Source organism: Lacipirellulaceae bacterium, from assembly GCA_040218535.1.
Lineage (GTDB): Bacteria > Planctomycetota > Planctomycetia > Pirellulales > Lacipirellulaceae > Adhaeretor.
The window spans coordinates 634,387-865,072 of record JAVJRG010000005.1; the positions used below are offsets into that span (position 1 = coordinate 634,387).

Consider the following 230,686-nt stretch of genomic DNA (forward strand, 5'->3'; position numbering starts at 1 on the left):
TCTCACGTCAACCTTGAAGGTCTCCGAACCGCCAACTTGCTCGAACTCCAGCTCCTGCAGAACGCGAAGGAGTTTTACTTGCATCGCTGGGCTAGCAGTGCCGATTTCATCAAGGAAGATCGTGCCCCCATTGGCTTGCATGAACTTACCCACCTTGTCGGTGCTGGCGCTGGTGAAGGCACCTTTCACGTGGCCGAACAGTTCACTTTCAAGCAGGTTTTCTGGCAGGGCACCACAAGCGACTTCGATAAACGGGCGGCCCGCTCGGTCGCTGCGGCGATGAATCGCACGGGCGATCATGCTCTTGCCGGTGCCGCTCTCTCCGGTCACGAGGACGGTCGCCTTGGTGTCGGCAACGCTTTCGATCACCTCGAATACACGTTGCATCCGCGGATCGCGACCGACGATGTTGCCCATCGAGAAGTGCTTGTCGAGTTCCTTGCGGAGCTGCGTGTTCTCCTCCATGACCTGCCGTTGATTGAACGCCCGTTCCAGGGCCATCAGCAGCTCGTCATCGATCAGGGGCTTTGTCAGATAGTCGAGCGCCCCAGCACGGACCGCTTCAACAGCACTGTCGGCGTCGCCGTAGCCGGTCATGAGAATGACGTTTGTTGAGGGCTTACTCCGACGGATTTGCTCCAGCAGGTCGAACCCGTTGCCGTCTTGAAGGCGGACGTCGATGAGAGCCAGGTCGTAATCGTTCTTGCTGAGAAGTTCGACCGCTTCAACGCAACCGCGGGCAGCGTCAACAGCCAGCCCTTCGCTGCGGAGCCAATCGGTCATCGACTCAAGAACTTGGCGATCGTCGTCCACGACCAACAGTGAGCCATTCAACATGCGAGAAATCTCCCCTCTGAGGACCCGTCGCTACGCGGCAGACACGTGTCCTATCCAAGTCGTTAGTTTGTGGTGTGCGTGACAAGTGAGCGTTGGGCCCGCAGGCCTTTCTCTTATGCCACCAACCTAACGAGCCAAAAGCTTAAGAGGCGTTTGGGGAGAGAACGCCTCGAACGAGCCATTGTGGGGAGTGATCGCTGTGGTTGTTGCTAAATAAGTACGTCGCTAGTCGCGACGGGTCAACAAGGTTGCGAGAAAGCACCCCAAGAGAGGGGCCGATTGTGCGGGTTATAGTAGCGCTCTCGCTCCGCGAGAGGAAATGCGGATGTGGGAGACGTCCCCGATGCGCTCAACGCTTGTCGGCGGAAGAGTTGTTCAAGGCTGCTTTCCTATCGCGGAGCGATAGGGCTACGATGCCCGAGGATGCGCCTTCTCATACGCCTCACGCAGATTTGCCGTGCTGACGTGTGTGTAGATCTGCGTGGTGACAAGACTCTTATGGCCCAGCAATTCCTGCACACTGCGGATATCGGCTCCTCGATCAAGCAGATGCGTCGCGAAGCTGTGCCGCAGTGTGTGCGGGCTGGTCCGGCTGTCGAGGCCCGTTTCTTGGAGATACTTTTCTAACATCCGGCCCACGCTACGGGTCGTGAGTCGAGTGCCGAAACGATTCACGAACACTGGGGCGTCACGTCCCGAGGGTTCTTTAGTCGAAAGCTCTCGAGCCTGCATCCACTTCTGTAAGGCGCGAGTTGCGTAGGAGCCTAGCGGCGCAAGTCGCTCTTTGCGTCCCTTACCGCGGACACGCAGGATCCCTTGCGAGAAGTCGAGATCACCGTCGCAAAGGCCGACGAGCTCGCTGACACGCAGTCCCGCTGAGTAGAGCGTCTCCAGGATCGCCCGGTCTCTCAAGCCCAGTTTTTGGTCCGCTAGTGGTGCATCCAGTAGCTTGCCGATTTCGTCTGTCGAAAGAAAATGCGGCAGCTTGCGTCCCTTGCGAGGATTGCGGAGGGCACGAGCTGGATTACTGTCTGCCCAACCTTCACGCTGTCCGAAACGATAGAAACTACGCAGCGAGGCTAGTTTGCGAGCGATCGAAGTTTTCGCATAGCCGGCGTCATGCAGGGCAGAGAGAAACCCGCGCAGCTCGACCGCTTGAATTCTCTCCGGTTCAGGCGTGCTGCCATCTTCCTCGGCGAAGTATTCTGCGAACGACTCAAGGTCTTCGCGATAACCTTTGATCGTGTGCGGTGAGGAGTTCCGCTCCAGCTTGAGATGATTCAAGAACTGAGCGATCTTCTTTCGCATATTTGCAGCACGATACTAGAATAGCCGCGGTGCTACGCACCGCCGGTCCCCGAAAACGAATAACTATTGAAACGGTATTTCGTCGACCTTAATCTCTTTACTAGGAACATTGTTCCGCAGCTTTTGACTGAGCACGGCCGCATCGTACCAATTGAAGCTGAGTTCGGGATTCGAGGCGAATCGACCGAGCGTTCGCAGCGTCTTCGCGCGCTGAGAATCCTCGTAAAGAAATACGTACCGTTCCTTGCCCTTCACCAGGGCTAGCACATTGATGTCGTCACTCACAGGTCGAACCTTCTGCTGCGGGGCGTCACTTTTGTGATCCTGAGAAAGGCGTCTCTCAAGATCGGCGGGGTTGCGTTCGCCGCAATCGTCGGGTCATCCCTGACGATGGCTTCTCGGAGGCGAAATCGCTAGCAGTCTAGGGCCGCGGGGTTGCCGGAAAGCCGTTGCTGCTAAGAGGTTCTATCGGTCGTCAGGCCAGCGCCACACCACGCTTGTTTTGCGACTCCCGCCGCGGGCCGATAGCATTTCCGAGATGTGCATGTGACAGCAGAAGCGAATGAAGTCGTCGCTTCTTTGGAGATAGCCTTCCCAACCCCCGAAGCGTGCATCGTCTTGGAAATAGACGTAACCCTTGAGCGCCTCAGTAGTTTCTGGATCGTTGCCACGATAGATCTGCGTGTGATTGAGCACCGGACCGTAGTGAGGAACGCAGGCGGGCGGTGCCGGCGATTCAACTAAAGTGCCGATCATTCCGTCTGACGGCGTTGTGCCTGCTATTCCGCTGGTGCCGCTATTGTCAGTTGGAAGATGCAACAGCTCGGGCGTCGATTGTGCATTGCTGCCGTCGGCAGCTGGCAACGGCAATGCTTCTGCAGCGCTGGAATCGAAGGCAAGTGTTGGCTCATCAAACGGATCGCCGGCTGCTTGAGCGCTTTGGACGTCGTCGTAGACCGCCTGCTGGCTATCCGACTCCTCGTTGATGCTCGCGCCCGGCGGGGGTGGGAGAACTTTGGTTTGGGCGTCGCACGGGCTCGGTTGCGAGGTCATCTCCGCGCGAGCTTGGGCGAGTTGGGCTTCGTACACGAGCGAATCAGGGATGAACTCTTCCTCGGGCGTATTCCACGGGAGTCCGTAGCCCGCGGGGATTTCATGATGGCTGACGTTCGAAGAATACCATTCAACCTTCAAGCCGAGACGCGGCGGATAGTACGCTGAAAAGTCGGTCACTGAGCCAATTGCCACGGCATCAACGCCAAGGATTGTCGCCAAACGTTGTGCCTCGCCTGGGCCGTTGAGATCAATCTGATGGCGGATAATCGCTTCTTCGACGACGCCAACGGGCACGACTTCAAACCCGGGCGTTGCCTGCAACTCCGCGTAATAGCTAATGGCAAACTCTCGCCCATCGACGGTCGGCTCATCGCTTTGGTTGAAGAAAGGTGCCACCGCCACGCGGCTGAGCTGTGGGAACGGGTTGCGAATCACGGGCCGGTGTGTCACTTCGGGCAGTAACAGACTGCAGCCGGACTGCGACACCACAAGGGTTGCCAGCAACGCTGCAGAGAGCGTTTGAAGAAACGAGTTTGGCAACCAACGAGTCACGAGTAGAACTTCACCACGAAAGGATCCCCCCTTTCGAGCGTTACTCGCAATCATCGACAGACCCGTTACAATCGCTAAAGTGAAAGTAGCGTAAAAGTATGCAAATCATTCTGCTAGCAAGGGCCCTGCTAGCAACGAAACCTTTCGAGACCTTACCCAGCTTGACTATGACTGCCAGATTCCAAACGTCGAGAAAGCTGCGGCTCGAATCGCTAGAGGTTCGCACCCTGCTCGATGCAGCGGGGGTAACGATCATTACCCATGGGGCTCAGGTTATTTCTGGGCTACCCGACTGGGAAGTTACTCTTGGGCAGGCAATTCTTGATCGTGCCGATGGCGCCGCGACAGATCGAACCACCGGTAGCATTTTTCAGCACGACCAGACAACCGGGCAGTGGACGCCGCTCGGAGGTGGCGTGTGGAACAACAGTAATTCCGCCGACGAGCATATTGTCTTGCTCTACAACTGGTCGAACGAGTCGGGCAACTTAGCCGACGGTTGGTCGGATGCTGCGGCTGACAATCTCTTCGCGAGCCTCCTTGATGACAATGATTATTTGCTAGGCGATATCTCAGGACGCAGTTTCTACGAATTGACACTTGAGGAGCCGGCTTTAGAAGAAGGTGGCATCGTCGACTTTCACTTCATCGGACATAGCCGTGGCGCTGTCGTGAACTCTTTGGTTACAGAGCGTTTTGATGCTTACTTCGACACAATGATCGATCACGTTACTTCGCTTGATGGGCACCCGGCCAGTGCAATGAACGATCGCGGCTACGATCCAAACAACCCGAATGAAAACAGTCGTATCTTCACCTACGACAACGTGGTATTCGCGGACAACTACTACCAACAGGATGGAGCCTACGAGCCGCTGCTATTTGACTTCAATGGCGTGCAGGCAAATGGGGCTTACAACTTCCGTATTCCTACGCCAGTGATCGAAAACGGCGGTAGTTCACTGGAGCACAGTGACGTCCACACCTGGTACTACGGTACGGTGACGGAAGCATTCGCCGGCGACTACTCGGGTTTTAGCGGTGCCGGTCGCAATAACGATGGCGACGTGAGCTTCCCCGAAAGTTGGTGGGGAAACTCAGGAGTGCCGGACCGTGATGCAACCGGATTCCATTTCACTCAGATCGCTGGCGGCAGTCGTGAGGGGCTGCCTGAGTTTCGCACGAAGATCGACTCGGGAGTCATTGAGACAGTCAACAACGGCGACTTCCGCCACGGTGATGGCTTCTTTAGCGACTCACCTCCCGGCTGGCTCAATCACGGTGGTGGCGGTTCGGGACCGTTGGGAGGTGGGCAGTCGTATCTTGAGCTCAACTCCGGCGGGAACGATTTTTTCCGTCGCCATAACCCACTCTGGTTCGATGTGAACACCGTGTCCGTCGAGTACGACTATTGGATCAACAACTCATCGGGGAACGACCAACTCGAAGTCTTGGTTGGCAATACAGTGATCGATACGATTTCGCTCAGTTCGACCACAAGTGACTTCGTCCTCAATCGTCAGGCGAACCTCGGTTTCGCCCACGGCGGATTTGTCGACACGCTCACTTTCCAGATCAACGATACCGCTAGCAATGGGATCGATTCCGCCGTGCGGATCGATAATATCCGGCTCATCATTGATGTTCCCAATTCGGAAGCGGACTTCGACGATAGCGGCACAGTCGCCGGCAGCGACTTCCTCGCTTGGCAACGAGATGCTGGCAAGCCTCTGGGAGCGACGAACTCGCAGGGCGACGCGGACTTCGACGGCAACGTCGATCTCGACGACCTAAACCTCTGGCAGCAACAATACGGCACCACGCCCACCAACGCCGCTAGCGGCTTCGCTGAGCGGTCTACCGATAGCCCAACGGAGCCCCTCCTTAGCGGCAACACCTGGATCGACCGCTTTGGCCTTGAGCTGCCCTGGAAGCGGGAGAAAACGCTGTTTCCCAGGCTCCGTGGTTTCTTTCATTTTTTCTCGTAACACTCCCGTAGCCGATTCGCTTAGCTCTTTAGAAGCGACGCTCGGGTCGCCTTGGCGACGTGTACGAGAAACTTACCTTGCAGGCACACGGCGTTCGATAACGCTGCTCGTACGCTGCCAAGGTGGCTCGGCGTTGTTTTGTAGTGGGCATTAGGCAGTGTTGTTCTTCAACCAACGAAACTGCCTCCTGCTCACTGCCCCTTTTTTCTCAACGCTACCGCTTGGTCGAGCGCGTCGGTGAAGTCTTCGTGGCCGGAGCCAGACCAACTCACCTGGCCGTTGACGAAAATGACATACGTTGGGATCGCACGAATTTCGAGCTCCCTGAAGAAGTCGAACGCTCCCAGACCAATCGGCCATTTGACTCCAGGTGACGCTGCTAGGAAATCTTGCAACTTCTGAACGTCGTCAGCAGTTTCGGACGTGAGGCTGACGAACTCGACGCCCAGCGGTTCGTAGTCCTTGGCCGCTTCGACGATCCGTGGCATTGCAGCCAAGCAAGGGCCGCACCAGGAAGCCATACAGTCAACAAACACCACATTGCCCGCCTCGACCGAGGCATTCAGATCGTAGGACTCGTGGGTCGAGATGCCGGTTTCGAGGTCCGCTTGCTCAGGTTCTGGCCCATTAAGCCACCCCTGAACTCGTGTGCCAGGCCAAGGGGTACCAGCTGGCACAGGCTGGGGACCTGCAGCCGGATTGGTCTGCAAAAGAATAATCGCCGCGAACACAGCGGCCACAGCCAAAGCGACGACCAATGGAGGAACTCCCCCACCAGTCTTCTCATTGTCCCACGGTTCGTCCCGATGACGGCTTGCCATGCTTACCGTTAGAACGGATTAACGCTGCCGACGCAAACCCAAACCGGCGAGCAGGCCAAAGCTCAGCAGAACGCTGGAAGGCTCAGGCACGGCGTTCACGGCGACCGTCGCAGCGGTCCCACCGCTTGCGGCCCGTTGCCAGGCAAGAAAATCGAGGCCATCGACATCGCCATCGGCGTCCGCATCACCATCACCTGGAGTAGCTCCGGGCTCGGTGCCATAGCCTGTTTCCCAGAATGGCAGATCATCTCCGTCGACATCCCCATCGCTATCGAAGTCGCCCGGCAGGCTCGTGTTACCGGCCAGGATGTTGATGAACACGGCATCCGGCTCATAGACCACTTCGAAGCTGAAGTCCGGGTCGTTGGAAAGCGGTTCGATGTCAAAGGTGCCGGTGACGGTGCTGGCAGCGATGATCTCGAAAGTGTCTCCCGCCGCAGGATTATAGGCAGAGTCAAAATCCAAGGTGAGCCGTCCGGCCAGCGTAACATCGCCGGTGACCTCGAGACGGCTGTGGTCGTCATCGTCGTCGATGCCCATGTTGAGCACGCTGGCGGAGTTCATCGCCAGATCGCCAAGGACGAAAGAAGACTCTGGACCGACGGTCAACGATCCGACATTCAAGATCGGAGCTTCCACCACCGTATTCGAAAGCACCATGTCGCCGTTGTCGGTTAGCCCACCGCGGAATCGCAGAATCGCGTCTTTGCCAAAAATCTGTCCATCAGCATTATTAGTGACCGCCGATTCAAACTCCATCTCACCGCCGATCGATTCAATAATACCGCTGTTGGTCACAGTACCGGTGACGAGCATGCGCTCACGAATATTTGCCACTGCCGCTGCAGTGCGAATATCGCCGCCCGCGTTGAGAATGTCGCCTTCAATGCGTCCATCCCCGCGGATGACGCCGGTGTTGGTGACGGTGGGAGTCAGAATGGTACCGCCGGCCAGATTGATCCGGCCCCCGCCACCCACGTCAAAATCACCATCGACACGGAACGTGCCGTTATTTTCGACATTAATGTCACTGCGAGCCGTCGCATCGCTCGCATCACCAATCTGAGCATCGTCGAGAATCCAGACGAGCGTCCCTTGGTCGCTAATCGTCATCTCACCGAAGGAACCGGAATCAACACCAAAGAAGGCATCGTCAACGACACGTACAAAGGCCTCATCACGAACGTCAAGCAAGCCCCGCCCTTCATTACCAACCGTGAGATCGCCCACACTGCCAGAAGAGATACCCGGCCCGATATTCCAACGTGTGCCGCGACCATGCACGAAAACACTACCGTTGCCAGGCAGAGTTGGAGAACCAGTGCCGCCGGAGACGACTTCGTTACCGATAATTGCTTCGTCATCGGTTTGTACGCGGGCAGACCCAGAAACCTCAAGTCGACCGCTACCGCCATGACCAACACCTAGAAAATTGCTTCGGATGAGCGAGCCAATTCCAGACACTGTGACAAAGCCCTGGCTTCCTTCAAAAGTTCCCACAGTAAAGTCAGGATCAGCCTGTGATCCCCCAGTGAAGACAGAAGTTCCATCACCACTACGAACGATGGCTCCTGACAGGACTTCTAAAAAACCTTGGCCTTCTTGTCCGACTTCAATACGGTCGCCATAGTTCCATTGGGAATTGGTTCCAGCAACAACAGCACGCCCAAAGCCGTCGAAGGTACCGCCGATGATGCCCCCATCGGAGTTGAGCGGAGCGGTGAAGGCAGGGCCGTCAATCGTGAGGACACCAAAGTCCGTCCCTTCGATCTGCATGCCAGTTCCACCCACGACAACCGTGTCGGTAACGGTTCCACCTTCAAGCGGTAAATCAGGGAACTGCGGTGAAACGTCCCCTTCGCCGGTAACGTCAGCACGCGCCGGATTCGTACCGAATGTGAAGAGCAAGCAAAACGCGCTCAGGCAAACTGCTCGACCGAATATTCTTAGAAGTTGCATTACTTTCTTCCCCTCAAGCCCCTGCTGGATTCTCTGTTCTTGCCTATGCCAGCTGGCCGGATGCCGCTGATAGGCTATTACCATAGTCATGTCGGGCCGATTCGATGTCAACGAATTTGACGTGAACAGGCCCAGAAATGTGGGTAGTAACGCCTGAAGCGGTTAATGGAGGCGGTTACTCGACTTGCCGCTGAAGTCGCACGACTTCACGAGTATTGTGATCGTGGCCCGGCTCGAACCCGACGGGAATCGAACGGTCGACAATCGAGAAGCCACGCAAACGCCGCGTCTGGCCAACGTCGATGCCATACTCTCGTCCGAGTTGATAACCTTCGGGATAAACCCGATCGTAAAGTGCCTGAAGCTGAGCATCACTTAGCGCCCCTCCCGGGTCGTTTGCCGCGCGGAATTGAGCCAAAGTTGGTGCCGCCTCGACCTCGAAGAAGCCAACCGTTACCCAGATGGAATAGACGTTTGACCGGGTCGTTACGAGATTGTCCAGCCGAGTCGTCGGCTGGTAACGGAACCACGGGTTCCGGTCAGCGTTGTTGAACTCCATCGTGGTAGCTTGCGCCAGTGCCGGTGCGTTGGTATCAGGAAGTGTCCCCGCATTATTGTCGCTGCGACGCAGCATCGTGGCATCAGCTCCTTCGCGTGTTATGTCAGTACTGCTAAGGGGCGGTACAAAATCACCTGCATCGGCTGTTCGATAAGGATTCTCAAAGAACGTAGGACTGTTGCCGAGTTGAAGCATAATCCCGCTGGCGTTGTCGACGCGGCGACTATTCACAAATTGTGCCCAAGTGGGGCCCGGATGTTCGGCCAACGTGCCCGAGTTGCGATGAAAGAGACCATCCAGCACGGAATCGTCGGCGATCGTGTTCAGGTTGACCTGGCCGGGCTCGCGGAAGAGCGAAACCTTATTGAAGGGGACCTGCAACCCGTGCCGAGGATCGTCGGTGTCAGACATCACTCCACTGAAGGCCACTGGGTTCAGCCACTCCTCGGTACCAACGAACCGGCTAGGCACATGGAGGTAATCCAGCATACGGTGCAAACCGGCAATCCCCTCGGTCCCGTTGTTGTCGTCGGTGCGATGGAAATTCGCCAGATGCTGATAAGGTCCGTCTGCTTCAAGAATGTCGGGGTTCATCGGCGGAGTGCCGGCGGTGGTAGGTGCAGGTCCTCTGTAGATTTCTGCATTGGCGTTGGCGGGGTCTTTCATCGTGAAATCACGGAGCAATTGTGCCGCACCAAAAGTCGGCACCTGCATGACTTCATGGGCAGAAATGTAAGGACGGTTATTCCACGCAAGCCAAGGGAACGGCTGTTTTGGCTCGCGTAACTTCTGCGGAGCCACGACGGCAGGGTCTTCGTCCATGAAACAACGATTCAGGAAACCGAGCGTGCAATCGGGGAACGAATGCATCGTGAAGGTATTCGGATCATCGGGGATTTGCGTTTCCGCATTGGGCCGACGGTTGCGATTCTGTGCGGGGCCTCCGGGCCAAGGTCTCGGTGCCGCGGTCATGCTGGCCTGTGGTGGGGCACCCGGCATACGGAGAATGTTGAGGTACTTCTCGCGGGCCCAAGGGTTAATCTCATCGGCGGTTGCAGTGAAGGCATTGTTCTGGTGCCAATCGACCCAACCACGCTCGGTACTCAAGAACCGCTGGGCGATCGAAACGCTACTGTTGGTCGGGCCACCCTCACGCATTCCTCGCTCACGACTATTGAATACCGTGAGATTGGTTGTTGTGTAGTCAACCGTGCGGTACGGGTTGGTGTCCGCATCGAACGGCAGTAACGGATTGGCCAACCGTTGCAAGAAAACGCCACGTGCGAAGCCGCCCCCGGTTCCTGGCTCTAACAAGGCCGGATTGTGCAGCGAATCCAGCGGGATGTCATGTGGTTTCGGTTGATCGGGGCCTATGCCGTAAAAGCCATAAGGGTAAATGTCCCGAACGGCTCCATCAGCTTGATTGATGTCGGTCGGCTCGTAACCGTAAAACTTCACATGGTCCGCGAAGTTAGGGTCAACAACACCACCATCGTCACCCGGGTAGCCGCCCGCCGGCTCGCTTAGCGACATTCGCCGTGGCTCGTTGATAATCGCGACATCCGTATAGGACTGGCGAGTGTCAACGGGATCGTCGTCTGGCGGAGACGCCATGCGGAAATTTGTATTTGGGTTTTCGTTCTGGTTGTTTTTGTTTCGATCCATCGCTACGGCATCGTCCTCATCGACGAATCGGACGGCCTCAGGAACGTTTGGTTGCGTGTCTAAGATCAGGCGTCTCGGTTCGAGCGTTCCTCCTGGGCCCTGCCGGGGCTCAGCAATAGGCATTTCGTAGACGGCTGGATCAGTAGCAGACTGATGGGCACCGCCAACCACCATATACCTGCCGGGGCGTACGCTTTGGGTAGGAATCGTCGCCCAAAACTCATCGCCGTCATTCTGATCGATGTTTGACGGGTCCCAGCGGCTAAAGTAGAGCGAACGCTCGATGCTTTGCGGCTCCAGAGCCTCTCGAGGGTCGGCATCCGCCGGTTCGATGGATACCGCGACACGCCAAACGGGCGAGCCTGTGGCGGTGCGGTCATGTGTACGACCAAGATCGACACCCACATGAGTGCTCGTGCTGAACGCATTGACATCCGCACTGGCGGCTGAGTTCTGCGGCCAAGGGTTGTAAAGCTCCAGGAACCAAGCACCCCGGGGACGTACCAGTTGGTCGTATTCGCCAGCCTCCTCCATCATGTCGCTGGCCGGGGCCGAAGTGCCGCCAGGGGCGGTCGCTTCGTCGGCTTCGTCACTCACCCGCGGGTCGTGCCAGGCGAGTGATTCGCTGATCACCAACTCGGGTCGTTCAAGTCCCCATGCCAAGGCGCGATGGGGCTGGGTGTCGTCGGCAGAGGGTGCGGCTGTTGAGTCAATTACACCGTCAACGTCCCAAGGGTTTCCGTCGCCGTTACTATCTTCAAACGGATTGAGGTCGAACTCGAAAGGCGTCATGATCGAATCCGCGTCGCGGTAATCAACCACGTTGATTGCCCATTGGGCCAGCTTGCGAAGCTTTCTTTGACCTTCAGGTGAGGCTGTGTCAAAGGGGTCAACGGTTGCGACGGCCGTGATGTATAAATCCTTCGCCAACTCTTGCCGTCGCAGGTTGTCCCAGCGAACACGGTAAGCGACATCGGCTGCATTGTTGCCGGTGCGGCTCATGTCCCGCACTTCGTTGTCGTTGAGATCGACAACATCGTCGCCGTTGGTGTCGAAGCTGCCATCGAGAGGCGCCCCCCAAGCACCATCCTTGAAGTCCCGTGCTAGGCCTGGGCTAAGATTTCTGTCATTTCGATTGTTCGCGGCAGGATCGACTCGCACGAATTCATTCGCCGGATCGCCATCGGCGAGATTCTGGTCAACGGTGACCGCCATCCCGGCTTGCCCACGTTCAAGGCGCCAATAAGCCCCGTCCACTTCACCCGGCTCATCCACAACGCCATCGTTGTCGTCGTCCCGACCATTGCCCAACGCCCGATTGATGTCTAGCTTTGCCCCCTTGGCCAGGTCACGCGGGATGAGGTTGGCGACAGCACGGCGTTGAGCGGCATTCAGTGGCGGTAACACATTTGGAGTTACAGTTCGATCGTAGCGCAGACCGGGCGTAACTGCTCGGAAACGATATTCAATCAAATCCGCAAAGCTGGCTCCAACGGCGGGCCGGCCCATTACTTCGATGAAACTGTCATCGTTTCCCGAATTGTCATCGAGATCCATCTGCGTCCCGTCGGTCACGTTCACCCAACGAGGTAAGTTGACCGAAGGCACCGGGAGGTCCCACGAGTCGGTGGTGAGGAGGTTCCGCTTGTCGAGATTGCTGCCAAGGAAGTCACCCAAAGTGGCCAGGCGATCTGGGGTGGCGGCTGCGTCGATATCGTAGGCTCGCAGGCTTCGTTCAAGTTCATTGATACTGAAAGGCGTATCGGTCGTTGACGAGGCTGCACCGGTTAACGCAGTCAGGTCGATTTCGAAGGGATAGTCAAAGTTGAGCGTACCAGCGAACTTCGTCTGCATGAAGAAGGGCTGGCCGAAGTCGTTTAGCCCCATGCTGTACTTGCCGTGCATATCAATGGGAGAGCCGTATTGCGACTTCCTTGCACCTGTTGGCTGATAGCTCTCCGCAACCCCTTGAAGACTGAGTTGGGATTTCAACTCGAATTGATTGGCATGGCCGGGGTAGGCAGGTGCCGCGAAACTGCCTGCACGGTTATCAATTCCATACTTGCCTGGGATCGAAACGGTGCCAATCGTGGTTCCATAAGTGATTTCGTCGTAGCGATCTCCGAGGACTGGAATCAGGCTGATCTCAGTTGTTGAAACCCCTAAGCCCTTGGGTGCCGCAGTGAGTAAGGCCCCACCAGCCAACTCTGGTGCGGGAATGTTAAGCGGGTTGAGCGTAGCAACCGACCCGTGCGCATTCACATTCAACCGCCCGTCCATGTCGAGGCACAGGACAGCCGCCAGTGGTTTCACGAGCGTTCCGTCGGGCATGCTCATCACGGGCGCGCCGAAGTCGACCCACACGCTATCGCGGACTCCGTCGTTGTCGTTGTCCACGTCCCACGGGCCGTAGATGCTGTGGTTGACGAGGGCCTGAGCTGCGTCGCGAATGTCGTCGTTGGTCTGAATGTCATTCAAGCTGTAGTTGTACTTGTTGACCATCAGGTTCTCGAACGTCGAGACTCTTGCGGAAAGCTCAGGATTGCTTCCCGTAAAGTTCGGATGATCAAACCAACTTGGGCGGAGCAGAGTTTTCCGCAGCAGCGTGGGGGATCGCTCGTAGAGGCCAACTTGGTTGTCAAAATAGTTGATCAAGGCCGGCCGATGCAGCGACGGCAACACCATGTCGCCTAGTGAACCTGGCGCAGTGCCAGTCAAGTTCGGCCAAGTGGTCTCGATCGGCACCTGAGGCATCAACCCCAGCAGCATGTTCTGGAAGTCGGCCGCGTCGTAGCCTTCATCGCTACCGCCAAGGCCACCAATCCCGAGAGAATTCTTGCGACGTATGAATTCCAGGTCTTGAGGTCGACCCGGGGCGAAGTTGGCAGCGATCTGATCCCGAGCAGCTTGGGTTAGGTAGTAGTAATCCGCCACCGCTCCTTTCTGCAGTAGCACTTCATCGTCATCTAATCCATCGGTGCTAAACGACATCCGGTCGAAAACGGCGTTGGGAACCAATGCTAAGGGGCTGGCTGTTCCGTCAAGATTCATCTCCACTGTGTTGAGCCGCGCGCTGTCAACCGGAGCTTGCTCGTTGAAACCAATGCCCGTCCCATTAAACGGCCGACCGTTCACGACAAACCGGCTACCGGCCAGCAATGCGTTGAGATCGATATCATTCTGCGGCAAGATACTGCCGTCGGCTTGGCGGAAGGAAAGCAGGCGGAAGCGAGCAAAGTCGCGGAGGTAATCCTCGTCGCCAGGCTCATCGATCGTCGGAGGGAGGTAATCGACAATCCGTGTTGTAATTCCCTCAGCCGGACCTGAGGTAAAGGTCAGCGACAAGCCGTTGTAGGCATCCTCAGTACGTTTCAACCCGGCGATGGCGAGGGCTTGGTTGCCGGACAGGTCTTCGACATCCAAGACGTCGATCTCAAGGATCTGTCCCGCGGTGATGTTGCTCTGCTGAATAAGGTGCTTGTTGCCTCCCGATGCGCCGGGGAACCGGGTCGGTGCCCAACGTGCGACAAGACCATCTCGGTCCGTGTGTGGAAAGGCAGGACCAGGTTCACCATTCGTCGGACGCGGTATACGAACCAAGCCGCTGGAATCGCGGTAGTTCCCTGTATAGTTCCCTGCGTTGTCTTGATCGCGGGAAGGTACAGAGCCAGTAAACCCGTCGTTCCCATACATGTCACGCAGCAGACTGTGATTGCGTAGCGAGCTGTTGGGGTTGTTCGTATCGCGGACGATTTGTTTGAGGACGTCGTCCAGCAGGTCGGCTTGGCCTGCCTGGGCACTTTGAATCTGGTTTGCTTTACTGACGGTGATCGCCGTGCGAGAGGAATGCCGTGCCGTGACGACGAACGCCGTGCCGACCAGCAGGAAAAGAACCAGCAGGCTGAGCGCGACGAGCAGCAGGATGCCGCGCCGCTTGGGGGGCGCCAGGCGCGGGGCGCCAGGCGCTAGTTGATCACTGGACTTTCGTAAACGAGCGCCTAGCGCCCAGCGCCTAACGCCCTGTTGTTTTCTGTTCCAAAGTTTCATCTTCTTGCCTCTTTCTGAGCGAATCGTGCCCCGGCCCGCTCAGGTTTGGTTGTTGGGCGCTAGGCGCCGGGCGCTGGTTATTCGGTTGACCCACGAATAACTATCGCCCAGCGCCTAACAACTAGCGCCTCACTGTTGCATCGGTATCGACCGTGTCGTCACGCTGACGATTCCCGGGAGGAGAATCGCGCGGAGGTTAGGTGAGTAGCCCGGTACCAGCGGATTCTCTGGCCACTCGGGACCATCGAGCATTGCCCGCCGACCTTGTACGATTGCATTATCGCTGGTCAGTTGAACTTGATCGGTGTCGTTATCCAACGACAGCAGCCGATACCACTTCATCAAAAACGTGCCATTGGTTGGATTGACGCCCGCGACGGCGATCCAGTTCCCCGGACGAATGTCTTCCAACGCGTCATCAACCGCCTGCGCTCCAGCAGCATTGTTATTCCGATTGAAAAGGATCAGCTCCCCGCCGGCCAAATACTCGGCTTCCAGCAACCGTTCGCTCGTTTCCGACGGCGCTTCCTCACGGCGGTGGAACACGGCAACCGACACGTCGTAGGCCTTGCTCCCGTACTGGCTGCTGGCCGGTTGCAGGGCTTCGAGCCCAGCACTAGTCACAGGCACCACGGAAGCAAGCCAAGTGTAGTTCGCCTCGTACTCGCGACGGAGGAGGACGTCGTCAGTCGGATTGTCAGGGGTGTTGCCAGGATCTGCCGTCTTCCACCGCTGAATCGCGGGGCGGTCGTCCTCGTCGGGTAATTCTACGCTGAGGGTGTCGTGAAGGGAAAAGATGGTGTCAGCGACAAGCAGCGGCATAGGATCGCCTGGTACCGCGCCAGGTAGCGAAACTCGACGTATCGGCCACGTTGGTTCCTGTATCGGCCATGCAGCTGGCGGCAGTGTCCAAGTTGCAGGCGGCGAATTCCAAGCAGCAGGCATCGTCATGCTCTGAGTGGCACCCTGTAAATAGGGAAAGAAGTGGTTGTGCTCTTGCAATGCGTTTTGTGGAGGTAGCGCAGACTGCACTCCAATGGGGTCAATGATAAAGGCACGACCAGGTGTAATCGCTGGGTTGATAATATTGAATTGACCGCTGTTGATCGTCGACTGCTGGATGACAGCGAGATCATAGTCATAAACTGTTTCAACCGTATCAGCTCTAACATCTGGATCGCCATACAACCAAGCCTGCGGTCGCAGGATCCCTCGGGCCAGTAGCTCATCAAACGCCGCGTCGGACAGGGCCGTGCTACGGTCGAACTGTTCGCCTTGGGCAGCATAATGGCTGCCGACCGGGAACAGCGACGCCACGCCCATCAGTCCGAACAGCAGGACGAACATGCTGATGAGGACCTCTAAGAGGCTGATACCTCTTTTTGAGGGATGAGGGGTGAAAGATGAGGGATGAACTCGGGGGACGCTCTGCGCCAAAACATCATCCCTCATCCTTCTGCCTTCATCCTTGGCAGTTCTTTTTCGCGAATCAAATGTGAAAAGTTTGAACTCTCGCACGCTATCGCCCTCCTTCCCGCCGCATTTCGCGGGCGTATTGGCGGGCGGCGAACATCTGGGCGGGGACGCTTTGCATCAAGCCGGCCAAGTTGTTCGTCGGGGGGCTGTAGATCGGGTTCTCTAGGTCGACAAACGCATTGTTGGTCGCCAACACGCGGCCTGAGCTGGCACCGATCACCACCCAGCGGCTATCACCATTGAGCCAATTGACTTTCTCGCGCAACTCGTCGTGAGCGTCCGCGCGATTTGGGAAATCCCAATCGTTGACGGTCGTCATTTCAACCGGTACGTTTTCTCTGCGACCGACGAGCATGTAGATCTGTGACGTAACGCGTTCAGGATCAACGGTTGCATCGGGTACTGCGACGGCGTTGTCGTCATTCCAGAAATATCGATCGACCGTGCCATCGGGAGCGAACAGCACAGCAACGCCGTCGTCGTTGTTAGTTAGCATGGGATCGTTTTCATCAATGGCGATCAATGGGTTATGGCAACAAGAAGGCATTTGATCCACAGGAAGGCCTGAACATTGCAAGTCGATGCAAACACCCTTGGGCAACTGCAAGGGGGGCTCCGCGGAACGCATGGGCAGGCGACGAATCGCGTAGCGATTACCGATGGTGTCGTTGACCACTTGGCCGTTATTGTTGAGCCACTCGACCCGGAAACCATCTCCATCAGGAGAGTTATTGGTTGGCCCATTTGTGGCTATAAAAAAAGGCCCATCAAGGTCGCTGCGATCAGTCGGGGCGTCCAACTCGCGGCTCAGCCGATACCGATTACCGTCCACTTCAAGAATGTCGCCCGGGCGGAACATTCTTTGAGGGAGTTCGAGAAGCGAGGGACCGTTGGGAGATCCGCTGGTGAAAGTGCTATTCAACCCAATACCAAACTGAGCACGTAGAATCGGTGTGCCTAGTGAGACATCGGGATAGATGCGAACTGCTGAATTCTCACTGAACCCAGCGAACGCTGGAGGCTCTTCGATTTGAAAGATTTCCAAGCAAACCCCACGGTCGGGATTGGTCGGATCACCGGGGATACCGGTTGTCGCTGACAGCTTTTGCAAGAAGATCCCATGCGGACGTCCTGTACGAGCCGCTTCAGCTTGGGCGAGAGTGATGTAGTTTTGCACTTCGCGGGAGGCTTCGCGAATCTTGCGAGGATCGTTATTGGGCGAAAGCAGCGGAATGACACCGGCGACCAATGTTGTCAGGATGGTGATGACCACCAGCAACTCGATGAGCGTCATGCCGCGCGGACGGTCAGCCTTACGGCTGTGCGTTTCGGAATGGACATTTTGATTACGCATAATGTTTTCCGCTCCAGTCCTCCCCGGGGCGTCTTTGCCTTGCGTTACTGCTCTAAGCTGTGGTTTGTGATATTGTCGATCGAGTTGTCGTCACCGTCGCCACCATTGGCAAACGTGGGATCTCCCGGCACACCGAACTCGTAATCGCCGGTATTGGTATCAATGCCGTACGGGTCAACGCGGCCTTCCACGGTGGTAACTAAACCCGGCGACGCATTAATGTCCGTAATTCCGTCGGCCCCAGCAGAGTAAATCAGGGGCACAAGTCGGAATGGCCGCGAATCGTCTCTCAGGCGTTCGACGTAATCCTCGAACGGAGCTTGATAGGCACCACTACTTGGCAGGGCCGTGGGAAGATCGCGACGGAAGGGATCGAACGGGTCGTGGTCCGCATCGGCTTCAGCGGTCATTATGTTTGAACGCAAAGCGTAGCCCGCTGGCCAACGGATGAATTGGATCGGCCGGCCCCAACCATCAATGAATTCAAGAGCACCATCTCCATCCGTATCGGCGATGTCTTGCTCGCTGAACAGATCCGCGGCTTCGCCATCGCCGCAGGCAAGCATGATCGTCAAGTACAAACACTCAGCTCCTTGATTCTGTACAAGCGTCTCGTCATCAGTGGAACCTGTCGCATAGTAACGGCGTTGATAGGTCTTCGTGAGTGCAGGTACGTCAGCCAGGAAAAGGGGGGAGCGAGGAGTCACTGACATAGGACTGCTGGCCGGAATGCCGGTGGCAAGGATGTCGCTCCAGCGATCTGGCATTTCCATTGCCATCAGCTCTCGTAACGCAAGCAAACGCATATCCGCCATCGCTTTCCCACGATCACCCGCTGGGAAGGCTGAACGAATGTAAGTTTCGATCGCTGGATTCACGTTCACCCGCCGTGTCGTGAACGACTGATACTTCTCCATCAGCAGACCATCGATCTTAGTGATGATGCTCTTCGTCCTGCTCCGTCGGGCACTTTCGAAAGCCGCACTCGAGGCACCTAGGAGGGCCGCTGCTAGGATCGCAATGATGACGATTGTGACGAGGAGCTCGACGAGGGTGAAGGCGCGTTGAGTAAGGGGGAGGGCGGAAGGGGGAAGGGGGATTGCGGGTGCATACCTTCCACGCACATTCTTCTCTCCGCCTTCCACTTTCCACCTTCCGCCTTGGACAATCATTCTTGTTCCGCCTCCAACGTGCCTTGGGTGAAGTTGGTCAGCGTGTCGGCAATGTCGCCAGTGAACGGGCCTTCGGGGAAGAGGAGCGGGGAATTCTCTTGAGCGACTGCTGCCCACTTGTTGGCCTCGCCCCATGCGTCATCGAGTCCGGCATGAAGAATCTGGAACTTCCCTTGATTGGCATACTTTGTTTGGGCCAAAGAGGGCGTCGACGTCGTTGTCGTTTCTAAGGGTCGCTTAAGAGCGGCTATGAACTCTGGTGTCGTCGCATTAGGGTCTGCTGGGCTTTGCAAGGGATACGCGTAGCTGATGTTCGAACCGGAAGTTGCGCGATCACTTGGCTTGTTTTTAGAAACATCGAAATACAGGTAGGGCTGTACGGAGGTCGCCGGGTAGTACATCCAAAGATTGATACGTCTCTCAATGCTGCTGTCACGAGGATCTTCATACAGGATGAAACGCCCCGAGAACTGACCATTCTCGCGAGGGCCAAGACGGGTGACGTCGATCACATCGTCGAAACCGCGGTTCTCAATAATCTCTTGGTCGCCAACAACAAACGATGGGCCACTTGAGCCCGAAATAGGAAACTGTTCGTCCTGACTGAAGCCGCCAAGCCAGAACACTAAGGCTTCCCCGGCAGAAATCCCCCCCTCAGGTGACGTGCCAGGAACATTGGTTGCACCAATTAGATACTCAACGATCTGGGCTTCATTGGCGTTAATCCGAGGGAACAGCTTTTTGACGACGCGACGGACGTCGTTTCTTACGGCGTTAACTGGGGCATCGTTAGGCCCTGCTCCGATTGGCGTGAGGGAGTTTGGCGGCAAGGTGCCATTATCCTCTTTGAAGGTCAGAAGTGCTCTCTCAAGTTCTTTTATCTCCAGTGCGACCCGTGTCGTCTTCGCTCGATTCATCGCATTAATCGCTGCCGTCGTCGCTAGACTAGCCAGCACCGCAATAATCGCGATCACAATCAGCAACTCCGTAAGAGTGAAGCCGCGTGGGGACGAGGTTTTTCGTGGGGAGTGTTTCATGGTTCAACAAGTGTTTCGTTTTTGGTGTTCAGTTTTCACCCGAGTGCTGACGCAGCGCGGCTCGGGTGGGATGGCAGGGTGGTTACCCCGACAAGTTGTTGATCAAATCCACAAGTGGCACAAACAGAGCGATAACGATAAAACCGACGGCACCACCGAGGAAGATAATCAGCAGCGGTTCCATCAGCTTGGTCAGGCCATCGGTCAGGACGGCCACTTCTTCGTCGTACGTGTCGGCGACTTTGTAAAGCATTGTGTCGAGTTCGCCCGTCTCTTCGCCGACGTCGACCATGTTGACCACGATGTCGTCGACGATCCGTTGGCGGTATTTCATCATGTAAATCAGCAGGCCGATCGGTCCCGCGATGAAGAAGAACCAGAAGAACGCCGCCACCGGGTGGAAGCTGAGCTTCGAGTATTCCTTCATCGGCTCGGCAATCGCGTCGCCCTCTTTGATTCGCTCGCTCACGCCGGTGTACATCTTCTCGAACACGGCATTTCCAGCCGTTTCGCGAGTAATGTTCAGGGCTTCAAGGATCGGAACGCCCGAGGCGATCAGGGTCCCGAGGGTTCGCGAGGTGCGAGCCATGATATTTTTCTCAACCAGTTGTCCAAAAATGGGAACTTTAATTGCAAATTGATCCCAACCCATGCGTCCCGCTTTGAATTTTCGGATGAGTTTCACAAACAACCAGATAGCAATTGGTATGCCAGGAATTAGGAACCAGTAGTTTTTGCACCATTCCGCAACGGCAATCAGGTACAAAGTCATCGCCGGAAGTGTGAGGCCGAAGTCCTCGAAAATCTTCTGAAACTGTGGCACGATTTTGATCATGATGAACGTCAAAATACCGACGGCCACCGAGACGACGACAATCGGGTAGATCATCGCACCTTTGACTTTCCGCTTGAGCGATTCGGCCCGCTCCTTGAAGTCCGCCAGACGTTGGAGGATGAGTTCCAGGGCACCACCCGCCTCGCCCGCCTTGATCATGTTCACGTAGAGGCGGTCGAAACACTTGGGCGACTTGACCATCGCTTCACTGAGCGTGTCGCCCGCCTCGATGGCTTCGCAGGTATCTTCGAGCGAGTACTTCAACCGGCCTGGCTTGGCCTGATCGCCGAGGATGCGTAGTGAACGCAGAATCGGCAGGCCGGCATCTTGAAGGATGGAGAGCTGTCGGGTGAAGGCCGTGAGGTCCTTACTCTTCACTCCACCGAACACGAAGCCGCGCTTCTTCTTCGCACCGCCCCCGGCCGCCTCTTCCTTCTTGCGGTTTTTCTTGACGGAGATCTTCGTAACGAAGTACCCCATCTGGCGTATGGTGGATTGCGCATCTTCCTCGGTGGCCGCCTCGATCACATCTTTGATCTCAGCACCTTGCGAGTCCATCGCTTCGAATTGGAAAGTAGGCATTGGATTTAGCTCTCAGCTATCAGCGGTCAGCTATCAGCCAGTTTTGGACGGGGCAAATATCTGTTTGGTATCTTGTGTTGGGTTGGCTCTGAAAACCGCTTGGACGTATTAAACAAAAAGCTGACAGCTGATGGCTGACGGCTTTCTTACGCTTCCATAATCGTTTCTCGAATCACTTCCTCAGGTGTCGTGGTTCCTTCAAAGGCACTCTTCATGCCAGCGTCTCGGAGGGTGACCATGCCGTGCTCTCGGGCCTTGTCTCGGAGGTCGTCGGTTGAGGCGTTTCGCATGATCATGTCGCGGAGGTCGTTGTTCATAACCATCAACTCGAACAGACCAACGCGGCCCTTGTATCCGGTGTTGTTGCAGACCTCGCAGCCTGAGCCGCGGTAGAACTGCTTGCCTTTCATGTCTTCCTCAGTCAGTTCCAGGTCAGCTAGGACTTCCTGAGACGGGTTGTATTCTTCTTTGCACTGGGCACACACGCGGCGGACCAAGCGTTGGGCGAGAATGACCTCGACCGTGGCAGTGATCAAAAACGTCGGGACGCCCATGTCCTTCAAACGGGTAATTGTTGCTGACGCATCATTCGTATGCAGGGTGCTAAACACCATGTGCCCGGTGAGCGACGCTTGGACGGCAATCTCGGCGGTTTCCAAATCACGGATCTCGCCGACCAAGATCTTGTCAGGATCCTGCCGCAGGATCGCCCTCAAGCACTGAGCAAAAGTGTTGCCAATGGACGAGTCGATCGGCACCTGGACAATGCCATCGATGTCGTACTCGACGGGGTCTTCGGTGGTGATGAGCTTATCTTCAACTTTATTCAATTCGCTCAGTGCGGAGTAGAGCGTGGTGGTCTTCCCCGAGCCGGTTGGACCGGTCACTAAGACGATCCCGTTAGGCTTTTCAATCGCGGCACGAAAATCCCCGATGGTCTGCTCGTTCATGCCGACATTCCCCAGATCGAGCGACACGACCGAGCGATCAAGCACCCGCATGACGACACTCTCGCCGAACATCGTTGGGAGAACACTGACGCGGAGATCCACCGGATGACCACCCACGGTTAGTTCGATCCGACCGTCCTGCGGCAAGCGCCGTTCGGCAATGTCGAGATTGGCCATCACCTTGATGCGGGTAGTAATCGCAAACGCCAAGTGACGCGGCGGAGGGACCATCTCATAAAGCACGCCGTCGGCTTTGATGCGGATGCGGAACTCATCTTCGAACGGTTCGAAGTGCAAGTCGCTCGCGTGATCCTTAATCGCCAGGAGCAGCACCATGTTAAGCAGCTTGCGCACCGGGGCACTGTCGGCGAGGGCTTCGACGCTGGTCAGGTCGTTGGCGTTGCCTTCGGCTTCGGCAACAGCTTTGGCGAGCTCTTCATCGGTTTCCATGTCGGAAACAATCGACTCAACGCTCTCGTTATTCTCGCCGTAGTAACGCTCCAGGGCCGAGAGCATCGAAGGCTCGGTCGTCACGGCGACACGGATGTTGTAGCCGAGGAAGGTGCGTAGCTCGTCCTGCACGTCGAGGTTCTGCGGGTCGCACATCGCCACGGTCAGCGTACTGCCGTCGAACTCCGTGGGGATGATGCGGTACATCTGTGCCATCGGCTCGGTGACGAGCTCCAGCACTTCTGGCTCGATGGTCACTTCGTGAGCAGAGACCACCTTCAACGACATCTGCTCCGCCAAGGCGGTGGCGAGCTGGTCGTCGTTGATAAGACCCAGGTCCATGCCAACCTGACCGAGCATCTGCCCGGGGCGCTGCTTTTGCTCGTCAACGATCAGCTCCAGCTGCTCATCGCTGATGTAGCCAAGGTCAACAAAAATCTGTCCGATGCGACGTAAAGCCATTTTTGTGAGGGGTTAGGGATTAGGGGCTAGGGATTAGGGTTATTCGCTTCAAGCATCGTGTTATTCCCCGGTCGGCGGGGCTCGATCGGAATGACATGGTTCTCAATCATCCTCAACATCCTCATCAAACACGCCGCGCTTCGCTGAGGCGATTCGCTTGGCGACATCATCCGGGCTGTTTGCCTTGGCGATCACATCTTCCTCAGTGACGATTTCATCGCGCCAGAGGCGGAACAGGTGATCGTCGAGCAGTTGCATGCCGTGCTTTGCTCCGGTCTGGATGGCCGAGGTAATGCGGAACACTTTGTTCTCGCGAATCAGGTTACCGATACCTGGCGTGACGACCAGCGTCTCGAACGCGGCGACCCGGCCACCGCCGATTTTTGGCAGCAGTTGCTGGGCGAGAATGCCAATGATCGAGGTAGCAAGCTGTGTGCGAATCTGATCTTGCTGGTTCGTCGGGAACACGTCGATCACGCGGTTGATCGTGCCAGCAGCACTGGACGTGTGGAGCGTGCCGAACACCACGTGGCCGGTTTCTGCCGCGGTGATCGCTGCTTCGATGGTTTCCAGGTCACGCAGCTCACCCACGAGGATGATATCGGGGTCTTGCCGCAGAGCGCGTCGAATCGCTTCGGCGAACGAAGTCACGTCGACGCCGACTTCACGTTGGTTGACCGTTGATTTTTTGTGGTTGTGATAGAACTCGATCGGATCTTCGATCGTGATGATGTGATGGTCCGCGGTGGTGTTCACGTGGTCGATCATCGCCGCAAGCGACGTACTCTTCCCCGAACCGGTCGGTCCCGTCACGAGGATTAAACCGCGGGGTCGCATGATCAGGTCTTTGAAGATCGGCGGGAGATTCAGGTCGTCCATGCTCATCAGGTCGACGGGAATCTGCCGTAGCACCATCGCCACGTTGCCACGCTGTCGGAAGACGGAGACACGGAAACGGGCCTGATCGCCAAAGGCGAAACCGAAGTCGGTGCTCCCGGTTTCTTGGAATTCTTGCTGGCAACGATCAGGCGTGATGCTCTTCATGAGCCCCATCGTGTCGGCAGGCTCAAGCACTTTCGTCTTGAGCTTCTGCATCCGACCATGCAAGCGCAACACCGGGGGTTGCCCAACGGTGATGTGCAAATCGCTCGCCCCCTGCTTAACTTGAGCAGAGAGCAGCTTGTCGATGAGGATCGTTCCCATAGTTTCTTCTCTTCCCGAGGGCACTTTGCCTGTCAGTTCTCACATGCTCAACACCCAAAACAGCACCGTGCTTGTAGCAAGGCCGCGTTACGCAACTTGCCAGAGGTGGATGTCAGCCAGCGGTAGCGCCAGTAGTTCCGAATTGAGCGCGAAAAGACCTGACTGTCGCACGGCCCAACTGACCGAACGAGCGTTCTTCAGTATGCACGAAAAACGCAATAAACTCAAGTATTTCAAGGAGATACCACGCCTGGCTGGGTGTTGGATTGTGCAGGGGCGCGTGCGATTTCGGTGTATTATTTCGCTGCAACCGAATTGGTTCTGAGGAAAGCTCAAATTGGGAATGAGTTGCGAAAGGTCCCGATTTGAGAAAGAACGAGCAGCCCGCGAGCTACGTCTCGCACGGTTAGGTTCTCGACAGCGCTCCGCGCGAGCCAAGAACAGACTTCTAGTGCTCGCGGGCTAGTGTTCGCTTTCCAAGCTACTCGGTTCGCTTGGTCACCTTGAACACTTCTTCAAGCGTCGTGATGCCCTGCAACGCTTTGGAGATGGCGTCTTCGTAGAGCGTCGTCATCCCTTCAGCCGTGGCCGCTTTGCGAATCTCTACGGTTGAGGCACCGGCGAAGGCGAGTTCGCGCACTTTAGAGGTCATCGTCATGAATTCGAAAACACCAAGACGTCCGCGATAGCCACCTTTGCCGCAGTGAGAACAGCCAGCCCCTTTCATGAACGTTGCCTCGGCAGCTTGCTCTGGCGTGATGCCTGCGGCTTCGAGTTGCGCATCGCTTGGTGTGTGAGGTTGTTTGCACTTGCTGCAAACGACACGTACCAGACGCTGGGCAAGAATACCAACAACTGAACCAGCAACAAGGTATGCCGGTACGCCCATGTCCACCATCCGTGTGATCGCACCGGGCGCGTCGTTGGTGTGAAGGGTACTGAAAACCAAGTGACCAGTCAGCGAAGCCTGGATGCCCATCGACGCGGTTTCATGGTCGCGCATCTCACCCACGAGAATGACGTTCGGCGCCTGACGCAACATCGAACGAATAATCGCTGCGAAGTCGAGACCGATCGAGTGGCGGACTTCCACTTGGTTGATCCCCGGCAAGTAATATTCGACCGGGTCTTCGGCAGTGATGATTTTGCGGTCGGGGCGATTCAATTCGTTGAGCGCCGCGTAAAGCGTGGTCGTCTTGCCCGAGCCCGTTGGCCCCGTCACCAAGAGGATGCCATTGGGGCGGCGGATGATGTTGCGGAACTTCTTAAAGTCCTGCTCCGAAAGCCCCAGTTGTCGGATGCCGACTTTAATATTGTCCTTATCCAGTAGCCGCATTACGCAAGACTGGCCGTGGTTGGTCGGCAACATGCTCACGCGCAGATCGAGCTCTTTGCCGCCCGCAGTAATCTTGATTCGTCCGTCTTGTGTACGCCGTCGTTCGGCTATGTCCATCTTCGCAAGGATTTTGATACGGGAGAGCAGGGCGCCCAACAAACGGCGTGGCGGGCTGTCGCGTTCGACGAGCACGCCGTCAATGCGGTAACGAATCCGCACGCGATCTTCAAACGGTTCGACGTGAATATCCGACGCGCGAAGTTGCACCGCTTCACTAATCATCAACTGCGTCAGGCGAACAATCGGAGCGGAGGTCTCGTCAACGACGTCGTCATCATCCCCGCCGTCGTCGCCTTCCGTTTCCGTGAAGTCGATCGCCGTGTCGGTAAACTCTTGCAGCATCGAGTCCGCAGACTCGCCGTCGACTTGTCCGTAATTTCGGTTGATCGCTTCGAGAATGCTCTCACGCGTTCCCAGGCCGATCTTGATATCGCGGTTGAGAATGAACTTCAGTTTGTCGAGCGTCGCAAAGTCTTCCGGGTCGCTGGTGAGTACCATCAGCACACCATCGTCTTCGGAGAACGGAATGACGGCATTCTCGCGAGCGACCGATTCGGGCACGAGCTCAACCACCGCCGGAGGAATCGGCACGTTGTTCAGGTCGTAGTATTCGTACTTGTGAAACTCGGCCAGGGCGCGCATCAACTGCTCGCCACTTCCGTAACCGAGATTTTGCACCGCGTCGTGTAGCTTCAAGTTGCGCGAAGTCGCAACGGTTTGAGCTTCCTTGAGCTGTTCCGGGCCCAAGATGCCTTTTTTGATCAGATAGTCGCCAAAGTCAGCAGCCATAGAGGCGGTTCTTTATCTATTAAAGTCTTGCGAGAAGTTCTGTTCCAAATGCTCCGGGTGCATATCTTGTTCCCCGAGCCAGCATGCCAAAGTGGGGATGACGGCAGAACTTGCGCAGAATCTCCACTTCCTCTTGCTTAGGCTAATGAGCGCTAGCCGGGCTGTCAATCAAGCAACAGGTTGTTGCGGTTCCCAAGAACAACCTGACGGCTCAGAGTCGTTTCCTCAATTACCCCTGAGCCGAGGTGCGTCAGCTCTCGGGTTGAACAGCTTAGCACCATCATCAGGATGACGATTCTCAGGGTTGTGAGGTTTTTGCTTCTCTTCCTCAGCGAGTGCCCGAGAACGCTCTCGCAGCATCGTGGCCGCTTCGCGAATGGCGTCCGCCTCATCGTAAAGGCCCTCGACCTCGAGCCGATGGGCCGTTTCTTGGAGGTGCCAGGAGACATCTCGCAGCATGTGCGACTTCGGAGGCCGTGGGCCTTTTTCGGATTCTCTCTCCATTCGCCTGTGGCGGAGTTCCTCGCGCATCCTTCTTTCGCGTTCGAATCGTTCGCGAAGTTGCTGAGCTCTCCGTGGATCCTGATTCATTTCTTGCTGGAACTGCTTCTCCAATTGCTCGCGTTTTTCCCACCTGCGTTGACCTGTGTCGCGATCTTCAGAACGGGGCGGGCGTTGTTCCCTGCCGGAGATGTCGAATCTTTCATGTCGGAAGTTGGGGCTGGGCTCCAACGGCGGCACGATCGAGCCACCCTGGTTCTCCATTTCCCGAACGATGGCATCGACGACGGCTTTCTGTTGCAACTCGTCGACCACAACCGCGCGTCCTTCGATCGGTTGGTCAGTCACCACGGCATCGGGAAGTGAGTCTTGTGCGATGGCAAAGCTACCCAGCACGAGAGAAAAACTGGTAGCTAGGAGAAAACGGTTTTGCGTATTCATCATGGGCTCCGCTAGCGGTGAAAGTCGATTGGTAGGTGTCAGTATGCGGAGAACGCAAAGAAACAACAACCCAGACTCACCGCTCGCGGCTTAGCTGCAATAAATGATGCGTCACCAACCACGCTTCGCCCGCGTTCCAAGCAAATAGCTCTTCGCAGGCCATCACGAACATTCGCCAGCGCTGCCATTGAATGTGGGCTTCGCGGGCGGGCATGTCCTGTTCGAAGCGTGCTAGCAACGCTTCGCGGTGATCGTCGAGATTACGCAGCCAAGCCCGGCACGTCATAGCGTAATGGACGCCATTGACATCGTGACGTTCGACAAGTTCAAACGGATCGTTGATGTGCTCGAAGAGATCCGCGGGAGGCATCGCTCCGCCGGAAAAGAAGTGCCGCGTCATCCAATCGGTAGGGCCTTCGTCCTGGAAGCGGTAGAAGAGGTTCTTGTGCGTGAAGATATGCACGAAGAGGAAGCCGTCGTGCTGAAGCACCACGGCCAGGGACCGTAGCAAAGCTTCGACATTATGCATGTGTTCGAACATTTCTATCGATACGATTCGGTCAAAGCCTTCGTGCGGAACGCCACTCTCGCGGAGCTTTTGCTGGAGGTTCCTCTCTGCCATGTTTGCAACGAGGTGGGTGACATTCGTCAGGGAACGTTCTGCCGCTTGTTCACGAATGTATTCGCCTTGAGTCGTTGAATTCGACACGGCGATGACCTCCGCCCGCGGAAACTTTTCAGCAAGCCACAGCGAAAGCGACCCCCAGCCGCAACCTAGGTCGAGGATGCGTTGCCCGTCTTCGATTTTCGCACGTTGGCAAGTAAGCCCCAGCATCGCCTCTTCAGCCTGTGCGAGGTCTCCCACGAAATCTTTCCAATAACAGCCACTGTACTTCAGGCGTGAGCCGAGCATCGCTTGAAAGAGTTCGGTGGGTACTTCGTAGTGCTGCTCATTCGCGGCGGTGGTTTCGATGGCGATGGGGCCCCTGGCAAAAATCTCTCTGAGGGCGGCAGCACGCGACGGAGAATTCTGGCTGCGCAGAATCTCTTTCTGAAGACGCTTCCGGAGCAAGTAACGAATCCCGCGACGGATTGCCCAGTCGGGTAGCCATTTTCTTTCCGCGAGTTCGATCAATGACACAGAACTTTCTCTGTTGCTAATTGCTAACCGTGAAGAAGACGAATATCACGAATCTTGTTTGACAACAAATTAATCAATAGGTGTCCTCAAGATTAAAGAAGATTCGTGTTTTTCGTTCAATTCGTGGTTAAAATTGTATGAGGCAGTTTCCTATTCCTTCGGGAACCAAGGAACGAACGCGTTTGTGGTGCGTTGGTATTCGCGATAGTCCTCACCACGACTCTTGAGAGCCTGCTTCTCCGTCGGGGGGATGCCGGTTTTGAACAGTATCAGATACAACAGGCTGAGAGCGACGAGGGTCGTTACCCACCAATAGCCGCTTGCTAGTGAAAGCGGAATGTAGCTGCACCAATGAATCCACTCGAAGAAGTAATTGGGATGCCGTGAGTATCGCCACAGCCCGCGACGGCAGGTCTTGCCCTTAGAGTCGGGGTCTTGCTTGAACTTCTTGAGCTGCCAATCAGAAAGTGCTACCCCGCCGATGCCGAGTATCCACATGCTTACGGCTAAGCCGACAAGCGGAAGCGCCGGCCATGCTCCGTGAGCAATCACAAACGCCGGCAATGCGAACACCCATGCGCCGGCCGCTTGAAACCAGTAGAAGAACAACAGATTGCGATTCGCATTCTCGCCCCAATCCTCGCGAAGCTGCTTGTAGCGACCTTCCTCAGGCTCGCCCACCACTCGAACATAGAGATAGCTTGTGAGGCGGATCGACCAAACGGCAATCATTCCTCCAACAAGCCACCGCAAACTCCGCGGCGCTGTTCCGAACAGAGCATATAGGACCCCAAGGTCGCCCACGGCTCCCGCCCAAGCCACGTCGACGATTCCCGCATTGCCGGTCTTCCGTTGGATGAACCAAAGGCCCGTCATCAGCAACATGGCTGCCACAAATCCGATGAGCAATAGCAGCGACGGAGTCATAACTAGGACGCTCCGTTTTTAGCTGGCTTAGACTCATAAAGAATCTGCGAGACGCCGATCTTCCCAACGGCGAAGCCGGCAGCACAGTAGGCGAAGTAGTAATCCCACGCGCGGAAGAACTTTTCGTCGGGCCTGAGAGCCGCAATCTGCTCGCGGGAATTCAAAAACCTCTCCCGCCAAGCGAGTAGCATCCGCCGGTAGTGGCTGGAGAAGTCCTGCTCTTCGATTTCGTTTAAAGTAGTTTTTTTAGCAACGATTTGCCGAAGCCTTTCAAGCGAGACGAGGCAACCGCCAGGAAAGATGTACTTCTGAATAAAGTCGATCCGGCGACGATATCCCTCGTATCGTTCGGCGGGAATGGTGATTCCTTGCAGCAGTATCTTTCCTCCCGGCTTCAGGAGTTTGTCGCATTGTTCGACGAAGGTTGGCAGGTAGTCATGGCCGACCGCTTCGATCATTTCGATTGAGACCAACTTGTCGTACTCGCCCGTCAGGTCGCGGTAGTCGCAGAATCGCAAGTCAACTCGATCGGCTATCTCAGCGGCTGCGATACGTTGCTTGGCGTACAGAAGTTGCTCCTGCGAAATCGTCACCGCCGTGACATGGCAGCCGTAGTTCTTGACGGCGTACTCGACAAACCCTCCCCAGCCGCAGCCGATTTCTAACACACGATCGTCTGCTGACAATTCCAGCTTGCGGCATATCCGCTCGTACTTGGCATTCGATGCATCCTCCAACGTGCTTTCTTCGTTCTCGAAAATGCCGCACGAGTAGGTGAACGTCGGGTCGAGAAACAACTCGAACAGACGATTACTAAGGTCGTAGTGAGACGCGATATTCTTACGGCTTCCACGAATCGAGTTCCGTTTCAGACGTTGTTGAAGTCGCTGCCATGCTGACAACGCAAAGCGGGAAGGAGATCGCCCCACGGATTGCTCGACACTGACGTTCGCCAGCGTTTCCAGCACCGCCGGGAGATCCGTTGACGACCAGTCACCGTCGACGTAACTGTCACCAAAGCCAAGGCTGCCCGCTTTGACGGTCTTGCGGTAGATGCCCAAGTCTTGGACGACGATTTTGGCCGCAGGAGGATCTGACTCTGCGGCCGCGTTGAAGTGAGCGGTCCCAAGGCAATCGGTGATCGTCAGCGGGCCTGCATCGAGTTGCTTCAAGCGTTGATGGACAAGGCGGCGGGCTAGCCGGTCCCAGGCGGCGATGGATCTAGTGGAATCGTCGGAGCGTCGGCTCTCGCTTGCTCCAAGTTCTGCTTGCTGGGGTGAGGGATGAAAGGGCATCGCTTCAACCAAAGTCTCAAGGCCTGCCAATGGATGGCTGCCAAAATGTTAATCGAGTTTACAGGCCTTCGGACGACTTCCCAAGCCAGGTGGCGGTCGCTCCACACCGCGCGGTGCATCGTCATGCTCGCCGTGAAAGGCTTCACGTCATGACCCACACTTTGGATCGTCACCTGAAGTTCTTCGCCGGGTGGGCTGAGGTTCCAGTGGTAACTTTCTTCCAGCTTGCGAAAGGGAGAAACATGGAAATCCTTAACGTGTGCATACCGTAAGTTCGCATCCGAGCTTAACTCGGATTCACCCTCCGTGCGATTTCCTTCGTGGAGCACGTACAGCCGACGCTGGTTCCAGGGAGTATTGCTGACTTCGGCGACGATTGTCTGGATTGCCGGTGTCTGGTGTGTTGGGCCTTCGTAACAGTAGAACAGGTTCAGCGGACTGAAAAAAAGCCCGGCTTGCCGCAGTTGTGTCAACAGCCGGATGGGGCCCGCCGGTCGCTTGCCGGTTATGCGGGCGACGTAGTCTCTGACGAGGGTGGGCAGTGGGCAGTCGGCGGTGGGCAGTTTACTTCTGAGCGCTTGGCAATGATCCTGTTCACGGAAGGAGGCCAAGGCCAACTTTCGTGATGAGAGGAGCCAACTGCGTCGGATGAGTTCTTCAACTTCCTCTAGATCGAGATAGGCCATCGTGATTCGATTGCGAAATCGATGACGCACCGGCGAATGGCGGATGTGCTCGACGTGGCCTGAATAGAAGCAAGAGTTCATACGGCTGGTTCTAGTGAAAGCCCAAATTGCTCGCACACAGCCAATGCGCTATTCACACCATCCTCATGGAATCCATTGCCCCAGTACGCGCCAGCGAACAGGATTTTCCGGTCAGCGTGCAATTCATCACGGCGCTGTTGGGCACCTATTGCTGCGGTTGAGTAGAGCGGATGCGAGTAATTAATTCTTGCCAGAATGTGCTGCTCGTCAATTTTAAAGGAAGGATTTAAGGTAACGCAAACGGGCTGCGGTGTGTTCAAGCGTTGCAGCCGACTCAGGTCGTAAGTCACCGTGGGAGGCTTTTCGCTTTCAGAATAGACGCGGTAATTCCAACTCGCCCAGGCCCGTCGTTTTCTTGGGAGCTGTTTCACGTCCGTGTGCAGTAATGCCACATTCGGTTGATAAGCAAACGTCGTCAGCACTTCCGTTTCTAGTCGACTGGGCTCACTAAGCATGGCAAGCGAGTTGGGAGCGTGGCAAGCCAGCACGACGGCATCGAATTCTTCCGTTTCGAAACCGTCACCCGAGAGCGCCACTAAATTCTCCCGGCGGCGCACTTCGCGAACCGGGCAGTTAAGTCGAATCTGCTCCTGCCAGCCTTTGGTGATAGCTTCAATATAGTTTCGTGCTCCGCCAGGAATGGTTCGCCATTGAGGACGGTCCTTCAACTGCAGCAGCCCGTGATTCTTGTAGAAACGAAAAAGAAAGTCAGCAGGAAAGTCCAACACGCGCGAAGGAGGTGCCGACCAGATCGCCGCCGTCATCGGCAGCAAGTAATTCTGAACAAGCCCGTCACTGAACCTGTGGCGTTGTACGAACTCACCGAGCGTTTCCCCCGCGACGCTTGCGTTTTCACCGTTACTAGCAAATGCGTTGAATCGTAGGATCTCACGCAACATCTTGAGGAAACTGGGCCGCACAAGATTCCGCCTCTGAGCAAACAACCCGTTGAGCGAACTTCCCTGGTACTCAAGCCCCGAATCTTCATTAACGACGCTAAAGCTCATGTCGCTCGGCTGAGAGGGAACTCCAAGGAGCTCCAGCAGTCGGATGAAATTCGGGTAAGTCCGATCGTTGAAAACCATGAAGCCGGTATCAGCCGACCAACTCTTGCCGAATGCTTCAAAGTCGACGGTATTCGTATGGCCACCAATCCGTGATTCCGACTCGAATAGCGTGACGTCATGTTTGCGTGACAAGAGCCAACCGCAGACGAGGCCGCTGATCCCTGAGCCAACGATTGCAATTCGCATAGTAGTTGCGCTTCGCTCCGCGACCTAACTCAGCCGTTTGCGATCGGCGGCAGCGGCTTCGCGAAGGCGTCTTGGGAAGTCTGGCTTTGCGGCTAACACTCGCGTCCAGGTGGGCATGGAATCCCCACCCGAAGGGTCGTCGTGCACGGCAGTGCCCGCGATCGTGATTTGCTCGGCGAAACCTTCGATGGCTTGCTCTTCGCTGTGACGATCGAAAGAGAGGCAGTTCATGAGTGCGTCAGCGTGGTACTGGCGAATAGCATCTTGGGCGTCCCGAAGATAGGCTGCTCGTAAGCTAATGAAGTGCCCAGGTGAAAACACCCGCCCGCGGCTTGCCAGCGTCCGGAAGATGCTCGTCAGAATATCCCCGGTCATCTTCATCAGACCTTTTCCCGGCTCGTCGAGCGAAAGCGGCTGATGCTTGTGTTCGTAGAGTCGCCCCAGATCGACTTGGCAGACACGTTTTGGTGACGTGTTGCGGAACACTTCCGCCAAGGTCCCCACCTCTAAGCCCCAATCGCACGGGATGCGATTCGAACGGGCAAGCTGCGAAGTGACGCCAAACTCTCCGGCTAGCGGATAGCGGAATGCTCTAAGGAACGAAATGAATTCATCCTGGCCGAGTACGGTTTCGATCGCGCGGAGCAAGGGAGTCATCAGCAGCCGCACGACACGCCCATGCATCTTCGTCGTGCAGCGAGCGTAGTATGCCTTGCAAAAATCGAAGTCGAGACTTGGGTGTGCCATCGGCAGGCACATCCGCACGAGAATTTCCCGGTCGTAGTTGACAATGTCGCAATCGTGCAGCACAAATGCCTTGAGATCGTTGTCGGCAAGCAAATAGCCAAACGCCATCCAGACCGCACGGCCTTTGCCAGGGGTGCTGAGATTGAAGTCCTCGGCGATCAGCTCGTCGATCATCGGAGCGACCGTTGGGCCATCCGTCCAGAGAATTTCCGCCCGATCTCCAAGTGGCTCGACGAGTTTCGCACACTCCTTGTAGTCAGACTCTTCGGGGGCCCGATTGAGGACGATCACGGTTGATTTCAGGAACTCAGCACCGGCAAGTTCCTTGACGATTTCTGCGAACGGTTCAGCTCGCATATCACTGGCCGTGAGCGGCAGGACGAGGCCGATGCCGTACTCTTCGGAAGCTTTGACAAGCTTCTGCTCGATCTCATCGCTGTGGACGATCCCCAGATCGTGGATCGTGGTGACGGCACTCGGTTGGGCAAAGTCTGGCATATATCCAACTTAACGGAGCAAAGTGTGGCTTGGAAGGCTGCGAGGGAACAGGTAAGAATGTAGCCACCGTTGCCAGGCGGTGGAGTCGATAGCGGCAGAGTCCACGTTCTGGCGAACGTGGCTACATCAAGCGTTTGCCACTCACAGCGCCAACCACGCCGCTTGCCCGGGCAGCAACAGAAAACTGTCCATCCGCTCGACCGCTTCTCCCGCAATCAGATCGTGGGAAGTTGACGCGTCACAAAGTTCGCGAAGATCGAGATCAACTGTTTCCTGACCACAATTCACGAGGATCAGCACTTGTTGAACGCCATCAAGACTGACGCGATGAAACGCGATGACGCTGGGTTCCTCCAGGTCCAACACGCGCAGAGGAGCATCAGGATGAAAGGCTGCGACGCCTCGCCGCAGTCGCAGGAGTTGCTGGTACCCGGCATAGATTTCTCGTGAGAGTGGTGAGTTCTCGATCTGCTCGTGCAAGTCGTCCCACCGAAACTTCCGCCGGTTAATCCGCCGAGCGATGCCACTTTCCTCGACGCCCTGCTGATAGTTCTCAGTACCGACAAGGCTGTGGAAGTAGGTCGCGGGCACGCCCTGCAAACTTAGCATCACCGCTTGGGTAGCGAGAAAACGCCGTGCCTGGAGTTCGGGGTCCTCCTCTGTGGGCTTGAGTGCATCGACGTAAGTGATATTCAATTCGTAGGGAACGTCACGGTCGCCTCGGCGGCGGGTGTTGACCCGCCCGCCTCGCTCTTTGACTGCGGAAACAAGTGAGTCGACTCGCTCATCAGGGACCAGGCCTTCTAGGGGTCGCACGCCGATGCCATCGTGCGAGGCCGTGAAGTTGAAGAAGGTGGTCCCCGGTTGCGGCGGCTCGAGCCCAGTCAGCCAACGATTGAAGTACGTCGCATCGCCGTGCGTAAACGCATCCAGCAGCAGTGGCGGCAGGCTGAACTGGTAGACCATGTGGGCTTCGTCGCCGTCGCCAAAGTAGCTGATGTTTTCCTTGTGCGGCACATTCGTCTCCGTGAGCAGCCACACGTGCGGTGCGACGATTTCCAGCACGTCGCGCATCAACTTCACTACTTCGTGGGTCTCTGGCAGATGAATACAGTTGGTGCCGATCGTTTTCCAAAGGAAGGCGACCGCGTCGAGTCGAATAATCTGTGCCCCGCGCTTCGCATACTCAAGAAGCACGTCGAGCATCGTCAACAGGACGTCGGGATTGGCGTAGTTCAAATCAACCTGGTCCGCGCTAAAGGTCGTCCAAACATGACGCGGACCGGCTGAGGTCTCAAATTCGGTGAGCAGCGGCAAGCTCCGCGGACGCACAACCTCGCTGAGATCGTCCTCGGGGGAAGCCTCGAAAAAAAACTGATCGTAGGGCTTCTCTTGTCGCAGATAGGCGGCAAACCATTCACTTTTTGCTGAGCAATGATTCAGCACGAGATCAAACATCAGTTGGAACGAACTTCCGATTTGCTCGATGTCGCCCCAATCGCCGAGAGCCGGATCGACCTGCAGGTAGTCGATTACCGAGAAACCGTCGTCTGAAGAGTACGGGCAGAAAGGCAGAAAGTGAACGGTCGAGAACAGCTCGTTCCAAGACTGATCATCTAGGAAAGCATCGAAAGCTGCCAATGGAGACTTCCCCTCGGCCTGAACTTGATCGCCGTAAGTGATCAGAACGACGTCTTCTTCCGTCCAGCCAGGCACCTCCGGCGGAGTCTCAGGTAAGTGCTTCTCAACAAGCCCCACCAAGCGGGGCAACACTTCGCTTGCGTCTTCGCCGTAAAGTGTTTGTAGTCGATCAAGCAGTTGCCCGACAATCTCAGGCTGCAAGTTAGAAGTCAAAGCAGCGGCAGTGGATTCCATCACGGCAGCATTCCAGAAAGAGGGCGGCGAAATAGGAGGGAGTCTCAAAGTGGGGATCACTGCCGCCGCCGACAGGTATCCTCGTGGTTTTTTCAGTATAGCAACTTCTGCGAATCATTGCGATTCGAGAGAACTGGGATTGATGATTAAGACTGCCTATACTGCATATAGAGACGCCAATCGCCCTTTGGGATCAAACGGGAGACCACCGAATGCGAGGGGATCGCGGAAGGAATTACGCGGTACCTTGCAGTCTTCGTTGTCTTGGGAATCTGAATCGGCAACTATTCGATCTACACCAAAGCATTGAGTGAGACAAGCAATGCACTGGGGAGAGACTTTCCTGAACGAGCTGTCCAAACGCGGCGTGCGATATGGAGTTCTTTCCTACGAAGATCACCAATTGCTTAAGAAAGCTGAATCAGAAGATCATTTCCGGAGCTTTCTCTCGACTCGTTACCCCGATATATCGACTTCAAACAAGTCGCTTCAAGGAATTGCTAACGTGTTCGCCAAACGCTGGAAAACGGAGAACCAGTCAAGGATAGAGTTTGGGCTGCTGCAGGGATTGTTTTCAGCCAATCCTAGTTTTCTAGTAGTCCTTCTCCTCTTCCCATTTCTAGCGCTGAGATGGATCGTCAGGAAGTTTACTACTTCCGAATAGACGCGCTGCGCAGATTCAAAGCTCATCCAACCCGGTGTGATTCGTAATGAGCGCCCGTAGCTTCCGACGCAGTACGCTGTAGCTGTAGAATCTGGTGCCCAAGTCGTAATTGTGCTGCACCATCTGCTCGCGATACTCGGGCTCGTCGATCACGCGTTTCACCTTGGCGACTACCTCCTTCGTGAGGTAGCCGTTCATGGTAATTACCTTGAAGTCTTTCGGCTCGATGTCTTTCACGAAAATTGAGTAACGATTCACGAGTACCGGCTTGCGATAATAAAACGCTTCGATCAGCGCGTTGCCGAAGCCTTCGTAGATGCTTGGGTAGGTGATAAAGTCCGCCACGTCGTAAGCATCGGCGAGGGTGTAGGTGCGGCGACCCTCGGCGTCGATCTCGCGTTCTTCGCTGATTCGATCGGAAACCCAAAGCAGCGTGACACCCTGTTGTTCTGCCATTTCACTCAAGGCGTGCAGATACTCGTCCCCTTCGTCGCCCGACTCGTGCGAAACGACCAGCTTGCACTTTGGGTTTTTGAGCGCAGCAATCAGTGAAATGGCATGTTCGATTCCCTTTCGAGGGACGACTCGCGTCGGTTGGAGGAACATGATGTCGTCGGGCGCAATGCCAATGTCATCGCGCATGTGACTGACGTATTCGTCATCCTCAATCGGCGGTGTTTCGAAGTCGAGTACGTTGGGCACTAACACGGATGACTCGCCACGACGATGCGATAGCGCTTCTTGAGCCGCGGAGTTGATCGTCACGTGCTGAATCGAAGGCAGCGAAGGCGGGAAAGACATCGAGAGGAAGTCGCCGATCGCGTTTACCGAAAAGCGATCTCGCTCCCAGTAAAAGTCGTGATGATGAGCAATCGTTGGAAAGCCGGTCTCGGCGATGAACTGTGTCAGGGCAACGCCCAAAGGCAAGTTCATGGGAATGCAGAGCGCGTTCTGGACGATCATAATGTCGATGTCGAACTTACCGACAAAGTCATACAACCCGCGCTTCAAGTGTTCGGCGATGGCGTACACACGGCGGGTAACTTCTGGCAACCGAGTCGTACGTCCGAAGATCCGTTCGTTGATCCACTGGATATCCGGATGGCCGAACCAAGCATGTTCGCGCAACATGCTGATCGCCGGGTCCGTGTCGAGCTTGCCCGCGAACCAGTGGCTCACATGACGGTGGTCCCAGAGGATTTGTGCCCACTTGGCGGCTTCCAAAGAAACGCCATCGGTACCAGCGAAGCGTGTACCTACGAATCCAATGTTCTGCCCAGGGGCGCGGCTTTCGTTACTCATAGTGCTTTCGGGACATGTCCCATTCGATGCCGCCAGGCCAAAGGGATTCTATTAGGGGTTTTGTTTAAGTTGCGATTTGCTCTTCTAGCCCGCGAGCTACGTCTCGCAAAGTGTAATAGGTAGCAGGGTGATTAGGCTGTAGGCTTTAGGGCTCGTTGTCAAACATGTTCCTAGAGCCTACAGCCTAATCCTCTACAGCCTGTTTCGTGCGAGACGTAGCTCGCGGGCTTGGGTTCAATCGTTTGTTTGCAATAACTTCGGTAATTGGTCAAGTTCGGTTACGACTGCATCCGGTTCAGGTCGTTGGTCCCGATTCGGTTCGTCCTCGCGGAGCCTGAGGCTCCTCTCGTCGCCCGCAAACAGTGCGGTCTTGAAACCGACCTTTGCCGCGGGCCAAATATCGTTACGCATGTCGTTGCCGACGTACAGGGTTTCTGCTGGGGTTATCGGCTTTTCTAGGGCGGCTAATCCGCGAGCGGCTTCTTCGTACAGCCATGTGCCGGGCTTCGCTCTTCCGTGTTCGTAGGAATAGTACCGCAAATTTTGGGTAAAGCCCAATTTTTCCAGCGTCTCACCGGCCAATGCGGGAAACACCGCCGGGGTGAAAAACTGAGCATTGCTGATAATCCCTAAGACCCGCCCGCTGTCTCGCAAGTTACCCAGGCAATCGACCAACCCCGGCATCGGCCAGACGGGGTTCGTGCGGACCTCAAACTCGGTGGCGAGCTGCTCAAGGTCGACCTGCTGACCCGCCGTGATCAGGCTGCCCGCTTCAAGCTTCCGGTAGGTGCTCTGCCAAACGGCAACGATGTCGATTTCCGGAAAATCAATCCCTTCGTCACGAGACTTCGCATGGCTGGCGTCGATTAGCTCGCGGAGAATCCTCGCGCCCGCTTCAGGGTCGCCACGGTACTCCACGCCAACCGCTTGCAAGGCATCAGAAAACGCTTGCCCGCGGATGGTCGGGTCAGCCGCGCCAATGTCGCCGCTTCCACTGATGATCAGAGTGCCGTAGATATCGAACAGCACGGCGCGAATGCCTTCGAGCTGCGGCAACCGTGGCTGAAGCGAGGTCGGCTTTGGCGAGAGCGGTTTACTCGCACGGCGAATCACTTCTTCAGGGGAATCCTTCATCTGTTTCTCTGCTGTCATGATTCGACACGTACCGCATTCATGCGTTCGGTTTGCAAAAAGGCCGTGAGGATGGAGTCGCCTTTCGAAAGCCCAGAAACTGCCGCCGTAGTTGGGCTGGAGAGGACAGCCTCGTAAGTTGAGTACAGTTGCTGTCCTAGCTTCTCAATCGAGAACTCGCCGGCTGTGGCGGCGGCGTTCGTCGCGACACGCTCACTGTCGGTGTCTTCGGGGATCGCCACCTGAGAATTCAATTTTTGCAGCCGCTCACGACTTGACGCTTCGGTTGCCGCCCGGCGGATGACGGACTCTTGCAGCGACGAGGGGAGCAAGGCGAAGTCGATCGTCTCGGCGTCAAACATCGCAGCTAGCTGAGTCTGCAACTCCTGTGGAGTGAAAGGTGCGACACCAAAGCCAGAGTAAGTTTCCGCCAATAGGGATGACATCTCGCTCAGAAACTGCCCGCGGTCAAGCCATGCAGTTGGAACTTGGAGCGCGTCGTAGAGCTGGCTGAGATCGAGGCCAACGTCCTTGAAGTCGCTCGTAATCTCCGGTAGGTTTCGCCCGAGCAATTCTTTGCCCACCAGCCAGCACTCAAGGAAGGTCATCCCGAACCCCTCGGCAACACTGGTCGTTAGAAGGTAATCACTGGCCGCCAATAAGTGACCAAACGGGATCTCCGCGGAGGAGGAGACGCCGAGCGTGCAGGGCAAATTCAGCTCTGCCGAAAGACTCGCCCAACGATCGAACGAGGAACGTTCCTTCGGATTCTGAGGTGCGAGGGTGACGAGGAAACTTGCCTGATCACAGAGCGCCGCCCAGAGTAGCGTTTCCCCCAGGTTCTTCCGGCGGATACCACGTACCGGATAGGTGATGAGTCGGTTCTCTTCTGGAATGGCGAGCTTCTGGTTCACCAGTTCTCGCGCTTCCTCGCGATGGTCATGCAGTGGGGGCCTGGCGACCGGATTCGGTAAAAAGTGGAGTCGACTTTCGTCGACGCCCGCTTCAGAGAGCACTCCACGGTCTCGGCCATTGAGTGTTGCATAGTGGATGTTGCTCGACTGCGGATACAGCAGCTTGGGGAGTTGCTTCGCATCGTCCTTGCCAAGCTTGCGGACCAGATAGCGATAGTTTCCCGGTCGAAAGTCCTCCGCAAAGTCATGCACCTGAAGCAGTAACCGATAGCCTGCTTGGGCCAAGTAAGAAATGGCCAGCGGCACGGAGGCATTCTTGCCGAGTGAATGGTTGTGCCAATGGAGTAGTGTTTCGTCAGCAGTGAACCCTTTGTCCGTCAGGAGCTTCTCAATACGACTGCCCAGTGCTTGGCTGGCTTCGGCACCAGTCAGGTCGTAATCAAGTCCCTCGACCGTGGCGATGTCGAGTTGAAAAGGTAGCGATGCTTCGAGTTCTTGCTGGTTCCAATCCTGGGCTCGACCGCCGTGAACCAGCAGGACAGCGGTCGGTCGCTCTTCTGCGGAGTTCTCGCCAAGTGACCGCAGATGGTTCTCCACCACGCGCGTCACCCCGCCGGGGTTAAGGTGGTGATGGAAAATGACGAGTTTCATAGCGAATGATTCAGCTAGCGCAAAAAATGACGGGCGGCACATCCAGGTCGAATGTGCCGCCCGTCTGTTAGCTTAACGATTCTCGGAGGAGAATCAAATCAGCCCGATGAATCAAATCAAATAGTCAGGGATGTTGGTATCGAGCTCGAGATCAACTCGTCCGTCACCGTCCAGATCGATGCCGGTCCGACCGTAGCCATTGCGAACATATTCGCCATTGGCTGTGGCACGAGTGCGGACATAGCGTGGCTCGCGGTACTCGGCGACTTCGTCCGTCCACCAATCGCGGGTGTCTGCCGCGCGGGGATCGATCACTTCTTCCGTGTCGCCGATTCCCAGATAGTCTTCCTCGAAACGGTAGGGTTCAGCACGATAGGCAGGCCGACTGCGGTAGTAGCTCGTGGTGGGAGCGTAGCGGTAAGGACGGTACCGACGACCGTAAGTAGGTCGTAGCGCAAGGCGGATCAGCAACTGGCGGATCACGGAAAGCGAAAGCCCACCAATCCGTTGTTGGCAAATCGCCTTCGCCTGACGCCAGCGACCTTCGTGACGGGCGAGTTCTAGTAGCTCGTGCCCATCGTGGGTCAGACGCAGACAAGGGATGCCGGTCGAGGTGCGATCGACTTCTTTCAGAAGTCCTGCATCGATCAACAAACGCAAGTGATAGCGAGTGCGTTCTTCGTTTTCTTGATTTGGTCCAGTACGTAGGACGGTCATCGAGCAGTCGATACCACGGTTCTCGATGTCGAGCAGCAGCTCGCGGGCTAGGTCAATGTCTCGCTTCATCGTTCACTCCATTGCGGGAAACAAGAGGCCGGAGAGTGTGTCGAGCGATCGTTCCCAACGATCTCACACCCAGCGGCAGGGTCAGTTGTTCGGGCACTAGCGAAAGTGCGGTCTGGCGAATTTCTCGCAATCGTCCGAATCGGTCAACCTCGGTTTATTGAAAAACCGTCTGCTAGCACTTCAGGCAAGCTTCCCAAGGGGGGTGAGTTTTACTATCAATCGCTAGCAAAGATCTCCTTGCACCTTTTTCCGATCTTCTTGCCACTCGCGCAGATTCACCCCAATTGAAGAGCAACTATGACGAGAATCCTAGGAACCGTTCTATCATTTCTGATTTTCTTGCAGGCGATGTCGGTCAGAACCGCTGCGGCTCAAGAGCTTGTGAATCTAGTCTTTACGAGCGACTTAATCACGAACGGTGAATTCAACGTTGATCATTGGAGCTTTCTCAGCGACCCACTCGACCCGAACGCGGTTCCCCAAGCGACCATCGGGAGCACCGGACGTGCCTTTCAAACCGGGCCTGCGGGAAACGATGAGGCCCTTTTCATTGTGCCTAGCCAGGGCGGTGCTCAGAAGTTCTTTGAAGGTGCCGTTTGGCAAATTCCCCAGAACAATGGCCTTACTAGCGAAGACGCTGTGGCAGTGCCACGGACAAGCGTGGTGTTCGTCGAAACGGAAACCTACTCGGATGTCGCCAGCACTTGGAGCCAATGGTACAAGGTGGATGTTTCAGCCGGAATTCGTGGTAATGGCCGTTCAATTGAGGGCGGATTTCAATCGCAACGCAACGAGAATGACCTCAGCGATCACACGGGCGAAACGCACCTGACGACCAACACCAACTACAGCACGGACCCCGACGGTGACAACCAGCAGAAGGTTCAACTTCAAGGTTTGAATCTCGAGCCCGAGTTCAAGATTGTCAATTCCAATTGGAACGGTGCCGCGACGGCTGCGGACTTGAACCAGTCGTATGTCAATCGATTTACGTTCCGACATGTCTTTGCGCCCGACTCCCAAGTGCCGCTGGGCTCACGCGTCGAAACAAACGGGGCGATTGCCGACAATGCAACTCCGGCGTTCACGGGCAACGGCGAAGCGCTCCCGCAGTTATTGATGCCGGAGCTGATCGACCGCATCACGGTTCAGCTTCTTCGCCACCAAGGAGTGCCGAACGACCGCAGCAGTTTCGTACGCTACGACGAGCTTGCTGATGGAGCGACTATAGCTGACGCGCAAGTTGGCATTCGGTCACTACGTTTGGGAGTCACCGGGCGAACGGATTTCGATACAGGCTTTTCGACGACAGACAGTGGCGATGGTCCGATCTTGATTTCCAACCTTGGCTCCGGCGGAGAACATCCCCAAGGCTCTAAGCTGTTCTTCGACGGCGACGCAAATGCCGATGGGCGAACCACGGCTAGTGGCGACGGCGAGTGGCTCCTGGAAGATCTCGACCAAGGGAGCTTGCCGCAAGGCAGCGTTGAAACGGCCACCTACAACCCAACGACCGGTGAGTTGACGGTCAAGTCGACCGGAGTGGCTCGAGTGACACTCTTCTCCACCGGCGAGAATCTTATGCCGCTGGCAAATTCAACCATACTTTCTGATACCATCACATCAGATTCAGTCGTTGACGAGCCAAGTTCTGGAGACCTCACCTGGTTCAGTACTGACAATCTTATTGCAGGGATGTTTGCTGGACGTGTGGTCGATGCTGGAACCCCCGTCAGCGATCTCTCGCTCTACAGTCAATTGCGTGGAGAGCTGGCTCAGCGGATTCAAATACTCGTTGTGCCCGAACCGGCTAGTGTGATTCTTCTCATCGCGCTCGCCGCTTCAGCTTGGCCAAACCGGCGACGTCGTTAAGCCCGGTCGAGAAGCGTTTACGCACCGTGCGGTCTTTTGTGTGGTCTTTTCGCATCATTCGGAGTTTCTTGGATTCACGCATTTGACCCACTCTTTTCGCGCACTAAGTTTCAATAGCTGACTCCAGATCAGCGAATCTCCAAACTAGTGGTTGGGCAGGAACCCGACGCTTCAGAAATGGGCGTCTGCGGAGTAGAGGGGCAGGAACTGGCAAGGTTTTGCGCTATCGACAACCCCACCGTTCCTAAAGAGGCGACAAGTTGGCAATCGTTCGTGAGTTTAATCTCGCATTCGAAGCTTGCTTGTCATCCGCATGAGTATCCGACCGACCGTTTACATCCTGGACGACGATCCTGCGTTCTGCGCATGGGCGAAGGCTGTTTTGACCGCAGCCGGAGTCGCTGCCCAAGCGTATGAATCGGCAGAAAAGTTTCTGGCTGCGGAGTTCGACCGCGGTCCGAGCTGTTTGCTGCTCGATTGTCAGCTTCCGGCAATGCACGGCTTGGAACTTCTGCAGATTCTCAACAGTCGTCAGGCAAGCATCGCAACGATCATGATGACGGCCACCGGCGATGTCCCCAGCGCGGTCAAAGCGTTGAAGCTTGGGGCGGTCGACTACTTGGAAAAACCCCTCACTCCCCAAGAACTTCTGCAGAAAGCTCACGAAGGAATCGGCACAAGCAGCCAGCGTTGGATTGAGCTTTCAGCCGAGCAAGAACGTATCTCGCAACTTGAGTCACTCTCGCCTCGTGAGAGGGAAGTCGCGGAGCTACTCGTGTCGGGCATGAACACGAAGCAAATCGCTCGTCAACTTGAGGTGAGCCCGAAAACCGTTGAGACGCACCGCCCAAATATTTTCAATAAACTGGGCATCGACAGCGTGGTTGAGCTCTCTCGCTTGATCACTCCGTCCTTAGCGGAAGCACCCCTTGCCGGGGCTCTGCAGGCATCTCCATAGAGCCTTGTCGCTCCGTCTCTCTACGAGTTTCCCTTTCCCTAGCCTCCTGCTCAAATGGATTAGGCAGTTGCTAGCGTTTTCAATCATACATTATTAGGCCCGGCATTTATGCCGGGTTGGCAGGTTCCGTCTCCCTGGGGCAAGCCCCGTTAACGGGGCTTCTCGTTGAGAACGAGATCGCAAACACCCGGCATAAATGCCGGGCCTATTAATTCACGAAGCAAAAGTCTCTCTGAGCCGCTCTCCCCTCAGCCACTAGGGGAATTCCTGAGTCCCCTCAGGAATTCCCCATTTCTCTCAGGCGTCGTTCGCGCGGCACACTTTGGTGTCGGTCAAGCAATCCCCCCGTGTTGAGTTTCCCTGCTTGCCCGACGTCAAAGTCCTCTCCTCCCAACGAATCAATAAAACTGACGGCACCTACTAGGGAGTAGATCAAAAATGCCCGCCCAACTTACCGAAGACCTGATTACCGACGAACTTGGCTTTGATCAGTCGATCGAGCCAGGAGTGATCGACCGCTTGCACCGTCAAATGTCTCGCCTGACCGAAGACGTTGCCCATCTTATTGAGGGCGAAGTCGCGAGTGTCGACGGGGACTCCGAGAAGACGGAATCGTCTGACGAAATAACAGCTCGCCGGCAACTCATCAGCTTCGTGATTCCAGCACATGACGAGCAAGACACGATTGTTGAGCTTTGCCAACGCATCTCTGCTTGCACTCCGCAAGAGCACGACATCGAGATCATTCTGATCGACGATGGTAGTAAGGATGCAACCTGGAGCCGAATTGAGGAACTCTCCGAAGGTCAGCAGCTTGATTCGCGAACTCTAGTCCGTGGAATTCGCATGCGACTCAATGCCGGAAAAGCAGCCGGCTTGACCGCAGGATTTCGTACCTGTCGTGGCGACTTGGTTTTCACCATGGATGCCGACCTGCAAGACGATCCCACAGAGATTCCTCGCTTCATCGAGGCAATCGAAGCCGGTGCCGACGTGGTGACTGGTTGGAAACAGAAACGCTTCGATCCTTGGCACAAAGTCTGGCCGAGCCGTGTGTTCAACAAGATGCTCAGCGCACTCACGGGTGTGAAACTGCACGACCACAACTGCGGATTCAAATGCTACCGTGCTGAGGTAGTGAAGCGTGTTATTCCGCATGGCGAACTCCATCGCATGATGCCTTGCTTGGCGGCGACTCACGGGTTTAAGACCGTGGAAATCGCGGTTGCCCACAGCCCACGTCGTCATGGTGTGAGTAAGTACGGCTTCGAACGCTACGCACGCGGAGCAAGCGACATGCTCACGATGGCCTTCCTAATGAGGTTTGGCCAGCGGCCTGCTCACTTCTTCAACGGCTTTGCCATGCTGTATTGCGTGTTAGGTGTTGCCGTTGCCGGTAGCGGTTGGTGGATCGGACCAATGAGCCGCTTAGGCGTGACGGCATTTCTTGCCGGGGGACTTCTGCTCGCCATGGGTGGAGTCGGCATGATTGCAGGATTCGTTTCGGAACTGATGATCCGCGACGGCCGCCTCGAACGGCGCGAGCTTCCGATCTCTGAGACCGTCGTGTCGCAAAACTAGAAACAACAACAGGCCGATGACCGTCCCCTCCCGGTCGTCGTGCCTTTTTTGAATACCGTGTCGAAAGCCAGATCAACACCCGCGAGCTAACGCTTCGCGGCTCGCACTTGGCAACAATTTAAAGATCCAAAACTGAAACGAAAAAAGAGGGGCGTCCCGATGTCAAGTCAACAACAATCCAGTCAATCACCGTTGCGAATCCTGCTGGTAACCTCCACCTACCCACGACATGAAGAAGACTACGCGGTCCCCTGGCTCAGGGAGTCCGTCCGTCAACTCTCACTCCGTGGACATGAAGTGACCGTTTTGGCTCCTGCATACCGGGGCCTGCCAGATCATGATCTCGATGGCGTCACCGTGAAACGGTTCCGTTATGCAAACGCGGAGTGGGAGACACTCACCCACGAGGGCGGTGCTCCGGCTCGGATCAGTAATCCCTTGTTTCAACTCCTTGCCGCTCCTTACGTCGCAGCAGGCTGCCTTGCCGCTCGCCGACTAGCTCGTCAGCAAGAGTTTGACATCGTTCACACCCATTGGCCATTTCCTCACGGCCCGATCGGTGCCTCGGCTGCACGGGCTGCGAAAGTGCCGCATGTCGTAACGTCCCATGGTGCGGGACTGGCCATTGCACGTCGTAAGAAGTGGGTTCGTCCGATTCTCCGTCATAGCTTGCAAGCTGCCGATCTGAGCATTGCCAACAGCATGGACACAGCAGAAAAAGTGAGAGAAGTCTCTGGCGTTGATTCGCTAGTGCTCCCCTTTGGGACCACGGTAGCTGCGAAAAACATTCCCGCCCCCAAGAATCGAATTCCACGAATTCTATTCACGGGAAGACTCATCGAGCGTAAAGGTGTTGAGTACCTGCTAAAAGCTGCCGACCGCGTCTTGCGTAAGCGTGAAGCTCAGTTCGTCATCTGTGGCGACGGGCCTGAGCGTGAAAGGTTGGAGCGGTTGTGCAGCGATCTCTCACTCGATCACGCCATTCGCTTTCTTGGTTTCGTCAGTAATGAGTGGCTGAACGAAGAGTACTCGCGCTGTGACATCTGGGTGAACCCAGCGGTGATCGATCGTCGTGGGGATACGGAAGGGCTTGGCGTCGGTGCGATCGAGGCCTACGCCCACGCCAAGCCTGTGATTGCTTCCAAGGTGGGCGGCATCCCTGACGCAGTCGTTCACAATCAGACCGGCTTATTGACTCCCGAGCGTGACGAGGCCGCACTCGCCGAAGCCATCATGCATCTCATTGATAACCCTGTGAAAGCGAAGGCAATGGGTGCCGTTGGCCTACAGTTCGCGCAACAGAAGTTCAACTGGGAACGCATCACCGATGAGCTCGTAACAGCCTACTGCAAGCTGATTGGTCGCGACTCGGCTGAGTTTGATTCGTCGGCGACCATCGAAGTGCCTGCTCTGTCCAACGGAGAGAGTACCGAGGGAGCTCAGTTCGAGTTGGTCAACTAGCTTTGTCGTTCTCGAAGACTGATCCGTGAAGAGTGCCCAATTATGAGCCCAGCCAAATACAGGAAGATCATCAAGCTTGCCCTCGCTGTAGCGATTGTTGCTGCGATAGCTGCTTCTTTGCAGCACTCGGGCCGCCAACTTGGCCAGATGAACTTGACGATCTCTCCGATGAAGCTCGCTGTGGCGATTGCTCTTACCTTGATTTATCGCTTGCTCAATGCAAGTGTCTGGTCGCAGGTCCTCGCGGGATTGGGACAGAGGGTTGCGGTGATTCCTTCGGCTGCCCTCTGGCTCAAGACCGAAGCGGCCCGCTGGCTACCAGGCAGCGTATGGAACTTCGGAACTCGTGCCGTGGTCAGTAAAAAGCTCTCTGTACCTGCAACCGTTGGTGCGCTGAGCGTTGTGGCGGAGCTTATGCTCGTGATCGCAGCATGGTCATTGATCGCCGGTTGTGGCGGGGTGTATTACCGGGAAGTTTTGAGCCAAACCTTGAAGACGATTCCAACTCGGTCGTCACTGTTGGCTTTCGGGATTGGTTTCCTAACGTGCTTGGCGGGACTGACTCTATTTCGCCAGCAGCTACGAAACGCTTACCAAAAGGGGCAGGCGAAACTACGCTCCAAATTACAGCACCTAGCCGACTGCAGTCTCGCCTGGGGGTCTCTCGGAAAAGCGGCAGTCGCTTATACCGTTTTGAACCTAATCAACGGGGTTTGCTTCTGGCTGATTGTTGCTTCGATTAGCCCGGAGAGTTCATTACCCGTTGAAGCTGCCATCGCCGCCAACGCAACAGCTTGGCTTGTTGGTTTCTTTGCGATCTTCGCCCCTGGTGGTTTGGTCGTTCGAGAGGCTTGCTTGGCAACCCTACTGAGTGCTTGGCTTTCGCCCGCGACAGCGATTGCCGCTGCAATCCTTTGGCGCGTTGTGCAGATTGCAGTGGAGATTGGTGCTCTTTTGGCCGCCGTCGTTCTAGAAATGGCGCTGAAGTCGGGCCAGTCTGCAAGTCGGCCTGCATGAGTAACCCAGGAGATGATTTCGCTCCCGCAGAGCGATCGAGAGTTCGTAATGAAACAGTCCAGAGCCCCCCAAAAAAATAGCCGCAAGCGACTTGTTGCGAAAGCGATGGTTGCTGCCATCTTCTTTGCAACAAGCATCGGCGGTGCCGCTGCTCTGATAAAGCATGTTGTCTTGCCTGGCTTCACCGATCCGGTTAATCGGTCGTTCACTTCCAAATACGGTTATGGCCAGTGGCTGCGCAGCAAGGGAAAGCCGTTTCCCGTGACCACAGCAGTAGCCGAACGTCGAGTACTCACGGTGGCAAGTGTTGGGGAAGGCATGATGCAGAGCGAGCCGATCCAGGCCCCGATCATCCCACTTGCAAAGATCAAAAAGGTGTACGTTCAAGAAGGCCAAGTTGTCGCCAAGGGGCAACTGCTGGCTGAACTCGACACGACACAGATTGAATTGCAGATCGAAGAGGCGAAGGCCGCACTTGCCACTGCTAGAGCAGACCAAGAGCGTGTGAGACTCGGGACCGACCACCAACTGATCGCTGAGCGTCCCGATCGAGACAAAATTCGACTGCAGGAAGCCAAGTTCGAAGTAGAGATTCGTAAAGAGCTGGGGCAAATGTATGAGAAGCTCGCCAAAGATAAACTCATCGCCCGGGCGAAGCTCCTAGAGAACCGCCTTGCTTCGATGCGGGCTTACGCCCAAATGCACCAGTCGCGATTAGCGTTGGAAACCGCCGAAGAGGGCCACAGCCAAAGTGTACAAATCGCCGATGCCGCTGTCCGTGCAGCGGAGATTGCCGTTTCGCAGGCGGAGGCCACACTTGCTGACCACCGCGTCCTGTCGCCAGCCGCGGGCATTGTGGAACGCTGCCTCGTCCACGAGGGCGAGTACAACCAAACCGCAGGCAAGCCGGCGTTTGTGATTGCGTCGGGGCTGTGGTTTGAAGCACACTTCGACCAGTCAACTTTGGGTGATTTGGAGGTTGGCCAGAAAGCGGAAGTTAGGCTCGAGGCTTTCCCTGGCGGCAAGTTCGAGGCTGTGGTGACGCAACTGAAGCGGATCGTCAGCTACAACCAAGGTGGCCCGGAAACGAATCGTCCCATCCGTCCATTAGGTACGGGGGCACCTGAATGGCCAGCCACGTTCACGGTCCGTCTGCAACTAATTGATGCTCCTAAAGCAGCACCAGGAATGACAGGCTTCGCCCGTTCGGAGTCGAGTCGCGAGAGCTTGACGGTCCCCTCCTCAGCAGTTGCTGGTCTGTCGGGCAGCAAAGCGATGCTGTACTGCGTTGCCGCTGACGAATACCAAACGCGACAGGTTACGATCGGCCGCAGTGCCGAAGGCAGGACTGAAATCACTGACGGCCTTAGCAACGGCGAAGTTGTCATCACCGCCGGCCACCAAGTCCTACAGCCGGGCGATCGCGTGGTCGCAAACGAGCCAGGCGAGGCTTATCCGAGTGAATCGCCAGAGCAGTATGTTGACTCGAAAGCAGCCACCGATCATCTAGCGAAGCAGACGAGTGCAGCCACCTTTGTGAACTCAAGCCAGGAGTAAGTATGAATCGCTTACTCAGTTGGGCAATCTTTCTAGCAGGCATAGGGCTGGTTGCACTTAGCGGCACGCAGCTTTGGTTTGCATTACCCACCGCAAGTCACGGTGAGGTTCTCGCCGAGACGCCGGCTGCCGTATCACTTTTCAAATTCGGAGTGATCTTTATTGGCTTCTCAGTTGTCGTGGGGCTTAAGGTATTCCGCCTTCGACGGACCTCGATTGTGCTATCCAGCTTGGCACTCGCGGGGCTCTTATTCTTTCCTTACTTCGTGATGCTTTGGGACGACTCGACGGGAGCCCGAGCAGCTTGGCTGCAGATGCAACACGAAAACCTAACTTGGCTGGGCGGCGACCTTTCCACCAGCTTCGAGTATCGCGAGACGGGCAAAGAACTGCGTACCTACGTCGTTGACACCCCACGTGCGATGCGAATCGTGCCCTTGCCGAAATGGTCGATTCTTCAAATCGAGCCTTCCAAGTTCTGGGAGCTGCTTGAGTGGCTTGGCTACGGGAACACTTTTTGTCAATTCATGCGACGGGGCTGGGTGATGGCTTTCGTCGGAATATCTTGCCTGTGGATCGCGACAGTCAGCATCAAAGGCCGTGTCCGATCGCGTGCCGTCAGCCTTGGCCTCAAGACGCTCGGAGCAAGTTTGCTAACGGGCTGCGTTATCGTACTCACGCCTCCTTTCCTAGCGGCTGAGTCTATCCAAGCGGCTCGCCAATCAACGGCAAGAGGCGAGTATGCGAATGCTGTGAGTGAGCTCGAAGCAGCCGCAGTCGCCTACCCACCGCTCGCGCACGATACTCACTTGGTCGCGCAAGTCGGTTTGTTGGAGTCGCACTTGAAACGTGAGACGCATTCAGCAGCTCTCTATCAGGCGAATCTGCTTGAGCGCTCAGGTAGGTATGCACAAGCGAGTGAGATCTACGAGCGGATGTTAGGTGATACAGAGACCCGGGAGAACGTCCGTCGCGGAGCCTGTCGGGCGGTTTTGCGTTCTGCTGTGCATACCCTGAACTCGGGTGCCAACGCCGCCGCAGCACGCGAGCTTCAACTGGTACTCGCCAACGAGCCAGCCAACCTCAAAGCGTTGTACTGTTTACAACTCGTTCACCTTCGACAAGGTAACTCACAGAAGCTGAACGAGAGCGTGGAACGCTTGCATGAGACCTATTCATTTTTCCAATTCGCAAACAAAAAAATCGTTCTAGCAGAGGCTGAACGTCAGCGTTTGCAACTTGCACTGAATCAAGAGCCCGATAGGGAGCAACCAGAGGGAAACGCAGCAATCGTTGAGCAACATCTTCAGCGAGTACGGCGGCCTAAGAAGTAGCCACGACCAATTTATTTATGGATAACCTCGCCACCAATCCACCGTCCCGCTACTTACGATCAGCAGTTTCCCTGATCGTCGTGGCGGGGTTATGCGCGGCAGCTTTGGTTTATGTTCATCAACGTTGGCAGCAAGCGGACCGATACGGTGTGCAGTCGGTTACCTTGGCCGGCAAATGGATCAAAGCTGCTGGCGAAGAAAACTATTCCTCGTACTTTCGCAAGAAGTTTGTTCTGACTGGGGACGTCCGACACGCTTGGATGGCCGTTTCCGCCTGCGATGCGTTCGAGGTAACGATCAACGGTAATCCTGTCGGGCGGCACTACCTCTGGCGTCCTACACGGCCGTTTCAGACGGGCATCAGCGAGCCAGGCCAACGGCACACGCCTGATGCCGCGATGGCGTTGAACTTTCCCCGCGAGTACCAGTGGGCCGATCAAGGAACTGCCAACCTGCCGCTTTGGTTTGACGCGACGGCTTACTTAAAGCGTGGGGAAAACGTAATCGGCGTCCAAGTCCGCTCTCGCCGCGCCCCAGCGAAGGTGCAGTTTGACGGGAAGGTTGAGCTACGTTCCGGCCGTATGGTTTCACTTGCCAGCGGACCTGATTGGCGGGCCGAGCCAGTTCCCAAAGGCATCGGAGCAACACGTTGGACCGCTCCCGACTACTTGGACACCGATTGGCGCTACGCCCTTCTCGCAGACCTGCCAGGCGGCTCCCAATGGCGCACCTTTCCTGTGGTGCTCTATCAAGAAGCGCATCAAGGGGAGTGGCTGACGAGTTCGCAGGTTGGCAACTCTCAATCGGTTTGGTTCGAGTCTGAATGGAACCTTGCAGCAGCGCCGCGCGACGCTTGGGTTCGTTTGCTAACGAACCGCCCGTACGACTTATTCATCAACAACAAGTTGGTCCAAGGACACACGCGTGCTTCACACGAGTTGGCAACTGGGCAGTGGCTGGTGGGGACACGAAACGGACGCGACCCGGCAGCTAACCCCGAACTGCTTGATCCTGACGAAACGGGTTCGATTTTTGTAGGCGACCGTTTCGAGTCACCTCGTGGCATGCACACTTCGCCCGATACGGCAGCCGTGCAAGACTTTCGCATGTCGACCTGGATGAACTCCGGCTCAGAAGAGGTGGGCGTCGAGCCAGCAGACCCTTCAATCACCGAACGTTCCCCATTCGCTCCGACGGAACTCGATCGTCCGATTCCAGTGCCAGAGCGAGTGACCCCCAAAGCACTAGCCCGTGATCGTGGGAAAGCTTGCTACACGGCTTACTCAATAGCAGCGTTACTGAAACCTGGAGTGAATCGCGTCGCGGTCCGACTTTCGGAGTTCCCCAACGTTGAGCCAGCCAACTGGTCGGCAGGCGTTTCACTAGACGGGGCGTCTGTGTCAGCCGATGGCAGTAAGTCGAGCATCCACACAAACGAGACTTGGACGGTCCGCGGGCAGCTTGAAACTTCTGCTTCTGAACAAGCAGTCTCACACGGACGACTTGTCGACTCAGGTCGTCTGCTCCCCAAGCTCCAGTATCAAGGGGTGGCAGGCCAAGGAGAACTAAGCCACCAAGCAATCAACCACGCCGCCAAGAGTTTCCTCCTCGCTTGCGGTTTCGCCGCCTTAACTAGCCTAGCCCTTGGCTGTTTTGGAATCGTAAACCGCAATACCGTACTTGGCACAGGCCGAATTCTGCGTTGGCTCACCGGTGCTATGCTCGTCCCAGCGCTGGTTGTCTTTGCTGCTCTCCTCGTCGAAAGTAGCTTCGCCGAAAGACAAGAGCTGCTCTGGTTCCACTTCCCCGTTACTTGGCGCATTGTCTTCTCTGTTGCCGTCGGGCTTGGTTGGCTGACGCTTTGGCTAACAGCGGCGAGCCGTGCCGGTTCGCGAACCAGTGAAGGTTTGACTAGCAGGGTGACTCGTTTCATTCGAGAAACACCAGGCTCTCTCACATGGCGGCTTGCTGTGTTCTGGTTGCTAGTCGGCTGTGGTTTGTTGCGTGGGTACCAGCTCGATTTTCAGCCCTTGGACGATGACGAGTACGCCTCGACCCAGGCGATTCTTGCCATCGCAGAGACGGGCGTTCCAGGGTTTGTGCCCGAGGGTGTTTACTATACCCGGAGCCCGCTCTACCACTACGTCGGTGCCGGAATCGTCAAACTCTTTGGAGATTCAATCTGGAGCTTGCGCCTGCCGAGCGTCGTGTTTAGCATTGCCACGGCATGGATCGCCTATCTGTTCGGTAGTCGTCTCATGAACCGCCCTTGGGTCGGCTTGGGTGCGCTTGTGCTGATTTCTCTGCACCCGTTTGAAGTCTTCACCGGGCACGTTGCTCGCTTCTATCAGATGCAGCAGTTTTTTGCGCTGCTTACCGTCTATTGGTTCTGCAAAGGGTTCGTCTTTGAGCAGAGGCAGGTCTTTCGGTGCCTAACGATCGCTGCGTTTTTAGCGAGTGTGCTCAGCCAAGAGATTAGTGCCGCGATGGGTGCTCAATTGGCGGTCGGCTACGTTTTGTTCGCCAGGGAACTCGGCTGGAAAGCAAATCTCCAGCTGATCGTATTTGCCGGGTTTGCGCTAGCGGCCATCGCGCTGGATTATCTGGTATTCCAGACACGTTGCCTGACCCGGGTAGAAGGTGTTTCACCCAGCCTGGAAGCCACTGTCAAACCGCACTTCTGGCAGCCCTGGAACTTCTTCGCACTGCTCGTGGGTTACTCGCGATTACACCTGCCGTTGAGCTGTCTGTTGGTCCTCGGGCTGACCTTCGTTTGGAAGGAAAGGCATCGACCGACTCTTGCGCTCAACTTTATGCTCATCGCCGGTGTGGTGTTGATGAATCTGCTAGTGACCCACGTCAGTTTGCGATATCAGTATTGGCTAATTCCACTTTGGATTTTGCTGAGCCTGGATGCCATGCGTGCCCTGGTCCATCGCTTGAGCCGACTCGCCTTTTGTCGCGAGCTCGATCACGGCAGTAACAACTGGCTACCGCTCTGCTTAGGGGGCGTGCTGTTTGCCGCTGTCGTGATTAGTTGGTCTCCCTGGAGAATGGTCGATTCGTACGACACGAAGATTCTCGGAGATTCGACCGGAGCAATGCGTTTCGTCAACAGCCAGCGTCGTCCCGGCGACAAGCTCATGGCTACCGAACCACACACCCACGCGGGGCACCTCGAAGGAGGCGGGGTCGATTACGACCTGAGCATCCCCTTGCTCTACGATTTTGTGGTGATGCGCGACGGCAAACTCGTAGACCGCAATGCAGGGGCGGAAGCCGTGGGAAGCCTTCACAAGCTACAGAAAGTTTTCCGCGAGAACGAACGCGTTTGGGTCGTCGTCAATCGCGAGAAGTTCCGCACTCGTGGGAAGAATATTCGCTGGCAATATCCGGGTGCCCGTGCTGAACTTTTCTTACGTCAGCAATGCGAAATCAAGCACGAAACTTATCTCTGGACAGTTTTTCTCTGGGACGCAAACGCTGGAGTCTCGAACAACTTCCGACGTGATGGGGTCATGTAGTGGGCAGTTAGCAGGGGGCAGTCGGCAGTTTCGGTAGACAATCTATCGAGACTGCCGACTGCCGACTGCTCACTGCCCCCTGCCGACTTTTCTAGAACCAATTCAAAATCGTCGTCGCGATATCGAGCGTGTCGTCGTTGGCTTTGTCGTCTGCAGAAACCTTCGTGGTTTCGGCTTTCTCTTCCTTCGTCGGCTCTGGCTTGCTGCTGAAGCGAATCTTCGGATCAAGACGACGGCTCATCCGAGTAAACTCAACGACTGGCTTCAAGGCCGCAACGGCTCGCTCAGCGGCTGGTTGGATCAGCATGACATCGACTACCATGTGCTGGATGTCGCTCAGCGTCTCATCAGCAAGTTGCACAGAGGATTGCATGTCGATTAGCCGTTCGAGCGTCGCTTCCGCGTCGGTGATATCAGCCGTGTTGGAGATCACACGATTCTGCAGTCCGAGCAGAGCGTCAATCTGCTGGCTGCTCTTCGCCAGAGTCCGTTCCGAGGAGCTTAAGCTGCTGGCTTGCTTAGCGACTGCTTGTTGGAGCGAGCGATTCGACTTCGACATGACATTCGCTTGAGCGGTGATCTGATTGCTCAGCACGGCGGCTTGTTGGTAGCTCTTGTCGGTGGCATTTGCGAGCTTCTCCTGGCTCGTGGCCAACATGGATTCGGAGATCGCGACTTCCTTGCACAGGGCATCCACCGCGTCGAGCGCGGGGGCAGCTCGCTCGACGCGTTCCAGGGCACGGGTAAGGCGGCCTTGCAGGGCATCGAGGTTCGCCAACGTGGCGCCAACTCGATTGAGCTGTTGTTGCGAGGCCTTCATGTCTTGGCGAACGATTTCCAAGTCGTCGACCGCATCAAGCACTTGATCGAGCGTTTGGCTATGGGACGCGAGCCGTGACTTGGCTTCGGCTAGCTCGGCGAATTCACCCGTGCGGTCAGCAATTCTCTCAGCTTCCGCAGCAATGATGTCCCAGCGCTCGCTGATCGCGTCGAGCTTGGCTTCGGCATCGGCAATGCGTGCGTTCTGCACGGAGAGCGACTCGATCACGCCAAGTGTGCCGTCGGCGGCAACGGTTTGACGCGTCAGTTGGTTGACCGCCAAGTTAAGCTCGTGGCACTGTCGTTGCAGCAACAGTAGATTGCGATCCGCTGGCCGCATGTGACCGAAGTACACAATTGCCACGGTGAGCCCGACGGCTGCGAGCAACTTCCACCATTCGCTGCCAGCTTCGGTAGAAGTGTTGCGGTACTGCTGATTGATTGAACGTGACATCGCTGGTGCCTCCTATGCCCAAGCGGGACGACCGCCAACGTAGCGTCCCGCGAAGTGTGTTCCGTACAACTGTAGAGATCGGCAGCTTCAAAACGTGCCGTGTGAAGAAACTTTCAGGGTCGGGTCGAGACGACCGGTTGGGTTATGCCGATTGGTCGTGAGGTCTAGCGCTACAACGAAACTGCGAAATCTATTTGGTCAAGAGTTCCCAATCGCTCCCATCCTTATGACGAAGCTCGATCACGCCTTTGAAACGATCTCCAAGAAGCTCGACCCTCCAGTGTGCGTCAGTTCGTTCAACGATTCGATACTCTCCACGATCAACTCGCGTGACTTCGCCACGCCCTTCGCTGATAGGCCCCTCGTAATCGAGGTACGCGAGCCGATGGTCGTGGATCTTCACTGCGGCTGAGCCACGACTGGCCGCTTGTGGCCTAGCCGCTGAGTCATCTTCCCACGACTTGGGCAACTCAAACAAGTTCCAGGTTAGTAGTACCTCTTCATGCTCAAGCATGAAGTCCCAGTGGCTTTTCTTGCCGAGAGTTTCAGGGCATTCGTGTCGCAAAAGAACGAAGCGGGGCATCGCTTCACACTAACACTGCCTACTGCCCCCTGCCTACTGCCCACGATCACCAGTGTTCAGAAAACTACTTCAACTGGCTCGCCATCGTTGACCCCATTAGGGTCGTTGTCGCTCCTGGCGTAAGCGGTAACCGTGCCGTTGCCGGTTTGATTGGCACTGGCATCGAACTCATAGACCAGTTGCTCGCCAGCCCGTAACGACGTGACTTCTGTAAAACTAAGCGTGTTTCCTTGAATGCTCGTTCGCACTCCCGGGGGGCCCTGAACGCTGTTCAAGTCGGGGGCAATTCCGGCTGGAAAGACAACTGCGACTTCAACTCCGTTGTCGACTTGATTCGTGGGGTTATCAACGACAATACGATACCTGACGCGATTCCCCACACGGAGTCGATTATTCGGGGAAGTTAGCTGAATCTTCAGAAGGCTATTGCCTGTCGGTGCAGGTACACCACCGACCCCACCACCGCCTCCGCGAGCAGGGAGAATCTCCATCTCGTGCTCCTGGGCACTGTTGACTCGGCCCGAACTCGTGTCGCTGAGCGCACTCACTTCGGCGATGCTGGTCGCTTTTAGCGCTGGCTGGAGGCATCGTGCATTGACATCGAATCGGCGCTGATCGCCCACTTCAAGACGCGGAATCCGCCACACGATATCGTTGCCGAACTTCTCGTAGTCGCGCCCAGGCTGAGGAGCAAGGACAGGCGGGTATTTGTCAGTGATATCGAGGTTCGTCAGTGGCGTCTCGCCCGTGTTGGTCACAGTGACAGTGAACAAGGCAACTTCATTAACAACGCTCTTCGCAGGTCCAGTCTTAGTAATCTTCACCCCAGGCCGTAACTCAGGTGGCGGCTGCACGGCATCGACACACGCACGTTTCGACGCTCTTTCGCCTTCAGCACAAGTGATTGTGACATCGTGGCAAATTCGACCTGCGCGGGTCACATCGAACGAGATGAACTCGCTCATTTTCTGTCCAGGAGCGAGCGTTCCAAAGAGATCTTTGGCGATTTCTTGCTCACCGGTTGGGTCTTGCAGATGTCGGAATCCCTGTTCGAAGCGATCGCTCAATGCTAGTCCGGTAGCCGTGGCATCACCCACGTTAGTGATCTCGACCTCAAAGCGGACCGTTCCGTCAACCTGAACCTCCCCAGGGTCAGCTCGAAAGATCTTCAAATCGAGCTGTGGGCGACGGGCAGGCTGAGCTGGTGTTGGATTCACGGGGATCGGATTGAGTGGGCGGGCCCCGTCGTCGGGGAGCGTGGGCCGCGGCGTGATTGGGTCTGTTCCCGGTGTGAAGTAAGGCTCGTTGCCGTTCCAGTTGACGATCGTCGTGCCGTTGCCAATCACCAGACGGGGCGACGTGCCAGCGGCGTAGTCCGCGGGACGGACCAACTGGGTGTCAATCCTCGATTGGCTCGCGCCAGAGTCGGTCGGAGCAACTTCGACGGTTGCCTTGCCTTGAGCATCGGTACGAACCTCAACGACTTGGCCCGTTTCTCCGCTGCGGAGGGCCCCGCCATCGGCGACCTCGTAGCGAACGAGATAACCTTCCAGCGGCGTGCCGTCGCTTTGACGGGTGACAGTGGTGGTTAGCAGTTGAGGCTGGCCGTTGCTTTGCACCGTAGTCGGTGGGAAGGTCCATTGCACGTCTACCCAGTGGATCTGAGCAGTACTCTTCCGCGCCCCCCACGTTGCCACGTTCGGGGCGAAAGCGGTGACGTAACTTGTGCCTTCGACGGGTGAGGTGACACTCGCCCAACCGTCGCCGCGACGGATCGCGATGTCGTCGTTAGGGTCAGCGGTACCCCGGGTAATGCAAAGCGGCGAAGCAGCGGTGTAACCCGTCGCGTAGTAGTTATCGATCTTCTCGCTGGCATTCCAAGGCAGCAGCGCCTTCTCGAGCAATCCTCGGCCACCAACCTGAACAAACTGTCCGACGCCATTGCGAGCCAGTTGCCATTCGAGTTTCTGATCGGAAAGCAGATACCCACTCTCCTCGCAGATGCCCGCTTTGATCACGACTTCGCTCCCAATAGGGGCGAGGATCCGCTCTGGAGTGACTTTCAGAACTTCCGGTGGCCGAGCGGCTTGGACCGGCACGGCAGTCGCTGGCTGAGCTGGAAAGAAGGGATCAGTCAGAACCGGAGGAGCGGTCGGGTTACCCGCCACCACGGGCGTTGCCCGGGGTTGATCTTTCGGCCAAATCAGCAGCCTCTCACCCGTCGGGTCGATCCGCGGGCATCGTAAACCGGCACATCCTGAGAGCCCAACAATGCAGATCGCGAGCGCAACCACCACCAAGGTGGGTAAATCACGTCGCTGGGCTGTCGCTGTGGGGGAGTGCATGGGGAGTCAGCAGTTTCTTTGCTGGGTGCCACCGCTGGCTTGCCCAGCAGTGCGTATCGCGCCGTCCCCACGCTCGGCGCGCACGGGCGGCGTTAAACTGTAACGCCTGGAGAAGGTCATGAGGCGTTTTTCCAACGCCGGATGTGGCATTTCGACCACATGATCTGGGCGAAGAGATCGATTTTGCCGGCTATAGCGGTGGTCCTACCAGCAGTTCCCCGGAACGAGGGCGATGAACCCCACCGGGGCGATCTTTTCCTGGGATTCCAGCCGTATTTCTTGCTTCCCTAGCTCCCCCGAATTACCATCAGAACTAAGGGCGAGATAGCGACTTACGATATCTCGACACCATGGGGAACTAGCGGAACAGCGTTCGGCTCAGAGGCACTTCGCCTCGAAAGCATATGCGGGTCGGACTTCAAGATCGGTAAATCTGAGGTTTCTATGTCTATTCGTGATCGAGTCGGTTCAGGCTTCGGGAAAGCAACCCTCGCGGTTGCCGTTTGCTTGGCACTCTCGCTTAGCGCGTCCTCAAAGGCGTTGGCACAATTTGGGATGGGTGCAGGCACGGGAAGCACCCAAGGTGCCAGTGAGTTCGCCGGTGTGGCCGTTGATGCGGACGGCGTTCTGCGCCGGGTCGCCGCAACCGATCGCACGGGCCAACTGCTGAAGCGACGCGCTGCCGAAGCTTGGGCAAATCTTGAGCGTGATCTTCAACAGCCAAGCAAGCTTCGGAAAGTTTCTCTGACGCGACTGGCTGGGCTCGTCGATCAGGCAATTGCCGATGGTCATGGCCCCGATGAGGTGATGCAAAACCTCGCCGGTCTGACTCGCATCAAGTACGTGTTCTTCTATCCCGAGACGCAAGACATTGTCATTGCAGGGCCTGCAGAGCCTTGGGTCGAGACCGAGACCGGTCGCGTGATCGGCATGAAGACTGGCCAGCCCATTATGGAGCTGCAAGACCTTGCCGTCGCCCTGCGTACCTTTGCTCCAGAAGGTAAAAAGAACCAGCTCGTTTACTGTTCGATCGATCCAACCCAAGAGGGTCTGCAGCGGATGCAGCAGTTCCTCAGTCGAGTCGGCAGCCCCCGCAGCATCGGCGACCAACAGTTCACCAACTTTGTCGTTGAAGGACTTCGTGAAAGCCTCGGCTTGCAGACCATTTCGATTGGCGGCGTGGCTGCGAATACGCACTTTGCTCAGGTATTGGTCGAAGCTGACTACCGAATGAAACTCATCGGCATCGGCCTGGAGCGTCCCCCGGTGCGGATTGCCAGCTATGTCGCCCTGGCGAACCCCGCCACTGTGGCACGCAACGCGATGCAGCGATGGTTCTTTGTGCCGAACTACGAACGCGTCAAAGTGAGCGAAGATGGTCACGCGGCTGAGTTTGTTGGTTCGGGGGTTAAACTCGTTGGCGAAGACGAAGTCGTTGATGGGACGGGAACGCGTTCGGGCTCGGGCGGCCAAAGCCGAGCCAGCCGCAAGTTCACTCGCAGCTTCACGGACAACTTTGAAGAACTTGCCAGCAAGGCTCCGGTCTACGGTCAACTTCGCAACTGTGTTGATTTGCTTGTCACCGCAGCGTTTATCCAACAAAACGGCTTGTACGAAGCGGCCGGTTGGGACCTTGGTGCCTTAGGAAACGAGGAGCTCTACCCCGTGCAGAACCTTAACACGCCAAAGCAAGTCGCCACTGCGGTAAACAGCATGTGGAAGAATCGCCGGTTGATGACTCCTGTTGGTGGTGGTGTTGAAATTCGAGCCGACCAAGCTCTCAGCTCTCAAAACTTGATTGCTGACGAGCAAGGCGACGTCGCCAAAGTACGCGATTCAATCGATCTGAGCGACCTGCCTGCCGACCAATGGTGGTGGGACTGATCGATTATTTCGCCGCGGTGCTCGCACCGCGCTTGCACGGTATTCGCACCAGCGCCGAGCAAGCTCGGCGGCTAAACGCCCTGGCTCGTTGTAATCACTCGCAGGTCGCACACGTTTGTGTTCGTAGGTCCGGTCTTCACTAAGCTATTGAGTTCCTCGAAGAACGAGTAGGCATCGTTTCTTTGCAGGTAATCAGTTGGCTCCAAGCCCTTCTCTTTCGCTTGTCGGGCGATTGTCTCGGTTACGATTGCCCCAGCGGCATCGGTAGGCCCGTCCTCCCCGTCGGTTCCCCCTGAGAGCAATGCGATGCCCTTCCAGTCATTGAGGTGATCGAGTGCCGCTAGGCACAACTGCTGATTCCGTCCACCGCGCCCTCGCTTTTCTTTCGGGGCGAGTTTCACGACGGGTTCGCCTCCTGAGATGAGACAATCTGGTCCTGACTCGGTCTTGTCGAAGTTCTGACGCATCGTGCTGGCCATGTTTGCCAAATGCCGACCGATCTCTTCTGCTGCGCCCTCGGGTTCGCGAGCAGAAGTCATCGCGTGACTGTATCCGAGTCTTTCGGCGACGACACCAGCAGCATCAACTGCCGTGGCGTTATTGCCGATCACGAGGTTGGTGACCTCGGCAGTTGGCTCCATGATTTTCGAACCGTTGATGCTTTTGATGGCAGCCACGGCACGCTGACCGTGTTCACTTCCGGTGAGTCCTAGTGTTTCGAGCATCTTGACTGCCTCTGCGGACTCATCGCCGCAGGCAACCGTTGGCCCCGAGGCGATCGAATTTAAGTCGTCGCCGAGCACGTCGGAAAGGATGAGCGAAATCATCCGGCCCGCACGACAAGCTCTCGCTAAGCCTCCGCCTTTGACCTGACTGAGTGAGCGTCGGACGAGATTCATCTGCTGGATGGTCGCACCGCTCGCCGACATTTCCCGCGTGAGCGCGACTTTGTCTTCGAGCGAGATTCCCTCAATCGGCATGGGCAGCATCGCCGATCCCCCGCCCGAGACTAGACAGAGGCAGGCGTCGTTCTCATCAAGCGAACTAACGAGATTGAGGATCTCTTGAGTGCCGGACACCGCTTCGGTGGTCGGTTCGTTGACTCCGGCTGGTCGAGCCGGGTGAAGGTGAATGCGCTGCGTCGGCTCAATGCAATCTGCCGGCACGTTGACCCAGCCTTCGAGCCGCTTCTCCGCCATCAGCTTCGGGCCTAGCGCTTGTTCCAAAGCAACCGCCATTCCGGCCCCTGCTTTCCCAACACCCACCACGGCGATCCGTCGAATCTGAGGAAGAGCAAGTTCGAGATCACCAATGAGCAACGTTTCGTTCTGCACCGAAACCCATTCGGGGATGAGATTCGCCGGACGAACGGCATCGACCCCCGCCTGCCAGATCGCCAGGGCATCGTCGCGAAGCTGCTTTTCAGAACGTGGTTTTGAGGGGTTTTTCATGAGTATCAGGGCTTCCATTCAGAGCCCCAAACGTTTTCGCAAGTTTTTTAGCGTTTAATCATTTTCCTCGTTGACTCGTCGGGCCAGTTTCCGATAATCGATTCTGCAAGTTGAGAGTGAGTCTCACTAGCAAGTCCCTCCTTAACTCCCTCTGGAGCCGAAATAGATGAAAAGCCCCTCATTTTCCAGTGCCAAGCGTGGCCAATCTACAGGTTTTACCTTAGTAGAATTATTGGTGGTAATCGCCATTATCGGTGTTTTGATCGGGTTGTTGCTACCGGCGGTCCAGGCGGCTCGTGAGGCGGCTCGACGAATGAGCTGCTCGAACAATGTTCGCCAATTGGCTCTCGCGATGCATAACTATGAGAGTGCCCGTAGCGAATTCCCTCCGAGCTTGCACTTAGGCGTGAATCAGTATCGCTGGAGTGCCTTGTCACGCGTGCTTCCTTATGTTGAGCAAGAAAACCTCGCCGGAGCTTTTGAGTTTGACCAAGATTATCACAACGTTTTTTTGAATGGTGCTCTCCTAAAATCGCAACGCGTCGAAACTCTGATCTGTCCTTCGGAAGAACGCGACGAGCCGCGGCTCGATGGTAATGGCGAGCCACGTGACTACATCACGAACTACGGTGTGAACTGGGGTGTCTGGAAGGTGTTTGATCCTGCCACTGGCGAGACGGACGGTCCTTTTCCACCGAACGAAGGTTTGCCCGGTCGCCAAATTGCCGATGGCATGAGCAACACGCTCATGATTGCCGAGGTGAAAGGTTGGACTCCTTACTTACGCGATGTTGGTGGCGACCAGCCTGTCGTCACGGATCCCAGCCAAATCAGCGGGTTGGGTGGAAACTTCAAACAAAACAGCGGCCATACTGAGTGGATTGACGGACGCGTACATCAAAGTGGCTTCACGACGACGTTCGCTCCCAATACGGTTGTGCCTCATGTGGCTGACGGGGTGACTTACGATGTCGACTTCAATAGCAATCGCGTTGATGGTTGGACCCCCGGCATGTCGGCTGCTGACTATCGGGCTCTGCAAAATGAGGACCCAACTTATGCCGCGGTCACTTCACGCAGTTACCACTCAGGCGACCTCGTGAACGTGGCGATGATGGATGGCTCCGTGAAGAGCGTGACCAACAGTATTGACCTCCTGGTTTGGCGTGCGGCTTCGACTCGCGATGGTGGGGAAGTGGCAACGCTGGAGCAATAAAGTTTTCCTCGGGCTACTTAAACCGCAGCAAGGCATACTTCTTTTTTCCGCTGCGGAGCACCACGGTGGTTTCGCTGGCTAGGTCTGCGGTCGTGACGGTTTGTTCGATCCCTGCCACGCGACGGTTGTTGACGTAGGCTCCTCCCTGTTCGACCGTGCGTCGGGCCTCGCCGTTGCTTTTGGAGAGTCCCGCTTCGCGAAGCGCTTCGATGATCGGCAATCCTTCGCCGGTAAGCTTATCACTCGGCAATTCCTTGCTGGGGACTTCCGAGAAGATCTGACCGAGCTGCTCGTCGTTCAAATCGGCGATCTCCGCGCCAAAGAAAATCGAGGTAGCCCGTTCAGCGACTTCTAATCCTTGTTCTCCGTGGACCAAACGAGTCAGCTCTTCCGCCAATCGTTTTTGAGCGGTTCGCTTTTCTGGGTGAGCGGTTTGGACGGTTTCGATATCTTCGATTTGCTCGCGTGACAGGTCCGTGAGCATCCGCAGACACTTCGAGGCATCAGCGTCGTCGACGTTGACCCAGTATTGGAAAAACTGGTAGGGCGAAGTCCGCGCCGGGTCGAGCCAAACAGCACCGCTCTCGGTTTTGCCCATCTTCGTGCCGTCGCTTTTCGTAAGCAGCGGCCAAGTGAGACCAAGGAGTTGCGGCCGTCCCATCCGACGAGCGAGGTCGATGCCGGCGGTTATGTTGCCCCATTGATCGCTGCCGCCGGCTTGGATTTCGCAGCCGTGCTCGTCATGTAAGTGGACGAAGTCGTATGCCTGCAGCAGCATGTAGCTGAACTCCGTGTAGCTCATGCCGGTTGCATCGTCGTTGGCATCCTCTTCGCCGCGGCCAAGTCGACTCTTTACGGAGTCTTTCGCGAGCATCACATTCACCGGAAAGTTCTTGCCAATGTCGCGCAGGAACTCGAGGTAGCTCCAAGAACCGGTCCAATCGAAGTTGTTGGCAAGGACCGCGGCATTTTCTTTCGCCTCGAAATCGAGGAACTGCCGCATTTGTTGGCCGATGCCCTCGACGTTCTTGGCGAGGGCTTCCTTGCTGAGGAGATTTCGTTCAGCGCTCTTGCCGCTGGGGTCGCCAATCATTCCGGTGGCACCTCCGACAACAGCAATCGGCTTATGTCCGGCCTGTTGGAAGCGTCGCAGCACGATCAGGCCGAGCAAGCTGCCAACGTGCAGACTATCGGCCGTGGGGTCGAAGCCGGCATAGACGGTGCGTGGCTTTTCATCGAGCCATGCGGAAATCTTCTCGTCAGCGGTCGTTTGGTGTACGAGACCGCGCCACTGGAGTTCTTCAAAAAAAGTCATGTGCTAGGGATGAAGGTTGAGGAATGAAGGATGAATGCTTGATGATAGTGATAGTCTCGTGGCTGCGAAACGCGGAAACGACTCGCGAGCAATGCGTTTGTAGCTCAAAGTTTTGAGGCTTCAGGGCTCTTGAGTCGACCGTGCGAGTCCTGAAGCCCGAAGTCTGAGGTCCGTAGCTTCTCATCTCCAGAGGTCATCATCGGCGAAGGGGTTCACGCCTCCGGTCTTTGGTTTGGGAGCTGCTTTGAGGATCTGCTCGGCAAGGCGGAGGTCGGCTTTCGTGGTTATTTTTAGGTTTGTCGGTGCAGATTCGACGAGTGTCACCGCTTCGCCGAGGCGTTCGACCAACTGAGCGTCGTCGGTGGCCGGCTCGTCGCTTCGACCGGCGTAAGCACTCTCCAGCAGATCGCGTCGGAACACTTGTGGGGTTTGAGCTTCCCAGAGTCCCGTCCGGTCCACGGTTTCCGAAACCACTTCCCCCTGACCGGCCCGCTTCAGCGTGCCGGTCACACGCGTTGCCAGCAATGCGGCGTTAGTCTTTGTAGCAGTATCGAACACGGCCTCGATCTGTTTCTCGGTAACGCAGGGCCGGGCCGCGTCGTGAACAGCGATGTGGTCGATTTCCGGCTTTAACTTCTCGATTGCATTGGCGATCGAATCGCTCCGCTCCTTTCCGCCCGTGCAAACCTCGACTCCGAGGATGACGATATTGGCTCCGAACTTTTGCTGGAAGGTCTCCAAATCTTCTTCGGCCACAGCGACGATCACTTGCTTGACGTCGTCCCGCGCGAGGAACTTTTCCGCCGAGTGCAACCAGACAGCTCGTCCCGCAAGCATGGCGAACGGCTTTTTGTAGTTCTTGTCCCCAAAGCGGCGGCTGGCTCCGGCGGCGGGGAGGATGACGGCAAAATTGGGCATTGGGTTCCAGGGAATGTGTTGGGGGTAGTTACGTCAATCGTAGGTTTTGCACTTATGCACGCAGTTGCGGTTTGGGCGTGCAAAAGTCCAGCTTCGGTTTTCTGCCCGATGGTTGTAAGTCCTGGCATCTTGGTCGTTTAAGTGTACCGTCTGACATCGTGCCTTTTACTTTTGCTCTCTGTAGGACTCTGGAAGAAGCAAGAGTCGTTGACGTAAGTGGCTTTGAAACAACCATCGTCTGACGAAGGGTGCTGATCGATTGCGGGGCATCTGTAGTCTATCGCAATTCGGCGTAGGTCGCTGCCACGTTTCTTGGCCAGCAACTGCGGGCGAAGCAAAAAAAGCGGCGGAGTCTTACCTTGCGCGGGATTATCATGATAGAGCGATGAAGAACGATCAGCCTGAGAAGCAAACGCCGCCTGACGACCTGCTGCTAGCGCGATTTGTCCAAACCAAGGACGAGGCGGCATTTCGCGAGCTTGTTGAGCGACACTCGGGATTGGTGCTTGGTGTTTGCACGCGGGTTTTGCACAGTCGTCATGACGCGGAGGAAGCCTTTCAGGCGACCTTCATGGTGCTGGCTCAGAAGGCGGACCGGATTGAGATCAAGAGCACGTTGGGCCCGTGGTTGTATGGCGTGGCTTATCGTGTCGCCTTGCGGGCGGCGCAGAAGCGTGCTCGCCGACGAGAAGACACATTGATTACCGAGGTTATGGACAAGCAAGATGTCTTTGCTGACTTAACGGATAGCCATTGGCGGGCGGTTTTGGATGATGAGCTGAACGCGTTGCCGAAGAAGTACCGCGAACCGCTCGTCCTGCATTATCTGCTTGGAAAGAAGAATCCCGAGATCGCCGCCGAACTGGGTCTGACGGTCCGCACCGTCGAGGGTCGCCAACGGCGTGGAAAAGAGAAGCTGCGGCGACGGCTCGCCTTGAAGAAAATCAGTTTGCCGTTGGCCGTGGCGACGCTTGGTTCGGCCAGCCAGTCGCTCGAAGCGGCTACGCTCGAAACACTGGTGGAAAGTACGGTCCAGGCCAGCTTGTCCTGGGTTGCCGGCAAGGAGTTGGCAGCAGGTTACGAAGGAGCGGTTTCACTCGCACGTCCGGAGGTAGTTGCTATGCAAAGTTCCATGATTCCCGCCGCGGTTTTGGCAAGCGTTTTGATTGTTGCTGGGGCGACGTTCGGGTTAGCTGGTGAAAAGGGGGCAAAAGCGGGTTCGACTGGAGAGGAAGCTAGTGCTGTGAAGCTGGCGGGCGACGACGCTTCTCCTGCTGCGAAACCGTTGAAAGATGTTGCCGTGCAGCTTGCTGCGGCGACAACGGAAGTATCGACACCGATTGCTGAGCCGGCGAAGACGCAAGCGATTGGCTATAACCCATTCTCAGATGCGGGGAAAAATTATCTTGCTTACCTCCCGCGGACGCTTCGTGTCTCTGAACGTAGAATCTACGAGACATTGGAAGAGACACTGACGAGCTCTTTGGATTTTCAAGAGATACCACTTAATCAGATCATCGATGTCATCAGCGAAGAGTATGGCTTTACGATCGTCTTCGACCGACCCGCCCTTGAGGAGTTTGCCATCAGCGAAGAGACAGAAGTCACCATAAAGCTGAACAACCTGCCGCTGAAGTCTGCTCTCAATTTGATGTTGGCTCAGGTCGAGGATCTTACTTATCTGGTAAAGAACGATGTGCTACTGATTACTTCACAAGATGTTGCTGATAGCTATTTGGAAACGCGCATTTACGACGTCAACCCGATAGGTCTCAACTCAGACGCAATCACCAAGGTCCTTGAGGCGACTGTGGAACATGATTCGTGGAGCGTCAATGGCACCGGGGAAGGAATGTGCGAGCCGATCAGCAATGGGCTCATTTCGATTAGCCAGACCCAAGCCGTGCATGAGCGAATCGCGGCGTTCTTGGCGGAGCTTGAGGAGCAGGTGGAGGGGCGGTAGTAAAGCAGTGCCATCGGGAAGGTTGATCGCGTACAGGGATGCCCGGAGGGCAGCAATAGCCCTAGCCGGTGCCGTTAGCCTCCGGACAAAGTTCCAGTTCCAAGCACAGAGGCCTGTAGGGTCGACACAGACTCCGGGGTTGAGGATGTGTCCCCCCTACGGGTCTTAGATTTTCATGTTCATGCATCCCGGAGGCTCACGCCACCGGCTAGGGGTGTATTGGCCCCTCGGGCCAACGGACTTTTCGCTTCGCACGATTGCGAGAAACTTGCTAGATTACGCTACTGACGAACCACAGCGAAATCCTTGTTTCCTCCGAGCTAGACGACCATGAGCGACGGACAGCCCTCCTCAGACGAACCCCAGAACGCAGATCCCCAAGAAGATGATCCACGCCATGGGGAGTTGATCGGCTGGTTACGTGAGCAGAACCATAGCGACGAGGAGATTGAGCTGATCATGCTCAAGGTCGCTGAGTACGACAAGCAGACGACGCGGGAATCGATTTTCGATTCGATCGACGCGGGCCATTTCGATTTGTCGAAGATCATTGGCGAAGCGCTTGAGAAGCCGGGTGACGACGCTGAATAGTTTTTATTAGCCGCGGATGGACGCGGATAAACGCGGATGTTTCTCGTTCCGTGAACGGCTCCTACAATCGTCTCTGTGTTCATTAGCGTTCATCTGCGGCTAAATTTTTTTGATGAGTCTTTTTATGGACGCGAAGTTTTCCAATCAAACTGAAGGAAACACAGCCCTCGTCACCGGGGCCTCTGGTGGCCTGGGTAAGTTGTTCGCCGAAATCCACGCTGCGCGGGGAGGAAACCTCGTCTTAGTTGCGCGTAGCGAAGGAAAACTGGCTGAACTCCAAAGTGAGTTGCAGGAGAAGCACAAAGTCCATGTGACGATCTTGCCGCGTGATCTTTCGACTCCGACTGCCGGCGAGGAACTGGCGGAGGAGATTCGTGGTCAGGGAATCCAGATCGACTATCTGATCAACAATGCGGGCTTTGGCGGGCATGGACCGTTTATCGAACGTGAGTGGCAGCAGGATCGTAGTATGATTCTGCTGAACGTGCTTGCTTTGACCGCACTGACGCGCGAGCTGGCCCCGGCGATGGTTGAGCGTGGGCACGGGAAGATCTTAAATGTCGCTTCTGCGGCAGCGTTCATTCCGGGGCCTTTGCAAGCCGTTTACTATGCGACCAAGGCGTACGTCCTTTCGTTTAGCGAAGCCTTGGCGAATGAACTAGCAGACACTGGAGTCACGGTCACGGCTCTTTGTCCCGGTGCTACGAAGACAGGTTTTGCAGATCGGGCCGATGCGGGTGCGACTCAGGCCTTTAGTTCAGCGGCCTCGGCGGACGATGTGGCTAAGTATGGCTACGAAGCGATGCTTTCCGGCAAAACCGTCGCGGTGCACGGACTGCAGAATAAGATACTGCTGCACGGCTTGATTCGATTCTTGCCGCGGTGGTTGATCACGAAGATTTCGCGCTCGACGATGGAAAAAGGGTAACGGAAAAACGATGGGTAAGGATACTCCCTCACAGTCTGAAACGCCCGAGATCGAGACCCCCGAGATCGAGACTTGGTATGTCGATGACATTGATCCTGCATTGGCGTTGGAAATCAGTAAACTTCTTTGTACGGTTTGGCCTAAACCGGATCGAACGCCTGAGTCACGAGCGCAGCAGCTTGCCGAGGAGCAGGGAAAATACTCGGGGCCAAAGTCTCAGGCTCCTCGGAGTTTTCTCATGAGAGAGCATGGCAGGGTGATCGCCCATTCCGCCATTCTGCCGCGTAAGATTCGAACTTCTCAAGGAGAACATGTCGTTGCCGGTTTGGCGAAAGTTTGCTCGGACCCGAAGCAGCGGGGGCGGGGATTGGGTGAGCGTATCGTCCGGGCCGCCTTGCAAGTCGTCGATTCTGGCGAATTCGAAGTCATGCTTTTTCAGACCAGCATCGAAGTCCGACCCTTTTACGAGAAGCATGGGGCTCGGGAGATCGAGAATCGAATCGTCAATTCGCTGGCCGACGATCCCGATGCGAATCCCTTCTGGGATCGTGTGGTGATGATCTATCCAAGTGACGCCGAGTGGCCTGAGGGCGTGGTGGATTTACTCGGGCCGGGGTTTTAGGTTTTCCCAGGGACTCCGGCGGCTCGTAGAGCCGCAGCTATCGAGCAATTTTTTATAGCGATGTGCGTTCGGCGCTGCGTAGTTTTTCGCGAGCGCGGCTCAAGAGAGGGCCAACACTGTTGGTTGGCATGCCGGTCGTTCGGCTGATCTCTTGGTAGGTTTTTCCTTCCAAGTGATACATGCGAACGATGCTGGCTTCTGAGTCTTCGAGTTGTCCGATCAAGCGTTGGACTTCTTCCTGGTCCGTGATGCGTTGCTCGACCGAGTCGGTGGCTGCTTCTGCCTCTGCTGGAATCGCGTCCAGCGAGACGGACTCGTTTTGCTTGAGTAGCTTGGCAACGGCAACCCTGCGAGCGATCACAGTGAGATAAGTAGCAAGGCTCGCTTGGCCGCGGAAATCTCTGAGGACACGATAGTCGTCACGGATGACCGTGAGCAGGATATCCGCAGCGAGGTCCTCGCGATCGGAGTTGGAAAGCATGATCGAACGGCTCTGGGCACAGTGATTGATCACGTGCAAAACCAGGCCGGTGTAGCGATCAACGAAGTCTTCCCATGCGTTGGCTTTGTGGGCCAAGCAATCGGCGATGAGCGTGCGATCGATGTCGGAGAGAGCCACGAAAGTTACCTGAAAGGAGAGGACGCCCCAGACGCGGACTGCTGGCCTACCCGGCCCGTAAGGCTAAAGCCGAGGTTCGGTGAACCCTCTGACATGGTATTAGCAGAAGCAGCAATCGCCCGTCTACTTCGATTCTAAATACGAGCAACGCGAGCGGCAAGCGAACAATCAGCCTAAACCGTCCCAGGCCCAAACTTTAGGGATTTTCGCCATGACCGGTTCAATCGTTACAGTCTGCCTAAGCGTATGACTTGACGCTTGCGTCACAGAGTCTTAGGATCGGCGGCGTGGCGAGGGGAATTCCCGTAGGTTAATAATCGGAAGTCCTTCCCAGGTAAACACTTGCCGGAGGTTTGCCGATAGGGGTATCATCGCCTACCAAAGGGGTAGTTTCGACGACTGTGCCAATCGCGTAGACGCCGGGGCCGACAAACTAGACGAAATGACAGAGACCGCCGAGTTGGGTGGTCGCAAGGAGAAACACACAATGACGCACGTTGTTGCTGAACCCTGCTTCGGATGCAAGTACACTGATTGCGTAGTCGTTTGCCCAGTCGAATGCTTCTACGAAGGGGAACAGATTCTTTATATCCACCCCGACGAATGCATCGACTGCGAAGCCTGCGTACCAGAGTGCCCAGTTGAGGCGATCTTCCACGAGGACAACGTGCCCGAAGAGTGGGAAGGCTTTACTGCCCTCAATGCAGAAATGGCTCCTCAGTGTGAAGTGATCACCGAGAAGAAAGAGCCACTTGTCGACGAGTAAGCTCGAAAAGACAACACCAGCTGTGAATCAATTACGCTGGCCCACTTTGAGTGGGCCAGCGTTTTTCTATGCGCCTCACAAATCGGTGATGGGCCGGTTGTAGGGATAGTGCGAGTCGCGCGGCAACGTAGCGTGGGAACTAATGCGAAACGCCTAAGCCGAGATTCGATATGGGCGTTGTTCTGGCTTTTCGAGCTAGGCTTTCAATACGGCGGTCTGCGAAACAGGCTGCCATTTCCCCTGAGAAAAAGCGGTCCCATGTTGTTCGATCTAAGCAATCGTCAAGCAAGCAAAGCCAAGAAGCACCCCTTAATAGGGACCGTGCGTCGCGGTACGGCTGCTACGGAACTGGCCGTTTGCTTGCCCGTGATTGTGCTTGTCGTCTTTGGGTCGATTCAAGCGTGCGGCCTGATTTATCTCAAACATTCCGCCACGAGCGCCGCCTACGAGGCGACACTCGAACTGGCCAAGCCCAATGCTTCGAACACGTCGGTCATCGCACGGGCTGAGCAAGTGCTCACGGCTTTAGACATCACTGGAGGAACGGTAGAAGTCTTGCCCGAGGGAACGAACGTCGCTCAAGCAACCGCCGGAGATGCGATCAGCATCGTGGTGACAGTACCGGCTTCGCAAAACCTGTTAGTGAATGTGTTCTTCACGAATCCTGATATCGTTATCGCTCGTCTTGCTGCTACTAGGTAAACCTACTGAGGTTAGCGTCAAAATGAAACTCTTCTCCGAATCTCGAAAAAACCCACTGAGCCGGAATCCCCGACGAGGCGCCATGTTGCCTCTCATCGCGTTCCTGCTCCCTGTGCTGCTGATCTTCCTCGGCTTTGCCGTCGATTTGGCTTATATGCAGAACGCCCGGATGGAACTGCGTGCGGCTACTGATGCGGCTGCACGCGCAGGTGCCACTGAGTTGTCGCGCACTGAGAATGTCAACCAAGCCCGTTTGAAGGCGTTAAACGTAGCAGAAGCAAACATGGTGGCCGGAGCGCCGCTGAAGTTGGCTGCCTCGGACGTTGAGATTGGTCGCGCGATTCCTGATTCCAATGGTCGATGGGTTTTCACGCCTAATGCGACGCCGCCGAATTCGGTTCGCGTGAATGGCCGGCGGAACCAAGGCTCTGTTAGCGGGACGATTCCGTTGTTCTTTGGCAAGATCGTCGGGAGTCAAGACTTTGAACCGGTTTCCCAAGCGACGGCCAGCTTTTTGAACGTGGATATCTGCCTGGTGCTTGATCGTTCCTCGTCGATGAAGCTGCGTGATGATTCCAACGAGCAAGGCATGTTTATTAGTGACCCACGTTTGTGTAGTGCTCCCTACAGCAACAGTCGCTGGGTAGCGTTGGACGGGGCGATTCGAGTTTTTCTTGACGCCTTGGCGGATACCGATGCGGAAGAACAGGTCGCACTGGCGACGTACTCCAGTGACCTGTCGTACTTTAGCCCCCCGCTTTGTGGTGCTTACAGTCAGCCGAGTCGACTTGACTCCACGCTTCATACTGACCTGAGTCGCATTGAAGACGAGATGGACGACTACCTCAACGGCGTGTGGAACGGTAACACGTACATCGAAGCGGGGATGCGAACCGGTCTGGCGGAACTCACCCATGCAAGCCGATCGCGTGACTTCGCGGACAAGATTATGATCGTGCTAACCGACGGCCATGAGAACGTGGGTGACGCGATGCTGGCGGCCAACGATTGTTCCGACGCGGGGGTGATCGTCCACGCAATCACCTTCAGTGACTTCGCCGACCAAAACACGATGCGGAACGTCGCAAACGCAGCCGGCGGTCGACACTACCACGCCCCCGATGGCGATTCGCTTCGCGATGTCTTCCAAGAACTTGCAGCCCAGATTGCACGCTTGACGCAGTGATTGCTAAAGCTGCCACAGGTTACATTTTCCGATTTAGAGCTAAATCTCAACGGGTCTCGATATGACGAATCAACATTCTCGACTCCATATCAACAGTCAAAAGCAACGCGGCGTGACGACGGTGGAGTTCGCTCTCACCGCGCCGATTTTGTTCTTGCTGGTCTTCGGCGGGATTGAGCTGAGCCGCGCGAACATGCTGATGCACACGGCTGACATTGCCGTGATGGCGGCTGCCCGACAGGGAATCGTCCCCGGGGCGACGAATGCGGAATGCGTGGCGGCGGCTCAGGCGGAGCTGACGATTGCGGGGATCAGCTCGTTCAATCTGGAAATCAACCCGACGGAGATGAATGACGGAACAACGCAAGTGGTTGCGAACCTGACGGTGCCCGTGAACGGCACCAACGGTTACTTCTTGCCGCAGTTTTTCGTGGGGCGGTCGATCTTCAAGACCGTGACCCTACAACGCGAAGGGAAACACGAAGACGTCGATAACGAAACGGCCCAAACCGCTTCTGATCCTACGGGTGCCCACGACGGAGGTGGGTCAACCTACTACAACCACAATCCGGGACCTGGCCATGGAGGTGAGGACGAATCAGAGGACGAGAGCCTCAATAACTACGGAAACCATCACGGTTCAGGCGGTGGGAACTCCGGAAACGGCAACTCCGGGAATGGGAACGGACACGGGAACGGACATGGCAATGGCCACTAACGCGACTGCCCCTTAGTAGTAACCTAAGCAAAACAGGCAACGGAACTGGTCGTTCCGCTGCCTGTTTTCGTTTGCTGGCTCGCTCTGGAAAAGGACGAGCTTTACTTGAGATCGACCGACCAGTACGCCGCGTCGAGGAAGGTTTTCCAACTGGCGTACTTGGGGTTGCCCAGCTTGATGGTCATCAATGGGCTTCGCTTGGGTCGGATTGGCTGCTTGGCGAGTTTCATGCCCGCTTCCTTGGGAGTGCGACCTCCTTTGCGGACATTGCACTTCACGCAAGCACAGACGAGGTTCTCCCAAGAAGTTTCACCACCACGGCAAGTAGGCAGCACGTGGTCGAGGCTCAGCTCGTTCGTGGGGAATCGCTTGTTGCAGTACTGGCAGCGATTCTCGTCACGGGCGAATACGTTGCGACGGTTCAACCGCACACGCTGCTTCGGCAGTCGGTCGTAGTGCAACAATCGCAGCACACGGGGAACGCAGACCTCGAAGTTGATGCTGCGGATCCAGTCCTCGTCTGGGCACTCTTCCTTGAACTCGGCACGCAGTTCGCTGATCTCGCGCCACGAATCGAAGTCGTAGTTGCCGTAGACGCCATCCTCAATGTGGATGACTTCGGCAATTCGATTGACCAACAGGCCAAAGGCACGACGGACGTTGATTACGTGAACCGCCATGTATTGACGGTTCAGCACTAACACACTGGCATCAAGGTTGCTCGCTCCGTTGTTCAACATTCGACCGTTCGCTCCTTGGCATCTCTGGGTTATTCGTCGTGACTCGTTCTTGTTCCTTGTGCCTGACTTGTCATAGGGATTGCCTTGGTAACGGGCAATCACTGCTGCGGTTGTAAGCCAGCACCGTGTTCATAAGAACCGATGACTAGCTAGAACCTAAGCGAGGATCATTAATTAACTGCGAAGAAGACATTGCCTGGCGGGACGCGGCAACGTCCAGACGATCTTGGTTGATCGCCTTCAAGCCTAGCGATGCCTAGAACAACATCCCACGGCTTGCATCCACCTGCAGACACATCCTTCAGAGGCTAGAAAACCTGAAAGGTTCGCTCGCCTACTTCCATTCTAAGCGGAGGGAATCGCGAAAGCCAACTACGAAAATCCTAGGCTTTTCAATGCCTGAGCAGTGTAGCCAGTCAATGAACTGTTTCATCGCCACGTTTAAAAGGGTGATCGCTTGTCACTTGATGTGCAGTGGGCACGCAATTTGCTGACTTAGTTGCTAGTTTTTTTCGAGCGGAGAGCAACTCTAGGTATGAGTAAAAACTCCTACAAAAAGAAACTGAAAATTGTCTTCGCAAAGCGCGAAGTTTCGCTTGCGATGCGGGTTTGATTGTCGTTAGGATGAAGTGATAAGGATTTAACTGTCGGCTCTTCGAGCTTGCAAAGTTGCCAGCCTTTGAAACTGGCAAACGCATGAAGCAAGAGCGACTTCTCATCACCCAGGGGCGGGTACATGATTCATTACACTTGCGATTCCTGTAAGAAACAGATCGACCCTGAACAGGATGTTCGCTACGTCGTTCGCCTCGAGGTTTACGCCTCGCTTGGCGCCGGCGACGGCCCGGAAGATGACGACCGGGACCATCTTGAAGAGATTCAAGACATTCTTGAAAGCCTCGACGTCGACGAAGAAGAGATCGGCGAAGAAGTCTACCACAAGTCACGCTACGATCTGTGTAGCGTTTGCCGCGAGCGGTATCTGCGGAACCCGTTGGGAAGAGTTGCCCGCCAGCAGGTTGGGTTTAGTCAGAATTGAACCCCCGCACCCTAAGGCAAATCATCGAATGCAAAAACGATCGGCCTACGCTTTTCTGACTGATCGTTTACGTTTGTTGCTTCTCTTCACCGCGGTGGCTCTCGCTTGGTCGCCGGCAAACGAAGCTAGGGCCTTGCCGCCACTCGGCCTGACCCAAGTCGAGTCAGCAAGCCAATCGTTCACCTTCGGTGTTGGCCTTTCAATCATTGACGGAGAGGCTTACATCAGTACTTCGTCAGGCGTTTGGACCGTTGATGGAACAGGGAGTACTGATTTCACTACGTTGGTCCATAGCGAACTTGGAGTCACGACAGGCGGACTATCTCGTGTTTCGCAAGTCGTACAGTCCCTTGATGGCAATCTCTATGCTGCAGGAGTTTTTCCTGATCCAACTTTTGGGAGTTCGGCGGCCCTCTTCGATATCAACGCCCCAAACAGCCAAGTAGTAACTTGGCGATCAGTTGAATACATCGTCGGAGTCGATCACAATAGGCGGGCGATTGGAGGTATTGGCGACGTCTTTGCTGCAGAATATTTACCTAATGGTATGTTCAACGAACTTGGTGTTCCTGACGGTTGTTTGCCAGGGGACTGTGAATCTTCTCAACGCGTCACTGCTACCTCTGAAAGTGGTTCTGCCATTGGAAGTGTTAGAATACCCAATTCCCTTGGTACTGGTGTCGGGTTATGGAATCCTGATGGGTCGGCTAGCATCCTAAGTTTATTTGGATCTCCAAGTGGCCTAATTGCTGATCGGCTAGATGTTCAAGGGCTGAATGCAGCTGTTCTTGTTGACGGTTTCGAGTATCACTTCAATCTGGGATTGAATGAGGTCTTGCTCCAAAGAGACTCAAACGGAGAATTGCTACCCGAGAACGGCAGAATACTTGTTTCCCAGTCTGACTTTACTGTATTAGGAACAGCCAATAGCCAAGGGTATTATGGTTACTACCCAAGCATCGTACCGAACGATCCCAACGCTGCTGTTTCACTCGAAGAGCTTTTTCCCGAATTGAAATCGATCAACTATTCGCAAGTCACCGACGTTTACGCGGTCGAGAACCGTATCTATATGACCTTGGGTGGACCTGATGGTCTCTACCTCTTCGGCGCGATCGCTCCTTCACAGGTTCCGGAGCCCTCATGTTTGACTCTCGGGTTGCTTTCGTGTTTTGCACTTAGCTACGGGAGTTGCATTCGTTGTCAGTCTTGAGCTTCTAGCGTTGCAAATACGGTGACTGTGCAACACCCCCTGCCGGGAGTCGTTGGACCGGTTGGGTCGCCGCCGGAACTGGTGCGGGAGTCGCAGAAGAAGCGCTAACTCCAGTTGCCGGAGCCAAGGGCAAACTAGCCACACTCGCCGCTGGTGTAGGGCCGTACCAATCGGCACCAGAGAGTTGCCCGCCGACGGTGGGGACGGGCTGGGCTTGGAAGCCTCCCGGGGCGGAGGCTGGATTTCCTAGGTCCATCAACGGCACGCCGTCGGGGGTTGGCATCGTCCAGAGTTGTGGGGCGGCAGCCAGTCCGTTGATGGCGACGGTGCCCATGTCGATGTTGAGTGACAACTGAGCAGCGGGCATCTGGATGCTGATTTCTTGCGGCAGCGAAACACCCGCGGCTGGATCGTAGCGATGCGACTTCGCGATACTGCTGGCGAGCAGTGTGCCATCAGCGGCATAGACGTGCTGTTCCAGGATTTGTGCGGTGCTGGAATTCACAACGGTGTTTTTGGTGAGTTGTCCCATCGGCGTGTTCATCACGGAGCGGATCTCGAGCGTGCCCTTGCCGTGCGGCGTGGGGCCGTCGTGGAAGTCGCCTGGGTTGAACTGCGCGAAGCCGATCGCGTCGAGCAGCCACTCGGGTTGGATCGGCATCATCTGTTGGGCCTGGCTGCCGGCGAATTGATCGTGGCGAGCGTAATAAACCGCGGGCGGTTGGTTGCGACGCACCCACAGCCAGAAGAGCTGGTCGTTGCTCCCCAGATCGACTTCCGCTCCCGTCAGCGCGGTGGAAGCTTGCAGCCGAATGCGTCCCGGCTGGCCGGGGATCGAGCGCTCAGCCGCCAAGTTGCCACGGAGTGAGGGAACGCCTGGCATACCGGGGACGCTAATCGAAGCATTGTTGGTTTGCAGGCTTTGGATCTTCGCTGCGTTGGCGTTTACGGCGCTGATGACTTGGTCTAGTGACATGCCGGGTACTAAGACTGCCGGGGCAGGCGGGCCAGCATTGCTGAACGGGTTGCGCCAAGTCGTACGGCAACTGCTGAGCGTTAGCACGCAGGCTGAGAGACTGCAGAGCAGCGCTAACCGTTTCATGTTCTTAAGCGAGTCAAGCAAAGTGGCTTATCCTGCGTAGAGCAGCTGATTGATTCTCTCTTGCATCTGTTCCGCCTGTTCGGTGCTGGGTGTTTCGACAGGCAGACGGTACTCTTCACTGCGACGATTACACGCGAGAACCATCGTCTCGCCCGTTGGTTCATCGAGCGTTTCTTGCAAAGTCAAAACACGACGGCGGATGAGCAGCAGGCCAAGAACGTACCGAAACGTTGACTGCTCCGCTTGGTCGGCCAGTTCAACGAACAGGTTGAGCAACACTTCGTTGGGAGCGAGCTTGACTTTTCCGTCGTCTTTGTCGGGGATTTCGAAACGCCACCAACCGAGAATTAGGGCTTCCTCGTTTTCGTTATTGGGCTGCTGCCAGTGTTCAGCGGAATAATCTTCACGGACGGTCTCGGCACCATCACTCTTGATCACCGAGTAGCAAACTTGCCCAGGTTGGAGCTCGACGCCCGAAGTCGCGCAGGTGCGCGTGCAGGTTTTTACGTCGAAGTCGTTGAGCATGATGATTCTCGGAGGACGGCGGAGAACCGCGGGAGAGTAAGAAAAACCTCCCAGAGCGGCAAGCGAAACCAGCAGTGCTAGCAGGGTGATCGCGGCGTAGCTTCACAAGTTCCGCTTGGCAGGCTTTCTTAAGTGGCGTATTCTCCGCCCAAGTGGACGAAAGCCATTAAATGCTCATGCAGCGTAACCTCATGCAGCGATCAGGAAACAAACTCGATCTCACGAGCCCCGCCACGCCGCCCAGCGCGAGCGTGCGTGATGGTCGTACCGAAGCGTCGCGATTTCTGGGCGTCCATTTCGCGTGCTGCGAAGTGTATTCACGGATTTATGTCAATCGAGAAGGCACCGCCTACGTCGGCCATTGCCCAAAGTGTGCGGGGCGGGTTTCGTTCCAGATTGGCAAAGGAGGCACGAGTAGCCGCTTTTTTAGTGCCGGATAATCAAGGTTGGTGCGAACCTTGACCAGTGACCCTGGGTCGATTAAAACAAGACCAACGAAGTTGAACTTTGACTGCGATTTTTTCGATGCCGAACTTACTACTAAGCCTGCTCCTACTATTACCGCCGCACGGCAGGCTCTGAGGTTCGTACGCAAATCATTAAGCACACCAAGAACCCTGAGGCCCGCCAAGGCTTCAGGGTTTTTTTCGTTTCAGAACTTTTCACTTTTCCGTTTTCCACTATAGAAGAACCATGAGTACCGCAGAGAAACCGATCGTCATTTTCGACACCACGCTTCGCGACGGCGAGCAGTCCCCTGGCTGCAGCATGAATCTCAATGAGAAGCTTGAGGTTGCCCAGGCGCTGGTTGATCTCGGCGTAGACGTTATCGAAGCCGGTTTTCCGATTACTTCGATCGGCGACTTTGAAGCCGTCTCGGAAATTGCCAAGATGGTTTCGGATGCCACGATTTGTGGCTTGGCCCGTTGTCGCGAACAGGATATCGATCGGGCGTGGGAAGCACTTCAGCACGGCAGCAACACGCGGATCCACGTGTTTCTTGCCACGAGCGCGATCCATCGCGAGTTCAAACTTCGCATGGACAAAGATGAGATTGTCAAACGTGCCGTCGCTGGCGTCGAACGGGCGCGCAATGTTTGTGACAACATTGAGTTCTCACCCGAGGATGCGGCACGGACGGAGCCTGATTTCCTCTGCCGTGTGGTGGAAGCGGCCATCACCGCCGGTGCCACGACCGTTAACATTCCCGATACCGTCGGCTACGCAACGCCGGCGCATTTCCAAAAGGTGATCGACACGTTGATGAACCGCGTGCCGAATATCGACAAGGCGGTGATCAGCGTACATTGCCATAATGATCTTGGCCTCGCTGTAGCGAATAGCTTAGCAGCCGTCGAGGCGGGGGCGGGGCAGATCGAGTGCACGATCAATGGCATCGGCGAGCGGGCCGGGAACTGTTCGCTCGAAGAGGTCGTCATGGCGATGCGAACACGCGGCGACTATTACGGCAAAGACACGCGAATCAACACGCAGCGGTTGGTTCCAACAAGCCGTTTGGTTTCAGGAATCACCGGCATGACGGTCCAGCGGAATAAAGCGATCGTCGGCCGCAACGCCTTCGCCCATGAAGCAGGCATTCACCAAGATGGCATGCTCAAAGAACGCTCGACCTACGAGATCATGCGCCCCGAAGATGTCGGCTTCACGAAAACCGATTTGGTCCTTGGTAAACACAGTGGCCGTGCCGCTTTAGCGGACCGGGCAAAAGCGCTCGGTTTCCACATTGATGGAGAACAACTCGACGCGGTGTTCGCAGATTTCAAAAAACTTGCTGACAAGAAGAAAGAAATCTACGACGGGGATATCGCTGCTTTGATCGAGAATCGCAATACGCAAGTCGCAGATCAATGGCAATTGAAGTCTTACGAGGTGCAGGCCCACAGTGACGGTAATCCCAAAGTCACGGTAACGCTCGCTCACAATAATGAAGAAACGTCAGCTACGGTTGACGAAGGCGATGGCCCCTTGGACGCGTTGTTCCGTGCGATCGAAGAGATCACGGAAACTTCAGTAACCGTACGGGACTTCCGAGTGCAAAGCGCCACAAAAGGAAAAGACGCCCAAGGTGAGTCGTTGATCGAGGTGGAACACAACGGCAAAATCTACCGAGGTCGCGGCGTCTCAACCGATACCGTCGAGGCGGGTACGCGAGCGTTTCTAAACGCCGTGAATCGCGTGCAAGCGGGCTTCGGGCAGCCGGTAGGCGAGTCTCGCGAGACAGTTTGAGCCTACGCCCCGCTTCCCAATCAATCATTCATCAATCATCATTCCTAAATCAGTAATACGCCCGGCCGAGTGGCGGAATTGGCAGACGCTCTGGACTTAAAATCCAGTGGGGGGTAACCCCCGTGCGGGTTCGAGTCCCGCCTCGGCTACTTTGTTGTGGTGCTTTACAGGTTTGGAACTGCCGACGATTCTTTTGGCAGACTCGTGCTGCTTGTGTCTCTTATGCTTGCGTTTTTATCCAGGATCAGTTGTTGTTTACTTCCGCTCTTTCTTCTTCATGTGTCGGCGACAGTCGCCAATGAAGGTTCGGAAAGACCGAATGTCATTTGTATCTTGAGCGACGATCAGGGCTGGGCTGATATTGGGTACAACAACCCTAAGGTTTACAGCCCACATCTCGACAGCTTGGCGAGTGGGGGCGTGACCTTCACCAAGCACTACGTGACACCACAGTGTACGCCGACTCGGGTTGCACTGATGACGGGGCGTTATCCTAGCCGCTTTGGACGTCCCGCACTTGAGGCGAACAACGAGCCCGCTTTTCCTAAGGGGACTCCAACGCTCGCCACGATGTTTCAGCAAGCAGGTTATCGCACCTATCTCGCTGGGAAGTGGCATCTTGGTTCGTACGCTGCTCACGGACCAAATCATTTCGGGTTCGAGAGTAGCTATGGCTCTCTCACCGGGGCTGTGGGGATGTACGATCACCGTTATCGGGCGGGCAAGTTTGGAGAGACGTGGCACCGTGATCACCAGTTGATCGAGGGTGCAGAGAATGGTGTGCATGCCACCGATCTCGTAACCGACGAGGCCATTCGTGTTATCGGTCTCGACGAGGAGGAGCCTTTTTTTCTTTACTTGCCTTTTCACTCTGTCCATACACCGCTTGATGAACGGGGAAAATTCGTCGATCGACCAACGCAGCTTGATCCGGAGAATCCCGAGCGCTGGCTTGATGAGGAAGAGATTCCCTGGTTCAATGATCCCGCCGGGAAGATTCAAAGCGAGCCTGATCCCGAGAAGCGATTGTTATTGGCGGCAGTGCATCATCTCGATGATTCGATTGGTCGGATCGTCGCCGCTTTAGAGAAAACAGGTAAGCGAGAGGACACGCTTATCTTGTTCTCTTCCGACAATGGCCCGCAAGGATCTTGGGGAGGTAATGCCTACCCTGACGATCTGAAGCTCACGGATTTCAACCAGCCATTGCCGTTCCGCGGAAAAAAGGTCGACGTTTGGGAGGGAGGGATTCACGTTCCCGCTTTTGCCAATTGGCGTGGACGTGTTCAGCCCCGCGAAGTCGCGGACGCTGTGCATATTGTCGATTGGTTTCCCACCCTATGCGGGCTGCTCGGTTCCGAGCCTCCGACGGAGATTGAATGGGACGGAGTCAACATTCTGTCGGCCATCTTGGCCGGAGAACCTACTCCGTCACGCGATTTCTACTGGGTTTGGGGGCGGCGAACCAATCGTTGGGCGTTACGCTTTGGTGATTGGAAGATTGTGAAGTATGGGAAAAGTGCCCCTGCGTCGGAGAGCGACTGGCAGCTCTTCCATCTTGAGAACGATCCTAAGGAATCGAATGATGTGTCCAAGGGTCATCCTGAGATCGTGAAGTCACTTCATGCGAGGTTTCTCAAGCATCGCATGAAGGACTCTGAGTAGGGTTTCGGTAACCGGCGCGAATTCAGGTTCCCGAACGTTTACTCCTAGTGGCGGTTAACCCCACTATAACTGAGCAAAGTAGCAAGAGTGCATTCGGCTCAGGAATCGCGAGCGGCGCGACTTGCCGCAGCACGAAAGTTGCTTTGCCGTCCAGGACACCATCAAGAGCGTCGTCGATGGAGAGGCCAAGCCAGTAAAAGGCAGTCGCTCCGTCGAGGTGGGCACCCTCGCTGTAACCCAGGACGTTTGGGTCCATGATGTCGTCTGAGATGGGCATTCCTGTGAAGAGGCCTGTCTCCTCATCGGGCGGGGGAGTTGTGAGGAACATCAGTCCGTCGCCAGGTCCCGAGGGGATGAATTCCCCCATGGGACCGTAGGTGCCCAATTCCATCTCAAAGGTGTCCCAATCCTCACCGCTGAAGTTCTTGACGAGCTTGTCGAGGGCGAACAGTGCCGATCCGCCCGGCGAGGCCATCGTGACTTCGATTTCGAGCTCAAATTCGGGGCCGGTGAAGACTTCCTCTTCGAGCAGGAGCGTTGGCAACCCGTGGTGAGCAAACCCTTCAAAGCTTTCCACCGTCACCGCCCAGGGACCCTCGACACCTACCAATGCGATGCTTTCAACCGCATGCGATGGGGCAGAAACAAAGGCTGGGTCGTAAACCGGGTCCGTATCCACGGCAGTCCAACCGCTGTGCTGAGCAACTGCCAAGATGTCGATAGCGCTCATCGACTTGCGGACTGCCGGCTCGACAAATGGTGAGAAAAGGGGATCGCCTGTCAGGCTTGTTGGACTCATCGGATCGTCGTCGATATGGGCGAAATCCGCTTTTGGTATCACGGTTCCAGCGAAGGGTCGCGGCGCGGTGATGGTTCCCCAGTCAGGAGCGATGCCGTTGACGCCGAGCAAGTGTCCGATTTCGTGTTTGAAGATTGTCAGCAGGTCGATATCGGCTGCAGCCCCGGTGCCACCTCCGTAGACGCGGCCCGTATTGACGATGCCACCACCGAGATCGTCCGTAAAGGTTGTCAGTGGGCCGTACTCAGAGTTGTCCGTTGGAGAGCTATCTAAAAAGAAAGAGCTGGATCCGTCGTTGTCGATGATGATCTTTCCATAGACGGCTGGCTGGGGCGAGGTGCCGATGGCGAAAGCCGTAGCAATGTTGCCTGGATCGGGGCGGGGTCCCCATCCGTACTGGATGGTAATCGTATGCTCGTCGTCGATTGCTTGCTCCCACCAGGAAGCTGCTGTATCGAAGATCTCAGTGAAAGAGCCGCCACCGACAACCGTGCCCGGTTCAGCGCCGCCGAAGGGAATCGTTCCTCCACCTGCGGCCATGCCGGCTGGGTCAAACGGAGAACCATCACCGATGAACTCGCCCACGATGGTGATGGCTGAGGTCGGCAGAGTTGTTGATGCTGATAAGAAAAGTGTTGCTACCGCGGCGATCCAAGGTCTGGAGGGCCGGGGTTGAAGATACCAGTTCATTAGCTTGCTCCGAGAAAAGAATGCGGTAGGAGGGCAAATTCGGGCTAGACACAGTGTAACGGGGCGTATCGGCGGGTTCCGTTGTTTGCCTCAATCTCCCTCAAATCCGCCTGAAAACCGCTGAAATCAGTCGAAATCAGACGCGATCCCGCGATCGTAAATCGCCCTGCGACAGTTCGGAATTCTTTGGAATCGTGCGGCGGGTTGAGGCAGCCACCTCTCGCTAGGCGTTCGGAATGATCGGGTTGAGAGGGTTGTTCCGCTTAGCGACCTATCTACGGGTGATATACCGCTATCCCGCCCCCCTGCAGTCGTAACGTGAGCTAATGTTTGGTGACGGTCGATTTCCTCCCTGCCCGCCTAGAAATTGCCGTCACTGTGCAGGTGAAAACCACCCGCACAGCGTTCCGTGAGTGTCAGTTTTGTGGAACTGGCGCTTATCGCATTCGTGTTCAAGAGAGCTCGGGAACAACTGTCTGGGCTGACAGCTTCCTTCGAGACTGAGCGCGGAATGTTCACACTCCCAACTCGAAGGGCGCATGATGAAGAGTTCAGAAACCCGTATCCTGCTGATCGATGACGATACTGCCGATGCGTTCGTGACGAGAGAGTCGCTGTCACGAGTCGATAGCCGTCGTTACGAAATCGAGCACGCGGTAAGTCTGCGCGATGCAAAGACGCGTCTCGAAAACTTCGATTACGACGTTATTCTGCTCGACCTGAATCTCCCCGAGTCGCGGGGAATCGATACCCTTCGCCAACTCAAGGGGATTTGCCTCTCAGATACGCCGGTTATCGTGCTAACTGGGCTTGATGATGAGGAAGCCGCTCTACAACTGTTGGCCGACGGAGCTGCTGACTTTATTAGTAAAAAGGACATGCGTTCAGAAACACTGTCACGCTCAATCCAGTACACGCTTCGTCGCCAGCATTTACTGGTCGAACTGCAATCAGCCAATAAGATGCTAAGCGAGAAGAACAATCGCTTGGCGCAGCTCTACAACACTGCCCAACAATTTGTCGACAACGTTTCTCACGAGTTCCGCACGCCGTTGACGGTGATTCGAGAGTTTACCTCGATCGTCCGAGATGGCCTCGACGGACCGGTTACTGAGCGACAGGCTGAGCATCTTGAGAAAGTACTCTACCGGACAGACGATCTCTCGCTGATGGTCGACGACATGCTCGACATCAGCAAGTTGGAAGCCGGGTTGCTCGCGGTCTGGCGACGTCCTTGTTCGGTTGAGGAGCTGATCAACAACGTCGAAGGGATGATTTCCAGTCGTGCGAAGTCGCGTGGAATTGAATTTTCCGTCGATCTTCAAGTCGACTTGCCCGAAGTCTATTGCGATGAAGAGAAGGCTCGCCGCGTGTTGATCAACTTGGCGATCAATGCCATTAAGTTCACGTCGAAAGGTGGGCGAGTCCAGATTTGGGCGAAGCAGGCTGAGGAGAGTTCGGACATCGTCTTAGGTGTCACCGATACCGGGGCCGGTATTAGCAAAGAGAATCTGGAGAGCATCTTCGGTCGCTTCCGCCAGGTTGACTCGGGCATCCATTCTAGTACGAAAGGGTTCGGCCTTGGGTTGAGCATCGCCCGCGAGTTGGTGGACCTGAATCTCGGTGAGATCGACGTACAGAGCGAAGTTGGCAAAGGGAGCACATTCTCTTTCACGCTTCCACAGAACGACCTGACGACGATTGTCGATCGCTATCTTGATCGTCGGATGCAGAAGAGCCCGCAAGGTACTTCCTTGGCACTGGTTCACGCTCAAGCGACCGGGGAAATGGCGTCGTCTGCTGACGCCGTGGTCGATGAGTTTCTTCAGCGTGCGATGTGTGGCAGCGATTTGGCGGTTCGATCAGTTGATCAGAAGTGGATCATCGTTAAGGAGTGTGTCGAGGGTGAATTGCGTGACGCTTTGGCAAAGATCGAAGCCGATTGGCGTGCTTTCAAGCGGAATTGCCCAGGCGTTGAACTGCCTGATATCGCATTCACGGTTGCTGAGACTTGGTGGCTGCCGGAAAGTCGCGCCGAGGTCCGCTCAGGTGCATTGAAGGATTTAGCTACTGAGCCAGAGGAAGTGATCGAATCACCCAAGAGCGACCAGCAGCGGATTCTGGTTGTCGACGACAACGAGGACGTTAGCCGTTGTTTAAGCGTCCGACTGGAAGCGGAAGGCTATGACGTGTCAGCCGCTTACGATGGCGAGGCTGGGTTCGATGCGGCGGTTGAGACGCTACCGGACGCTGTTGTCTTGGATGTCTGCATGCCCAAGAAGGACGGCCTGACCGTGCTTCGCGAGTTGCGACAAAACGACAAGACCAAAGATACGCCGATCGTGATGCTCTCAGCGAGTATTCGTGACCAGCACGGTGCCCTTGAAGCAGGTGCCAACTTTTTCGTGCAGAAGCCGTACGCAGCGCGAGACGTGTTATCGGCGATCAAGACTTCAATGCAACAAGCCCCTAAGTCGAACGAGCGCGAGTGCGTTGCTGTCTAACATTGATTACTCGATTGCCACGCTCAAGAGTTATCAACAAGAATTCAAACTGAGAAATTATCATGTCCCTGAACAGCCTATTGCAGAACAAAACGGTCCTTTTGGTTGACGACGACGACGACTCGCTCCAAGTGATCGGGGCACGTTGTCGTAGTGTTGGGATGGAGGTTTTCACGGCTCGCAATCTTCTGACGGCTCTTGGGCAGGTCGAAAAGCATCGCCCCGATGTGGTCTGCGTTGATGTGAATATGCCGACCGGCAATGGGATTGGCTTTTGCGAGATGCTCGCGAGCGATCCGGCAACCGCTGCGATTCCTCGCATTCTGATCACAGGCGATGTCACCGCAGAGCGAAAGGAAGACGCTCGTCGTTTGAATGCTCCACTCGTACCCAAATCGTTAGACGTTTGGGGGACTTTGCTACCGCACTTGGAACGCGCTGTTTCGGTTGGGCCTGTGAAGGAGAAGCAGCCGGCGAAGGATGCAACACTAGCGAAAACTAAGGCCCCTGGGTCAGAGCGTTCAAGCACCGAGGTTCCTGCGGAATCGATCCTGAAATTTGACCGCGTCTCGCCAGGCGACCCAGAGACTGAAGTCGCCAACGCTCACGAGGTGGAAGTCCGACAGGAAGAGTTGCTTGATAGCGTTTTCGCACTGTTGGGAAGCGAGTTGGAAGAGGACGAATCTAGCGACGAGTTCACTGAAGAAGCAGGGCCGCCGTGGATTCTTTGCATCGACGACGATGCTGACTTTACAGACGCACTACGTTGTCGTCTGGAAGCTCACGGCGTTGCCGTAGTGCGGGCTTTTGACGGGATGGAAGGTTATCGAACGGCGTTCTCGAAGCCTGCCAAGGCGATCATCCTCGACTACGAGATGCCTAATGGACATGGAGACTATGTGCTACGTCGTCTCAAGGAGAATCCGGTGACTGCGGAGATCCCCGTGGTGATGCTAACCGGAAACAAAGACAAAAGCATCAAGAGGAAGCTGATGGCTCTTGGCGCGGCTGCCTACTTCAACAAGCCGGTCCGCTTTGACGAGCTTCGTCGCGAACTAGCAGAGCATGTCGAGATCTTGGGTGAACCGCTGTTGAGCGGATCGAGTAGCTAGTTGCGGACGATTTTAGAATTGGGCTGGGAATTGAAGTCTGGGAATTGAAGGGGCGTGCGACTGGTCGCACAAGAAAGTGGCATCTGATAACGCTATTACTGTTCTCGTCGTCGAAGACGATCCTGTGGATCGCCACGCACTAGGGCGCGCTCTTGATGGCTCGCCGTTGGAGTTTGAGCTGCTTGAAGCCGAGACACTCGCGGAAGGAATCGCTTCTTTGCGAGCCAATCGTGTTGACGTGGTCATGTTGGATCTTGGATTACCTGACGGCGATGGGCTCGTCAACTTGGCAGCGATTCAAGAGGCTGATCCACGTGTCCCTGTGGTGATTCTCTCCGGTCGTGTCGACGAAAGTATCGCGCTGGAAGCGGTCAAGGCGGGGGCTCAGGACTTCGTCAACAAAGTGGATTTGACGACCGAGTCCGCGGTGCGGGTGATCTCGTACGCCATTGAACGCAAGCTGACCGAGACCCGGCTTCGCGAAGGCGTCTCAGAACTCGAGCATGCCGCCCAAGTTGATCCACTAACGGGCTTGCTGAATCGGCGTGCCTTCTTGCAGCATTTGGATCGCGTCGAGCAGAAGAGCCGTTCCGAGCGACTCCCCGTGAGTTGCGCGATGCTCGACATCGATTACTTTAAGCACGTCAACGATACTTACGGGCATCCGATCGGGGACGAGGCCCTGCGAATCGTTGCCAGCCTGCTGCTTCATGAATCACGCGCCGGAGACTTGGTGTGTCGTTTCGGTGGCGAAGAGTTTTGCGTCATCCTCCTGAACACCGATGAACGGGCCGCCTTTGCTTGGGCGGATCGGGTACGCAAAACACTGGCGGAGACCATCGTTAAGACGCAGCGGTGCGATCTTCAAGTCACGGTTAGCCTGGGGGTTGCCCAGGCCTCGCGCGACATCAATGCGCTTAGCGAATTGGTCGACAAAGCCGACCAGGCTTTGCTCGCTTCGAAACAGCGCGGCAGAAACCGTGTGACGACTTATTCCGAAGTTCTTAGCAGCCGTGAAGTTGTGACCGAGGTTGCTACCGATGAAACGGACCGGACGACTCTTGGCGAATTGGCATACTCGCCGATTTCGTGTTTGTTGCTGACGGACGAGATCAGTCGTGCCGCCGACCGTCTGCTGGAGCTACGGGTACCAGCCATGCCGGTCGTGGATGGGGCGGGACGTTTCGTGGGGCTGGTTTCCGAGAAAGAGCTCTTACAAGCGATCCCCGAAGATGGGCATTGGTGTGGCACGATCGAGAAGATCGTTGATCGCACGGCGATGGGCTTTCCTAGTGATGCGAAGCTGAGCTTTGTGCGCGAGTTCATGATTCGAACGCAAACGGCGCAAGTTGCGGTCGTTTTAGAGCAGCGTCCCATTGGGCTGCTGACTCTTGAAGATCTTTTGAAGCGTCAGCGAGATGCTCAGACAGCGCATCGTTTGGTTGAAGCCGTCTAGAGTATCACCCGCGGGCTTACGCCTCGCGGCTCTGAGTGCTTTCACCTACTCTTCGGCGATGACGACTTTTTCGATCTTGTCGCCTTGCTCGATCGCATCGACGACCGACTGCCCTTCACCGAGTACCTTGCCGAAGACCGTGTGTTTGCCATCGAGCCATGGTGTGGGGACGTGCGTGATGAAGAACTGTGAGCCGTTGGTGTTGGGGCCGGAATTCGCCATCGAGAGAATGCCAGGCTGGTCGTGCTTTAGGTCGGCGACGAACTCATCCTCAAATTGATAACCAGGTCCGCCCGTGCCGGTGCCCTGCGGGCAGCCTCCCTGGATCATGAAGTCTTCAATCACGCGGTGGAAGTTCAAGCCGTCGTAGAAGCCATCGTTGGCGAGCTTCTCGAAGTTTGCCACGGTTTTCGGGGTTTGATCCTCAAACAGTTCGAGGCGAATCTCGCCCTTGCTGGTGGTAAAAGTGGCGGTCTTCATGGCTTGGGTTTCCTCTGCGCGGGGCTTGTTGTGCGTACCAATCACACAACATCGCAAGCCGTGCCAGAGTTTTCAACCCCCTGTGCAGCGCCGTAAGTTAGACGCCGAGCTTGCTCGGCGCTCGGCTATATGATCGAAGCCAGCGCCGAGCAAGCTCGGCGGCTAAACGTGCGGGCACAGGATGAACCCGGTTCCTAGAGGAGTGGCTCTAGGGCTACGTTCGCAACGTCTGGCTCATGGCCGCTGCCACGGGGACGAACAGTAGCAGCGGTGCCCACGCCGCTAGGACTGGGCGGATCATGCCCAGATCGCCAAGCGAGCGGCAACCGAGCGTCACGAGGGAGAAGAGAGTCGCCACCAGTAAGCAGATGCCGATCGAAAGAAAGACGTTGCGGTTGCGTCGCGAGAACATCAGCGGCAGCCCCAGCATCAGGAGCGTTCCATCCATCAGTGGTTGGACCGCCCGCGAGTGCACCGCTACCTGAACGTCAGGGCCAAGGTCCGTGCTCGGGTGGTGCAGTTCTTCGATCAACTCTCGAGAGGAAGAATAGTTCCGCCAGTTGGAGCCGTTGGCCAGCATCGCGAATGAGAGTTCAGAGACGACAAACACCTCGTCTTCAGCCAGCCAACTCCCATCCTTTGGCGTGACGATCACGGGTCGGTCTTCCAGGGTCAGCGTCCGCTGGTTCGTGATTTGGCTGGGGGTTGTAACTCCTTTGAGAAAGTAACCCGCGGGTCGGTTGCCCTCAGCAGGTGAAAACACGGCACTCTCGGCGACTAGGCGTCTCCCGTATTTCGCGAGTTGTCCTTCGAGGATGAACGTCGGTCGGATGATGCGTTGCTCGGCGGTGATCACTTTCTCACCGCCGATGAGAATGTCTGTCTGACTGTCGAAACGCGCTTCCAGGGGTCGCGCGTTAACGCCTCCCAGGTCTTTGCTGTCGGTGGTCAGCTCGTCTCGAAGGGAAGGGATGACGAATTCTCGATTGGCCGCTGCCGCGAGACTTACCACCGCTACGCAGACCAAAAGTGGACGCAGGATACGGTACTTCGAGATCCCCGCAGCCATCATGGCTGTCATCTCTTGATAACGCTGCAGCCAAGTCACCGTGAACATCGCGGCGATCATTGCCAAGATTCCGCTGGTTCGATCGAAGAAGTCGAGGCTGCGGTAGGCGTAATACTCCGCGATAATTTTGAAGAGGCTGCCCCCGGTTTCCTTCGCATGCGAGGAAAAGTGATCGAGGTGCCCGAAAGCATCGATCACGATGTACAGCCCCGTCAGGCTCATAAAGCAGATCGCAAAGATCTGTACGAATTGCCTGAGAAGGTAACGGTTGAGAATGAACATAGCGGCAGGAGCGTACTAGCAGACGAATCTGGAGGAAACGGCACTTTCGAGCGTTTCGTTTCGCTATAATCGTGGGTGCTAGCATCCTTGGAAGCATTCATGCAATGACTCAGTTACTCGATCGGCTACCGGGCCTCTTCGAAGAATTCCGCAGGCGTTCTTTGGACTTGGTCTTCCCGCCGACTTGTCTCGCTTGTGAAGCGGACCTCACGTCTGATTTCTGGGAAGCGGAAGGAGGATTGCTCTGCGGTGCCTGTCGTCGCCAGATCGTTCTGCTGCAAGAGCCTCTTTGCCCGGTTTGTGCCTCTCCAGTTCCGGAAGCTGGAGGAGTCCGACTCGACTGTGGTGTCTGTCGCAATAATAAGCCACGGTTTGATCGAACGATCGCTTTGGGAGAGTACGAAGGCTTATTGAGAGACCTGATTCTGCGGATGAAATCGGAGACGCGGAAACTCGTCGCTAGGAGCCTATTGGCTTTCGCATGGAAAGAGCGACACCAGGAACTCCGTGACCTAGGAGTCGACGCGATTTGTGCCGTGCCGACGCATTTGATCCGCCAGTGGCAACGAGGCGTGAACGGCCCTCACGTCCTAGCCTCCGCACTTTCGAAGGAATTGGGAGTTCCGTTTGCCAGCAAGCTGCTGTACCGAAAAAGCAACACACCGCCCCAAGCCGGTTTGAGTCGGGCAGCTCGCTCGCGCAATATTCGGGGGGAGATTCTCGTCAGAAATCGCTTAATGAAGAAGTTCCAGCATGTCTTGCTCGTCGACGACGTCCTGACGACGGGGGCCACGGCTAACGAATGCGCGAAGGTCCTCAAGCGAGCGGGAATCGCTAGGGTTTCGGTATTCGTCCTAGGTCGAACTCCTGACTTGGGCTGAGTTCCTAGGAGGATGTGAAATGGAGGCTTGGTGGGCAGGTTCGCCTTGTATCTGAGGCCGGGAAAGAGAGAATAGCTAGCATGGATGCGAATGATCTTCCCTTGAAGAATCTGCCTGACGGCAAGAAACGACCGATGGATCCGTTTCGGCGGGCGGTGGTGCGTGGCTTGGCGGTGTTGCTTCCGCCGTTGCTGACGATCGTCATTTTCTTGTGGATCGCCAACACGGTTGCCAATTATCTGCTGCTTCCCTTGGAGTCGCTGGCTCGTTGGGGTTTCAACCGGCATTACGAAAAGGGAGTGATCTCCGCGGAAGATTTGCCGGGCATTGCGACGGTTGATAAGGAGGGGCGTGTCCTCATCAAAGATACGCTCTACCAGAGGACTGGCAGTGGGCAGTTTATGCCCGAGCACCATTACGCTTTCGTTGCGGAGAATCTCGGCAAAAAGCCGATGCCGGAGAAAGCCTCGGAAATCTACCAGCGATATGTCGATCAGAAGTTTCTGAAGCGACACATCGTGATCCCGATTTTTCTGTTGGTCTTCCTGCTGATTCTTTATCTTCTCGGCCGCTTTATGGCAGCGGGGGTCGGGCGGTTCTTCTGGATGCAGTGCGAGCGGGTGATCAATCGGTTGCCGGTCGTACGGAACGTTTATTCCTCCGTGAAGCAAGTCACGGACTTTATGTTCAGCGAGCGGGAGATCGAATACACGCGCGTCATCGCTATCGAGTATCCGCGGAAAGGTGTCTGGTCGCTAGGAATGGTCACGGGAGAGAGTCTGCTCGATATTAGCACGGCGGCCAACGAGCCTGTGTTGTCGGTTTTGATTCCTACTTCGCCGATGCCATTTACAGGCTTCACGATTACGGTCAAGAAAAGCGAGGCAGTCGACCTCAACTTGACAATCGATCAGGCGTTCCAATTCATCGTCAGTTGCGGAGTGGTTGTCCCCTCGAACCAGGCAACTCAGGCAATTGCCGAACACGAGACGGCACGCGGAGCGACCGAGGCGGGCTCGTAGATGGCCGATTCTCCGTTACGAATTGGCACTCGCGCAAGTAAGCTAGCCCGCTGGCAGTCGGATTGGGTTGCGGCCGAGCTTACCAAGCGTGGGCACGCTGTCGAAATCGTCGAAATCACCACACAAGGCGATACCCAACAGCAAGGCTCGGTCGCGTCGCTGGGGCTGCAGGGCGTATTCACCAAGGAAATTCAGTCTGCCTTGCTCTCAGAAACCGTGGACATCGCGGTCCACAGTTTGAAGGACCTTCCTACGGAAACGATTGAGGGCTTAACACTAGGTGCCGTGCCACCGCGGGGGAATCCTGCGGATGCTCTCGTCAGTCGCTCGGGCAAGCTCACTGAATTGCCTGCGGGAGCACGAGTTGGCACGGGGAGCACTCGCCGACGCGCCCAGTTGCTGGCGGCCCGGCATGATTTGGAGGTGCTAGGAATCCGCGGCAACGTGGATACGCGGCTTCGCAAACTCGACGAAGGAGAATACGACGCGATCGTGCTAGCGTCTGCTGGGTTGTCTCGTTTGGGTTGGGCCGATCGGATCACGGAACGGTTCGGACCACTGACGATGCTGCCAGCGCCGGGGCAAGGGGCCTTGGGCCTGGAGTGCCGTGCCGACGACCAGAAGGTGAACGATGCGCTGCATGACTTGGACGACAACATCACCCATCGGGCAACGCTCGCCGAGCGTAACATGCTGGCAGCGCTCGAGGGCGGTTGTTCAGCCCCGGTTGCCGCGTGGGGACGCTTGGAAAATGACCAACTGAAGCTCGAGGGCTTGGTCGCAAGCCTCGACGGAGCGGACGTGTTGCGTGCTAGCACTTTTGGCAAGCTTGAAGATGCCGAGGAACTTGGGCGGATTGCGGCAGAGCAACTGCTTGACTTGGGGGCCGCGGCCATTATTGATTCCGCTCGGGGCTAAGCCACAAGTGGCAAACTTCGCCGCTAGCAATTCCTTCGATCGGCGAAACTTGCCACTTGTGGCTTAGCCGCATTCCAAGTGAGTCAGCTACGATGATGCGAACAACGCTTCATTCGCAGTCGCTTCCTCGATTCTCTTCGTCGCTAAGTTTTTTGGCACAGTGCGTGCATAGAGAAGAATCGCAACGAACGAGCAGGGGGGCGACCTGCGGTTCTTTTCTTCTCTCATGCCATACGGAATGTACATCTCGGGCGAAGGTGCCCGCGTGCAGGCCCAACGCCTGGAAGTGATCGCCAATAATCTGGCGAACGTCGAGACGCCTGGCTTCAAGCGGGATGTGCCGATGTTCCAGTCTCGCTTTGCTGAAGCGATCCAGGACGGCACCGCGTATCCTGCCAGTGGCTCGATCAACGACGTCGGTGGCGGCGTGAAAATGATCAGCACGGAGACCGACTTCTCCCGTGGCGGGATTCGCCAGACGAAAACGCCGACCGACTTTGCCATCAATGGCGAAGGGTTCTTCCACGTGCGAGGTGGTGACGGCGAGGTTTATCTCACAAGAGCTGGCAACTTCGCTCTCGACGCGAATGGCCGGTTGCAAACCCAGACGAACTTGCCTGTGCTGGACGATGCGGGCGCGGAAATCGTGATCGATACCACGCGTCCCTGGAACCTTGATGCGGGAGGGCGGATCACCCAGGACGGCGACACACGTCAACTTGGACTCTCGCAGCCGCAGTCGCTCGGCGACCTCGTGAAGATGGGCAGCAACCTGTTTCGTTCACTGGGGCCAACGACTCCGATCGAGAGAGCCGATGTCCGTCAGGGTTACCTCGAACAATCTGGGGTTAATCCAACGCGGGAAATGATGGCCATGATCGAAACGTCACGGGCATTTGAAGCGAACACGAAAATCATCCAGCACCAAGATAGCATGATCAGCGGCCTGCTGAGTCGTGTCTTGGCAAGCTAACTTAGAAGCCAGGAACTAGGGGCTAGGATTCAGTCGAGCCTACTTACTACTCACTACTTTCTACTCACTACCACTCATGAGCGTACAAACCCTTTACACCGCTGCCACAGGCATGGACGCCTTGGAAACCAAGCTGGATGTGATTGCCAATAATATGGCGAATATCAACACCACGGGTTTCAAGAAGGACCGGGCGAACTTCGAAGACCTGTTCTACCGTCAGTATCGTGCCCCTGGTGCCATTGATGCTGATGGCAGTATCACTTCGACGGGAATCGAAGTGGGCCTCGGTACGCGTGTCTCCAGCACTCAGACCAACTACACGCAAGGCTCGGCGCAAACGACGAACAATCCACTCGATTTCGCGATTGAGGGACGCGGGTTCTTTCAGGTGCAAGATCCAAACGGAGGTTTTCTGTACACGCGGGCTGGCAACTTTGGTGTGAATGCTGTCGGGCAACTCGTGCTGGGTTCCGCAACAACGGGCTGGATTCTCGATCCGCCGATCCAGATTCCCGACAACGCGACACAAGTGACCGTCAGCACCGATGGGAACGTACAGATCAGCACCACCGATACGCCAGACCTGACCCAAGTTGGGCAGATCACATTGACCAACTTCATCGATCCTGATGGCTTGTTGAAGATGGGAGATAATCTCTATCGCGAAACGGCCGCCTCGGGGCCTCCGATTGTCGATAACCCGGGGCAGAACGGTTTTGGTGTGATTCAGCAAGGTGCTTTGGAAGCCTCCAATGTCGAGCCCGTCCAGGAACTGATCGACCTCATCACCACGCAACGGGCGTTCGAGCTGAACTCACAGGTCGTCCAAGCAGGCGACCAGATCATGCAAGTCGCTACGCAGCTTCGACGGTAATCAAATCGCTGGGTATAGAAACTCTCTCATGAATCGATATAACCTCCTCACTGTGATCATGGCACTTGCGGCAGTCTTTGTCGTTGGGCAAATTCACGGAGCCGAAATTCGCTTGCGTGAACAAGCCAAAGTCACTGGCAGCCTCCTGCTGCTTGGTGACGTCGCGGATATTCACGCAGCCACCCCAGCTCGTCGGGATGAACTGGCCACCACGCCGTTGATGCCAGCTCCTCCCCAGGACCAACGGGTATTCCTCAGGGTGGCGCAAATCCGTGATCTGCTTGTCAGCCGCGGCATTAGCATGGTCGGTATCAACTTTCGTGGTGCCCCACAGGTTGCGATTGGCGATCGACTCGTTGCCACTCGCCAAGCACCTGAAGTTTCACTGTCTGAACTCCGGCAAAGCCTCGAAGACAGAATCGCACTCCACTTGGCACGGCAGACCGGGCATGCTGACTGGAAGATTGATCTGGTTGCCACCGACAGTTTGTTGAGACGCATTCAAGAAAACTCCTCCAAGCCAACCGTCGCAGGAGGTCATGAGCCATGGATTGGACGGCAACGCTTTGAGGTGCGTCAGGGCGAGACCAAGCTCACGATCATGGCCACCGTTTATCGGATGCAGAATGCCGTGTTCCTTAAACGCAATGTCGAGCGTGGCATGATCTTGCGACCCTCTGATCTGGAAACGAAATCCTATCAGGGGCGTTTGCCGAACAACGCCGTTACCAACGCGAAAGCTGCCATCGGGCAAGAAGCTCGACAAACCTTGCGTGCGGGGACGCTGCTAACTAGCGGGCAAGTGAACCCTCCGCGACTCGTCGAAAAGGGAGAGACGGTCACTGTGTTCGCTCGCACAGGTGGTGTCTTAGTTCGCACGCTTGCCATCGCGCAGCAGAATGGTGCCCTCGGCGAGTTGGTGCGAGTCGAAACCCTCGACGGCGATGATCGCTACGCGGCACGCGTGACCGGACATCGAGAATTGCAAGTGTTCGCTACCGGGGTAAACGCTGGCGAGCTGGCTGCCAACACTCGCGAAGCACTCCTCAATCGCTAATCAATCGAAGAAGTGACCATGAAGACTCATTTCAGAATACTCAGCTGCTTGGCCCTGCTCCTTAGCTTGCTGTCAAACTCGGCGGTGGCTCAAGACGCAAGCCTGCTGCAGCGACCTGTCGTTGGTGCGGAAGCACTGACGCAGCAGAACTCTTCGTTTATTTACAAGGAACTACCCCCAGCCGCGCGTCCACGAGAGCTGCAAAAGAATGACATCATTACGGTAATCGTTGATTACCGAACGCGTATGCTCAGCGAGGGTGATGCGGAGAATCGAAAAACGGCTAGCCTCCTGGCTGTACTAACCGATTGGATTCGGTTTGATGGAAAATCGATTCAACGTGCACCGCAAGCCAACGGCGACCCCTCGATTGGCGGAACACTCAATAGCCAGTATCGAGCAGAGAGTGACGTCGAACTTCGCGACACGTTGACGTTCCGCATCGGTGCCAAGATCGTCGACATCCGCCCGAACGGCAATCTCGTGATCGAGGCCCATTGGAACATCAGAAACAACGAAGAGCACTGGCGGATTTCGCTTACCGGTGTCGTTCGTCGCGAATCAATCCAGCCCGATCGTACCGTCACCAGTGACTCAATCGCTGAGCTAGATGTTGTAAAGAAGGAGATGGGCCAGGTCCGCGACGGTTACTCTCGCGGCTGGGCACAGAAGTGGTACGACAGATTTAAGCCGTTTTAGCTGCCAGCTCTCAGCCGTCAGCTATCAGCTTCCAGTATTCAAACTTTGCTTCCTGATATGAACAAGAAACTACTCATCGCTTCGCTCGCCTTTTTTTCGGCCCTGCTGGGTATTTGTGCCTCGCAAGTTGAAGCTCGTACCGCGTTGCGAAATATTTGCCGCATCAAGGGGCAGGAAGAGAATGTTCTGCGTGGGCTGGGACTTGTCGTCGGTCTGAACGGCACGGGAGAAGCCGGCGATCCGGCGACGATGCGTGCGTTGGCACGGGCGATGGAGGTGATGGGTAGTCCGGTCCCCGAGGCAACGCTCACGGCCAGTGGCAAGAATGAGCTCGCCAAAATCAAGAACGTGGCCATCGTCATGGTGACGGCAACCATCCCCGCTACGGGAGCACGTCGCGGTGACAAGCTCGATTGTCATCTCAGTGCGATCACTGGGAAGAGTCTCGCCGGCGGGCGTTTGGCGTTTGCCGCCTTGCAAGGGCCGAATACTAGGGATCGTCGCGTCTACGCTCTTTGCGAAGGCGATATCATGCTGGATGACGAAAAGCTGCCGACTGTCGCTCGCATCCACAATGGTTGCCAGATGGAAGAGGATGTCTTTACGCCGCTTGAGCAAGATGGCTACGTGACCCTGATTCTAGACCGACACCACGCCAACTTCCAAACGGCCACCGAGGTTGTTGAGTCGGTACGCCGGAGTTTCTCCGATGAGAACGAAGAAATGGTGAAAGCGGTGAACGCGGCCAACATTGTCGTGCAGATTCCCGAGCAGTATCGCGGAGAACCGGTCACGTTTCTCGCTGACCTGTTGGACATCAACGTTTACTCGCCTGAGCCTGAAGCTCGCGTAGTGATCAACCCCCGCTCAGGGAGCATTGTCATTAGTGGTGATGTGACGATCGGTGAAGTGGTCGTCTCGCACAAGAACGTGGTGATCGAAATCACTGAACAGGCGAAATTCGAAGCCATCGGCGACGAACAAGCCCCTAACGCTCGGCTGCAGTCTTTGGTCACAGCGCTCGACTCGTTGAAAGTTCCTGCTGAGGATGTGATCGACATCATTCAGGGAATCGAAGCGAACGGGAAGCTGCATGGGCAACTGATTATGAAATAGCGAGCCGTGTCGTCCTCGACCACTGCCATCAACCATTTCTCAACAGATTCTCAGAACTATGGATATCAACCCTTCACAACTTACTGCTGTTAAGCCACTGCGTGTTACGAGTACGGGTGATGAGCAGAAACTTGAAGCGGCTCGAGAGTTGAAGCAGGCTTATGGCGATTTCATTGGGAAATCGTTCTTCGGCCAACTCATGAAATCGATGCGATCGACGGTTGGTAAGCCGGCCTACTTCGATGGCGGACGGGCAGAAGAGGTTTTTCGCGGGCAGCTTGATCAGACGCTGGCCGACCACATGACCGTTGCCAGTGCCGACAAGATTGCCGACCCAATGTTCCGGCACCAGTTTCCCGAGCATGCTGAGCTTTTGCGTCAAGCTGAGGAGCAGGCTCAGGACAGCTTGACCGATCTGACTGCATTGCAACGCCGCTAGTAGTAGCCCTATCGCTCCGCGATAGGAAAGCAACCGATTGAATAACGACGCACAGCTGAAAAGCCTGCCAGCCATTCATTTTATTCAGCAATTCCTGTCGCCCCAGCGACAGGGCTACTGTGACCTGCCAAGGACGAAACTCTCGTGACCGAATCAGAAAACGCAACGCTACCTCTTGAATCTTCGTGGGATGCCGAGGTCGCGGCGTTGCTGGAGCGACTCTCGACAGCACAGTCCGGGTTGCTTTCGTTGCTAGCATCCAAGCGCGCACTGATCATGCAGAAGGATCATCAGGCTTTGGAACTGCTAGCACCCGAGGAGGCTGCACTGAGCGCCGAGTTGGCGGCTTGTCATCAGCAACGTGAGGGGCTGCTCGCTCGTGCTGCTCGAGAGGGATTGCCGGGAAAAACGCTCACGGACGCTTGCGAAAATCTCCCTAATAAAGCTGGCAAGGCGTTATCGAAACCGCTAGCAGAAGCTCGCCAACGGAGTGAGTTGATACGTCACGAATGCTTAGCGCAATGGGTGATCGTCCAGCGGACCGTGCTGCATTTGTCACAGATGTTGGAAATAGTCGCTACTGGCGGGCGTACGAAGCCGACTTATGACAATGGGGCATCGCAGAGTAAGACCGCGATGCGTGCTAGCAGCGGTTCGTTGATGGACAAGGCTGTCTAGCACACTTTTCAAACCAGCTAGACAAGCACGCAGCGAAAGCTAGTGAATTAGCGTTCGAGAGAATCATTCACTCGCTTGCGTGCCGTGCTTGTATGAATTGACTGTTCGACCATGTCGCTGTTCGGTTCCATACAGATTGCGGGTAATACGCTCAACGCCATGCAGATTGGTCTGCAGGTGGTGGGCAACAATATTGCCAATGCCAACACGCCCGGCTACATCCGCGAGAAGGCGATCTTTTCTCCTGCGCCGACGCAGCAGATTGGGAATCTCACGCTTGGCCTAGGCGTCGAAGTTGAAGCGATTGTCCAGAACCTCGACAAGTTTGTCGTGGATCGGCTGCGTGACGCTGCGGGCGATCGGGCGAGCGCTGATATCCAAGAAAAAGTCTACCGTGACCTCGAAGCAATTCTCGGCGAACTGTCTGACACGGATGTGAGCACTTCGCTCTCGAACTTTTTCAACAGCATCGACGACGTGCTGGGAGAAGATTCGATCCCTGTACGGAATCTGGCTGTGCAAGAAGGAGTGACGCTGGCGACATCGATCTCCACGCTGCACCGACGGGTGAGCGTTGTCGGTAACGACTTCAACCAACAAGTCGAAGACCTGGCTCTGGAGGTCAACTCACTAACCGAAGAAATTCGCGGGCTTAATCTGAATATTGTGGCCCTCGAAGGTGGCGAAGCGGGCACTTCAGAAGCAGGAGCCTTGCGGAGCCAACGGCAAACCGCCCTTGCGCGATTAGGGGAGATCGTTGACCTGACGGTGAACGAGAGCCCGTCGGGTCTCGTGAATCTCACCGTCGGTGGGCAGTTCTTGGTGTTCGAAGGGACACGTAGCGAAGTCCAGGTTGGCTACGAGACGAGCGACGGACAATTGCAGGCGAAGTTGGAGTTTGTGGAAGATGGAAGCGAGTTGCAAGTCACCGGGGGAGAACTGCACGGCATTTATCAGGCTCGTGATGGCATCGTCGGCGAGTTTCTGGGGCAACTTGATAGTTTCGCGGGAGCTTTAGCCAACGAATTCAATAAGCAGTTTTCCAGCGGCCAGGGCCTGAGTGGTTACAAGACCGTGACCAGCACGGAATCAGTCCTCGACGCGACGGTTGCCCTCGATGAGGCGGGCTTAGCATTCACGCCGCAGAACGGGCAGTTCAACCTGTTGCTGCACAATACAGAAACCAACCAGTTCACCCCGCACACGATTCAAGTCGACCTGAATGGACTCGACGGCGACGATACCCTGACGACGCTGGCAGAGAAAATCAACGCGATCGATGGTGTGACAGCGGAAGTCACGGTTGAGAACGAGCTGCGACTCTCCGCTGATTCGGGCGATATCGAGCTCGGCTTTCAAAACGATACTAGTGGTGTGTTGGCGGCGCTGGGAATCAATACGTTTTTCACCGGCGATAGCGCTGCCACTCTGGGGGTCAACGAAGAACTTCTCAAGGATGGTTCCAAGTTTGCTGTGTCGCTAGATGGCATCGGCACAAGTACTGAGAACGGCGTGCTGCTTTCTGCGTTCCAGAATCAAGCTCTCGAGGATTACGAAGGCAGCACGATCACCGATCTTTACGATCAGTTGATCAATAGCACGACTCAAGGCTCGACGGTTGCTAGTGCGGTGGCTGATGGACTGCGGAACTTCGAGCAAACCCTTGATGCAAGTGCACAGGCCATCAGCGGTGTCAATTTGGATGAAGAAGCGGTGGATATGATTTTGCTGCAGCGGACCTACCAGGCGGCTGCCAGGTATTTATCGACGCTGTCGGAATTGTTGGATGTCTTGATCAGCATTTAGGAGAGATGGTGAGAGCCGGGATCTGGCTCGCTATTCGTTATGTCCATTCCCATCCCCACATCACGTGCTCCTGGATTGCTGTCGCGAGAGCGACTGGTTCAACAACTTCAAGCGGATCAGCTTGATCTGTTTCGGATTCAGAACCAGATCAGCACCGGCCGGCGGATCAACTTACCGAGCGATGATGCCCCCGCCGCTCTGCGGGCCATTACGCTCCAACGGCTCATTGAGCGGAAGGAGCAACTCGATACGAATATCACTACAGGTAAGACCTTTCTCTCCAATGCCGATACGGTGCTTGGTGGTGCCTCGAATATACTTACAGGCATTCGCGGTGCAGCTTTGGGAGTTGCAGGTACAGACGTCACTCAGGAAGAGAGAGATTCGATTGCCCAAGTAATTGAGCAAGATTTGGCGGGGCTTCTACGCCTAGCGAATTCAAATTTTCGCGGGCGCTATCTATTCGCTGGAGCACAAACCCAGGCCCTCCCCTTCGAGGCTGTCGATGGTTTTGTCCGTTACAACGGCGACGGTGGGGAACTCAGAAACTTCTCGGACATTGATGTTCTTTTTTCATCGAACGCTGCCGGCAGCGAAGTCTTCGGTGCTTTTTCCAGTCAAGTCCAGGGCAGCACAGACCTGAATCCTCAACTTACGGTCGACACGCCGTTGAGCAGTCTGCGTGAGGGGCGTGGTATCAGTCCCAATGGTTCGATCACCGTGTCTGATGGCTCGAATATTTCGGTCGTTGACCTGAGTAACGCGTCGACCATCGGTGACGTTGTGCGATTGATCGAAGCGAGCCCGCCTGAGGGACGCAAGGTGAGCGTCGGGCTGACTTCCAATGGGTTGACAGTTCAGTTGGATACCATCGGAGGTGGCAATCTAACGATCTCGGAATTTGTCGGTGGTAGTGCCGCATCCGAATTGGGAATTCTTGACGAAGCGGGCGTGGGGGTTGGTGTTCTCACTGGAACCGACCTTAACCCCGTGATCTTGCCAACGACGAAGTTGGATGATCTACTCGGCTCGAAAGCGACCGCCCGGCTTATCTCCTCGGGTATCAATAACGATGTCTTGTTGGAAGCGGGGGTGAACGGCTCTTCGTTCAATGGCGCTTCGATCCAACTTGTCGATGACGACTTGTTGAGGGCGTCTTCTGGAATTGCGGCCGGGAATGAATTCGCTGATTTCGATCCGAATGCGAGAGCTTCGAGCGCTTCGCTAAGGCTCAACGGCACCGGTGACGACCTAATCGTCACAGCAAATACGGCTGGAGCGGCTTTCAATGATGTGAGGATCTTTATCAATGGTCAGACAGGCTTAGGCAACGCTGCTCTAGCGACCTACGATGCGGTCAATAAGCGACTGAATATCACGATCGATGATGCGGGGGCAACTACGGCTCAAGAAGTCGTGAATGCGATCAACGGGACGGGCGTCTTTACAGCAACCCATGACAACAGTGTGGAAGGGACCTTCGATCCGGCAGCGCTCATCGACCCCTCGAACATCGCCAATGTGACCGGCGACACAGGGAAGAGCGGCGGCGATGCGAACACCTTGTATGTTCATATTGCAGAAAATGCTTCGACGGCTAATCACGTCATAGCGGCGATCAATGCTGAAGGGACCTTTGAGGCGAGAATCGATCCGCTTGATACGTCCAATCTTGCCCAAGAAGGGACCGGCTTGGTGACGGCCGGGAATGCAGCCACAGCGAGTGGTGGCAGCGGAGAGACGTTGGATTTGACTTCAGGCCTTCGCGTGGTAAATGGTGGAGAGACGTTCAACATCGATTTTACCGGAGCCGAATCCGTCGCCGACCTGTTGAACGTATTGAATACCGAAGAGTACGGGCTGCGGGCCGAGTTGAATGAAACTCGATCGGGTATCAACATCAGCACCCGGTTGGCAGGAACCGATTTTCAAATCGGCGAAAGCGGGGGCATCACCGCGACTCAGCTTGGCGTGCGATCTTTGACTACTGAAACCAAGCTGAGCGAATTGAATTACGGAGTCGGGGTTCCGACGCGTGATGGTGACGACTTTACGATTACTTCGCAGGATGCCCTGGGGGTTGATGTCGTTCTGAACTTCGACGTCTCAGGTGCAAGCACCCTGGGCGACGTGATTGATCTGATCAATACGCACCCAGCAAACAACACAGCAGGCGTTGCGTTACGTGCACGTCAGGCCGCGACCGGAAACGGGATTATCATCGTCGATGACAATCCAACAGGAACCGGGGACATCACCGTGACCGCAGAGTTCGGCAGCCAAGCGGCAGAATACCTGGGGCTGACGGACGAAACCGGCCAACGGGTTAGTAACACCGGGATCCTGTCCGGCAGCGATCAGTTGTTCTTGGAAGCGGACAGTGTTTTCACGACGCTCATTCGTTTGCGCGATGCCTTGGAGGAAGGGGATATTGAGGCGATCGGTCGCGCCGTCAACCAAATTGATGACGATGTCGACCAAGTTTCCTCCTCCCGTGCTACGGTAGGTGCTCGGTTGCAAGGATTGGATGTCACCCAGATCAACCTAGAGGACGAAGAGGTCCAACTACGGGCAGCGTTGTCCGAGCAGATCGACGTCGATCTGGTTGAGGCGATTTCGCAGCTTACCGCACGGCAGACATCGTTGCAGGCGTCCCTGCAAACGACGGCAAATCTATTGCAGTTGTCCTTGCTGAATTTCATCTGAATTCGCAAGCTTGGTTAGCCGTCGAGCTTGCTCGATGTGTGGATTTCTCGTCGAGGAAGCTCGACGGCTAACGATGAGCCTGACTTCCGGTTAGGTAAACTCATCCGGCATTGAGGCTACAAAAAGTATTCAGAGCCGGAACTTTATTCTTTTTTCTGGCCAAATCTCCTTGGCTGCGACGAAGAAACGAACGGATTCCCCAGATAGGGGAGTCGATAGCAGGAAACGACAAACCAGGAAGGTTTGGGCTAGAGACATGGAAGTAAAAACCTCGCGTTTTGGCGTTCTGCGTGTTTTGCCGCAGGACTTGATCACGTTCGAGCAAGGAATTGTTGGATTCCGGGAACTGCGTCGCTGGTGCCTTCTATCCGATGCGGATTGTCCCGCGCTCGGATGGCTGCAGAGTGTCGATTCGCCAGAAGTGGCGCTCGGCATCGTGAGTCCGCGCCGTTTTGTCCCAGAGTATCAACTCCGAGCCGCACGGCAGGATCTTCACGAGTTGCACCTCAAGGCAGAACGCGATGCCCAAGTCGTTGTGATTGTGAGCCGAAGTGAGGAAGGTTTTAGTCTGAATCTACGAGCTCCGATTGTCGTGAATGTTGAGAATCGCAGAGGTTGCCAAGTGGTCTCGCGAGATCCTTTACCAGTGAAACGGCTGATACCGATGCCTCAGGCAGAGCTACGCCGTACAGCCTAAGCCACTTGCAGAGACGAAACCACAAAACCCACCCACAAATCCCCCAAGACTCACTAACGAGTTTTTGCAAACCAGAGTGCAACCGTCCCGGCGGTTGCCAAGGCGGTTGAGCCATGTTGGTACTATCAAGACAACGCGACGAGAGCATCATCATCGGCGACAACGTCGTCATCACGATTGTTGACGTGCGTGGTGACAAAGTGAAACTGGGCATCGACGCTCCGCAGGAGATCCCAGTGCATCGTCGAGAAGTGTACGAAGCGATTCGTCGCGAGAACGAGCAAGCCGCGAAGCTTCGCCCTGACGAAGTTCGCACGCTCAATAAAATCCCTAAAAGCGAGCGTTCTTAATTCATCCTGAATCCGATCAGCCCTATGCATAGGCTACGGGCTACAAGCGTTTCTCTCGTCATTCTGACAGCGTGCTCTCATCACGGCTAAACACGCCTACACTTGGGCTAACCGCAACTCTCGCAACGCTTTATGTCGGACTGTAACGGTTCTAGCAGTCAGTCGTTTGAACGATTGAAAAAGCTAGCAAGTTGAGCCAGGTCGCCCTAACGCTCCTATCTTAACAGGACGATTTAGCACCGTAGACGATCCGCTTTTGCCGCGAATGCCCACCCTCCCCCAGTTTGGTGAGTATTCAATAGGCGACGGGGCCGAGGCGGAAAATTTACGAAATGAAACGCGCATGTCGCATATTTGCGACCTACGGTTTTAGGTCCGATTTTCCGGCGCAGCCCCCGACAGAGGGCGAGGATGCCGAGGATCGTCGCGATTGCCTTGCAACAAGGCGGTCGCCCATAGCGGTGAAAACTGCGAGGCAAGGTCCTCGGCGCCGTACGAAAGGTCAACCAATCACCTCCGACGACTGCTCCCCGCAGCAACGAGATGAAAAGTTGACAGACGAATCATTTTCACGACAGGGGTGTAAAGCACAATGTCAAGAATTAACACGAACGTAAGCTCGCTCGTGGCCCAAAACACTTTGGGTCGTTCGAATGCGGGCCTGAATGAAGCCCTCACACGGTTGTCCACCGGTTTGCGGATTAACACCGGTAAGGACGATCCTGCTGGTTTGATCGCTAGCGAAAACCTGCGTAGCGACATTACTGCGATCCGTCGTTCGATCAGCAATACGGAGCGAGCCGTTCAGGTTATCGCTACCGCTGATAGCTCGCTGGGTCAGGTTAGCTCGCTGTTGAACGACATCCGTGGTCTGGTCACTGAAAGTGCCAACGCGGGTGCTCTTTCTGATGAGCAAATCGCTGCTAACCAGTTGCAGCTTGACAGCTCGCTGGAAGCGTTGAATCGTATCGCTCAAACCACCACGTTCCAAGGTCGCCGTCTGCTTGACGGATCGTTGGACTTCATCACTTCGGCAGGAGCGAACTTCTCGAACGTCTCCGACCTGAAGATCGATCAAGCAAACCTTGGTGCGACCGGTTCTGTTAGCGTAGACATTCAAGTCACGACTGCCGCGACCCAAGCCCAGGTCGACGTCGCCAACATTCCAGTTACGGCTACTGCAGTTGGCTCTTCGACGAATGGCGTTACCTCAAATACGGAAGTGGACGTCGTATTTGACATCGGGCTTTCGGGTGACACGCTTACTGTTACCGGTGCTGCTGGTGAGGGTGATACCTACAACGGCATCACAGGCATTGCGGTTAACTTCGGCCAAGCTGGTGCCGCCGCGTCTTACAACTCCGGCACTGGCGTTCTGACCGTCGACGTAACACAGGCTGATGGTGTTGCTACTACGAATGACATTGCTGCTGCGATTGCAGGCGAAGCTGAATTTGCATCGGCTACTGGTGGCTCTGTTGCTACGGTGAGTGCCGCTCAGGTTACCGCTTCGACCACATCTGTCACTACTGATGGCCGTGACGCTGGTTCGTCAACGATCTCGCTTGTGTCGTCTGATATCAGCGTTGATGCAGACGGAGCCACAGTTACGTTCGTAGAGTCAGCGGCAGTGACAACGACTGCTCCTACTGCAGCAGTTGATGGTAGCGGAAACCTGACCATTACAGTAAACGACACGGGCGTCACGGCACTCTCGGCGGTTGTAGCAGCGATTGATGCCGAGGGAACCTACGATGCGACATTGGCCGTTGGTTCCGGTGATGGCAACTACAATGGCGCCACTGAGACTGAGCCGACTTTCGCAGCATTCAGTGGTTTTGTTTCGGCCGGTGGTCTTGAGAACGATGTTGTTCTCGAAGTCTCTGGCTCAAATGGTTCAGAAGTTCTGAGCTTCGGTGCCAACACCGACATCAGCGACGTTGTTCAAGGTATCAACCTTGTTAGCGATGCCACTGGTGTCACGGCAACTGCCAACGGCACAACCCTTGAGCTGACCTCCAGCACCTACGGTAGCGATTCGCTTGTCGACATCAATGTCTTAAGCGAAGGTACAGGAGCCACTGCGGCTGGTACCTTTACTACCGCAATCGCTGACGGACAGCGTGCTGTCGGTACCGACATTGTCGCCACGCTCAACGGTGTTGTTGCAACAGGAGATGGCAATAACATCTCGATCAACACTGCTTCACTTGATCTTCAAGCGACGCTGACTGCCGGCTTCACCGGTACAGCCAGCTTCTCGATCACCGACGGTGGTGCTCTGTTCCAACTAGGCCCTGACGTGGTAAGCAATCAGCAGGCTCGTCTGGGTATTGGTTCGGTGAACACTGCCCGTTTGGGTGGCTCAAGCGGTAAGTTGTTCCAGCTCGGTACAGGTGGTACCGCCGCTCTGGCAACTGACGCCAATACGGCTGCTCAGATCGTTGAAGAAGCGATTGACCAAGTGACGGGCCTTCGTGGTCGACTCGGTGCGTTCCAACGAACGACGCTTGAGACGAACAAGAACGCTCTTAATGACACTTTGGTCAACCTGACTGAAGCGGAGAGCACTATCCGCGATGCGGACTTCGCCGAAGAATCTGCCGCTTTGACGCGGGCTCAGATTCTGGTTCAGTCTGGTACGACGGTCCTCTCGATCGCCAACCAGAACCCGCAGAACGTCTTGGCTCTCCTCCGATAAACTCGGATACGAGAAGCCAGGCCGCTTAAGCGGTAACGATAACGCAAACCGGCCTGTCATCCTCGGATGGCGGGTCGGTTTTTTCATGCGCGGATTTGTGGGAACCAGCTCAGATAGACTCTAGCGATCAGGCAATTCTCGCCGATAGCACCGATAGGCCTAGTTTCTAGGTTCAGCGAAGTGGCTGCGCGCGGCGGCAGACGGCCAATTCGTAACCTAGGATTGAGATGGCTGACGTGCCCAGCGGCTCTCAGTTCCCGCCCGAACGACTGCTTCCATCCTTCCGTGCAGTTTCAATTAAAAGTAACGATTGCGTCCTATGGGTCGTATTACTTCCAACGTAGGTTTGATCACCGGTCTGCCGATCACCGACACGGTTGATCAGTTGATGAGCGTAGCGGGTCGTCCGCGCGACCTCTTGCAAGCGCGCACGCAAGATCTGTTGTCACAACAAGGGGCGATCAACACGCTAAGCACGCGATTGGCGAGCTTCGAGTTCTCCATCAATAAACTCAACTCGCTAAGCGTCTACCAAGCACGCGATACGGTATCGAGCGATGAAGAAAAACTGACGGCTTTTGTCCCTTCTGGGGTCACTCCGCCTGCGGGTGAGTTTCTCCTGCAGCCCGTTAGAGTCGCTTCTTCGCACCAAGTGATTAGCGATCGCTTCGAGGATCTCGAAAGCGAATTGGGCAGCGGAAGTTTCACGCTGCGATTTGGTGGGTTCGTCGATAAGGGGATTTCTCTCGAAGAACTCAATGCAGGGGCCGGTGTCGAGCGTGGCCAGATCCAGATAACCGACCGCAGTGGTGATCAAGCGGTTATCGATTTGAGCTTTGCTCTTTCGATCGACGACGTGGTTGAGACGATCAATGCAAGCACAGAGATCGACGTCACTGCTAGTGTTGCTGGAGATACGCTCGTACTCGCCGACTCCTCAGGCGGCGTGGGAAACCTGAGTGTCGCTGAAGTTGGAGGAGGAACGACCGCCGCCGATCTTGGGCTTGGCTCAATCAATGTAGCTGCCGACACGGCTACCGGAGCGGATGTCTTCACGCTCTACGACGACACAAAGCTAACGTTCCTGAACGATGGCAACGGGGTTCGACTTTCCGCCGCGGGAAGTACGGACTTGACCGTCAACCTGTCGGACGGCTCCGATCCGATTGAAATCGATCTCGGCACAGCAACCGATTTGGGTGAGGTCGTTGACCTGATTAACGCGGCCTCGCCGGGAAACCTATCCGCGACGATTTCTGCTGACGGCAATCGGCTCGAGTTATCCGATCTGACCGCTGGGGGCGGGACCTTCACCGTGGAGAGTGCTGACGGAAGTAGCGCTGCTGAGGACCTTGGAATCGTTTATTCCGATACCGGAGCGACCGTTACAGGCGAGCGGCTCGTCTCCGGGTTGGCCGACACGTTGGTTTCAAGTCTCAACGCAGGTGCCGGGGCGACGCTGGGTGACATCACGATCACCGATCGCGACGGGACAAGTGGGCTTGTCGATCTAAGTTCAGCGGAAACCTTGGGCGAGATCGTCGACGCGATCAATGCTGGAGGGGCGGATGTCACGGCTTCCGTCAACTCGGCTCGCAACGGCATCAGTATCGTCGACAACACTGCTGGAGTCGGGAATCTCACGATTGTCAACAGCGATGCGAACGAGACGGTTGAAGCCTTGGGGATCGGCATCGACGATGCGGTCAGCAGCGTGAACAGCGGGACGCTTAATCGCCAGACCTTCAGCGAAGCGACATTGCTCTCTTCGTTGAATGGTGGCGAAGGGGTCACCCTCGGTGATATTCGAGTCACCGATAGTGACGGTGTGACGAGTGCGGCGGACTTAAACAATCCCGGCTCGGAAGCAGTCACGGTGGGCGACGTGATTGACGCGATCAATGCCCTTTCGACTTCTGTGACGGCGCGGATTAACGACACCGGCGATGGCCTGCTAATCATCGATGAAGGAACGGGTACCAGTTCGTTGGGTCTCGAAGACATCAGCGGCAATATCGCCGAGTCGCTCCGCTTGACCGGTGGCACCGAAACTCGCGACATCAATGGCGAAGATACCCAGGTAATCGACGGCACAGCCGTGAAAACGATCGATGTCAGCAACCTCACCACGACTGGTGAGAGCATTTTGCTGGAAGATCTCAACAACGGTTCTGGCGTCGCCCGTGGGTCGTTTCAGATTGCTGACTCCGATGGCGGAAATGTTATTGCGATCAACCTCTCTGAGGGTGAGTCCGGCGTCACCACGGTCGGGGAACTGATCGACACAATCAACGCTAAGGCATCCGCCTTCAATGTCGGAGTGACGGCATCGATCAATAGCGCCGGGACCGGAATCCTACTAACCGATACAGCGGGTGGTACTGAAGGCTTATCCGTCACCGCGTTTAACGATTCAAGCGTTGTTAGCGATCTCCGGCTCGATCAACCGGTGACCACCGTTTCCGGTCAGCAAACGATCAACGGTCTGGGGACTTTCGACGCCGGCAATTCCGCACAGCAAGGGCTTGAGGCACTCGCCGCGCGAATCAACGATTTGGATGCGGGCATCACTGCGTCGACGGTGTTCGATGGCATTGGCTACCGGCTTTCGATTATTGCTGACGAGTCGGGAGCAGCTAACGAGCTACTGATTGACACAGGCTCCACCACGCTAAGCTTCACTGAAATTTCCAAAGCCCAAGATGCCCTGCTGGCCTATGGCGGATTCGCGGGAGCTTCCGGAAGTATTCTCGTCAGTTCGAGTGACAATGAATTTGAAGGGATTGTCGGCGGCGTCGATGTCACGGTGAAAGAAGCGAGCGAGACGCCAATAACCATCTCCGTATCCAAAAGTGATACCGCACTTGTCGATGCCGTGGGCGACTTGGTTTCTGCCTACAACGCGATCCGAGACGATCTCGACCAACTAACCGACTTCAACGAAGATGATCTTAGCACCGGGCTTCTGTTCGGGACGAATGAGGCATTGCAGGTTGACCTAAGTCTCTCACAAACGATAACCGCAAGGTACTTCGGCGTAGGCGACTTTCAAGCACTTGAAGAGATCGGCCTCTCGGTCACACAAGACGGCAAGTTAGAACTAGACACGCAGCAGCTACAAACCGCCTTCGCCGATAATCCTGGCAGCATCGAACGTCTCTTCACCGACGAGGAGAACGGCATCGTTGCCCGACTTAACAGAGACCTTGATCGGCTTTCGGGCGAGGATAACTCCCTCCTGGATCGCCGTGTTGAGTCCCTGCAGCGTACGATCGACTCGAACAACACAAGGCTCGAACAGTTTGAAACTTCGCTCGAGCGTCAACGAGAAAGGCTGCTGCTTGAGTTTTTCCAGCTTGAGCAAGTGATATCGAGTCTGCAGCAAAATCAGTCTGCATTAGCCAGTCTGCAACCCCTCCCGCCGTTAGTGAGCGCAAGTAGCTCTTAAACTTGATTACTCCCTCCAAGCCCAGATCTATCCCCGCCATGTCTCAGAATACCCAAGCTCAATACCTTAATTCCAAAGTGACAACAGCCTCGCAACCGGAACTTCAGTTGATGTTGTTCGACGGTGCTTTGCGTTTTGGTACGAAGGCACGTAAGGCGTGGGCAGAGACGATGGACCATGTCGAGACGGAGCGCTACCTGGGGCGTGCCTTGGACATCATCGAGGCAATCGTGATGGGTGTCTCTGGAAGCCAAGAGCCTGTTGCTAAGCAGTTGGAAGAGCAGTACGCCTTCCTCTTCCGGGAGATCGCGGCGAGTCGGATCAACAACGATCTGAAGCGGTTCGACAAAGCGATGACGCTACTCGCCTATGAGCGAGAAACTTGGAAAATGGCGTGTGATAAGTTGGCAGCCGAGACAGTTGGCGACCAGCCAGCTTCCACCCAGCGTGTTCCGACGCCGCATCTCAGCACGGCACCGGCTGCAGCCGGTGAGCCGGCGCAGAGCTTCTCCTTTCAAGCGTAGCTCTCGATTGACTGCGGTATCGACTCAGTTAGCCGTTCGTTGAGCTAGTGAAAAGCTCCCTAGGCCTTGCGGTTAGTCATGGAGAGCAATCGCGTCCTGGCTCTAGCGAGCCAATGATTGCTGCTTTATCATTAGTCGGTCCTGAATCTCCCTCAGCAATCCAACCGAGGCCCCTCGTGTCGAGTACCGAAACCAAACAGCTAATTCGCGTTGGCCATAGCCCCGATCCTGACGACGCATTTATGTTTCATGCGCTGGCGAACGAGTGCATCGAGACCGAAGGATACCACTTCACACACGAGTTGGTCGATATCGAGATGCTGAACCAACGGGCATTCACGGGCGAGTTGGAGCTCACCGCTGTCAGCATTCATGCGTACGCTTTTCTGCACGACAAGTATCTGTTGTGCTCCTGCGGAGCGAGTATGGGCGATGGCTACGGTCCGATGGTAGTGGCTCGTGACGAGTGCAGCGTTGAGGACTTGAAAACACGAACCATTGCCGTGCCTGGGAAGTTGACCAGCGCATTTCTCTCACTGCGGATGTGCTTGGGCGAAGACTTTGATTACGTCCTGGTTCCCTTTGACGAGATTCTCAACGCCGTTGAAGCCGGTGAGTACGACGGCAAAAAGATCGAAGCGGGCCTGATCATCCACGAAGGCCAACTCACCTACGGCGATCAAGACCTGAAGTTGATCGTCGACCTTGGCATCTGGTGGGGCGAACTCACCGGCGGTCTGCCTTTGCCGTTGGGGGCGAATGCGATTCGGAAGGACCTGGGCGAGGCGGTCATTAACGATGTCCAAAAGCTGCTTCATGAGTCAATCGACTATGGCTTGAAAAACCGCCAAGAGGCCCTCGACTATGCTCTGCAGTACGGTCGCGACTTAGACAACGCGAAGGCGGACAAATTTGTCGGGATGTACGTCAACGATTGGACGCTCGACTTTGGCCCCAAGGGACGCGAATCGGTCGCCAAGTTCTTAGCAATGGGGCACGAGCAAGGAATTCTTCCTGAACTGGTCGTTCCCGAGTTCGTTGATCTGTAGCAAAATGAAGCGTGTGGTAGTCTTGTACAGACTCCTGTACTTCACACTCGCCCGTTTTGCTCATTATGCCCAAAGCCTGGCAACAACTTCTGCACAAGCACGTCTCGGAGATCGCGGTCGATCTGGTTGAGATGCGACGCGAATTGCATTCGCACCCTGAACCAAGCGGCTCCGAACTACAGACGAGCCTGCTTTTGTATCAGCGGCTCGAATCACTAGGACTGTCCGTGACGATGGGCCCAGAGGGCTGTGGGGTGCTCGCGGATAATCGTGAGCCTGATCTCGACCAACGAATCGCTTTCCGTGGCGACATTGATGCTCTGCGAATTCAAGATGAGAAGACGGTTGCCTATCGCAGCCAAAATGCGGGCATTATGCATGCTTGTGGACACGACGCGCACGCGACGATCGCTTATGGGGTCGCAGCCGCATTAAGCAAATTACAGGAAGCTGGCGACTTGCCTTGGCCGATCAGTTGGCGAGCGATTCTGCAGCCCGCGGAGGAGACGGCCACGGGGGCGAAAGCAATGGTCGCAGCGGGAGCCCTCAAGGACATTGCCGCGATCTTCGCGCTGCATGTTGACCCGGTACGCCCGGTCGGGACGATTGGCATCCGCACCGGCGCACTGACCGCCAATTGCGATGCGATTAAGTTCGTCGTCAAAGGGCAGGGCGGCCACGGGGCTCGCCCCCACGAGTCGAAAGACCCGATCGCCGCCACCGCGCTACTTGTGAATTCGTTGTATCAATTCGTCCCCCGTGCCAACGATAGTCTCGATGGCACGGTCCTGTCCATCGGCCGAATTGCGGGCGGTGAGAATCCAAATGTCATTCCCGATCACGTTGAAATCGAAGGAACTCTGCGTACGTTGGATGCTCAAGTCCGGCAGAAAGCGATCGACCACATTCATCAGGTGCTACGCGGCGTGGAGGAAATTACCGAGACCCGGATCGAGATGACGTTGCCTGTAGGGACCCCATCGGTGATGAATGATTCGGCGGTGACGAAGCTCGTTGAATCCGCTGCCGCGTCAATTCTTGATTGTAGTCAGATTCAGACGATCAATCGCCCGAGCATGGGGGGAGAAGACTTCGCCGACTATCTGGGAAATTGTCCAGGGACCATGTTCCGTCTGGGGACGCGAAAAGATGCCGGCGATCCAACTTTGCTGCATACCTCGTTGTTTGATATTGATGAGGCTGCGTTGCCGATAGGTGTTGAGATCATCGCACATGCTGTCATCCTAGCCTGTCATCCGCAAGATGGCATGCTTGGGGCATAGAATACTCCAAGTTTGAGTCTGACGATGTTGACGAAGCAACCCACTTAGCACGGTGTAGCCACGATGCCTAAACTCTCTTTTCGCTCGAACCCTGAGCCTACGATTGGTATCGAAATTGAACTTGGCATCGTTGATGAGGAGACGATGGAACTCTCCAACTCGTTCGAGCAGATTGCCGGACGACTTCCCAAAGGTGAAATAGAATGTTTCAAGCCCGAGCTGATGCAGTCGGTCATGGAGCTAAACACGGGCGTTTGCAAAACGATTGCCGAAGCTGACGAAGACTTGCGAACAAAGTTGCTCTTAGTTGAAAAAGCGGCTCAAGAAACTGGGAATCGTCTTTGGTGGGGGGCGACGCATCCTTTCTCGCATTGGTCGGATCAGCGTGTGACTCCCAACGAGCGTTATCACGGCCTTATTGAGTCGCTGCAGGATCTGGCACGACGGCTGATCACGTTTGGCTTGCACGTGCATGTCGGCGTGGATTCCGGCGACAAGGCCGTCATGGTGTGTGATCGCATTCTGAGGCACTTGCCGACGTTGTTGGCGCTCTCCAGCAGTAGTCCCTACTGGATCGGGCGCGATACGGGGCTCGCGTCGATGAGATCGAAGGTCATGGAGGGACTACCGACGGCCGGTTTGCCTACTCTGATGCGGAACTGGAGCGAGTATGTCTGGCTCGTTCGCCACATGGAAGAAACGGGTTTCATCAATACGATCCGCGAAATTTGGTGGGATGTCCGTCCGCATCATAACTTCGGTACAGTGGAGGTGCGCGTCTGCGACATGCCGGGCAACTTGGAGGACACGCTCAATATCGCCGCCTTAGTGCAGTGCTTAGTGAAGGCTCTCTCAAACGAAATCGATGAAGGAGCTTATCAGCACGATTGCCACCCGATGATGGTTGCTCAAAACAAATGGCGAGCCGCCCGCTTTGGGCGCGAGGCCCAGCTTGTGGACTCTTACTCTTTTGAGGTCAATTCAGTCGCCACCGTTACCCAGCGGCTCTGTGCTCAGCTTGATCCAATTGCCCAGGAGTTGAACTGTTCAGACTACCTAGCGCGCTGTTCGAAGATGGCGCAGCAGCCAAGCTGGGCGAGTCGGCAGCGCTCATTAAGCGAAGGTTTGGCGGATCAAGTCGCAATGGTGAGACAACTGACCGACGAGTCGCGGATTTCTTAGCATGCTTGGAGGTACGGATGAGCAGATGACTTGCGCTTCCAGCTTGCTTCAAGCCATCTTATTTAGCCAAAACCGAACTACTTAAAATACGGGGGCTCTTCACCAGGCTTCCACTTGATATTGCAACCGAGGCTCGCGATTTGCCCTTCAGGTGCGGGTTCTCCAGCTAGCAACGCATCCAGCGCTCCTCGCAAGTCTTCTCCCGTCACGGGAATACCGCTGTCTGGGCGGCTGCTGTCGAGCTGGCCGCGGTAGTACAGCTTTTGCTCGCCGTCGAACAGGAAGAAGTCGGGCGTGCAGGCGGCTCGGTAGGACTTAGCCACTTCTTGTGTTTCGTCGTAGAGATACGGGAACTGGTAGCCGCGCTCTTCCGCTTCGGCCACCATTTGCTCCGGCGAGTCGGCTGGGTAGTTAGAGACGTCATTCGAGCTGATGGCAACCACAGCCACACCTTTCTGCAAATACTCGGCACCCAGCAAAGCGAGTTGGTCGGCCACATGCTTGACGTAGGGGCAATGGTTGCAGATGAACATCACGAGCAGCCCCTTTGCATTTTGGAAATCCGCGTTGGAGACCATCTTTCCGTCGACGTTGATGAGCGAAAAATCGGGGGCACTGGTGCCAAGTGATAGCATGGTGCTGGGGGTGCGAACCATCTCGAGAACTCCTCAAAACTGACGGAAATACGTGGTGCCAAATGGTCCTTGATTATTACGCACCATGGCTAACGGGCAATCGGCTAGCAGGGATTCTCTGCATTGCCGGTTCTTCGTCGGCTGAATCCCCCGGCGACGCGTTGACAGAAACGCCATGCAGTCCGATAATCTGCCCTTCGCTGGGATCGTCCGGCTAGGAAGGCTGGAGGAGCTTTGAGCCCCTGCAGACCCTGCCGAACCCTTTCCTAAGTTAACACGTAGATAAATCTAACGACGGGGCTTTATTGCTAGCCAAGCCAGCTAGAAGTGCCGTCTCAGCCAGATTTTTTTGAGAAAGAGGCCAGTCATGGGCGTATTGGAAATCACCGACGAGAACTTTGAGAGCGAAGTTGCTCAATCCTCTGAGCCCGTGTTGCTCGATTTCTGGGCCCCGTGGTGCGGACCTTGCCGCCAGATCGCTCCCGTGGTCGAGGAACTCGCAGGCGAGAATACCGGCTCGGCCAAGGTGGCGAAGCTGAACGTCGACGACGCGCCCAACGCAGCACAGAACTACGGCGTGAGCAGCATTCCCACCATTATGGTTTTCAAAGATGGTGAAGTGGTCGATCGTTTCGTAGGCGTCCAGCCAAAGGCCCGCCTGCAAGAGGCGATTGATGCCGCCAAGGGTTAGAGCACGGCTTAACCATCAAACAATATCGTAAGCCCGCTGCGAGCTAGAGTTCGCGGCGGGCTTTTTTCTTGCTCGTCTGGTAAAACGACCATGCTAGCATTGCTCGCTTGAAAAATCGTCGTAATCAACAAAGTTTACCAAGCGACCTAGTCGATGAAGAAGACAAGGTGGACGGTGCGCAGGTGGCTGCGCATAACGCTTGATCGAGCGACAAGAGAGCTAGCGATGGCAACTGAACCTAACCAATCAGCCGAGGTCTCCGACGGAAAGACTTCCGCAGAGTTACGCATCGACGACGCCCATCCCATGCGTCACACGGATGAGGGGACAGCGGTCGCAGCTCCTGCGCTCAAGGTGCCTCAAACGGCAACTGTCGGCGCTGAAGGTTCTCTCTCGCCGCTGCCTTTGAATTCTGGCGAGGACAATGATGCGCCGGCTCGCAAGCCAAAGCTCATCGGATCTCCTCAGTTGCTGGCCCAACACGCGGCTGATTTGGCAGATCGCCTTCAGCAACAACTCAGCGATGTTGACCGACGCGAATCACGCTTGAATTCGCAGGAAGCAGAATTCGATACGCGCATACGCAACGCAAGATTATGGATCGAAGATCGCGAGAACGAGCTTCGCGAACGCGAAGAAAAGGCCTGTCAGCACGAAGAGGAACTTAGGCAAGAGCGGGAAGCCGCCGAGGAGCTACTTACTGAGGCCGACGGTCTTTCTGAACGGCTCGCAGAGGTAGAAGCTCGCGAGCAGAAGGTCACCAAGCTGCAACTCGAGCTCGAAATAGCTCTCACGGAACAGCAGACCAAGAACGATGCTCTCGATTTCCAGCGAGCCGCCTGCCGTACGAAGGAAGAGGAATGTGAGACGGCACGTGCTCAGTTCGAGGAACGTCAGCGTGAGCTCGATCAAAGGGAAGCTGCCTTCTATGTCGAACAGGAACGGCATGGCGAGCAACGATTGGCCTTGGACCGGGTTCAGGAAGCGATTCTTGAGCGCGAGACCGATCTAACGAAACGGGAAGCTTTGCTCGCGAAAACAGAAGAAGACTTGAAGCAACAGGCGAGTGAGGCAGAGTTTCAGCGGGCCGAGTTCCAGCGAGAAGTCAAGGAGCAAGAGGAGCGATCGAGTGAGTTGGAGGAGGCGAAGGAGCGTCTACTGGTAAGGCAGCGTGAAATCGAAACCGCAATCGAACGATTCGAGCGGTTAGGAATCGTGGAAGAACGAGTCTCCCAGCTTGATCAGCAGGCGGCTGAGTTTCAGATGCGGAGCAAGTATCTGGATAATGCTGAGGCACTGTTGGCTGAGCAGCATCAACAACATGCGGCAGAAGTTGAAAGCTTTCAATCACACCGTTGCGAGTTCGAATCGCGAGTTTTGCGTGAGCGTCGTTCGATCGAGCAGGAGCGAGAAGCCCTTCAGCGAGACGCCGACGCACGGACGGCTGAACTCGATCTTCGCTCGGCAGAACTTGATCAGAGGCAGCAAGCGTGCGAGCTGCTTTCTGCGGAGCTCAGAAAAACGCAACGCGAAGCATTGGAGATGCGACTCGCTACCGAAGAAACTTGGCAGCAATTGCAGGGAGTTCTCGCTCCTGCAACGCTTACCCGATCAATAGCGATCGTTCGAGGTCGAATTGCCGATCACTTCCAGCTTGCTGCCGACGAAGTCACAGCCCAGCGAGAGAAGTTGGAAAAGCTACGCATCGAACTGAATGAGCAGCATGATCGCCTCAGTGAACGTTCGAGAGAACTGCAACGGTGGTCCCAAATCAGGGAGAAAGATCTCGAAGAGCAAGCGGCTCGGTTGGTTGCTAGAGAGCAAGAACTGAACGAACAGGCCCGTAGCTTCGAGCAGCAACTACAAGGTTGGGAAACCGAGCGAAAGCAGTTTCGCGACGAGAAGCAGCAGCTATTGGCAGAACTCCGCCATGCCGAGTTGCCGGAGAACTGTTCTAGAGCGGCTTAGCTCAAATACAAATCACTTGCTTGCGCTTCGTGCTTGTATTGTAGCTTCTAGCTTGCGACGGCAACGGTTTCCGTTTCCTCGCTCGATTCTTCTACCGGCTCTGCTTCTTCGACAGCTTCGGCTTCACCGGGGGAGACCTCGCCAGGCGAGACTTCTTCGACTTCCTCACGCAGCGACTTCCGTGGCGTTACCTTCTGTCCTGCAGTCATTTGACGGGCTCGTTGCGAGATGGCCATCGCTGCCTTGATTTGCTGGCCACTGAAATAAGGATGACGAACAGGGTGCCGGACTGTGCCGGTTAACTTCGATGCAAGTTGGTCCCAGCTCATGTCGTTATTGAGATGCCAGATGGCTGCTTGGGCTGCACCTGAGGGAAGTTCTCCGTCGCCGAAGGCTTTCACAACCGCGATCACTTCAGGGCGATCGATAAAGTTCTCGATGGGGCGAATCTCGTAAGGCTTGCTCGAGCTTGGGTCACGCTTGCCGTGTTCTAGGCAAAGCAGGGGCACATCCACACGCGTAATCTTCTCGGGAGGAATATTAAACCCGCCGCCGCGTCCGCCACCTCGTCCACCACCGCGACCGCCGCCGAATCCGCCACCGCCGCCACCAACTTGTTGTTGACCGCCACCGCCGCCCCCAAAGCCGCCGCCACCGCCTCCGAGCCCTCCGCCACCGCCGCCGAACTGAGCGAGGACGGGGACGCCGATAAAGGCGTCAGGAATTGTGACGTTCAGAGGTTGATCGGTGCGATTGGTCATCACGATGCGTCCCTTGCTGGCACTACGCGCGACGAACTTCACGTCGACGAGGTCTTGATCCATCGCGTCGAAAAGATCGACCGGTTTTGATGGGTCAGCGTCGGTTGTGTCAGCTTTAGCGGCACCACCGGGTGCAGCTTTCGCCATCGGCAAACCACCTGGCATCGTTTCAACGACCAGCAAAGCCGCGAGGGTGAGCATCGGGAGGATTCGGTAAGTTCGCATTCTCATCGTTCCTAAACCTAGACAAAGGTTTTTGCGGGTGGAAGTTCCGACTAGTTAGCCAGCGATTGTGATCGAGGTTCCTGGCAAAGTGACCGCCTGGGCACCGAGATTCTGCCAGTTGGCCGTATACCCAGCATAAACAGAGCAGGCGGGAAATCCAAGCAAAAGCCTTGGTTTCCAGTAGGTCTGGGAGCCCTCGGCACCTGCCCGGGCCGCTGGTGCGTGTCATAATGGTTAGACCGGCCAAGGCCTCTCGCCGCGTTCTGAGTTTGCGAATCCCCGACGAAACTAGGTCGATTTCCCGTGTCCAGCGTTGCCGTACAGCCTGCTTCCCAGAATCAAGCAGCCCGGGATGGCTCGACTCGCAGGGTTTGGATTATTTCCCCGTCCTGGGATTTGCTTTACCTGGTGGCAACGCCGGTATTGATCATCCCGCTGGTGATCCTGGCTCGAAACCGTTGGTCGCCCGAGGCCGTCTCCCTAGCCGTTATTTCCTTCGCTTCGCTCGGCCATCACTTGCCCGGTTTCATGCGAGCTTATGGGGATCGAGAGCTCTTCTCACGGTTCCGTTGGAGATTTCTGCTTGCTCCGCCCTTGTTGTTTGCACTGGCTTTGCTTTTCTCTCCACCCGACTGGCTGGCAAGAGGATTAGGGCTTCCTTGGACGCACCTACACGGGCTCGAATTGATTCTCCTCGTGTGGGGCACTTGGCACGGACTGATGCAGACTTACGGCTTCATGCGCATCTACGATGTGAAGCTCGGAGAAACCGCCAGCCGCGAAGCTCGCCTCGATCATGCGCTTTGCTTGGTGATCTTCATCGCGGGCGTTGTGTTTAGCGACTCGCGAATGTTTGGCATTGCCAACGCAATGTGGCAAGCAGGGCTTCCTGTGTTTGGGCCGGAATGGTTGAACGGCGCCCGTTGGGTGGCAGGTTCTGCGGGAGCAATCGTTGGTGTGTTGTATCTGTTGAATCTGGTAACTCGCTGGCGTGGCGGACGACCGCTGAATTTCGCCAAGCTCTTGCTTGCTCTGACCACGGGTGGGTTTTATTGGTACACCGGGCTGCTCTCAACGAACCTGCTGATCGGTCTCGCGATGTTCGAGATCTACCACGCAGTCCAGTATTACGCGATCGTGTGGATCTACAATCGACGGCTCTTTGAACGAGCGGGCGAACGCTTCGGCTGGCTCGGCTTTTTGTTCCGCGATCGCTATACGATGTTGGGCATCTACCTGGCTTTGATCGCGGCTTACAGTTCGATTCGTTACTTCACGGGCGACGCCAGCAGCTACATTTACACGAGCGACGGCAACAATGCCTATCAACTGCTGTTCGCGTTGTTCGTCACTTCTTCTCTGCTGCATTTCTACTTTGATGGATTCATCTGGAAAGTGAGCGACCGCCGGACGCAAGCGAACCTTACGGACGAAGACGGTACGACTTCGCGGCTCGAGCTTTCAGTTCCCGCTGTCAAGCACGCTGCCAAATGGTCGATCTTTGTCGCATTAGCGGCAGGTCTGCTGTGGAGCGAACGAAAAATCTTGCGTGCCGAAACGCATCAGCGCGAGCAGGCGGTTCGTGAAGGGCTGATGGAACTCACGCCCGAACTCCCGGAGGCAAAGATACTTAATAGTCGTAATGCGTTGACAAATGGACAGATAGAGCTAGCAGCTAAGTTGGCTGATGAAGTGGTCGAAATGCGCCCGCACTCCAGCGAACTTCATGTAGAAGCCGCTTCTGTTTTCCTAGCGGCTAAGCGTAACGACAAGGTACTGGAATTACTGGAACCGCTAATTGCACGCAACTCCAACCAGTGGAAACCAGCAATCGACCTGGCTTATGCCTACGAGCGATTAGGAGAATCACACAGGGCTGAAGAAACACTCCTAGAAGCTATTCGTCGGCAGCCGAACCGTTTGGAACCGCCGCAATATTTAGCCGAGTTTTATCGCCGACAGAATCGCCTATATGATGCGTTCAAGCAACTTCAAATGGTTATCAATGAGAACCCGCGTGACTATCGCAATCGGCTGATCGTGGGTGATCTCTTGGCAACGTTGGGGAAAAGAGAGCAGGCGCGAGTGGCCTACCAGGAGACAGCCAAGGAATTGAGGCAGGCTGTCGCAGAAGCCCCTAGCGAGGTCGAACTGCAACGGTTGCTTGGCGAAGCTCTCTACCAGCTTGGCGATTGGCAAAATGCCTCTAAAGCTTTTCAGGCGTGTGTGCGCCTACAACCACACAATGAAGAACACTACGTGAATCTCGCGTTCTCATACGATGCGTTGGGGACCTCGGAGGCTGCAGTAGCAACTGTTCGCGCGGGGTTAGAAGTCATTCCAGATTCCGAACAACTTAGGTTGGCGCTCGAGATGCTGGTCCCGTAGAAGGCAGTGCAGCCACCGTTGCCGGACCTGTCGGTTTCACACCGCTTTACCCCGAAGGGGTTTCGTAATTCAGCCCAGGGTAAGACCCACCGAGCCCCAGCGAGGAGGATCGCCACCCTGGGTTGAAATGGAGATTGAACGAGCGACCGAGCAACAAGGTCTGGTTACCGGCGGCACTTTGGCGAGGTTGCAAAGAGCCGAGGTCACCTTTCCCGTTTCGACCTCGCCGATGCTTTTCGGTACTCATGACTTGTTGCTCGGTCGATTATGATTGACGACCGCTGACCCAGGGTAGGCCCACACTCGCTGTCGCTCGCGATGGGCCAACCCTGGGCTGTAGGGTGAAATCCCCTCGGGATATTGTCCAAATAACGCAATAGAAAGAAGTCGCCAGACGGTGAATCGCAGCGTTGGCGGGCTCAACTCTTGCTCATCCACGTTCTGGCGAACGTAGCTACCCCTCGTCGCTGGCTTCGCCAATCGTCACCGTGAACTCTTCCACATCCGCGAGTGTGGGCACACCGTCGTCGGTCACCAGGATGCGGAAGGTGAATGTGCTACCCGCGTCGCTTTCCGAAGATTCCCAGGTGAGGGTCGCTGTGGTGCCCGTTGCGGTGAAATCTGTTTGGTTGATCATCACGTTCGGCGGCGAAACATCCTCGTCAACTTGGATGAAGAGCAAGTCCAGCGGGTTGGGATCGGTCGCCGTGAGCGTGAGCATCAGCGTTTCGCCCGCGGCAATCGTTTGGTTGGGGATTTCCGCCAGATCGGGTGGCTGTTGCTCGCCATTGTCGATTTCACCATCCGTCATGAATCGCTGAGCGAAAACTCCGCGGCGATCAGTCGTCCCTTGGCCGACCCAGGCGGCGAGCAGTTGTCCCCCAGCGTTTGCTGCGAGTGACGGGGAGGCTTGAGTGCCAGAATTCGGGCCGAAGAGCGTCGGATGGCTGAACACTTCGTCGGCGAGCGCTGTGCCATCGGCATCGAAGTCGCGCAGCTTCACTTCCCAGCCATCATCATTAGGCACACCACTCGCCCAGCCGGCGACAAAACCACCGGAAGGAATCGCCGCCAAGGCCACGTCGCGGCGGAGGCTCTCCGCACCGTCGTCGAGCTGAACTTCCACGCCAGAAGTCGCGCCTGCTGACGTGAAACCTTGTGAAAGAATCGTTTCGTTGGTCACCTCGGCGTTGCGACTCTGGTAGGCGACTTGGAACTCGCCATTGGTCAACGCGGTGATGCTCGGTTTCTGCTGACTGCCAAGAGTAGTCGTGTTTACGGGTAGCTCGCCACCCTCAGAAGTCGCGTCCATAGCGAACCGTTGTGCAAACACGCCCCAGTCGCTGCCATCTTGGTGGCGGCTGCTCCAAGCCACTAACAAGGTACCGTCCGAGTTGGCGGCGAGGGACGGATCGACTTGTTGATCCTCGGTCGTCGAGTTCACGCGCTGCTCGTCAGTCGTTGGGTTCCCCTGGTCATCGAAGGTTCGTAGGAAAACCCCATCAACGTCTTCCTCACCTGATCGAGCTCCAACGCCTTGCCAGACAATTGCGACGCTGTTGCCCAGGGAAGCAAGTTGCGGAGCGGACTGCACGCCGCCGGTTGTTTGGTTGACCAACACTTCGGTGCCGATCTTTTCGCCGTCGCTATCGAACCACTGCGCGAACACGCCTCGCTTGTCGCCGTGCCCGCGTCCCGACCAGGCGACAACGAATGTACCATCGTCGAGCGTCGCCACGGCGGCTTCGTGCTGCAGCCCTTGGATGCTGGTGTTCACTTGGATGCGCGAACCGATTTCCGCACCCTCAGAGTCAAACCGTCGCACCGAAACGCCAGCACGATCGGTGAACGACACGCCCGAGTAAGCGGCCACAAATCCTCCGGCAGTGAACGCCGCCACCGCATCAGCATCGGCGGGCGCCGTTTGCAGCCCTTGGACACGGTCGTTCACACGGAGTTCGTCGCCGAGTGAAGTCAGAGCAAGTAATCGCCGCGACTCGAGTGACTCGAACTGCAAGGACTTGGTGCGAAACATACAGGTGCGTGACATGGAAAACATCGAAGAAGAGCAGGGCGGTTAGAACCCAGAATAGTCTGCTGGCGTCGTCGGGCCAAGTTTTGGCGTTCGCGAACCGGAGGAAAAAGTAGTGGTGTAGTGAGTGGGGCTGGATTTCTTCATGTTTGTCACTAGGTCGAGTTCGCAGGCCGAATCCTGGCAAGATCATCAGCGATTTTCGGCTATACTCATCGCGTCTCAGCGAATAGCTCCTCAGAAGCATTCTCCGTCAACCAACCACAGGATCCCATGATTCGCGTAGTTCATCTGACGCAACATTACAGCGTTCGCCCCGTGCTGATCGACATTTCGATGGAGATCACCACCGGCGAACTGATCACCGTGCTCGGCCCCAACGGGATGGGCAAGAGCACCTTCATTCAAGCCTTGGCGGGCATTCTCGCACCGCAAGAAGGGCACGTTGAGTTCGACGGCGTGCGACGACGCAGTTCGCCCGAAGGGGAACTGGAGATTCGTCGGAAGGTCGCCTATCTGCCCGACAAGCCTTGGCTGCCCACTTCCTGGACGGGTCGTGATTTCCTGCTCGCTGCCGCCCAGCTCTATGACATCCCCGCCAGCGGTGCCATGGACCACGCGGAGCGTTTGCTCAAGTTGTTTCATCTGGCCAAAGAAGGGGACTGGCCGATTTCCAGCTACTCAGCCGGCCAGCAGAAGAAGATCGCCCTGGCGAGTGTGCTGATCACCGAAGCTCCCTATCTGCTGCTCGACGAACCCTTCTCCGGCGGCCTCGATCCGGCGGGAATCCTTGCGCTCAAACGCGTCCTGAAACGCCTCGCCGATGACCAACAGGTGACAGTCGTGATGACCACGCCTGTGCCAGAGCTCGTGGAAGAACTTTCTAGCCGCGTCGCCATCATCAGCGAAGGCCGCCTCGCGACGTTTGACACGGTGGAAAATATCAAGCGTGCGGCGGGGGGCGGGGAGAGTTTAGAAGAAGCGCTGCAGTTGATGCTTGATCCTAATGCGATGGAAAACATTGAAAGCTATTTCGTGGAGGAACAATGACTCGCTTCTTTCGAAAGCGACCGCAACTGATGCACCTGCTCATGCCCTGGTGCCTCTTGTTTCTGACCGTCGGGATCGCGAGAGTCTTGGAATGGGGCTGGCCGACGCTCGTCACGCTGGGAATCGTCGGGGACCCTGGAGATATCGAGACCCTGCCGTTTGCCGATTTCACCATTGTCCTTGGACTATTCGCCTGCGGTGCCTACCGTGCGATGTTCTTCAATCCGGCTTGCCGTGCGGACTACCGAGAGTGGCTTGTGTCGACGCCTTGGACACCTGATAAACCGCTGCCGCTGGGGCCGGTTAGGCTAACGGTCGTGGATTGGGCGTGTGTCATTCTGCTTGCGATCATGATGGGCGGCGAGCATCGCTACATGCTTGCGCCGATGGCCTTCATCGCCTCCTATGGCTGGTTGATTGGCCGCTTGAACTTTGCCAGCGGCCAAGACTTCCTAGCGGGATTAACGGTGGCTCTTGCCGCCTTGATTCCCTACTTGGCGTTGAGGAGTATTCTTTCCGAGAGTGCACTTCCGATCGGAAGTTGCTTAGTCGTGATCGCGATTCTTCTAGCGTTGGGCTGGAATAGAACGCTCAGCCTATTCCCTTGGTACGGACTGCCACGTTGGAAGCAGGCAAGCTTTTCCAATAAGAATGCGTTTGTTGAGAATCCGTTGCGCGGAACGATTTCTCCGCGCGTTCATCCTTGGGATTCTCTCAGCGGAGAGACGGCTGTGAATTACAAAAAGGTTCTCGGAGAGGCTTCGCTACTCGGGTGGATCGTCGCTAGCCTGCTCCTTGCGTTTATGCTGATTATCGACCGCGATGGAATCCTTGAGGCTCAAGAAATTCAAGAGATGCTCGTTCTAATCAAGAGTGCAATCCCACTGACGTTCGGAGTAATTTTCGCTATCGTTCGATTCCTTTGTTACCGGCACCGTTGCGGAAGTCCGCTCTCGTGGTGGGCAAGACTTCGTACTGGGCGTTGGCTTATTCTCGACTACGATCGGATCTACGTCACCCCGATCATCACGATGCTTGTGGGGATCACCCTTTCGTTGTTGTTGCCAAAGCTCACGCTGTCTCTTCCGACAGTCGGTTTTCTAGGCACCGTGATTCCCATGGCGGTTGCTCTGGGTCTCAGTCCCTCAATTGAGCAGTGGCGACTCACTGGCGGGTTCCGGATGTCGACTTCGCCGCCATCCTTGAGCAGCCGCAATGAGTCGAGCACTCCTTCCGCTGCCAACCGCTCCTAACACGGTTCCAATCGCACCGGTTCTACCGAATGCACGAGCTCCGGCTGGCCACCGACTCTGCGTTCGTGAGCTACCTTTGAGTTGAAGCTCGAACTCCCGTTCGACCTGAAACCCCTGGTAGTGACTTATGCCCAGCGAACGCTCTCTCGTCGCCCGACGCCCGCTCCGCGGTTTTACCATGATCGAGCTGATCATGGTGATGCTGGTCGTGGGAATATTGGCTGCAGTTGCTGCGCCGAAGTACTCGACGGCGGTGTCGCAGTATCGGGCGGACTTGGCGGCGCGGGAGTTGGAGGCGGACCTCGCTTATGCCGCTTCGGAAGCCCAACGGACCAGTCAGGCGGTGACGGTTAACTTTGATGTCACGAACCAGCGCTACGAAATGACCGGCGTCAGTGGTGCGGACCGTCCTGGGCAAGATTTTCGGGCGAATATGTCGGAAGCGGAAGTGACCTTGATCTCTGCGGACTTCGGCGGGGCTGAGAGTGTGACGTTTGACATTTACGGACGGCCCACGGCGACCGGTTCGGTGGTGTTGGAATCGCCTGGCGAGACACGGACCGTCAACGTTGATGATGCGGGGGATACCGAAATGCAAACAACGACGACTACGAATTAGCCACTACGAATTAGAGTTATCCCCAGGGTTTCCGGCGATTCGTAGAATCGCGGCTACAAACTGTTGCTCATGTCTCGAACTTCCCCATTGCGACGCGGTTTTACGCTCATCGAATTGCTGATGAGTGTCGCGATCACTGCTGTGCTGACGGCGGGGCTTGCCTCTTCGTTGTACATAGCCGCCCAGTCGTTGGACGTTGCTGACGAAGGGTTGCATCAAACGCGCGAGGCCCATCGCGTGTTGGCAGCGATTCATCGCGACGCGCAGGCGGCGACCGCGTTTTCAGAGCTGACGGCCACTTCAGTCGCGATGTCGGTGCCGGACCGCAACGGGGATAACGTTCCTGAAACGATTCGCTACGCTTGGAGCGGCACGGCGGGTGATCCGCTCACCTATCAGATCAACGGCGGGACGGTGGAAACGATCGCCGCCGATGTGCAGGCGTTCAACTTGGGATACCTTTCGCGTTTTATCGAAGGTGTTTCCCAGTTGCCGCGGGTGCTGTTTGTTTCAGGGCAGTCCGCCGATGGCGATGGGGGAATCGATACGCCGACCGCTGCGGAGCAGCTTCGCATCGACTTGATTGAGAGTTGGGGGTACGACGTTCAGACAATCTCTCAGGAAGCGACTCAGGCGACGTTCGACGCGGAGCTTGCCGAAGCAAATGTTGTCTTCGTGTCAGGCCAGATTAATAGCGGTACGCTGGGCACCAAGGTGACGGCTACGTCGGTGGGGGTCGTTACGGAGTCAGCTTACAACGCGGTGCAACTTGGCATCCTGGGCACCACGCTTTACACGTTCTATCAGCCCTCGCAGACCATCGAGATCACCGATGCCTCGCACTACATTATGTCGGAACATGCTGCCGGCGCTTTGCAGGTGTTCGACTCGGAGCAGCAGGTGAAGATGCACTTCAGCACGGCTGACCTTGCCCCGGCGACCAACGTCTTGGCGGAAGTCAGTCAAGCACTTGCGTTCCCAACTTTTGTCACCGTCGATGCCGACGAGGAAGTTTCCGGCGGGGGAAATGCCGCGGGGCGACGGGTGCTGCTCCCCTGGGGGGATAACGGTTTCGATTTCACAAGCCTAAACACGGATGGTCAAACTCTGCTGCAACGCTCGATACAGTGGGCTGCGGGTGACGGGGAAAATTCTCCCAACTTTGTGAAGTACCGATCTTTCACTGAGGCAAAGGTTGTCATTGATGATCAGTCGCTCACCATCGATACGACTATAGATACGCAAGAGGGCGATCTGCTGATCATGGCTATTGGAGTCGACGGTGACCAAACGGCGACCTTAGCGGCTCAGACAGGCTGGACAGAGTTGACTATTGGCGAGTACCAAGCAGGCGTTACACTGGGCGTTTGGTGGAAGCTGGCAGGTTCTTCAGAACCTGCTAATCACACTATCACATGGGGAGTGAACCAACGCGCGTATGCCTGGATGATGAGATTCAATAGACACGACCCAAATAATCCGATTCATTTGTTTGCCAGCCAGGGCGGACTATCTGCAAACCCAACTTGCCCTGCAGTCACGACTACCGTCCCCAATACAATGATCCTGCGACTCGGGGGATTTGACCTCAATGAAGTGACGGTCGATTCGTCAGGACTGGCTGGCCACACGACGATCACGATGGATGCCAGCGATTTCGGCCCGGGAAAATTCCAAGCCTCGGGAGGTGCTGGTTACATCCAGCAGTCAGTCGCCGGAGATTCGGGGACGTCCGACTTCACGCTAACCGGCAGCGAGCAATTTGTCACCGTCACAATCGCCATCGCTCCCGAGCCAGAGGACTAGCCAAATGAGACGCGCAAAGAAAAGAAAAAGCGGCTTCTCCATGATCGAGACCGTCCTCTGCACCATGCTGGTGGGGATGGTGGTGGTCGGTTCGCTGAGTGCGCTGCGCAATGCAGTTCGTACGCAACTAGAAATGAACTCCTTGATCGACGGGCCGATGCTTGCTGAGCAGCTATTGGCTGAAGCGGTGGCGCTTGCCTATGAGGACCCAGACGGAGGGAGTGGTAGGGGGGTGAATGCGGGTGAGAATCCAACTGACCGAACAACCTTCGATGATGTCGATGATTTTGACAATTGGAACGTTGGTCGAATTCAAACGCGGAATAGTACGCCTATGTCGCTTTACGCAGGTTGGACCCGTACCGTGGACGTTGATTGGGCAACACGGATCGGCGGTGATCAATGGCATCTTAATGATACCGGGCTAAAACGTGTCCGGGTGACGGTCACCGCGCCCGATGGCACCGTTACCACGCGATACGGCTACCGCAGCCGGGATGGCGCCTTGGAGCAGCCTCCGACCGTTGATCGGACTGTGGTGCACGAGCTGACAGGGACACTCCAGATTGGCACGGGCGAAGCTGCCGAGTGGTGCACGAACCTCCTGAATCATGCGGAGGATCCCAATGCTTAGTAGAAGTCGCAGAAATCATAACCCGAAGCGTAAGCGAGGGAAAAAACCGGTTGGCGAGGCCCCTCGCTTACGCTTCGGGTTACGATGGTTTGCTGCTGGAGTCGCACGCAGTAAAGGTTGTCAACTCCGACGTGGCTCGGCGTATCTCTCCGTCACCGGTGCGTCGCTGATCATTGCCATGATCAGTCTCACGTCGATGCACCTGGCGCGTTTGGAACTGCGCGACTCGGTCTCGCGGGGCGACATGGCCTACGCGCAGCGGCTGGCCCAATCGAGTGTCGAGTTCGGGCTCGCCAGGATGGAACTCGACGCGAACTGGCGGACGAACTACACGCACAATGTCGAAACGAATCAAAGCCCGATTGGTCTTACCGAAGACTTGGCGTTCAAGTTCTTCGATCCCGTCGATGGTGACTTGAGCGACGACACTTCCGATCCGGTCGAAATCCACGGCATCGGTCGCTGGGGCTCAGCCGTGTACGTCTACAGCGTGACTTGTGCCAATGCGATCACGGCAGCAGAGCAAGTTGGACCAGTTGTTGCGGCAAACTATGAGGGCGGAACGGCCACATCAGAATTTGTCCGAACCGTGGATTACGTTGGCCAGTACTTCGAGCCTTCCCTGCCTGCTGAAGCAATCTCTTGGCAAATCACCTTAGTCGACGTTTATCTTTCAGCGCAAGGGGCCGCTGGCGGGACGTTAGAAGTTAAACTCTATGAAAGCGACGCAGGGGGAATGCCAACCGCGCAAATCGATCTGGCAAGCTTTACGGAATCCGAACTGCCTCCTGATGGTAGTGTTGACTGGCACCCCGTGCCTTTTTCTGCGGCGACGAATCTCGACCCCGCTGCGGGGTACTGTTTAGCGCTGGAAGGCACCGGAAGTGGTAATGCTGCCGAAGTTCCCTATGCGACGGGTGTCTCGCAAACTGATTCTCACTACCTGATTGGTGGCAGCGGTACTTGGTATAGTTCCAATTCGAGTCAATCAATTCGATATCGCATCCACGGTGTTTACACGACATCGAGCGGTTCCGGCGAGTTCCAGATCACACCGGGCAGTTGGAAGCGCACCGCGGCGCCCTAGAAGGGCGGGCTATTTTTCTTGCGATGCAAGTCGTGTATCCTAATGTGCAGACAATCTACCGTTTGTTGCACTCAAGGAATCTCATTCGATGAAGCATCTCGCCGTTCTCTCTGCCCTTCTCATCAGCTTCGCCTCGATCAGTCCGGCCTTTGCCGAGCACCACGGCGAGAAGCTCAAGGCCCTGATCATCGATGGTCAGAACAACCATGTCGCTTGGCCGAAGACCACCTTCATGATGAAGCAGTACCTGGAGGAAACGGGGCTGTTTGAAGTGGATATTGAGCGAACCAAATACACTTGGCGAGGCGAAACTCACCTGGAGGAGTTTCCGCTGGAGGGCTTCACGTCGCAGAACCTCGACAAGCCAAAGACGGACCCCGATTTCAAGCCGGACTTCGCCAAGTACGACGTGGTGATTTCCAACTTCGGCTTTAATGCGGCCCCCTGGCCCGAGGAAACCAACCAGGCGTTCGAGAAGTACGTCCGCACCGGTGGCGGTTTCGTGGTGGTCCATGCGGCGGATAACTCGTTTGGCAAATGGGATGAGTTTAACCTGATGATCGGCCTTGGCGGTTGGGGCGGGCGGAATGAGAAGAGCGGCCCTTACGTCTACTACAACGACGAGGGCGAAATCGTCCGCAACACCGACAAGGGTGGTGGCGGTGGCCACGGTCCGCAGCACGAATTCGAACTGGTCACCCGTGCCGATCACCCCATCACCAAAGGGATGCCGAAGCGCTGGCTCCACGCGAAGGACGAACTGTACGAACGCCTCCGCGGCCCGGCTGAAAACATGACGATCCTCGCGACCGCCTACGCTCATCCCAAGATGCGCGGCAGCGGTCGCCACGAGCCGATGCTGATGACCATCGATTACCATGATGGTCGCATCTTCCACTCGACCTTGGGACATGCTGATTACTCGATGGAATGCATCGGTTTCATCAGCAGCTTCCAACGAGGCACCGAGTGGGCCGCCACGGGAAAAGTGACGATCCCGTTGCCCGAGGATTTCCCGGGTGAAGAGAAGCCAAGCGTGCGGAAGTACAAGCGTGAAGTGGTTCTGCAGTAATCGGAATTGTTGCCAATCCATTGGAATTAGTAGCCCCGGGATTTATCCCGGGGTTGAAATAGTGCGAAAAGAAGATCGACCGAGCAGATCGGGTTTTTTATCAATGAGCGTTGTCGAGGTCGAAAAAAGCCGCGGTTGATTTCGGTCTCGGCAAACCTCCGAAGCGGAATAGGCCCGATTGCTCGACCGAGGAATGAGGCGTTTTACCGAACCCCGGGATAAATCCCGGGGCTAATAAATGTGTTTTGCTACGTTAACTCTCAGTTGGTAAGTCGAGCGTTAGTTCAAACGAATGGAACCTTTTTCGATGAAACTGAAACACCCCCTTTTCCCCATATCTGCCCTATTTGCCTGCTTGTTCGTTTCACTAATCGGCTGCAGTGGCGGCCAGAAGAAGGAATCAGGCAAGCCGGTCATTGCCTTCGTCCAGACGGGTGCCGACAACGACTGGCGGAATGCCCATACGGTTTCGGTGAAAGAAGCTGCGGCGGAGAAGGGTTACGATCTTCGCTTTGCCGAGGGCGAGTCGAAGCAGGAGAATCAGATCAAGGCACTCAGTTCGTTCATCAATCAGGGCGTCGACGTGATCGTCTTCGCGCCGCTGGTCGAAACTGGCTGGGACAATGTGCTTGAGAAGGCCAAGAAGCGGAACATCCCGGTGGTGATTCTCGACCGCCAGATCAAGACCGAGGATGAATCACTCTACGTCACTTACATTGGCGCGGATACCTACACGGAGGGTCGCAAGGCGGCAGAGTGGCTCGCCAAGAAAACTGAAGGCAAGGCGAAAGTCGTCGAACTTCAAGGCAATCCGGGAGCCTCGCCAACGATCAATCGCTTCAACGGTTTTCGCGATGTGATGAAAGATCATCCGGGCATCGAGATCATCGCCACCCAAAGCGGCGAGTTCCGACGCTCGAAGGGGAAGGAAGTGATGGAGGCCTTGTTGAAAACGCACGGCAAAGACATCGATGCCGTCTATGCCCACAACGACGATATGGCCATCGGCGCGATTCAGGCGATTGAAGAAGCGGGGATGAAGCCGGCCGAGGACATCATCATCGTTTCGGTGGATGCCGTGCGTGCTGCTTTTGAAGCGATGGTGGCTGGTAAGCTCAACTGCACGGTGGAGTGTAACCCGCTCCAAGGTCCGCTCGCGATGGAGGCGGTCGAGAAGATCCTTGCCGGCAAAGCCGACGAGTTGGAGAAGAAAACATTGATTGAAGATTCCGTCTTCGAGATGTCGGACGCAGCGGGGTTGATTGACTCGCGGAAGTACTAAATCAGCCGCAGGGCGAGTTAGCCCCCGGTTGTCCCTGGAACCGGACGCTAACGCGTTCCGGGTGATTTTAGAAACACCTTTCTAATTGCCGCTGGCAGATCGCCATGTCCGACGCCACTGCCAGTGAACCCCTGCTTGACATGCGAGGGATTTGCAAGGCGTTTCCTGGCGTGCGGGCACTTGATCGTGTTGACTTTGAAGTTCGCCCCGGCGAAGTCCATGCGTTGATGGGCGAGAACGGTGCCGGGAAGTCGACCCTGATTAAGGTGCTGACTGGCGTCCATCAGCCGGACGCTGGAACGATCCGCCTGCAAGGTGATCCGATCACTCCGCAAGCGCCGAGCGAGGCTGAAGCCGCAGGAATCAGCACCGTCTATCAGGAAGTGCACCTGGTTCCCAACCTTTCGGTGGCCGAGAATCTGATGCTCGGCCGACAGCCGACTCGCGCTGGACTGTTGTCTTGGAAGGCGACGATTCGCCGTGCGCGGGCTGCGCTCGAGCGGATCGACTTGAAGGTCGATCTGCACCGCGAACTGTCCGCTTGTTCAACTGCGGTTCAACAGTTGGTCGCCATCGCTCGCGCGGTTGATCTGAACGCGAAGCTGCTGGTTCTCGATGAACCGACCTCCAGTCTCGACGAGTCGGAAGTGGCCGACCTGTTCAAGATCGTCGACCGACTCCGCCAGCAGGGCATGGGGATTGTGTTCGTCACGCATTTCCTCGACCAGGTCTACCAGATCTCTGACCGCATCACCGTTTTACGTAACGGCCAACGCGTAGGCACTTACCCAGTTAGAGAACTGCCGCGGCTTGAGTTGGTGAGCAAGATGCTAGGGAAGGAAGCTGACGAAGTTGCGAAGCTGGAGTCGCAGGGGTCCGCCCGAAAAGAAGCAGCGCATCACGGAGAAGTTGTCCTTGAAGCGAAAGGACTCAGTCGCACGGGATCCGTGGAGACGTTCGATATGAAGGTGAGGGCGGGTGAATCGCTCGGGCTAGCAGGTCTCTTAGGTTCGGGCCGGACGGAAGTTCTTAGGCTTCTCTACGGACTTGACCGCGCTACCACCGGCACGATTCAGATCGAAGGAAAGCCCTTAGAGAATCCGGCTCCACGTAACGCCATCGCCGCCGGGCTGGCCTTCAGTCCCGAGGATCGCAAAGAGGAAGGCGTGCTGCTCGATCTTTCGGTGCGCGAAAACATCTTGCTCGCGATGCAAGCATCTCGTGGCCTAACGGGTGCCTTGCCGCTCAAACGTCAGCAAGAACTCACGGAACATTACATTCAAGCTTTGGGGATTAAGACACCCTCGTCGGAGACGCCCGTCAAGAACCTCTCCGGCGGCAACCAGCAGAAGGTTTTGCTCGCCCGCTGGCTGGCTATGGAGCCGAAGCTGTTGATGCTCGACGAACCGACTCGTGGAATTGACGTTGGTGCCAAGGCGGAGATCGAAGCGCTCATCCGTTCGTTGACTGCGGAAGGAAAGGCGCTTCTTTTTGTTTCTTCTGAGTTGGACGAAGTCGTTCGTTGTTGTCAACGAGTCCTAGTAATGCGTGATCGTCGGCAGATTGGTGAATTCAGTGGTGAGGAAATCAGCGAAGATCGGATCATCGACCTCATTGCCCAGCATCATGAGGCGGTGGAATGAGTAGGGAACGGATTGCGAAGTGGAAAAGTTCACCGCTGCTCTGGCCGCTCGTCGGCTTAGCCGCTGTCCTCTTATTCAATGCCTTCTTCACCCCATCGTTCTACCAGCTAGAAATCCGTGAAGGTCATCTTTACGGTAGCTTGGTCGATGTCTTGAATCGAGGTTCGATTGGAGTGATTCTCGCGCTCGGCATGACGCTGGTGATCGCCACCGGTGGGGTTGATCTTTCGGTCGGCTCAGTCATGGCGATCTCCGGCGCGGTTGCTGCGTTACTGCTCACTGAAACAAGTTGGGGGCTGCCCCTGGTTGTTCCCTGCGCGCTGGGGGCAGCCATGATCGCGGGGCTTGCCAACGGGATTCTGGTTGCCAAGGTGGGAATCCAACCGATTATAGCCACCTTGATTCTCATGGTTTCAGGCCGCGGAATCGCCCGGTACATCACCGGTGAGAAAGTGATCGCGCTGGTGAACGATGATTTCAGCGAGTCGTTCGACTTTATCGCTGGCGGCCACTTTCTCGGATTGCCTTTTCCCGTGACGATTGCCGTTGTGTTAACGATACTCACGCTGCTTGCCGTTCGCACGACCGTCCTAGGGCTGTTCATTGAGTCCGTGGGTGCCAATGAGAAAGCGAGCCACATCGCAGGGATTAATGCTCGTGGGATCAAAGTCCTGGTTTACGTCTTCTGCGGATTCTGTGCCGGGGTTGCCGGGCTGATTGACGCTTCGAACATCAACGCCGCCGATACCGCCAATGCGGGAATCTTCACCGAACTCGACGCCATTTTCGCCGTCGTCGTAGGCGGAACCGCGTTAACCGGTGGCCGCTTTACGCTGCTGGGCTCAGTGATCGGGGCCCTACTATTGCAAACCCTGCTGACGACGATGTATACCTTTGGCGTTTCGTCCGATACGGCGCCGATTCCCAAGGCACTGGTGATCATTGGAGTTTGCCTGCTGCAATCTGAGGCGTTTCGTGAGAAGGTATTCCGCGCAAGTGAAAACCGCGGAGGAGAACGATGAGCTGGCTCTCCCGCAAATACCTACCACTGGCGACAACGGCCGTTCTGCTAGTGTTGCTGTTTGCAACTGGATCGGTGATCTACCGGGATAAGAACTTTTGCTCGTTATATGTCGTGGCAGATCTTTTTTCAGAGAATGCTTTTCTTGGAATCACGGCTCTCGGCATGACGATCGTCATCCTCTCCGGTGGGATCGATCTTTCAGTCGGTTCAGTCATCGGGTTTACGACGATCTTCATCGCCACCATGATTGCCGATCATCAAGTCCATCCCCTAGTAGCTTGGACATTCGCTTTGACGGCAGGTACCGCCTTTGGGCTTATCATGGGAATCCTGATTCAAAGATTTCGCCTTCCCGCCTTTCTGGTGACGCTTGGCGGGTTATTCTTCGCCCGTGGAATGGCGTTTGTCATCAAGAATGAATCGGTGCAAATCAGCCATCCCTTCTACAAAACTATGAACAAGATCGTTCTTCCAATTGGCGGTGGGGCGGAGCTGAGTTTTGCTGCGATGCTCTTCCTGGCCCTTCTGGGGGGCATGATCGTCGTTCTCCACTACACGCGGTTTGGTCGCAACGTGTATGCCTTAGGCGGGGATGAACAGTCGGCGTTACTCATGGGACTTCCGGTGGCGAGAACCAAGATCGCCGTTTATGCCATCAACGGGTTCTGCTCCTCACTTGCTGGCATTGCGATGACCTTGTTTATGCGTTCTGGCGATCCTACAAAGGGTATGGCACTAGAACTCGATGCCATTGCAGTGGTGGTCATCGGGGGCACGCTGCTCACCGGCGGTGTTGGCTATGTCACGGGTACGCTGCTAGGAGTGCTGATCTATGGCACGATCTACCAAATCAAGCTCTTCGCGGAACTACCTTCTTCCTTAGCAACACTCGCAATCGGCGGCCTCTTGCTGGCGTTTATTCTGCTACAAAAGGTCGTTGGCGTTCGGAGGCAAAACTAGCGATTGCCTAGTTGCGATCCGATCACTTGTATTCCGTGAGCCCGATGATTTCGCCGTTGGGGCCCGTGAAGAACGAATACTTATCGCGAGCGTACGCTTCGTTCTCGAGTTCGTAGCCTTCCTCTTTTAGCTTGTCGCAGATGGGGACGATGTTGTCGACCAACAGCATGAAGTGATTATGGTTCGTGTTGCCGATCTCACCGATCGTGTCGAGATACTCGGGGGCAGTGAGCGAGAGGTAGACATTGCAGTCGCCCGCTTGCAGCTTCATGACCAGCATCCCCTCGATTCCTTCACCGTGAAGAATCTCTGCATCGACCAGTTTGAACCCAAGGATTTCGCGATAGAGCTTTAGCGTTTGTTCAAGCTTTAAGACGTGCACGCAGTTATACTTGATACCGATGACTTTTCCGGTTGGTACGTCTTGTTGGGTGGCTTGGGGGCTGCTCGCTACAGCGTCAGTCTGTTGGGCTGTCGCTTGCGGAGCAACTGTGGAGAGGATCGCAACGCTAATACCGAAGAGAAGCATTGCCATAATCAGAATGGCTTTTAAATGCTTCACCACTTCTGAAGGCTTGCCGGTTTTCATTGTCGATTCCCTTTTTGGATTCGCGGTGAAAGTTCTAGGTAAAGTCAGCCTTCACAATAATCAAAGTTTGCCGAGGACGATAATCCTTTTACGCTACTTCGATTTGCTGGCTGAAAAGAATAATATTCTTCACTCTCATAGAATCGTGCCAAATCTGCACCGGATAATTCAGACACTTTCCTCTTACCGAGAATGTTTTCTCCCCAATGTTGCTCGATATAGACTTCGTAGTGGCCCTCAATTCTCAGACAGCTCATCATAGAAACTTGGACTCTACGCAAAAGCCATAGCAGCCTGCGCTCTATCGGGATTTCAGCGGCAGGTTCTGCGAGAATTAGTTTCGGATTTGCGCAAATGCCAATTATCTCATGATCAAAGCAAGATAACCGTGATCGAGCTTGTTATCGTAAAGACGGCGGCAACGGAGTTTGAGGATCGGTTGTTTGCATTTTTCACATTTAGGAGGGTACTAATGAAGTGGACGATTCTGCTCGCCGGCTTAGTCGGCGTCGCACTAACCAGTCAAGCTAGTGCGCAATTGTTTTCAGAAGACTTTAATGACGGTTCTGCCAGCACGCGTTGGTCGGTGGTGAGTCAGCAGGAGGGCGTCGTTGGTCCCGATGGTGGTGTCGATTTCGCCTTTGATTACAGTTCCCTTGGTATTGCCAATCCCAATGGGGACCCCGACACCGTTGGTGCATTTCTCCAATTCAATGTCACCGATGATGGCCCCGTTGACGAAGGGGAATCTTATAGCATCTATCCGAACGGACAGCTATTCTCAGGGTCCTTCGAACTGAGTCTCGACATGTTCGTGTACAACGACGGAGGTGGCGGGTCCACCGAGCACGGTATGGTTGGCGTGTTTCTCGACCCAAGTAATCCTGTCTCGCCTTATGAGTTCGGTACTGACGGCGGACCACTTGCATGGGTTTACTCAGGAGAAGGTGGCGATGGCAGTGGCGATCTGGGCACGTACGAAGAAGGTGGGCCCGGCAACGTCGGGTATGTAGGTTTAGGTGACTACAGTGCACAGGCCACCTTGCCGCCTGGATTTGACGCTTCCTCTGGTCCGTCTGCAACCAACCCGCGTGGTTCCTGGGTCGATGTTGTTGTTCGTTCAGATGGTACAACCATTGAGTGGCTTCTGAACGGTCTTGTCGTTGACACGTACGACAACAGTGGCGGATTCTACAGCACGGGCAACATCCTGATCGGAGGTATGGATGTCTTTAATTCCAGCAACGCTGTTAATGGCGTTGTCGTGGACAATGTCTCTGTGCGGATCCCCGAGCCTGCTAGCGCCGTACTTGTAGTTGGTTCTCTGTTGGCTTTTGTGTCATTTCGAAAGAGATTGATCTAGTTTTCGGGTTTGAGCTCGAAGCGACTTTTTCATGTTCGATAGGGACTCGCTCAATGTCTATTGGGCGAGTCCTTTTTTATGCCGTTCAGAGAGCTTCCGCTAGAAACCGGCACCGATGCGAACGTGCCAGCCTTGCACCTGGAAGGCTTCGGAAATACGACGCTTGCCGCTGGAGTTTTCGCCCCAGCGTTCCTCAACGTGGATTTCGCCAGGCCAAAAGCCTCCGCCGTGACGAGTACGAACGGGCTCGTCAATGGTGATTTCCGTACGACCCTCAAGTGATGGAATCTCATTCTCATATTCGTTCCCAAGCGAGTCACGAAAAACCCAGTGATAGGTTGATCCTTTGCGAGCCGTCCTTTCGGCATCGTTGAAGAGAAGGTCAAACTGAATGTCCGCACCAAAGGGTGGATCACGACGGATACTTACGTTTAGGATTTCGACTTCATAGCCGCTTGCTTCTCGACCCCGTCGGAGCGTTTCCGACCCTGCTCCCGAGCCCTCAAACTTGGGACTGGTACGACTTCGTTCGCTTCTAGCGGACGGCTTAGCATCCTCGGGCGGCGAGTCATCAGGTTGAGTTGCACTTTCGGTTTCGCCTTGCTTAGTACGCTCGGGAGCTTCTTGGGCAACCGCTAGTGCTTTAGCGTCCGTAGAGGGCGAGCTGCTGCGTTGGGAGAACGAGTATCCGCCAGCAATCCCCAGGGTCAACAGAAGTAGCCCTACGATTGCCCGTTTGAGCGAGCGATTCAATCGGCCACTTTCCTTGGCAGCAGTTTGAACACCGCTAGGAGACTGGATTGCTTGATCTAGTTCTGCAGCGGTCGAGAACCGTTCTGCTGGGTTCGATGCGACTGCACGATGAACAGCGTCGCTCAAGGGCTTAGGGATACCGTGGCTCTGTTCCAACGGCGGGAAGTTACCGATCGGGATCTGCCCGGTCAGCATTTCGTACAGTAATACACCTAAGGAATAAATATCACTCTGTCGAGTTGCTGCCGAACTCGCCAGATGGCGCTCGGGTGCCATGTAATAGGGCGTTCCGACGACCGTTCCCGTAGCCGTGTAGGAAGTTGACAGTTCTCCTTCGCCGATGAGCTTGGCAATTCCAAAGTCGGCCACTTTCAGATCTGCATTTTCGGCATCTGATGTGAAGAGAATATTCTCAGGCTTTAAGTCACGATGCACGATGCCTTGAGAATGCGCATACTGAATTGCTTCGCATATCTGGCATGCAATACGAGTCGCCTGTCTGACCGAGAGCGGGCCGCTGCGGAGTTTGTGTCGCAGGGTTGGTCCGGGGATATACTCCATCACTAGGTAGCAATGCGGAGTTCCATCTGAATCTTCGTTTTCGGTGGTTCCATAATCGTGGACCGTCACCAGCTTTGAGTGGTTAAGGTTCGCGAGCGTTTGGGCTTCCGCGCCGAAACGTTCGTGGGTCGAAAGCAACCGACCGACGCGTTGTCGTAAGAGCTTCACGGCCACTAGGCGATTCAAGCTGATCTGTTTCGCCAAATAGACCCAGCCACTTCCGCCCCCGCCTAGCAGCTCAAGAAATTCAAACTGGGGAATACTCTTGCTGAGTTCCTCCGAGCTTGGGGCGCCCTGGTGGGTAGTGGGAGCACCAAGGGCGAGCAGTTCGTCTGATTGAAGCTCTTCGATCGCCGTCGATAGGAGGCAAGACGGACAGAGACTATCGCTCGTGGAAAGCAATCCGAGGGCGAGCCCACACGCCTCGCAAGAGGCGGAAGCAACAGCCGAATGCTTTGGTTGAGATTGCTTATCGTCCATTCCAAGAGCTTCTTGAGCTAGGCGTCAGGACTTCGGGCCAGTCGCCTACCCGTCCCAGTGGCTGCGATCAGCACAAGCCATGCGAGTGTCGTGGGCTCAGGGACGAAGGTGATGTCAGCATCCCCCAAGACGACGTTCCCCCCAGCGAACACCCTTCCTGTGATATCCGTGAAGGTCTCCAAGCTGACATCACCGTTGGGCGCGAAAAGGGTGCCAAAAAAGTTTCCGTCTACTGTCATCGAGCCAGCAACTTCAATGAAGATGTTTTGAGCTTGTCTGCGTTCCGGCTTGATAGTGGAAAATATCGCCATGCCATTGATCTCCTGGACCAAGTCGCTGAGATTGAAGTCAGAGCTTGAAATGTATAAGTCGATAGGTCCAGCCGTGGTGTCAAAATTGAGTCGGTTCAAAGAAAAACTAGAAACGATGTCTTCAAACACATAACTCCCAGCGCTCAGTGTAACCGTATTGCCACTGGCATAGCTGAGCGTTCCGTAGTCACCAGGGGCGAGTGTAATTTCGTCGAACGCGTTTAGCGTGACATTCTGCGTTCCGGGCAGTAAGTTACGACCACTCGGAAGGTTGGGCAGTACGTATGGATCTAGACTGATTGAAGCTCCTGGTGTGACGGAGCCACTGACCGAGGCGGTGACATTTATTCCGCCACCAGCGGTGACATCGCCATTGACTGTGCCGAAGGGAAACTCCCACTCAACACTGCCTATCGCAATTACATTGCCGTTGATGGTTTGGCTGCTGTCAAGAAAGTCGATATTGCCACCGGTGCTGGTGATCGAGCCATGAAACGTCGAGCCCGGACCTCCCAGGTTAGTCACGTCGCCATTGAATAGGAGGGTTCCATTCGAGTTCTGGAATGCGGGCCCTTGGGAGGAAAAACCGCCTGCACTGGAGAGAGCCTCTAAGTTGAGTGTCCCTCCCAGATGGGTGACGTCGCCACCGGCAACCACATTGCCATCCGTGATGTCGCTAAAGCTCCCGAACTCGATTGTTCCGCCTGCGTAAAGGGCGACATTGGCGGGAAGGCCGGTCGTGGCGACAGCCGCCTGAGCCGAGGGAGCGGAAAGTATAAAGAAGAAACCAAGCCATAGCGGGCAAATCAAGCTGCGAATCGCGTTCATGAGTCGCTACTCCGAAAGAAAGAAAATAGGAGATATTAGGTGATGCTGTACTATAATTACTGAACTACGAGTAAAAAGTTACACTTGAAACGCGAGAAAAAGTTGCCGTAGCTCGTCCTCCAGCAGTTCCTGTCGGTCAAGCGTGTCCGCCACAACGCTGCACAGGGTCTCGCGGAACTGGCTGCGCAAGCGATGAACTGCTGTTTTTACGGCCCCGACACTCATACCAATTTGCTTCGCCACTTCAGCATGTGACGGTGCCGTGCCGCCAGTGAGATAGACTTTCAGCACGTCGAATTGTTCCTGCTTGCCTGCCTCACGCCAACTTTCGGCGAGTACGCCTAGTGCGCGATCGAGCGTGGCCACGGCCCAGCGACGTTGATAGATTTTTTCTGGCGTAAGATTTGTTGCGGGTTCCATCTGATAGCGGCGGTCAGCGTCCTCGCGATCTGCCGCGGAGATGCGAAAATGGGTGACCCCGCCGCCACGCTTCTGGGCGTTGGCTTTCTCACGCTCATGGGCGACGTGCCTCTTGAGGCAGACCAACATAAAGTTGCGAAACCGCCCACGGCCTTGGGAAAGACCCGCCAGCATTTTCTTTTCGACCAGCTTGGCGAAGAATCCTTGTACTGACTCCTCGGCCGCTTCGGCGGAGTGGCCGCTGCGTCGCAGAAAAGCATACAGCGGGAACCAACTTAATTCGAAGAGTTCACCGAGCGCTTGCTTGCCAGCGGTCGAAGCTGGATCTGCTGCTTGTAAAACTAAGGACCAAGGGGTCGAACGAAACATAGAGCAAGGGCTAGTTCAGTTGGCGGGAAGGAGTCGCATTATTCAGATTAATCGGAACTCTTATGAATCGCGACTGCTAGTTCCTCAGTTTCGCTGAGTCGTCGCACGCAATACTTCGGAGAACACATCCCGAGAGCTATTTCTTGACGAGTTGGTCTTCCGCGGGCTCAATCGACTTGCGATGAGCCTCTGCAAGGGCCTTGAGCTTTCTAACGATTTCTGGATGGTGTGCCGCTACGTTGACCTTTTCTGAGGGGTCGTGCCCAAGGTGAAAAACGAGCGGCGGGTCATGCTGCTCCCGCTTTTCGCCAATTCCGTAACAGCCCTGTGTGGTGAAATGAGCCTTCCAGGGACCCCAGCGCACGGCCCATAGTTCGGCTGAGCGCCAATAGAACATTTCCTTACGGGGACTTTCTTCGGTTTCGCCTTTCAGAACGCCTGAGAGGTCGTACCCGTCGAGCTTGCGATCATTCGACAAATCCACGCGGGCCATCGCACAGAAAGTTGGGAGCAGATCGAGTGTCGAACCGATCTGTGTTTCTACTTTCGGTTCCAGCATACCGGGCGACCACAAGATCGTAGGGACCCGCATGCCGCCCTCGTAGGTGGTCCCCTTACCTTGCTTGAGAAGCCCCGCGGAACCGCCGTGCAGGTGCATCGAAAGCCACGGTCCGTTGTCCGAAGTGAAGACGACCAGGGTGTTGTCAGCGAGTTCCAACTCCTCCAGCGTGTTTAGGATGCGGCCTACGCCGTCATCGATCTCTTCAACGACATCGCCGTACAAGCCGCGCTTGCTGGTCTTGAGGAACTCTTCACCTGCGTACAAAGGAATGTGAGGGAGATTGTGTGCGAGGTACAGAAAGAAGGGTTCTTCTCGATGGTTCTCGATGAACTCAATCGCTTTTTGCGTATATCGCCGTGTGATGGTGTGCTGATTCGCTGGCCGTTCGATGATTCGTTCGTTCTCTAGAATAGGAACGTCGAAGCTTTCAAACGGTGGCACAAAGTCCGCATCCTTGCGGGCCTCCTCGCGATAGTTGACCTTACCGCGACGGTGATCCATGTCATTAGAGTAGGGAATCCCCCAGTAGCTTTCGAAGCCGTGTCGTGTTGGCAGGAACTGCGCATGGTGGCCAAGGTGCCACTTTCCGATCGCGGCAGTTGCGTATCCGGCTTGCTTGAGTAACTCAGCAATGGTCACTTCAGAGTCGGGCAGCCCACCCATCGAATTCGGAAACAGCACACGCCGCTTGCCGGACATCATTCCGTTACGAATCGGCAGTCGCCCAGTGAGTAAGGCCGCGCGACTGGGCGTGCAGACGCTCGCGCCGACGTAAAAATTCGTCCAGCGTTGCCCCTCGACCGCCATGCGGTCGAGATGAGGCGTATGAATGGTCGGATGGCCGAAGCAACTAAGATCGCCATAGCCAAGATCATCGCAGAAGATGACGATAAAACTGGGAAGCTGATTGGCCTGTGCCATCATTGGCGCAATTCCAAACAGCGTTACCAGAATTACGGCAAGTCGACAAAGCGTTTGGATCAGCATGAGGATTCCTGGTGAGAATTTCTGAGACAAGATGCCAAGTATTGTAGCAATTGACGCTGCCCTTCACTCTGTTGTTTTAGTATTCTCTGAGAAGCGTCCATTGAGCTTCTGCCATGTCGAACTCAGATCCCAACAAGTCAACGGCGGTCGAAACTAGCCCCGTCAAACGCTGGGTCCTTGCCGCGGGCCCCTGTTTGTCGACCCTCGTCGGCGTGTGGCTATTCTGGAATGACTACGGCGCTTCGATTTCTTGGACCGCCGCCATCACGACGCTCACGGCAGTCTGGTGGATTTTCGAGCCCATACCGATCCCTGCCATCTCGTTGATCCCCCTTGCTGCGTTTCCTTTGGTGGGAGTCTTAGAACCAAGCAAGGTGGCCGAAGCTTACGGCGACAAGCTCATTCTGTTGCTCTTGGGCGGCTTAATGCTTTCTTCCGCCATGGAGCGAAGTGGAGCCCATCGGCGGATTGCATTGAGCATGGTTAACCTCTTCGGCGGCGGCAGCGGTCGCCGTTTGGTATTTGGATTCATGGCTGCCTCGGCACTTCTGAGCATGTGGATTTCCAACATGGCGACCACGCTCATGCTGTTGCCCATCGTGATGGCCGTTGTTGAGAAAGCGACCGACCAGCGTTTGCGGATCGCCTTATTGCTAGGCGTTGCCTATGCCGCGAGCGTCGGTGGCGTAGGAACTCCCGTGGGCACGCCGCCGAACTTGATCTTCATCGAGAACTACCGCATAGTAACAGGCAACGAGGTCACTTTTAGCACTTGGATGAGCTGGGCACTTCCGATTGTTCTGGTGATGGTTCCCCTGATGGCCCTCTGGTTGACCCGCGGGTTAGGGAAGCAAACGACGATCGACCTTCCCAAAGTTGGCCAGTGGCGTATCGAGGAAATCCGCACGCTTGCCGTCTTTGCCGTGACAGCTCTGCTGTGGATCACGCGCAAGGAACCCTTTGGCGGCTGGAGCGAATGGCTGAACATGCCGAATGCGGTCGATTCGAGTGTGGCGTTGCTCGCCGTCGTGGTGATGTTTCTCATCCCCAACGGAAAGGGAGAGCGACTGCTCGATTGGGAGACAGCCGTAAAGATTCCTTGGGGAATCCTCATTCTGTTTGCCTCAGGAATTGCCATCTCCAAAGCGTTCCTCGCTTCAGGTTTGAGCACGCTTCTGGGCGAGCAGTTGGCGGGGCTGAGTGAGCTCTCACCGTGGCTCATGATTGCGCTCATCTGCTTGGCGGTCACGTTCCTGACGGAAATCACCAGCAACACGGCAACAAGTAACTTGCTGATGCCCATCCTAGCCGCGGCAGCTACCCAAGCTGAGATCGACCACAAGCTACTCATGGTCCCCGCGGCAATTAGCGCGAGCTTCGCGTTCATGCTGCCCGTCGCGACGGGGCCGAATGCGATTATTTTTGGTTCCAATCAACTAACCGTCGGTCAGATGGCTCGCGAGGGGTTCGCCTTGAATCTGCTTGGTGCGGCGGTCATTGTGGTGTGCTCGCTTGTGATTTTTCATTGAGGCACGCTAGAAGTAGTTTCAGAAGTTCGTTTTCATAACCCGAAGCGTAAGCGAGGGGGCTCGCCGTAGAAGTTTTTCCCTCGCTTACGCTTCGGGTTACGATTATTTGAACGACTTCTACTTGAAAGTGTTAGGAAAGAGCAGCTATGCAACCAGATCCCAGTAAACCGTCGCCCCTAGAAATCACTGACGACGCGCAACCGAGTGTCCCGGTTTTCGTATGCCTTGTCTACGTTCGCACCAATGAAGACTCAACGGTCAGCGGCAGAGTCGCGAATTGGCCGGACCTAGCTGCGAGCGGAAGTTCCGAGCGAGACGTGCTTGGAAAGTTAGTGTCAGAATTCAAATCAGAGGTCGCCAAACGATATGCAGAGAAGCAAGAAATGCCCTGGCTTGAACCGCCGCCAGAGCCGTCAGAAGGCGAACATGTCCGTTCAATTCCTGTGCACCTGTAGAGGCGATAATCCCGGCAGAATTGATAAGCGGAGAGGACAGGATTCGAACCTGCGGACCAGCGTGAACCGGTCACCGATTTAGCAAACCGGCGCTTTCGACCACTCAGCCACCTCTCCAGGTGGTGCGGAGCTAGTAAGCTCAGCGACTTCTAAGATTCTATTCGATCCGAGAGGGTTCGCAAGGTGAGAAAAAGTGTGGCAGGGAAGGCCAAAGAGCCGAGAAGCGTTAGCTCTCGGGTCAACCCGCCGGCTTACGCCTGGCGGCTCATGGGGTTATGGAATGGGGTCAGAAAATCCCCCACGCTTCCAGGCTGTGCCGAACGACTAAGCCTGCGATGACCACGCTGGTCATGCTCATCAGCTTGATGAGAATGTTCAGGCTAGGCCCGCTGGTGTCTTTGAACGGGTCGCCGACCGTGTCGCCAACGACGGCCGCCTTGTGGGCTTCGGTCCCTTTGCCACCCTGGGCCCCGGCTTCGATGTACTTCTTCGCATTGTCCCAGGCACCGCCCGCGTTGGCCATGAAAATGGCAAGACAGAACCCTGTGGTAAGAGTTCCCATGAGCAAGCCGAGAACGCCCGCCACACCCAAGACTAAGCCAACCGCAACGGGTAAGAACAATCCAAGAAACGCGGGGATTACCATTTCCCGTTGAGCCGCTCTCGTACTGATTGCCACCGGGCGTTCGTAATCCGGTTTCGCGGTACCTTCCATAATGCCAGCGATTTCTTTGAACTGACGCCGTACCTCTTCCACCATGCCTTGAGCTGCCCGGCCGACGGCCTTCATGGTCATCGCACAAAAGGCGAAGGTCGCCATCGCTCCGAAGAAAACCCCGACCAAGACCTTGGGATTCATCAGACTTGCGTCATAGTATTGGGTGAACTGAGGCAGAGTCGCTTTCGAGACAGGAAGCAACTTTCCGCCCGTCGCAGCGAAGACCAACGACTTGTCAGGCTGTTCCAGCAGGCCATTCTTCACTTTCGCAACTTGAACCTCTTGCTTGATTTCGAGCTCTGACCAAGCTTCGCGAAGTTCAGGGACGCGCAGTTGTTCAGGCATGATGAGGTAGGGAGTCGACGTGTTCGGCTTCCCCTCCTCACCTTTGTCGACCCGCACGACAAAACGGTCGGTCAGCTTGTAGTAAGCGTGATCCTTTGCTGCGGCAACTTCTGTCTGAGCAGCGAAGGATTCTCCCCAGCGCTCGAAACCAACGCGGACGCCTTCAACGTAGGCGGCCAGCAATGCCAAGGCGGTCAGTGCGGCGGAGCCGATCGCGAAACCTTTTCCGGTGGCCGCTGTTGTGTTGCCAAGCGAGTCAAGCGCGTCGGTCCGCTGGCGAACGATCTCCGGAAGGCCGCTCATCTCCGCGTTGCCGCCAGCATTATCAGCGATTGGTCCGTAGGCGTCCGTTGCGAGCGTTATGCCCAAGGTGCTAAGCATTCCCACGGCGGCGATGCCGACACCGTAAAGGCCTAACGAGAAGTAGCTGACGTCCTGAAAATTCCAGCCGCTGGCAAAGCCGAAGGCCATTAGCGTCGCCATGCAGACCAACAACACGGGGACCCAGACGCTAGCCATGCCGTCGGCGATGCCACCGATAATGACCGTCGCCGCGCCTGTTTCTGCTTGATCAGCAAGTTTCTGGGTCGGACTATACTCATCGCTTGTGACATACTCGGTCCACCAGCCGATCAGCACCCCAGCGACCAGACCGACGACTACGCTCACGCCAACACCTGGGATGCCGAAGCCGATTTCCGTCGCCTCGGTCGAGGGCATGAGCAACTTCGCGGCGATGATCGAGCCGATGATCACAAGCCCTGTGGAAAGGTTGATTCCCTTGGCGAGGGCGTGGAGGAGACTTTTCTGGGAAGCATCTTCGCCCGTGCGGACGAAATAGATGCCGATGATCGAGCAGGCGATCCCGATGCCGGCGACGACTAGCGGGAGCAAGACGGACCGGAGTTGTGCTTCAACTTGAGTCATACCCTCAGGGACGATAGCAACGGCGCTAAAGGCCGCTGCTCCCAAAGCCGCCGCGGCAAGAATCGAACCGGCGTAAGACTCATAGAGATCGGCACCCATGCCAGCTACGTCGCCGACATTATCGCCGACGTTGTCAGCAATGGTTGCCGGGTTACGTGGATCATCTTCGGGGATGCCGGCCTCGACTTTACCAACCAAGTCGGCACCGACGTCGGCCGCCTTCGTAAAGATGCCGCCGCCAACGCGTGCAAACAAAGCCTGAGCGCTGGCACCCATGCCAAAGCACAGCATCGTTGCGGTGATGTTCACTAAGCTCAGCGGCTCGCCACCCATGGCCGGCCAAATCCAATAGAGGAAGGCAAACCAGAGGGCAATGTCCATCAACCCAAGGCCGACGACCGTAAGGCCCATAACCGCGCCGCTGCGGAAGGCTACCTGCAGACCTTGGTTGAGCGACTGCTCGGCGCCAGCGGCAGTTCGGCTGCTTGCGTTTGTTGCCGTACGCATCCCGAACCAGCCAGCGAGCCCAGAGAAGAAACCGCCGCTCAGGAAGGCAAACGGCACAAAGGGGCTTTGTACTTTCAAACCGAAGGCGGCTAGGCCCAGCAGTACGGCAATCACAACAAAGAAGACTGCGACAACGCGAAATTGCTGATCGAGGTAGGCCTTGGCACCATCGCGAACGTAGCTGGCGATTTCCCGCATCCGCTCGTTGCCCTGGCTGGCACGTTGCATCTGTGCGTAGAACAAGCGGGCTTGGATCAGCGCGGCTAGAGCTCCGACAAAAGCAACCGCCCAGCAGGTGATGACGAGTTTCTCAACCGGATCGCCAGTGCTGCTTCCTGCCGCTTGTTCGGTAGGCTGGGCAAACGCGCTACTTGTCGAGCTGCAAATCAAAGTGGCCGTGAGGCCGCCCAGGCCCCATTTTGCTGCTCCCCGCCAAGGCATTCCATTCATTGCGTAACTATTTCCTATGAGATATCGCCCGATGTGAGTCTGCTGCTTGATGTCTCAGTCTGCGGATGCCTCAATACCGCGGCTCCAACACCTGAATTGCCTGTGATCAAGCGTAGATCGTGAGTTTAAGCGAGAGTGACAGGGCGGGGAACCGCGGATTAGCGATTAAATATGTCGCCTAAGCGAGATGGCCCCAAGCAAGAATGCCCCATACAAGAAGGCCCAGATAAAAAGGTTACGTTGAGTAGCGGGAGCGAAGCTCGGCAAGATCGTCGAGCCAGCATTCCATCAGCGTGTTCTGGTTGGCATTTCGGCTGAGCTGTTCTTCCGCCTCCAGGCAGCGATCGAGAGCCGCCAGCGCAAAGTCCGCTTCCCCAGTGTTTTCTCCCGGCAGAAGCTGAGAAAACGTACCGATTGCGGAAGAGAGGAGAGTGCGGAACCGTTGCCGACGGGCCTCAGCATCTTTGCCGGCAGCGGTGACGATGCCCATCAGGTCCGTGGATAGTCGCGGTAAATCCATTTGGGAACTAGTAAGCTGGGTGGCGAGCCGGCTACGGGCGTCGCGAAGCTCAGCGTCAGCTAATTCAGCCGCCTTGCTGAGGCTGCCATTGGCTTCTGCCGCAAGCGAATCAGCCGTTTGAGCATCAGCGGCGATGCCCTGCTCGACAAGCAGCGAGGCGAGATCTGAGGCCGGCAGTGGGTGAAAGCGGACGATCTGTGATCGCGACAGGATCGTCGGCAGTTGCCGGCTGCGACTTGTGCCAATAAGGATGATCACAGCCCCCGGAGGTGGCTCTTCGAGGGTTTTCAACAAGCAGTTCGCGCTTTCGGGAGAAAGCCAGTCGGCGTCATCGATAATGGCCACTCGGCGACGTCCCAGCATTGGGCGCATCGCCAAGTTGTGGCACATTCCCTCTTTATTGCGATGCTCTCGATCTCCCAGAAAGAGATCGATCGGTAAGGTCCGTTTCCCCTCAGGCCGCGCGATACGATCAATGTCAGGGTGATTCCCCGCGGCGTGCATCTTGCACGATTCGCAAGTTTCGCACGGGGAAAGCGACTGCTCATCGGCGCTGGAGCACAGCAGAACTTTCGTCAGGGCTTCAGCGAACGCTCGCTTCCCAATTCCGTCTGAGCCGACGAAAAGGTACGTCGAAGCCAGCCGACCACACGCCAGACTCTGGCGGAATCGCTCGACAACCCCGTCGTGGCCTCGAATTCCCTGCCACATAGATGGTTTCTCTTCTCGCGAATTCGTACGTGTTGAGTAAGCTAACGACGATGTGCATTATGTCATAATCTCAATTCGCCCGCGAGCTAGCGAAAACTTCGATCTCTACGCGCCACATGCCTGACGAAGCAGACCAACCTGAATACACATCGTTTGGGTGCAAGCTCTGTGGCACGCGGCTCGGCTTCAAAATCAAACACGTCGGCAAAAAGACAAAGTGCCCCGACTGCGGCACAGTCAATCGTATTCCGCCGCCAGAGCCGAAACAGAAGGTTCCAACACCAGCGGCTATGGAGGGCGAGCAATTTGAAGTGTGGGGAGTCGATGAAGCACCGCTGCCCGAGGAGATGGTCGCCAACCAGCCGAAGCTTGTCCCCGTGAGCTGTCAGCACTGCGCGACGCTGATGTACGCTCGCGAAGAACACCTGGGCAAAAAGGCCAAATGTCCCGATTGCGGGACGAAAACCCCGATCACTCGCCCGAAGGCTGAGTCGCCCGTTGGGCCGGTTGGTGTTCCCGACGGCGAGGAGTACCAACTCGATCCCGAGTCTGCACCGACTCCTCGTCCGGTGCCAAAGCCGGTTGCTCTCCGTCATGCGGAACTCAAGGAAGAGACGCGAAAAGCAGCCGAGGAGCGCGAGAACGCCGGACGAAAGCGAAAGAAGAAAAAACGGGCCGCGCTCAGGGAGAAGCCTGTCCAGTTTCCGCTCGTGCAACGGGTGCCGGCGATGTTGCTTACGGTGCCGGTGATTTCTCGTTGGGTGGTTTTGTCACTGAGTCTGATAGTCGTGGTGTGGTTCGGCAACTTTGGAATGACCGATGCGCAGAGTAAATTCCAGGCTATCGCGATGGTTTGCTTCTTCGTGGTCGCCGTCATCCTCGGTCTAATCTGGCTAGCCGCAGCTGCGGCTCTTTGGCTTGCGATCCTGACCGAGAGCGCCGACGGGCATGATGAGCTGCATCACCCGCCCAGCACGAATCTGCCCGACTGGTTTGGTGAGACGGCCTACTTCGTCATTGCCGCGACCGCCAGTGCCGCGCCAGCCGTCGGTCTGGGTAGTCTTATCACCAAGATCCAGCAGGCTGATTTGCTAAATGTCGATCTGCCTTCTGGTGCGATCGCTGTGATCGGATGGCTGGTTGTCTTCCCGATCGCGATTCTTTCCTCATTGGAGCAGGGCTCAGCTTTGGCGGTTTTCTCGCCGAAGATCGGGAAGAGCTTGCTCGGTTGCTTTCCCACGTGGCTGTTTTTTTACGCCGAATCGATTCTGCTGATGGGCGGCACGGCGATGGCCAGCGGCTGGCTGGTGTCAAAACATCCGCTATTGATATTTCTAGCCGCACCTCTGATGTTCGGGGCGACGCTGCTTTACTTCCGGCTCATTGGGCGACTTGCATGGTGCCTGAGCGAGCTGACAGCGGTTGAAGTTGCAAGCGAAAGCTCGTCGTGACGACCCAGGAACCTAGAAAAGTTGAGGACGCAGACTGGGGGCTCGCTCCACTCGTCCCCAGCCACTCTTTGGAATTACTTGAAGTAGTTCACCGCGTTCAGAAAAACAGCCAAGCCCGCCCCTTCTTCTGGCAAGTCAGGCGTGCGTGTCCACCTCGGGTGCTGTGTGCGATCAACGAATCGCTCCGGGTGCGGCATGAGCCCAAACACTCTCCCCGACTCGTCGGTCATTCCGGCAACATCACCAGTTGCACCGTTGGGATTGTCTCCGTCGGCGTAGCGGAGAGCGAGCTGACCTTTTGCGACGAGTTTCTCAAAGGTGGCCTCATCCGTGGTTGCGAAACGACCCTCCGCGTGGGCGATGGGAAGATACAGTCGATCGATTCCTTTGAGAAAAACGCAACGCGAATCGTCAGCTTGCAGATTGACCCAGCGATCAATGAAACGCCCTGACTCGTTCCAGTCGAGTGTTGCCGTCGGGCCGTTCTCCTCTTCATGATCGAGTAGGCCGCTTTTGATTAGCACTTGAAAACCATTGCAGATGCCAAGGATCAGTTTCCCGGCTTCACGAAAGCTCTTAAGCGAATCGGCGAGGTGATGTTGCAGTTGATTGGCGAAAATACGCCCGGCGGCAACGTCGTCGCCATAGCTGAATCCGCCCGGCAAGCAAAGAATCTGATAGTCGTCGGCCAGTTTTGGAGCTTCCAGCCAGCGATTCAGATGCAGAACGGTCGGCTCTCCGCCCGCCAAGGTGAAGGCATGAGACGTTTCAACATCGCAGTTGGTGCCAGGAGCTCGAAGGACAAGAATGCGGGGTGTCATGTGGGGAGTGATGAATATTGAGTGATGAATAACGAAATTGAGCCGTAGGCGTAAGCTCTCGGGTTGAACTCTCGCACGCTCACCAATCGAGCGGTGCCTGCCAGGATTGCTTCAGTTCGGCAATCGAACAATCGACTTGTCGCTGAGCCGCGAGGTCGATCGTAAGCCGCCCTGAATCATTAACCGTGCCGATCTTGGCAAACGCGACCCCGCCGAGGGTCGCTTCAAACGCGGCTTGGTTTTCGGGTCGCACTTCACACAAGAAGCGACTGTTGGATTCGCTGAAGAGTCTTTGGATGATTCCTAAGGAAACTTCTTTCACCGGCATCGCGTCTAGTGAAAGCTCAGCACCAAGTCCGCCAGCGAATGCCATCTCGGCTGCCGCGGCAGCCAGACCTCCTTCGCTGAGGTCGTGGCAGGCAGCGACTTGGCCGGCGGAAATGGCCCGATGGAGGGCGGCAAAGATCGCTTTCGCCTGTTGCGGATGCACAACAGGTACCTGTCCACCTTCAAGCTCGTTGACGAGCGCGAAGTGCGAACCACCCAGTTCATCGGCGGTGGTCCCGACCAAGTAGAGCAGGTTGCCCGCTTGTTTGAGGTCCATTGTGACGGCTTTGCCGACATCCTCGATCTGGCCCATGGCGCTGATTAGCAGCGATGAAGGAATCGCAATCGTTTGCTTCTCGCCATTGTCGTCGACATAGCTGAACTCGTTGTTCAGGCTATCCTTGCCGCTGATGAAGGGCGTTTCGAAGACCAGCGAAAGGTCGTGGCAGGCGAGTGCTGCGCGAACCAGTGCCCCGAGCGTCTCATTCCGCTCGCAATCGCCCCAGCAGAAGTTATCAAGCACGGCGATACGGCTCGGGTCGGCACCTACGGCAACGCAGTTGCGCATCGCTTCGTCAATGGCGCTGGCTGCCATATGGTAAGGGTCGTGGTCTCCATAGCACGGGTTCATGCCGTTGCTGATGACAATCCCCTTTCGTGAAGTCAGCACGGGCCTGACGATCGCCGCATCGCTGGGGCCATCGTTCTCGACGCCAACCAACGGCTTCACGACACTACCACCTTGCACTTCATGATCGTACTGCCGGATGATCCACTCTTTGCTGGCAACATTCAGCGAGCCAAGGATCTTCAGCAGGTCGCCGTTGTAGCTCTCTTTCGTGGGCAAACTGAGTGGCTTCACCTCGGGAGGAGAATACGTCGCTTCGCGAACGACCGGCGGGCGGCCGTTGTGGAGCAAGTCCATCGAGAGATCGCAGACCGTCTCTCCGTCGTATTTCAGGACAAGCCGACCTGTCGGTTCAAACTTACCAAGGACCGTCGCCTCGACTCCTTCAGACTCGCAAAGCTGATGAAGCTGTTCCCAGTTCGATTCAGGGACGCTCAAGACCATCCGTTCTTGCGCTTCAGAGATCCAAATCTCGGTGTAAGTCAGCCCGTCGTACTTGGTGGGTGCCTTTTCAAGCCAGACTTCGGCACCGATTTCCTCGCCCATCTCGCCAACAGCGCTACTGAACCCGCCGGCACCGCAATCGGTGATGGCGGTGAAGAGTTCCTGATCCCGAGCTTCCAGGAGCACGTCGAGGACTTTCTTTTCTTCAATCGCGTTTCCGATTTGCACGGCTCCGCCGGAAAGACTTTCACTTTCGCTGGTGAGTTCCGCACTGGAGAAGGTCGCCCCATGGATTCCGTCGCGACCCGTGCGACCACCGACGGCGACAATTAGATCGCCGGGTTGCGGCTCTTTGAAAGACTTCTCCTTCGGGATAATTCCGACGTTGCCACAATAGACCAGCGGATTGCCAAGGTACCGTGGATCGAAGAACACGGCGCCGTTGACCGTGGGGATGCCCATGCGGTTGCCGTAGTCGCGTACCCCTTCCACCACGCCACGCATCACGAGCTTTGGGTGCAGCACCCCTGGCGGAAGCGATTCGGCAGGGGTGTCTGGTGGAGCGAAACAAAACACGTCGGTGTTGCAGACCGGCTTGGCGCCCATGCCCGTGCCGATGGTGTCGCGAATCACCCCGCCCAGGCCCGTGTTTGCTCCACCGTAGGGCTCCAGTGCGGAGGGGTGATTGTGGGTTTCGACTTTGAAGGCAATGTTGAATTGGTCGTCAAAGCGGACGATGCCCGCGTTATCTTTGAACACGCTGACGCACCAATCGTCCTCACCCCAGCGGGCCCGCAATTCTTGCGTGGCGGCGAAGATGGTCTCTTTCAGCATATTTTCGAAACGCTGTTCGCCTTTCTCGTCGCGATAGGCAATTCGACCAGCGAGTGTTTTATGGCTGCAATGTTCGCTCCAGGTCTGCGCAATGGTTTCCAGCTCGATGTCGGTTGGCTCTCGTCCTAGTTCCTGGAAGAACTTCTGGATGGTCTGCATCTCTGCCAGTTGCAAGTAAAGCTGGCCGGTCTTGCTCAGCGTCGCGAGACCCGCGTCGTCGAGATCGCGAATCGCGGTGTGGCGGATTTCAAACTCGTAACGGCTACCGAGTTGTAGTTTGTCGAACGGTAGTGGTCCGACGATCACTTGCTCGATCGCGTCGTTGGCGAGCAGTCGCTTGCTGATCTCATCGACCCGCTTGTCATCAATACCGCCGATCCAATACTTGCGCAGCGTACGCACGGCGTCGATGTCATAGCCGAAATCACGCGCGGCGGCTTCCGCGCTTTGGGCTACGGGGTCCATTACGCCTGGCTTCAGCAGCACGTGCACAAGTTGGGCCGATCCATTGGCCGTGTGGTGCTCAGGCGTTTTAATGAGAGCCGCATTTCCAACCGGAGCAACGATCGCGTGCTCAACGACCGGATCGCCGAACAGTTCGCGAGCCAATTGCTGGGCGGCTGCCCCGTCGAGTGATTCGCCTTGGACGAGGTAGCCACGGGCCGACGCGGCTTCGAGGCTTTCCGCCAAATGAAGGTCTGCCGCGTCACGGGCAAGTTGCGCTGCCGCACGATCGTCGTCCTGGTGACGGGGGTGGAGGTCAATCTCCCAGAGCATTTCGTATCCGTTGAGCTTTGGTTAGAAGTTGTTCGAGGGCGTCCCAATCCTGCTGTTCGCAGGCGGTTCGTAACTGGGTCAAGTTATCTTCGTAACCTGCGAGGGCTTCGAGAAGGGCAGGGCGGTTGGTTGCAAAGATTTGTTTCCAAAGTCCTGGATCAGAGGCAGCAATCCTTGTGGTGTCGCCCCAGCCTCCGGCGGCAAAGGGGAGGAACTCTTCAGGGGTTGTCCCTGCCAGTGCGTAAGCGACCAGATGGGGTAAATGGCTTGTGGCAGCCAAAGCCTGATCGTGGTCGCTGGGGGTGAGCTGCATCGTTTCAGCCCCCAGACGCTGCCAGAACTGCGAAATAGCGTCGGTCGTCTCTTGAGGAGTCGCAGCCGTGGGCGTGACGATTACCTTGCGATCCACCAAGAGATCACCGTCCGCGTATTCAGGACCGCTGCGATGCCCTCCGGCGATCGGATGGCTGCCGACAAAACGAGGTGCGATATCAGGGGCTTGAGCCGCTACCGCTTCGCAGATTGCTGATTTGGTACTGCCCGCGTCGGTGAGCAAGGCTTCAGGAGCGGCCTTCCCGGCGGCTATTGTCAGCTCAGCGATCTGCTGAACGGGCGTGGCGACGATCACCAGCTCTGCGCCGGCCACTCCGCTAGCCAGATCGAGGCTCGCTTGGTTAATCGCACCAACGTCGAGCGCCTTATCGAGGCTCTCCTGCCGACGACCGACGCCCACAACAGTTTCTGCCAGCTCACGCTGACGGATCCCCTTGCCGATCGAACCTCCCAGCAGACCAACGCCGACGATCGCAATTCGTTGGAAGCTGGGCATAGGGCTTTGCGGCATGGGGAAACAAGCAAAGCTGACAGTCTAACAAATCAAGCTCCCGAGCGGCATGGGGTCGCCTTTTCTCTCACCTTAATCATCTTGCTGAACTATTTTGAACCACGAATGAAACGAATATCGCGAATCTTCTCTGGTCGCTTGGAGGGTTGTTTAGCATCACCTCATTCGTGTTATTCGTCCTATTCGTGGTTCCCAAAACACCAGTCCAAGAAGCGTGAGTACGATCGTCGAAGGTTCGGGGATGAGTGCGATAGCCGTCGGAGCGAATAGCGACCAGTTTCGCTCCCGTTGCCAATCCAATAGATCGGCCCCGTCGGCGAAGCCGTTTCCCGTGATGTCGCCTTCACTTGTGAGCCCACCGTAGTCATCCGACCACAAGGCAAGATCCAGTCCGTTGACTGCCGCGTCGAGGTTTAGGTCCGCGGGCGAATCGGTCGGGGGAGTTCCCCAGCCGTAAGCGAGTGTTCGGATACGAATATCGCTGGAGCCTGCGGGGCCCTCGTCTCCCCATTTGAAGACGTTCGGGTGATTCTGAATGATCGGCGACCAACTTGTGAGGAACTCGCCATCGAAAAAGAGTTGGCCACTGCCGCCGCCCGGGTTTGCTCTCAATTCGAAGGTGTGATAGTCGGTCCCAGAGCCGTCGGTGGTAAGCGGAATGGTTTGTTGAGTCGTGCCGACGAGCCGGGCTTGCAGATTGTTACTGCTATTGAGCTCGACATACGCAAGGTAAATCCGATTGTTGAAGTAGACGCTCATGCCGGTGCTCGAATCCGTGGTGTCGCCCGGCAATCGAAAGTGGCTACGAAACCACCAGCCCTGATTCGTCGCGTTGTTGACGAAGCTGTTGTAGAGAACAGCCTCGTAGCCGGAGTCAGGCAGTTGGGTGCCGCTGGGAACCTGAACACGCCAGCCCGCAAAGCCATCCGCTGCGTCGTTCGCGACCGAAGTACCGATCCCTTGGCTTTGAAAGGGTCGTCGAAACGCGCCGAATAATTCTGGTGCGAACGCGATGTTCGTGTCGCCTACTTCGTACCAGCCACCAACCCCAGCCTGGCAGGACGAACTGTCCAAGCAAGCTAGCATTAGTAGTCCAACGAGAAGGTTTCGAGCTCGTGATTGTTCGAAGAGTCGATAAGCCATAGCGAGTGGGTTCACTTTGAGGTTTCTCAGAGCAGCATCAAACCCGGCAAGGTTCCTCTAATCGGTCTTACGCAAATTGCTGTTCCCATGATCCCAGAAAACTGGGAAAAATCAGTTGATAATCAGCGCAAGCTATGCCTTTTGCGGACTGCCGCGGTACAATTCGGCCTGAGAGCCTAGGTGCCAACGACAACCGTGTCGTTCGGCATCAATTCAATTCAATAGCCGCTATCCGCATTAGTGGCCAGAGGACTATCAGTTAGAGGGGCTGGCCTCCCTCGCAGCTAAAGAAGACCCATGATCCGTTTCAAATTGTTCGGCCTGTCAACGCTTGCCCTATTGATTACAAGCACCGCTTCCGCCCAGGAATGGGCCGAGAAGATGTTCGAGAAGCGGGAGCACAACTTCGGCACGGTGGCTCGCGGGGCTGAGACGGTTTACAAGTTTGAAGTGACGAACATCTATAAGCAGACGATGAACATCGTCGGAGTCCGCACCAGTTGCGGATGCACGACGCCTACAATCGAAAACGGAACCTTCAAAACCCACGAAAAAGCCTACATCGTCTGTAAGTTCAATACGCATACGCACACTGGCCAGAAGGCGGCGACGGTGACCGTGACTTTTGGGGCTCCGTATCCTGCGGAAGTGCAGATCCGCGTCCACGGCAACATCCGCAGCGATGTGGTATTCACACCCGGAGCGGTCGAGTTTGGCGAAGTCGCTGAAGGTGACATGCGTGAACAAGTGATCAACGTCAGCTACGCAGGTCGCGAAAACTGGGAAATCGTCGATGTCACCAACGACAACGAGCATTTCGAAGTCGAGCTCAAGGAAATGTCACGCGCTAGCGGTCGAGTTTCTTACGGCTTGTTGGTTCGCTTGAAAGATGATCTCCCGGTGGGTTATCTGAAGGACCAGCTTACTGTTGTTACGAACGACACAAGAGCCGATGCACAACGTATCCCGCTGTTCATCAGCGGAAGAATTCGACCCGAGTTTTCCGTCACGCCAGAAAACATTGTGCTAGGCACGGTTACGCCAGGGCAAGAAGTTACCCGGCGAATCGTGGTGCGCGGCAGTCAGCCGTTCAAGATTCAAGAAGTCAAGTGCGAAGACCAGAGCTTCGACTTCAAGGTCGATCCTGCTAGCAAACGCGTCCACCTCGTCGAACTGCGTTTCAAAGCGGGCGATGATGCGGGCAAGCTGCGTGCTCCGATCCAAATCATCACCGATCGCGGTGCGGGACGCGGGGCGACTTGTGTCGCTTCAGCGATCGTGGCCCCGAAAGCCGAAGCGACTCGCACCGCTGCTAGCAACGCACGCTAGTCTGTAGAACGGGCACTCCTGCCCGTTCGTCATTCAAGAGAGACGGCCAAGAGTGGCCGTACTACTTCGATTGACGTACTAACTGCACGTTGACATACTCCGCCCACGATGGAGTATCCCTTTCGATTCTCGCTGGCTTTCTGTGCGCTGACTTCTTGCCTTCTGCTTCTGGCAACAGAAAATGCGCAGGCGGTCGAGTATGCGCGGAATGCAGACGAACTGAGAGTTCCTGCAAAGCATTATTATCCGCCGGACCAATCGACGGCCCCTGACGGGGGCGAGTTGCTTGAGTGTGAAGGCTGCGACGCGTTTGGTGAGCCCGTCTACGACGACGAGCTCTACATGCAATACGACGCGGCTCTCTGGCGGCCGTTCGATCTGCTACGGGACTTTGGCTTCCGACATTCGGCAACACATGGGCGGCATGTAGGTCGCGGCGTTCCACTGGAACGCACAAGCTGGCTCAACCGGCCCTACCACGTCGACTGGTTCCTTGGTCCTCTGCTGAGTGACGACCTCGTCACCGGCAGCGTCGGGCAGTCGAATGATCTGTTCGGCGGAATTCGAATCGGTTGGGACTTTGATTACTACTGGGGCATCCAGGGTCGACTTGGTTGGTCGAATCCCGACATTCAGACCGCTGCGACCGCGGGAAATCCGCCTAGCGGGAACTACTTCGTCGGCGACATCGACATTCTCTACTACCCCTGGGGCGATACGAAGGTTCGCCCTTACATGCTGCTGGGCGTGGGGCTGGCGGAAGTGGGGTCGGTGAACCCCGACGGCTCTGGCAATGAAATCACGTTGCTGGGAATGCCTTTTGGCGGTGGCGTGGAATTCCCCCAGACGCCTTGGCTCGTGTGGCGGTTGGAGGTCTTGGACAATTTGGCATTCGGTGCCGATGGGGTCTCGACGATGCACAACATCTCGCTGACCGCCGGGATGGAGCTCCGACTGGGAGCACGCCCCCGCTCCTACTGGCCCTGGCGATCAAGCCGTAACGTTTGGTAGAACGGATTACTTCTCGTTCTCTCGACTCTTAGGAGCCGCCCTCCGTGGCGTTCCGCAGCCATTGATTCCATGCCCAGCCCAAGAGTTGCCATCATCGGAGGCGGAATCAGCGGCCTGACGGCTGCCTTTCAGCTGCATCGCCAGATGCCAACGGCAACGCTGCGGCTTTACGAAGCTTCGTCTCGGCTCGGCGGGGCTTTGAGCTCTCTGCCGCGAGAAGACTTTCTGATTGAGCAAGGAGCCGACAGCTTTATCACCAAGACACCCGACGCACTGGAGTTATGCCGTCAGCTTGGTGTCGAAAGCCGACTGATTCCCACCAATGAAAAGCATCGTCGGGCGTTGATCGTCCACAATGGCCAACTGGTGCCGGTTCCCGCAGGTTTTGTTCTGATGCGGGCAATGTCCGAGGAGGCCGTTCTGGCCTCGCCGATTCTCAGCGACGCGGGCAAGCAGCGGTTTCTTGAAGAGAAGCATGTCCCGCCCCATCCGAACTGCAACGAGCCCGACCACGACGAGAGCGTCGCGGGTTTTGCCATCCGCAGACTTGGCCAGGAAGTTTACGATCGGCTCGTCCAGCCACTGATGGGGGGCATCTACGTTGCGGATGCGCACAGGCTAAGCCTCCGGGCAACCATGCCCGATTTTCTCGAAGCGGAGCGTAAATATGGAAGCCTCTATGCATCGGTGCAAGCTCAGGCCGAGATACAAACCGAGGAGACTGGTGCCAGCGGGGCTCGCTATTCGGCTTTCTTGAGTTTTCCTAATGGCATGAGCGAGTTTATTGAAGCCCTAACGGCCTCCTTGCCTGAGGGTACCATTCTCTTGAATCAACCGGTCACCTCGATCCATCGTGCTGATTCTCGTTGGCAAGTAGCAACGATTGAATCCGAAATGCCAGTTGCATTCGACGCGGTGGTCCTCGCAACACCTGCCCATGTCAGTAGTCAGCTTCTCTCGCCCTTAGATGCGCAATTGGGTGAAGAGCTTCGTCGAATCAAGTCGGCCAGCAGCATTGTAGTGAGCTGTGCTTACCCGCTTGACCAAATAGGCCGCGAGCTGGACGGCTTTGGCTTTGTCATTCCTGAGAGGGAGGGACGGAAGATTCTTGCTGGGAGTTTCCTGAGCGTTAAGTTTCCGGGCCGGGCCCCTGAAGAAGTCGCCCTGATGCGTGCATTCGTTGGAGGAATGCTACAGAGCAAGTTGGTTGAGCTTGCGGATCAGCCGCTGCTTGAACTCGTGAAATCCGAGATAGCAGAACTGTTAGGGGTACAGGGTGAACCGCTGACGGTGGATATTGCACGCTGGCAATCCGCGATGCCGCAGTACGAGGTAGGGCATCTTGACCTTGTGGAGGAAATCGAGCATCTCACAGCTGAGCATCAAGGACTAGCGCTTGCGGGCAATGCGTACCGCGGCGTTGGTATCCCCCATTGCGTTGCCAGCGGGAAGCGTGCGGCGAAGGCCGTGTTGAATTCACTCGATGGCTGACTCAGGCGACTCTGTTTGGCACTGCTCGCCATTGCAGCGTTGGCAATCTTCGCCCGCTGGGCAGTTCGCTTGTTCCCCGGTAGCAAAAATGGGGCAGACGTAGCACTTTTCAGGTGCCTGCTCGCCACGGAAGTACTTTCTGCCGACGGTGACTTCAACGATCATCCCTAAGAGGACGATTGAAGCAAGCATCAGGAAAGCACGAGATCGTTTCACAGAAGAAACTCGATAATCAAGGCAGCGAGGTCGTTAGAGCTATTGCCAATTTTACCAACCCCGCAATCATCGAGCAAATCTCAGGGTGGACTACGCCTCTCACTCCGCTTCGCTTAGCCAGTGATCGACGTAATTCTCCAGAGCAGCGCGACGGTCTTTTAGCAACCGCTCTTCCATGCGGTGCTGCGTTGCAGCGCTTTGCCAGCTCTGGGCAAAAGGACCGGAGAGCTCAGCCTTCGCCGTATCGGTGAGCAAGTCCATCGCTCGTGTGTAGAGTCTTTCGCCATCCTGGTGCCACTGCTTGATTGCTGCCGAGTACGAGACGACGCGGACATTGACGCCATGCGTATCGAGGTCGTCCATCCGTTTCAGGGTATCGACGTGAACCTGCTTGCGGTTGGCCAGCAAATCGTAAAGCTGAGGCTGACCAGAGAACTGCGAGGCTTTAGCGGCAGCTCGCTTACTCTCGTCCAATGCCGTTAGTAGCTTTTCCCAATAAGCACGCGTCAGCTTGCGTTGCTCTTCGACAGGAACCTCTGGAGGCAAATGTTCGTTCACCGCTGAGGTGATCGTCTCTTGCCAGGTCTGCTCAGCGGCAGGTTCGTTCGCAGGTACGATGGATTCGTCCTGATTTTCTGCCAGCGTTGTTGAGGCATCGCCGGCGACGACAGGCTGTTCGATTTCTGTAGACTCCACGCCTGCGACACTCTCCTCGCCGGTCGGCTCGATGAGTTCCGTTTTTTCGAGAACCGAGAGAGCGATCCCTTTGACATCGACGCCAAGGTACATGGCACCAAGGACAGCCCCCACGATTACCGCGACAAAGCAGCCTGTGAACTCGAAGAAGGAGAGCCCACGGCGTGGGGCGGATCGTGGGAAACGGTTCGTAGGGTTTGAAGTCATGGGGACATCCAGATAGCAGACGTGGCTGCGCAGACCTTGTGCGCTTTCGAAAGGATAGCTTTCTGAGGATGCCAGAATTCCACAGGGTAAGATTTCCCGTGGGTTCGAGACCGAGTCGAATGGTTAACGGTCCGATTGCGACAGTCGTAACGACAATACCGATCGACCGCTAAGCGGTACAGTTCGTTCCCTATCCCGCTTGCTGGAGAGGGGTAGGGTGAGGGTGTCCGTATATCCTTAGGAAGACTTCCGTCGAGCCTCACGCCGTCGCTCGGCTTCGATGAGCAGCGTCTTCCGCAGTCGGATGTTGCTGGGCGTGACTTCGACGAGCTCATCATCTTCCAAATACTCCATCGAAGCTTCCAGAGACATCTCCCTCACGGGGCGAACCTGCGAGTTATCGTCCTTACCGGCGGCGCGGACGTTCGTGAGTTTCTTGCCCCGGACGACGTTGACCACGAGATCGCCGCTGCGGCAGTTTTCCCCTACGATCTGTCCTTCGTAGACTTGGTCGCCAGGTTTCACGAAGAAAATGCCCCGATCGTAGAGCGCGTCCAACGCGTAGGCAGTGGCTTGTCCCGATTCGTTCGCAACCAGGACGCCCATCGAACGTTGAGGCACCTCGCCTTTAATCGGTTCGTACCCGAGTACCGTGTGATGCATGATCGCCTGCCCTGCGGTCGCGTTGAGCATGCGGCTCCGTAGGCCCATCAGTGAGCGGGCTGGAAGTTTGAACTCCAAGTGGACAAACCCGCTGGTGTTCGAACGGCTGCCCATCTTCACGAGTTCCGCTCGGCGATCTCCCAAGAGCGACATCACGGCGCTCTGGCAGTCCTCGGGGCAATCGACCACGAGTTCTTCGATTGGCTCGCATTTCTGGCCATCGATCTCGCGCAAAATCACTTGCGGCTTGCCGACGCAAAGCTCGTAACCCTCGCGACGCATGTTCTCGATCAGAATGCCCAGGTGCATCAGTCCCCGTCCGGAGACGCGGAACTGTTCTTGTGATTCGCCCGGCTCGACACGGAGGGCCACGTTCGAGCGAAGTTCCTTTTCCAGACGCTCGCCAATCTGACGGCTTGTCACGAACTTTCCATCACGGCCTGAGAGGGGGCCGTCGTTGACACGGAAAACCATATGCAACGTCGGTTCGTCAATCGGCGTTGAGGGCAGCGCCACGGGCGAGTCCGCATCGGCGACCGTATCACCGATTTCGATTGGTTCGAGCCCAACGAGTGCACAAAGATCACCGGCCGATACCTCTTCAACCTCAACGCGGTCTAATCCCTGGAAGCCGAGAACTTGGCTGACTTGCCGAGAGCTGACTTTGCCCTCAGCGTCGATCACCTGGATGCGCTGACGTCGCTCGACCTTGCCCGCATGGACACGTCCGATGGCAATACGCCCCACATAATCGGAATAATCGAGGGTCGTCACTTTCATCTGCAGTGGATCGTCCTGGCGGCTGCCGTCGTGTGGTGGCGGAACCTTTTCGACGATTTGATCGAAGAGAGGCTGTAGGTTGTCATTCTTGTTGTCTAAGTCATCGGTGGCCCAGCCCTCTTTCGCTGAGGCGTAAATCACTGGGAAGTCGAGTACTTCATCGGGAGCATCCAGATCGACCAATAGGTCAAACACTTCATCAACGGCCGTTTGGGGGCGTGCATCCGGACGATCGACTTTATTGACCACAACGATCGGCTTGAGTCCACGCTCGAGCGACTTCTGTAGTACAAAACGCGTCTGTGGCATTGGCCCTTCGTAAGCGTCGACTAGCAAAAGCGTGCCGCTGGCCATTCCGAGAACTCGCTCGACCTCACCACCGAAGTCGGCGTGACCTGGGGTATCGATCAGGTTGATTCGATAGGTTTCTCCCTCGGGAGTCGTATAAGTGACGGCGCAGTTTTTGCTGGTGATCGTAATCCCCCGCTCCCGCTCCAAATCGTTGCTATCGAGGATCAGCCCGTGCTGTCCACCCGCAAGCTTGGAGAGTTCCTCTTCGCGATAGAGGCCCGATTGATAGAGCATCTGATCGACGAGCGTCGTCTTTCCATGGTCGACGTGGGCGATAATCGCCACATTACGTAGGTTCGCGGCTTGGATCGAATCTTGGGTCGTTGGCATGAAACGGTTTTAGCGTGGGGCCCATAGCAGGGCGGCAGGTGACAGTCTTTTCAGGACTCGAGATGTGTTGGAGGGAGTCGAATTCTACGCGATTTCGACGTGTCGCGTTAGTCTCAGCCATTCTCAACTGCAAAGGCTAACGAAAAATATTTCAGAAGAAGTTCGAGAATCTATCAAACTTGTTGTTCCAAAACCCGTTCCTATACTTAAAGTAACTAATAGAAGCTAAGAGAAATAAGCTACGCCAGTATTGCCGCTGCCTGAAGCCGCACCCACCCCGGGTATCTTGACGACCGTGCCACCGGGACCAACTTCCTCTGAGACAACCGCGTCAGAAGCAGGCACTCAAGCTTCACCTACGCGGATTCTCTATCTGGGCGGAGCAAATGATGCCGCGGTCGCTCTGCGAGAACGACTAGGCAGCGATGTCGAAGTCGTTGAGATCAACTCGACGCTGCGAGCCTTGGCAAAAGTCGCCCGTGAAGACTTTTCAGCCGTTTATGTGGATGCCGAGTACTTCGCTGAGGCAACGGACGTCGGCCGGCTGCTGCACAACGACCGCATTCTGCGATGCATGTCCGATGGCGTTGTGATGCTCGACAAGGAGAATCTCGTTCTGTGGAGCAACGATGCGTTCGATTCCTGGAGCAAGGTCGAGCCTATTGCCGGAGAAAACTTCTATCGAGCGCTAGGTGGCCCGGAGATTTTGGGACCTGACTTCTGTCCCTTCCATTCCGCTTTCTCGACGGGAGCCTGCAGTGTTTCTACGCTGCGGACAGAGGACAATCGTTACTACAAGGTTTACGCCACACCAGTCACCGAAGAGGACCGTGTCCCCGAGCACCTCATCGTGACGGTGCACGATGTCACCGACGAAGTCGTCCAACAGCAAAAATTGGCAGCCATCCATCAGGCGGGTACCGACCTGGCGGATTTGATGCCCGACGAGGTTTCGACTCTCGATTACAAAGAACGTGTCGAGCTACTCAAGGACAACATCCTGCACTGCATGCAGGATGTCCTGCACTTGGACGTGATCGAGATTCGCATGCTGGATCAGCAGACGCGAGTTCTCGAGCCCATCATGGCTGTGGGCATGGTTCAATCAGCCGTCGAACGCAAGCTCCTCGCTGAGAGTGAAGGCAACGGAGTCACTGGGTTCGTCGCTGCGACAGGAAAGAGTTATCTCTGCGGGCACACGACTGAAGATCCGCTTTATCTTGAAGGTGCCGAAGGTGCGCGAAGCTCGCTTACCGTGCCACTGATGTTGCACGATATGGTCATTGGTACGCTCAATGTCGAAAGTCCCGATGGAAATGCGTTTGACGAGGGTGACTTGCAGTTCCTCGAAATCTTTGCTCGTAGTGTTGCCGCGGCTTTGAACACGCTGGAATTACTAGACGCCCAAAAGGCCAGCACCGCGGCAGCTAGCGTCGAGGCCATTCACAGCGCGGTCGCGCTGCCTGTGGATGTCATCCTCAATGACGCGGTGAACGTGATGGAAAGCTACATTGGCCACGATCAGCCGGTGGTCGAGCGTTTGCAACGAATCCTCAAGAATGCGCGAGATATCAAGCGTGTGATTCAGAAGGTTGGCCAAAGCCTGGCCCCGATGACCGCTCAGGTTGGGTCGGACGAGAGCGAGTTGAGGCCAAAGCTCTCCGGGAAGCGGATTCTGGTCGTCGACGATGACGATACGGTCCGTTCGGCGGCACACGAACTGCTTGATCGCTACCACTGCTTTATCGAGACCGCTCACAACGGCAACGAAGCGACCTACATGGTGCGTAACCTCTCAGAAGGTGAGAAGTACGATGTCATCATCGCCGATATTCGCTTGCCCGACATGAATGGGTACGAACTTCTCCTGAAACTCCGCGAAGTCATTGATCCGGTCCCCTTGGTCTTGATGACCGGATTCGGCTACGATCCGGGACACTCGATCGTCAAGGCTCGCCGCGAGGGTGTTCGCTCAGTCCTCTATAAACCCTTCCGGCTCGATCAGCTAGTCAGTACGCTTGAGGATAATTTGCAAGCGTTCGATGAGTAGTCTTGGTGCGAGACAAGGAAGTTGGAGAGCGTGAACTGGTTTCTCATTGCCGTAGCGTTAGTCGGCCACGGGTTTCTCTGGGTGGCGATCGTGAATCGGTTGCATGCCTGCCCAGTCGTGCGTTGGTTGCTAGAAGCACTCACCCGCCTCAGCTTGCTCCTTTTCTTGTGCCTTCCGGTGGTGATCGCGTGGATCGGCTTTCAACAGCCCTCTTCTTTGTTTCAGCCTTTCACTTCCGAAGCGACTTGGGCGACTTACTATTGCTGGCTCTGCATCTGGGTCTGTGTCCTCTCACTTTTTGCGAAAGTCTTTGAAGAGCGGAATCGTTACGACTCGAAGGTTGTCGTCGAATCAACTTCGCAGCTTCACGACTTGTCGGAAAGTCTTTCAGAGGAACCTTACTTGACAGACTTCGCAAAACGGCTGGCAAGGGTCCCTGGCAACCAAACGATGCAGCTTCACGTGGAGAATCGTCGCCTCAAGCTGCCTGCCCTTCCCGCGGAACTCGAGGGGACCAGGATCGTTCATTTGAGCGATATCCACATGGCTGGGAGGCTTGAACGACGGTACTATGAGCAACTCGTTGAAGTGGTCAACGAGCAGCAGCCGGATGTGATTTTCGTGACGGGCGACATTGTCGAGAAGACGGAGTGTTGGCCGTGGCTCGAAACCACCCTTGCCCCGATGCGTGCCCGCTTAGGCCGTTATTTCATCCTCGGCAATCATGATCTGTTCATTGACGAAGCGGAGACTATCAAGAGGCTGCAAGAGCTTGGTTGGACTTACGTCGGCGACCAGTGGGAACAGACTTCGTGGGAAGGTGTCCCAGTAAGCATTGGTGGCAATGAGCTGCACTGGAAAGGCCCGCCGGCCGAGCCGCAGCCAAAGCGGCCTGCCGAGTTTCGGCTAGCCCTATCGCATACGCCGGACCAGTTACGTTGGTGCATCGAAGCCGAAGCCGACTTAGCACTCGCTGGGCACACGCACGGCGGGCAGTTCTGCGCGCCAATCCTGGGGCCAATCCTTAGTCCCAGTTTGTACGGCACCAAATATTGTTGCGGCGTGTTCTTGGGCGGCGGTACCGTGCTGCACGTTACCCGTGGATTCTCGGGCAAGACTCCTCTTCGACTGAATTGCCCGCCGGAGGTAGCCGTGTTGACACTGACAGACGGCTAAGCGGGCAAGTCGCTAGACTTTTTCGATCTCAACACAAATCCCGCCAGCGCGGATTGCCTTGTGCATCTTCGTGAACCAAATCTCTTGCTTCCAGCGAAGATTCAAACTTTCGCACAGTCGCATGAGCTCTGCCCGATTGTAAGTGCGGCAATACCACATACGGCTGGTCCATGCGCCTGAGAAATTGTCTTCGGTGGTCAGCAGAAACATCCGACCGCCCTTCTCGAGGACTCGCGACATCTCAGCAAGTCCTGGCTCAGGGTCGGGCAGATGCTCGAGAACGTAGCCGCAAGTAATGCAGTCGAAGGCACCATCCTTGAAAGGTAAGTGGGCCAAGTCTGCAGTGACAAATCGTGGCGAGCCGGCTTTCAACCGATTACGAGCCCGGCGAAGCATCTGTCGCGAGAGGTCGGTGCAAGTCACTTCGGCTTCAGGGTCAGAATAGCGAAGCACGTGCCCGGCAATTTGGCCAGCACCGCTGCCCACATCGAGAATCGAACGTGCCCCACGGAGGTCAAACTTACGACGGCGAAAGATTCTTTTCCCCAGGGGGATATGCAGTGAAAGCGTGCTGCACGTCGAAAGCAACGCACCTTTCGGACCGCCATAGACACGTTTGACTTTATCGCGGTAGTCGTCACCACTGAGTTTGCGGATCGCATCATTCTCGATCAGCTTCTGTAACGAGCGCTTGCGGGGCTTTTTCCCCCTTCGACTTCGGCGAAGTGGTTTCAAGGGTTTCGGTTTCAATGAGCTACGCACTTTCGTTCCATCTCAAAAAGTTGTGAGCCGAGATCTGGCAGTAGTCCTTGGTGAGTGTTGCGTGGCTGGGGACGAGTGGAGAGAGCCCCCAGTTTTCAACCACCCGCGAGAACCTGAAAATCCGCGAATTACACGTAAACTCGACGATTGTATATGTACCATTCCAGCACCAGCACGGCCAGTACCGCCATCAGCAGCCACTGCCAAATCTCCTTACGAGCAGGCGTTTCTCGCTCCTCTGCGGTGACATCCACGTAGCCGATTGCGAGCGATTCGACGGTCTTCACTTTATCCTCATCATCTTGACGAACTCGTAGCGGGATGTCGCTCTCCGCGCGATCGAACAGATTGACTGCGAAGCGGCGTATTGTATCACTGCCGGAGGCGATCTCATAAACGCCGATTTGCTCGGTGTCGTGAAAAGAGAATTGCCCTTTTTCTGGGCGTTGTCGATTCAGCTTCTGGCCATCTGGCAATGTTATCGTTAAGTCTTTTCCCGCACCGACAAGATCGAGTTCGACGGTATTGCCCGGCTTGAAGCTCAAGTCTTGCAGTTGCGACGCTCCGCCCAGGTACTCGATCGTATTGAGCGAAAAATTTGTGAAACTGAACGACCGTGGCCAATTCGTGTTGACGTTGACATTGCCGGCACTGTCGACGCCGATCAGTTCGAAACCCAGCACCGCATCCTCATAAGCACCACGCGGAGCAATTGCAGCGATCGGGCCTTTCGTCGAGTCGATAAGGACTTTCCCGCCAGGTGGCGGATCGACCGTCAAGGTGTCGATGATCTGCACGTTGCCCAACTCCACGAGATTCAGCAGCGGGTGGCTTCGCTGCCAGTCAATAATCTGGGGCCCAAACACAGGCTCCTTGCCTGATTCCTCCTGCCAACTGGGCAGTGGTGGAATGCGGCCGATGAAGAGCGTATTGGCGGGAGGCATCTGCTCGGGGGCGTATTGATCGAAGATGATCAGATCGAAGACTTCGGCTTGGACCTGACGTTGGAATTCTTCAGACTTGAATTCCTCAACGCTGGCGACTTTGATTTCGGCCAAGCGTTTCGTGCGCTCGGTGGTCAACGCAACCTCCAGCGTCGTGTTGCCAGGCGTCACTAGCAGCACTCGGGTATCTTTCACGGGGTCGAGCACCGCGTAAGCGGTATTGTCGATCACTAGTGCATCGTTGAATTCGGATGGCGGAGTAAGCTTCGCTCTGAGGACGCCGCTGCCAACCTCTCCCAAACGAAAGGTGTAGGAGTTGCTCCCTTCCGCGGGACAATCGACCTCAGCCGCGTCGAAAAGTGCGTCGTCGAGGTAAACTTCGACGACCGCTTTGACATCCTCTTTGCTTGCGTTTGCTACCTGCACGAACGCTTGCCGTTCGTTCACCGAGTTCTCGCTACGGCGCGTGTTGAACGACGTGATGGCAAGATTCTGGGCGTCGAAAGAACCAATCGGCAAGTACTTGGGCTGCAGATTTCCAAACGAAAAATCATCGACCGGCCCAAACCGCCCGTCGCTGAAGAGGAATAGCTCTACCGGCTCGGGGGCAGCCGCATCAAACGCCGGGCCGGCATCCTCAATGATCACCTTCTCCCGGTTGGCGAATCCGTCGGCCAGTTCCAAAGCACCACGGACGTCCGTTTGTCGTGCAGTTGGCTTGATCCGTTCGACGGACTGTCTGAGAAGCCTGCGATTATCGGTCATCTCCTGAGCCAGATCGGGCCGATCCGAAAACGTGACGACCATCGCCGACATGTCGGATTCAAGTTGATCGATTAGGGCGAGAACTTTTTGCTTCGCAATCGCCAAGCGAGATTGACCATCGACATCCTCAGCGTTCATGCTGGCTGAATTGTCGATGACAAAAATGAACTTCTCCCCTTCCAGCCGCTGCCCAAGCCAACCCGGTCGCAGCAGGGCAAGCATTGCCAGAGCGACGAGCAATATTTGGAGCAGCAGAAGCAAACTCTTCCTCAGTCGCTGCCACAGACTGTTGACCCGCAGGTCTTCAATCACCCGATGCCAAAGGTAGGTGCTTGGCACTTCCACCGGCGTGCGACGTAGCTTCAGAAAGTACAACGCAAAGATCGCCGGCGGCACCAAAGCAATGGCGGTCCAAGCGGCAGGGCCTAACGTGTTGCGGAAAAGCGAGTCCATAATTGTGAACTATGACTTATTAATGATGAGTGATGAATAGTTGGTTGCTCATTTGGCTTTGCGAAGGAATCATCGCTCATCACTCATCATTCATTGCTATCTCACCAGCCCGCGTCGGCGCAAATGCTGTGCTACCAACTGCTCAACGGGCGTTTGTGTGTTTGTCAGCAAGTAATTCATGCCGCGGCGGTTGCAAAAGTCTTGCACGCCGCTGGTGAACGCCTTCAATGTGCGGTCGTAGCGTGCCAAGAGTGGGACGCTCACGGTGATCTCGGCTTCGTCTTGATCCTCGCAGTCGACCAGCTTGAGGTCACCTTTGACGTCCGGCTCCAGTTCTTCTTGCGAGAGGATTTGAATCACGTAGCAATCCATGTCGTGCGACATCAGATAACGCAGGGCTGGCTCATACCCTGACTTGTCCATCATGTCGCTCAACAGCAATACGATTCCGCGGCCGCTATTTCGCAGGCAGAAGTTCTTGACCCCTTCGGCCAGCGAAGCGGTTTCTCCCGCTTCGACGGCCTCTAGCTGCTCAATCATCCTCCACACATTGTGCCGCCCCCTCAGCACCGGGGAGCGTTCACTGGGAGTTTGCCCAAGCGTTTCAATACGTACCCGATCAGCACGCACAAGGCCCACAAAGCCTAAAGCGGCGGCCAACTGCTTGGCATATTGCAGTTTCGTCGGCTCGCCAAAATCCATCGACATGCTGGCGTCGATCAGTGTGTAGAAGTGCAGGTCTTCTTCTTCGAGGAAGAGCTTGATAATCAACTTGTCGAGCCGTGCGTAGAGATTCCAATCCAACAGCCGCAGGTCGTCACCGGCGACGTAGTTGCGAAAATCCGCGAACTCAACGCTTTGCCCTTTCCGCTTGCTGCGACGTTCCCCCTTGAGTTGCCCGCGGAATATTTTGCGCGTGACAAGCTCAAGCCGCTCAAGCTGGTTAAGCAAGGCGGGGGTGAGCAGTTCGGATTCAGGAGCGGTAGGCATTAGGATAGTATTCAGTTTTCAGTGTTCAGTTTTCAGCACTCAATGGCGTCGTTTTCGTAACTGAAAACTGAACACTGAAAACTGAACACTGAAAACTGAAAACTGCGGACTTGTTAAGCCGCCGCCGTGTCGTCCGCCTTTTCAGGCACCTTCTTCAGAATGTCTACCAACACGGCGTCGGTTTCGATTCCCTCAGCTTGGGCCTCGAAGTTGAGGATCACGCGATGCCGTAGCGCTGGCAGGTAGACGCGGCGGATATCGTCGAAGCTGACGTTGAAGCGGCCGGCCAATAACGCTCGAACTTTCGCGGCAAGCGTAATCGTTTGAGCCCCACGTGGGCTGCTACCCCAGCGGAGATACTTGTTGGTGGCGGGCTGAGCAAAGGGTCCTTCCGGATGAGTCGCAAGTGTCAATCGCACGATATAATCCTGCACGTGTGGAGCGACGATTACTTCGCGCACGAGTTGTTGCCACTTCACGATTTCGCTACCGTCCATCACTTTCTCGGGTTCGATCACGACGCCGCGAGTGGTGCGGTCGATAATCGTTGCGAGTTCCTCACGGCCCGAATAGCCAACGATTAGTTTGAAGAAGAAGCGATCGAGCTGAGCTTCCGGCAGCGGATAGGTGCCTTCCTGTTCCAAAGGGTTCTGCGTTGCCATCACGAAGAAAGGCGGTTCCATCGGAAACACCTTCCCAGCGATGCTCACCCGCTTTTCTTGCATCGTTTCGAGCATCGCCGACTGCGTTTTGGGGGTTGCACGATTGATTTCGTCCGCGAGGCAAATCTGCGTGAAGATTGGCCCCTTCTGAAACTGAAACTCACGCTTCCCGTCAGGCGTTTCGACGACCATGTTCGTGCCCAGAATATCAGCCGGCATCAAGTCGGGCGTGAACTGAATGCGCGAAAAGTCGAGGTCCAGCGTCTGAGACAAGGTTCGCACCAACAAGGTCTTCCCCAGGCCGGGAACGCCTTCCAGAAGACAGTGTCCGCCCACGAAGAGGCAGGTCAACACACCGTGGATAATGTCCGAATGTCCAACGATCACTTTGCCAATCTCTTCCCGCACGGCTTTGTACCGTGCGGAAAATTCTTCGGCTTGCTTCTCTAACTCAGCTGCGTTGCTCATGAACTTTGCTTTCTGTCACTTCCAACGTTGGTTTTTGAACACGGATTGCACGGCTGACACGGACTCTTTTTCAATTGAGTTTGGCAATAGCATCCGTGTGATCTGTGAAATCCGTGTCCTAAATAAAGTTTCATTCTGTGATTTAGTCATCACCTTGATTCTTATCCCGATCTCGCCAAACCTGCTTCTTCGCTTTCAACAATCGCTCAGTATATGAAGTCTCTTCGCCGGCTTCTTGTTCTTCTTGCCCCATCGCTTTCGGTTTCGACGCCGGCTTTGGCGGCGCTGCCTGGGTTGCTTGGGGCGAGTCGACTGGAGGGCGTTCGCTTGGTTCTGGCTCTTTTTCCTCAAAACGGGTGGAAGCTTTTCGGCTGGCAATCTGTTGGCCGACTTCTTGCTTGCGGCTGCGAAGGCGCGACATGGTCTCAGGAACGGGGGCTTCCGTTTGGCGGCGGAGAACGAAGTCGGTCACCTTCACCCAGACAGGTTTTAGCCAGTCGAGATTGATTTGCACGCGGCGGATGAAAACGTCGGCCCAGAACAGGCAGCTTCCGACGACGACCAACCACGGCCAGATCGATTGATTCGCAACCGCGGGCGGCAAATCGAATCGGAATGGATTGGGAGCGTTCTCGATCGAGGTATTGGTGAGTCCGTCCGTGAGAAACTCTCCGGTTGGACCATCCCCTGCGGGGAGTTCAGCGAGCGATTCCAGGAGTGTCGTGTTGGTTTCCTGGCTGCGATACTCAGCGGAATAGCCGATGTTCACGCCAGTGCGGATCGGCGCTTGTCCAGCAGCCGGGCTGACCATCACGAGGTAGCTTCCCGCTTGCTCGGAATCGAACTCGCCGACATATCGCCCAGGGGCAGTCTGTTCGATGCGGACGGGCATCGGCTTGTTGTCGGGTGAAACAACCGTGGCGGTCATTGATTGATCGTTGAGGAACTCATCCTCAGAGTCGAGCGCCGTGATCACGATTTGCGTTTTGCCATCGCGGACGTCGGTCGCCACGGTGTAGTTGCCGGTGTCTCCCGAAGGCCGCATCGCCCAGCGGATCATTTGGCTGAACAGTTTGTCGTAACCTTCCCACGCGGTCCACGAACTGGCCCACTGGTCGCCTGCGTCAGTGGTTAATGCCACAGAGCGACCCGCTCCATAGGTCCAACTGGCGAGTACCGTGGCGTTCTTTTCCATTTCGGGGCTAGGCGACCGTAGGATCGTCTCGACCAGCGGATTCTCTTTGATGGTCGTCAGCACGAAGCCGCTGATTGGAGGAATCGACTCCACGTCGATTCCTTTCAGAATGTCATGCGGCGTGACTTCGTACGGGCTGACAGGAGGTTTCGGGTAATAAAGCAACGGTCGCGAGACGCGACGAGCTTCCTTCTGGTAAATCTTGGGCAAGGCATTCGCGCTGTTCACGGCGTAGTACTTGCCGCCAGTTTGCTTAGCAATATCTTGCATTGTCTTGCTCCCGAGATTGCCATGGGAGCGCACGGCGACGGTAGAGACCTTTGCTTTCTGCTGAATCAGTGCCTTGATCGTCGAAGGCTTTGGTGGCGTGGGGTCGCCATCGCTGATGATAATCATGTGCTTCACGGCAACTTCGCCGGGCGGCAACCCGGCGAACGCTTTCGCAGCCATCGCCATCGACCCATCAAAAGCCGGCATGTCGCCAATCGCCATACGATCAATTCGGGCGAGCATCATCTTGCGATTCGGTCCGGCCCGCAGCATGCCACCTTTGTCCTTGCCCCACAGCCACTGGTCTCGGCCGTTCCACTGCACCATGCCGCAGAAGTCGCGATTGCCGAGCAGCTTGATCGATTCCACCGAAATGCGTTTTTGCCAGTAGTTGCTCTTGGGCATCTCGCCGGCGTGCATCATCAGCACGAGGGCTCCCACGGGAACGACCTTGGTGCTCTTGATCTGGAAGTCGACCGGCATCGCCTTTTCCAACTCCGTGCCATTCCAGCCTCCCGCTCCGTACGTGTCGGGCCCGCCAATCATCACCAAGCCACAACCTAACTCGCGGGTATTCCGCACCAACATGTCGATCTGTGCGTCAGAAAAACTGGCGACGTTGTCCGCGTCTGAACCAGAGCTTCGCGAGACATTCCCTAAAACCACCGCGTCGTAGCGTTGCAGTTCCGCAAGCGAGGTAAAGAGTTGATCGCTGCCACGCACCGTGACTTCGATCTCTTTCTCTCGCAGGCGCTGGGCCATCGTGTCGAACTTGCCAGGCGTTTCCCAGTTTTCGATGAGCAGGACGTGCCCCTTTCCTCGCACGTGAGTAAAGGCCGTAGCACGGTTGTTTTGGGTCATCCCATCGTCAGCGGTGTCTTCCGGGGAGAAACGCGCGATGTACGTGTAAAAGTCAGGTTGGTCGATCTTCTCCGAAATGGAGAACACGCGCTTACCGGGAGGAAGCTGCACGGTCTGTTCGCTGAGCGGCTCTTCGCGATCACCAGCGCGGCGAACGATTCGTAGTTTTCCCTGAACCGGTTTTCCGTTCGGGTCGGGATCATCGTTATTCAAGACGACCCGCATCTCGAACGGTTGCCCACGCCGGACACCGGCGGGTAGGTCGACTTTCTCGACCGCGACTTCGCTCCGCGGAGGCAGCATCACGGGGACGACCCAGAGGCTCGTTCCCGAATCGGTTGCCGAGCGTGCTTCGCGATAAGCATCCCCAAGATTCTGGTTGCCGTCGGTTACCAGAACGATTCGCTGAGCGGCATCGTCCTGAAAGATCGACTGAGCACGTTGGATGGCGGTTCCTAGGTCGGTGTACTCAGGATCGAGTAGCGTCTCTACTCTGCCAACAGGAATGTTGACGTCGACAAGCGGAACCTCAACATCAGCGTCGCGTCCGAAGAGGACGACTGCATAACGATCGTTCCGATCACTTTGAGCATGTGTCTCCAACGAATCGCGCACATACTGGAGCATTTCCTCGCGAAGTTCCGCGGGAATACTCAAAGACTGGTCGAGCAGATAGACCACCGAGAGCCGGTCGCTCTTGCGTTGATACTGCACGTCTGCCAGTGCGAATACGATCAGCAGGGACACCAAGGTCCTCAACCCTAGTGCCAACCAACGCCGCCACCTTCCCAGCCCCGCCAGGCTGCGATAGCCAAGCCACCACATGAGCGGAATCACTGCCAGCAGAAGCAGATACTCAGGGCTATCGAAGGTAAGGCTATGCTCGAACATGTAGACTTATTGTAGCGAACGACGATGATTCATGTCATTCCGACCGAGCGACAGCGACCGAGGAATCCGGCCCGTACTCTGGTTCGCTGGCATCGCGAACAAGAGCGCAAACCGGATTCCTCGGTCGGCGAGCCTCCCTTCGGAATGACAGACTTTGAACGGCTGGACTCATCGTAACTATCAAAATCTGATCCGTTGCACTCGGTGATTATTTGAGTCAACAACAAATAGCCGCCCTTGCTTGTCTCGTGCGAGTGCCCAGGGGTTATGCAGTTGGCCCGGTTCGCGGCCATTCGTGCCCCAGATTCCTAACGACTTTCCCTCTTGCGTAAACTTCTGGACGCGGTGGTTGCCGTACTCGCAGATGTAAAGATTGCCATCTTCGTCGAAGGCAAGATCGTAGGGATAGTAAAGCTCTCCGGGGCCACTCCCCTCTTTTCCCCAACTCACCAACAGCTTGCCTTCCGTATCAAACGCTTGCACCCGATGATTGCAAGCATCGACGACCCAGATGCGGTCTCCCTCAGGGGTTCCTGATTCGAGGGCTAGATTCTGCGGACGCCGAAACTGCCCCAAGCTCTCTCCGTGACCCCCCCACTGCATGAGAAACTCGCCTTCGGGAGAAAACTTTTGAATTCGATCGTTCGTTCCGTACTCGCCGATATAGAGATTTCCCTGGGAATCTTCGACCGCATCGGTCACGAACCCGAACTCACCAGCGGCTTCCCCTTGGGTGCCACCAAGCGTTTCTTCCTCGAGTAGTGTCCCATCGGTCGCGTACTTGAGCACACGGTAGTAGTGCGTATCAGCCACCAGCAAACGCCCCTGGCCGTCAAAACTTAGACCTGAAGGACGACCATTCGTCGAGACGGGAGTCTTCCAGCCGCGTAGGTACTTTCCTTCCGCATCGTAAACCTGGATGCGAGCCGTCATGTCGACCAGATACAGATTTCCTTCGGGGTCGATCGCTGCTGCTCGCGGCTTCTGCAAGTCGCCTTCCTTCACGCCTTGCTTGCCCCAAATGGCTTCAACCTTGCCAGCCGGGTTGTCTCCCGCACCGCCTGTGCAACCTAGCGTGACACTTACGAGCAGCAGAAGTATCCCGAGTGTGAACCGTCGAAGGCTCGCGCTGCCGTCACATTGGCCCTGGTGAGTCCAACGGGGGCGATCGCTTGGAATAGACAAGCGAATAAACATTCGGGATTGGCTAACAGGCTTAGACAATGGTGATTTCTGCGAGCTGGCTGCCATCGCGTTGACTTGACCATGCCCGAAAAGAGGCGATATATTGCTGAGACGGTTTGTACCAAGTGGGTACGGGCTTAGCGTAAGTATACCGTCCACGTTGTAGGTCGATTACCCTCTCCTGTTCACGTGGAAGGAAACCTGCCGCTCCGCGTAAATTCCGATGTTCGCTAGACGCTGCTTATGCCGCCTTTGGTTATTAATCTGCGTCAGGCGTCCGACAGTCGTGATATTGTCCACCGAGCCGTTCAGACGTTAGCGGAGGGGAAACTGGTCGTTTTCCCGACGGAGACGGTCTACAGCGTTGCCGCCAGTGTGCAGCATCCTGATGCCGTGGACCGTGTCTGTGCGGCAAAAGGCAGGTCACAGGGCGATCCGCTTTCGCTGGCGGTGAAAAGTTACGACGACGCGCTCGACTATGCCCCTTGTTTGGCGGCTGCTGGTACTTCCATGCGGGCGGCGGGGCGTTTGGCTCGACGTTGTTGGCCTGGGCCGGTGACACTTGTTGTGCCCTATGCGAGCGAGGACAGTTCGACCCCGGCAAGCCTCATCGAGCATTGCGACGAGCGAGTGAGGACAGCAATCTCGCCGGAGGGCCGTATCGGAATTCGTGTTCCAGCGCACCCGTTGATTCACGAAGTGCTACGCATGCTCGCCGGACCGTTGGTGCTGACGAGTGTGAATCGAAGTGGCCAACCACCGGCAGTCGATGGAAAAGCAGCGGCAGAAAGCCTAAAACAATATGTAGAACTCGTACTCGATGACGGAGCTTGCCACTACGGGCAACCCTCGACGGTCGTTGCCGCGGATGGCAATGGCTGGAAACGTTTGCGAGAAGGGGTAGTCCCCGAAACGGCACTGAAGAGACTTTCCAATATGCTCGTACTTGTGGTCTGCACTGGCAACACTTGTCGTAGTCCGATGGCTGAAGCTATTTTGAAGAAGCTATTGGCAGAGCAGATGAAGTGCGCCATCAGTGAACTTGAAGAACGAGGTGTGCAGGTGAGTTCGGCGGGTGTGGCTGCCGCTCCCGGATCTCCAGCTTCGCCCGAGGCCGTTGAGATCGTCGGGGAAATGGGTGGAGATATCACGGGGCATGGCTCGCAACCCTTGGTGGACAAGCTGGCGAACGATGCCGACCTCATCCTGACGCTGACGAATGTCCATCGCGATGCAATTCTGAGAACATGGCCGCAACTAGAAACCAAGACAAAGACCTTGCGGAGCGACGGGGGCGATATCGGTGATCCGATTGGAGCGCCCCTAGAGGTTTACCGGAAGTGCGCCGCACAGATCGAACAAGCTTTGCAGCAACGCTTAGACGAAATTGTCTCGCAGATTTCGTGAGACTTTGGTCGCTTCGACCAACCGACGAAACTAGAAACTGAAAATCATTTGACGAGGAGGTCTCAGCCATGCGTTTTGCGATCGGTAGCGACCACCGTGGATTCCATCTCAAAGAGAAACTTACCGGCTTGCTCGAAACAAAAGGGCACGAAGTCGAGGATGTCGGTACCTGCACTCAGGAAGCCGTCGACTACCCAGACTTCGCTGTCGTCGTGGCAGAGAAAGTGAGCAAGGGCGAAGTCGAACGCGGCATTTTGATCTGCGGCACCGGAATCGGAATGGCGATCACGGCTAATAAATTCAAAGGTGTTCGCGCAGCGACCTGCACCGATGAAGTCACCGCGGAGATTAGCCGCCGCCACAACGACCTGAACGTCCTCTGCCTCTCAGCAGATATGCTTAGTCCCCGTTCGGTAGAACGGATGGTCGAGATCTGGGTCGATACCGAGTTCGAAGGCGGACGCCATCAACGCCGTATCGATAAGATTGGCCAAGCGGAAGAACGTAACTGCGGCTAGATCATCGAATTCGGGTGGCTGGGGACGAGCCCCGCGAGCCCCCAGCGTGCCATTCTCGCCAGTGTGCCATTTGCGTTTGTTGACACCAGCGTCATTAAGCGACACTAGCGGCAGCATTGTTGGCCTTTAGCAAAGCAGCACGAAGCTGCTTCGACTTCACGGGCATCTTCACGGCCAGATGATGGGGCGAGGTTTCGACTTTGCTAGCCCAGCTCATGTGCTGGTCGCCCAGAAGCAAGACGGCTGGTAGGTGCTTCGTAGCCGTTTCGTGCCCTAATCGGTTGAACGCCTCAAGCGCTTCCTCACCAATTTCGCCCGTACAGATGAGCAGGATGTCGATTGAGCTGGCATCGGTGTACAGACTTTCGAAAATTCGATCGGGCGAGCTGGTCACCAGCACTCGGTAGCCACAAGTTTTGAAGAGCTTGCGGAAAAGATCCTGCATCTTCACGTCGCTTTCGACGATCATCAGCCGGCGCGACTCACCCTGCTCGTTGTGGCCTTCGAGCTTCTTGCCAGCCTGTTCGGTTTCGACCGATCCTCCGACGCCCTCGGCGACACGTTTTGCAGCTAGCTTCAGGTCTGCCAACATCTCTCCGGGTGTTTGATACCGGCGATTCGGATCGAACTCCAAGGCCTTGCCCACAACGCGTGCAAGAGCGAGCGGAACATCTGGCGCTACGGTGTTGATCGGCTTAATATCTTTGAAGCGACTCTTGGCGAGGCGTTGAGCACGTTCGCGGGTTTCGCTGAGGGCAGGGCGGCCGCTTAGCAGTTGGTAGTAGATGCTGCCTACGAAAAAGATATCGCTGCGTGCGTCATCTTTGCGGACGTTGGTTGAACGCTCGAGTCCCGCGTAGTCAATCGTGCGAGGATTCACATCGTCGGCGTCGGCACCACCGAGCCCTGCAAGTCCGAAATCCACAAGCTTCGCCTCACCGTCACTGGAGAGGATCACGTTCGACATCTTCAAGTCGCGATGCGACACCCCATGCTGAAACGCATGATGCAGGCCGGCCATCATGCCCGTGACAATTCGGGTAGCTTCGATCGGATCGAACTTGCCTCGCACCTTGTAGAAGTCACGCAGATTGCGACCTTCTACGAAATCCATAACGAGGTAGTGGACGGAGCCTTTCGAGTAGACCTCGTGAATCGAAACGATATTGGGGTGCTTCAGCTGCATCCCAAGCTCGCCCTCACGACGGAATAGCTCTGCCTCTTCAGGAACGCTGCTATAGCGTTTGCGAAGAACTTTAATCGCGTACTGTTCGCCAGTCACTTTGTGAGTCGCGCGAAAAACGCGAGCAAAGGTCCCGGCACCCACGCCGTAAAGAATTTTATAGTCGCCGTAGAAGAAACCGGTGCGCTGTCCGTCGCACAGGCGATCAAGCTGGTAGTTGGTCAGCAGGCCGCTTCTGAGGAGCGATTGCTTGAAGGGTTCCAGTTCCACATTTCGGGTACCGAACTCACTCCAAACGGGCTGCAAGTCAGACTCGGTGACCACGTTCACGTCGATGGCGCGTTGGGCAAGTTTTTCCGCAGTTAAATCGCCCATGTTGCCTAGTCGGTCCCGTCATCTCAACCAGCTGGCACTACCTTGCCGGTTGCTAGTCGCAACAGCCTTAAAGAGGTGCTGCGAGGAGGATAGAACAAAATGATTAGCCCCAACGATATCTAAACAATAGCAGAAAAGAGCTATCGAGTCATTTGGTCGAAGTGACCCATCGCAAGAGCACGAAGATTCATACGAGGCTCGGTAGTTTTGTGCAAAACTACTCGGTTAGCCTTCGGTCTCTTCAAGCTTCGCCTGAAACTCATCACGCTCGCGTCGAGTGGCTTCGAGATCGAACATCAAGTACTTCATGTCGAGGCGAAGCTGGCTGAGGGCATCTTGAACGAGCGTCAAAATACGACGACGGCGTTTGGTGCTTTCGACCACGGCATCGACGAGAGGGGCAACTTCGCTAGCATAGGGCTCGGGGAGCGACTGGATCGCGGCGGCCAGTTTCTCAAGATCTGCTGGCACTTGGACTTCTGTGGCGGTCGATGAGGGCAGGTGGCTCATGGGTGCATCTCCGAATTGATGAGTTTGATGGGGGACGAGAAAAGCACGCCGCATACCGAAACCCGTTCCCGCACTGCTGCTGCCCACCGTAAGTCATTGTAACGTCGCGACTTGCATCGGATCAAGCATCTGGTCTGAAAACTGGCCCAAGCCATCCACCATGATGCCCAAACGCCACAAATGATCTGGCTCCCAGCCACAACGCTTGATACAAGCACGACTTAGGGGCGATATGTAGCGCCCGAGCGATGTTGTACTTATGAATCAATATTCTCACCGTCACCAATACGGTCAAGGACTTGGTGAGGTTCCCTAGCAATTCTCGAAGCCTTGTGAACCAAATCTATGGAATGGGGACACTCTTCTTGCGTCGCGGTCTTCTCCAGAGTTTCCGCCTTACGCTGTTCGGTAAAGATTGCCGCGCGTGCGGGCTTTCTCCTTTCTCTCCTGGTCGTGCTTGCTCCTAGACTCTTGGGAGCTCAGGCTCCTGTGCTCTTGGACGATATGGGGGGCAAGAAACCCAGTTTGCGAGTGAGCGAAGAGGGAGCGAACGCCCGCCTTCTCGGGCAGTCCGTTCAAGAAACAGGCGGACGACAGAACAGCCCAGCGGAGCGAATTCAGTTCCTCGCTGCACCAGGAAGTACAACGAAAGTCGCTTATTCTCTTCCAAGCACTCCGGTAATCGATGAGTTGGTGGTTCAGGTTTGGTTGCGATGTAATCGACCAGGAGTACGAATTGCCGCACGAGTCTCGTTGCCAAGAAGTATCAACCCAGAAACGGGAAAACCCTACCAGTTGTTACTGGTAGGTCCGGCCAGCTCACAAGGCTTACTTTGGGAGAAAATGAAACTGGGAGACCTGTCAAAGGAGCTAGCGCGCCAAGCCCGTGTAGCCCGGGCTAAGCACGGCAGTCTCATCGACGAGCGCGGTGCCATCCTCCAGGAGTTGGTCTTCCTAGTTCCCGGTTCCAGAAGCGGAACAGAGCTTATCGTTGACGAGATCGCCATGCACGGCGTCTTCCATTCCAGTCGCGCACGCCTCGATCAAGCGACGCGTCGAGCCTCCGTTACCAGAGGCGCTGTCGATCAATTGTCGCGCCCGAGAATCCCTCGCATCCTCCAGTGGCAAGGCGAACCGTTTGAAAAGGTCCGTGAGCTCGGCTTCGACGCGGCAAGTCTTTCTGAAACACCTGCGGCGGAACAACTTGAAGAAGCTCGGCAAGCAGGGCTGTTTCTGATCTGTCCTCCTGGACCGATTCTCAGCAATGGTGAGCCGAGTATTGGCAGCCAGTACGACGGGGTCTTAGCGTGGGACCTTGGAGAGATCGTTAGTAACGACCAAGTTGATGAAGTCCGAGGATTGAAGCGGCAACTCACGCAGCGTGAGTCGGTAACGGATCGACCAACTCTGTTGCGTCCCAAGACAAGCTTACGTCGGGCAAGTCGTTCGAGCGATCTCCTCCTCTTGGGAAGCAAACAGGCCGGTTCAACGGCTACACTTGCCGATTTCGCTCAACAACTAAGCGGCACGCAGCGGCATTGCTGTCCGGGCAGTAAGTTCTGGGTCAATCTGAATACGCAGTACGCGCCGGCGCAAGTGCAGCAAGTCTCCGCGATTTGGGCCGGTGCAAAAAACTTCGAGTCGGTGGGCTATCACGAGCTCCTCGATACCGCTTTTGCCTCAATGGGTTGTCGACCGCGTGGTTTTTACTTTGAGTCGCAGCAAAACCTTGCCACAACCGACCGCAATGCCAAGAAGCGAGCCGCAGCGGCGGAACTAGTGAATCTTCGGCTTGGATTAGCAGAGCCTTGGCTCGACTCGGGCAAGCCAGGGCAGGCTCAAACCTCTGTTCCAGGTGTGACGGCAGTCGCGTTAGAAACAGAACGCTCTCACCTCTTGATCCCAATTCACTGGAACGCGGGAGCCACCCATGCAAGCAGAAACGCCCCTACGATCGCGTCGTCAACGATCTCCATCTTGGTGTCAGGAGTTCCCGAGTCGATTGACGCTTACTTGCTGGCCTGGGACGGACCCAAGCGTTTGCGAACGCAACGTGTGACTGGTGGAATTCGAGTTAGCTGCACGAACCTTCCGCGTGATGCCATGTTGTTACTAACGCAAGACCCGAGTGCGATTGCACAGGTAGGCCGGTACTTGCAAAAGCACAAAGGCCGAGCAGCGAAGTTACGGTACGATCTTCTCCGCTATGAGGTTGAGGATGCGGAGCGAGCGCTGGCAGCTTTGCCGACGATTTTCCTGGCAGACTCGAATGTCGCCGCGGTGATGGCCCAGCTTGACACTTTGCTTCGGCATAGCGACTCGCAAAGGCAAGCGAGAAATTACAAGGCGGCGTTAGCTTCCATTCAGCAAGCAGAGCGGTTGCTCAATCAAACTAGGGAGAATCTCGCAAGACAAATGCTCGCCGGAATACCACCCGGCGAAATTCCTTGGCCGACAACCTGGTCGACCTTGCCAGCCACCCATCGGCTTCGACAAGCAGCGGCACGTTCTCGAGCCCCGTGGCAAAAAGTTGCCGGAGGTAGCTTCGAAGACTTGGAGAATCTTCTCAGCAACGGATGGAGGCATCTCCAGCATGCGTCCCCCGGCCTGACAACTTCGGTAAGGTTGTCTGGCGAAGCACCGTCGGAGGGAAACTATTGCTTGAAGCTGGTTTGTAATGCGGGCCAATCTCAAACGCGGCCAGCCCATGCTCCGACACCGCCGGTTTGGGTCACTTCCCCCGACATCCCGCTCGCCGCGAGCAGCATGATCGAGATAACCGGCAAAGTTCGAGTTCGCGAGCAACCACTGGGTGTTTTCGGCGGCCTGCTCATCTTCGATTCTCTAGGAGGGGAGAGCTCTGCCTTGCGTATCCGCGAGAGCCCTTCATGGAAAGACTTTCATTTGGTGCGTTTGGCTGGTTCGTCGGATCAGATCGACCTAACGTTCGCTCTCGGTGGAGCGGGAACTGCTGAAATCGACGACCTGCAGTTTCGCGTCACGCCAGTGACCCGATTGGAGGGACCCGTCCAGAAGTTGCCCAAGCTGCGATCTGCCAACAGCGGCTTCTCGGGCCGGCGTTAGTCTGTTTGAGTGTTAGGCGGCCTATCTCCTTCTTTGGCCTCCGTTATCGGACGCCAGGGCGAACATCCTTGTTGACCCTGGAAACGGGATTTATACTGGCCTGTTCAGAGAGATTGGCACGAAGTTGACTGGCGGCGGCTTTCCCCCTCGCCGTTGGCTTGTCTTGAGAGGGCTTCTCCTCTTAGTTCCGCTTTCCAGCGGGAGACGATGTGCGACATTCGATTAACGATCCTATCGCGGCAGCGAAGTGTTTAGGCAACAGACGCAACACACTTGCGAAGAATCCACATGAGCGAAGAAACCGTAGTTCAAACACGAGCCCTTTCAAAAGTTTATCGCGACTTTTGGGGACGCTCGAAGGTTCGCGCACTGAAGTCGTTAGACCTGGAAGTAAAGCGCGGGGAAGTTTTTGGCTTGCTCGGGCCGAACGGCTCCGGGAAGACCACGACCATCAAGTTGCTCTTGGGTCTGCTCTTCCCCACCGAAGGCGAGGCGCTCCTGTTCGGCAAAGATGCCTCGGATGTCAGCAAGAACGAGCGACTCGGCTATCTGCCTGAAGAGTCGTACCTCTATCGTTTTCTGAACGCTGAAGAGACGCTCGACTTCTACGGCCGTCTGTTTGACATGCCCGCTGATGTCCGTGCGAAACGAACTGACGAGCTAATCAATTTGGTTGGTCTCAACCACGCCCGCAAGCGTCAGTTGCAGGAATACTCAAAGGGAATGACTCGTCGTATTGGCCTCGCCCAAGCACTGATTAACGACCCTGAGCTCATCTTGCTGGACGAACCCACCAGTGGGCTCGATCCGATTGGTACCCGCGAGATGAAGGACATGATCTTGCGGCTCAAGGAAGAAGGGAAAACGGTCGTCATGTGCAGCCACTTGCTGGCCGATGTTCAGGACGTCTGTGATCGCATCGCCATTCTGCATCAGGGAGAACTGAAAGAGCTTGGTCGCGTTGATTCATTGCTAACCGTGGCAGACGTAACCCAAGTGAAAGCGAAGGGTCTTTCCGACGAATGTCAGCAGGAGATACGCGACTGCATCTCGCGGCATCAAGGCGAACTCCTCGAAATGAGTAACCCAACCACAACGCTCGAAGATTTGTTCCTGTCGATTGTCCGCGACAGCGAGGCACGGCCCGGTCGACGCGGTAATGTCGAGAGCACGGAACCGGCCGCTTCAGAATAACCCCCGCAAAGACTCGCCCACGGACGACAGTAGATCGCTCACCTATTTTGGTTCTAAAAACTTCGAGCGGCATCATCGAAACAACACACTGGCAAACGCCCGCTATCCATGGTTCTTGAACGCGAAATCTATCCTTACCTTGAATGGCTCACGACCGGAGGTGGTGACAGCAAGATCGGCGCACTACCGATTTTCCTTGCCGTGGTTGCCGGGTTGGGACTTCTTGCCATCCTGCTTGGCTTCTTGGTTTCGTTGTTGCGAAACGAGCAACGCTATGGATTCATCGGTAACGTCCTGCACGCTGGGGACCGCGTCTATCAGACGCTCAAGGGTGGCATCAGCGAGCTTTCAGCAACCTCGCCGAGCCGCGTCTTTGCGCTCGCCAAACTGGCGATGAAGGAAGCGTGGCGAAAGAAAATTGTCATTGCACTAGCGATCTATCTTGTGCTTTTACTCTTTGCCGGTTGGTTCCTGAGTGTCGAACACGCAAAACCCGCGAGGCTTTACCTCAGCTTCGTGCTGACCGCGACGACTTATTTGACATTGCTGATCGCACTGCTCATTAGCGCGTTTAGCCTGCCGGGCGACTTCAAGACCAAGACGATTTACACGGTTGTTACGAAACCCGTCCGAGCTGGCGAAATCATCCTTGGTCGGATCTTAGGATTCACCGCGATCGGAACGTTGCTACTGGCCGCGATGGGCCTTTGCAATTACCTGTTCGTGACCCGCTCGCTCGATCACACGCACGAAGCTGAATTGGAAAGTGTCGAGCGAATCACAAATTCCGCTGGTGAGGACCAGGGGCGTTCTGGGCGAACCACCAACTCTGCAGGGCATCGCCACCAGTTTGAGGTTTCCCCCGAAGGACAAGGGTTGGCGGCTATCGAAAGTGGACACACGCACGAGGTAGCTGGCACCACGGACGACAGCCTCACGGTTGGATCCGCCCAGGGGATCATGAAAGCCCGCGATCCCGAGTACGGCGAATTATCTTTTGTCGACCGCACTGGCGTTCCAAAAGACCGCGGTATCAGTGTCGGCAACGAATGGGCCTATCGCAGCTTCATTGATGGTAACACTCTTGCCACAGCGATCTGGAAGTTTAATGACGTCAACGAAAGTGTGCTGCTGAACCAAGTTGACGAGCAAGGTGAGAAGGTCGGCGAAGTGTTGCCGTTGGCAATCGTCGTCCGGGTATTTAAGACCCACAAGGGCGTTATCGGTCGCCCAATTTCTGGAACGATTCATTTCCGTAATCCTGAGACTGGTCTCGCTAGCGATAAGATTACCTTTCAGGCGAAAGATGCTCAGATTGATGAGGTGGACATCGCTCGCGCCCAACTCTCTGAGCCTGATGCGGATGGAAATAGCGAAGAGATCGATCTGATCGACGATCTCGTTTCGAAGTCGGGCGAACTTGAAGTCCTCGTCAAATGTGCTGAGGGCGGTCAGTATTTTGGCTTCGCCCAAGCGGATCTCTACATCAGAAAGCCCGAAGGTTCTCCCCTGCTGAACTTTATCAAAGTGCACCTGTGCATCTGGGTTCAGATGGTCATCATCATTTCCGTGGGGGTTGCGATCAGCCCCTTAGTCAGCGGTTCGGTCGCAATGCTGTTTACAGCAGCTTTCATTATCCTAGGTTTCTATCGCGAGTTCTTCTTGAGTGTTGCCAATGGAACCGCCTTTGGTGGCGGACCAGCCGAAGCACTCGTCCGGATGCAGAAGCAAGCGAATATGGTAACGAAGCTCGACGAAAGCCTAGGAACGACAATTGTCCTCTTTATCGACCAGTTTATTGCCCGGCCATTCATGTGGGGCGTTGGACAGCTGTTGCCAGACTTGAGTTATCTTGACGGCTCGAACTATGCCGCTGACGGGTATAATATGCCCTGGGACCGTATCCTCCAGGACCTAACAGTTTGTGGAGGGTACGTGGTCGGTTGTTCCATTCTTGGGTACTTCCTTTTGAGAACGCGTGAGGTTGCTCGATGAACCGTCGTAGTTCTTACTATCGCAAGATCGCTTATGGCGTGATCATCGCGCTGCTGCTCTATCCGATCGCTCTTCTGGGAGCCCCCGCCGTTAGCTCGCAGGGTAACCAGGGCGGAACACTCGCGCAGTTACGTAATGAGAACCGCCTGGGGCAAGCGAACCTCGGCGAGATCGACCCGGCGAGTGAAACGATTCGCCTAGCCACTCTCGGCATGCGCGGTATCGCAGTGACGATGCTGTGGAACAAAGCCAACCACTTCAAGATGACGGAGAACTGGACCGAGTTCAGTGAAACGCTCCGACAACTCTCTCGTTTGCAGCCTTACTTCGTCTCGTTCTGGCGTTATCAAGCTTGGAACCTCAGCTACAACGTCTCGGTCGAAGTCGACGCGGTCGAAGATCGTTACTACTACGTGCGGAAGGGAATCGAATTCCTCAAGGAAGGGACCGGCTTCATCCGCGACAGTCCGTACCTGCTTGATGAGTTAGGTTGGTTTATCGGCAATAAGATTGGACGTGCCGACGAGCACGTGCTGTATCGGAAGTTGTTCAAGTCTGACGACGACTTTCACCCCGCCGATCGACCCCAATCTCAGCGTGATAGCTGGCTCGTGTCGAAGATCTACTACGATCAAGGTGTAGAAGCAGCCGACTCGAAACGTGGCAGCATCGGCAATAAGACGCCCTCGGTGTTCTTTGAGAAACCGGCCCGTTCACTCATTAGTTACGCAGACGCGATCGAGGAAGAAGGAATCTTTGGGCGTCGGGCCAAAGACGCTTGGGAAGATGCCTACGATGAATGGTTGAGATTTGGCAACCGAGAGCTCCGCGCGAGCAACGGAATGATGATTCGGCTGGCAGATCTCGAGAAATGGCAACAGGAAGCTCAGGACCTGGGTGAGCAACTTGATCGATTGGATCCCGGCTTAATCACGCGAATGCGTGAAGAAGCCGAGGCCTCGATTACCGAAGAAGAACGCAACGCCATGAACGTCGATATCATGGAGCGAACGCCCGCGCAATCGAAGCTCGCGACCGCCGCTTCGGATCGACTCGACATTACCTACGAACGTGTCGCCGATGAGCTTGCCCGTACTCAGCCCGACAAGGCGGTTGAAGCGAGGCGTCTGATCGCACGTATTTCCGACGCCGTCGCGCGGGAACGCTATATAAGGACAAATCGCGATACGACCGCTTACGTTTTCTGGGAAGATCGATGCGAGTTTGAGCAAGATCGTGATGTCCTCGAAGCGCGTGAGTTGGCATATGAAGCGAATCAAGAGTTCGAAGAGGGGGCTCCCCAAGAAGCGAAGCGGCTTTACGACCGCAGCTTCGAACTCTGGGCGAGTGCTTTGGACCAGTACCCCGATATCGAGCCTGACTCTTCGATCGGTAGCGACATCATGGAGCACCTAGAAGACTACGAGAAACTTCTCGCTCAGCTTGACCTCGGCTTGGCTGATCCTGAGATTGGCGATGCCTTCCCGCTGTGGGACATTGTCGAGGCGAATTCGGATAGCCGTTCTCTTACGGCAGCTTTCGAGAAGTATCGTGGTCGTCAGTCGGACCCTGCAAACCTCCCAGAACAGGAACGCCCTCTGGTTAATCCGGCTGACATGTTCCGCTAGTCCGGTTGGGAGAACAGTGAGTACCTTTCGCAGCCGCTGATGCTCTTGAGTATCCAGCCGAAGTTTGGCGTATTGCCGAGACGCTGCTGAAATCCGCCTTTCTTCCGAATTCGACCAAGCTTAGAATCAGCAACTTTCAAAGCTTGATAAGTTCTTTCCGTTCCCGGCTTTCTCGTTCACGGTTTAACGATGCGTATAGTTGTTCTAGGTGCAGGAACTGTTGGAGGCTCGATCTCTTCGCTGCTCTGTCTGCATCGCCATAGTCTGACGATTGTGGATACCGATACCAATCGCGTAAAGCAGTTGAACGAAACCGTCGATGCCCGCGCACTCACCGGCTCAGCGTCGCAGTCCTCTGTGCTCTTTCAAGCCGGGATCGCTTCCGCGGATTTGGTGCTGGCGGTTACTGGTGACGACGAAGTGAACATCGTGGCGGCGAGTATGGGCAAAGCGATGGGAGCACGGCGGGCGGTTGCTCGCGTTTACGCTCCTGTTTTCCGCGATCTCAGCACGTTTGATTACCAGCGTCACTTCGGGATTGATCGTCTGTTGAGCCTCGAGCATCTCACAGCGATGGAACTCGCCCGACGGATTAGGCATCCCGGCTCCGTAGCCGTCGAAAGCCTTGCGGGCGGAGACCTCGAGGTCCATGAACTGGTTGTCTCAGAGTCAGGCACGTGCGTTGGAAAATCACTGCAAGATCTTGGCATGCCGCGCGGTGTCCGAGTTGGGTCGATCGCTCGCGACGGTCGTACTTGGATCGCTGGGGCGAGTGACGAGGTTAACGTCGGAGATCGGCTCACCATTATCGGAAAGCGTGCAGACGTCGAAAGCGTGAAGGAACTGTTCTGCGCGAAGGCGACCTCAAAGCTAGGTGTCGTGATTGCCGGCGGGGGGGAGACGGGTTATCACTTGGCGGCGACCCTTGAGGGACCGAGGATTGCGGTCGTGCTCATGGAGCGAGATCGAGAGCGTTGCGAGTTCCTGGCCGAACATCTCAAGCACACTGTCGTCGTGAATCGCGACGCGACACGTCGGGCAAACTTGGAGGAGGAACGAGTCGGTAGCGCTGATGCGTTTGTTGCATGTACAGGCGATGACGAAACCAACATTGTTGCGGCCGTCGAGGCGAAAGATGTTGGAGCCAAGTTGGTCATGTCGCTCGTCGGTAGGCCCGATTATGCTCACGTTGTTTCGAAACTTGGAATCGATCACACCGTCAGTCCGCGAGAAGTTGTTGCGAAGCAAGTTCTCGGTTACCTCAACACAGGTTCCGTCATTTCCAAAACGGCTCTCAGTGAGGAAAGCAAACTGAGTATTCTGGAGCTGGAAGTTTCGGAGGGCTCTGCCGCGACGGAGCACGTACTGGCCAGCTTGAATCTTCCTGAGCAATGTCTAATTGCAGCGGTTATTCGCGAGGGTTTCGCTAGTGTCCCTGGCGCGGACGATCATCTGCATGCGGGTGACACCGTGGTTGTCTTGCTGGCTGATGAGATAGAGGCGGACGCGGTCAAGGTTTTTGAGGCCTAGGACCTAGCGTTTTTCTGATTCTCCTGGTTTGTGTGTTAGAGTTTCAAGCTGCCGTTTCCTTTTGCTAAGCCTACCTCCATGAATCTCCAACTTGTCGCGCGACTGCTGGGAATCGTTTCATGGTTGATTGGCGCCACGATGGCCTTCAGTCTGCCGTGGGCTTTTCCAGCTTTGGGAGCCGGTCAGAAAGAGTTCGAACGGGCGGGTTTTATTGCCCTCATTGCTTCGATGGCTGTCTGCGGAATTGTTGGCTGGGGATTGCGACGGTACGGACGCGATGCGAAGGACAACGATAGCCTCTATCGCAAAGAGGCGATGGCGGTGGTCGGGTTGAGTTGGGTTTTAGCGACGATTCTTGGTGGCTTGCCGTTCTTTCTTGGCCGTGTCGTTTACCTGAGTGTCGACGACCAACCGTTACCGATGGGCATCGCCGAGTGTCTGTTCGAATCGCAGTCGGGCTTCAGTACCACCGGGGCGACGGTCCTCACGGCGATTGAGAACACCGACTGGGTGCCACGCTGTTTGCTGTTCTGGAGGTCGAGTACGCACTTTCTCGGCGGGCTTGGCATTATCGTTCTGTTCGTCGCCATTCTTGGTCACGGCTCTGCCGGCAAAGCGATGATGCGTGCCGAAATGCCCGGTCCGAACAAAGAAGGTTCTCAAGAGCGGATGCAAGACGCTGCCTGGACCTTTGCGGGAATCTATCTTGGGTTGAATGTCCTCCTTGCGGTGCTGTTGAAGCTGGAAGGCATGACGTGGTTCGAGGCGATTTGCCATTCTTTCGGGACCATGGCAACTGGGGGCTTTAGCACCTTGGATAGCAGCCTTGGCGGTTTTGAGTCCCCGCTGATTGAATACACGGTCATTCTGTTCATGATCCTGGCTGGCACGAATTTCACGCTGATTTATCTAACGTGTCTGGGCAAACCGATGACGCTGCTCAAGGACGTTGAATGGCAGACTTACGTCGGGTTAATTCTTCTGGCGACGGTGGTGATTGTCGGAGCAGGAACGTGGGGCCGCGCGGACTTCGACCCAGAAGGTGAGCTATCGGGTGCAGCCGAAGCGGAGCTGGCCTTCCGAGATTCTCTTTTCCAGGTTGTTTCGATTGTCACCACGACAGGCTTCGGTACCGCTGATTTCGATCTTTGGAGCGACACTTCACGGGCGATTCTTATCTTCTTGATGTTCGTGGGCGGCTGTGCTGGGAGCACTGGCGGTGGCATGAAAGTCATTCGGCATATTCTGTTCGTGAAAATCATTGGTCGTGAGTTTGAGAAAGCCTATCATCCTTCGGTGATACGTCATTTGCGTTTGGGTGGCGAGTCGATCACCGATCCCGATCTCACGCGTCAGATTTTGACTTACGTGGGCCTGGTGGCGATGATTTTTGTGACCAGTTGGATCGCTTTGGTCGCCATTGAGCCGGCAGACACTTGGAAAGCGGCAGAACTCTCCGAGGAGAACGAACTGATCGATTCTGCAGGTGCGGTTGCTGCGACTTTGCATAATATTGGCCCGGCTGTTGGCATCGTTGGCCCGACGCGTAACTACGCCCTATTCACGGCACCCGCGAAACTTCTCTTCACTTTTCTGATGATGCTCGGGCGTTTGGAACTGTTCGCGATTCTCGTCCTCGTGCTTCCCAGCTTCTGGCGGACGCGTTAGCTTTTTAGCCGCGGGACCGCGCGCTGCTGATTTCTCTTCGATTCACTCGATGTAACGCTTGTGCCGCCTAGCGAAACTCTGCGGGTCAGCACGCTTAGCCCTCACCGGCTCTTGGTCCGCTGAGGAGCGATCCGATACAGACCCTATCCCCCTACTCGGTTTTTGTCTTGGATGTCGCTCTCGTGAATTTCTCCACTCCCGATCTGGCTCGTCGTTGTCGTTTCGAGCAATTGGAATTCCGACGGTTGCTAGCCGCGGACATTGCTTCACAAGCAATTGATCTGACAGACGGCCACATTGCAGGACGAGTTACTCTCTCCATTTCTGATTCGTGCGATTCAGGTCAGCATCTCTCGGGCATTGCTAATGTCGCGATTCATTTGCTGAACGAGCAGGGGGACCCAGTCCAATCGACGTCGACGAGTGACGACGGTAGTTATTCGTTCTCTGGTCTCGCTCCTGGGCTCTACGCGGTTCTGCAGGAACAGCCAGCGGGGCTGGCTGATGCAGGATTACGAATTGGTTCAGGAGGTGGGCAGTTTCTGTCGGAAAACCTAGTTGGTGAAATCGAGGTCTCCGCCGGTCAGTCTCTTTCTGGATATGACTTCTGTGAATCAACGGCGACCGACTCGCTCAACGATGGCCCGCCGAAACTCGGTCGCCAGGGGGGCAGCGTGGTGACTTCGAGTGTGGCGAATGTCATCCTGCAAAACCCAAAATCCGCTCTCGATTCCGTTCAACTTTCAAGCAGCCTGCCCGTCATTGCTGGCTCGAGTCAGGAGAGCGATTCACAGGATCGAAGCACTGCTGAGGAGTTGCCGGTCTATGATTCTGCATTTGTGAGCGACTTTGGCGATATTGCGACGCGTCCCCGTCGCGACCTAGATCGTGTCTCCTCATCGGAGGGGTTCGGCTCAGCTTTTGATCGCGTGCGGGAAGCGATTGTCGACGAACTTTTTGACCGTGTCAGTTGGAATGCCGAAGTCCTTCGCGATGCGGTAATTCAACCACTCTCCTGGTTGGTGTCGGAGGCACGAGACGACTCCACTGCAGAAGCGGAGATCGTCGAAACGGCCGAGGCTTCGCAAGCATCGGTCAAGGTTGCCGAAGTCCCTGAAGATCACCGTGAGAAAGAAACAGAGGTTCGCTAGCTTTCTTTCAGCTTGGCCATTTCTGCTTTCAGCTTTTCAATCTCCGCTTCCAGGCGTGCGGGCTCTTCGGGATCGTCTGGCTGCTCTTTAGCCGCGGCTAGGAGTACCTGGTTCGATGCGATTTTTTTGCGAATAACTTCGATTCGCTTCTTGGCTTTCTTATCCATTTCTCTCCTTCAATTCGTTGACAACTCAAATACGAGTTACTTACTTCAGCAACGGCACGCTAACGCTACGCATCACGGCGGCGATCACGACGATTGCCAGGATCGCGGCCCAGCCGAGGCTTAGCCATTTGGGCATGGCGGCGCGGAACTTGTCGGCGGCTTCGGTACGGCCTGCTAGAATCGAGCCGATGAACATGACGAACAGCGCGAGCAGGAATTTGATGCCGAACAGCATATGGTAAGTCGAAGGAAGCTTTCCACCGTCGGCTTTTACTCCGCTGTTGATGGCGAAAAAGTTGTAGAGCCCGGTGGCGATCAGCAGGAAGCTCGCGATGCCAACCCATTTGGCCCAAATGCCACGTCGATCGGCAAAGCAAGCATCGGGACCTTTGGGCGAGAGAACTGCCTTCATGTAGAAGAGACCGCCGGCGAGTATGATTGCGCCGAGGATGTGCAGCACGCGGCTAGCTATGCCCACGACATACATGGCGTCGACGGTTGGCATGGGAGCCGCGGCTGGGGGATCGGCTTGAGCGAGCAAAATAGGAAGGGCTTCTAGGGTCATTCGTAGCTTTCGTTAATTGACGTAAGTGGTCGACGACGACGATTGGACTTTTGCTCCAAAGGTCGATTCTTCTGTGCAAAAGTCTCTGCCATTAGATCGGGCAAAATCTAGTAAGCCTATATCTGCTAATGGTTTGTAGCGGGATTAGAGGCTCGTGCCTATCGACTTTTGCTCTCTAGGCCCCCTGCGTGGCTAAGCTGACACACCACACTTACGTTGATTGAGTGGACTGGCCAGCAGCATGTTTGCCTCGATCGACTGCTAATAGGTGAAATTCTTATTCTAACGGATTTCGCGGCCAGTTTCAGTTGGGAAAAGGAAGTATCTGGGGGCTCGCTCCGCTCGTCCCCAGCCACCAGGCGCGGAGGGGCTGAACGGCTGCTCTTTTGGAACCTTGCTGCAGGCTATTCCCGCGCTATCCACTGCTTTGCCGCCGCAAGGGCGTCGTCTTTTGAGTTCAGGCGGCCCTCCAGTTGCTCATCGCGCAGGTAGTCGAGCAGCGCCTTGAAGTGCTTTCCTGGGGCGATGCCGTGAGCGATGAGGTCGTCGCCGGTGGCCAGCGTTGGCGGATCGAGTACTTCGGGCGGCTGGGATAGAAGTTCACGGCAGCGAACCACCCCGGGATGTTTACCTCCCCAAGTTGCTGTTGCCAGTTCCATGAGCTCACCGCTCCCTTCGGCAACCAGTATCCTCTGCAGTTGCGGCCAAGGGAGTTCCTCGGCCTGTTCTATGTGAGGCAGCTTCTCCAACAGCCAGGCGGTTTGTTCCCCTTGCACGTTGGTCAGTCTGATGCGGCGGCACAGAGCTTTTGCCTTTTTAGGGGAAGTCTGTCCGGAGAGCAGTGCCGCGAGGGCAGTAGGGAGCGATGGTGACTGAAGGCGCGCTAAAACTTCGAGCCGTCCTTGCCACTGATCGGTTTGTTCGACGGCATCTGCCAGCTCAGGAAAGATTGCTTTGAGGAGTCCCGTCTTCGCAAGTTGCTCAACGCCCTTGGAGCGGTTCTTGTGCCTGAGTAGCCGGTCTAGTTCCATGCCGATCCGCTCAGCACTAACGACGGTTACCTCGGACGCCATTTGACGAACCGCGGCAAGTGTTTCGCTCTGGATTTGCAAATCGTAGGTCGAGGCGAAACGGATGGCCCTGAGGAGGCGAAGTTTGTCCTCGGCGAAGCGCTGTTGCGGATCGCCGATTGCCCTCAATGTGCGGATTTCGAGATCGGCGAGTCCCCCGACATAGTCAACGACTTGTTCCGACTCCTGAGCGAGCGGATCAAGAAACATTCCGTTGATCGTGAAGTCGCGACGCTGGGCGTCCTGCTCGGCGGTGGTGTAGAGAACTTCGGTGGGGCGACGACCGTCGACATACGCGCCATCGCTGCGAAACGTGGCGACTTCGATCGGGTCTTGCCCTTTTTTACCCAAGACGGCAATGACGCCAAACGCAGCGCCGACCGCGATCGTCCGCCGGTGGCCGAACAACTCACGCACTTGTTCGGGAGTCGCGTTGGTGGCGACGTCGTAATCTTTGGGGGTGATGCCCAGAAGCTGATCCCGTACGCAACCACCGGCGAAAAGTGCCTCGTAATCTGCCTCACGCAAAGCGCACAGCACGTCGAGCGCGAGCTGGCGTTGTTGTTCGGATTGATTGATTGAGGAATCTTTAGACATAGGTTTCGACGTTGAAGTTTCGTGCAGAGACCGGCCAACTCAGAGCTCTGTGTCTCCGCGACTCTGCGCGAGATCATTCAATTCGTTAATCTTCGTTTCAATTCTTGAGTGCAATGCTTCGACGGCAGCGGCATCCCATTGATAGTCATGTTCGCTACGGTCCTGCAAAAAGCAGAGTGTTGCTGATGCGATCGACTCGCCCAGTGCTGACTCGCATGCCTGCCGGTAGAGATACATCTGCATAGCGTAATGTTCGACTAATTTTTGCCGCTGGGTGGGGTTTGCGACGTGATTCGTCTTGTAGTCAAGGAGATTCCATCGTCCCTGTTCGTCCCTGTAGAGGCAATCGAGGTAGCCTTGGAAGTAACGGGGCGGTGCCTTTGGGTGAGTGCTTTGCCAGGGTAGCAGGAACTCAACTTCCTTGCGGTGGTGCGAAGCTGCTTGTAAACCAACTCCCCGTGGCGAGTTGAGGAAGTCCGCGATCATTTCGCTCGCCTGAGCAGCGGCTTCGCCCGGCCTGCGTGGGGCGTGTTGCTCGCTGAGGAATTGGCAGAGTGAATCGAGATTCGATTTCTCGAACGAGGCGGGTTGGCCGAAGTCGATTCGTTCCAGTACGGCATGAGTCAAAGTTCCCAGTGCACGCGCCTTGGCTTGGGAGTCGGAGGAGGTAGAGCCACGGTGGCGTCTTCCCGCGGGGCTGAAAGCGCCTGAGAGGCGTGAAAACGAATAGCGCTCGGGATTAATCGACGCGGCAAATTTCGTCGGCGGAAGTTCTGTTGTTGGCGAGGTGGATAGTTCGCCTAGGGTTTGCTTCGGAAGTTGCTGAGCAACCTCGGCGAGCGTCTTGGAAAGATCGCTTCCTCGCTCTGCTCCGACCAGTTTGCCGGTCAGTTCGGGCTCGTCCGTCGTGACGCGAATCCGCGGCGTGGCGTAGCCGACGGGTAGTTCGGATCGCAACTCGCCGGTGGCTAAATCGAAGCGGCTGGCCAGCAACTTCAGGCTGTCTTGCTGCGGTCGTTCGAGGTCGGCCACGCTGCTGGAAAGCAGCAGGTAGTCGGCAGCCCGTGTGCAGGCAACGTAGAACACGCGGTCACGCTCCTGTTGTTCACGCCGCTGCTGGGCGTTGCGATAGAGATCGTGCCCGACCGTTGCTTCCTTCTCTTTGCTGGCCACGAGCGGACCGAGAGACTGATCGAAGACGGGCGCATGGCCGATCACTGGCTGCTTTCGTTCCAGGTCCGGCAGAACGACGAGGGGAAACTCCAACCCTTTCGAGTTATGGATCGTCATGATGCGAATCACGTCGCCTTCAGACTGGGTCGCTGCCAAAGGTTCTTTGGGCGCACGCACAACGAACTCGCCAAGCTGGGTAATGAACCCCGCCAAGTCGCCCGGTGCGTTGCGATCGTGGGTGCGGGCTTGCTCGACAAGCTTTTGGACGTTCGCCCATTTGCGATGACCGAGGAACTCAGCCGTTAGTGAGGCGTCGTATCCGGTGAGAGAAAAAGCCTCTAGGAGCAAATCGGCGACAAGTCGCTCGTTCTTCTGTGCACGCAGTCGCCTGAGTATAACTCCCGCGCGGAGGCATTTCGCTTGCTCATTCGCAGAGAGCTCTTGGGGCGGCTGCTCCGCGTAGAGGCCCTCATTCAGTGAGCGACTTTTTTCGACAAGCCAGAAGAGGGTTTCGTCCTGCAGCGAGAAGAAGGGAGATCGCAGGGCACCCGCCAACGCGACTTCATCAGCGACACTCTCAACAGCCTTCAAAAGGTTCAGCACATCGTAGATTTCCTGCTGCGCATAGAAGGCATGACCGCCGGCCAGATAATACTCGAGCCCGTGACGACGGAACGCCTCCTCGTAGACTTGCACGTCGCCCATCGCTCGGACCAGTACGGCGATATCGCCCAATCGCAGCGGTCGCCCGGCAGAGTTGCCGCCTTTTTCGCTGCTGTCTGACTCGCCGATGATTGGCTCGCCACTTTCGAGCAGCTCGACCAACCGTCGCGCGATCCATTCTGCTCCGCGCTTGCGGGCTTCGTCCGCGGTGTCTTTCTTGCCAGCTTCGTCGATTTCCACGGGCGACCAGAGGAACTCAATCGCCGGTTCGGGAGTCGTTTGATCACGATTCGCAACGAGCGGCTCGTATCCTTCGCCAAAGGAATCGACGAAAAGTGAGTTCACGAAGTCGAGAATGGCCGGCTGGCTGCGGAAGTTGGTGGTGAGCGAGAGGCGGCTTTCGGGTGGGAGTTCCTCGCGAAGTCGACTGGAGACTTCCGGTTCGGCACCGCGGAAACCGTAGATTGATTGTTTGAAGTCGCCGACAACAAACAGCTTTTCCTTCCGCCAATCCTCGCCGCAGAGAGCTTGGACGATAGCCACTTGGAGAGGGTCGGTATCTTGAAATTCGTCGACCATCAACAGTTGAGTTTCTTGTGCCAATCGCTGGCGGATCGCCGGGTGCTGCTCAGAAGTGAGTAGTTGGTAGGTTCGCTCCAGGAGGTCGTCGAATTCGAGTTGGTTACTCTGCCGCTTTGCGGACTCGTAGCGTTCTCTGATTTCCGTTGCGATGGCCAGCAGGTCTAATCCTCGTTGGGCGTATTCCTGCGATTCTTCGGTCAGCTCGAACGTCTGGAGTAGGCTCTTCTTGATCGCGTTGCGTACTTTCTCGCAAAGAGTTCCGTACCGATCTTTCTGCTCTTCATCTGCCCAATGATTTTTTGATGTCGCTCCTTTGGCGTTTGCACAGTCGTGAACGGTTTGCCAAGGTGCGCTAGAAGCCGGGACGTTGCGAACGTCGTGAATGGCGTCTTGCAGTTCGCCCAGTTTGGGCAGCAGCTTTTCGGTGGCGGGAACTGCTTCGGCGATGAGCTCTTCGAGTTCCTTCAGGGCGGGAAGTTCGAGGAGGTCTTGATGCAACAGTGGGACGAACTCGGTGACATAGGCTTGCTGCCAAGCGGCGATGACTTCTTCGGAAGTTGCCTCACTCCATTTTTCCCAGAACGTCGCCGGGGTGTCGCCGACGAGTTTCATCAGGTGACGGCGTAACTGGGCGAGTCCGAAGTGGACCGCTAGGTCGAGGACACGCTCGTCGCGGTCAATGAGTAGCCTGCGGAGAGTGTCGTCGATGGTTTCGATCCGCAATAGGTCGGCTGCGGCCGGTTCTAGCTGTTCGAACTGAGGGTCGAGCCCCGCTTCGACCGCGTTTTGGCGCAGGAGAGCGGCACAGAACGAATGAATCGTGCTGATGCGGGCACTATCGATCGCCCGTAGTAGTCGCTGCCAAGCGGCGGCTTCCTCGGCAGTGGCTGCCGTGGTGAGCCGAGACCAGCACCGCTGACGGATGCGTCTGCGCATCTCTCGTGCCGCGGCATCGGTGAACGTGATGGCGACCAACTGTTTCAGTTCAGCCGCTGGCTGAATGACGAGCGGATCGATGTAGGAGAGAAACCGTTCGGTGAGCACGAACGTCTTGCCACAGCCGGCGCCCGCGGCCAGCGAAACGCTACGGTCGTAGGCGTTGAGAGCCGCCTGTTGTTGCGGAGTGAGGTTGGTGGTCACAGCTCAGGCTCCGCTTGTTGGTCAGCTGCTGGCGACTCGGGAGGCCATTTTTTTTCAAGGCTGCGGACCTGGCCGATCCGGCAGATGGTACGGAGTTCGCAGAACTCCGTGCAGTTTTCGTTCTCGTTGTAGACGGGGAACTCGGCGTGGCGGATGCCGGTGATGAGTTCTCCGATCCGCTGGATGAGGATTGCTTTGGCGCTTTCCCAAGCGGCGGTTACGGTTGGCTGGCCGTCGATTGATTCGCGGAGTTTGAGCTGAGTATCGTGGGTCCCCTTCTTGTAAGCTTTGCCGAAGCCGTTGCCTTGTACTCTCCAGTAGCCCGCTTCCCAGGCTAAACCTTGCTGGTCGCGCATTAGCAACTGCTCAGCGGCCAGGGCGTAGAGCGGTAATTGGAGCTGCGTCCCTGCTTCGATCTTCTCGCGCTTCACGGTTTGCTTCGCGCTCGATTTGTAATCGATCACATTGAACACGGTGGTCGCGTCAATGCGCCCGATGTCGAGTCGATCGATTTGACCCGTGAACAGAACGGTTTCCTTTTCACCATTGGGCATGACGACCTCGAGCGCGAACGGCTCGTTGGTGGAGAGCGGCGACTCGGCACCTTCCGCGTCGCGACTGCCGGGGCCGAAGCGGACTTCGAAGTGCGCGGGCCGCGGGGGCTCTTCGAAGTCGTGCCACATGCGCTGGTAGTGATCGGTTTGGTCTGCGAGGTTCTCACCCCAGATCGCTAGCTCGCGCCGCTGGATCTCTTTCAGGGCGGCAACTAAGCCGTAGACGCCTTGCGTTGCGGAGAGGGTCTCCAGCATGTTGAGAAAACGTTCGACGATTTCCGTTTTAACCGCCTCGTCTGAAGTGTCGAGGAGTTGCTCGTGGACGGCAGCCAGCGCTTCGTGCAACAGACTACCGCGACGGCGGACGTCGGTTTCGAGCGTTAGTTCAGGCAGGGTTTCTAGCTTGAGGACCTGCTCGCAAGAAAACCGGAATCCGCACTCGGCGTAACGTTCCAGTTGACTAGGGCTCCAGAAGTGTTGCGGGCCAAATGATCGAGTGAAAAGCTGTTGCGATCGTTGGCCCGTGAAGATTCCCTCCCAGGGGCCAAAAGTTTCGCGCTGGCTGCGGCTCTCGATGAGCTCCAACGCGGAGTGGATCGCATGCGCTGTGTTCGTGTGCAATTGGACGAGCGGTTTGCTGTCACCTTCCAATAGAGCGGCGACAGCGTGGCGACGCTGTTGGGTTTGTGACGCTGGCTTACTTTGCGGAGAGGACGTGACTGAGGATTCGTCAAGTGGGAGAACCGTCGTCGGGATCTCAGCCTCGCCGAACGCGCGGTGAACGTCGGCCAGGTAGGGGCTTGGTTCTAACGGCTGCGCCTTGTCGTCAAGAGCCGGGTAGCTGATCGTGAGCGAATGGGTCGGTCGCGTGACGATCTGGTAAAAGAGCAGCATCTCGTCGGCGAGGTGCTTGTCGAGGCTGTCATTTGGTGGCTTAGCCGCAAGCGGTTGTGTAAGCCGCTCAAGTTCCACATCGCTTAACAACTGGTCGGTCCGACCTGGCGCGGGGAATGCTCTTTCGCCCATACCGGCTAAGTACAGATGACCCGGGTTCAGGTGGCGGACGTTCTCCGCGGAAGTGACCAGCACAGCACGCGGCGGACTTTGCGCGTCGCGGCGATCGGTATTTCTTGCCACGTATTCGACGTTTGCAAGGAACTCATGAGCTGACCAAGCCTCGGTTGCTTCTAATCGACTCCAGCATTGGGCGATGTCGTATAAGCCTTCGTTGAGCGTCTCCCAATCGGCACGGTGCGGATCGTCCTCAGCAGGAAGGACGCCCAGCGAACTTAGTAGCGTCTCGCTCGCGGCAATCCATTCCAGCGGCTTCGCTTGGTTGGGCAACGCAGTTAGATTCTCAGCAAGTTGCTGCAGGCAGGTAGTCGCTCTTTCCAGCGCCGAGCCGCTGGGGTCTTGCTCGCTGCCCTCTTGATTGGCTTGTGTTTCGGCCTTTGACCAGACGGCAAGTTGGTCGAGTAGTTCTTTCTGCCCCCGTGGGAGTTGGGCCGAACGAATCAAACGCTCGATCGAGCGACGTCGTGTCGGGAAAACTTGCTCTTGCTGAGTAGCTTCCAGTTGAAAAGCATCGTCACCGACTAAACGCAAAAGGTCGCGGTATGGCCAATCTTGAGTCGCGATACGCAGTAGGAGAGTTAGACGCCGCACCACAGGGGAAGTACTGAGCGATCGGGGCGAGTCGATCCGTATGGGGATGGAATAATCAGTGAACACACTCCTGATACGATCGGCCTGTTCCGGCAGAGATCGGAAGCAGACGACAATTTCTTCGGGAGCAACGCATTGGGTGAGCTGCCTCTTAATGCGCGTTGCAATCGCCTCGATTTCTTGCTGCTGGCTGGTCGCTGCGACGATCTTGAGGTTTTCGAGCGACTTTTCAGTTTCTGATGAGGGCGGGGCGGTTTCGCCGTACTTGCGAAAGAGTTGGCTGGCGAGATGATCGCGGGCCGGCCAATTGCTAAGAGCTTCACTTGAGGTTGGCAGCGACTCAGGTGTGCCGATTGCTTTCTGTAGCGTGCGGAGAGTGCCTTCGGTTTTGTTGAACAATTCCGCTCGTCCCGCTTGATCATTGGCGGGGACTTCCAGCGGAAGTTGGGCATGCATCTCCTCGCTACGTTCGGCAAGCAGCTTGAGGATGTCGACTTGGGCAACAGAAAAGTCGGTAAAGCCGTCGACGTAAACGAACGACAACTGTGCACAGAGAGTTGCGTCATTCGTCAGGCACTCTCGCGCGGCCCAGAAGCGGCCCTCGGCGTCGTAAAGTTCGTTTTGAATCAGATAGGCCTGATAGCGATTGTAGAGCAGGGCCAGCTCGCGTTGCTGCTGCGACTTGGCTTGTTCCCCGAATTGCTCGGGCCAGATGTCGCGACGCTTGAGATCGGTGATCAGCGATTCCAGTTGAACGGCGAAGCCCGTGCTGGCGGCGATGGGTTCATAGTAGCTCAGCTTCTTCTCGGTAAGCAGACTCCGGGCTAGCTCGCCCAGAACCCAGCGACGTGCCAAACTGCCTAACGGACGAATCCTGCAGTCCGCCTTAATCAAGAGTGACTCTGCGAGCGCGGCGAAGGTCGTTACCCCTGGGGAAAGCAGAGCCGCTTCCGCCTCGATTGAGGGATCAGCCATCAGGGTTGAGCGAACGCGTTCAACCCTGTGGAGCGAGGCACAGATCCATAAAGCCTTGTCGTTCGCCGCGTCTCGAGAACGCTCGTTCAGCAAGACTGCACGGTATCGCTCAATCGACTCGGCACCCGTGAGGGCTTCGCCTTGAACCAGCAGTTGTGCCATTTCGAGGAGGATCTTGTGGGCTAAAACCTGTGGGTAACCGTTGCCGCGGATCGCCGAAAAGCGGAAAAAGTTGTGAAATCTCAGCAGAATTCGCCATCCGGGCAGCGGGCTGCTAATTGACAACCGCTATCAATACCGTCTACACTATATTGTCCTGAGAATTGTTGCAAACGTCTACGGTACTGGGGTTTAGTAGCGAGGCGGAGAATTCTCAGCACTCGTCGCTGCGGGCAGGTCTATTCACCATTGGCGATGAAGCGTCACAGGATTTACTAGTTCTGGTTTTTATCCGGCGAACTTGCAGAATCTATATTTATTTGAATCTGCGTTATCCAAAAGAAGCCGGGCTGTATTATTTTCTTTTTTCCGTTTTTCTCTTGAGAGGAGGCACGAAATGGAACGTAAGTGTTCTACTTCAAGACGAGCGTTTACGCTTGTCGAACTGCTGGTGGTGATTGCCATCATCGGTGTGTTGGTCGGCCTATTGTTGCCGGCTGTTCAAGCCGCGCGTGAAGCCGCCCGGCGTAACTCTTGCTTGAACAACATCAAGCAAATCAATCTGGCCATCCAGAACCACATTAGTGCGCAGCAAGATCGCCTGCCACTTGCTTCAACGGCTGCTTACGACCCAACAATAGCTTATGGCGTACAGAATGACCAAAGTGCTCGCCTCCCCGCTGACTGGGACAATGGTGACGGCTACAGTTGGCTTTACCAGTTACTGGGCTTCATGGAAGGCGACGTACTAGCGCAACGCGCCGATGCTGCCTCTTTGAAGGGAAAAGTGGGGCCCTTCAATCCCAGAACTGGTGACCAGACACGCAACCTGATCATTGGTCAGGATCCAAATGGCACAAACCAGTTTGCTTACGAGCAGCAGATCTCTGCATTTATTTGTCCAAGTTATCCGGGTGCTGAAGAAGTGAAAGCTGCAGCCGACTACAGCGTTTCTACGAAGCCTGCGGTCGGCAACTACGTTGCCGTTGCTTCGACGCATTTCAACGCTGACGGAAGTGGTGCTGGTGCTACTGATGCAGGTGCTCCTTCAGGTGCACTGTTCCCATTCAATTCGCAAACGGTAGGTAACGGTGCAATCGTGTTTTCGAAAGCACCTACTGCCGCTGGCCAACGTATGCGAGGCGTTACGTTCGCTAGCATTGCTCGTGATGGCTCTTCAAACACTATTGCCTTTACAGAGTCGCGTGAGGAAACGTATGGATCCTGGATTAGTGGATACTCTACCTATGTTGTAGGTATTCTTCCTAATAATGGAGGCATCACCAAAGTTGCACCAGCAACCGGCCAACCTGCTGTGTTGCAGGCAGCCAATGACGGCTCAACAAAGGTTGCCCTCAATGTTGGAACCGACGTAAAGCGTAATCCAACTGACGGAATCAGATATCAAAGAGCAGCTGATAATCCGCACGGCAACAAAGACCGTATTTTCGGTCCTAGTAGTGCCCACTCGGGCGGTATCGTACTGCACGGCTGGATGGACGCTCACGGCTCGTCGATTACTGATAATATCGACCCATCGGTCTACATGCACCAAATCACCCGTGCTGGCGGTGAAGTGCTGCAGACTACTAACTAAGTGCCTTCGCACTTAGCATCCGACGATTAACGCACCGTCGCGTTGGCCGGTTCTTTGAATCGCCAACGCGACGGTTTTTTATTGGGGCACTAGTTGTTGGGCGCTAGGCGCTAGTTGTTTTGCTGTGGCCGTGATCTAGGGGGAGACTTTTTATGGCTGGTTATCGGGAGCTTGAAGTTTGGAAGATTGGGATGCAACTTACCTCAGCAATTTACCGACTGACTGGTTCTTTTCCGAAGCACGAGCAGTTCGGCTTGACCAGTCAGCTTCGTCGGGCTGCCGTTTCAATTCCTTCGAACATTGCGGAAGGTCATGCGCGTGGTTCTAGCAACGAGCTACGTCGTTTTTGTACAATCGCAAGAGGATCGCTGGCAGAAGTGGAGACCCAGCTACTGATTGCCGAAGATCTCGGCCTCCTCAATGCAAGCGAAACGGAGCAAGTACATGAGATGGCCAACAGACTCGGCAAGATGCTGAGCGGCCTAATCCGCTCGTGCGATCGTTGACGTAATTATCCCATGAAGTCTGATTATCAATTAACCAGCGCCTAGCGCCCAACAACTAGCGCCCTTATGAGCGAATCATTCCCCCTCGAAGTTTCCTGCCAAGACGTCAAGCAGTCCCTCGACGCCAGTGAGGACTTTCTCTTCCTGGATTGCCGCGAGGCCGACGAACATGAAACGGCCCACATCAACGCGGCGACGCTGTTGCCGATGAGCGAGCTACAGGAACGCATTGGCGAACTCGACGGCAAGCAGGCAGAGCGAATCGTGGTCCATTGCCATCACGGCGGGCGGAGCCTGCGGGTGGCGAACTGGCTACGCGAGCAGGGTTTTGAGAAAGCCCAATCGATGGCCGGCGGGATCGACCAGTGGGCGGTGGAGATCGACGACAGCGTACCGCGATACTAACGGTAGCCCACGCCTCTGGCGTGGGATGACGCTTCGGTGCGGATGAATAAACGAAAATGGAGGCTGCCCTTGTTGTTCGATCCCACGGCGGAGCCGTGGGCTACGGACCCTTGCGGGTTGGAATTCATTTTGAGAAGCTAAAGCCGTAGGCCCGAGTGGCGGAATTGGCAGACGCGCATGGTTCAGGTCCATGTCCACGCAAGTGGGTGGAGGTTCAAATCCTCTCTCGGGTACTAAAGCCCTAAGCGTCAGCGCCGAGACGATCCCGGCGCTGACGCTTAGGGCTTTACTGATTGAATGGCTTTATCCCATCTGATCGCTAATCCACTCTTCCAGCTCTTCCCAATCAACCGGCGGCAACTTGGAAAGATCAGGCCGCAGCTTCTTCGCGTCGCGGATGTAGACGTGTTGGATATCCGCTTGCGGCTTAGCCGTGTTCCAGTGCAAAAGAACTCGAATGCACATCGGCAGCGCCCCTGGCACGGCCATTTCGTGCCCGCAGATCAACGGCACATCGAGCCAGCGGAGTTGGCGGGCGGCTAGGGCCGGGAACTCCGCGTCGATGTCGGGCGTGGTCGTGAAAATCGCACTGGCGATATCTTCGGGGGCGATCTCGTTGCGACGGATCATCAGCGCCAGCAGTTGCCGGGTTGCCACGAGGATTTCCTCGCGGTCGTTGTTCTCGATTGTCGTCGCGCCACGCACGCCTCGGGTCGTCATGCTGCTAGTATAAAGTGGGCAGGGGGCAGTGGGCAGGGGGCAGTGTTTTGCCGCGTTGCTTGGGACGCGATGCTTCGCGAAAAAGTTTGGTCTTCATGGCTTCTGCCGCTATCTTGAACCGACGCGGGACACGCCACGTAGTTGAGCACTTCTCAGGGGGAAGGCTCGGCAAAGGAGGTCGGAGGCGATGAAGGTACGGACATTGTGGGGCTTCAGTTGGGGGACTGTGATTTGGGGAATTGTGGTCTGGTCGATTTGGGGCACATCTGCGCACGCGTTTGACTACCTCGTTTCCAGCGACGCTGAGCTGACTACGGCTTTGAACAGCGCTGCTCAAGGGGACAATATCCTCCTAGAGCCAGGCATCTACAGCGGTGGACGCTACCGTTTGGGGCTCACTGGCGTGACGATCCGCAGCAGCGATCCGGGCAATCGGGCGATCATCCGCGGTGGGATCAATGGCATCCAGCTCAGTGCACCCCAGTCGGTGACGCTTGAGGACCTGATCTTCGAACAGCAGACCTTCAACGGCATAAACATCGACGACAACGGCAACCTCGCGACTCCCGCGTCGGACATTACCCTCCGGCGGGTGACGTTTCGCGATGTTGGATCCACGGGAAATCACGATGGAGTGAAGCTTTCAGGCGTGCGTGATTTCTTGCTCGATCAAGTCGAGGTGTTCGACTGGGGCGAGGGCGGCAGTGCCGTGGATATGGTGGGCTCGCACCGCGGGCTGATTCAGAACTCCTATTTCCGCGATACCGACGCGAATGCCGCGTCGGGGATTCGCCCAAAAGGTGGCAGCAAGGATATCACCATCCGGGCGAATCGAATTGAACTGCCCAGCGGGGCAGGGCGGGCGATTCAGGCGGGTGGATCGACTGGTCCGCAGTTCTTTCGTTTCATTGATGGCGATTCTGACTACGAAGCCGACAGCATTATTGCCGAAGGCAATGTGGTGCTTGGTGCCGCTTCGTCGTTCTCCTTCGTGAACATTGATGGCGGGCTGTTTCACCACAACTACGCGGAGCGGCCCGATCGTTGGAACGTGAGGATTCTCAACGAGAACCAAGGTAACACGATCGTCGATACACAGAACGGCACGGTACGCGACAACGTGCTGGTGTTCAACAATACGCCCAGCGAATACAGCCAAGCGGTGAACATCGGCCCGGAGACGTTGCCGCAGAGTTTTACGTTTTCAGGTAACCAGTGGTACAACTTGGCCAACCCGACGGTGGCCGGATCAACGCCGCAGTTGCCGGTTGCGGAGACCGGCGGAGTCTATGGCGTCGATCCGGGGATCGATCCCTCGGGAGTGATCGCCTGGGAATTCGATTGGGGGACTTGGTTGGTGAATGCCTCGCCGCAAACGGGTAGCTATTCGATTGACGAACCGACTGACTTCGCGCTGGCAGAAATGATTGCGGATGGCGAGTTCACGCCAAGCGTAGCCGACCCGTTTGTCGGCTCGTGGAATTACACGCCCCTTGCCAGCGGTGAGCTGCAATTGGAGCCGTTCTCGCAAGTGATCTTGCGTCACGACTCATCGTTCCCCAGGGCCGATGCCGATGGCGATGGTTTGGTCGCAGGCGAGGATTATCTGGCGTGGCAGGCGGGTTTTGGTTCGGCTCCGTCGGGATTGGTTGGGGGAGATTTCAACAGCGATGGTTCCGTCGACGAAGCTGATTTAAGCCTGTGGGAAATGCAGTACGGCACTACTTCCGTGGTTGGGAGCCAAGTGTCGGTCCCGGAGCCTAGCGTCGTGTTCTTGCTGCTCGCTGGGCTTATCGCTGGGGGCCGGCTAAGCCGCGAGCTGTCGGTTTAGCTTCGCCAAACACTACGGTTTACCAAGCCCACAGAAGCCTTTCACGAAAATTTAACAAGAGGCGTTGACCCGTCGGTGTCGATGGGTATATTTCCTACTCCTCGGTTGTGCCACGTGGCCACGCCACGTGATTCAGGCGAGGTTTTTTCTTCCCAGAATCTTCAAGCTAGCACTTGCAGGCCTGCTGATTCGCGGTAGAATACGAAGCTCGCAACAATTCGCCAAGGCGAACTATGCGAACCCAAATCTCTGGTTTGGGTCTAACAGATGCTCTTTGACAATTTGGTGAGTAACCTCTTTTTGAGAAAGTCTTCGGAGACGTGTTCTTTGCAGCACGTTGATGGAGATGCCAGCACAAGATCGTACTTGTGGAATCAACTTCGGTTGATTTCATTTTCAAACGTTTCAAAAGGCTCTTAAGTCACAGCGAGCCAGCGGGTTGAAAGTTTGCTTTCAGCAGCGCCCCTTGTTGTGATTCAAGCATATACCAATTGAAGGGTTTGATCCTGGCTCAGAATGAACGTTGGCGGCATGGATTAGGCATGCAAGTCGAGCGAGAAGCTTTAGATTGACGCTTCGGTTGATTTCTAAAGTGGAAAGCGGCGTAAGGGTGAGTAACGCGTAGTTATCTGCCCCAGGGTTGGGAATAGCCATGGGAAACCGTGGGTAATGCCCAATAATATCTCCGGATCAAAGGTGAGATTCCGCCCTGGGAGGGGACTGCGTACTACTAGCTTGTTGGTGGGGTAATGGCCTACCAAGGCTTCGATGGTTAGCGGGCGTGAGAGCGTGGCCCGTCACACTGGGACTGAGACACTGCCCAGACATCTACGGATGGCTGCAGTCGAGAATCTTCGGCAATGGGCGAAAGCCTGACCGAGCGATGCCGCGTGCGGGATGAAGGCCCTCGGGTTGTAAACCGCTGTCAGTTGGGAGGAAATCCCTTGGGGCTATCCCCTTGGGTTGACCTATCTTCAGAGGAAGGACGGGCTAAGTTCGTGCCAGCAGCCGCGGTAATACGAACCGTCCAAACGTTATTCGGAATTATTGGGCTTAAAGGGTACGTAGGCGGCCATGTAGGTGGGGTGTGAAATCCCCCGGCTCAACCGGGGAACTGCGCCCCAAACCACATGGCTTGAGGGAGACAGAGGTAAGCGGAACTGATGGTGGAGCGGTGAAATGCGTTGATATCATCAGGAACACCAGTGGCGAAAGCGGCTTACTGGGTCTCTTCTGACGCTGAGGTACGAAAGCTAGGGTAGCGAACGGGATTAGATACCCCGGTAGTCCTAGCTGTAAACGATGAGCACTTGGTTGGGGATCCCCCCATAGGTTCCCGACCGAAGCGAAAGTGTTAAGTGCTCCGCCTGGGGAGTATGGTCGCAAGGCTGAAACTCAAAGGAATTGACGGGGGCTCACACAAGCGGTGGAGGATGTGGCTTAATTCGAGGCTACGCGAAGAACCTTATCCAGGCCTTGACATATACGGATTAACTCTGTGAAAGCAGAGCCACGCCCTCGGGTGGAACGTATACAGGTGCTGCATGGCTGTCGTCAGCTCGTGTCGTGAGATGTCGGGTTAAGTCCCTTAACGAGCGAAACCCTTATCTTTAGTTGCCAGCGCGTAATGGCGGGGACTCTAGAGAGACTGCCGGTGTTAAACCGGAGGAAGGTGGGGATGACGTCAAGTCCTCATGGCCTTTATGGCCTGGGCTGCACACGTCCTACAATGGCATTTACAAAGGGAAGCTAAGTCGCGAGACCACGCAAATCCCATAAAGAATGCCCCAGTTCGGATTGCAGGCTGCAACTCGCCTGCATGAAGCCGGAATCGCTAGTAATCGTGGGTCAGCATACCACGGTGAATATGTTCCTGAGCCTTGTACACACCGCCCGTCAAGCCACGAAAGTGGGGGGGGCTTAAAGTCGCTGAGCTAACTTCGGAAGCAGGCGCCTAGAGTCAACTCCGCGATTGGGACTAAGTCGTAACAAGGTAGCCGTAGGGGAACCTGCGGCTGGATCACCTCCTTTCTAAGGATTCTTAGAACTTCACAGTGAGTGATCGCTGTGATGATAAATTTGGGGACGATTCTTGTGTTAGCAAAGAGGTTAGTTGGTTCAATCCAACAGCTTACCAATATTGTATTGAGAAAACCGGTCTAAGGGTTAGCCTCCTTAGACCGGTTTTTTATTGCGCTGTGGGGAAGCTCCCACGCAGAGACGCGGAGGTCGCGGAGTTTCAGTTTGTGTCATTCCGACAGTCGTCTCGGCGACGGAGGAATCCGGTTTGAAGTAGAGTTCTTGTTACAATGCGGCAAGGCGAACAATTTGACGGTAAGGAGATTAGTTCCGATGCGACGCGTCCCATCGAATCGTATGCCACCGTATGAGCCAGAAGAGTGCAGCATCACGTGTATTCTTGCTTGTGGCTGCTTCATCGCCCTGATGGCGACCATCGTCTGGCTACAGCCATTAGTCTTGCTTGCCATTCTAGCCGTCGCGATGTTCTGCTTCATTGAGCTGAAGCTCGATCAATCTAGGATTCAACGCAACCTTGCCGATCGTCAAGGTGAGTCTCTCTGTTCGTTCGTCCGTTCGTTCGACTATCGTAACATCGACACTTGGATTCTGCGTGCTGTTTACGAGCAGATTCAGCCCCATGTTGGGTTTCCAATTCGTAAGACGGATAATCTAACTAAAGACTTAAAACTTGCTGCGGATGATGTCGACGATCTCGCCGATGAAATCGCTCAACGCACGGGACGTCCTTTAATTGCCTGCGAAACCAATCCCTACTACTCTCAAGTGAATACCATCGAGGGTTTGGTGATGTTCTTTTCGCATCAACCTCAAGAATCTAGAGAACATCCCGGATAGTGAGTTCATCGCTAGTCTCAATCTTGATCAGCCAGAACGTACGAGGAGTGGCTTACACCCTCTCTGAACGAACTCCATGATGAATTGAGCGAAGGTCAGCTTCTCTAGTACACAGCCTCGAACCCAGCGAATAAGTTGTTGATCGTCGCCCGTTGTGTGCTGGCCTCTTCGCGAAAGCCCATGTCGGGTAATTGATAGCGAACCTGTTCCGACGCCCGGCGGATGTTGTCAACGAACGTGCCTGTGTAGGTCAGCTTCAAAGCTATGCGATCGGTGAACTGGTAGCTGGCCGTGGCGCGGAGTTCTAGCAACGGGGCGAAGTCTTCTTCGATCTTCTCGTGGTTGGTAATCGTGGGGCCGAAGTAGAGTGGGTGATTGTGTTGGCCGGGGATGAGGTCTTCGCCCATCGCCGAACGTTGAGTCATATCCTGAAGGTTATATCCGAGAAAAAGACAGCCGCTGAAGTCGAATAACAACTGCTTGAGAGAGGTCTTGTAGTTAAGAGTGATCTGAGGACCGACCAAATTGTTGACTACTCTCGTATACCAGAAGCTTTCCCCTAAAACGCCTCCATTTCCGTCGACACGGAAGTTATCGTCTAGCTGATAATAGCGAATCCCGGTGAGGATTTCGTAGTGACTATTCTCGTCGTTCCCAGCGATGCGTCCTTCCGTCAGCAGATGGGGCTGCATTAGTTCCGTACCGTTGATTAGCGTGTGATGTTCTTGCTCAATCGATTGGAATGAGACTGGGAGAATCACCAAATCATCGAAGTCAGGAACACTCCCAAGACCTGCATTGCTGGACTGAAACGAAACTTGGATGTCGGGGCCAAAGTGGCCATCTCGGTCGATATCATCAGCGATACCGTCACCATCTAAGATTCCAAAACAGCAGGATGGACATCCAATCAGCCAAGTTACAGCAATCGTGGCAGTCAGGCTGGCAATTGCTCCGCGAATAGTCTTATACCTTAGGCGTTTCACGAGACGCGGAACTTGGGGTCAATGAACGAGAAGGATGCTAACAGATCCGGTTTGCGGTTAGTAGCAAATCAAGCCACTCTCGGTCAATGCCAGGCATTCGTCGGCTTTAGTCCCTGTGTCTCTCGTGGCAATCAACACAAGACCGCGACAGCGTCTCGTATTGCTCTACGACCTCTGTGATGTTCCTTGCGGACAGTGCTAGCTCAAGCTGCCTCGCGGCTTTTTCGGCGGCGGCGAGTTGATCGCGGAAGTTTTGGCTAGCGTCTTTTTCGAGGCCGCGGCGGGATTCGACCAGGGCTTCTTTTACGAGCAGCGCTTGATGCAGAGGCTGCAAGTCGGGGTGGTTCGGTGAGGTTTGCCAGTTGGCATCGCGACACGCTTCGAGGCCTTCCCACGCGCGGCCGAGGTTGGCCATGTCGGTTGTGAAGGAATCGATCTTGGCGACTTCGACAAGCTCGGGCAGCGGGGCGTCAGTTGGCGGGGCGTGGTAGTTCTCAACGGCTTTCCAGAGACCCAGGTAGTCTTTGCTCGTGCCGGCTCGTTCGAGGAAATCCAGCGCTGCTTTGTGGTCGGTCGTTCCTGCCGCTAGCGAAGCGACGGCGGCTGCCGCGGGGCCGCGGTGGAGGCCGTGGTGGCAGTGGATGTATAAGGGGCCTTCTGTCTCACGCACGAGTTTCGCAAGCGACAAACCGGCGTGCTCATCGATCCCGTCGTACCCGATGGGGATGTGCACGTAACGTAAACCGTGCCGCCGTGCGGCTGCGACGTCAGGTTTGATGCCGTCGACGCTGACGACGGTCTTCACGCCCAGCTTGGCGAGTTGTTCGAAGTCTGCTTCGTTCCGGGGCTCACCGCCGCAGTAGATGCGGTCTGAGTGTTTGAGGAGGTGTGGGAGCTGTGATTTCCTTGCCTTGGTCGCAGTCAACTCCTCTTCTCTTTGAGCAACCTGAGAATTGTTGCTGTACGATGAGCCGATCGCAACAGTGACGCCTAGCGTTATGCTGAGGAGAACGGCATGGCAGCTCAAAGAATTCACGTTAGGTGTCGTTCTCTTAGGCGTTCTCTTACCAGAGGATTTCTGGGCGTGGCTGCGAAGGGCTGACATTAGCTCAACATAGTCGTGCAGCCCGACCGCGTCCCCTCAGCTATTTCTACGTTATTTGAGTTTCTTGCGAACTCCAAGGCCCTCCCCTGTGGAATCGTACTCATCCGAAGCTACGAAAACTTACCCAATTCGAGTATAAAGTGGTAAAACCTAGTTCACACTTTTCCGCTGTTAGGAATACCAGATGAAGCCGCTTGCTGCCCCTTTGATCCTTGCGTTCATGAGTCTCGTCTGGGTTACCGACTGCTTAGCCGATGACCGTCCCAACATCCTCTTCATCCTTGCTGACGACCAATCGCCGTATTCGCTTTCCGCCTACGGCAATGAAGTTTGTCACACGCCGAATCTTGATCGATTGGCGAAAGACGGGATGACGTTCGATGGTGCCCACCACATGGGTGCGTGGACGGGAGCTGTCTGCACGGCATCGCGAACAATGATTATGACCGGACGGACCGTCTGGCACGTTCCGGGGGCGAAAGCGACGCCGCTGGAGAATGACGAGCAGTATCGCCAAGAGGCTGCTCAGCAAAGCATGCCTGTCATTTTTAGTCGTGCGGGTTACGAAACGTTCCGCACTTGTAAGCAAGGGAATAGTTACGACGAAGCGAACCGCCTGTTCCAGGTAAGCAAGATTCAGAACCCAAAAAAGAAATACCGCAAGGAAACCACGAACAGCGATTGGCACGGTGACCGCGCGGTTGAGTATTTGGAGTCGCGTGAGGCTGCAAGCACTGAGAAACCCTTCTTGATGTACTTTGGATTCACGCATCCGCATGATCCTCGTAATGGCAAGTCGGAGTTGTTAGAGAAGTACGGAGCGTTTAACGATGCAGGGCCGTTCCGCGAGGGAATGAAGCCGCATCCGAAATCGCCTGAGCTTCCCGTGAACTACTTGCCTGAGCATCCGTTTCATCATGGGCATCCGGGCCTTCGTGATGAAGAAAAAGTGCAGGGCGTGATGAAGCAGCGCGACCCGGCGACGGTTCGTAACGAAAAGGGGCGCGAGTACGCGTGCATCGAGAACATGGACCACCAGATTGGCCGCGTCCTAGACAAGTTGGAGGCGATGGGAGAACTCGACAATACGTACGTTATTTTTACTGCCGACCACGGCATCGCCGTGGGGCGACACGGTTTGATGGGTAAGCAGAACCTTTACGAGCATACATGGCGGGTACCGATGCTAGTGATGGGGCCTGGAGTCGAAGCTGGCAGTCGAAATGAAGCCTTGGTTTATTTGCACGAGGTCCTGCCGACGATTTGCGATCTGATCGGGGTTGAAGCTCCTGAGGCTGTCGAAGGCAAGTCCTTCGCCCCCGTTATTCGTGGTGACGCAGACAAGTCGCACGAAGTTCTCTACGGCGTTTACTCTGGTGGCACGAAGCCGGGGATTCGCAGCGTGCGGAATGATCGCTGGAAACTGATCACCTATGACGTGCTGGATGGCGAAGTTCAGGAGACGCAGTTGTTTGATTTACAGGAGAATCCCAACGAACTGCTTGAGGAGCATCACGCTCCTGAAGTCGTGAAACTCACGGGCAATCAGCCTGAGCCGCAGCAAAAGAACCTGGTGGGTGATCCGGCTTATGCTGAGAAGCTCGTCGAAATGCAGGCTTTATTGAAGGAGCAGCAACGTATTTATGGCGATCCTTATCTAGGGAATTGAATGCTCGCGAATTATTGGCTCATGCTTGACTTGTAACGCAGCCGAGGTATAGTGAACATTAGTTCATTATTTATTTCTGTGGTGTGCGATGTCACTCGTTCGCTCCCTATTCCTCGACCTCAATTCCTTCTTCGCTTCGTGCGAGCAGCAGCTTAATCCTGAGCTGCGGGGAAAGCCGACAGCGGTCGTCCCCACAATGACGGACCGTACGTGTTGCATTGCGGTCAGCTACGAGGCCCGCAAGTACGGCGTGAAGACCGGCGTCGGCGTCGGCGAGGCGAAGCGGCTTTGCCCGGGGATTAACTTGGTGGAAGGCTGGCACGAGCATTACATTGACTTTCACCACAAAATCATCGAAGCGGTGAACTCCGTGATGCCGGTCGAAGAGGTTTGCTCCATCGACGAGATGCACTGTACGCTCTCTCCCCCGGATCGCGCGAGGGAAGCCGCTCGCGGCTTAGCCACTCAAGTCAAACAAGCAATCTACGATCAAGTGGGGGAGTGCTTGCGAAGTTCTATCGGTATCGCCCCAAACCCGTTCCTGGCCAAAATCGCCAGCAACATGCAGAAGCCGGATGGTTTGGTACTCATTGGAAAGGATGAACTTCCCGAGCGACTCTACCCGCTGGAGCTCGAAGATCTGCCTGGGATTGGTCGCAACATGCACCGCCGTTTGCAGAAGTGTGGCATTCGCACGGTACGTCAGCTCTGTTCGCTTTCGCGACAAGAAATGAAGCTCGCTTGGAAGAGCATTCTAGGCGAGCAGTACTGGTTGATGCTCCGTGGGGATGTCTACCAGAAGAAGGAACCGGTTCGCCGGACCGTTGGCCACTCGCACGTGTTGCCCCCTTCGCTCCGTAATGACGAGGGATCGTACGCGGTGTTGGTGAGACTGCTCCACAAGGCGGCTGCCCGGTTGCGGCGGATGAAGTGTTCAGCCAGCCGCATGGAAATCAAGCTCAAGTATCTCGGCGAGATGCCTTCCTGGAAGGTGAAGCCCTATCTCGGGCGGGTGCAAGATACGTGCACTCTATTGCATCATTTGAATCGCCATTGGCAGCAACGTCCTCCGGGTGGCACGCCATTGCAAGCGGCTATCACGCTACTCGACATCAGGCCGGCGGCCCAGATTCCACTACCGTTGTTCGAGGAAGATCGCCGCGGGAAGCGCGCCACTGAAGCGATGGATTTGGTCAACGAGAAACTCGGGCTCAACTCGCTCTACTTCGCTTCAATGCACGACACTCGTGAGGCGGCACCGATGCGAATTGCGTTTACGCGAATTCCTGATGTGAAAGCGGAGATGCCGCGACCCGTGCAAGTGTGATGGCAGAAAAAGTACAGGCCGACTGAGCGAGCTCAGCCGACCTGCGGGGAGAGAGAGTCAATTAGTTTGGTTACTTGACGAGGATGTCCTCAAACCCGCTCACGTCATTCGTCTGGAATGAAGTCCGACTGGAGAGCGTCAGTGAGTCGGTCTCACCTTTGCCGGTGCCTCCGACTAGCCAGAGTCGGTAAGCCGACGAGCCGGCAAGGATCGTGAGGTCGTCACTACCGCTGCCGAGATTGGCGTAGAGGTTGTCGACGGCATCGACGTCGGTCATGGTGACGTCGTCGTTACCGGCGTAGGTGTACATCCAGAGGTCGTCGTCGATATCGACATTCTTGAGCGTCATCGTGTCGCGACTGCTGCCGCCATACATGCGGAGGTCGCGGCCTACGTCGACATTTTCGAGATCCATGCGGTTGCCGCCGTTGCCACCGTCGAGGCGTGCATCGCGATTGATCGTTGAATTGCTCAGCTCGAAGATATCGCCGCGGTTATTGCTGCCGGCGTCAACCTTCAGATCTTGCTCGATCCACAGATTGTTCAGCTCGACGACATCGCGAGCGGATTGCGCTTCGGTTGCTGCGCTGACGTTACTGTACGTCTTGATATCGAAAGAACCGCCAGTAAACATGTTGTTAACCGTGAGGTGATCGGCGGCGATGTTACCACGGTAGTGTGCGTCGCCCTCGACGTTCACGCTTCTGAGATCAACATAATTCGTTTCAGATTGCGAGTTCTGAAGATCATGAGTGCTGATGGAAAGATCAGAGGTCGTCAGCAGATTGACGTCAATCTGGTTTGCACCATGGAGGAATGTGCCGTAATTAGTGACATCATCGGTCTGACCAACCATCACTTCATCAATGTCAATCGAAAGGGCATTGATCCCTAGATAGCCACCAATATTGGAGTCGGAAACGTCGGCACTGATGACAGAGTTGTAGACGTTCATTCCACGGTCCACATCCCAACCAGCCATCTCGAAGCGGTCTCCAGCCCCTCCGCTGGCGCCCATATCGACCGTGATATGTCCGTCAAAGTTTTGAGTTCCACCCGTGTTGGCAAAGCGAACCTTGTCGCCGCCTCCGCCCATGCGGAAGACAATGCTGTCGAAAGCTTCTTGCGTACCGGTGCCCTCGGGATTGAAGAAGGTGAACTCGGAATCAATGGGTGTTCCATTCTCACCGGTAAGCTGCAGCGTCGTGCTGTTGCCACCGTGCCAATCGTTGACGACGACTTGATTGTCGGCGTTGTCGCCTTCGACGTAGAGCGTACCATCTTGGACGTAGGCAGCGACGTCGCCGGCCATCAATTGGCGTTGTTCAAGGCCTTGCATGCGGAGTTTGCGATCAGTGCAGAGGGACATGGCTTGGTTCTCCTGAATTGCTAGAGTGTTTGGGGAGTCGTGGGCATGCGCCGTTGTCTGTGACATGGGGCCTGCTACATTGGTGAGCGTAAAGGTCGCTTGGGCGTTACCCACTTTTCTCGAAAAGGTTTCCTGAGATGAGTAAAGAAGCAGCGGGTACGAAGAAAAAACGTCGCCGCCGCTGGCGCTTGCGGCATCATGCGAAGCCTCACACCCGACCGGGAACGATCGTTTCGCCGGCGAAAGCAGCTCCGACGAAGCTGCGGGTGACAGCCTACGGCCCGAACAAGATGGTCGACTATCCCGATTGCCGACCGGCGGATATCGAGAAGCTGGTCGGTGAGTATCCAGTATTATGGGTCGACGCGGTCGGGCTGAAGGACCATGACTTGATTCGGCAAGTGGGTGAGATTCTCGAACTCCACCCGCTGGCATTAGAGGACATGGGCAACGTTCCCCAACGCCCCAAGGTGGAAGAGTATCCGAAGCATCTGTTTGCCGTGGCTCATACAATCATTTACGAGAGAGAGTTACGGGCTTCTCAGGTGAGCTTTTTCGCAGGGAAAGGATTCGTTGTCAGTTGGCGAGAGAAGACCTGCCCGCCCTTCGAGTTCTTGCGAAAGCGGCTGGAAGTAAAGGGCGGGACAACGCGGTCGTCGGGTGTGGACTATTTGCTGTATGCACTGCTGGATGAGACGATCGACCTCTACTTTCCGGCACTCGAGAAACTAAGTGACAAACTAGACGATCTGGACGATTCGGTCGATCACGGTGAGAACCCCAACCTGATCCGAGAGGTTCACGACACACGGCACGACATCCGCCAACTCCGACGCATTGTCTGGCCGCTACGGGATGCCATTGATTCGCTCATGAAGAAGTATCGAGCTTGGATCGGCGAAGAGGCATTGATCCACTTCCGCGACTGCCACGATCACGTGGTTCAGGTCCTTGATTCACTCGACAGTTACCGCGAGGCATGTAGCGACGTTCGCGATCACTATTCGACCGAGATGAGCAACCGCATGAACGAGACGATGCGGCTGCTGACGATCATCTCGACGATCTTTATTCCGCTGGGATTCATTGCGGGTCTCTACGGGATGAATTTCAATCCCGAAGTTTCTGGTGCGAATATGCCAGAGACCCAGTGGCGATGGGGATACCCTTTCGCGTTGGGCCTCATGGCTGCGGTAGCGATTGGGCAATTCTTCTTTTTTCGCGGCAAAGGTTGGATCGGGCGTTCGCGAGAAACATTAAGCGCACCAACGGCCTCTGCCTCAGAACGAGGTGTTACCGAAGGAATGAAAGAAACAAAAAATGACTAGAACGCTCATCCGCAACGCAACCGTGGTCACACCAACGGAAACGATCGTCACTTCTGTACTTCTGGCTGAAGGGAGAATCGCCGCGATCGATGCGGCGGAACACTCCAATGCGGATGAAGTGATTGACGCGTCGGGATTGCACTTGTTGCCGGGCGTGATTGACGATCAGGTGCATTTTCGCGAGCCGGGGCTCACCCACAAGGAGGACTTGCGAACCGCATCACGCGCCTGCGCGAAAGGTGGCGTGACAACTTTCTTGGAAATGCCAAATACGATTCCCAACGCAACGACGCAGACGTTGCTGGACGAAAAACGCAAGCTGGCATCGCAGAAATCGCTGGTGAACTACGGCTTTTACATCGGAGCTACGCCCGAGAATGTCAGTGAGCTTGCCAAGGCGACCAACACGCCGGGGATCAAGATTTTTATTGGCTCGAGCACGGGCGATCTGTTGGTCGATGAGCAGGATGCCCTGGAACGAATCTTTGCGGAGACAACGCTTCCGATTACCGCTCACTGCGAAGACGAATCGACCGTCAATGCCAACAAGCAGAAGTACGCTGGTACAACGGATGTGGCTGATCATTCACGTATTCGCGATGTGAAGGCGGCGATGATTGCCACTCAGCGGGCGATCGACCTAGCGAAGCGTCATAACCATCGGTTCCATGTGCTTCACGTCTCAACGGGGGACGAGACGGAACTGTTTACGGACCACGGCAACTTGATCACGGCCGAGGCCTGCCCGCACCATTTGTTCCTTAACACCGACGATTACGAGCGTTTGGGAACGCTCATTCAGATGAACCCGTCGCTCAAGAGCGCCGACGACAACCGACGGATTTGGGAGGCCTTGTTGGATGGCCGAATCCAAGTCGTTGCGACCGACCATGCTCCCCACACTTGGGAAGAGAAGCAGCAGTCGTATCCGCAATCTCCTTCTGGAATGCCCAATGTTGAGAACAGTCTGGCACTGATGCTCAATCAAGTGAATCAGGGCCATTGTACTCTGGAGCAAGTTGTCCACTGGATGTGCGAAGCGCCGGCTTTAGTGTGGGACATCGTCAATAAGGGACGCATCGCTGAAGGCTACGATGCGGATCTCGTTCTGGTGGATATAAAAAAAACGTCGGAAATCCGCAACGAAGAGCAACTTGCCAAGTGCGGTTGGAGTGCATGGCATGGCGAGACGCTTACCGGCTGGCCTGTGCGGACTTGGGTTGGTGGGCATGAGGTCTTTCGTGAGGGGCAGGTTATTGAGACGCGTCTAGGCACCGAAGCGACTTTCGACCATGCTCGGGGTGGTTATTGGGCGAGTGTTGGTTAGATAGCTAACACTTGGGGCATTCCTTGCTCCGTTTGGCCCGTTGGCCGTGACCTTTGCCGTTCACCTAAGCGTATAGCAAGGGTAAGATTGACTTCTTACTGATCAAGCCCGCACCTCTATGCGATCCTTCCCTGCGGCCTAGTACGATATGTCTGAACGACTTTGGTTTCTGAAGCGGTGCGATCTGTTTCAGCGCTTACGACCCGACCAACTTCAACAGGTCGAGCTTCGCAGTCGTGCCCGGGACTTCCCTCGTAATACGCCGATTTATTTGCCGGCTGATCATGCCGATGGCGTGATGCTGCTGGTTCGGGGGAGAGTAAAGATCGGCAGCTTTACGGAGGAAGGAAAGCAGACCATTCTCGCGTTTATCGAACCGGGCGAGCTTTTCGGCGAATTATCGCTGATGGGGGGCGAGGAGCGTGAGGAGTACGCGGAGACGGTCGAGAAGTCGACGATCGTGGCGATTCCTCGAGAGGTAATGCAGGAGTTGATGAGCCAGAACCCGGAAGTGTCACTCGGTGTGACCAAGCTATTCGGATTGCGTCGCCAACGAGTGGAACGTCGGCTGAAGTACTTGCTTTTCCGATCGAATCGCGAGCGACTCGTCCATTTGCTCTTGGAACTCGCTGAAGCCTACGGCAAGCGAACGGCTGAGGGCATCGAGTTGAAGATCAAGCTTTCTCACCAAGATCTGGCAAGCGTCATCGGCAGCACACGCGAGACGGTGACGGTCGTTCTTGGAGAATTGCAAAACGAAGGAAAAATCCAGCTTGGCAGGAGGAAGATTATTCTCACTGAGCTAGCTAGGCTGGCGGAGAGTGTGAACTTGCCTTCGCCGGCCATCGCAGCCACATGATTCAAGCAGAAAAGCCTACTTAGAAAAGTACTGCCGAGATGCCAGATTGTGGGTTGTTTTACAGAGCGAATCTCAGGAAAAGACGATACTACAAGCGTTGGGGTTAAGCACTAGAGAGGCAGCACGCTTGCTTTTCTCCAAGTGAGAGGGTGTTTCACGATGACTAACCAGCCAAGTAATAGCGATGCCAGCAATGAAACTCCCTGGGAGGGTTGCCCCTCAGGGTTGCTGGTGACGATGGCACATGACCTGACCGCTTTGAAGCGAAGGAAGCAGACCCTCCGTGGCGTGACCATTGCCAGCGTCGTGCTGCTAGCTTGCGGGGCGTTGTTTGTCCGATCGCTCCCAAGTGGCCATCGGATCGGGGGAATCGTCTGCGCGGAGTGCAAGCCAAACTTCGTCGCCTATAGCGCTCACTTGGAGGGGAAGTTGCCTCCAGAAGGAGAGCCGCTTAGTCCTGAGTTGCTTGAGCAAATGCGGCAGCACTTGGCCGGGTGCCATCTCTGTCGTGGGAAGTTCTCAGAAATGTATCCGGGACTTCTAAGTCACAAGAGCCACGATAGCCGTGACCTTATCGCTGAGTACTCCATCGCCCTTCAAGCGACGGCCTTCGGGTCAACTCGTACGGATTTTCCTGATCGTCGCTGGTATTAGGTTCGGTTGGACGGGACGGAACCGCTTCTTCGGCGACGGCAAGATAACGCTCGGGCGAATCGAGGAATCGCTGCTTCTCTTTTTCCCCGGCGAGGAGGTAGAGCAATCCTTGGTACTCTGCCAAGTGATGGATGCTGCCCGCCGTTCGCTGGCTCTTTTCCTTGAGCGTGACCGGGCAGAGCCCCAGGCATGCGGGAGCGTACTTCGCGGGCTTATCAGCAAAGATCGTCTTCGCTTCATCGGTGGCAAAGAGATACTTCTGCCCTTGGTGCATCATGCTGTGATCTTCTCGTCCACGGCTCCAGTCGCCGGTATTGAGCAGAGTGACTAGGCAGTATCCTTCAGCCACTAGCGTCGCGGCTGCGGGAATCCTGCGGACAGCGGTCTCTTTCGAAGTCTCTGCGTCGGGTACCTCATCCGTTTGGGTTGTTGGCGATGGAAGGCCAAGCAATCTTTGGTAACGGACTGCGTCAGAGAGGAATTTTCTACGTTGGTGTGTGCCAGCGAAACGGAAACGCCATCCGTTCAGCACGGTCTCCGACTTTTCATTGCCCTGCAATTCCTGCTGAGAATCGATCAAGGTAACTGGGCAGTTTCCTGACGCCGCTAAATCAAGATCGCGGTAGTCATTCGGAGCGGCGTTGAATTGTTCGAGTTGTTCTTGCGTCTTGAAGAAGAACAGCCGATTGTCGTAAACGATTCCGTTCTGCAATTTGCCATGAGTTCTTTGGTTGGTTTCGGCGAGCGAAGCAACGCAATCCCCGCCGAGTACGGGAGCGTACCTCTGAGGGCTTGCGGCGAAGATGGCCAGATTGCGAGAGCTGGAAAAGCGGTAGGTTTGCCCATCGTAAACGGCTTGAAATTGCTCATTCCCTTTTGCCCATGTTCCCTCTTTCACAAGCGAAACGACGCAGTAACCTTTGCAAGCGAGCCTAGTGGGTTGTTTTACGAACGACTTGGGAAGAAAAGGGTTTGGGGCGGCGACCTGGGGTTGGCTTGCTGGCGGCGCCACGGATCGAGAGGTAGTTGGGCGGGTAGCGCTTTGGGAGAAAGCGAGCTGAGGCGCAAGCACGGAAAACAGCAGTATTAGTGACACTGCTTGAACAGTTCTAGCGGGAAGAAAACTCACCGGTCAGTGCACGCTCTCAGGGAGGAATCGAGGCTTGGAGAGTTTACTGCGGCGGGCTTGTGCGAGCGACAGCAGTCACTGGGTGCTAGCGGCTAGATTTCAAGCAAAAAACAGTGCTATGGCCGACGGTATGGCCTGCGAAGCTATGCGGACTTCAGCAGACCAGGGTTGGGGTTGGGGATCTCCGTCGACCATAGCACCTGGAGGGCGAAAGGGCACTCGTCCCTCTTATTTCAATACTAGGCGGTCGATTCGGAGCGTTCTGTATGCTGGGATACACTCGAAACGCTGCTGTTGGGAACGCCCTTCGTGGAGTTCCGAGTTTTATCTCAGGACACGGAACTCCACGAAGGGCGTTCCCTAGAGATTCTTCTGCCTACTGACCGACCAGCTAATATAAAGAGCGATCAGAAGCGGCCCGAACTCAAACCAGGGCACTACAAAGTAGAAAAAGTACTCGCCGTTGTAGGGCGTTTGGGCCACTCGAGATTCGGCATAGTGAGTTTCAAACCAGAAACGAAGATAGTACAGCAACGCCAGCGCAGCGGTAGCGTGCCAGGCGCGATAGCGGGCGAAGGGGAGCAACGGAATAGCCCAGCACCAGTACCAAGGATTCTGAGCCGGGAAGAGCAACCAGAACCAGGCGATACTGAGAAAGGCGGCTCGCACCACGTTTTCCCTCTCACCGTTTGGCCGTGCAGCGCGCCAGGCAAGCACGCAAGCGATCGTCAGCGTCACGAGGCCGGTCACGAGCCGAGCCAGTTCGAACGAGAGCGGGCCGTTCTCCTTAGGCCGTGGGTTGCCGGCGTTCCCCAGCTTGATCAGCCAGTATTGATCGAGAATTTCGTTCGACCACGAGTCTGGAATGAAAGAGAACCAGGGCGTTTTCTCAGGGGCGATCATCGCTTGCGGCATTAGATTCTCGCGAACGACCATAAACAGCAGGTCGTTCATCTCCCAGCGGCGAAGGAAAGCCGAGATGCCATCCTTGGATTCTACCGACGCGTCGAGCTTAGATGCTATTTGGGGAGAAAGGAATGCAATAGAAAAGGTACCACAGATTGCAATGCCGATAAAAAGCCGTTCCCAGCTGAAGCGTCGTAGCCACACTGCTGCGAATAAGGGAGCGAGCACAATCGGATAGAGCTTTGCGCCCACTGCCAAAGCGAGCAAGATCGCTGAAACAATCGTTTGCTCGTTCTCTGAGTTAGCCGAACTCTCATTTTTGAAACGCCATTGAGCTACTAGCGCCCAGACAGCGGCTGTGCAGAAGAAGATAGCAATCGAGTCGAGGTGCCCGCCGTTGGCGATTTCCTTCAGTATCAATGGACACCAACCGTAGCAGAGACTCCAACCGAGATGCCGACCGCAGGACTTCAGCAGAGCCATTACTAGCAATAGCGTCGCCAGGTCAAAAGCTGTCAGGAACGCCTTCATGATCGTGACGCGCAGCAGAGCGGAAGAGTTATCCGGTGTTACCAAAGCCGCCGCCGCGAAGACCACTTGGCTAACGAGGGGGTAGGGGGAAGTATGGTCTTCGTAGTGAATGGTCCGCAGGCTCGCATCAAGTGAATCGCTACTCCTGCTCAGCTTGACGAGGCTCGCAAGTACTTCATCATTGACGTCCAATTGTGGCTTAGCCGCGTCAATCACCACTTCGGGGGCATAACGATAAGGGCTCACGCCCTCAGCCAAAACAGCCCCGTCCCAGATATAGCGGTGATAGTCGATCTCAAGGATCGGCGTCGAGGGGACGACGATGGCACGAAAGATCGCCGACGAAAGGAGAATACCCAAGCAAAGGTTTCTGCCCGAGGGCAAACGCAGCACAATCCAGAGTGCGATCCAGTGGACGGCAAAAAGTCCAGCCAGCAGTGCAATGACGGTGAGCGTTGGCTGCTGATCGGCCTCAACTTCGGGGCGATAGAAGTGGCTGAGCCTATTGAGCCACCAGTAACCGCCACAGCTAATCAGCGTGAGAACGAGAAGGAGCGAACCTCGTTGTGCAATGCCTGCTGAAGTTTGCCGATGATCGGGAGCGTCGTTCATGACGATGTTCGCTCAGCAATTTCCAGTGAATCGGATTGGCCGGTTGTGGCTTTCGAGGTTCTCCTCGGCATCGCATACTTCGCTATCGTGACCAGGATCTTTGCCCCTGCAAACAGGCAGCCCTTTAGGGTGCCAGTAATCTTGCTCTGACCAATTCGGCAGCGGTAAGAAACGGGTACTTCTGAGATACGGAGCTTCGCTTGAGCCGCTTTGATCTGCATTTCGATGGTCCACCCAAAGCCGACGTCGTCCGTTTGAAGTTGGCGGAGGGCTTGATACCCAATAGCACGAAACGGCCCCAAGTCGGTGTAGCGCACGCCAAACAAGAACCGCATCAGCGTACACGCAAGCCAGTTTCCGTAGCGGCTCTGCGGCGGCAACGCGCCTGGTTCTCGGTGGCCTGTGGTACGCGAGCCGATTACCAGGTCTGCCTCGTCGTTGAGGATGGGATCGACCAACAAGGGTAGTTCTTCAGGGTGATCGCTGAAATCGGCATCAATGAATGCCACGACTTGTGGCGTAGCGATTTTGCCGCTGGAGATAAGTTCCTCCAAAGCAGCCAGCCCTGCCAAGCAAGCCGACCCGTAGCCTCTGCGGGGTTCAGGGGTGACCGTGGCACCCGCGGAGCGTGCTCGTTCCGCCGTCTTATCAGTCGACCCATTGTCGGCCACGATCACACGTCCAACAGCGGGCAAGTCGCGCAGCACCAAAGGCAAGGATTGCTCCTCGTTGAGTGCTGGTATGACGACCACGACGCTCGCGTAGTCTTGCGTGCTGATAGTAGATTGCAGTGACAACTCGTTCTTGCTCCGATACCGTGCAGCGTAACGTGTGATGCGAGGGTAAGCAATCGACACGATCAACTCCTTACGGTCCGAAGCGGATCGTTATCTGGTGCCACTTCCCGCAGGAGACGGCGCTGACGCAGGTTCGGAATAACCGCTGTAAGGAGCAAGGGATTCTCCCGGGTAGTCGGATCGCTGGGGCGAGGACGGAAGACTGCAAGAGCTACCGCTGCAGGAACCGGTACTGCACGAACCGCCTGAGCATTGTCCTACGCCGCATTGTCCGCCCGGGCAGCCTCCTGGGGTGCGACAGCCTCCGACTGTTGCGGCCAGCAGTGTCAACGCCAATGAAATCCGTTTCATCGTAGCCATGGAAATCCTTTCCCGTGGTTGTGTGTTCAGTGAATCTATGCTTGTTTTCGTCCAGCCAAGCTAGGTACTGTGTGAGACAGCTTACCTGTTGTCCGAAGCTTTTGGTTTCTGTTCGTTCAAATCCCAGTCGTAGGGCAAATATCTAATGCGGACGTCCCGGAGTTGGCCCACTTGCTGTGCGTCTTCGGGGAAGTAAGGCGATAGCAGTTGCAGACGCATTTGTTGTGTTTCGCCGAAGTCCTTGGCGAACCAGTCGAGAATGGGAGAAATACGTAGGACACGTGAACTCGCGTCATACTGAAACTTTTCGGAGTCGGCAAAGAACCTGCGTGAGTTACTTGCTAGCTGTTCTTCCAGTTTCTTCGCTGTGTACGCTTCGTTCAGCAACGGAGGACAGCCAATCGAAGCGCAGACGATCGCAAAATGAATCCGGGGCTCTTCCATTTTCCGCAACACTTTGTGTTCGATGTCTTCAAGCGAGTAAGCCTTATTACCCACCACGAGGAGCAGGTCTTCCCAGATGTTGTAACCAATGAGCTTGGCCGTATGTTTACGGATCGATGTGGTCGGGTATTCGCGTAAGATTCCCTTCACGGTGACCGCGTTGTAGGCGTTGATCCAAAGGGCAAGCTTGGCAGGTTTCGTAGCTCGTACTCCAGGATTGCAACGGGAAAGGGTCTGCAAGTACAGATCAAGCAACTGCTGATCCTGCAGATCACGCTTCCAGCCGCGATAATTGACCATGCCTTGCTTGTCGACGTACTTCCGAAGCAGGCGATCCCACGCCGTGTGGTCGATCTGGTCGGCGGAAACTAGTTCAGCAGACGGATGCTTTTGACCAACGGTCCAGCGGTCAGCAGCACTCGATGTGGCAGTGAAGAAATACAATGCCGCTAGACTAAGATAGAGGAGAGGTCGCAACGATCTTTTCCATTTCAGCATGCCAAATTCCCAGGGATCAAGAAAGAGATCGCGGAATATTAGGAATTTGCCCTCACGGCGTCTGTGAGATCGCTCACGAAGTTCAAGACGGGCTAACGCCTGTCGGCTCGGGAGGTTAGTCCAAGAGTTTCTGGACTTCGGCATCTTCGAGCTGGCCAAGCGCCCGGGGTAGTTTTGGTCCTACTGTTTCCAGGGCTCCGCGGCCCTCTTCCAATCGGGCTTCAACGGCCAAACGCAGCTCAGGAGCATCGATTTCCCATGCTTTCTTCTGTAGTTCTTTGCTGAGAGGCTCTAGGGGTCGCATCACACGAAAACCGACACCACCCGCGGGGAAAATCTCGGTGTACCACCACGGACTGAGGGGAAGATTCGGATCGGAGGCCTTCCACTCCAGGTCGTCCGTGGAAAAGCGAGCGGCAGAACGGAGTGCGGCAGGGTCGTCGAGCCAACTTCCGCCCCGGACTACTCGCGGAAATTGCTTCGCGGGCCATTGAATCGCTTGTTGAGAAGTTGCGCCTTCGAGCTTGGCTAGCTTCTCGTAAGTATCAGCAGCGTATTCGTCGAGCACGATCTCGGCAACGTTGCCATGCATGTCGTGCAAGCCCCAGGGGTTTGCTTTCTTCTTGCCAACTGGCTGGCTGCGGTCGTCGCTGTTTTCAACGAACCAACCGTAGCTTCCGATGTCCTCGGCTGAATCGCCGAAGGAGTAAGCACTCGTCGAGCCGGCACGGGCGGCGTACTCCCATTCCACCTCGCTGGGAAGGCGGTAGGTTTGACCGGCAACTAAGCTGAGCCACTTGGTGTACTGTCTGGCTGCGTAGGGGGTCATGGTAACCGCGGGCAAGTCGGGGTCTTCGCCCGACTCGTAGGTCACCTCGGGATAATACAAAGGAGTAGGGCTTGTTACGGCATCGACTTCTTCAGGCGTGGACTGGACCAGCTCTTGCAAAGCCTTTGTTCGCTCAAGCGTCTTCTTCGCTTGCTTGTCTGTTTTCAGTTGCGTGCGAAGAGTCGCTACCTGTTTAAACTTGTCGTAAAGACTCATGAATTGGCGATACTCGGCCCAGGTGACTTCCGTCTTAGCCATCCAGAAGGGTGGAACCTCGATTTCGACCTGCGGCCCTTCGTCATCGCCACGGTTCGCCTCCGACTCGGAGCTACCCAGCAAAAAGGTTCCCCCAGGGATGGGGACCATCTCGAACTTCACATCGCTACCTGGAATGGTGACCACATAAGGCACCATGTACCCGTGGTCACTCTCGACGAACACGCCGTCGGCAGGTTTCGTCTTCTGCAGCCCGAGGATTGTTGGCTGATCGTTAGCCGTCTCAGCGGTGGTTACGGCTACTTCTTCGGTGCTTTCTTTTGACGCTGATACCTGCTCGGCTTCATCCGTTTTAGCGTTTGCCGGTTCGTTACCCAACGAAAAGGGAACAAGGAAGGAGCAAGCAGCAGAGACTACCAGGACGCAAAGCGAGCGCAACTTCATAGAAAAACCAGAATCCCGAAGATCGAATGTAGGCAGGGTCAGTTGATGGGGAGTGATCGCCTAGACGATGCTCGTTTTCCCGGGGATAGGAACCGGATACTTCCCATTCTTGTTTGGAGTGACCGGGGGGGTATCGTCATAGGAATGAAACTGATCGACCGGCGAAACCACGATCTCAGATGCGAGCGCATCTTTCATTTTGATGTGCTTGCCGGAGTAGGTCGCCATCCGTCCGAGGATTGCCGTCATGGTGCTCATGGCGCCGTAGTCTCCTTCATTGGGGACTTTACCAGCACGAAGAGCAGCAAACAGGTCGTGATGTTCTTGCTGATGTCCGCCACGACCACCGCGACCAAACTTCCAGATTGACTTGCCGTCGGGGCCGTAAAGTTCGCCCTTCGCGACATCTGCACTGCCCTTCGTTCCCTGCACCGTCTCGCCCACGCTACTCCAGCAACCGGGGATGTGACGGCACTGACTAAACATCTGCGAGCCATCTTCGTAGGTGAACTCGACGAAGTGATGGTCGAAGATCTGGCCGTGATCGACACCGTCGCGGAACTCGCGACCTCCCATGCCTTGGGCACTGACTGGGAAAGAATCCTTGATCCAGTTGATCACGTCGATGTTGTGAATGTGTTGCTCGACGATATGATCTCCGCAGAGCCAGTTGAAGTAGTACCAGTTCTGCATCTGGTAGGCCATCTCCGATTGGTCGGGCTTGCGAGGGCGGACCCAGACGCCGCCACCGTTCCATAAAGCTCGCGCGGAAACGATATCGCCAATTTGTTTGTCCTCGCGGATACGTTTCACCGTATCGATGTAAGCTTTCTCATGTCGTCGTTGCAGTCCGACGGCAACGGCCAGATTCTTTTCCTTGGCAATCTTGTTGTTGTCCAACACGCGTCGCACGCCGGCGGCATCGACGGCGACCGGTTTCTCCATGAAGATGTGCTTGCCGGCTTTGACGGCTGCTTCAAAGTGCAGAGGCCGAAAGCCAGGAGGCGTGGCGAGGATTACCAGATCGCAATCACTTTCCAAGACCTTCTTGTAGCCATCGAAACCCAAAAACTGCCGTTCCTTAGGCACATCGATTTTGTCACCGTAACTGCTGAGCTGTTTCATGCACTGCTTCAGACGACTTTCGAAAGCATCGCAAACAGCGACAAGCTTGGTAGGCCCTTCGGTATTCATCGCTTGAGCGGCAGCACTCGAACCGCGACCACCTGCTCCGATGAGGCCAATCTTGATCTCGTCCTTCCCACCTGGATGGGCCGCTCGCACGATTCCCGCAGAACTGGCTAACGCTCCAGTTGCTGCTAACGCTCCTGTCGTCTGAAGAAACTTGCGTCGAGAACTCGCCGGTTTTTGATCACTTGAATTGCCCATTTTCTTACTCCTTGGAGTTCCTTGAATCGGCTGCTTATATTGGTTGAATTATCTACCTTCGACATGCGTCGGTAGAAAGTAGTCGCACAAACCGTTCTGTAGAGGTTGCAATACTAGGAAGCTTATTATAGTCGTGTTGCGAGTCCTGGTCACGCACCCCCACGAAAGAACCTGAAGAGGCTTTGCTGAACTGGGAAAACCACTGATTCACTGCTATTTATCGATATCTGAGTGACCCCAGAGCAGCGGGTTACGCCTCTGTCGACGTGGTTGGTGCGTCCATCACCCAGTTAATGAAAGTTCTCCGCATGAAACGAATTCACATCCTCGGTCGAAAGAATCATGGCAAGACAACCCTTATTGTCCGCTTGATCAAGAAGCTTGCTGAACTGGGCTACAAGGTCGGAGCTATCAAGCACACTCACCACGCTCATCAGTTGGACGTACCTGGGAAGGATTCCCATCGATTCGGCGAAGCTGGAGCGGCAGGCGTGGGGATTCTTTCTCGCGATCAAAGTGCCTTTTTCTGGCCGCGTAATGCTAGTGACGAAAATGCAGGCGACGACCTTGATCAGTACGCACAGTTTTCTGAGATGTTCGCCTCTTGCGACTTCGTTCTCGTCGAGGGTGATACTCAGACGGACGGGAAGAAAATCGAAGTCTGGCGAGCTGAAGTCGGCAGCGAACCTTTGGCAAAAGAAGACGCAAGCATCGTGGCGGTCGTGTCTGACGATGCCCCGGAGGTCGATTGTCCCATTTGGTCGCGCTCAAATCTTGACGAACTTATCAAAAACCTCTTGGGCGTTTTGAAATAAGTGTCACAAACCTCCGAAAGACGACAGACACATGCTTGGTCTGGCCCTATAGTGGTCGGTATTGGCGAGGTATTGTTCGACTGTTTCGATGATAGGAAAGTGTTGGGCGGAGCACCGGTCAACTTTGCTTTTCACGCGAATCAACTCTTGCGAGTCACGGGAGGCCGCGGCGTTCCAGTGAGTCGCGTGGGCACGGATTATCTCGGGCAGCAGTTACTCGCCGAGCTAACCGCCCGCGGTCTGGCGACGGATTACATTCAGTCCGACCCGCAGCTTGCCACCGGCAGCGTTGTGGTGACAGTTGATTCCCAGGGTCAGCCTGAGTATGAGATTTCTCAGAACGCAGCCTGGGATGCGCTAGAAAGCACGCCGGACTTTTTGCAACTCGCCAAGCGTTGCGACGCCGTCTGCTTCGGGACACTCGCGCAACGCTCTCCTCAAAGCCGCGCTGCCATCCAAGAATTTCTCGCCATTGCAGAGAACGCGCTGCGCGTCTTCGACTTGAATTTGCGACAAGCGTTTTATGACGTGCAAATCATCGAAGACGGTTTGCAACGAGCCAACGTCGTGAAGCTGAACGAGGAAGAGCTCGACGAGGTTTGGCGGCTGCTCGATTTCAAGACAGCCGAAGATCAAGCTGTCGACGCCAAAGTGTTTTACCTTTGCCAGCAATATCAACTGCAGGCCTTGGCTCTCACGCGTGGTTCACAGGGGACGCTCCTGTTCGCCGAAAACGAGCGTTTTGTAGGAGCCCCCGGCAACTACGCCCCGGTTGAAAATGCCGACAGCGTCGGAGCCGGCGATGCGTGTTGCGCAGCGATGGTTGTCGGGCTGCTGCACAAGCGACCGATGGAGCAGGTGTTGAGCTTGGCGAACGAAGTGGGGGCGTATGTGGCGTCGCAGTCAGGGGCGACGCCGGAGTTGCCGGAGGCGACTCTCGAAAGAGCTTGACTTGACACTTAGCACCTT

174 protein-coding genes, 3 tRNA genes and 1 rRNA gene (1 of these 178 cut by a window edge) are annotated in these 230,686 nt (G+C 55.9%); 96 read left to right on the forward strand and 82 right to left on the reverse strand.

Annotation, left to right across the window (positions count from 1 at the left end; translation table 11 throughout):
* From RIB44_02795 to RIB44_02810, 4 genes are all read right to left on the reverse strand, one after another.
* On the reverse strand, window positions 1-837 hold the 5' portion of the coding sequence (locus RIB44_02795) for a sigma-54 dependent transcriptional regulator (protein ID MEQ8615501.1). The gene continues 540 nt to the left of window position 1, outside the view; 837 of the gene's 1,377 nt are visible here — the first part of the coding sequence; its start codon is at window positions 835-837; its stop codon lies off the left edge, out of view.
* A 408-nt stretch (window positions 838-1,245) separates the two neighbouring features.
* Entirely contained in the window at window positions 1,246-2,145 is a 900-nt protein-coding gene (xerC, locus tag RIB44_02800; protein ID MEQ8615502.1) for a tyrosine recombinase XerC, read from the reverse strand.
* A 63-nt stretch (window positions 2,146-2,208) separates the two neighbouring features.
* On the reverse strand, window positions 2,209-2,430 hold the full coding sequence (locus RIB44_02805; protein MEQ8615503.1) for a hypothetical protein: 222 nt from the start codon (window positions 2,428-2,430) through the stop codon (window positions 2,209-2,211).
* A gap of 180 nt (window positions 2,431-2,610) precedes the next feature.
* Window positions 2,611-3,753, reverse strand: a complete 1,143-nt coding sequence (locus RIB44_02810) for a hypothetical protein (GenBank protein MEQ8615504.1) — start codon at window positions 3,751-3,753, stop codon at window positions 2,611-2,613.
* A gap of 167 nt (window positions 3,754-3,920) precedes the next feature.
* On the opposite strand from RIB44_02810, the gene RIB44_02815 reads away from it, so the two are divergent.
* A complete protein-coding gene (locus tag RIB44_02815) occupies window positions 3,921-5,741 on the forward strand; it encodes a hypothetical protein (GenBank protein ID MEQ8615505.1) in 1,821 nt (606 codons plus the stop codon).
* A 191-nt stretch (window positions 5,742-5,932) separates the two neighbouring features.
* On the opposite strand, the gene RIB44_02820 is transcribed toward RIB44_02815, so the two are convergent.
* The 23 genes from RIB44_02820 to RIB44_02930 form a co-directional block, all read right to left on the reverse strand.
* Window positions 5,933-6,562, reverse strand: coding sequence for a TlpA disulfide reductase family protein (locus RIB44_02820; protein MEQ8615506.1), 630 nt, complete (start codon window positions 6,560-6,562; stop codon window positions 5,933-5,935).
* Window positions 6,563-6,580: 18 nt separating this feature from the next.
* Complete coding sequence (locus RIB44_02825; protein MEQ8615507.1) at window positions 6,581-8,521, reverse strand: PEP-CTERM sorting domain-containing protein; 1,941 nt, start codon at window positions 8,519-8,521, stop codon at window positions 6,581-6,583.
* Between the two features lie 175 nt (window positions 8,522-8,696).
* Window positions 8,697-14,792 (reverse strand): hypothetical protein, encoded by a 6,096-nt coding sequence (locus tag RIB44_02830; GenBank protein MEQ8615508.1) that lies wholly within the window; start codon window positions 14,790-14,792, stop codon window positions 8,697-8,699.
* A 129-nt stretch (window positions 14,793-14,921) separates the two neighbouring features.
* A complete protein-coding gene (locus RIB44_02835; protein MEQ8615509.1) occupies window positions 14,922-16,139 on the reverse strand; it encodes a hypothetical protein in 1,218 nt (405 codons plus the stop codon).
* Between the two features lie 172 nt (window positions 16,140-16,311).
* Window positions 16,312-17,622: a type II secretion system protein gene (locus tag RIB44_02840; GenBank protein MEQ8615510.1), complete on the reverse strand. Its 1,311-nt coding sequence runs from the start codon at window positions 17,620-17,622 to the stop codon at window positions 16,312-16,314.
* A 44-nt stretch (window positions 17,623-17,666) separates the two neighbouring features.
* A complete protein-coding gene (locus RIB44_02845; protein ID MEQ8615511.1) occupies window positions 17,667-18,794 on the reverse strand; it encodes a prepilin-type N-terminal cleavage/methylation domain-containing protein in 1,128 nt (375 codons plus the stop codon).
* Window positions 18,791-19,831, reverse strand: coding sequence for a type II secretion system protein (locus RIB44_02850; protein MEQ8615512.1), 1,041 nt, complete (start codon window positions 19,829-19,831; stop codon window positions 18,791-18,793). The genes RIB44_02845 and RIB44_02850 overlap by 4 nt, the downstream gene beginning before the upstream one ends.
* Before the next feature lie 82 nt (window positions 19,832-19,913).
* A complete protein-coding gene (locus RIB44_02855) occupies window positions 19,914-21,248 on the reverse strand; it encodes a type II secretion system F family protein (protein ID MEQ8615513.1) in 1,335 nt (444 codons plus the stop codon).
* 146 nt (window positions 21,249-21,394) lie between these two features.
* Entirely contained in the window at window positions 21,395-23,110 is a 1,716-nt protein-coding gene (locus RIB44_02860; protein ID MEQ8615514.1) for an ATPase, T2SS/T4P/T4SS family, read from the reverse strand.
* Window positions 23,111-23,212: 102 nt separating this feature from the next.
* Window positions 23,213-24,313: a type IV pilus twitching motility protein PilT gene (locus tag RIB44_02865; protein MEQ8615515.1), complete on the reverse strand. Its 1,101-nt coding sequence runs from the start codon at window positions 24,311-24,313 to the stop codon at window positions 23,213-23,215.
* A 481-nt stretch (window positions 24,314-24,794) separates the two neighbouring features.
* Window positions 24,795-26,498, reverse strand: a complete 1,704-nt coding sequence (locus tag RIB44_02870; GenBank protein MEQ8615516.1) for a GspE/PulE family protein — start codon at window positions 26,496-26,498, stop codon at window positions 24,795-24,797.
* A gap of 225 nt (window positions 26,499-26,723) precedes the next feature.
* Window positions 26,724-27,440, reverse strand: coding sequence for a hypothetical protein (locus RIB44_02875; protein ID MEQ8615517.1), 717 nt, complete (start codon window positions 27,438-27,440; stop codon window positions 26,724-26,726).
* A 76-nt stretch (window positions 27,441-27,516) separates the two neighbouring features.
* Complete coding sequence (locus RIB44_02880; GenBank protein ID MEQ8615518.1) at window positions 27,517-28,581, reverse strand: class I SAM-dependent methyltransferase; 1,065 nt, start codon at window positions 28,579-28,581, stop codon at window positions 27,517-27,519.
* 150 nt (window positions 28,582-28,731) lie between these two features.
* On the reverse strand, window positions 28,732-29,508 hold the full coding sequence (locus RIB44_02885; GenBank protein ID MEQ8615519.1) for a DUF1295 domain-containing protein: 777 nt from the start codon (window positions 29,506-29,508) through the stop codon (window positions 28,732-28,734).
* Window positions 29,509-29,510: 2 nt separating this feature from the next.
* Window positions 29,511-30,803, reverse strand: coding sequence for a cyclopropane-fatty-acyl-phospholipid synthase family protein (locus tag RIB44_02890; protein ID MEQ8615520.1), 1,293 nt, complete (start codon window positions 30,801-30,803; stop codon window positions 29,511-29,513).
* Complete coding sequence (locus RIB44_02895) at window positions 30,704-31,570, reverse strand: DUF1365 domain-containing protein (GenBank protein ID MEQ8615521.1); 867 nt, start codon at window positions 31,568-31,570, stop codon at window positions 30,704-30,706. Before RIB44_02895 ends, RIB44_02890 begins: the two co-directional genes overlap by 100 nt.
* Window positions 31,567-32,823: an FAD-dependent oxidoreductase gene (locus RIB44_02900; GenBank protein MEQ8615522.1), complete on the reverse strand. Its 1,257-nt coding sequence runs from the start codon at window positions 32,821-32,823 to the stop codon at window positions 31,567-31,569. The genes RIB44_02895 and RIB44_02900 overlap by 4 nt, the downstream gene beginning before the upstream one ends.
* Before the next feature lie 24 nt (window positions 32,824-32,847).
* Complete coding sequence (locus RIB44_02905) at window positions 32,848-34,068, reverse strand: glycosyl transferase (protein ID MEQ8615523.1); 1,221 nt, start codon at window positions 34,066-34,068, stop codon at window positions 32,848-32,850.
* A 141-nt stretch (window positions 34,069-34,209) separates the two neighbouring features.
* Complete coding sequence (locus RIB44_02910) at window positions 34,210-35,943, reverse strand: sugar phosphorylase (GenBank protein MEQ8615524.1); 1,734 nt, start codon at window positions 35,941-35,943, stop codon at window positions 34,210-34,212.
* 679 nt (window positions 35,944-36,622) lie between these two features.
* Window positions 36,623-37,909 carry a glycosyltransferase family 4 protein gene (locus RIB44_02915; GenBank protein MEQ8615525.1) on the reverse strand — a complete coding sequence of 429 codons (1,287 nt, stop codon included), beginning with the start codon at window positions 37,907-37,909 and terminating at the stop codon, window positions 36,623-36,625.
* 234 nt (window positions 37,910-38,143) lie between these two features.
* The gene (locus RIB44_02920; GenBank protein ID MEQ8615526.1) at window positions 38,144-39,061 is read right to left on the reverse strand and encodes an HAD family hydrolase; all 918 of its coding nucleotides are present in this window, start codon (window positions 39,059-39,061) and stop codon (window positions 38,144-38,146) included.
* Window positions 39,058-40,605, reverse strand: coding sequence for a hypothetical protein (locus RIB44_02925; GenBank protein ID MEQ8615527.1), 1,548 nt, complete (start codon window positions 40,603-40,605; stop codon window positions 39,058-39,060). The genes RIB44_02920 and RIB44_02925 overlap by 4 nt, the downstream gene beginning before the upstream one ends.
* 111 nt (window positions 40,606-40,716) lie before the next feature.
* Entirely contained in the window at window positions 40,717-41,391 is a 675-nt protein-coding gene (locus RIB44_02930) for a DUF2513 domain-containing protein (GenBank protein MEQ8615528.1), read from the reverse strand.
* A 297-nt stretch (window positions 41,392-41,688) separates the two neighbouring features.
* Here RIB44_02930 and RIB44_02935 point away from each other — a divergent pair, with 297 nt between their 5' ends.
* From RIB44_02935 to RIB44_02970, 8 genes are all read left to right on the forward strand, one after another.
* Entirely contained in the window at window positions 41,689-43,263 is a 1,575-nt protein-coding gene (locus RIB44_02935) for a PEP-CTERM sorting domain-containing protein (protein ID MEQ8615529.1), read from the forward strand.
* A gap of 313 nt (window positions 43,264-43,576) precedes the next feature.
* Window positions 43,577-44,221, forward strand: coding sequence for a response regulator (locus tag RIB44_02940; protein ID MEQ8615530.1), 645 nt, complete (start codon window positions 43,577-43,579; stop codon window positions 44,219-44,221).
* 438 nt (window positions 44,222-44,659) lie between these two features.
* The gene (locus tag RIB44_02945) at window positions 44,660-45,802 is read left to right on the forward strand and encodes a glycosyltransferase family 2 protein (GenBank protein MEQ8615531.1); all 1,143 of its coding nucleotides are present in this window, start codon (window positions 44,660-44,662) and stop codon (window positions 45,800-45,802) included.
* A 159-nt stretch (window positions 45,803-45,961) separates the two neighbouring features.
* Window positions 45,962-47,263 carry a glycosyltransferase gene (locus RIB44_02950; GenBank protein ID MEQ8615532.1) on the forward strand — a complete coding sequence of 434 codons (1,302 nt, stop codon included), beginning with the start codon at window positions 45,962-45,964 and terminating at the stop codon, window positions 47,261-47,263.
* A 42-nt stretch (window positions 47,264-47,305) separates the two neighbouring features.
* On the forward strand, window positions 47,306-48,280 hold the full coding sequence (locus RIB44_02955; protein ID MEQ8615533.1) for a lysylphosphatidylglycerol synthase domain-containing protein: 975 nt from the start codon (window positions 47,306-47,308) through the stop codon (window positions 48,278-48,280).
* Window positions 48,281-48,328: 48 nt separating this feature from the next.
* Window positions 48,329-49,837 (forward strand): efflux RND transporter periplasmic adaptor subunit, encoded by a 1,509-nt coding sequence (locus RIB44_02960; protein ID MEQ8615534.1) that lies wholly within the window; start codon window positions 48,329-48,331, stop codon window positions 49,835-49,837.
* 2 nt (window positions 49,838-49,839) lie between these two features.
* Window positions 49,840-51,171, forward strand: coding sequence for a hypothetical protein (locus RIB44_02965; protein MEQ8615535.1), 1,332 nt, complete (start codon window positions 49,840-49,842; stop codon window positions 51,169-51,171).
* Window positions 51,172-51,188: 17 nt separating this feature from the next.
* Window positions 51,189-54,695, forward strand: coding sequence for a glycosyltransferase family 39 protein (locus RIB44_02970; GenBank protein ID MEQ8615536.1), 3,507 nt, complete (start codon window positions 51,189-51,191; stop codon window positions 54,693-54,695).
* A 91-nt stretch (window positions 54,696-54,786) separates the two neighbouring features.
* Here the strand turns inward: RIB44_02970 and RIB44_02975 are convergent, their stop codons facing one another.
* The 3 genes from RIB44_02975 to RIB44_02985 all read right to left on the reverse strand — a co-directional run bounded on the left by RIB44_02975 (window position 54,787) and on the right by RIB44_02985 (window position 58,896).
* On the reverse strand, window positions 54,787-55,968 hold the full coding sequence (locus RIB44_02975) for a hypothetical protein (GenBank protein ID MEQ8615537.1): 1,182 nt from the start codon (window positions 55,966-55,968) through the stop codon (window positions 54,787-54,789).
* Between the two features lie 190 nt (window positions 55,969-56,158).
* On the reverse strand, window positions 56,159-56,551 hold the full coding sequence (locus RIB44_02980) for a DNA polymerase ligase N-terminal domain-containing protein (protein MEQ8615538.1): 393 nt from the start codon (window positions 56,549-56,551) through the stop codon (window positions 56,159-56,161).
* A gap of 56 nt (window positions 56,552-56,607) precedes the next feature.
* On the reverse strand, window positions 56,608-58,896 hold the full coding sequence (locus tag RIB44_02985) for a hypothetical protein (protein ID MEQ8615539.1): 2,289 nt from the start codon (window positions 58,894-58,896) through the stop codon (window positions 56,608-56,610).
* A 444-nt stretch (window positions 58,897-59,340) separates the two neighbouring features.
* Here RIB44_02985 and RIB44_02990 point away from each other — a divergent pair, with 444 nt between their 5' ends.
* On the forward strand, window positions 59,341-60,780 hold the full coding sequence (locus RIB44_02990; protein ID MEQ8615540.1) for a DUF1598 domain-containing protein: 1,440 nt from the start codon (window positions 59,341-59,343) through the stop codon (window positions 60,778-60,780).
* A 71-nt stretch (window positions 60,781-60,851) separates the two neighbouring features.
* Here the strand turns inward: RIB44_02990 and RIB44_02995 are convergent, their stop codons facing one another.
* A complete protein-coding gene (locus RIB44_02995) occupies window positions 60,852-62,231 on the reverse strand; it encodes a DUF4147 domain-containing protein (GenBank protein MEQ8615541.1) in 1,380 nt (459 codons plus the stop codon).
* A 166-nt stretch (window positions 62,232-62,397) separates the two neighbouring features.
* On the opposite strand from RIB44_02995, the gene RIB44_03000 reads away from it, so the two are divergent.
* Complete coding sequence (locus RIB44_03000) at window positions 62,398-63,447, forward strand: DUF1559 domain-containing protein (protein ID MEQ8615542.1); 1,050 nt, start codon at window positions 62,398-62,400, stop codon at window positions 63,445-63,447.
* 13 nt (window positions 63,448-63,460) lie between these two features.
* Here the strand turns inward: RIB44_03000 and tyrS are convergent, their stop codons facing one another.
* Both tyrS and ispD read right to left on the reverse strand, forming a co-directional pair.
* Window positions 63,461-64,762: a tyrosine--tRNA ligase gene (gene tyrS, locus RIB44_03005; protein MEQ8615543.1), complete on the reverse strand. Its 1,302-nt coding sequence runs from the start codon at window positions 64,760-64,762 to the stop codon at window positions 63,461-63,463.
* 180 nt (window positions 64,763-64,942) lie between these two features.
* The gene (gene ispD / locus RIB44_03010; protein ID MEQ8615544.1) at window positions 64,943-65,680 is read right to left on the reverse strand and encodes a 2-C-methyl-D-erythritol 4-phosphate cytidylyltransferase; all 738 of its coding nucleotides are present in this window, start codon (window positions 65,678-65,680) and stop codon (window positions 64,943-64,945) included.
* Between the two features lie 385 nt (window positions 65,681-66,065).
* Between ispD and RIB44_03015 the strand changes: the two genes are divergently transcribed.
* The 4 genes from RIB44_03015 to RIB44_03030 all read left to right on the forward strand — a co-directional run bounded on the left by RIB44_03015 (window position 66,066) and on the right by RIB44_03030 (window position 69,784).
* Window positions 66,066-67,643, forward strand: a complete 1,578-nt coding sequence (locus RIB44_03015) for a sigma-70 family RNA polymerase sigma factor (GenBank protein ID MEQ8615545.1) — start codon at window positions 66,066-66,068, stop codon at window positions 67,641-67,643.
* Window positions 67,644-67,973: 330 nt separating this feature from the next.
* Window positions 67,974-68,234, forward strand: coding sequence for a hypothetical protein (locus tag RIB44_03020; GenBank protein MEQ8615546.1), 261 nt, complete (start codon window positions 67,974-67,976; stop codon window positions 68,232-68,234).
* Window positions 68,235-68,358: 124 nt separating this feature from the next.
* A complete protein-coding gene (locus RIB44_03025; GenBank protein MEQ8615547.1) occupies window positions 68,359-69,162 on the forward strand; it encodes an SDR family oxidoreductase in 804 nt (267 codons plus the stop codon).
* Window positions 69,163-69,172: 10 nt separating this feature from the next.
* Window positions 69,173-69,784, forward strand: coding sequence for a GNAT family N-acetyltransferase (locus RIB44_03030; GenBank protein ID MEQ8615548.1), 612 nt, complete (start codon window positions 69,173-69,175; stop codon window positions 69,782-69,784).
* A gap of 52 nt (window positions 69,785-69,836) precedes the next feature.
* Here the strand turns inward: RIB44_03030 and RIB44_03035 are convergent, their stop codons facing one another.
* Complete coding sequence (locus RIB44_03035; GenBank protein MEQ8615549.1) at window positions 69,837-70,403, reverse strand: sigma-70 family RNA polymerase sigma factor; 567 nt, start codon at window positions 70,401-70,403, stop codon at window positions 69,837-69,839.
* A 487-nt stretch (window positions 70,404-70,890) separates the two neighbouring features.
* On the opposite strand from RIB44_03035, the gene RIB44_03040 reads away from it, so the two are divergent.
* The 4 genes from RIB44_03040 to RIB44_03055 all read left to right on the forward strand — a co-directional run bounded on the left by RIB44_03040 (window position 70,891) and on the right by RIB44_03055 (window position 73,775).
* Window positions 70,891-71,169, forward strand: coding sequence for a 4Fe-4S binding protein (locus RIB44_03040; protein ID MEQ8615550.1), 279 nt, complete (start codon window positions 70,891-70,893; stop codon window positions 71,167-71,169).
* A gap of 258 nt (window positions 71,170-71,427) precedes the next feature.
* Window positions 71,428-71,871, forward strand: coding sequence for a TadE/TadG family type IV pilus assembly protein (locus tag RIB44_03045; protein MEQ8615551.1), 444 nt, complete (start codon window positions 71,428-71,430; stop codon window positions 71,869-71,871).
* Between the two features lie 82 nt (window positions 71,872-71,953).
* On the forward strand, window positions 71,954-73,057 hold the full coding sequence (locus tag RIB44_03050) for a VWA domain-containing protein (GenBank protein MEQ8615552.1): 1,104 nt from the start codon (window positions 71,954-71,956) through the stop codon (window positions 73,055-73,057).
* 61 nt (window positions 73,058-73,118) lie between these two features.
* Complete coding sequence (locus RIB44_03055) at window positions 73,119-73,775, forward strand: TadE/TadG family type IV pilus assembly protein (protein ID MEQ8615553.1); 657 nt, start codon at window positions 73,119-73,121, stop codon at window positions 73,773-73,775.
* Window positions 73,776-73,876: 101 nt separating this feature from the next.
* Here the strand turns inward: RIB44_03055 and RIB44_03060 are convergent, their stop codons facing one another.
* Entirely contained in the window at window positions 73,877-74,515 is a 639-nt protein-coding gene (locus RIB44_03060) for an HNH endonuclease (protein MEQ8615554.1), read from the reverse strand.
* A 736-nt stretch (window positions 74,516-75,251) separates the two neighbouring features.
* Between RIB44_03060 and RIB44_03065 the strand changes: the two genes are divergently transcribed.
* Together RIB44_03065 and RIB44_03070 are read left to right on the forward strand one after the other, a co-directional pair.
* A complete protein-coding gene (locus RIB44_03065; GenBank protein MEQ8615555.1) occupies window positions 75,252-75,554 on the forward strand; it encodes a hypothetical protein in 303 nt (100 codons plus the stop codon).
* Window positions 75,555-75,582: 28 nt separating this feature from the next.
* Entirely contained in the window at window positions 75,583-76,767 is a 1,185-nt protein-coding gene (locus RIB44_03070; GenBank protein ID MEQ8615556.1) for a hypothetical protein, read from the forward strand.
* A 4-nt stretch (window positions 76,768-76,771) separates the two neighbouring features.
* Here the strand turns inward: RIB44_03070 and RIB44_03075 are convergent, their stop codons facing one another.
* Both RIB44_03075 and RIB44_03080 read right to left on the reverse strand, forming a co-directional pair.
* On the reverse strand, window positions 76,772-77,890 hold the full coding sequence (locus RIB44_03075) for a hypothetical protein (protein ID MEQ8615557.1): 1,119 nt from the start codon (window positions 77,888-77,890) through the stop codon (window positions 76,772-76,774).
* A gap of 6 nt (window positions 77,891-77,896) precedes the next feature.
* Window positions 77,897-78,394, reverse strand: coding sequence for a hypothetical protein (locus RIB44_03080; GenBank protein MEQ8615558.1), 498 nt, complete (start codon window positions 78,392-78,394; stop codon window positions 77,897-77,899).
* Between the two features lie 176 nt (window positions 78,395-78,570).
* Between RIB44_03080 and RIB44_03085 the strand changes: the two genes are divergently transcribed.
* From RIB44_03085 to RIB44_03100, 4 genes are all read left to right on the forward strand, one after another.
* On the forward strand, window positions 78,571-78,834 hold the full coding sequence (locus RIB44_03085; GenBank protein MEQ8615559.1) for a hypothetical protein: 264 nt from the start codon (window positions 78,571-78,573) through the stop codon (window positions 78,832-78,834).
* 253 nt (window positions 78,835-79,087) lie between these two features.
* Complete coding sequence (locus RIB44_03090; protein MEQ8615560.1) at window positions 79,088-80,641, forward strand: 2-isopropylmalate synthase; 1,554 nt, start codon at window positions 79,088-79,090, stop codon at window positions 80,639-80,641.
* Window positions 80,642-80,704: 63 nt separating this feature from the next.
* Window positions 80,705-80,790 (forward strand) — tRNA-Leu (locus RIB44_03095).
* A 73-nt stretch (window positions 80,791-80,863) separates the two neighbouring features.
* Complete coding sequence (locus RIB44_03100; protein ID MEQ8615561.1) at window positions 80,864-82,306, forward strand: sulfatase-like hydrolase/transferase; 1,443 nt, start codon at window positions 80,864-80,866, stop codon at window positions 82,304-82,306.
* Window positions 82,307-82,328: 22 nt separating this feature from the next.
* Here RIB44_03100 and RIB44_03105 read toward each other — a convergent pair whose 3' ends face one another.
* Complete coding sequence (locus RIB44_03105; protein ID MEQ8615562.1) at window positions 82,329-83,795, reverse strand: hypothetical protein; 1,467 nt, start codon at window positions 83,793-83,795, stop codon at window positions 82,329-82,331.
* 542 nt (window positions 83,796-84,337) lie between these two features.
* Between RIB44_03105 and RIB44_03110 the strand changes: the two genes are divergently transcribed.
* The 3 genes from RIB44_03110 to RIB44_03120 all read left to right on the forward strand — a co-directional run bounded on the left by RIB44_03110 (window position 84,338) and on the right by RIB44_03120 (window position 88,867).
* Window positions 84,338-86,299 carry a response regulator gene (locus RIB44_03110; protein ID MEQ8615563.1) on the forward strand — a complete coding sequence of 654 codons (1,962 nt, stop codon included), beginning with the start codon at window positions 84,338-84,340 and terminating at the stop codon, window positions 86,297-86,299.
* A 62-nt stretch (window positions 86,300-86,361) separates the two neighbouring features.
* On the forward strand, window positions 86,362-87,411 hold the full coding sequence (locus tag RIB44_03115) for a response regulator (protein MEQ8615564.1): 1,050 nt from the start codon (window positions 86,362-86,364) through the stop codon (window positions 87,409-87,411).
* Between the two features lie 76 nt (window positions 87,412-87,487).
* Window positions 87,488-88,867 carry a diguanylate cyclase gene (locus RIB44_03120; GenBank protein ID MEQ8615565.1) on the forward strand — a complete coding sequence of 460 codons (1,380 nt, stop codon included), beginning with the start codon at window positions 87,488-87,490 and terminating at the stop codon, window positions 88,865-88,867.
* 45 nt (window positions 88,868-88,912) lie between these two features.
* Here RIB44_03120 and RIB44_03125 read toward each other — a convergent pair whose 3' ends face one another.
* Window positions 88,913-89,347: a peptidylprolyl isomerase gene (locus tag RIB44_03125; GenBank protein MEQ8615566.1), complete on the reverse strand. Its 435-nt coding sequence runs from the start codon at window positions 89,345-89,347 to the stop codon at window positions 88,913-88,915.
* A gap of 214 nt (window positions 89,348-89,561) precedes the next feature.
* A complete protein-coding gene (locus RIB44_03130; GenBank protein MEQ8615567.1) occupies window positions 89,562-90,698 on the reverse strand; it encodes an LptF/LptG family permease in 1,137 nt (378 codons plus the stop codon).
* Window positions 90,699-90,802: 104 nt separating this feature from the next.
* On the opposite strand from RIB44_03130, the gene RIB44_03135 reads away from it, so the two are divergent.
* The 20 genes from RIB44_03135 to RIB44_03230 all read left to right on the forward strand — a co-directional run bounded on the left by RIB44_03135 (window position 90,803) and on the right by RIB44_03230 (window position 115,104).
* Window positions 90,803-91,579, forward strand: a complete 777-nt coding sequence (locus tag RIB44_03135) for a ComF family protein (protein ID MEQ8615568.1) — start codon at window positions 90,803-90,805, stop codon at window positions 91,577-91,579.
* A gap of 80 nt (window positions 91,580-91,659) precedes the next feature.
* A complete protein-coding gene (locus RIB44_03140; protein ID MEQ8615569.1) occupies window positions 91,660-92,601 on the forward strand; it encodes a DUF502 domain-containing protein in 942 nt (313 codons plus the stop codon).
* A complete protein-coding gene (gene hemC / locus RIB44_03145) occupies window positions 92,602-93,519 on the forward strand; it encodes a hydroxymethylbilane synthase (protein MEQ8615570.1) in 918 nt (305 codons plus the stop codon). It begins immediately after the preceding gene.
* Between the two features lie 226 nt (window positions 93,520-93,745).
* Window positions 93,746-94,492, forward strand: a complete 747-nt coding sequence (locus RIB44_03150; GenBank protein ID MEQ8615571.1) for a flagellar hook-basal body protein — start codon at window positions 93,746-93,748, stop codon at window positions 94,490-94,492.
* 76 nt (window positions 94,493-94,568) lie between these two features.
* Complete coding sequence (flgG, locus tag RIB44_03155; GenBank protein MEQ8615572.1) at window positions 94,569-95,369, forward strand: flagellar basal-body rod protein FlgG; 801 nt, start codon at window positions 94,569-94,571, stop codon at window positions 95,367-95,369.
* Between the two features lie 28 nt (window positions 95,370-95,397).
* Window positions 95,398-96,426: a flagellar basal body P-ring formation chaperone FlgA gene (flgA, locus tag RIB44_03160; protein MEQ8615573.1), complete on the forward strand. Its 1,029-nt coding sequence runs from the start codon at window positions 95,398-95,400 to the stop codon at window positions 96,424-96,426.
* Window positions 96,427-96,444: 18 nt separating this feature from the next.
* Window positions 96,445-97,125: a flagellar basal body L-ring protein FlgH gene (locus RIB44_03165; GenBank protein ID MEQ8615574.1), complete on the forward strand. Its 681-nt coding sequence runs from the start codon at window positions 96,445-96,447 to the stop codon at window positions 97,123-97,125.
* Between the two features lie 57 nt (window positions 97,126-97,182).
* Window positions 97,183-98,241 carry a flagellar basal body P-ring protein FlgI gene (locus RIB44_03170; protein ID MEQ8615575.1) on the forward strand — a complete coding sequence of 353 codons (1,059 nt, stop codon included), beginning with the start codon at window positions 97,183-97,185 and terminating at the stop codon, window positions 98,239-98,241.
* Between the two features lie 58 nt (window positions 98,242-98,299).
* Window positions 98,300-98,680: a rod-binding protein gene (locus RIB44_03175; protein MEQ8615576.1), complete on the forward strand. Its 381-nt coding sequence runs from the start codon at window positions 98,300-98,302 to the stop codon at window positions 98,678-98,680.
* 144 nt (window positions 98,681-98,824) lie between these two features.
* The gene (flgN, locus tag RIB44_03180; GenBank protein ID MEQ8615577.1) at window positions 98,825-99,358 is read left to right on the forward strand and encodes a flagellar export chaperone FlgN; all 534 of its coding nucleotides are present in this window, start codon (window positions 98,825-98,827) and stop codon (window positions 99,356-99,358) included.
* 111 nt (window positions 99,359-99,469) lie between these two features.
* Window positions 99,470-101,164, forward strand: a complete 1,695-nt coding sequence (flgK, locus tag RIB44_03185) for a flagellar hook-associated protein FlgK (GenBank protein ID MEQ8615578.1) — start codon at window positions 99,470-99,472, stop codon at window positions 101,162-101,164.
* A 39-nt stretch (window positions 101,165-101,203) separates the two neighbouring features.
* Window positions 101,204-103,870: a flagellin gene (locus tag RIB44_03190; protein ID MEQ8615579.1), complete on the forward strand. Its 2,667-nt coding sequence runs from the start codon at window positions 101,204-101,206 to the stop codon at window positions 103,868-103,870.
* Window positions 103,871-104,126: 256 nt separating this feature from the next.
* The gene (gene fliW, locus RIB44_03195) at window positions 104,127-104,567 is read left to right on the forward strand and encodes a flagellar assembly protein FliW (GenBank protein ID MEQ8615580.1); all 441 of its coding nucleotides are present in this window, start codon (window positions 104,127-104,129) and stop codon (window positions 104,565-104,567) included.
* Between the two features lie 113 nt (window positions 104,568-104,680).
* Window positions 104,681-104,917, forward strand: a complete 237-nt coding sequence (gene csrA, locus RIB44_03200; GenBank protein ID MEQ8615581.1) for a carbon storage regulator CsrA — start codon at window positions 104,681-104,683, stop codon at window positions 104,915-104,917.
* Between the two features lie 592 nt (window positions 104,918-105,509).
* The gene (locus RIB44_03205) at window positions 105,510-107,618 is read left to right on the forward strand and encodes a flagellin (protein MEQ8615582.1); all 2,109 of its coding nucleotides are present in this window, start codon (window positions 105,510-105,512) and stop codon (window positions 107,616-107,618) included.
* A 319-nt stretch (window positions 107,619-107,937) separates the two neighbouring features.
* Complete coding sequence (gene fliD / locus RIB44_03210) at window positions 107,938-111,066, forward strand: flagellar filament capping protein FliD (protein ID MEQ8615583.1); 3,129 nt, start codon at window positions 107,938-107,940, stop codon at window positions 111,064-111,066.
* A gap of 38 nt (window positions 111,067-111,104) precedes the next feature.
* Complete coding sequence (locus tag RIB44_03215; GenBank protein ID MEQ8615584.1) at window positions 111,105-111,590, forward strand: flagellar export chaperone FliS; 486 nt, start codon at window positions 111,105-111,107, stop codon at window positions 111,588-111,590.
* 176 nt (window positions 111,591-111,766) lie between these two features.
* Window positions 111,767-112,639 (forward strand): MqnA/MqnD/SBP family protein, encoded by an 873-nt coding sequence (locus RIB44_03220; GenBank protein ID MEQ8615585.1) that lies wholly within the window; start codon window positions 111,767-111,769, stop codon window positions 112,637-112,639.
* A 65-nt stretch (window positions 112,640-112,704) separates the two neighbouring features.
* Window positions 112,705-113,922: an amidohydrolase gene (locus RIB44_03225; protein ID MEQ8615586.1), complete on the forward strand. Its 1,218-nt coding sequence runs from the start codon at window positions 112,705-112,707 to the stop codon at window positions 113,920-113,922.
* A gap of 63 nt (window positions 113,923-113,985) precedes the next feature.
* Window positions 113,986-115,104: a YbdK family carboxylate-amine ligase gene (locus tag RIB44_03230; protein MEQ8615587.1), complete on the forward strand. Its 1,119-nt coding sequence runs from the start codon at window positions 113,986-113,988 to the stop codon at window positions 115,102-115,104.
* A 77-nt stretch (window positions 115,105-115,181) separates the two neighbouring features.
* Here RIB44_03230 and RIB44_03235 read toward each other — a convergent pair whose 3' ends face one another.
* Window positions 115,182-115,760, reverse strand: a complete 579-nt coding sequence (locus RIB44_03235; protein ID MEQ8615588.1) for a thioredoxin family protein — start codon at window positions 115,758-115,760, stop codon at window positions 115,182-115,184.
* Between the two features lie 346 nt (window positions 115,761-116,106).
* Here RIB44_03235 and trxA point away from each other — a divergent pair, with 346 nt between their 5' ends.
* Together trxA and RIB44_03245 are read left to right on the forward strand one after the other, a co-directional pair.
* Complete coding sequence (gene trxA, locus RIB44_03240) at window positions 116,107-116,430, forward strand: thioredoxin (protein ID MEQ8615589.1); 324 nt, start codon at window positions 116,107-116,109, stop codon at window positions 116,428-116,430.
* A 225-nt stretch (window positions 116,431-116,655) separates the two neighbouring features.
* Window positions 116,656-118,398 (forward strand): hypothetical protein, encoded by a 1,743-nt coding sequence (locus RIB44_03245; GenBank protein ID MEQ8615590.1) that lies wholly within the window; start codon window positions 116,656-116,658, stop codon window positions 118,396-118,398.
* Between the two features lie 47 nt (window positions 118,399-118,445).
* Here the strand turns inward: RIB44_03245 and RIB44_03250 are convergent, their stop codons facing one another.
* Entirely contained in the window at window positions 118,446-119,384 is a 939-nt protein-coding gene (locus RIB44_03250) for a hypothetical protein (protein ID MEQ8615591.1), read from the reverse strand.
* A 303-nt stretch (window positions 119,385-119,687) separates the two neighbouring features.
* Here RIB44_03250 and RIB44_03255 point away from each other — a divergent pair, with 303 nt between their 5' ends.
* Entirely contained in the window at window positions 119,688-121,772 is a 2,085-nt protein-coding gene (locus RIB44_03255; GenBank protein MEQ8615592.1) for a tetratricopeptide repeat protein, read from the forward strand.
* Between the two features lie 46 nt (window positions 121,773-121,818).
* Here RIB44_03255 and RIB44_03260 read toward each other — a convergent pair whose 3' ends face one another.
* Both RIB44_03260 and RIB44_03265 read right to left on the reverse strand, forming a co-directional pair.
* Window positions 121,819-122,019: a hypothetical protein gene (locus tag RIB44_03260; protein ID MEQ8615593.1), complete on the reverse strand. Its 201-nt coding sequence runs from the start codon at window positions 122,017-122,019 to the stop codon at window positions 121,819-121,821.
* Window positions 122,020-122,226: 207 nt separating this feature from the next.
* The gene (locus RIB44_03265; protein ID MEQ8615594.1) at window positions 122,227-123,822 is read right to left on the reverse strand and encodes a hypothetical protein; all 1,596 of its coding nucleotides are present in this window, start codon (window positions 123,820-123,822) and stop codon (window positions 122,227-122,229) included.
* Window positions 123,823-124,077: 255 nt separating this feature from the next.
* On the opposite strand from RIB44_03265, the gene RIB44_03270 reads away from it, so the two are divergent.
* From RIB44_03270 to yjfF, 11 genes are all read left to right on the forward strand, one after another.
* Window positions 124,078-124,854 (forward strand): ABC transporter ATP-binding protein, encoded by a 777-nt coding sequence (locus tag RIB44_03270; protein MEQ8615595.1) that lies wholly within the window; start codon window positions 124,078-124,080, stop codon window positions 124,852-124,854.
* Window positions 124,851-126,107, forward strand: coding sequence for a hypothetical protein (locus RIB44_03275; GenBank protein MEQ8615596.1), 1,257 nt, complete (start codon window positions 124,851-124,853; stop codon window positions 126,105-126,107). The genes RIB44_03270 and RIB44_03275 overlap by 4 nt, the downstream gene beginning before the upstream one ends.
* Window positions 126,108-126,234: 127 nt before the next feature.
* On the forward strand, window positions 126,235-126,726 hold the full coding sequence (locus RIB44_03280; protein MEQ8615597.1) for a GspH/FimT family pseudopilin: 492 nt from the start codon (window positions 126,235-126,237) through the stop codon (window positions 126,724-126,726).
* Between the two features lie 69 nt (window positions 126,727-126,795).
* Entirely contained in the window at window positions 126,796-128,532 is a 1,737-nt protein-coding gene (locus RIB44_03285; GenBank protein ID MEQ8615598.1) for a prepilin-type N-terminal cleavage/methylation domain-containing protein, read from the forward strand.
* Window positions 128,533-128,536: 4 nt separating this feature from the next.
* Window positions 128,537-129,166, forward strand: a complete 630-nt coding sequence (locus tag RIB44_03290) for a hypothetical protein (GenBank protein MEQ8615599.1) — start codon at window positions 128,537-128,539, stop codon at window positions 129,164-129,166.
* A complete protein-coding gene (locus RIB44_03295) occupies window positions 129,159-130,253 on the forward strand; it encodes a hypothetical protein (protein MEQ8615600.1) in 1,095 nt (364 codons plus the stop codon). The genes RIB44_03290 and RIB44_03295 overlap by 8 nt, the downstream gene beginning before the upstream one ends.
* 88 nt (window positions 130,254-130,341) lie before the next feature.
* A complete protein-coding gene (locus RIB44_03300) occupies window positions 130,342-131,325 on the forward strand; it encodes a ThuA domain-containing protein (protein MEQ8615601.1) in 984 nt (327 codons plus the stop codon).
* A gap of 307 nt (window positions 131,326-131,632) precedes the next feature.
* The gene (locus tag RIB44_03305; protein MEQ8615602.1) at window positions 131,633-132,607 is read left to right on the forward strand and encodes an ABC transporter substrate-binding protein; all 975 of its coding nucleotides are present in this window, start codon (window positions 131,633-131,635) and stop codon (window positions 132,605-132,607) included.
* Window positions 132,608-132,711: 104 nt separating this feature from the next.
* Window positions 132,712-134,250, forward strand: coding sequence for a sugar ABC transporter ATP-binding protein (locus tag RIB44_03310; GenBank protein ID MEQ8615603.1), 1,539 nt, complete (start codon window positions 132,712-132,714; stop codon window positions 134,248-134,250).
* A complete protein-coding gene (locus RIB44_03315) occupies window positions 134,247-135,272 on the forward strand; it encodes an ABC transporter permease (protein ID MEQ8615604.1) in 1,026 nt (341 codons plus the stop codon). The genes RIB44_03310 and RIB44_03315 overlap by 4 nt, the downstream gene beginning before the upstream one ends.
* Window positions 135,269-136,234 (forward strand): galactofuranose ABC transporter, permease protein YjfF, encoded by a 966-nt coding sequence (yjfF, locus tag RIB44_03320; protein ID MEQ8615605.1) that lies wholly within the window; start codon window positions 135,269-135,271, stop codon window positions 136,232-136,234. The genes RIB44_03315 and yjfF overlap by 4 nt, the downstream gene beginning before the upstream one ends.
* A 22-nt stretch (window positions 136,235-136,256) precedes the next feature.
* On the opposite strand, the gene RIB44_03325 is transcribed toward yjfF, so the two are convergent.
* A complete protein-coding gene (locus RIB44_03325) occupies window positions 136,257-136,823 on the reverse strand; it encodes a VOC family protein (GenBank protein MEQ8615606.1) in 567 nt (188 codons plus the stop codon).
* A 472-nt stretch (window positions 136,824-137,295) separates the two neighbouring features.
* Between RIB44_03325 and RIB44_03330 the strand changes: the two genes are divergently transcribed.
* A complete protein-coding gene (locus tag RIB44_03330) occupies window positions 137,296-138,186 on the forward strand; it encodes a hypothetical protein (protein MEQ8615607.1) in 891 nt (296 codons plus the stop codon).
* Between the two features lie 99 nt (window positions 138,187-138,285).
* On the opposite strand, the gene RIB44_03335 is transcribed toward RIB44_03330, so the two are convergent.
* From RIB44_03335 to RIB44_03350, 4 genes are all read right to left on the reverse strand, one after another.
* Window positions 138,286-139,980 (reverse strand): serine/threonine-protein kinase, encoded by a 1,695-nt coding sequence (locus RIB44_03335; protein MEQ8615608.1) that lies wholly within the window; start codon window positions 139,978-139,980, stop codon window positions 138,286-138,288.
* A 17-nt stretch (window positions 139,981-139,997) separates the two neighbouring features.
* Window positions 139,998-141,119 carry a hypothetical protein gene (locus RIB44_03340; protein ID MEQ8615609.1) on the reverse strand — a complete coding sequence of 374 codons (1,122 nt, stop codon included), beginning with the start codon at window positions 141,117-141,119 and terminating at the stop codon, window positions 139,998-140,000.
* 78 nt (window positions 141,120-141,197) lie between these two features.
* A complete protein-coding gene (locus RIB44_03345; protein MEQ8615610.1) occupies window positions 141,198-141,908 on the reverse strand; it encodes an ECF-type sigma factor in 711 nt (236 codons plus the stop codon).
* Between the two features lie 136 nt (window positions 141,909-142,044).
* Window positions 142,045-143,457, reverse strand: a complete 1,413-nt coding sequence (locus RIB44_03350; protein ID MEQ8615611.1) for a sulfatase — start codon at window positions 143,455-143,457, stop codon at window positions 142,045-142,047.
* A gap of 113 nt (window positions 143,458-143,570) precedes the next feature.
* Between RIB44_03350 and RIB44_03355 the strand changes: the two genes are divergently transcribed.
* Both RIB44_03355 and RIB44_03360 read left to right on the forward strand, forming a co-directional pair.
* On the forward strand, window positions 143,571-144,986 hold the full coding sequence (locus RIB44_03355; protein ID MEQ8615612.1) for an SLC13 family permease: 1,416 nt from the start codon (window positions 143,571-143,573) through the stop codon (window positions 144,984-144,986).
* Window positions 144,987-145,132: 146 nt separating this feature from the next.
* Window positions 145,133-145,441, forward strand: a complete 309-nt coding sequence (locus RIB44_03360; protein ID MEQ8615613.1) for a hypothetical protein — start codon at window positions 145,133-145,135, stop codon at window positions 145,439-145,441.
* A gap of 28 nt (window positions 145,442-145,469) precedes the next feature.
* On the opposite strand, the gene RIB44_03365 is transcribed toward RIB44_03360, so the two are convergent.
* The 3 genes from RIB44_03365 to RIB44_03375 all read right to left on the reverse strand — a co-directional run bounded on the left by RIB44_03365 (window position 145,470) and on the right by RIB44_03375 (window position 149,619).
* Window positions 145,470-145,558 (reverse strand) — tRNA-Ser (locus tag RIB44_03365).
* A 169-nt stretch (window positions 145,559-145,727) separates the two neighbouring features.
* Complete coding sequence (locus tag RIB44_03370) at window positions 145,728-148,388, reverse strand: sodium-translocating pyrophosphatase (protein MEQ8615614.1); 2,661 nt, start codon at window positions 148,386-148,388, stop codon at window positions 145,728-145,730.
* A 235-nt stretch (window positions 148,389-148,623) separates the two neighbouring features.
* Window positions 148,624-149,619 (reverse strand): DNA polymerase III subunit, encoded by a 996-nt coding sequence (locus tag RIB44_03375; protein MEQ8615615.1) that lies wholly within the window; start codon window positions 149,617-149,619, stop codon window positions 148,624-148,626.
* Window positions 149,620-149,735: 116 nt separating this feature from the next.
* Here RIB44_03375 and RIB44_03380 point away from each other — a divergent pair, with 116 nt between their 5' ends.
* Window positions 149,736-151,070, forward strand: a complete 1,335-nt coding sequence (locus tag RIB44_03380; protein ID MEQ8615616.1) for a hypothetical protein — start codon at window positions 149,736-149,738, stop codon at window positions 151,068-151,070.
* Window positions 151,071-151,144: 74 nt separating this feature from the next.
* Here the strand turns inward: RIB44_03380 and purQ are convergent, their stop codons facing one another.
* The 4 genes from purQ to RIB44_03400 all read right to left on the reverse strand — a co-directional run bounded on the left by purQ (window position 151,145) and on the right by RIB44_03400 (window position 156,831).
* Complete coding sequence (gene purQ, locus RIB44_03385) at window positions 151,145-151,891, reverse strand: phosphoribosylformylglycinamidine synthase I (GenBank protein ID MEQ8615617.1); 747 nt, start codon at window positions 151,889-151,891, stop codon at window positions 151,145-151,147.
* A gap of 79 nt (window positions 151,892-151,970) precedes the next feature.
* Window positions 151,971-154,901 carry a phosphoribosylformylglycinamidine synthase subunit PurL gene (purL, locus tag RIB44_03390; GenBank protein ID MEQ8615618.1) on the reverse strand — a complete coding sequence of 977 codons (2,931 nt, stop codon included), beginning with the start codon at window positions 154,899-154,901 and terminating at the stop codon, window positions 151,971-151,973.
* Entirely contained in the window at window positions 154,885-155,745 is an 861-nt protein-coding gene (locus RIB44_03395; GenBank protein ID MEQ8615619.1) for a prephenate dehydrogenase/arogenate dehydrogenase family protein, read from the reverse strand. The genes purL and RIB44_03395 overlap by 17 nt, the downstream gene beginning before the upstream one ends.
* Window positions 155,746-155,901: 156 nt before the next feature.
* The gene (locus RIB44_03400; GenBank protein ID MEQ8615620.1) at window positions 155,902-156,831 is read right to left on the reverse strand and encodes a hypothetical protein; all 930 of its coding nucleotides are present in this window, start codon (window positions 156,829-156,831) and stop codon (window positions 155,902-155,904) included.
* 354 nt (window positions 156,832-157,185) lie between these two features.
* Here RIB44_03400 and RIB44_03405 point away from each other — a divergent pair, with 354 nt between their 5' ends.
* From RIB44_03405 to hemG, 3 genes are all read left to right on the forward strand, one after another.
* Entirely contained in the window at window positions 157,186-158,217 is a 1,032-nt protein-coding gene (locus RIB44_03405; GenBank protein MEQ8615621.1) for a DUF1573 domain-containing protein, read from the forward strand.
* A 108-nt stretch (window positions 158,218-158,325) separates the two neighbouring features.
* Entirely contained in the window at window positions 158,326-159,228 is a 903-nt protein-coding gene (locus tag RIB44_03410; protein ID MEQ8615622.1) for a hypothetical protein, read from the forward strand.
* A gap of 69 nt (window positions 159,229-159,297) precedes the next feature.
* Complete coding sequence (gene hemG, locus RIB44_03415) at window positions 159,298-160,719, forward strand: protoporphyrinogen oxidase (protein MEQ8615623.1); 1,422 nt, start codon at window positions 159,298-159,300, stop codon at window positions 160,717-160,719.
* Here the strand turns inward: hemG and RIB44_03420 are convergent.
* From RIB44_03420 to typA, 3 genes are all read right to left on the reverse strand, one after another.
* Window positions 160,705-160,935, reverse strand: a complete 231-nt coding sequence (locus RIB44_03420; GenBank protein MEQ8615624.1) for a hypothetical protein — start codon at window positions 160,933-160,935, stop codon at window positions 160,705-160,707. The two genes, hemG and RIB44_03420, sit on opposite strands and share 15 nt — an antisense overlap.
* A gap of 99 nt (window positions 160,936-161,034) precedes the next feature.
* Complete coding sequence (locus RIB44_03425) at window positions 161,035-161,838, reverse strand: hypothetical protein (GenBank protein MEQ8615625.1); 804 nt, start codon at window positions 161,836-161,838, stop codon at window positions 161,035-161,037.
* A 237-nt stretch (window positions 161,839-162,075) separates the two neighbouring features.
* On the reverse strand, window positions 162,076-163,962 hold the full coding sequence (gene typA / locus RIB44_03430; protein MEQ8615626.1) for a translational GTPase TypA: 1,887 nt from the start codon (window positions 163,960-163,962) through the stop codon (window positions 162,076-162,078).
* A 250-nt stretch (window positions 163,963-164,212) separates the two neighbouring features.
* Between typA and RIB44_03435 the strand changes: the two genes are divergently transcribed.
* A complete protein-coding gene (locus RIB44_03435; protein ID MEQ8615627.1) occupies window positions 164,213-166,012 on the forward strand; it encodes a response regulator in 1,800 nt (599 codons plus the stop codon).
* Between the two features lie 30 nt (window positions 166,013-166,042).
* Entirely contained in the window at window positions 166,043-167,188 is a 1,146-nt protein-coding gene (locus RIB44_03440) for a metallophosphoesterase (protein ID MEQ8615628.1), read from the forward strand.
* Window positions 167,189-167,200: 12 nt separating this feature from the next.
* Here RIB44_03440 and RIB44_03445 read toward each other — a convergent pair whose 3' ends face one another.
* From RIB44_03445 to RIB44_03465, 5 genes are all read right to left on the reverse strand, one after another.
* Complete coding sequence (locus RIB44_03445; GenBank protein ID MEQ8615629.1) at window positions 167,201-167,923, reverse strand: class I SAM-dependent methyltransferase; 723 nt, start codon at window positions 167,921-167,923, stop codon at window positions 167,201-167,203.
* A 155-nt stretch (window positions 167,924-168,078) separates the two neighbouring features.
* Complete coding sequence (locus RIB44_03450) at window positions 168,079-170,112, reverse strand: BatA and WFA domain-containing protein (protein ID MEQ8615630.1); 2,034 nt, start codon at window positions 170,110-170,112, stop codon at window positions 168,079-168,081.
* Between the two features lie 96 nt (window positions 170,113-170,208).
* Window positions 170,209-171,102 (reverse strand): DUF58 domain-containing protein, encoded by an 894-nt coding sequence (locus tag RIB44_03455; protein ID MEQ8615631.1) that lies wholly within the window; start codon window positions 171,100-171,102, stop codon window positions 170,209-170,211.
* A 113-nt stretch (window positions 171,103-171,215) separates the two neighbouring features.
* Window positions 171,216-172,232 (reverse strand): MoxR family ATPase, encoded by a 1,017-nt coding sequence (locus tag RIB44_03460; protein MEQ8615632.1) that lies wholly within the window; start codon window positions 172,230-172,232, stop codon window positions 171,216-171,218.
* Between the two features lie 142 nt (window positions 172,233-172,374).
* Complete coding sequence (locus RIB44_03465; GenBank protein MEQ8615633.1) at window positions 172,375-175,449, reverse strand: VWA domain-containing protein; 3,075 nt, start codon at window positions 175,447-175,449, stop codon at window positions 172,375-172,377.
* 24 nt (window positions 175,450-175,473) lie between these two features.
* On the opposite strand from RIB44_03465, the gene RIB44_03470 reads away from it, so the two are divergent.
* A complete protein-coding gene (locus RIB44_03470) occupies window positions 175,474-175,626 on the forward strand; it encodes a hypothetical protein (GenBank protein MEQ8615634.1) in 153 nt (50 codons plus the stop codon).
* Window positions 175,627-175,629: 3 nt separating this feature from the next.
* Here RIB44_03470 and RIB44_03475 read toward each other — a convergent pair whose 3' ends face one another.
* Window positions 175,630-176,634 (reverse strand): NHL repeat-containing protein, encoded by a 1,005-nt coding sequence (locus RIB44_03475; protein ID MEQ8615635.1) that lies wholly within the window; start codon window positions 176,632-176,634, stop codon window positions 175,630-175,632.
* Window positions 176,635-176,877: 243 nt separating this feature from the next.
* On the opposite strand from RIB44_03475, the gene RIB44_03480 reads away from it, so the two are divergent.
* Together RIB44_03480 and rpiB are read left to right on the forward strand one after the other, a co-directional pair.
* A complete protein-coding gene (locus RIB44_03480) occupies window positions 176,878-178,041 on the forward strand; it encodes an L-threonylcarbamoyladenylate synthase (protein MEQ8615636.1) in 1,164 nt (387 codons plus the stop codon).
* Between the two features lie 68 nt (window positions 178,042-178,109).
* Entirely contained in the window at window positions 178,110-178,559 is a 450-nt protein-coding gene (gene rpiB / locus RIB44_03485) for a ribose 5-phosphate isomerase B (GenBank protein ID MEQ8615637.1), read from the forward strand.
* A gap of 94 nt (window positions 178,560-178,653) precedes the next feature.
* Here the strand turns inward: rpiB and RIB44_03490 are convergent, their stop codons facing one another.
* Both RIB44_03490 and RIB44_03495 read right to left on the reverse strand, forming a co-directional pair.
* Window positions 178,654-180,117, reverse strand: a complete 1,464-nt coding sequence (locus RIB44_03490; GenBank protein MEQ8615638.1) for a serine/threonine-protein kinase — start codon at window positions 180,115-180,117, stop codon at window positions 178,654-178,656.
* Window positions 180,118-180,342: 225 nt separating this feature from the next.
* On the reverse strand, window positions 180,343-180,627 hold the full coding sequence (locus tag RIB44_03495; GenBank protein ID MEQ8615639.1) for a transcriptional regulator: 285 nt from the start codon (window positions 180,625-180,627) through the stop codon (window positions 180,343-180,345).
* Window positions 180,628-181,116: 489 nt separating this feature from the next.
* Here RIB44_03495 and RIB44_03500 point away from each other — a divergent pair, with 489 nt between their 5' ends.
* The 7 genes from RIB44_03500 to RIB44_03530 all read left to right on the forward strand — a co-directional run bounded on the left by RIB44_03500 (window position 181,117) and on the right by RIB44_03530 (window position 192,877).
* Entirely contained in the window at window positions 181,117-183,711 is a 2,595-nt protein-coding gene (locus RIB44_03500; GenBank protein ID MEQ8615640.1) for a hypothetical protein, read from the forward strand.
* Window positions 183,712-183,999: 288 nt separating this feature from the next.
* Window positions 184,000-184,905, forward strand: coding sequence for an ABC transporter ATP-binding protein (locus RIB44_03505; GenBank protein ID MEQ8615641.1), 906 nt, complete (start codon window positions 184,000-184,002; stop codon window positions 184,903-184,905).
* A gap of 108 nt (window positions 184,906-185,013) precedes the next feature.
* Window positions 185,014-186,900 carry a hypothetical protein gene (locus RIB44_03510; GenBank protein MEQ8615642.1) on the forward strand — a complete coding sequence of 629 codons (1,887 nt, stop codon included), beginning with the start codon at window positions 185,014-185,016 and terminating at the stop codon, window positions 186,898-186,900.
* The gene (locus RIB44_03515) at window positions 186,897-188,528 is read left to right on the forward strand and encodes a hypothetical protein (protein MEQ8615643.1); all 1,632 of its coding nucleotides are present in this window, start codon (window positions 186,897-186,899) and stop codon (window positions 188,526-188,528) included. The genes RIB44_03510 and RIB44_03515 overlap by 4 nt, the downstream gene beginning before the upstream one ends.
* Before the next feature lie 189 nt (window positions 188,529-188,717).
* A complete protein-coding gene (trkA, locus tag RIB44_03520) occupies window positions 188,718-190,058 on the forward strand; it encodes a Trk system potassium transporter TrkA (GenBank protein MEQ8615644.1) in 1,341 nt (446 codons plus the stop codon).
* Window positions 190,059-190,136: 78 nt separating this feature from the next.
* The gene (locus tag RIB44_03525) at window positions 190,137-191,726 is read left to right on the forward strand and encodes a TrkH family potassium uptake protein (GenBank protein ID MEQ8615645.1); all 1,590 of its coding nucleotides are present in this window, start codon (window positions 190,137-190,139) and stop codon (window positions 191,724-191,726) included.
* Window positions 191,727-191,908: 182 nt separating this feature from the next.
* Window positions 191,909-192,877 carry an SdrD B-like domain-containing protein gene (locus RIB44_03530; GenBank protein ID MEQ8615646.1) on the forward strand — a complete coding sequence of 323 codons (969 nt, stop codon included), beginning with the start codon at window positions 191,909-191,911 and terminating at the stop codon, window positions 192,875-192,877.
* On the opposite strand, the gene RIB44_03535 is transcribed toward RIB44_03530, so the two are convergent.
* The 5 genes from RIB44_03535 to RIB44_03555 all read right to left on the reverse strand — a co-directional run bounded on the left by RIB44_03535 (window position 192,874) and on the right by RIB44_03555 (window position 202,190).
* Complete coding sequence (locus RIB44_03535) at window positions 192,874-193,044, reverse strand: hypothetical protein (GenBank protein ID MEQ8615647.1); 171 nt, start codon at window positions 193,042-193,044, stop codon at window positions 192,874-192,876. The genes RIB44_03530 and RIB44_03535 overlap by 4 nt on opposite strands.
* 40 nt (window positions 193,045-193,084) lie before the next feature.
* A complete protein-coding gene (locus RIB44_03540; protein ID MEQ8615648.1) occupies window positions 193,085-193,609 on the reverse strand; it encodes a hypothetical protein in 525 nt (174 codons plus the stop codon).
* A gap of 404 nt (window positions 193,610-194,013) precedes the next feature.
* A complete protein-coding gene (locus tag RIB44_03545) occupies window positions 194,014-195,276 on the reverse strand; it encodes a CCA tRNA nucleotidyltransferase (GenBank protein ID MEQ8615649.1) in 1,263 nt (420 codons plus the stop codon).
* Between the two features lie 39 nt (window positions 195,277-195,315).
* A complete protein-coding gene (locus tag RIB44_03550; protein ID MEQ8615650.1) occupies window positions 195,316-198,834 on the reverse strand; it encodes a UvrD-helicase domain-containing protein in 3,519 nt (1,172 codons plus the stop codon).
* The gene (locus RIB44_03555) at window positions 198,831-202,190 is read right to left on the reverse strand and encodes a PD-(D/E)XK nuclease family protein (protein ID MEQ8615651.1); all 3,360 of its coding nucleotides are present in this window, start codon (window positions 202,188-202,190) and stop codon (window positions 198,831-198,833) included. The genes RIB44_03550 and RIB44_03555 overlap by 4 nt, the downstream gene beginning before the upstream one ends.
* A gap of 394 nt (window positions 202,191-202,584) precedes the next feature.
* Between RIB44_03555 and RIB44_03560 the strand changes: the two genes are divergently transcribed.
* From RIB44_03560 to RIB44_03575, 4 genes are all read left to right on the forward strand, one after another.
* On the forward strand, window positions 202,585-203,784 hold the full coding sequence (locus RIB44_03560; GenBank protein ID MEQ8615652.1) for a DUF1559 domain-containing protein: 1,200 nt from the start codon (window positions 202,585-202,587) through the stop codon (window positions 203,782-203,784).
* A 152-nt stretch (window positions 203,785-203,936) separates the two neighbouring features.
* Window positions 203,937-204,290, forward strand: a complete 354-nt coding sequence (locus RIB44_03565; GenBank protein MEQ8615653.1) for a four helix bundle protein — start codon at window positions 203,937-203,939, stop codon at window positions 204,288-204,290.
* Between the two features lie 66 nt (window positions 204,291-204,356).
* Complete coding sequence (locus RIB44_03570; protein MEQ8615654.1) at window positions 204,357-204,695, forward strand: rhodanese-like domain-containing protein; 339 nt, start codon at window positions 204,357-204,359, stop codon at window positions 204,693-204,695.
* A 149-nt stretch (window positions 204,696-204,844) separates the two neighbouring features.
* Window positions 204,845-204,928: transfer RNA gene (locus RIB44_03575), tRNA-Leu, on the forward strand.
* Window positions 204,929-204,998: 70 nt separating this feature from the next.
* On the opposite strand, the gene aroH is transcribed toward RIB44_03575, so the two are convergent.
* Window positions 204,999-205,415, reverse strand: a complete 417-nt coding sequence (gene aroH / locus RIB44_03580) for a chorismate mutase (protein MEQ8615655.1) — start codon at window positions 205,413-205,415, stop codon at window positions 204,999-205,001.
* A gap of 187 nt (window positions 205,416-205,602) precedes the next feature.
* Between aroH and RIB44_03585 the strand changes: the two genes are divergently transcribed.
* The 3 genes from RIB44_03585 to RIB44_03595 all read left to right on the forward strand — a co-directional run bounded on the left by RIB44_03585 (window position 205,603) and on the right by RIB44_03595 (window position 210,123).
* Window positions 205,603-207,246: a right-handed parallel beta-helix repeat-containing protein gene (locus RIB44_03585; GenBank protein MEQ8615656.1), complete on the forward strand. Its 1,644-nt coding sequence runs from the start codon at window positions 205,603-205,605 to the stop codon at window positions 207,244-207,246.
* Between the two features lie 488 nt (window positions 207,247-207,734).
* Window positions 207,735-209,277, forward strand: a 16S ribosomal RNA gene (locus RIB44_03590).
* A gap of 321 nt (window positions 209,278-209,598) precedes the next feature.
* Window positions 209,599-210,123, forward strand: a complete 525-nt coding sequence (locus tag RIB44_03595; GenBank protein MEQ8615657.1) for a hypothetical protein — start codon at window positions 209,599-209,601, stop codon at window positions 210,121-210,123.
* A 104-nt stretch (window positions 210,124-210,227) separates the two neighbouring features.
* Here RIB44_03595 and RIB44_03600 read toward each other — a convergent pair whose 3' ends face one another.
* Both RIB44_03600 and RIB44_03605 read right to left on the reverse strand, forming a co-directional pair.
* Window positions 210,228-211,109: a BBP7 family outer membrane beta-barrel protein gene (locus RIB44_03600; GenBank protein MEQ8615658.1), complete on the reverse strand. Its 882-nt coding sequence runs from the start codon at window positions 211,107-211,109 to the stop codon at window positions 210,228-210,230.
* 106 nt (window positions 211,110-211,215) lie between these two features.
* Window positions 211,216-212,145, reverse strand: coding sequence for a hypothetical protein (locus RIB44_03605; protein MEQ8615659.1), 930 nt, complete (start codon window positions 212,143-212,145; stop codon window positions 211,216-211,218).
* 253 nt (window positions 212,146-212,398) lie between these two features.
* Between RIB44_03605 and RIB44_03610 the strand changes: the two genes are divergently transcribed.
* Window positions 212,399-213,883: a sulfatase-like hydrolase/transferase gene (locus RIB44_03610; protein ID MEQ8615660.1), complete on the forward strand. Its 1,485-nt coding sequence runs from the start codon at window positions 212,399-212,401 to the stop codon at window positions 213,881-213,883.
* 88 nt (window positions 213,884-213,971) lie between these two features.
* Window positions 213,972-215,210 (forward strand): hypothetical protein, encoded by a 1,239-nt coding sequence (locus tag RIB44_03615; GenBank protein ID MEQ8615661.1) that lies wholly within the window; start codon window positions 213,972-213,974, stop codon window positions 215,208-215,210.
* A 70-nt stretch (window positions 215,211-215,280) separates the two neighbouring features.
* Here the strand turns inward: RIB44_03615 and RIB44_03620 are convergent, their stop codons facing one another.
* Window positions 215,281-216,579: a hypothetical protein gene (locus tag RIB44_03620; protein ID MEQ8615662.1), complete on the reverse strand. Its 1,299-nt coding sequence runs from the start codon at window positions 216,577-216,579 to the stop codon at window positions 215,281-215,283.
* Between the two features lie 137 nt (window positions 216,580-216,716).
* Between RIB44_03620 and corA the strand changes: the two genes are divergently transcribed.
* The 4 genes from corA to RIB44_03640 all read left to right on the forward strand — a co-directional run bounded on the left by corA (window position 216,717) and on the right by RIB44_03640 (window position 220,747).
* The gene (gene corA, locus RIB44_03625; protein ID MEQ8615663.1) at window positions 216,717-217,907 is read left to right on the forward strand and encodes a magnesium/cobalt transporter CorA; all 1,191 of its coding nucleotides are present in this window, start codon (window positions 216,717-216,719) and stop codon (window positions 217,905-217,907) included.
* A complete protein-coding gene (locus tag RIB44_03630) occupies window positions 217,900-219,234 on the forward strand; it encodes a dihydroorotase (GenBank protein MEQ8615664.1) in 1,335 nt (444 codons plus the stop codon). Before corA ends, RIB44_03630 begins: the two co-directional genes overlap by 8 nt.
* 148 nt (window positions 219,235-219,382) lie before the next feature.
* Entirely contained in the window at window positions 219,383-220,093 is a 711-nt protein-coding gene (locus tag RIB44_03635) for a Crp/Fnr family transcriptional regulator (GenBank protein ID MEQ8615665.1), read from the forward strand.
* Between the two features lie 159 nt (window positions 220,094-220,252).
* Window positions 220,253-220,747, forward strand: coding sequence for a hypothetical protein (locus RIB44_03640; GenBank protein MEQ8615666.1), 495 nt, complete (start codon window positions 220,253-220,255; stop codon window positions 220,745-220,747).
* On the opposite strand, the gene RIB44_03645 is transcribed toward RIB44_03640, so the two are convergent.
* The 6 genes from RIB44_03645 to RIB44_03670 all read right to left on the reverse strand — a co-directional run bounded on the left by RIB44_03645 (window position 220,665) and on the right by RIB44_03670 (window position 228,902).
* Window positions 220,665-221,759: a hypothetical protein gene (locus tag RIB44_03645; GenBank protein MEQ8615667.1), complete on the reverse strand. Its 1,095-nt coding sequence runs from the start codon at window positions 221,757-221,759 to the stop codon at window positions 220,665-220,667. The two genes, RIB44_03640 and RIB44_03645, sit on opposite strands and share 83 nt — an antisense overlap.
* Window positions 221,760-222,236: 477 nt before the next feature.
* Window positions 222,237-223,925, reverse strand: a complete 1,689-nt coding sequence (locus tag RIB44_03650; GenBank protein MEQ8615668.1) for a hypothetical protein — start codon at window positions 223,923-223,925, stop codon at window positions 222,237-222,239.
* Window positions 223,922-224,782, reverse strand: coding sequence for a glycosyltransferase family 2 protein (locus tag RIB44_03655; protein MEQ8615669.1), 861 nt, complete (start codon window positions 224,780-224,782; stop codon window positions 223,922-223,924). The genes RIB44_03650 and RIB44_03655 overlap by 4 nt, the downstream gene beginning before the upstream one ends.
* A 381-nt stretch (window positions 224,783-225,163) precedes the next feature.
* Complete coding sequence (locus RIB44_03660) at window positions 225,164-226,003, reverse strand: DUF547 domain-containing protein (protein ID MEQ8615670.1); 840 nt, start codon at window positions 226,001-226,003, stop codon at window positions 225,164-225,166.
* Between the two features lie 136 nt (window positions 226,004-226,139).
* Complete coding sequence (locus RIB44_03665; protein MEQ8615671.1) at window positions 226,140-227,447, reverse strand: SUMF1/EgtB/PvdO family nonheme iron enzyme; 1,308 nt, start codon at window positions 227,445-227,447, stop codon at window positions 226,140-226,142.
* Between the two features lie 126 nt (window positions 227,448-227,573).
* Window positions 227,574-228,902, reverse strand: a complete 1,329-nt coding sequence (locus RIB44_03670; protein MEQ8615672.1) for a Gfo/Idh/MocA family oxidoreductase — start codon at window positions 228,900-228,902, stop codon at window positions 227,574-227,576.
* 308 nt (window positions 228,903-229,210) lie between these two features.
* Between RIB44_03670 and mobB the strand changes: the two genes are divergently transcribed.
* Both mobB and RIB44_03680 read left to right on the forward strand, forming a co-directional pair.
* The gene (gene mobB, locus RIB44_03675; protein MEQ8615673.1) at window positions 229,211-229,717 is read left to right on the forward strand and encodes a molybdopterin-guanine dinucleotide biosynthesis protein B; all 507 of its coding nucleotides are present in this window, start codon (window positions 229,211-229,213) and stop codon (window positions 229,715-229,717) included.
* Window positions 229,718-230,668, forward strand: a complete 951-nt coding sequence (locus RIB44_03680; protein MEQ8615674.1) for a carbohydrate kinase — start codon at window positions 229,718-229,720, stop codon at window positions 230,666-230,668.
* Window positions 230,669-230,686 lie beyond the last annotated feature (18 nt).

Coding starts and splice junctions, on each gene's coding strand:
- purQ (MEQ8615617.1), bottom strand. CDS start 151,891: ATGACACCCCGCATTCTTGTCCTTCGAGCTCCTGGCACCAACTGCGAT.
- RIB44_03570 (MEQ8615654.1), top strand. CDS start 204,357: ATGAGCGAATCATTCCCCCTCGAAGTTTCCTGCCAAGACGTCAAGCAG.
- RIB44_03630 (MEQ8615664.1), top strand. CDS start 217,900: ATGACTAGAACGCTCATCCGCAACGCAACCGTGGTCACACCAACGGAA.
- RIB44_03650 (MEQ8615668.1), bottom strand. CDS start 223,925: ATGAACGACGCTCCCGATCATCGGCAAACTTCAGCAGGCATTGCACAA.
- RIB44_03245 (MEQ8615590.1), top strand. CDS start 116,656: ATGGCAACTGAACCTAACCAATCAGCCGAGGTCTCCGACGGAAAGACT.
- RIB44_03555 (MEQ8615651.1), bottom strand. CDS start 202,190: ATGGCACAACTGCTGGTTCAAGGCGAAGCCCTCACGGGTGCCGAGTCG.
- RIB44_03640 (MEQ8615666.1), top strand. CDS start 220,253: ATGACTAACCAGCCAAGTAATAGCGATGCCAGCAATGAAACTCCCTGG.
- RIB44_03205 (MEQ8615582.1), top strand. CDS start 105,510: ATGTCAAGAATTAACACGAACGTAAGCTCGCTCGTGGCCCAAAACACT.
- RIB44_03055 (MEQ8615553.1), top strand. CDS start 73,119: ATGACGAATCAACATTCTCGACTCCATATCAACAGTCAAAAGCAACGC.
- RIB44_03595 (MEQ8615657.1), top strand. CDS start 209,599: ATGCGACGCGTCCCATCGAATCGTATGCCACCGTATGAGCCAGAAGAG.
- RIB44_03565 (MEQ8615653.1), top strand. CDS start 203,937: ATGGCTGGTTATCGGGAGCTTGAAGTTTGGAAGATTGGGATGCAACTT.
- RIB44_03410 (MEQ8615622.1), top strand. CDS start 158,326: ATGGAGTATCCCTTTCGATTCTCGCTGGCTTTCTGTGCGCTGACTTCT.
- RIB44_02950 (MEQ8615532.1), top strand. CDS start 45,962: ATGTCAAGTCAACAACAATCCAGTCAATCACCGTTGCGAATCCTGCTG.
- RIB44_02985 (MEQ8615539.1), bottom strand. CDS start 58,896: ATGCACTCCCCCACAGCGACAGCCCAGCGACGTGATTTACCCACCTTG.
- RIB44_03510 (MEQ8615642.1), top strand. CDS start 185,014: ATGGTTCTTGAACGCGAAATCTATCCTTACCTTGAATGGCTCACGACC.
- RIB44_02850 (MEQ8615512.1), bottom strand. CDS start 19,831: ATGAAACACTCCCCACGAAAAACCTCGTCCCCACGCGGCTTCACTCTT.
- RIB44_03260 (MEQ8615593.1), bottom strand. CDS start 122,019: ATGAGTACCGAAAAGCATCGGCGAGGTCGAAACGGGAAAGGTGACCTC.
- RIB44_03165 (MEQ8615574.1), top strand. CDS start 96,445: ATGAAGACTCATTTCAGAATACTCAGCTGCTTGGCCCTGCTCCTTAGC.
- RIB44_03045 (MEQ8615551.1), top strand. CDS start 71,428: ATGTTGTTCGATCTAAGCAATCGTCAAGCAAGCAAAGCCAAGAAGCAC.
- RIB44_03335 (MEQ8615608.1), bottom strand. CDS start 139,980: ATGGACGATAAGCAATCTCAACCAAAGCATTCGGCTGTTGCTTCCGCC.
- RIB44_03470 (MEQ8615634.1), top strand. CDS start 175,474: ATGATTCATGTCATTCCGACCGAGCGACAGCGACCGAGGAATCCGGCC.
- flgA (MEQ8615573.1), top strand. CDS start 95,398: ATGAATCGATATAACCTCCTCACTGTGATCATGGCACTTGCGGCAGTC.
- RIB44_03610 (MEQ8615660.1), top strand. CDS start 212,399: ATGAAGCCGCTTGCTGCCCCTTTGATCCTTGCGTTCATGAGTCTCGTC.
- RIB44_02830 (MEQ8615508.1), bottom strand. CDS start 14,792: ATGAAACTTTGGAACAGAAAACAACAGGGCGTTAGGCGCTGGGCGCTA.
- RIB44_03225 (MEQ8615586.1), top strand. CDS start 112,705: ATGCCCAAAGCCTGGCAACAACTTCTGCACAAGCACGTCTCGGAGATC.
- RIB44_02910 (MEQ8615524.1), bottom strand. CDS start 35,943: ATGGAATCCACTGCCGCTGCTTTGACTTCTAACTTGCAGCCTGAGATT.
- typA (MEQ8615626.1), bottom strand. CDS start 163,962: ATGCCAACGACCCAAGATTCGATCCAAGCCGCGAACCTACGTAATGTG.
- RIB44_02925 (MEQ8615527.1), bottom strand. CDS start 40,605: ATGAAACTCGTCATTTTCCATCACCACCTTAACCCCGGCGGGGTGACG.
- RIB44_02960 (MEQ8615534.1), top strand. CDS start 48,329: ATGAAACAGTCCAGAGCCCCCCAAAAAAATAGCCGCAAGCGACTTGTT.
- yjfF (MEQ8615605.1), top strand. CDS start 135,269: ATGAGCTGGCTCTCCCGCAAATACCTACCACTGGCGACAACGGCCGTT.
- RIB44_03400 (MEQ8615620.1), bottom strand. CDS start 156,831: ATGCTAGCTTGCTTGGACAGTTCGTCCTGCCAGGCTGGGGTTGGTGGC.
- RIB44_02940 (MEQ8615530.1), top strand. CDS start 43,577: ATGAGTATCCGACCGACCGTTTACATCCTGGACGACGATCCTGCGTTC.
- RIB44_03350 (MEQ8615611.1), bottom strand. CDS start 143,457: ATGCTGATCCAAACGCTTTGTCGACTTGCCGTAATTCTGGTAACGCTG.
- RIB44_03505 (MEQ8615641.1), top strand. CDS start 184,000: ATGAGCGAAGAAACCGTAGTTCAAACACGAGCCCTTTCAAAAGTTTAT.
- RIB44_03310 (MEQ8615603.1), top strand. CDS start 132,712: ATGTCCGACGCCACTGCCAGTGAACCCCTGCTTGACATGCGAGGGATT.
- RIB44_03330 (MEQ8615607.1), top strand. CDS start 137,296: ATGAAGTGGACGATTCTGCTCGCCGGCTTAGTCGGCGTCGCACTAACC.
- RIB44_03670 (MEQ8615672.1), bottom strand. CDS start 228,902: ATGGGCAATTCAAGTGATCAAAAACCGGCGAGTTCTCGACGCAAGTTT.
- RIB44_02970 (MEQ8615536.1), top strand. CDS start 51,189: ATGGATAACCTCGCCACCAATCCACCGTCCCGCTACTTACGATCAGCA.
- RIB44_03065 (MEQ8615555.1), top strand. CDS start 75,252: ATGATTCATTACACTTGCGATTCCTGTAAGAAACAGATCGACCCTGAA.
- RIB44_03490 (MEQ8615638.1), bottom strand. CDS start 180,117: ATGGGCGATTTAACTGCGGAAAAACTTGCCCAACGCGCCATCGACGTG.
- RIB44_03135 (MEQ8615568.1), top strand. CDS start 90,803: ATGACTCAGTTACTCGATCGGCTACCGGGCCTCTTCGAAGAATTCCGC.
- RIB44_03455 (MEQ8615631.1), bottom strand. CDS start 171,102: ATGCCTACCGCTCCTGAATCCGAACTGCTCACCCCCGCCTTGCTTAAC.
- RIB44_02990 (MEQ8615540.1), top strand. CDS start 59,341: ATGTCTATTCGTGATCGAGTCGGTTCAGGCTTCGGGAAAGCAACCCTC.
- RIB44_02835 (MEQ8615509.1), bottom strand. CDS start 16,139: ATGTTCGTCCTGCTGTTCGGACTGATGGGCGTGGCGTCGCTGTTCCCG.
- RIB44_03460 (MEQ8615632.1), bottom strand. CDS start 172,232: ATGAGCAACGCAGCTGAGTTAGAGAAGCAAGCCGAAGAATTTTCCGCA.
- RIB44_03425 (MEQ8615625.1), bottom strand. CDS start 161,838: ATGACTTCAAACCCTACGAACCGTTTCCCACGATCCGCCCCACGCCGT.
- RIB44_03495 (MEQ8615639.1), bottom strand. CDS start 180,627: ATGAGCCACCTGCCCTCATCGACCGCCACAGAAGTCCAAGTGCCAGCA.
- RIB44_03020 (MEQ8615546.1), top strand. CDS start 67,974: ATGAGCGACGGACAGCCCTCCTCAGACGAACCCCAGAACGCAGATCCC.
- RIB44_02875 (MEQ8615517.1), bottom strand. CDS start 27,440: ATGAATACGCAAAACCGTTTTCTCCTAGCTACCAGTTTTTCTCTCGTG.
- RIB44_03190 (MEQ8615579.1), top strand. CDS start 101,204: ATGTCCATTCCCATCCCCACATCACGTGCTCCTGGATTGCTGTCGCGA.
- RIB44_03270 (MEQ8615595.1), top strand. CDS start 124,078: ATGATTCGCGTAGTTCATCTGACGCAACATTACAGCGTTCGCCCCGTG.
- RIB44_03540 (MEQ8615648.1), bottom strand. CDS start 193,609: ATGACCCTAGAAGCCCTTCCTATTTTGCTCGCTCAAGCCGATCCCCCA.
- RIB44_03125 (MEQ8615566.1), bottom strand. CDS start 89,347: ATGAAGACCGCCACTTTTACCACCAGCAAGGGCGAGATTCGCCTCGAA.
- RIB44_03315 (MEQ8615604.1), top strand. CDS start 134,247: ATGAGTAGGGAACGGATTGCGAAGTGGAAAAGTTCACCGCTGCTCTGG.
- RIB44_02855 (MEQ8615513.1), bottom strand. CDS start 21,248: ATGCCTACTTTCCAATTCGAAGCGATGGACTCGCAAGGTGCTGAGATC.
- tyrS (MEQ8615543.1), bottom strand. CDS start 64,762: ATGACTTTTTTTGAAGAACTCCAGTGGCGCGGTCTCGTACACCAAACG.
- xerC (MEQ8615502.1), bottom strand. CDS start 2,145: ATGCGAAAGAAGATCGCTCAGTTCTTGAATCATCTCAAGCTGGAGCGG.
- RIB44_03290 (MEQ8615599.1), top strand. CDS start 128,537: ATGAGACGCGCAAAGAAAAGAAAAAGCGGCTTCTCCATGATCGAGACC.
- RIB44_02825 (MEQ8615507.1), bottom strand. CDS start 8,521: ATGCAACTTCTAAGAATATTCGGTCGAGCAGTTTGCCTGAGCGCGTTT.
- RIB44_02885 (MEQ8615519.1), bottom strand. CDS start 29,508: ATGACTCCGTCGCTGCTATTGCTCATCGGATTTGTGGCAGCCATGTTG.
- RIB44_02955 (MEQ8615533.1), top strand. CDS start 47,306: ATGAGCCCAGCCAAATACAGGAAGATCATCAAGCTTGCCCTCGCTGTA.
- RIB44_02815 (MEQ8615505.1), top strand. CDS start 3,921: ATGACTGCCAGATTCCAAACGTCGAGAAAGCTGCGGCTCGAATCGCTA.
- RIB44_03280 (MEQ8615597.1), top strand. CDS start 126,235: ATGCCCAGCGAACGCTCTCTCGTCGCCCGACGCCCGCTCCGCGGTTTT.
- RIB44_02895 (MEQ8615521.1), bottom strand. CDS start 31,570: ATGAACTCTTGCTTCTATTCAGGCCACGTCGAGCACATCCGCCATTCG.
- RIB44_03140 (MEQ8615569.1), top strand. CDS start 91,660: ATGGATGCGAATGATCTTCCCTTGAAGAATCTGCCTGACGGCAAGAAA.
- RIB44_03025 (MEQ8615547.1), top strand. CDS start 68,359: ATGGACGCGAAGTTTTCCAATCAAACTGAAGGAAACACAGCCCTCGTC.
- RIB44_03250 (MEQ8615591.1), bottom strand. CDS start 119,384: ATGCGAACTTACCGAATCCTCCCGATGCTCACCCTCGCGGCTTTGCTG.
- hemC (MEQ8615570.1), top strand. CDS start 92,602: ATGGCCGATTCTCCGTTACGAATTGGCACTCGCGCAAGTAAGCTAGCC.
- flgG (MEQ8615572.1), top strand. CDS start 94,569: ATGAGCGTACAAACCCTTTACACCGCTGCCACAGGCATGGACGCCTTG.
- RIB44_03235 (MEQ8615588.1), bottom strand. CDS start 115,760: ATGGTTCGCACCCCCAGCACCATGCTATCACTTGGCACCAGTGCCCCC.
- purL (MEQ8615618.1), bottom strand. CDS start 154,901: ATGCTCTGGGAGATTGACCTCCACCCCCGTCACCAGGACGACGATCGT.
- RIB44_03275 (MEQ8615596.1), top strand. CDS start 124,851: ATGACTCGCTTCTTTCGAAAGCGACCGCAACTGATGCACCTGCTCATG.
- RIB44_03515 (MEQ8615643.1), top strand. CDS start 186,897: ATGAACCGTCGTAGTTCTTACTATCGCAAGATCGCTTATGGCGTGATC.
- RIB44_03345 (MEQ8615610.1), bottom strand. CDS start 141,908: ATGTTTCGTTCGACCCCTTGGTCCTTAGTTTTACAAGCAGCAGATCCA.
- RIB44_03175 (MEQ8615576.1), top strand. CDS start 98,300: ATGGATATCAACCCTTCACAACTTACTGCTGTTAAGCCACTGCGTGTT.
- RIB44_03535 (MEQ8615647.1), bottom strand. CDS start 193,044: ATGGATAAGAAAGCCAAGAAGCGAATCGAAGTTATTCGCAAAAAAATC.
- RIB44_02935 (MEQ8615529.1), top strand. CDS start 41,689: ATGACGAGAATCCTAGGAACCGTTCTATCATTTCTGATTTTCTTGCAG.
- RIB44_02975 (MEQ8615537.1), bottom strand. CDS start 55,968: ATGTCACGTTCAATCAATCAGCAGTACCGCAACACTTCTACCGAAGCT.
- RIB44_03150 (MEQ8615571.1), top strand. CDS start 93,746: ATGCCATACGGAATGTACATCTCGGGCGAAGGTGCCCGCGTGCAGGCC.
- RIB44_02820 (MEQ8615506.1), bottom strand. CDS start 6,562: ATGGCAAGCCGTCATCGGGACGAACCGTGGGACAATGAGAAGACTGGT.
- RIB44_03525 (MEQ8615645.1), top strand. CDS start 190,137: ATGAATCTCCAACTTGTCGCGCGACTGCTGGGAATCGTTTCATGGTTG.
- RIB44_03615 (MEQ8615661.1), top strand. CDS start 213,972: ATGTCACTCGTTCGCTCCCTATTCCTCGACCTCAATTCCTTCTTCGCT.
- RIB44_03305 (MEQ8615602.1), top strand. CDS start 131,633: ATGAAACTGAAACACCCCCTTTTCCCCATATCTGCCCTATTTGCCTGC.
- RIB44_03545 (MEQ8615649.1), bottom strand. CDS start 195,276: ATGTCTAAAGATTCCTCAATCAATCAATCCGAACAACAACGCCAGCTC.
- RIB44_03405 (MEQ8615621.1), top strand. CDS start 157,186: ATGATCCGTTTCAAATTGTTCGGCCTGTCAACGCTTGCCCTATTGATT.
- hemG (MEQ8615623.1), top strand. CDS start 159,298: ATGCCCAGCCCAAGAGTTGCCATCATCGGAGGCGGAATCAGCGGCCTG.
- RIB44_03100 (MEQ8615561.1), top strand. CDS start 80,864: ATGCTTGCGTTTTTATCCAGGATCAGTTGTTGTTTACTTCCGCTCTTT.
- RIB44_03130 (MEQ8615567.1), bottom strand. CDS start 90,698: ATGTTCATTCTCAACCGTTACCTTCTCAGGCAATTCGTACAGATCTTT.
- RIB44_03030 (MEQ8615548.1), top strand. CDS start 69,173: ATGGGTAAGGATACTCCCTCACAGTCTGAAACGCCCGAGATCGAGACC.
- RIB44_02930 (MEQ8615528.1), bottom strand. CDS start 41,391: ATGAAGCGAGACATTGACCTAGCCCGCGAGCTGCTGCTCGACATCGAG.
- RIB44_03620 (MEQ8615662.1), bottom strand. CDS start 216,579: ATGTCCCTCTGCACTGATCGCAAACTCCGCATGCAAGGCCTTGAACAA.
- RIB44_03085 (MEQ8615559.1), top strand. CDS start 78,571: ATGCAGCGTAACCTCATGCAGCGATCAGGAAACAAACTCGATCTCACG.
- RIB44_02915 (MEQ8615525.1), bottom strand. CDS start 37,909: ATGAGTAACGAAAGCCGCGCCCCTGGGCAGAACATTGGATTCGTAGGT.
- RIB44_03300 (MEQ8615601.1), top strand. CDS start 130,342: ATGAAGCATCTCGCCGTTCTCTCTGCCCTTCTCATCAGCTTCGCCTCG.
- RIB44_03000 (MEQ8615542.1), top strand. CDS start 62,398: ATGAAAAGCCCCTCATTTTCCAGTGCCAAGCGTGGCCAATCTACAGGT.
- RIB44_03465 (MEQ8615633.1), bottom strand. CDS start 175,449: ATGTTCGAGCATAGCCTTACCTTCGATAGCCCTGAGTATCTGCTTCTG.
- RIB44_03380 (MEQ8615616.1), top strand. CDS start 149,736: ATGCCTGACGAAGCAGACCAACCTGAATACACATCGTTTGGGTGCAAG.
- RIB44_03285 (MEQ8615598.1), top strand. CDS start 126,796: ATGTCTCGAACTTCCCCATTGCGACGCGGTTTTACGCTCATCGAATTG.
- rpiB (MEQ8615637.1), top strand. CDS start 178,110: ATGCGTTTTGCGATCGGTAGCGACCACCGTGGATTCCATCTCAAAGAG.
- RIB44_03325 (MEQ8615606.1), bottom strand. CDS start 136,823: ATGAAAACCGGCAAGCCTTCAGAAGTGGTGAAGCATTTAAAAGCCATT.
- RIB44_03215 (MEQ8615584.1), top strand. CDS start 111,105: ATGTCTCAGAATACCCAAGCTCAATACCTTAATTCCAAAGTGACAACA.
- RIB44_03050 (MEQ8615552.1), top strand. CDS start 71,954: ATGTTGCCTCTCATCGCGTTCCTGCTCCCTGTGCTGCTGATCTTCCTC.
- RIB44_02920 (MEQ8615526.1), bottom strand. CDS start 39,061: ATGACAGCAGAGAAACAGATGAAGGATTCCCCTGAAGAAGTGATTCGC.
- RIB44_02890 (MEQ8615520.1), bottom strand. CDS start 30,803: ATGCCCTTTCATCCCTCACCCCAGCAAGCAGAACTTGGAGCAAGCGAG.
- mobB (MEQ8615673.1), top strand. CDS start 229,211: ATGAAACGAATTCACATCCTCGGTCGAAAGAATCATGGCAAGACAACC.
- flgK (MEQ8615578.1), top strand. CDS start 99,470: ATGTCGCTGTTCGGTTCCATACAGATTGCGGGTAATACGCTCAACGCC.
- RIB44_02905 (MEQ8615523.1), bottom strand. CDS start 34,068: ATGCCAGACTTTGCCCAACCGAGTGCCGTCACCACGATCCACGATCTG.
- RIB44_03450 (MEQ8615630.1), bottom strand. CDS start 170,112: ATGGACTCGCTTTTCCGCAACACGTTAGGCCCTGCCGCTTGGACCGCC.
- RIB44_02980 (MEQ8615538.1), bottom strand. CDS start 56,551: ATGCCCCGCTTCGTTCTTTTGCGACACGAATGCCCTGAAACTCTCGGC.
- ispD (MEQ8615544.1), bottom strand. CDS start 65,680: ATGCCCAATTTTGCCGTCATCCTCCCCGCCGCCGGAGCCAGCCGCCGC.
- RIB44_02870 (MEQ8615516.1), bottom strand. CDS start 26,498: ATGGCTGCTGACTTTGGCGACTATCTGATCAAAAAAGGCATCTTGGGC.
- RIB44_03375 (MEQ8615615.1), bottom strand. CDS start 149,619: ATGTGGCAGGGAATTCGAGGCCACGACGGGGTTGTCGAGCGATTCCGC.
- RIB44_03395 (MEQ8615619.1), bottom strand. CDS start 155,745: ATGCCGCAAAGCCCTATGCCCAGCTTCCAACGAATTGCGATCGTCGGC.
- RIB44_02865 (MEQ8615515.1), bottom strand. CDS start 24,313: ATGGGAACGATCCTCATCGACAAGCTGCTCTCTGCTCAAGTTAAGCAG.
- RIB44_02845 (MEQ8615511.1), bottom strand. CDS start 18,794: ATGATTGTCCAAGGCGGAAGGTGGAAAGTGGAAGGCGGAGAGAAGAAT.
- RIB44_03230 (MEQ8615587.1), top strand. CDS start 113,986: ATGCCTAAACTCTCTTTTCGCTCGAACCCTGAGCCTACGATTGGTATC.
- RIB44_03170 (MEQ8615575.1), top strand. CDS start 97,183: ATGAACAAGAAACTACTCATCGCTTCGCTCGCCTTTTTTTCGGCCCTG.
- RIB44_03360 (MEQ8615613.1), top strand. CDS start 145,133: ATGCAACCAGATCCCAGTAAACCGTCGCCCCTAGAAATCACTGACGAC.
- RIB44_03355 (MEQ8615612.1), top strand. CDS start 143,571: ATGTCGAACTCAGATCCCAACAAGTCAACGGCGGTCGAAACTAGCCCC.
- trxA (MEQ8615589.1), top strand. CDS start 116,107: ATGGGCGTATTGGAAATCACCGACGAGAACTTTGAGAGCGAAGTTGCT.
- RIB44_03090 (MEQ8615560.1), top strand. CDS start 79,088: ATGAGTACCGCAGAGAAACCGATCGTCATTTTCGACACCACGCTTCGC.
- RIB44_03560 (MEQ8615652.1), top strand. CDS start 202,585: ATGGAACGTAAGTGTTCTACTTCAAGACGAGCGTTTACGCTTGTCGAA.
- RIB44_02995 (MEQ8615541.1), bottom strand. CDS start 62,231: ATGAAAAACCCCTCAAAACCACGTTCTGAAAAGCAGCTTCGCGACGAT.
- RIB44_02945 (MEQ8615531.1), top strand. CDS start 44,660: ATGCCCGCCCAACTTACCGAAGACCTGATTACCGACGAACTTGGCTTT.
- RIB44_03295 (MEQ8615600.1), top strand. CDS start 129,159: ATGCTTAGTAGAAGTCGCAGAAATCATAACCCGAAGCGTAAGCGAGGG.
- csrA (MEQ8615581.1), top strand. CDS start 104,681: ATGTTGGTACTATCAAGACAACGCGACGAGAGCATCATCATCGGCGAC.
- RIB44_03115 (MEQ8615564.1), top strand. CDS start 86,362: ATGTCCCTGAACAGCCTATTGCAGAACAAAACGGTCCTTTTGGTTGAC.
- aroH (MEQ8615655.1), bottom strand. CDS start 205,415: ATGACGACCCGAGGCGTGCGTGGCGCGACGACAATCGAGAACAACGAC.
- RIB44_03110 (MEQ8615563.1), top strand. CDS start 84,338: ATGAAGAGTTCAGAAACCCGTATCCTGCTGATCGATGACGATACTGCC.
- RIB44_03040 (MEQ8615550.1), top strand. CDS start 70,891: ATGACGCACGTTGTTGCTGAACCCTGCTTCGGATGCAAGTACACTGAT.
- RIB44_03015 (MEQ8615545.1), top strand. CDS start 66,066: ATGAAGAACGATCAGCCTGAGAAGCAAACGCCGCCTGACGACCTGCTG.
- RIB44_03480 (MEQ8615636.1), top strand. CDS start 176,878: ATGCCGCCTTTGGTTATTAATCTGCGTCAGGCGTCCGACAGTCGTGAT.
- RIB44_03070 (MEQ8615556.1), top strand. CDS start 75,583: ATGCAAAAACGATCGGCCTACGCTTTTCTGACTGATCGTTTACGTTTG.
- trkA (MEQ8615644.1), top strand. CDS start 188,718: ATGCGTATAGTTGTTCTAGGTGCAGGAACTGTTGGAGGCTCGATCTCT.
- RIB44_03370 (MEQ8615614.1), bottom strand. CDS start 148,388: ATGAATGGAATGCCTTGGCGGGGAGCAGCAAAATGGGGCCTGGGCGGC.
- corA (MEQ8615663.1), top strand. CDS start 216,717: ATGAGTAAAGAAGCAGCGGGTACGAAGAAAAAACGTCGCCGCCGCTGG.
- RIB44_03585 (MEQ8615656.1), top strand. CDS start 205,603: ATGAAGGTACGGACATTGTGGGGCTTCAGTTGGGGGACTGTGATTTGG.
- RIB44_02860 (MEQ8615514.1), bottom strand. CDS start 23,110: ATGGCTTTACGTCGCATCGGACAGATTTTTGTTGACCTTGGCTACATC.
- RIB44_03265 (MEQ8615594.1), bottom strand. CDS start 123,822: ATGTCACGCACCTGTATGTTTCGCACCAAGTCCTTGCAGTTCGAGTCA.
- RIB44_03060 (MEQ8615554.1), bottom strand. CDS start 74,515: ATGTTGAACAACGGAGCGAGCAACCTTGATGCCAGTGTGTTAGTGCTG.
- RIB44_02840 (MEQ8615510.1), bottom strand. CDS start 17,622: ATGCGTAATCAAAATGTCCATTCCGAAACGCACAGCCGTAAGGCTGAC.
- RIB44_03080 (MEQ8615558.1), bottom strand. CDS start 78,394: ATGCTCAACGACTTCGACGTAAAAACCTGCACGCGCACCTGCGCGACT.
- RIB44_03105 (MEQ8615562.1), bottom strand. CDS start 83,795: ATGAACTGGTATCTTCAACCCCGGCCCTCCAGACCTTGGATCGCCGCG.
- fliD (MEQ8615583.1), top strand. CDS start 107,938: ATGGGTCGTATTACTTCCAACGTAGGTTTGATCACCGGTCTGCCGATC.
- fliW (MEQ8615580.1), top strand. CDS start 104,127: ATGGAAGTAAAAACCTCGCGTTTTGGCGTTCTGCGTGTTTTGCCGCAG.
- RIB44_03635 (MEQ8615665.1), top strand. CDS start 219,383: ATGTCTGAACGACTTTGGTTTCTGAAGCGGTGCGATCTGTTTCAGCGC.
- RIB44_02965 (MEQ8615535.1), top strand. CDS start 49,840: ATGAATCGCTTACTCAGTTGGGCAATCTTTCTAGCAGGCATAGGGCTG.
- RIB44_02900 (MEQ8615522.1), bottom strand. CDS start 32,823: ATGCGAATTGCAATCGTTGGCTCAGGGATCAGCGGCCTCGTCTGCGGT.
- RIB44_03340 (MEQ8615609.1), bottom strand. CDS start 141,119: ATGAACGCGATTCGCAGCTTGATTTGCCCGCTATGGCTTGGTTTCTTC.